The organism is Brevundimonas sp. TWP2-3-4b2 (genome assembly GCF_049897345.1).
In the GTDB taxonomy this organism is placed as follows: domain Bacteria; phylum Pseudomonadota; class Alphaproteobacteria; order Caulobacterales; family Caulobacteraceae; genus Brevundimonas.
The window spans coordinates 447,081-669,957 of sequence record NZ_JAFCWB010000002.1 but is presented as its reverse complement, the minus strand read 5'-3'; the positions used below and the strand labels follow the sequence as shown (position 1 = coordinate 669,957).

Here is a 222,877-nt window from a genome sequence, read left to right as displayed (position 1 = left end):
TCATGTGCAAATAGGCGCCGCGGGCGTTCAGGTCGCTGTGCTGGTCCCGCATGAACAACAGGGCGGTGCCGAGGTTGATGACGAAGCCGATCGCGGCGACGGCCATGATCAGGCCGGACATCACCGGCGCGGGCTCGGCGAGGCGGCGGACGGCCTCGAAGGCGATGGCACCGCATGCGAAGATCAGCAGCAGGGCGTTGGCCAGGGCCGCCAGGACGGTGGCCTTGCCGTAGCCATAGGTGTTCTGAGACCCGCTGGCCCGCCGCGCCAGCCAGGCCGCGCCGCCGGCCATGGCCAGACCCAGGACATCGGACATGTTGTGACCCGCGTCCGCCATGAGGGCGGTCGAGCCGCTGAACACCCCGGCCCCGAACTCGATGCCCACGAAGGCCAGATTGACGATCAGGCCGACGGCGTAGCGCCAGTCGCCGGTGTCGACCGGCCCGTGATGGTGGCCGCCGTGGCTGTGATCCGGGGCGTGCTCGTGAGCATGATCATGCGAATGACCGTGATCGTGATGGGCGTGCGTCATGGACCCGTCTTAGTGCTGGTGGGCCAGAACAAGAAGACCGATCACGATCAGGGCCCCGCCCAGCACCGCACCTTCGTATCGGGCCCAGCGTTCCAGCCGCAGCACCGACCAGCCGGCGCGGGCCAGAAGGGTAAAGACCGCCATACCGCCGACGGTGCCGAGGGCGAAGGCGACGGTCAGGGCGGCGAGAACCGCCAGACCTTCCTCGGCCTGCGACAGATAGATGGGCAGCAGCACCTCGCCGGGCGATACGGCCATCATGGCCACCAGACCCCAGAAGGCGGCGGCGTGGGACACGGTCGGCTCGGCCAGTTCCAGCGGCGCCCCGCCCGCGGGCACGGGGCGTCGGATCAGGGCCCGGCTCAGATAGAAGGTGCCGAACAGAAGCAGCAGCACGGCGGCCAGATGCGGCAGAAGGCCCGAGATCCACTGGTCCACGGCCAGGCCGGCGGCGACGACGAGGCCCCCGACGACGGCCGTGGTGACGATGTGCGCCAGGCCGGCTGCGGTCACGGCACCCAGCATCCGGGGCAGGGTCCAGCGCTGGGCCCGTCCGACCAGCACGAACGGCAGCCAGTGGGTCGGCAGCGCCGCATGCAGGAAGGCCGTCACGAAGCCCGCGCCCAGAAGCGACAGGATCACGGGCTGTTCGAGGTCGGACGGCGTCATTCCCGCCCTCCTAGCCTGTTACTTTATAACAGTCGAGAGCAAATCCTCGTCCGCAGGCGGGGCTGTTTGATGAACGCCCGTGGTTTGCCCGCGGCGGTGGCGGCTGGCGGCCGACAGGGCGACAACGGGCAGGGCGGCAACGGACGGGGCACCCGTGGCCAGAAGGCCGATCGCCATGGACGTTTCTCCCGGAAGCAGGCCGGTTGAAGCCTCGGCGGGACGGGTGGCAGGGTCTTCGAGGACCGCGCGGGCGCTGTTTTTCAGGCAAATCGCGTTGACTCGGACACCCCTCTGCGTCTATGTCGCCGCTCTTCGCCCGAGGGGGTCCCCCGTCGGGCTTATTCTTTTTGCGTTTCGCTGAGGCTTCAACATGTACGCGGTGATCAAGACCGGCGGCAAACAGTACCGGGTTCAGCCGGGCGACGTCATTGTGGTCGAGAAGCTCGACGGCGATGTCGGCTCCGACGTGTCGTTCGGCGACGTGCTGATGCTGGGCGGCGACAAGGGCGTGACCCTGGGCGCTCCGATGATCGCAGGTGCCGCGGTCGCCGCGACCCTGGTCGAGACCCGCAAGGGCGAGAAGATCAAGATCTTCAAGAAAACCCGCCGTCAGGGCTATCGCCGTACGAACGGCCATCGCCAGATGGAAACCGTCCTGCGCATCACCGGCATCGACGGTGCCGGCGAGAAGGCCAAATGGGACGGCGAAACCTCGCTGATGACCAAGGCCGAGATGAACCTGCGCGCCCGTGGCCTGGCCCCGCGCACCGAGGAAACCGAAGCCAAGCCGGCCAAGGCCCCCAAGGCCGCAGCCGCTCCGAAGGCTGCAGCCGCTGAAAAGCCGGTCGCCGCCAAGAAGGCTGCGCCCAAGGCCAAGCCCGCCTCCACCGACGAAGCGTAAGAACAGTTAGAGACAGGGAGCAGACCTATGGCTCACAAAAAATCCGGTGGTTCGTCGCGTAACGGTCGCGACTCAGAATCGAAGCGCCTCGGCGTGAAGAAATACGGCGGCGAAACCGTGCTGGCCGGCAACATTCTCGTGCGTCAGCGCGGCACCACCTTCCACCCGGGTGACAATGTCGGCCTGGGTCGTGACCACACGCTGTTCGCGACCGCGCACGGCGCTGTGAAGTTCACCAAGAAGGCGAACGGCCGCTGTTACGTGTCGATTCTTCCGACCGCCGCCGAAATGCCGATGGCCGCCGAGTAGCGCGAAGACCGATTGAAACCCGGATCGCGCAAGGCTCGAGAGCCGCGATCCGGACCAGGGAATTATTTCCGCGGGGAGTCTGGATCACCAGGCTCCCCGTTTGCGTTTCCCCGCCTCGAAGCCGTCCGAGCCCTCCAAGGAGGCGGCAGATCGAACGAGGCCCGTGTCATGTGCGTGATCGAACCCTCCCCCGTCGTCGAGACGCGGCGCCTGTCGCTGCGCAGCCCGGGGGCCCAGGACATCAGCCGTCTGGCGACGCTCGCCAACGACGTCGACGTGGCGCGCATGACCCTGCGCATGCCGCACCCGTTCGGGATCGCCGACGCCGAGGCCTTTGTGCTGCAGGTGGCGGGACAGGACCCCGCCCGCGCGCGCACCTTCCTGATCGAGCACGAGGACCATGGGCCTGTGGGGGTGATCGGCCTGTTCGAGGACAAGGATCCGGCTCCCGAGATCGGCTACTGGATCGCGCGGCCGTTCTGGGGTCGGGGTTATGCGACCGAAGCGCTTCAGGCGGCCACGATCTGGGCATCGAAGGCGTGGAAGCGCCGGGCGCTCATGGCCGGGCATTTCAGCGACAATCCGGCCTCGGGCCGGGTGCTGGAGAAGGCCGGCTTCCTCTACACGGGCGAGGTCCGCAAGGGCTTCAGTCGGGCGCGGGACGCCGAGGCGCAGTCGCGGCGGATGGTGTGGCTGGCGTGAAGACCGATCGCCGTCTCCCTCCCCCTCCGGGGGAGGGTGGCTGAGCGGAAGGCGAAGCCGGGTGGGGAGGGCTGGGCGATGCGAGCGCCGGCGTTGGTCTCGCCAAAGCGTTCCCACCCCGCCGCTGCTGTGCAGCGACGACCTTCCCCCGGAGGGGGAGGGAGAAGCGTATGTATCAGCCGAACAGCGTCGAGCCGAACACCGCGGCCATGGCGATGGCTCCGCCCGCGACGGCCACGACGGCACCGGCGATGAAGGCTGCCCAGGTCCGGGCGGCGCGCTTGCGGCGCAGGCCCGAGGTCTTGACCGACCTCAGCATGACGCCGGGCTTGGGTCCAAAGACTTCCGAGCCTGAAATATTGTGCTGGGACATGAACGCGCTCCCTGATCCACCGCCCCTTGCGGGTTCTGAAGAACGAAGCGGCCCGGACAAGGCAAAACAATGGCGAACACCGGTCACCCACTGTTCCGTGATCGGATGAACAGTGATCCGGTGGCGGATCAGCCGCAGTAGATCAGCCGGCCGCTATAGGCGCGGTAGTAGCCCGTATAGGGGTTGTAGGACCGGTAGGTGGCCCGGCACCAGTCGGCCCGGCTACCGTGCGAGCCGCTCGACCCGTAGCTGTGGCCACCGGTCGGATAAACCAGATCGGGCCGCCCATAGGCTCCATACCAGGCGGTGCCGCCCGGGTTGTAGCCAGATCCGTGGCCATAGGCGGATCCGTAGCCGCGGCCCCGGCTCGAATAGCTGCGACCATAGCCGCCGTCGTGCCCGTAGCGGTCATTGCCGTAGCCATCCCGCCCGTAACCGGCGAGCTGGCGATAGTCCCTGCGCGCCTGGGGGCTGACGCGGCTGCGTTGATCGCGCCAGCGCTCGCCGCAATCGCTGCGGCTGGCGTCCCAGAAGGCGTCGCAACGATAGTCGCCCGGCCGGTCCAGCTGGCTGCGCCAGTCAAAGCTCGACGGCACGGCGTTCCCGTCGCGGCGACCGCTGTAGCCATGGTCGGCCCGGCCGTCGGAGCCGCTGTAGCTATAGCTGCCGTCGTAGGTCCCTCCCCAGGACTGGGCGGCGGCGGGCGCGGCGGCAAGGGCCAGGCCGGCGGAAACGAGCAGGATGAGGCGGCGCATGGTGAACTCTCCGAAGCGGCCAGATACGCGGCCTCAAAGACGACGGTTACAGGTGGGCTAGAGGGTGACCGAGATGCGGCCCCCGCGGGTCGAGACGCGCTGCATCAGGACGACGCGATCGCCGCCGGCGCTGACCGGGGCGATGACGAACCAGTTTCCGTCAGGCAGGCCCGAGAACTGGAACCTGTTGTCCTGACAGGTCTCCTGGCGAACGAAGGAGCGATAGTCGGCGTTGGGATCGGCGACGGTGCGGGCGCGCACGACGGCTTCGGGAAGCGCGGCGCGGTCGGTCGAGCCATACAGCGTCTGGAAGCGGGCGCGCGTGTAGGGTGTGTCGGGCGTCAGGGCGACCGAGCCGGTGCAGGCGAAGGCCTGGCCTTCTCTCCGGTAGACGACGCGGCCGTCGATCGACGCGCGGCCCGGACGGGAGGACCATGCGAAATCGTCCGCGCGGAAGGCGCTGGATGACGGACCGGGGCCATAGCCGCCCGGGGCGACGGTCTCGCACGCCGCCAGCGAGGCGGCCACGGCGGCGATGGCGATCAGGTGGCGGGCAGACATGGCTCTCTCCGTAAGCTCGCGGGTCGAACAGCGCGATCAGACGCTGAACGCCGCGATAAGGTCAAGGTTGCGAGGCGTTCGGCTGTGGGCCAAAAGCGCGCATTAACCCGGCGCAGACCGGGTATAGGGACCGCTCATGACAGTCACATTCGACGATATTCTGGCGGCGCAGAGACGCATTGCCGGCCAGGTGGACCGCACGCCGGTCCGGCATTCGCGCCGGCTGTCGCAGCTGACCGGGGCCGAGGTCTGGGTCAAGTTCGACAACCTGCATTTCACCGGCAGCTTCAAGGAACGCGGTGCCCTGAACCGGCTGCTGCAGCTGACGCCGGAAGAACGCAAGCGCGGCGTGGTGGCGGCGAGCGCGGGGAATCATGCCCAGGCCCTCGCCTATCACGGTGCCCGGCTGGGCGTGCCGGTGACCATTGTGATGCCCGAGGGGACGCCCTTCACCAAGGCAGACGGCACCCGCGCGCACGGCGCGACGGTGGTGATCAAGGGCCTGGACTTCACCGGCTCGACCGAAGAGGCCCACCGGCTGCGCGACGAAAAGGGTTTCGTCTTCGTCTCGGCCTTCGATGACGTGGGGATCGTGACGGGGCAGGGCGTCTGCGCGGTCGAGTTTCTGGAAGACGCGCCGGACCTCGATGCCCTGATCATTCCCATCGGCGGCGGCGGGCTGATTGCAGGCTGTTCGGTCGCGGCGAAGGCGATGAAGCCGGACATCCGCATCTTCGGCGTCGAGGCGGCCATGTACCCCTCGTTCGCCGCCAGACGCCGGGGCGAGATCCCCAGATGCGGCGGCCAGACCATCGCCGAGGGCATTGCCATCAAGGCCGTGGGCGACATTCCCTTCGCCATCGCTGATCCGTTGGTCGAGGACGTGCTGGTCTGCGAAGAGGCGCATTTCGAGACTGCGGTGGCCTATTACGCCACGCTGGAGAAGACCGTCGCCGAGGGCGCGGGCGCGGGCGGGCTGGCCGCGCTGCTGGCGTATCCGGACCGGTTCAGGGGGATGAAGGTCGGGCTGGTGCTGTGCGGCGGCAATATCGACGCCCGCATGCTGGCCGTGGTCCTGAACCGCGAACTGGTGCGCGAGAAGAAGATGATCGTCTATCGCATCCTCGGCGATGACCGCCCCGGCATGTTGTCCAAGATGAGCGCCGTGATCGGCGGCCTCGGCGGCAACATCATCGACGTGGTGCATAACCGGCTGGCGCTGGACGTGCCGGCCAAGGGCGCGGAGTTCGACATCATGGTCGAGACGCGCGGCGCGGATCACGCGGAACAAATCAGACTTGGACTGGAAGAGGCGGGATATGAATTACGGATGGGCTAAAGGCGTCTCGGCGCTGGCGATGATCGCGGTTCTTGCCGGGCCGTTGGCCGCCTGTGATCGCGAACCGGCCGCGCCGGACGAAAGCGCGGCGCAGAATCTGCGGGCGTCAGAGTTCTTCATGACCTCGAACGCCAAGACCGAGGGCGTGAAATCCCTGCCGTCGGGCGTTCAGTACAAGGTGGTCCGGTCCGGTCCTTCGGGCGGAGAGCGGCCCGATCGCAACGATCTGGTGCGCGTCGACTATGAAGGCACGCTGACGGACGGGACGGTGTTCGACAGCTCGTTCCAGTCAGGCCAGCCGGCGGTCTTCACGGTCGCAGACGTGGTGCCGGGCTGGACCGAGGCGCTGCAGCAGATGCGGGTTGGTGACGAATGGGTCGTCTATGTGCCGCCGGCGCAAGGCTACGGCGAACAGGGCCGCCCGGGCATTCCGTCCAATGCGGTGATGGTGTTCCGGATCAAGCTGCTGGAGGTCGCGCCCGTCCCGGGCGGCGAGCGCGGCGGTCAGATCGGGATGGGCTAGGGGGCAGGCCGGAGCCGCTGAACCGCCCACGCCGCGGCGTCGCGCACCACGGCATTCGGGTCGTCCAGCAGACGTTCCGCCACCGGGATCAACGCCGCGTCGGCGCTGTTGCCGATGGCATAGAGGACATTGCGGATGAAGCGGTCGCGGCCGATCCGCTTGACGGCGCTCTTTGAGAACAGGGTCCGGAAGGCCGCGTCGTCCAGGGCGGCCAGATCGGCCAGCCGGGGTGAAACCAGGCCTTCACGCGCCTGGAGCCGGGCCTCGCTCGAGGCGGCGGCGAATTTGTTCCATGGGCAGACCGCCAGGCAGTCGTCGCAGCCATAAATCCGGCTGCCGGTAGCCGCCCGGAACTCGACCGGCCACGGACCGGCGAATTCGATGGTCAGATAGGACAGGCAGCGCCGCGCATCGAGCTGGAACGGGGCCGGGAAGGCGTTGGTCGGACAGACGTCCAGACAGGCGGTGCAGGTCCCGCAATGTTCGCCCTCGGGCGGGTCGGGCTCCAGGTCGGCCGCGGACAGGATGACGCCGAGGAACAGCCAGTTGCCATGGTCGCGGCTGAGCAGATTGGTGTGTTTGCCCTGCCAGCCGAGGCCGGCGCGCTGGGCCAGCGGCTTTTCCATCAGGGGGGCGGTGTCGACGAAGACCTTGACCTCGCCGCCCGTCCGCGCGGCGACCTGGCCGGCGAGGGTTTTCAGCCGGCCCTTGATGACCTCGTGATAGTCGTCGCCGCGGGCGTAGACCGAAATATAGCCTGCTCCGGGGTCGGCCATTTCGGGCAGGGGATCGCTCTCCGGGCCGTAGTTGAGACCGAGCACGATGGCGGTGCGGGCCCCGTCCCACATGGCGGTGGGGTGGGCGCGGCGTTCCAGCGTCGTCTCCATCCAGCCCATGTCGCCGTGGCGTCCCGCCTCGACGAAATGCGCCAGCCGCTCACCCGCGCTCCACGGTTCGACGGCCGAGGCGAAGCGGCAGGCGTCGAAGCCCAGGGCCGTGGCGCTGTTGCGGATGAAGGGACGGACATCGACCGGCATGGTCAGCCTCTCTCACACGCCGCCGGCGCTGGCGAGAGCGGAGGCGGGTCTCAGAAATCCAGGTCGGCGTACCAGGTCGACGGCGGCACGCCCGGAAAGCGGTCAGCCAGCAGGGGCCGGAAGCAGGGGCGGGACTTCAGCTTCATGTACCAGGTCTTCACGGCCGGCCAGTTCGCCCAGGACACCTCGCCGAAATAGTCGAGCACCGACAGGTGGGCGGCGGCGACGAAGTCAGCCTGGCTGATGCGCCGGCCCGACAGGGCGTCACGTCCGGCCAGCACATCCTCGAGCATGGCGAGATGGGATCTCAGGGCTTCGCGCCCCGCCCGCAGCGCGCGAGCCTCGGGTGGGCCGAGGCGGAGCAGGGGTTTTTCCATCCGCTCGTGCAGCAGCACGGCATTGACCTCGTCGGTGAAGCGACGGTCGAACCAGGCGACCAGCCGGCGCGTTTCGGCGCGCTCGGCGGGATCGGTCGGCATCAGGAAGGGCTCGCGCGACGCGTCCTCCAGCCAGCCCAGGATGGCGGCGGGCTCGCACAGGGTCAGGGACCGGCTGTCCTCGGTCACACGCAAGACCGGGGGCATGCCGGATGGATTCAGCCCCGCCACGGGGCAGTCGTCCTCCCACGGACGGACGAGGGTCTCGGTGAACGCCTTTTTTGCCTCGCCCAGCGCCAGGCGCGCGGTGCGGGAGCCCGGGTCGAAGGCGAAATGATACAGGACGCAGGCGGACATGGGGCTGTTCATGCGCACGAGGGCGTTAAGCCCGCGTTAGCCACGGCTCAGGCCCAGGGGCCTTTCCGGGTTTTCGGTGTCGGGGTCGGATTTGTCGGGCTCGCCTCGGCGGCAGTCTCGGCGAAGACGCCGCCGTGGATTTCAGCGCGGCCGCGCGGGTCGGGGTGGATCAGGATGTCAGCCCGGGGCCAGCCCGCCAGCAGGCGGTTCTCGGCCTCGACGAGGATCGTGTGGGCCGCCTCAAGCGTCAGGTTCGGATCCAGGTCGACGTGCATCTGGATCATGACGACCGAGCCCGCCATCCGCGTTCTGAGCTGGTGCACGCCGGAAATCCGCGAGTCGGCGAGCACGGCCGTCGTCATGGCGATGCGGTCGGATTCGGGCAGGGCCTTGTCGACCAGGTGGTCGGCGGCGGATTTCAACATCCCCAGCGCGCCCCAGAACAGCCAGACCGCCACCACCAGCCCTGCGGCGGCGTCCAGGCCGGGCGCCGAGAGGAAGGTGCCGGAGATCACCCCGATCAGGACCACGACGTTGGACGCCAGGTCGGAGGTGTAATGGGCCCGGTCGGCCTTCACCGCCATGGACCCGCTGTTCCTGATGGCACGGCCCTGCATCCAGACCAGCCAGCCGGTCAGGGCGATCGAGATCAGGATCACGAGGACGCCCCAGTAGCCCGAGCTGACCGGCCGGGGGTCGAAGATGCGCTGCAGGGCTTCCCAGCCGACGAACAGGGCCGAGGCGAACACCAGACCGGCCTGAACCATGGCGGCCAGCGCCTCGCCCTTGCCGTGGCCGTGGCGATGATCCTCATCGGGCGGGGCGGCGGCCCAGCGCACGGCGAAGAAGACGCCCAGCGAGGCGACCAGATCGAGCGCAGAGTCCGCCAGCGAGGCGAGGATCGACACCGACCCCGAAGCGCCGAGGGCAAACGCCTTCAGCGCGATCAGCACGACGGCCACGCCGACCGACAACCGGGTGATGGCCCGGGTCGCCGAATGGGCGTCTTCAATCGCGCTGGAGGCCGGGTGGATCGGGGCGGGCGAGGTCATCGCCGTCTTGTCGCGGAAAGGCGTGGTCCTGCCAAGGGCCGGGGGGCGGGTGCGTCCAAAGGGGCCGAGCGGCGCAGGCTCGTCGGTCGCGTTAGGGTCATCGTCACGAAAGGGCCGCATCCTTGGCTGCCGATGGAGTCCGCAAGGTCGTGACATCAGGGAGGCTGGCGTGCAGATGACGGACACAGCCCACTGGATCGGGCGGAGCGAGGCGCTGGCCCGGCTCGGGGTCAAGTCGCAGACGCTCTATGCCTACGTCAGTCGTGGCCGTATCGCGGCCCGGCCGGACCCTGAGGATTCCCGGCGCAGCCTTTACGCCGCCCATGATATCGCCCGTCTGAGCGGAGACGTCGTCGATGTTGCTGATACGGCCGTCTATCGCCGCACGCCGGGCGGCGCGTCGCGCGGAGAGGCCGATGTCTGCTCGTCCCTGACCGTAATCGCCGGCGGGCGGCTGTTCTATCGCGGGATGGACGCGGTCCAGCTGGCGGAATCCGCGACCCTAGAGGATGTCGCGCGTCGCCTTTGGGACGCGCGGGCGGCCAATCCCTTCGCCGAGGTCCGGCCGCGGGTCGGCGCTGTGCCGGGCGGGTCGATCCGGGCGCGCCTGTTCGCGGCCCTGGCCCGGCGGGCGGAAGAGGATGCCGATCCCAGGCCGCGCTCGGTCGACGACCTGCGGCTGGAATGCGCGCGCGTGCTGGACGAGGCGGTGGACGCCGCCGTCGGCTCGGGACCGCGTCTGTTCCTGCACCAGCGCCTGGCGCGCAGCTGGAAGACACCCGAGCGGGACGCCCATCTGATCCGTCGGGCACTGGTCCTCTCGGCCGATCATGAGATCAATCCGGCCGTCCTGGCCACGCGGGCCGCGGCCGACGGGGGTGCGGCACCGGCGGGTGCGGCCATGGCCGGACTTGTGACCATGGTCGGCTCGCCGATGATGGCCGAGCTGACCCGCGCCTCGGACTGGATCGTCGCTGTGCGCCGCCAGGCGGTCGATGCCGCGCGCCGGGCCCAGGAGATGGGGCGTCTGGTCGGGTTCGATGCCCAGGACGACTACCCGGCCGGCGATCCCCGCGCCGCCGCCCTGCTGGCTGCCGCCGACCTGCCGGCCGATCTGGCGCGCGCCGTGCAGGAGGGCGAGGTCGCGACAGGCAGGCGGGCGAATTTCACGCTCGCCCTTGCCGTGATCGCGCGGCGGCTGGAACTGCCGCGTGACGGGGCCGCTGACCTGTTTCTGCTGGGCCGTTTGGCGGGTCTGCTGGGTCATGCTCTGGATCAGGCGACGAACGGCTCGCCTATCCGCGCGCGCCTGCGCTATGTGGGTCCCGAACCGGGCGCGCACTGACCGCCCATATCGAGTTTGACGGGGCGTTCATGGCGGACTGGTTGGCGGCGATTCTTCTCGGTCTGGTCGAAGGACTGACCGAGTTCATTCCGGTGTCGTCCACCGGCCACCTGCTGCTGGCCAAACAGGCGCTGGGTCTGGCCGACGAACCCTGGAACACCTTCATCGTCATGATCCAGCTGGGAGCCATCCTGGCGGTGGTCGCAGTCTATTTCGTCCGGCTGTGGAAGGTGCTTCTGGGTCTGCCGGGCAAGGATCCGGCCGCGCGACGCTTTGCCATTTCGGTCCTGCTGGCCTTCCTGCCGTCCGCCATCCTGGGCCTGCTGCTGCACGACTTCATCAAGGACGTCCTGTTCAACACCACCATCGTCTGTATCAGCCTGATCGTCGGTGGGGTGGCGCTGATCGTGCTGGAGCGCTGGTCGGACGCGGGAACCATGGGGTTGCGTCGGAGGGTCAAGGACGGCGTCGTGACCCTGGAACAGCGCGACCTGGCCGAAGATGCGATGAAGCTGACGTGGAAGACGGCGATCGGCGTCGGCCTGTGGCAGTGCCTGTCGATTATTCCGGGCGTCTCCCGCAGCGGCGCGACCATCGTCGGCGGCCTGCTGCTGGGCGTCGACAAGAAGGCGGCGGCGGAGTTCTCGTTCTTCCTGGCCATCCCGACCATGGTCGGGGCCTTTGCCCTGGACTTCTGGGAGAGCCGTGACCTGATCACGGGCGACGTCGCCGGCCTGATCGCGATCGGCTTCGTCGTCTCCTTCATCAGCGGCCTGTTCGTGGTCCGCTTTCTGGTGGATTTCGTCGGCCGTTACGGCTTCGCGCCGTTCTCGATATGGCGGATCGTTGTCGGGATCGTCGGGCTGATCGCAATCCAGGCCTACGGCTGAGGGGTCAGCCGGCCGTCGCGTTGGCGAACTGTCCGCCGCGGCGGTAGCGCCACAGATAGGACGGGACGATGGCCTCCACGCCGGTCGGCTGGATGCCCAGCTCGGCCAGACCCTCGGCCCCCTCGGCGACGACATTGTCTGATTGCAGGGACACCACCTGGTCGTAAGTCAGCACGGGCGCGATCCCCACCAAGGCTGTCATCTGCGCCAGAGAGCCGATGGCGCGTGCCGCGAAGAAGGGCAGGGGGATCAGGCCGTTCGAACGGTAGGTCTCGCGCAGGATCAGCTTCAGCACCGCCTCGAAGGTCATGACCGCAGGCCCGCCCAGCTCGAACGTGCGCCCCGCCGCCTCGGGCAGGACAGTCGCACGGGCGATGGCTTCGGCCACGTCGCCGACATAGACCGGCTGGAATTTCGTCTGGCCGCCGCCGATCAGCGGCAGGAACGGCGAGAACTGGGCCATCTGCGCAAAGCGGTTGAGGAAGTCGTCGCCGGCACCGAAGACGATCGACGGGCGGATCACCACGGCGTCCGGCATGACCTCGCGCACGGCCATCTCGGCCTCGGCCTTGGTCAAGGCGTAGTCGGAGGGGCCCTCGGGGCTCGCGCCGATGGCCGAAATCTGGACCAGCCGTTTGACGCCGACCGCGGCGGCGGCCCCGGCGATGTTGCGGGACGTCTCGACGTGCATCGCCTGGAAGCTGCGGCGGCCCGATTCGTGCAGGATGCCGATCAGGTTGATGGCGGCGTCCGCGCCATGCAGGGCGGCGGCGACGTCTTCAGGCCGGGTCGCGTCGCAGCGCACGGCCTGGATCTGGCCCACCGTGCCCGAGGTCTGCAGTTTCCAGGCACGATCGGGGCGGCGCACCGCGACCCGGACCCGCCAGCCCCGTTTGGCCAGGGCGCGGACCAGCTGGCTGCCGACGAAGCCTGAGCCGCCGAAAACGGTAACCAGGCCGGGGGCGACTTCGCTCATGACAGAGACTCCAACAGGCGGCGGCGCGCGGGGGCAGAGCTCGCGCCGGGCCGGGATTAGACGATGGCCGCCAGCCTCGCAACGCAAAGCCGACAAATGCCTGTTGACCCGCTGGGGGGGCTGCCTTAAGGGTCCGCGCCTTCCGGACGAACAAGCACGCGAGTGCTGAAACGTCTGGGCCCAGGTGGCGGAATTGGTAGACGCGCTGGCTTCAGGTGCCAGTGATAGAAATGTCGTGGAGGTTCGAGTCCTCTCCTGGGCACCAATATTTCAGACGGCGTCGCGCTTCGGTGCGGCGCCGTTTGTGTTTTGGGCCGCATGTTGGGGCCCTATCGCGTCGGACGCGGTCCGACGCTAGTTGAGGGCGCGCTATCGCCTCGCGCGCGGCGAGAGGGTAGTTGAGTGGCTTCTCCGCCCTCGCAGACCGAGTCCTGACACCGAATGACCGTCCATTTCCACGAAGGCGACCTGCCGAACGGCCTGGATCTGGGCCCCGAGGTCGCGATCGATTCCGAGACCATGGGGCTGCGCTTCCGGCGCGACCCGTTGTGCGTGGTCCAGCTGTCGGCCGGTGACGGCGACGCCCATGTCGTGCGCATGGCCCGGCCGGGCTACGACTGTCCCAACCTGAAGCGGCTGCTGACCGACCCGAAGGTGCTCAAGCTGTTCCATTTCGGCCGGTTCGACATCGGCATGTTCCAGCTGCATCTCGGGATCGAGACGCGGCCGGTCTATTGCACCAAGATCGCTTCCAAACTGGCCCGGACCTATACCGACCGGCACGGACTCAAGGATGTCGTGCGTGAGCTGGTCGGGGTCGACCTGTCCAAGGCGCAGCAGTCCAGCGACTGGGGCGCGGCCGAGCTGTCGCCGGCCCAGCTGGAGTATGCGGCGTCGGACGTCCTCTATCTGCACGCGGCCAAGGTGAAGCTGGACGAGATGCTGGCCCGCGAGGGTCGCGCCGAACTGGCGCGCCAATGTTTCGACTTCCTGCCCAGCCGGTCGGCTCTGGACCTGGCGGGCTGGGACGAGACGGACATCTTCGCGCACACCTGATGACAGAGCCCGCCGACATCCGGGACCAGGCCGACGAGGCGCGCGTCGCCGTCACGGCCGAGGCGTTTCGTGCCCGGTCGCGGCGGGTCAAGCTGCTGCGCCGCGTCCTGCCGGTCGCGATCATCATTCTGGCCGGCGGCACCCTCAGCTGGATCGTGCTGCGCAGCGTGATGTCGGACGTCGAGCGCAAGGCCGGCACCAGCCGCGAGGTCCGTCTGGACAGCGCCATGTTCCACGGCCAGGACGCCGAGGGCCGCAGTTTCATGATCGGGGCGAAGAGCGCCGTACGCGATGCTCAGACGGGCCAGTTCCGGCTGATCGGCCCGGCGATGAAGCTGAACCTCGGCGGCCGCAAGGTCACCACCCTGACGGCGGACGGCGGCACCTATAACGAAGCGGATAAGACCGTCACCATCGGACCGAACGTGCGGATTTCGGACGGCGGCTCGGGCTTCACCCTGGTCACGCCAGAGGCGGTGGTGGATACATCGACCGGCATCGTGACCGGATCGAAGGGCGTTCAGGGCAGCGGCCCGCTTGGAACAATCACCGCTTCGTCCTATGTGATCTATGAACAGGGTGAGCGGGTCGTGTTCAGGGGCGCAGGCGATAACAAGGTGCGCGGGACCATCAACCCGGCAGGTTCGGACAGATGAGCATGATCAAGATCCTGACCACAGCCGCCATGGCGCTGGCGCTGGTGGCGATACCGGCGACCGGCGGTGCCCAGACCCAGACCGGGACACCGGTCGCGAGCGGTGACGCGGTGGCCTATGGCGCCGACGCCGGTGAGTATACGCCCGCCGGCTTCGCCCTGCGGGGACGGGCCGAAGTCGTGCAGGGCCAGAACCGGTTGCGGGCCGACTCCATCAACGGCTTCGTCACCGCGGGCGACCTGCGTCGCGTCGAGGCGTCCGGCAATGTCTATTTCGTCACTCCCGACCAGACCATGCGGGGCGACCGGGCGGTCTACACCCTGGCCAGCAACGAGGTCGTCGTGACCGGGGACGTGATCCTGACCCAGGGCCAGAACGTCCTGACCGGTGGTCGACTGGTCTATAATACCCGCACCGAGACGGCCCGCATGGAGGGCACGTCGAACGGGCGAATCCGCGGCGTCTTCTATCCCCAGAACAGCGGGAACTGAGCCCCGGCTCGGACCTGACCTTTGGCGCGCAAGGAACTCTCAGCCCTCAATGTAATCGAGGCCCCGGTCGAGCCGGCGGCCGTGCCGGCGCGCGCCACGGGCCTGAGGGTCGATCATATCGCCCGCGCGTTCGGCCAGCGGCAGGTGGTGCGCGACGTCTCCCTGCACGTCCAGCGCGGCGAGGTGGCAGGCCTTCTGGGCCCCAACGGCGCCGGCAAGACGACCTGTTTCTACATGATCACCGGCCTGATCCCGCCCGACACCGGCTCGATCTGGCTGGACGGCGAGGACATCACGGCACAGCCGATGTACCAGCGCGCCCGCATGGGGCTGGGCTATCTGGCGCAGGAGGCGTCGATCTTCCGCGGCATGACGGTCGAGCACAACGTCATGGCGGTGGTCGAGCTGCATCACACGGGCAAGGCGGCCATCGCCGAGGAAACCAGCCGCCTGCTCGAGGAACTCCGCATCGACCACCTGCGCCACGCCCCGGCCTCGGGCCTGTCGGGCGGTGAGCGGCGCCGTTGCGAGATCGCCCGGGCCCTCGCGGGCAAGCCGTCCTTCATGCTGCTGGACGAACCCTTCGCCGGCATCGACCCCCTGGCCATTGCCGACATCCGCCAGGTGATCCGCTATCTGGCCGGTCAGGGCATCGGCGTACTGATCACCGACCACAATGTCCGCGAGACGCTGGAAATCATCGACCACGCCTCGATCATCTCGGGCGGGGCCGTGCTGTTCGAGGGCAAGGCCGAGGATGTGATCCGCGACCCGGAAGTGCGCCGGGTCTATCTGGGCGACATGTATGGCTAGGGCGAAAGCTCTAACCCACAGTCGCTTCTTGCTGGCTGTCGCCGGCGCATTGGCGACCGGCACGCAAGCCTTCGCCCAGAACGCCGCCGATCAAGGCGTAACGCCGCACCAACGGTGGGACCTTTGCGGTGTGTCCAGTCCATTGGATCCCCCGCCGCCCGAACTGGTGGCCTGTCTCGCGGCGTCTGGCCCCTTGGCTGATCAGACCTTCACCTTTCAGCTTGGTGGTGAAATCCCCACAGAGCTGGAGGCGCGGTCGCCCGTCGGTGATCGCCTGATCTTCCACACCGACGACCCTGTCAGCCTGGAGTGGGCGACCCCGGCCGGTCCTTTCCTGTTCGAAAACGTCGGCGGCATGGGACAGACCGTCCTTTTGATGTCGCTGGATTGGGAAACCCGGCGGCTCGATGGCGTGACCTTCTCCTGGCAGAACCGTCCCCTGCTTCTGACCGAAGCCATGGAGAAGGCCCGTAGGCTTGAGGCCTGGCTCCTGGGTTCGGGCTTTGCGGAGCCTTCGCGGAATCTGGCCGAGGCCCGCTTCGTTTTCATCGAGGACTACAGGCGGACGCCCTCCGGTGCCGGTACCTGGGCCGAGGCCGAGTTCCGATTGAAAGCCGACGAACAGGCTCTGGAGATGAATCTGTTCAGCCTCGTCGCGCCTGATGCCGAGGTTGAGGTCGCGGTGTCGAATGGTCGTCGGAAGACGTGGGCTTTCGGTGCGGACAGCGCCCGGCTGCTCCCGCCGGGAACACCGCGGTCGATCTACGACGGCAACGGCGGCTATGAGTGGCAGCTGGAAATTACGATCGCGCGTCCATCGAACCCTGACCGCTGACCCGGGCGGCGCTGATTGCCGCGTCCTGTCCGAACCATCCCCGTCCAACCAGACCGGCTCACCGCTTCGCGGCGATCCGGGATGACAAGCTTCACTCCGCGCCCAAACTCAACCGGCTGATGAGCACTGCTGCCCGCTGCGACTGGCGCACCAGACTGTCCAGATCGATCCATTCCCCGTCCGCATGGGCTCCACCCCCGGCGACGCCGAGGCCGCCGAGGGTGTCGACGTCGGCGGCGACGAAGCCGCTGTCGGCGGCACCGCGACGAGCGGGGTCGTATTCGGCCATCTCGGCCAGGCCGAGGTCGCGGTTGACGGCGTTCAGTCGCGCCAGCAGGGCGCGGTTGCCCTCGGTCGGGGCCATGGGCGGATAGCCGCCCTCGCCGAAGACCAGTTCGGCTTCGGTGCGCGGCAGGTGGGTTGCGACGATGGTCTGCATGCCCGCCCGGACGCGGTCGTCCTGTTCGCGGGTCAGGGTGCGCAGGTCGCCGCGGGCGATGGCGGTCGAGGCCACGATATTGGTCTTGCCCGAGGCGGTGGCATTGACCCCCTCGGCATCGATGGCGGCAGGCGTACCCCCTGCGATGACGCCGACATTGTAGGTCAGGTTCGGCTCGGGCAGGTTGCGGCGGAATCCGTCGAGGATGCGGGCCATCTCATAGATGGCGCCATAGCCGAGGGTGTCATTGAAAATGCCGCTGGAATGGCCGGTTCGCCCGGTCGCCGTAAGGGTCCAGTTGGTCGAGCTGCGCCGCGCAATGGTGCCGAACTCGGCCCCGTCGTCGAGGGCGAGGTTCTCGAACTCCAGCGCAAAGGCCGCGGCCTGTCCGGCGGCAATCAGGTCGCGTCGGGCGACGGAGGACGGCGAGCCGATTTTTTCCTCGTCCCCCGTCAGGACCACGGTGACATTGGAGCCCTCCAGTGTCCCGGCGGCCTGCATGGCGCGCAGGGCCGCGATGATGACGACCACACCGCCCTTGTCGTCGCCGATGCCGGGGCCCGTGGCGCGCGCGCCGCTTCGTTCAAAGCGCTGGAAGGGGCTGTCGGCCTCGAACACCGTGTCCAGATGGCCGATCAGCAGGATGTTGCGGCCGGGGCCGGCATGGGTCGCGATCAGATGTCCGGCACGGCCGGTCTCGGCCATGTCGACCCAGCGGACCTCGAAGCCCAGCGGCTCCAGCTCGGCCCGGACCCTGTCGCCGACGATCCGCACCCCGGCCAGGTTCAGCGTGCCGCTGTTCTGGTTCACCAGGGTCTCGAGCAGGGCGATATGGCGATCGTGCTCGGCCGCGACCGTCCGCATCATCGTCTGTTCGGCGGGGCTGGACTGCGCGAATGCGGCACCGGGCAGGGCCATGAGCAGCAGGGCGATCAGGATCAGGCGCATCGGGGCACTCGCTCGGGACGGATGGTCCGGACAGGGGAGCAAAGCGCGAGCGGGACGTCCAGCGGTTTAGAACGCCGTTAACCGGTCAGGCCACAAGGTGGCCGCAGCAAGTTTCGGGCCACGCCCGGGGGCAGGGGAAAAAGAACGGTGCTCGGGCAAAGGCTGGAGATACGGCAGGGCCAGGGACTGGTCATCACGCCCCAGCTGCAGCAGGCGATCAAGCTGCTGCAACTGTCGAACCTCGAGCTGGACGCCTTCGTCGAGGCCGAGCTGGAGCGCAATCCGCTGTTGCAGCGCGAGGACGCTGAGCCGGGCGGCGAAAACGATGCGCCGGCTGCGGTTGAGAGCCATGATGCCGCCGAGATGAGTTTCGACGAGGGCCGGGTCCAAGACGCGGATCGCACACTCGATGCGCGCTCCGACGACGTCTATGGCGACGCCAGCCCGGGCGAGCGCACCTCGGACCGGATGGAGGATGTCGGGACGGGCGAGGCCCAGGTCGGGCTGAACGACTGGTCGCGCGCCGGCTCGGGCGGTGGCCTGCCCGACGGCGAGGGCCGGGAACAGCCGGATACCCGCGACGCCACCCTGTGGGAGCATCTGCAGGCCCAGGCGTCCCAGGCCGGGTTTTCGTCCTCCGACCACGCCATCGCCCTGACCCTGATCGACGCGGTGGACGAGGGCGGCTATCTGCGCGGCGAACTGGCCGAGACCGCCGAGCGGCTGGGCGTGTCACTGGACCGCATCGAGGCGGTGCTGACCGTCTGCCACGGCTTCGAGCCGACGGGGGTCATGGCGCGGTCGGTGCCGGAATGCCTGAAGCTGCAACTGATTGAGCGCAACCGCTTCGATCCGGCGATGGACTGCCTGCTGGCCAATCTCGACCTGCTGGCCAAACGCGATCTGACGGCGCTGAAGAAGGCCTGCGACGTCGATGCCGAGGACATGGCCGAGATGATCGCCGAGCTGAAGGCCCTGACGCCGAGACCGGGGGCCGGATTCGGCGGCGAGCCGGCGCAGACGGTGATTCCCGATGTGCATGTGCGGGCCGATCCGGCCGGCGGCTGGAAGATTGAGCTGAACACGGACACCCTGCCGCGCCTGATCATGGACAAGCGCTATCATGGCGTGGTGGCGGCGGGCTCGCGTTCGGACGTGGAGAAGACCTTCGTCGCCGACTGCGCCGCCCAGGCCAGCTGGCTGGTCAAGTCGCTGGACCAGCGGGCCAAGACCATCCTGAAGGTGTCGTCCGAGATCGTGCGCCAGCAGGACGCCTTCCTCGCGTTCGGCGTCGAGTTCCTGCGGCCGCTGAACCTGAAGACCGTGGCCGACGCCATCGGCATGCATGAATCGACGGTCAGCCGGGTGACCTCGAACAAATATGTCTCGACGCCGCGCGGCGTATTCGAGCTGAAATTCTTCTTCACGGCCTCGATCCAGTCGTCAGACGGCGGCGCCACCCATTCGGCCGAGGCCGTAAGGCACCGGATCAAGGCCATGATCGACGGCGAGGGCCGCGACGGCGATGTGCTCAGCGACGACCGGATCGTGGAGATCCTCAACGAGGCCGGAATCGATATCGCCCGCCGGACCGTGGCGAAATATCGCGAGGCGCTGCGGATTCCGTCGTCGGTCGAGCGCAAGCGGATGCTGAAGGTCAGTTAGGGCGTTTGGGTTCTCCCTCCCCCGAAGTGGGGAGGGAGAACGCGTCCGGCAACCTTCACCACATTTCGGTGATCGGCGTTGACACCAAACGCGTTCGGTCGCGTTCTATCCCTATGCAAATCCAGGTCAGCGGTAAGCACGTAGATGTCGGCGACGCGTTAGGCTCGCGCATCTCCCAGGAACTCCAGGACGGGATCGGCAAGTATTTCGAACGCGGGGCCCAGGAGGCCGAGGTCGTGGTGTCCAAGGACGGCCACGGCTTCAAGGTCGATTGCTGGGTGCGTCTGGCGTCCGGAGAAGCCATCGTCACCAGCGGTCTGGGCGGCGACGCCCACGGGGCCTTCTCGGATTCGCTTGAAAAGCTTGAAAAGCGGGTCCGCCGCTACAAGCGCCGGCTCAAGAACCACAAGGCCGGTCCGCGCGGCCTGTCGCCCGAGAAGACCGAGAATGCGGCTCGCGACGTGGCTCGCAGCATCGTCCTGCGCAGCCCGGATTCGGTCGAGGATGACGCCTTCGGCGATGCCGGCGCGCCCGATGAGCCGCCGCCCGTGGGTATGGTCATCGCCGAGACCGAGACGGAAATCCGCACCATCACAGTGGGTCGCGCGGTCATGGAACTGGATATGACCGGCTATCCGGTGGTGCTGTTCCGCAATGCGGCGCACGGTGGAATTTCGGTCGTTTACCGCCGGCCGGACGGCAATGTGGGCTGGATCGACCCCGAGCGAACCTCGAAGTCGATCAATGGTCACGGTTCGGTAAACGGTAAGAGCATATAGTGTTCCCCAATCGAGGCGGGTGGTCTAAACGGCCCCCGCCCATTCGGGATGTATGGGCAGAGTCGGGAACTCCTCATGGACATCGGTGAATTGCTGGCGGACGGCGGCGTCGTCCTGCGCAGCGGCGCGTCGTCGAAACGTCAGGCCCTGCACACGGTGGCCGAGGTGGCCGCCCAGAGTCTGGGCATGCCGGAAAACCGTATTCTGGAGGCCCTTCTGGAGCGCGAAGCCCTGGGCTCGACCGGTCTCGGATCGGGCGTTGCCGTGCCGCACGCGCGTCTGGAGGGCATCGAGCGGGTGACCGCCGTGTTCGTGCGTCTGGACACGCCGGTCGCCTATGGAGCCCTCGACGACCGCCCGGTGGATCTACTGTTGGCGCTTTTCGCACCACCGCGGGACGGGGCCGATCACCTCCGGGCGCTGGCGGCGGTCTCGCGCGCCCTGCGGTCGCCGGTGATGCGCGAGCAACTGCGTCAAGCGCGCACCCCGGACGCGATCCGCGCCCTGTTCGTCAGAGACCAGGTCCCCGCCACGGCAGCCTGAGCATTTTTTGTGCGCTATCGCCCCGCGCGCGGCGCGGGGCTGATTGAGCGCGTTCGAAGTCTGCGCGAAGCGCCGCGCTCAGGCAACTCCGCGCCGCGCGCGGAGCGTTAGCGCCCTTCCATCAGTGGACCGAAACGGGCTCAAGCTCGTGGGCGACGGCGGCGGCGAAGGCTGTTTCGCGGTCCAGCATGACGGCCAGACGCTCGCCGTCGGCGGCATGCACCGCGAACAGGGTCGCCCCGGGATCGATCGTCAGGCCCTTCGCCTCCTCGGCCACGACATCCGCCAGCACGTCAGAGGCGCGGATTTCGCGCACATAGACCAGGTCGGGCGCGCCCAGGCCTTTGAGATCTTCCTTGGTCATCAATATCGGCGTCATGGAGACCGCCTCCTTGTACTGAACGAACGCCCGGCGAGGGCTTATGGGTCCGGCCCCGTTAGCGGCGACCGGAAAAATGCGGATTTCTCAGCCCGTGGTAATGGGAATGCGCCGGACCGTCGGCAGGTCTTCGGGTCGGCGCATGTCGACATGCAGAAGCCCGTGCTCGAGCCGCGCGTCCTCGACCTCGAGTCCGTCCGCCAGGACGAAGCTGCGCACGAAGCCGCGGCCGGCGATGCCGCGGTGGAGGAAGGCCTGGTCCGCTGTCTCCGAGGGCTCGCGCTTGCCGGCGATGGTCAGCTGGCGCCCCTCGATGGTGACGGCCAGATCCTCGGGCCCGAAGCCCGCGACGGCCAGGGTGATGCGGACGGCGTGATCCCCGCGCTGCTCGACATTGTAGGGCGGATAGCTGTCGGCGGCGGCACGGGCGGCGCGGTCGATCATCGCCCGGGTATGGTCGAAGCCCAGCAGGAAGGGGCTGTCGAACAGGATGGTTCGCGTCGTCATCGTCTCATGCCCCCGAAGCAGGCCTTTGGCCGTCTGCGCCCCCCGTCATCGGCGAGGCGTCGACCGTGATGTGCAGATGGGGCGAGCCGGGGCCGAGATCAACCGGCCCGGATGGGACGAAGGCCCCGCGGTTTCCCGCGGGGCCTTCGATGGTGGAGCTTAGCGGAGTCGAACCGCTGACCTCTTGCATGCCATGCAAGCGCTCTACCAGCTGAGCTAAAGCCCCGAACCTCTGGCGCAAGGCCTTTGGTCGGATCGCGTTGGGGGCCGGGAGGCCCTGCTGCGAGGCGGCGGAACCTATGTCAGGGCCTGATCGTGATCAAGCCCGGTTTCGCCATTTATTTTCGTCGCCCCCGGACCGGGGAAAACCGGTCCGGGAACGGTTCGAAAAACCCTTATTCGTCTTCCTTGGGCGTGATGATTTCGTCTTCGAAGCCGTCGTCGTCCTCGTCCTCGATGAAGGGGACAGAATCGTCGTCGTCGTCGTCCGCCAGCACGTCGTCGTCCTCGACCGCTTCGCCCATGCCGGACTCTTCGGTGGGATCGACCGGGGTTTCGTCATCGTCGTCCGGGGTCAGGATCGGCTCATGGCCTTCCTCGTCGATCTCGGGCGTCGTGACGGCTTCTTCTTCCTCGTCCTCGTCGCCGTCGGTCTTCTTGTCCTTGACCTGATCCTCGTCGGTTTCGTCGGCGGCATAGCCGGCCGGACGGCCACGGCGGTTGCGCAGCTTCAGCGCCTCCTCCGGATCGAATTCGGTCGCGCATTTGGGGCAATGAGCCGGGCGGCGGCCCAGGTCATAGAATTTGGCCTGGCAGTTCGGGCAGACCTGCTTCTGGCCCAGTTCGGGTTTAGCCACGGTTGAAGACCTTTGGCGGGAGTTGGGAAATGGGGCGGCTCCCTTGCCACCCCCGGAGGCCGCTGTCAAAAACCATCTCCGCGCTCGCCCTCCGACACTGGGCCCGCTGAGCCTCCCGGAGACCGCAGGGTGTCGACCCCAAGCCATCTGACCGCCCGCCGCAGCGCTCCGCTGAACGGCCTCGTGCGCGCCCCGGGCGACAAGTCGATGTCGCATCGCGCCCTGATCCTGGGGGCGATGGCGACCGGCGTCACCGACATCGCGGGCCTTCTGGAAGGCGACGACGTTCTGGCGACAGCCCGGGCGGTCGAGGCCTTTGGGGCTGAGGTGGAGCGGCTGGGCGAGGGGCGCTGGCGGGTGACGGGGCAGGGCGGGTTCAAACCGCCGGCCGGCGTCATCGACTGCGGCAACGCCGGCACCGGCGTGCGGCTGCTGATGGGGGCGGCGGCGGGCCATGCCGTCACGACCACTTTCGACGGAGACGCCTCACTGCGGAAACGGCCGATGAAGCGGGTCACGGGGCCGCTGGCCGACATGGGGGCACGCTTCGACTGGCAGGCCGCCGAGGATCGCCTGCCGGTCCGGATCACGGGCGGTGGTCTGACGGGCATCGACTATGAGCAGATCGTCGCCTCGGCCCAGATCAAGTCGGCGATCCTGCTGGCCGGGCTGAATGCGGATGGCGTGACCACGGTGACCGAGCCGGAGCGCAGCCGGGATCACACCGAGCGGATGCTGCGCGCCTTCGGCGTCGAGGTGGGTGTCGTGCCGATGGGAACAGGCTGGCGGGTCAGTCTCAAGGGCGGGCAGGCCCTGACCGGAACCGCCGTGTCCGTGCCGGGCGATCCATCTTCGGCGGCTTTTCCGCTGGCGGCGGGACTGATCGTTCCGGGGTCCGAAGTCACGGTCGAAGGGGTGATGCTCAATCCGCTGCGCACCGGCCTGTTCGAGACCTGGCGCGAGATGGGGGCAGATCTGACCGTCTCGAACCGCCGCATGGCGGGCGGCGAGGAGGTCGGGGACGTCACGGCCCGGCATTCGAAGCTCAGGGGCGTGGTCGTGCCGCCGGAGCGCGCCGCCTCGATGATCGACGAATATCCCGTTCTCGCCGCCACGGCCGCCTTCGCGACCGGAGCGACGGTGATGCGCGGCATCGGCGAGATGCGGGTCAAGGAGAGCGACCGCATCGCCCTGATGGCGGCGGGGCTGAAAGCCTGCGGCGTCATGGTCGAGGAGGAGCCCGAGGGGTTCACCGTCTTCGGCGGCCCGGTGCGGGGCGGGGCGACCGTGACCACCCACGGGGATCACCGCATCGCCATGAGCCATCTGGTGCTGGGTCTGGCGGCGGAGGACGCGGTCACCGTCGACGAGCCGGGCATGATCGCCACGAGCTTTCCGGACTTCATTGAGTTGATGCGCAGCCTCGGGGCGGATATCGCAGCGTCCGAATGACCGCTTCCCTCATCATCGCCGTCGACGGGCCCGCCGCCTCGGGCAAGGGCACCATCGCCGCGCGGCTGGCGTGCGACTACGGCCTGCCGTTCCTCGACACCGGTCTTTTGTACCGCGCCGTCGGGCTGGGCGTGCTGGATGCGGGCGGGTCGCTGGACGACGAGGCGGCGGCCGTGGCCGTGGCCCGGGCCCTGAAGGCCGAGAGCCTGTCGGACACTGAACGGCTGACCAGCGGGGCAGCAGGCGAGGCGGCCAGCCGTACGGCGGGCTATCCCGGCGTGCGGGCGGCCCTGCTGGAATTCCAGAAGACCTTCGCCGCCCAGCCCGGCGGGGCGGTGCTGGACGGGCGCGATATCGGCACCGTGATCGCTCCGGACGCGCCGGCCAAGCTGTTCGTGACCGCGACCCCGGAGGTCCGCGCCCTGCGCCGCTGGAAGCAACTCACCGGCCGCGGTGATGCGATCGCCTATGAGGACATGCTGGCCGATATCGTCCGTCGCGACGAGCGTGATGCCGGCCGCGGGGCCGCCCCCATGGTCCAGGCTGACGACGCCGTCTTGCTGGATACGACCGAAATGGATATAGAGGCGGCCTTCGATGCGGCCCGCCGTATCGTCGAGGCGGCGCGTGTCCGGAAGGGTCTCTAGGGACCCCAAGGCAAATCCAGCGCGTCATCCTCGGCTTCCGCGGGCATTCTGGCTCTGATTGGCCTCGCGTCGTGTGACCTGACTAACCCTTTCCCTATCGCCTCGCGCGCGGCGCTCAGCTGCTTGAGGGGCATTCACACTCACCTCGCGCGAGGCCGTCCGGCCGCGCGCCACAGCCGTTAGAAACCTCTCAACTGCATGACTGACACCAGCTTCTCCCCCTCGCGTGACGACTTCGCCGCGCTGCTCGACGAAACCCTTCAGGGCCGCGACCTCGGCGAAGGCCAGGTCGTCCACGGCCGCGTCGTCGGCATCGAAAAGGACATCCTGATCATCGACGTCGGTCTGAAGACCGAAGGCCGCATCCCGGCCCGCGAGTTCGGCATCGGCGAAGGCGCCGTCATTCCGAAGCTCGGCGACAATGTCGAAGTCTATCTCGAGCGCGTCGAAAACGCCTTGGGTGAAGCCGTCATCAGCCGCGACAAGGCCCGCCGCGAAGAAGCCTGGACCCGTCTGGAAGTCGTGTTCGCCGAAGGCCAGCCGGTCAACGGTGCCATCGTCGGGCGCGTCAAGGGCGGCTTCACCGTCGACCTCGGCGGTGCCTCGGCCTTCCTGCCGGGTTCGCAGGTCGACATCCGCCCGGTGCGCGACGTCGGTCCGCTGATGGGCAAGGAACAGCCCTTCGCCATCCTGAAAATGGACCGTCCGCGCGGCAACATCGTCGTCTCGCGTCGCGCCATCCTTGAAGAAGCCCGCGCCGAACAGCGCACCGAACTGGTCGGCCAGCTGCTGGAAGGCGAAGTCCGCGAAGGCGTGGTCAAGAACATCACCGACTACGGCGCGTTCGTGGACCTGGGCGGCATCGACGGCCTGCTGCACGTCACCGACATGTCGTGGAAGCGCGTCTCGCACCCCTCGCAGGTCCTCGCCGTGGGCGACACCGTCAAGGTCCAGATCGTCAAGATCAACCCGGACACCCAGCGCATCAGCCTCGGCATGAAGCAGCTGCAGACCGATCCGTGGGACGGCGTCGAAGCCAAATACCCGGTCGGTGCCAAGATGACCGGCCGCATCACCAACATCACCGACTACGGCGCGTTTGTTGAGCTGGAAGCCGGCGTTGAAGGCCTGGTCCACGTCTCGGAAATGTCCTGGACCAAGAAGAACGTCCACCCCGGCAAGATCGTCTCGACCTCGCAGGAAGTCGACGTCGTGGTTCTGGATGTCGACGCCTCCAAGCGCCGCATCTCGCTGGGCCTCAAGCAGGCCCAGGACAATCCGTGGGATGCCTTCGTGGCCGCCAATCCGATCGGCTCGACCGTCGAGGGCGAGGTCAAGAACGCCACCGAGTTCGGCCTGTTCATCGGCCTGGACAACGACATCGACGGCATGGTGCACCTGTCCGACCTCGACTGGAACGTCTCCGGCGAGGAAGCCATCCAGCGCTATCGCAAGGGCGAAACCGTCAAGGCCAAGGTGCTGGACGTCGACGTCGAGAAGGAACGCGTCTCGCTGGGCATCAAACAGCTGGGCGGCGATCCGATGGAGGGCGACACCTTCAAGAAGGGCCAGCAGGTCACCGTCACCGTGACGTCGATCGAGACCGGCGGCATCGAGGTCAAGTTCGGTGAAGACGACGCCCCGGCGACTGCCTTCATCCGCAAGTCCGACCTGTCCCGCGACCGCAACGACCAGCGCACCGAGCGTTATTCGGTCGGCGACCGCGTCGACGCCATGGTCACCGGCATCGACAAGGCCTCGCGCCGCGTCTCGGTGTCGATCAAGGCTCTGGAAATGAAGGACGAAACCGCGGCGATCGAACAGTTCGGGTCTTCGGACTCGGGCGCCTCGCTGGGCGATATCCTGGGCGCGGCCATGCGCGAGAAGGCCGCTTCCAAGGACTGACATCCTTTGTGATCTGATCATGGACCAGGCGGCGGGAGCGATCCCGCCGCCTTTTTCATGCGCGGAATACGCAGATTTATGAGCGTTAACGGACATTTCGCCCGCGAATCCGCATCTCGGGGCTTTTTCCCCTGACAGGTGAAGGCTAGGGTGGGGTTGCATCCTGCGCTCGGATGCACCCGTATGGGCCTGGGAAGGGCTGAACAGGGCGGGGGCCTGGCCATGATAAAGTCTGAGCTGATCGAAAAGCTCGCTGCCGAGAACACCCATCTGACCCACGCCGAGGTCGAGCGGGTGGTGAATATCGTGCTCGGCCAGATGGTCGATTCGCTGGGCGACGGCGGCCGCGTTGAACTGCGCGGCTTCGGTGCCTTTTCCGTGCGCTCGCGACCGGCGCGGGCCGGGCGCAACCCGCGCACCGGCGAAACCGTCGATGTGCCGGCCAAGGCCGTGCCCTTCTTCAAGAGTGGCAAGGAGCTGCGTGAGCGGCTGAACGCCGGCGACGCCTGACCCGGAGCGTGACGATGAGCCTGGCCACCGAATTCAAGGAGTTCATCTCCCGGGGCAATGTCATCGACCTTGCGGTCGGTGTGATCATCGGTGCGTCCTTCGGCAAGATCGTCACCAGCCTGGTGGAACAGGTGGTCATGCCGCCGATCGGCCTGCTGCTCGGCAAGGTCGATTTTTCCAAGCTGAAATGGGTGCTGGCTCCTGAGGACCTGTCCACCGATGCGGTCGAGGAGGTGGCGATCCAGTATGGCGCGTTCATCAACACCCTGATCCAGTTCGCCATTGTGGCGTTTGTGGTGTTCCTGATGGTCAAGGCGATCAACAGGCTGCGTCGCGAGAAGGCCGCCGAACCTGAAGTCGCGCCCGTGCCGACGGCGACCGAGGCGCTGCTGGCCGAGATCCGCGACGCGCTGAAGGCGCATCCGCGCGCCTAGAGCATTTTTGCCCCGGGTCGAATCGACCTGAATTCAGCAACGGGTCGGGTATCCATCAAGACCGGTGTCTCACTGGAACGCTTTCAGGCGTTCGGTGCCATCACCTACCCGGCCGCCGGCGTGCGCCCGACGGTCGGCCTGGAACGGCAAGGGTCTCAAACACATGGCGTAGTCGCCGTCATAAGGCGTCGGGGACCAGAGGGCCGGATCGGGACCGTCCGGTGCTAACCGCACGTGGCAATGCCCCCAGCCACCTTCGCGCCGCGCCCGTTTGCCGAGGTGGCCCAGCCTGTCCAGCAGGTACGGACTGACGGTCTGGATACGCAGCTTGGCCGCGCCCATCTGTCTGGCCGCCGTGATCAGACCCTGCATCAGCGCCGGAATGGCTTCGACGTCGTCGACCAGGGCTTCCAGATCCAGGATTTCCAGGATCGGGGCCTCCAGGATATTGGCCTTGGCCATCATCGCCATGGCGTAGCCGGTGATGTCGCTCCCGCGGCTGAAGGCCAGGATCAGCGGCGGGACGGTGATGTCGGGATCGCTCAACCGCCATCGGAGTGTCTCAGGGCTCCGATCAGCCAGCAGGCGGCCCTCGGCGCGCAGGGCGTCCCAGAATTCGCCATACCTTGATTGGTCCCGGAGCTCGCCCAGCACCGCCACGCCCGTCGGCAAGGTCAGGCGCGGGTCCCTGGCCAGCCGGTCATGCATCAGTCGCTCGCCCCAACCGGATACGGCATCGGGTGCCAGCCGATGCGCGGCGCGATACAGCCGTCCCAGCGCCAGCGGAACCGGATCGACAATCCAGCTCAGTTTCAGAGAATGGGTCTGTTCCGGCCAGGCGCGCATGTCGTGGCGTGCATAGAGCGGCTGGGACGTGCTGTTGGCGTTGAAGACCCAGGCGGCGAACACACCCGGCTGACGGGCGAAGGCATCCAGCATCTCGCGACTGGTACCCCTTACCGGCGGAGTCACGATAATCGAATAGGCCGTCGCGCCGTACATCGGCTGACTGCCTGACCAGTATCTCTGGACCAGGTTGCCGACATGGCCGGCAGGAAGGCCGTCCGGACCGTCGACGACCCATCCGGCGGGCGCATTGATCGCGGCGCGGGCCGGATTTTCATGGAGCCATCGCCAGCCGGCCAGCGACCTTGGCGGCCAGCCGACATGACGGTGCAGCGCCTGGATGGCGGGAAAATCACTTGCCGACAGGGGTCGAATGGGCATTCCGGAATTTCGTCTCTTTATGGATCGCTGGCGGTTGATCCGGTGATTCCCCTGCATCCCCCGGGCCACTTGAGCACGCCAGAGCCATAACAGGGGTCGGCTGCGATTCCCGTTTGACTCCGCCATCAGTTAGAACAAAGAGTGAACATCTGGATTTCTGGACCCTCATGACCCCCTCGCCCCTGTCATCGCCCGACCTGTTTCCGCAGCGGCCCGCGCCGCTGGAAGAGGCGTGCGCGGCGGGGCCCAAGGACGGGGCGGCGTTGATGCTGTTCGCCCTTTCACGCCGGCTGGAGGGGGACGAGCGGCCCGTGCTGATGACGGCGACCCGCGCGTGGTTCAGCGAGCAGGGCCGGCCCCATGGTCCCGGCCTGCCGGGCATTTCGCTGATCCTGGCCCCCGTGGCGACGATGGCCGAGGCGCTTTGGACGCTGGAGCAGGCCTTGCGTTCGGGTGCCGTGTCCCTGGCTCTGGGCGCGGTGGATGAGGCGACCCTGACCCAGACGCGGCGGCTGGATTTCGCCGCCAAACAGGGCGGCTGCGTGGGGCTGATCTTGCCGCGCGGGCTGGACGGGCTCAGCGCGGCGCGTCGGCGCTGGCGGATATCGACCCGCGCCAGTGGCGTCGATCCGGATGACGTGAAGGCACCCGGCCCGGCGCGGCTGGCCGCCGAACTGGTGCGCGGGCGCGGCGAACGCCCGGGGGCGTGGATGCTGGAGCAGGATGATGAGACGCATCGTCTCCGTCTGGCTGATCGACTGGCCGATCTCGGTCTGGCGTCGATCGGCCATGCGGGCGCGTCGTCCGGCCTCGCCGCCTGACCCCGCCCTTGACCCCAAAACCCCGTTCGCCCTGATCCTGAAGAACAGCCGGGGCGCGGCGATCCTGCACGCCCTCAATCCGGCGGCGCGGGTGGCCGGTCTGCGGCGTGGCCAGACCCAGGCCGACGCCCTGGCCATGATCCCGCACCTGATTTGCAAGCCCGCCGATCCCGAGGCCGAGGCCCGTGCCCTGACGGCGCTGGCGGTCTGGGCCGAGCGCTGGTCGCCGTCGGTCAGTATCGATCCGGGTCGGGAAGGCTCGGGGTATGAAGGGCTGGAGGGGCTGTTCCTCGACCTCACCGGGGCCGCCCATCTGTTCGGCGGCGAGTCGGCCCTGCTGGCGCAGATCGGGGACCGGCTGGCCGGGGCCGGGTCGCGGGCGCGGGCGGCCATGGCCCCGACGCCCGCCGCCGCCTGGGCCCTGGCCCGCTGGGGCGAGGCCGAGGGTGACGGCGGCATCGCCGACGACGAGACCGTGCGCGGCCTGCTGGCCCCCTTGCCGGTCGAAGCCCTGCGCATCGACGACCGCACGCTGGCGCAGGCGCGGCGCTTCGGCCTGAAGCGGATCGGTGACCTCTATCCCATGCCCCGGGCGGGACTGGCGCGGCGGTTCCGCGACGGGGACGGCGTGGGTCTGGTGCAGCGGCTGGATCAGGCGCTGGGCTTCGCGGGCGAGGCCCTGACACCGGTGCGGCCGCCGCCGAAATATCGGGCCTGGCAGGCCTGGATGGAGCCGGTCGGCGACCTCGAGGGGGTGGAGGCGCGTCTGACGGATCTGGTCGTCGACCTGTCCGCGCCGCTGGTGCGCGACGGGCAGGGTGCCAGGGCCCTGACCCTGACCGGCTTCCGGTCCGACGGCGGGACCACAGGCCTGTCGGTGCGGATGGGTCGGCCGGGGCGGGATGCCGGGATCTGGCTGCGGCTGTTCCGCGAGGCGGGGCTGGGACGGCTGGAACTGGGCTTCGGCCTCGACGCCCTGATGCTGACGGCCGACGAGGTCGAGCCGATGACGCCCCGGCAGGGGGCGCTGGAGAGCGAGGCCGAGGCCAGACAGGCCGAGAGCCTGGCCGCCCTGATCGACCGCCTGGCCGCACGCCTGGGCGAGGCGCGGGTGCTGACGTGCCAGCCGGTCGACAGCTGGATCCCCGAACGCGCCGAACGATGGCGGCCGGCGCTGGGACGCGGCCCGACGGCACGGGCGGATGCGGACGCGCGTCGCCCCATCCTGCTGCTGGATCCGCCCGAGCCGGTCGAGGCCCTGGCCGAACTGCCCGACGGCGCGCCCGTACGCTTCATCTGGCGGCGTCTGGCGCGGCGGGTGGTCCGCTCCGACGGCCCCGAGCGGCTGTCGCCCGAATGGTGGCGGCCCCGGCCCGACGACCGGCAGGTCCGCACCCGCGACTACTACCGCGTCGAGGATGACGCGGGGGCCCGCTACTGGCTGTTCCGCGAGGGCCTGTACGGGCGCGAGTTCTCGGGCGCGGCCGAAGAGCGCGCGCCGTCGTGGTGGATGCACGGGGTACTGCCATGAGCGGCCCGGGCTGGGACGGCCGGTATGCCGAACTGGGGGCGATGACGAATTTCAGCTTTCTGGAGGGGGCGTCGCATCCGGGCGAGCTGGCGATGCAGGCGAAATCGCTGGGGCTGGCCGCCATCGGCGTGGCCGACCGCAATACGCTGGCGGGCATGGTGCGGGCGCTGATGGGGGCCGAGGGGGTGGACCTGCCGCTGGTGATCGGGGCGCGGCTGGGGTTCACGGACGGGACGGAACTGATCGTCTTCCCGCGCGATCGCGCCGCCTATGGCCGCCTGTGCCGGCTGCTGTCGCTGGGCAAGAGCGAGGCCGTCCCCCAGGCGGGGGCCGATCCCGACGCCGAACGGATCGAAAAGGCCGAGACACGGCTGAGCTTCGACCAGGCGGTCGGGCTGGGCGAGGGGATGATCGCCCTGGTGCCCTCGCCGGAACAGCCCGACGCCGCCTTCGAGGCGCGGCTGGCAATATGGCGAAAGCGCTGGCTGGATGACCTGTATCTGGCGGCGGCCCCCCTGTGGCGGGGCGATGACCGCAAGCGGCTGAACCGGCTGGCGGCGATGGCGCACCGGACCGGCGCGCCGATGATCGCCACCAATGCGGTGCTGTATCACCACCCCGACCGGCGGATGCTGCAGGACGTCCTGACCTGCATCCGCGAGGGCACGACCATCGACAGGGCGGGGCGGCTTTTGCAGGCCAACGCCGAGCGGCATCTGAAGCCCCCGGCGCAGATGGCGCGGCTGTTCCGGGGCCATGAGGCGGCGCTGGCGCGGACCATGGACGTGGCGCGAGCCTGTAGCTTCTCGCTCAGGGAGCTCAGCTATCAGTACCCGGACGAACCGGTGCCGGCGGGCCATTCGCCGCAAGGCTGGCTGGCGCGGCTGACGCTGAAGGGGGCGAGGGCGCGCTGGCCCGGCGGGGTGCCCGACCGCATCCGCGCCACTATCCTCAAGGAGCTGAAACTCGTCCGGACCCTGGGGTATGCGCCCTATTTCCTAACCGTCCACGACATCGTCGCCTGGGCGCGGGCCCGACCGGATCCCATCCTGTGCCAGGGCCGGGGATCGGCGGCGAATTCGGTGATCTGCTTCTGTCTGGGGATCACCAATGTCGATCCGACCAGCCAGGACATGCTGATCGAGCGGTTCATCTCGGCCAACCGCTCCGAGCCGCCCGACATCGACGTCGACTTCGAGCACGAGCGGCGCGAACAGGTGATGCAGTATGTCTATCAGCGCTATGGCCGCGACCGGGCGGGGATCGTGGCGACGATCATCCACTACCGGCCGCGTTCGGCGATCCGCGACGTGGGCAAGGCGCTGGGTCTGACCGAGGATGTCACCGCCCGCATGGCCGACACGGTCTGGGGCTCCTGGGGGGCTGAGGTGAAGCCCGACCATGTCGACCGCGCCGGGCTGAGCCGGGACGACGTGCGCCTGGGTCTGGCGCTGGACCTGACGGCGGAACTGATCAAATTTCCTCGCCATCTCAGCCAGCATGTCGGCGGCTTCGTGCTGAGCCAGACACCGCTGATCGAGATCGTGCCGATCGGCAATGCGGCCATGGCCGACCGGACCTTCATCGAATGGGACAAGGACGACATCGACTTCCTCAAGCTGATGAAGGTCGATGTGCTGGCGCTGGGCATGCTGACGGCGATGAAGCGGGCCTTCCGCATGATCGGCGAGACCTATGGCCGTCCCTTGCCGGATACCGCGGCCGTGCCGAGGGAGCGGCGGGGGGTGTACCGGATGCTGTGCAGGGCGGATTCGGTGGGCGTCTTCCAGGTCGAGAGCCGGGCGCAGATGTCGATGCTGCCGCGCCTGAGGCCGAAGGAATTCTACGATCTGGTGGTGCAGGTGGCGATCGTCCGGCCCGGCCCGATCCAGGGCAGGATGGTGCACCCCTATCTGCAGCGCCGGGCCGAGCGGCGGGCGGTGGAGGCGCGCGGGCAGGTCTATGCGTTCGACATGCCGGGATCGACGGCCGACCCGCAGGAGCTGAAACGGGTCCTGCGCAAGACCTTGGGCGTGCCTCTGTTCCAGGAACAGGCGATGAAGATCGCCATGGTGGCGGCCGAGTTCACCGGCGAGGAGGCCAACGGCCTGCGCCGCGCCATGGCCACCTTCCGGCATGACGGGACCATCGGCAATTTCGAGGACAAGATGGTCGGGCGGATGATCGCGCGCGGCTATGATCCCGAGTTCGCCCAGAACTGTTTCAACCAGATCAAGGGGTTCGGGGAGTACGGCTTTCCCGAGAGCCACGCCTGTTCCTTCGCCCATCTGGTCTATGTCTCGGCCTGGGTGAAATGGCTGTACCCCGATGTGTTCGCGGCCTGTCTGCTGAACAGCCAGCCGATGGGCTTCTACGCCCCGGCCCAGATCGTCCGCGACGCGCGCGAGCACGGCGTCGAGGTGCGGCACCCGGATGTGAACGCCAGCGCCTGGGACGCCACGCTCGAGAAGCGCCCGCGCCGGAAACGCCATGCGCTGCGGCTGGGCCTGCGCTCCATCGACGGGTTCAAGACGGTCTGGGCCGAGGCGATCGTGGCGGCGCGGGCCGACGGCCCGTTCGCCGATCTCGATGATCTGCGTCGTCGCGCGGGCCTGACGCCGTCGGCGCTGGACCGGCTGGCCGAGGCGGATGCCTACGGTTCGCTGGACCTGACGCGCCGGCAGGGGCTGTGGGCGGCCAGGGGAGCGGCCCCGGCGTCATCGGCCCCGCTGTTCGAGGCCATGGGGCTGAACGAGGCCGACGGCCGCGCCCCTGAGGCCCTGCCGGTGCTGGCCGCGTCGGAAGAGGTGGTCAGTGACTACCAGACCCTCCGCCTGTCGCTGAAGGGCCATCCGGTCGCCTTCCTGCGCGAACGGCTGACGCGGGCCGGGGCGCTGTCGGCGCGCGACTATCCGGCGCGACCCAACGGCCGGAGGGTCGCGGTGGGCGGCGTCGTGCTGGTGCGGCAGCGGCCCGGCACGGCCAAGGGCGTCTGTTTCATGACCCTCGAGGACGAGACCGGCGTGGCCAATCTGGTGGTCTGGCCCGATGTGTTCGAACGGTTCCGGCCGGTCGCCATGGGCGCGCGCATGGTGCTGGCCCGGGGCAAGGTGCAGACGGCCGAGGGCGTGACCCATCTGGTGGTTGAGGATCTGGAGGACTGGACCCCGATGCTGGGAGACCTGACGCCGGAGTCCGCGCCGGGATCCGGCCATGCGCCGGCGCGGGGACGGCACCCAAGGGATGTGCGGGTGCTGCCGGGGTCGCGGGATTTTCACTAGGCAGGTGAAACGGCAACGACGGCTGCCGCGGGCCCGGATGCCGCCTGCGGACATCAGATGGCTGTCGACGCGGACAGGCTCCCCGTGGCCGAACGTGCCAGACGCTCCAGATTGGCGGCCGCCGGCCATGCCCGGTCGCGAAGGTCCAGCAGCACCGCCATCTTGTCGGCCTCGTCCGGCGTCACCGCCTTGACCACCTTGGCGAAGCCGTCGAGGCGGCTCTCCCGTATCCAGCGGCGCAGCTCCGGCTCGCTCGACCAGACCAGCTGGTTGCGCAGATTGGCCAGTTCGGCCTGCGGATAGTCCCCGACCTGATCGGGCAGGCCGCCGGTGGCGCACAGCTCATTCTGGCGGGCTTCATTGGCGATGTGGACCTCGACCCAGGCGGCCAGGGCGGCGCTGAAGGTCGGGGCTGGCACCCGGACCATCTGCAGGGTGATGCGGTCGCCCTCGAAGATCGGCACCGGCGGGCGACGGGTGACGGCCGAGGCGGTGCAGTCGATATACAGGGCCCCGTCCTCGACCGGGACAAAGGCGTCGTCGAAGCGCAGTCCCCCGGCCTCGATCGCACGCACCCGGCCATGGCGGAGGACATCGGTGATCAGGCGCAACGTCTCGACCTCGCCGGTCGAAATCGTGGCGCAGTGGAACATCTGCGGGCGGACAGACCGGTCGATCCGCAGCATATTGCCCGCTGCCTCCAGCTGTTCGAACAGGGCATCGATGGTCGGGGCCGTAGCGAAGGCCTGGTAGGCGCGGGCCTGGGCCCCGATCGACTCATGGAAGAATTCAGCGCCCGGCTGGGTGGTCAGACGGTTGATCAGCCAGGACTCGCGCGGCCGGACCCAGGTGATCCGATCCGCCGGCACGCCGGAGCCGATCAGCCAGACCCCGACGTCCATGGCGGTCTTGCCCGCCCCCAGAATGATGTAGCGCCCGGGGGTCGGACCGCCCTGCTGCGCCAGATGGGGCAGGGCGTTCGGCGTCACCAGCCGCACCCCGTCGGCGACGCTGAAGCCCGGCGTGTGGGTCGAGGGGACGGAGGTGCCGAACCAGGTCGCATCGACCGTCTTGCGCCGGACCTGCACCCGGGTTTCCTCCCCCGTCAGCAGGGAGACCATGCGTCCGTCGCCACGCCAGTCCGTCATCGGATAATAGTCGACGCGACCGCTGGCCAGCAGCCGGCGGCGCATCACGGCGTCGAAATAGCCGCACACCTCCGGGCCGGACGCCAGCTCATACAGACCGGCATTGAGCCCGTGCGTGTCCTTCAGCCCCGACCCCAAAGGCAGGGAGTTGACGCCATAGAAGGCCGAGGGCTGGTGCAGGGCCACGAAGGCATAGGCGTCGTTCCAGTGACCACCCGGCTTGCCATGCCGGTCAACGATGGTGATCCGGGCCTCGCTTTCCGTCAGCAGGGTGTCGGCAAAGGCGAGGCCCACGGCCCCACTGCCCACAACCAGATAATCCGTCTCGATCCGGGTCGGGTCTGTCATCTGGTCTTGCTCCCCCGGCCCCCCGGTCTCATCATCCGTAGCGACCGGCGTTATCGTCCACAACCCGCCGGGCCGACAGGTCAGAAGAGGGCGCTCGATGCAGGACTGGGACTTTCTGATCGACCGGACAGAGCTGTCCCTGACCGAGATTCGCCCTCTGCCTGCGCCGGACACGGTCACGCTGGAGGACGGCGAACTGGTGCTGGAAGTCGAGCGGTTTTCCCTGACCGCCAACAACATCACCTATGGCGTCTACGGTGATCGTCTCGGGTACTGGAGGTTCTTTCCGGCGGAGGGAAACTGGGGCCGGATTCCGGTCTGGGGCTTCGCCCGGGTGCTGCGTTCGACGGTCGACTCGATCGCCGTCGGCACCCGCCTGTTCGGCTATCTGCCGATGTCGACCTGGTGGCTCACCCGGCTGGAGCGCAAGGCCCGGGGGGTGGTCGATGTGTCGCCGCATCGCGCCGATCTGCCGTCAGCCTACAACAGCCTCGTCGAGGCCGCGCCCGGCCCGCTTGACGACCAGATCGCGCTGCTGCGCCCACTGTTCCTGACCGCCTTCCTGCTGGACGACTATTTCTCCCACCAAGGGGACTTCGGCGCGACCACCTTCATCCTGTCCAGCGCCTCCAGCAAGACCGCGCTCGGCCTTGCCTGGCTGCTGGCCCTGCGCGGCGTGCGCGTTATCGCCCTGACCTCTGCGCGCAACACCGGCTTTGTCGAAAGCGTCGGCTATTTCGCTGAAACCCGGACTTATGACACGCTCGTGGACAACCCGGTCGAAGGGCGCGTCGTGTTCGTCGACTTCGCCGGTAGCCCTGAGGTGGTGGCCGCGGTCCATCACAGCCTCGGCGAACAACTGGTTCACAGCGCGGTCGTCGGCAGCACCCATCAGGCCGGAGGCGCGGTCGGCCCGGGCCGACTGCCGGGACCCAGACCTGTCTTCTTCTTCGCGCCGGATCGGGTGCGCCAGCGCATCAAGGACTGGGGCGGCGAGATGTTCAACGCCCGGATACAGGTGGCGCTGGAAGGATTCATCGCCGCCAATGGCTGGTTGCGGGTTTCGAGTCATGAGGGCCCGGAGGCCCTTGAAACTGTCTATCAGTCCGTTCTTACCGGCCAGGCCCGCCCTGAAGAGGGAAACATGGTGTTGCCCTGTTCCCCCGCCGGGCCCTGAAGGTGGGGTCACCCGCTGACCACGATCCGATGGCCCTGGAAGCGGCTCAGACAGCAGCCAGGCGGCAAAGAAACGGCCTGTCTGTCAGCTGACAGGCAGGCCGAGCGGCCTATCCCCGCCGATGATGCCGCCATTTCCAGATGCGATAGCCCAAAATCGGCGCGAACCCGCAGACGAGGGCGGCGGCGAGCACCGTCCAGAAGCCGCCGCCGAGGCCGTATTCGCCGATCAGGGCACCGACCACGGCCGCCAGAACGGGTCCCAGCCAGGGCAGCCAGGCCGGCGGGCCGAAGCGGAACTCAGGCATCCACCTTGATGACGCCGCGCCGGATCTGGTCCAGCTCGATGGAGTCGAACAGGGCCTGGAAATTGCCCTCTCCGAACGCCTGGTTGCCCTTGCGCTGGATGATCTCGAAGAAGATCGGTCCGAAGGTGTCCTGGGTGAAGATCTGCAGCAGCAGACCGTCCTCGTCCGAACCGTCGATCAGGATGCGGTTCAGCCGCATGCGGGCGACGTCGTGGCCGTGGCCCGGAAGGCGTTTGTCGATCAGGTCGAAATAGGTCTCGATTGTATCCTGGAAGGGAATGCCGCGGCGCTTCAGCTCTTCCACCGTCTCGAAGATGTCGTCGGTGGCGAGCGCGATATGCTGGATGCCCTCGCCGTTGTAGCGGCGGAGGAACTCCTCGATCTGGGAGTTCTCGTCCTGGCTCTCGTTTAGCGGAATGCGGATGGCGCGGTCGGGCGCGATCATGGCCTGGGACAGCAGCCCGGTCGCCTTGCCCTTGATGTTGAAATATTTCTGCTCTTCGAAATTGAAGACGTCGCCGTAAAAGCCGGACCAGGTGCGCATCTGGCCGCGGCGCACATTGTGGGTCAGGTGGTCGAGCATGTGCAGGCCGACGTTGTTCTTGCGCTCGGCCTCTTCCCAGCCCTCGATCTCGTCCCAGCCGTCGTACAGCGAACCGCCGTCGCCATACTGGTCGACGAGGTAGAGCAGCGAGCCGCCGATGCCCTGCAGGATGTAGGGATAGCCGCCGCCGAGCGCACCGCCGTCGTGGCCTTCGGCCGGACGGCCCCCGCGCGACACGGCACCGTCGAAGGCGGCTTTCGCGTTGCTGACCCGGAAGGCCATGCCGTTGGCCGAGGGGCCGTGCTCGGTGGCGAACTCACCCGCCTGGCCCTTGTGCGAGCGGTTGACCAGCAGGGTGATGTCGCCCTGTTTCAGCCGCACCGCGTCGTTGGCCGGGCTCACGTGCGTCTGGGTGAAGCCCATCAGCTCCAGCCGGGCGACCATGGATGCGGGATCAGGACCGGTGAACTCGACGAACTCGAAGCCGTCGACGCCGAGCGGGTTTTCCGTGTCGAGCCGGGCGGCGGCGTCGGTTTGGGCGGCGTCATGCATCGGGGCGTCTCCTGAGGTCGTGCGGCGTTGATCGCCACTTTCGAGCGGAACCTAGTGATCCGCGATGGTTAAGCCAAGCAGCGGCTGGTCACATGGGCGTTGGTCGTCCTTCCCCCATTTCGGGGGAAGGTGGGCCGCGGAGCGGCTCGGATGGGGGCTCTGTCGGGCGCGCCGTCCCTCGTGCGAGACTTCGCCGCCGCCAGCCCCCATCCGTCAGGCTTCGCCTGCCACCTTCCCCCGTGAAGGGGGAAGGAGTCTGTCTCACGGTCTTCCCACCACCGCATCGACGGAATTGGTCGTCACCGGGTGATAGCCCTGTCGGGCCCGGGCATAGAGCGGTGTGGCGATGGCCCGGCCCCAGTCGCCCTCGGCCCACAGGCTGGTGAACAGCGGCAGGACGAATTTGCGGCGGCCCATGGTGGTCAGGAAATGTTCCAGCGTAGGCACGGCGGGCTGGTAGCGATGCTGGACCGCGATCTGCAGCCAGGCGAAGACGACCTCGGCATTGCCTTCCTGACGCAGGTTCAGCGTCGCTTCCAGATCGGCCAGTTGGGCCGGCGTCAGCCAGTCGGTGCCGTCGACCCGGGCCGCCGGACGCCAGGCGAGGAAGCGCTGCCGCTCCTGCGTCGACCAGCCGGCCCAGGCCACGGCTGGGGCAGGGCCGCCGGCATGGAAGGCCAGGGCCGCGGCATCCACGGGAACGAAGGCGTTGGATACCGGGGCTTGCCAGTTCGACGGCATGCCGGGCTGGTAGATCCAGGCGTCCATCAGCAGCTGGTCCTCGAGCGCGCGGGTCGTGACCAGATGGGTGCGGATGTCCTCGAGGAACAGTTCAGTGGTCATGGGCCGGAAGGCGTTGCGCTCGAAATAGCCCTTCAGCCAGGCGTCGAACCGCGCCCGGCCGACGAGGCGCTCGATGGTGAACAGGAAGGCGGCACCCTTTTCATAGGCGACGTCGGTCAGGCCCTCGTCGGGATCGCGTCCCTCGAGGTCGAGGTGCAGCCGGGTGTCGGCCGGCGGCAGGTCCGCCATCTCGGTCTGCAGGTCGCCCCAGCCGAGGGCGCGCAGCATCAGGGCGCGGTCCTCGCCATAGAGGGCCTCCATGATGCGGTTCTCGAAATAGACGGTGAACCCCTCGTTCAGCCACATGTCGTTCCAGGTGGCGTTGGTCACCAGATTGCCCGACCAGCTATGGGCCAACTCGTGGGCCACCAGACTGACCAGCGACTGGTCGCCGGCGATGATGGTCGGGGTGGCGAAGGTCAGGCGCGGATTCTCCATCCCGCCGAACGGGAAGGACGGCGGCAGGATCAGCAGGTCGTAGCGGCCCCAGCGATAGGGGCCGTACAAGCCCTCGGCGACGTCCACCATTCGCCCCACGTCCACGAACTCTGCTTCCGCCGCGTGCAGCATTGACGGTTCGGTCCACACGCCGGTGCGCTCGTCGATCGGGGCGAAGGCGAGGTCTCCGACGGCGATAGCGATGAGATATGGCGGAACCGGGTTGTCCATTCGGAAGCGCCAGCGGAACCCGCCGCCTTCCGCCGACCTGATGTCGTCCTTCAGCAGCTCGGCGCTCATCACGGCGTTCATCCCGGGCGGGGTCGTGATCGTCGCCTCCCAGGTCTGGCGGATGCCGGGGCTGTCCTGTGTCGGAATCCAGGTGCGGGTCAGGATCGCCTGGCCCTGGCTGAACAGATAGGGCTTATCGCCCCCGGCCGTCTGGCTCGGGGTCAGCCATTGCAGGGCGGCGGCATCCGGGCGGGTCGAATAGGCCACCACGACACGGCGTGTCTCGCCCGCCGCCAGGGCCGGGAAACGGATGGTCAGGGGCTGACCCTTGATCGCGTCATTGGCCCCGGTCTCGTACTGCAACGGGGCACCGGCGGCGTCGGTGACGTTGCGGATGTCGAGGTTCTTGACGTCCAGCACGACCTCATTGGCACCGGGCGCGCCCTGGATATCCAGCGCCGCCGTGCCCGACAGGGTCCGGGTGGCGAAGTCGGCGGCGAGGTCGAGGGCGACGTGGCGGACACGGGCGATGTCCGGTTGGGCGTAGGAATGGCTGTCGCGGGCGTATTCGATCGGTGCCGTCGCCGAGGCCGGCAGCGGCGGCATGTCCGAGCGAGAGGCGGTCACAGGGCCTGACATGGCGGCACAGCCTCCTATGGCAGTGGCGAGGGCGAGGGCGGAGACCAGTCCAAGCGTGCGGATCATCGGGAGTCCTTGACCAGAAGGCCCGCCGGCCTCGCTGGGGCGGTCGGGTGGGGTTCGTTTTCTGCCGGGACAACGCTCCGGCGAGCGAAAAAGATCAAGAGGGGGCCGGAACCGGGACGAGATTGCGCGCCTTGAACAGCTGGCCGCGTTCGGCGACCAGGACACAGGCCAGCGCGGTCAGGCCCAGCGAGACGAAGCCGACGGTCATGGGCACGGCCGAGCCGTTGAACTGCTGGCCGATCAGGAAGCCCAGTGTGGCTCCGCCCGTTGTCGAGATGAACCCCTGGGCCGAGGAGGCCGTACCCGCGATATGGCCCATCGGCTCCATGGCCATGGAGCCGAAATTGCCGGCGATGAAGCCGAAGCAGAACATGGTCAGGGCCTGCAGGACGGCAAAGGTCCAGATCGTCTCATGGCCGGTCAAGGCGACCACCGTATGGATGCCGGACATGGTGATGAAGCCGAGCAGGGCCGTGTGCGAGATCAGGCGTGAGCCCAGCCGCTCGACCAGCCGCGCGTTCAGCAGCGAGGCCACGGCAATTCCGCCCGCGACCGCCCCGAAGACCAGGGTGAACAGCTGCGGCTCATGGAAGACATCGAAGAAGATCTGCTGGCTGGAGTTGATGAAGCCGAACAGCGCCCCCGAAATGGCGGTGATGGCCAGGGTATAGCCGATCGACTGGCGGTTGGTGAGCGCCTCGCGGAAGGCCGAGGTGACGCGGCCGACCTGGATCGGCATCCGGTCCGCCGGGTGCAAGGTCTCGGGCAGGCGGATGGCAGCCCAGACGGCGAAGGCGGCTCCGCCGGCGGCGAGGACGCCGAACACCCAGGGCCAGGGGGCTACGCTCAGGATCACCTGACCCAGAGTCGGGGCCAGAATCGGCACACCGAGGAAGACGAGGAAGCTCAGCGACATGACCCGCGCCATGGTCCGACCGGCATAGCGGTCGCGTACGATCGAGACGGCCAGCACGCGCAGGGCCGCCGCGCCGACGCCGGTTCCGACACGCGCGGCGATCAGCAGTTCGAACGTCGGCGAGAAGGCCGCCAGCACGCTGAACACGACATAGAGCGACAGGCCGACCATCAGCACCGGCTTGCGGCCATAGCGGTCCGCCAGCGGTCCATAGATGATCTGGGTCACGCCGAAGCCCAGCAGATAGGCGGTGATGACCCACTGACGGCTGTTCTCGGAGGCCACGCCGAGCGCCTCGCCGATGGCGGGCAGGGCGGGCAGCATGGAGTCGATCGCGAGCGCATTGAGCGCCATCATCATGGCGATCAGGGCGACGAATTCGGGGAAGCCGGGCCCCTTGAAGGCGGGTGCGGTGGGTTCGGCGGCAGACGCATGCATCGGTCGCAGATGGGGCCGGGGCATGGGCGCGCAACCGCCGGGGCCCAAATAGCCCTGACGAAAGCCGGCTGTGCCGGTTGCCCGTCACGGGGTTGATCGGGGTTTTGTTTCGGATATTCTGGAAATATGGAAATAATCGATGCCGTGAAGAGCCTCTCCGCCCTGGCCCACGAGGGTCGGCTCAAGGTCTTTCGCCTGCTGGTATCGGCCGGGCCGTCCGGAATGGCCGCCGGCGAGATCGCGCGCCGTGTCGGGACGCCGGCCAACACCCTCTCGTCCAATCTCGCCCTGCTGGCGCATGCCGCGCTGGTGCAGTCGCGGCGGGACGGGCGGTCGATCATCTATGTGGCGCGATTCGAGCGGATGGGCGCGCTGATGGCGTTCCTCGCTGACGATTGCTGCGGCGGGGCGGCCGAAGTCTGTGCCCCGGTGGCTGCAGCCGCAGCGCGATCGCGCTGCGTTTCCGTGGAGGCTTGAGACATGTCGGTCTTTGAACGCTGGCTCAGCCTCTGGGTCGCCCTGTGCATCGGGGTCGGAATCGGCCTCGGCTGGCTGGTCCCCGACGTGTTCGCCGCGATCGCCCGGATGGAGGTGGCGCGGGTAAATCTTCCGGTCGCCGGCCTGATCTGGCTGATGATCACCCCCATGCTCCTGCGTGTCGACTTCGCGGCCCTGGGTCAGGTGGGGCGGCACTGGCGCGGCATTGGCGTGACCCTGTTCGTCAACTGGGCGGTCAAGCCCTTCTCCATGGCTCTTCTGGCCTGGCTGTTCATCGCGCTCCTGTTTCGGCCATGGCTGCCGGGCGACCAGATCGACAGCTATATCGCCGGTCTGACCATCCTCGCGGCGGCACCCTGCACCGCCATGGTCTTTGTCTGGAGCCGACTGACCAACGGCGAGCCGAACTTTACCCTCAGCCAGGTGGCGCTGAACGACGCCATCATGATCGTCGCATTCGCCCCGATCGTCGGCCTGTTGCTGGGGCTTGCGGCCATCACCGTGCCGTGGGCGACACTGCTGATCTCGGTCGGCCTCTACATCATCCTGCCGGTGATCGTGGCCCAGATCGTGCGACGGATCGTCATGGCGCGCCAGGGCGAGGCGGGGCTGGAGCGGCTGCTGACTCGTCTCGGCCCGGTGTCGACCACCGCCCTGTTGGCCACCCTCGTCTTGCTGTTCGGCTTCCAGGGCGAGCAGATTCTGGCCCAGCCCCTGGTCATCGGCATCCTTGCCGTTCCGATCCTGATCCAGGTCTATTTCAACTCCGGCCTCGCCTACTGGCTGAACCGGGCGACCGGCGAGGCGCACTGCGTAGCCGGGCCGTCGGCCCTGATCGGGGCCTCGAACTTCTTCGAACTGGCCGTCGCCGCGGCGATCAGTTTGTTCGGTCTGCACTCAGGCGCCGCTCTTGCGACGGTCGTCGGCGTGCTGATCGAGGTGCCGGTCATGCTGTCAGTCGTCTGGATCGTGAACCGGTCGAAGGGTTGGTACGAGGCCGGACCCGCCGTGCGCAAGAACGCCATAAAGGAACACTAGATGTCCGACCCCTTCCCCATCACCGTCTTCCACAACCCCGCCTGCGGCACGTCGCGCAATGTCGTGGCGATGATCGAGGCCGCCGGCTACCGGCCAGAGGTCGTCGACTATCTGCAGGCCGGCTGGACCGCCGAACAGCTGAGCGCCCTGTTCACGGAGGCCGGGCTGACGCCGCGGACGGCACTGCGCGAGAAGGAGGCGGCCGCTACTGTTCCGGCCCTGCTGGACCCCGCGACCCCGGACGTCGCCATCCTGGCGGCGATGCTGACCCACCCGGTTCTGGTCAACCGGCCTCTCGTGCGCACGCCACGTGGCACCGCGATGTGCCGGCCGTCGGAGAGGGTCTACGGCCTGCTGGACAGACGGCCCGATCGCTTCGTCAAGGAGGACGGAGAGGTCGTCACCCTCGCCTAGGGACGGGGGTCAGTCCGCGCGGGGCGTGGGCCAGACCGCATGCCCCGCACGCTGATACTGAACCGGCATGATCTGCGGCACGCCCAGAGCGACCGCGGCGTGGTGGCCCCAGTTCGGATCGTCGAGCGCCGCGCGGGCAATGGCGATCATGTCGGCATCTCCCGCAGCGATGATCGCCTCGGCCTGGGCCGGTTCGAGGATCATGCCGACGGCGATGACGACGGCTTCGGGGACGGCCTGTTTGACCGCCCGCGCGAACGGCACCTGATACCCCGGCTCCGTGCCCGGAATAGGCGCCCCGGCGACATTGCCGCCCGAGCTGACGTGCAGATAGTCATAGCCGATGTCATGCAGGGCACGGGCGAAGGCCTGCACCTCCTCGATGTCGACGCCCTCCTCGACCCAGTCGGAGCCGTTGAAACGGACCCCCAGGGCCCGGGTGCGCGGCCAGGCGTCCCTCAGGGCCTGCGCCACCCGCAGCGGAAACCGCATCCGGTTTTCGGCCGACCCGCCGTAGTCGTCGGTCCGCCGGTTCGACACCGGCGACAGGAATTCGCTGAGCAGATAGCCATGGGCCGCGTGCAGCTCGACCAGGTCGAAGCCCGCGCGTTCGGCCCGCCCTGCCGCCTGGACGAAGGCCGAGATCACCCGGTCCATACCGGCCTCATCCAGCTGTGTCGGCTGGTGCCAGTCGGGTTTGAAGGGGATGGGGGAGGGCGCGAATGTCTCCCACGCCTTGTCCGCAGGGGCCGGTCCGCCGCGATTGATCCACGACGGACTGGTCGCGGCCTTGCGTCCGGCATGGCCCAGCTGAATGCCGATCGGCGTGTCCGAATAGGTGCGGATGTCCGCCAGAATATCGGCGAAGGCGGACTCTTGGGCGTCGTTCCACAGCCCGGTGTCGGCCCAGGAAATCCGGCCCGCAGCCTCGACCCCCGTCGCCTCGACGATCAGCAGCCCGGCCCCCGAGATCGCGAGTTTGCCCAGATGCTGGCTGTGCCAAGGCTGCGGCACGCCCTCGATCGCGGAATACTGGCACATCGGTGCGATCACGATGCGGTTGCCGAGGGTCAGGGGACCGACCGTCTGCGGCGTGAAGAGTGGGCTCATGGGGACCTCGTTTGTCGGGTCCGTAGCTGGGGCTGTTGCAGACGATAACAAGCCCTTCCCCGCGGCAAGGCTCCAATTCAGTCATGATCCGGGTCCCGGTCGTTCGGGCGATGGTGCGGGTGGCCGGGGTCGAACCGGCACTCCTTTCGGAACTGGATTTTGAGTCCAGCGCGTCTACCAATTCCACCACACCCGCGTGCCGTGCGATGCCGAGGCACCGTGGTCGACGTGACCTATCCGCTCGTCCCGCCGTCGGCAAGCATCGGGCGTTCCGGCCGTTCGAATGAATCGCCACAGCCCCTCTTGCGTTTCATCACGCTGTAACGCATCTGCCTTGCATGAGCGCGCATCCCTCAAGCCTGCCCGACCTGGCCGTCGTCTATGAACACCCGCAGTGGTTCGAGCCCCTGTTCGAGGCGCTGGACCGTCACGGGGTGTCATATGTGAAGGTCCCGCTGGCGGGCCATGTGTTCGATCCGGCGGGATCGCCGGCACCGGCGCGGGTGGTGTTCAGCCGGGTGGCGATGTCGTCCTTCCTGCGCGAGCCCGAGCATCCGATCTTCTACGCCCAGAGCCTGTTCGCGCATTGGGAGGGGCAGGGGACGCGGGTGGTCAACGCCTCGGCCCTGGACATCGATACGTCCAAGGCGCGGCAGATGTCGCTGATCGCCCGACTGGGCCTGACGGGACCTGCGACGCGGGTCGCGCACCGTCAGGCCGATATTCCGAAGGCGGCGGAGGGGCTCCGGTATCCGGTGCTGGTCAAGGCCGACATCGGCGGGGCAGGTGCGGGCATCACCCGTTACGAGACTCCGGAAAAGCTCGCCGAGGCGGCCGGTGAAAAATGGTGTCCCGTCGGGGTGAACGGCATCTCGCTGGTGCAGGAATATGCGCCGCGCCGGGGCGGCCGGATCACCCGCGTCGAAACGCTGAACGGCCGGTATCTCTACGCCATCGACATCGAGAGCCCGGGGGACGCCTTCGATCTGTGCCCGGCCGACGCCTGTCTGGTCAGGCCCGGCGCGCCGACCCTGACAATGACGAAAACCACCCCGCCCGCCGAGATTATCGATGCGGTCGAGCGGCTGGCCGTGGCGGGGGGTCTGGAGGTCGGCGGCATCGAATATCTGATCGATGACCGGGATGGCTCGGCCTTGTTCTACGACATCAACGGCCTGTCGAACTTCGTCGCGAAACCGATGGAGATTCTGGGCTTCGATCCGCACGACAATCTGGTCGACTGGCTGGTCGGCATCATCGACCAAGAGAAGAAGGCTGCGGCATGAGGTACGGCTACTGGGCTCCCGTCTTCGGCGGCTGGTTGCGCAACGTCGACGACGAGCGCGCGGCGTCGTGGGAGAACCTGTCGCGGCTGGTGCGGCGGTCGGAAGAGATCGGCTGGGACCTGACCCTGATCGCCGAACTGAACCTGAACGACATCAAGGGCATCGAGGCCCCGGCCCTGGACGCCTGGTCCAGTGCAGCGGCGCTGGCGGCGGTGACGAAGACCATCGAGCTGATGGTGGCCGTGCGTCCGAATTTTCACCAGCCCGCCCTGTTCGCCAAGGCGGCGGCCAATATCGACCAGATTTCGGGCGGGCGGCTGGCGCTTAACGTGGTCTCGTCCTGGTGGGCGAAAGAGGCCGAAAGCTATGGCCTGCAGTTCGACCAGCACGACGATCGCTATGCGCGGACCACGGAATGGCTGCAGGTCGTCGATCGTCTGTGGACGGAGAAACGCACCGATTTCGAGGGCCGCTACTACACGCTGAAGGACGCCATCGTGGAGCCCAAGCCGACCTCGAGCACGGCCCGGCCGCGACCGGTGATCTATGCCGGCGGCGAGTCAGAGGCGGCCAAGACCCTGATCGCCAAACACTGCGACGCCTATGTCATGCACGGCGACGAGCCCGAGCATATCGCTGCCAAGGTCGCCGACATGAAGGCGCGCCGCGAGAGCTTCGGCCTGCCACCGATGTCGTTCGGCATGGCCGGCTATGCGGTGGTGCGCGACAGCCAGGCCGAGGCGGATCGCGAGCTCGATCGTATAACGAGCATCCCCGGCCTGGCCAAGGGCACGCCACCTCCCGGCTTCGCCAATTTCGACCAGTGGCTGGCGGGCACCGAGCTCGAGCGGGAGCTGAAGATCCGGGAATACAGCGTCTCCAACCGCGGCCTGAGACCGGGCTTCGTCGGCACGCCCGAGGTGATCAGCGAGCGGGTCGCGGCGTTCGAGGCGGCCGGCCTCGACCTGTTGCTGCTTCAGATGTCGCCGCAGGAAGAAGAAATGGAGCGGTTCGCCGCCCAGGTCATTCGCCGCTAGCCCGCCGCGCGGCGGCGCGTTCTTCGCGTTCCCGCGCCCGGTTCTCGCGCCGGGCCCGCTCCTCCTCCCGCGTCTGATAGCCCGCCACGACGAAATGGGTCTGGTAGAGGATACGGGTCGTCGGTACGGGCCCTTCCGGGTTGGCAAGGTTCCGGACCCGTGCGTTACGGGCCGATGCCAGCATCGCCTCGCCGAACCTGCCATCGCGCGGATGCTCGGATTCAATGGCATAGTCCCGCAGGCTGCCGTCTGGAATGGTGACGCAGGTCGCAACGGCGAAGCCGCGGGCGTAACTGGTTCTGGGGAAGCGCGGCGTTGGGCGTACGACCCAGGTCAGGTTTGTCGGCACGCCGTTATCTTCCAGAGCGCCCAGCTCGACGTCCCGCGGATCAACAAGTGGGCGGCCGCAGGCGGTCAGCGTCTGGTCGATCGACGCGGACGAGGCAGGAAGTTGCAGATCGTAAAGCAGATTTCGACCACCCGAGGCACCGCCAGGGACCTGAATCCGCAGCCGCCCGCCAGCACGAAGTTCGCGTGCGAACGGGGCCGGAAGTTGGGCAACCGCCACGGTGTTGTCGGTGGCTACCGTCCACCGGCTATCGTCCAGTTCTGCGTCGCCAAAAGCGATCCGCAGGGGTCGGGTCGTCGCCGGGCCCGCGGGCGGCAGTCCCGTGATCACCGCCTCGAACCCACCGTCGATGCATCGCGTAAAAATTCCGACGCCGTTGTTGAACCACGTGGAGGCGGCAACCAGCTTCTTGCCGGGATCCCGCAGCACGTCCCAGTCGCGGGTCGCATCCTGAGCGAGCGCCGGAAGGGCGACAGCGCAGGCGAGGAGGGTGGTCAGTGAACGCTTCATGGTGACAATCCGGGCGGGTCTCGAGACACAACCTTTTGGCGTTCGATGCGCGTGGTCAAGCCATGATTGAAAGAGCGCCGGTATCGTGCGTCTAGCCCGCAGTCTCCACATGGTCGTCGGGCCGCCCCGCCATGATCCGGCGCGCCCGGATGAACATCTCGACGCGCTGGACGATGATCAGGCCCCCGGCCAGGAGCAGGAAGGCCTGTTCCACGGCGACGACATGCAGGCCGAGGCTGTCGGCGTGACCTTCCATCCAAGGGCGGGCTAGGGAGCGGACGGCGATCAGGGCGATGATCAGGATGATGCCCAGCGGCGAGGCCTGGGCCTTCAGCACGCCGTCGGCTTCCTTTTCGATCACCACCATCCGCCCACGCCAGTAACCGCCGATCGCACCCAGTACGGCACCACCCGCCAGCAGCGCCCAGTCGGCGGGACCGTAGGGGGTCAGGTCCGCGCCCGGGGCCTGACGCATACCCCAAAGCCCCAGGCCGATCAGGACGGTGAAGACCGCCGGCAGGATCCACATCAGCCCGGGACGCAACGTCCGCTTCTGTCGATTGCGCAGCAGGATCACCACCAGCGCGATGCCGATCCCGATCAGCGGGCCGTATTGTTGCGGTGTCATCGGCGGTGTCCCCCGGCCCGAAAGCGGCCGCACAGCTGTCAGAAGCTTAATCCCTCGCGCGCATCCGTAAAGCGCGGTCGCAGCCTCTGCTCCGGAAATCGGAGGTCGAGATGAAACGTGTGATGCTGGCCGTGATGTCGGGCCTGCTGCTGCCCTGTCAGGGACCGGCGGCGGTGCTGGCACATGAGGCGCGGCCGGACGCGGTCGGGTCGAGCGGCGCGAATGTGCGCGCCGGCTCACCCGGGGGCCGGACACCCCGGACTCTCTTCGGTTCGCCCTGTGATCACAGGCCGGAGGCCTGATGTCCACATGCGACCGGCGAGCGCCGCCACTGACGTTTGCGCGGGTAAGGCGATGCTGAAAGCGTGGACCGTGCCTTCAGTCTGACGCTAGTCGCCGTTGCCCGCCGGGAGCCGACTGGGCGCTGGAGTCAGGCCGGGTCCCCCGTCAAGAGAATAGCGGGTCACAAAGGTAATCCGGCGGTCGGCGATGCTGCCGATGGAGCCCGCTGAAGCTGCGACCTTCGCGGTCTGGTGAGCCCCAAGGGTGGCAGCGCGACCAAAACCGCTTCCTTCTGGAAACTCACTTTCGGCCGTGCAGTCCCTTAGCCCGCCGTCCGGGCGAACATAGCAGAGAATGGCGGCCAGTCCGCTGCCGTAGCGGGCGCGATCGGGGAAATTGATCTCGGGCGATCTGACCCAGACCATCCCAGCGAAATCGGCACCGCCGGGGGCGGAGACCTGTCCAGGTGGCTCGAGATCGTGGCCGCAGGCGCGGAACACCTGGCTGATTGACGAGTCTGATGCGGGTAGATCGACGACGAAACGCCGCGCCGTTTCACCGTCTTGCGCCGTGATCGAAAGGCGGCCGCCCCGGCTCAGTCGGGTCGCGACCGAGCGCGGCCAGATGGCGAAGGCTGAGCTGCTGTCGCTTCCGGAAATCCAGCGCGCCTCCGTCTCGGGGTCATCGCCCATGCGGTACCGAAGCGTGCGTTCTCCCGACGCGAGAGGCAGTCCCGACAAGACCACGCTGAGATTCGTGTCCATGCACCGGACGGCGACACCGAAATTCGGGAACGTCACCGCGGCGATCGAGAGCTTGCGCGCCGGGTCGGCACCAAAGTCCCAGTCGTCTTCCCCATCCTGTGCGGCTGACGGACCGTTCGACAGTAGAAGGCAGCCGGCCAGCACGGCCCGAGCTATCGTCCCAGCTTTCACCCGCGATCTCCCCGTATTGGGTTTCTGATGACGCTAACGGTTCCTGCTGATCAGGGCGTAACGCCGTTGACTCAAACCTTTTCCACCGTCTGTTCGATGGCGCCGAAGATGGAGTGGTGTTTGTCGTCCAGCATCTCGATGCGGACCGTGTCGCCGGCCTTGAGGAAGGGCGTCTCGGCCTGGCCGCGCAGGATGGTCTCGACCGTGCGGACCTCGGCGATGCAGGAATAGCCGAGGCCACCCTCGGCAACGGGCTTGCCGGGGCCGCCCCCGGCGTCGCGGTTCGAGACCGTGCCCGAGCCGATGATGGTTCCGGCGCACAGGGCGCGGGTCTTGGCCAGATGGGCGATCAGGGTGCCGAAGTCGAAGGTCATGTCGACGTCGGCGTCGGCCTTGCCGAAGTCCGCGCCGTTCAGCTGGACGCTGAGCTCGCCCTTCAGCTTGCCGTCGGCCCAGCGGTCGCCCAGCGCCGCGGGCGTGACGAACACCGGCGACAGGGCCGAGGCCGGCTTGGACTGGACGAAGCCGAACCCCTTGGCCAGTTCGGCCGGGATCAGGTTGCGCAGGGAGACATCGTTGACCAGTCCGACCAGGCGGATGTGCTCCAGCGCCTCTTCGCGGGTCACGCCCTGGGGCACGTCGCCGGTGACCACCACGACCTCGGCCTCGAGGTCGCAACCCCAGCTTTCGTCAGCCAGGGGGATGGAGTCGCGCGGGGCCAGGAAGCCGTCCGAGCCCCCCTGGTACATCAGCGGGTCGGTCCAGAAACTGTCGGGCATCTCGGCGTTGCGAGCCTGCCGCACCAGGGCGACGTGGTTCACATAGGCCGAGCCGTCGACCCACTGATAGGCGCGGGGCAGGGGGGCCGCGGCCTCGCGCTCATGGAACCGGCCGCGTGGCACGCCGCCGTGTTCGAGGCTTTCCGCCAGGGCAAGAAGGTCGGGTTCGATGCGTTCCCAGTTGTCCAGCGCGGCCTGCAGGGTCGGCGCGATCAGGAAGGCGTCTGTGAACCAGTGCAGGTCGCTGGAGACGAGAACGAGGCGACCGTCGCGGCCGTGCTTGAGCGAGGCGAGTTTCATGTCTCAAGGTCTAGGCGGTTTCTCCGAAGGACGAAACCGGGTTTTCAGTGCCCACCGTGGGAGACTTTCCCGCTGCCGGATGATCCATGGCTGGAGCCCTGGTTCGACAGTTCCGCATGGGCGTCACGCAGGTCGCGGACGCGCTTCTGGCGGAGGCCCCAGTGATCGTTGAAGTTGCCGATGGCGACCCGCAGCGCGTCGTTGCGTTCCTGGACGCTGAGGCTCTTTTTGCCTTCGTGCGGCGCATGGCTGTCGTGGGTGCCTGTATGGCTGTTGTCGGTGTTCACAATCACAGTGACGGCACCGACCGGGGCCGGTCCGGGCTCGGGATGCCCGGGCTTGTCGCCATGACCCGCAGCATGGCCAGGATTGCCATGCGGGGCGTGCGGCGGGTCACCGGCCTCGCCTTTCAGGGCCAGGTCGAGCGCCTTGATCGCCTTGCCGGTGCCACCGGCCACGCCCAGGGTCTTTCCCAGTCGCCGGTCGATGGTTCTACGCAGCGCCGCCGCCCGGGCGGGCAGTGAGTCGCCGTCGGCCTTCATCGCCTCCTTGGCGGCGTCGTCGATCTCTTCCCAGATTGAGTCCGCGGCATCCACGCGGGAACGTCCGGCGCGTTGGCCGAAATACCAGCCGATCAGCAGGGCGGCGGCCAGCGCCAGCAACAAGGCCCCCCAGAGGGCCGGATTGGCGCCGATCATGATCGGAGCATCCAGCGGGGCGTTGGCGGGGTCGGCGTTGGCGAAGTCTGCGCCGTAGGACATGCTGCTCCCCCTCGATGGCCGTGAACCGTTCGGCGCGCATCTTGCCCCGACCGTGACGCTTGGCAACGACAAAGGTTAACGACGCGACGGATTCTCGCTGAAGGCGAGTGATCAGTGCGGCGGGGTGATCAGCGCCTTTGTTTCGGCTCCCGTGCGGGCACCGATGTCGCGGACCTCGACCTCGACGACAATCGCGCCCTCAGGCTCGTGGGCCCAGAGGTAGCGGCGCTCGATCTCGACCTCACGGCCCGAAGGGGCGGTGCCGACGAAACTGTCGCCCCAGGGCGTGATCTTGACCAACTCGGGCCAGATCAGGCTGCAGGCCTGTTCCAGCTCTTCGAGGGCCATGGCCGACAACTCGTCATCGCTCACAGCCACCGCCGCACCGCCTGGCGATAGGCGTCATAGGCGGCCCCGAATTTGGCGGACAGGTACCGTTCCTCGCGCTGGATGACGAACCGGTCGACCACCAGCAGGCAGGGGACCAGCAGGATGAGCGCGATCCAGCTGTCCATGGCGATCGCGAGGCCGAGATAGGTGATGGCGAAGCCGACGTAGATCGGGTTGCGGCTGAATCGATAGGGCCCCTCGATGATCAGGGCGGTCGAGGGCTTCCATGGTTCGACCGCCGTGCCCCGTCGGCGGAACAGGCCGGCCGCCATGCCGTCCAGCAGCAGGCCGCCGATGATCAGCGTGAGCGCCGCGCCGCGTCGGGTCGCGATCTCGAGATCAAATCCCGCGGCCAGCCAGCCGAACCCTGCCGCGACGATCTCTGGCCGGGCCCCCAGTGCGCTGACACCCCATCCCGCCAGCAGAAAGCCGAGATAGATCAGGGGCGGCGGGGCGATGACGCCGGGGTGGTCGGTGTCCGACATCAGATCGTCTGTCCCTGCGGCGCGGTGAAGTTCGAAGCGGGCGCGTCTCCGGTGTTGATGACATCCGACGGCTCGAAGATCAGCACTTCTGCCTCATCATCAGCACCCGTGCGGTGCTCCACCCCGCGCGGTACGACGATGAACTGGCCGGGCCCGAGCGTCTCGATCCGGTCGCGGAACTCGACGCGGAAGCGGCCCTTCCAGACAAGGAACATCTCGTCGGCCTCGGCATGGCTGTGCCAGGGGAAGACGCCCTGCACCTTGACCAGCCGGACGTCCTGCCCGTTCAGCCGGGCGGCGACCCGTGGCCGCCAGTGATCCGAGAAGCCGGCGAACTTCTCTGCCAGGTCGATGGCCGAGTCCTGGTTCATGGCCGCAGGGCCTCGTCGCCATAGATCGCGACCCGGGCCGGCGCGCTGGAGGACACCGCGCCGCGATACATGCCCGAAGTGGTCAGGGCGAAGGCCGGGCGGCCCGCCGTATCCATGACGATCACGCCACCGGAGCCGCCCAGCAACAGGGCATCCTCGACCTCGGCCTGACCGGCGGCCTGACCCGTGGCCCCCGCCTGAATGCGGCCACAGATGTCACGGGCGACCGAGGCGCGGATGTAGAACTCGCCGTCGCCGGTCGCCGAAACGGCGCAGCCGTCGCGGTTGGAGGCATAGGTGCCCGCGCCGATGACCGGCACGTCGCCGACCCGGCCCCAGCGCTTGGCGGTCATGCCGCCGGTCGAGGTGCCGGCGGCCAGATGGCCCTGGCTGTCCAGCGCAACGGCCCCGACCGTTCCGAACTTCCGCTCGTTCAGCGGCGGCGCGACCTCCGCCATTGCGCCGGGCGCAGGTGCGGCGGGTACCCCGGCGGGCCGTTCCGGGATCGGCAGGTTCTGTGCCCGCAAGGCCGTCTCCAGCCCCTGCCAGCGGCGTTCGGTGAAGAAGAAGGACGGCGCGACCTGCTCCAGCCCGACCGAGGCGGCGAAGCTGTCGGCACCCTGGCCGATCAGCATGACGTGCGGGGACTGTTCCATGACGGCGCGAGCGGCGGCGATCGGATGGCGGGTGGTGGTCAGGCCCGCGACGGCACCGGCGGTCAGGTCCGCGCCGTTCATCACGGCGGCGTCCAGCTCGTTGCGGCCGGCGGCGGTGAAGACCGCCCCGCGCCCGGCGTTGAACAGCGGGTCGTCCTCCATCAGCTGGATCGCTGCCTGGACGGCGTCCATTGCGGTCCCGCCGCTGGCCAGCACGGCCGACCCTGCCTCCAGCGCCCGGTGCAGGGCGGCGCGATAGGCGACATCCTGGTCCGGTGTCAGGCTGGCGCGCTCGATCACCCCGGCCCCGCCGTGGATGGCGAACGACCAGCCGGGCGCGTCCTGGGCGACGGCGGGCGAGGCGAACAGCAGAACCGCCAGCGCGGTCGGGATCAGACGGGGGATGGGCATGGTCGGCCTCTCGAAAACGAACGCCGAGCCTCGGGCAAGCGCGGCCCTAACTCAAGGGGTGACCGCAGCAGGGACAGCCATCGACCTCGACGCCGAACAGGGCGCGGATGCGGTCGGGTGCGAGGGCATGGCGCGGCGCGGCCATTTCGGCCTGGTCCGGCCCCAGCGCCAGCACCCGGTCGGCGCGGGCGGCGAAGGGCAGATGGTGGGTCGAGGCGATGACGATTCGGCCCTCGGCTGCCAGCGACCGGATCGCGGCCTCGACCGCGCGGGCGTGGGCCGGGTCGAGCAGGGCCAGCGATTCGTCCAGCAGACAAAGCCGCGCATCCTGCACGAACAGCCGGGCGATCAGGACCAGCTGTTGCTGGCCGCTGGACAACCGGTCGAAGGGGCGGTCGGCCAGGTCGCCGACCTCCAGCCGATCCAGTGCCGCCCGGGCCGCCTCCATGTCCGCCGGGGCGAGGCCGGAGGACCAGCGGCGCAAATGCGCCCGTCCCAGCGCGGTGACATGCAGGGCCGTGAACCCGGCCCCGACCGCGCCGGGCGGCGGCAGATAGGCGGCCCGCGGTCGGGCGACCGAGCCCGACAGCGGTGCCAGAAGGCCCGCGAGGGTCTTCAGCAGCGTGGTCTTGCCTGCGCCGTTCGGGCCGATCAGGGCGATGATCTCGCCAGGCCGGATCGTCTGGTCCAGCGGCGGCAGGCGGAATCCCTTGCCGCTCCGGCCCGGGCGTCCGGCCACCAGTCCTTCGAGGTGCAGATCGCTCATGACCGCCTCGACGTCAGGACAAACAACAGCAGGAAGGCGGGGGCCCCGATGGCGGCGGACAGCAGGCCGACCGGGATCTCGGCCGGACCGAAGGCGGTGGCCAGCCGATCGATGACGATGGCGAACAGGGCCCCGATCGCCATCGAGGCGGGGATCAGCTGCCCGGCCCGCTCACCCACGATCAGGCGCGCGGCATGGGGGGCCAGCAGGCCGATCCAGCCGACCACCCCGGCCACGGCGACGGCCGCCGAGGTCATCAGGGCGGCGGCGGCGAGGGCCATCAGGCGCAGGCGTCGCGCGGGCAGGCCGAGCGACCGCGCCTGCTCATCGCCCAGCGACAGGACGTCCAGCCGAAAGCCGAGCCAGAGCAGGGCAGCCGCGCCTAGGCAAACGGGTGCGAGGGCGATCAGCGCCTCGACCATCGTGGCGCGGGTAAACGAACCCAACAGCCAGTAGGTGATGGCGGGCAGCTGCGAATAGGGCTCGGCGACGATCACCACGAGACCGAGCCCGGCCGAGGCGAGGGCCGCCGCGACCACGCCGCACAGGATCAGGGCCAGTCGGCCATCGCCGCTGCGGGTCAGGGCCGCGCAGGCCAGGGCCAGGGCACCGGCGGCCAGACCGCCGGCGAAGGCCGCGCCCTGAACGATGGCCGCCCCCGCCCCGGCCAGCAGCGCCAGGGCCGCGCCGAGGCCGGCCCCGGACGAGACGCCCAGCAGATCGGGGGCCGCCAGCGGATTGCGAAACAGGATCTGGAATCCCGCCCCGGCTCCCGCCAGGGCCGCGCCGCAGGTCAGGGCCGTCAGCAGGCGCGGGCCTCGCAGGGCCAGGGCCAGTTCGGCATCGGGTGCGCCGTGGCCGAACAGGGCCGACAACAGCCCGGCGGGGGCCACAGCGAGCGGGCCGGTCGACAGCACCACGAGGGCACCGACGATGGCGAGAAGGGCGAGGCCGCACCCCGGCAAGACGGCTTTCAGCCGGCTCAAGCGATCCAGCTCGGACGCGGGATTTCGGACGGTGCCATGCCGTACATCCGACGGCTCAGTGAGGCTGCGGTCAGGATCGACCCCTCCGGATCGGCCAGCCAGGCACAGCCCAGCAGACGGTTGATTGAGGGGGGGCGGTCGATCCAGCCGAAGGGTCGGTCCGGCAGCAGCAGAAGGCGACGGCGTCCCCCGCTGCGGCGTCTGCGCCAGACCGGATCGGCGCGGGCGGCTTCGGCGAACGCGGGGCTGAGGGTCACAATCACCTCGGGATCCCAGGCGGCGACCTGTTCGCGGGTCACGCCGCCGATATCCCGCGAGCCTTCTGCGACATTGGTCCAGCCTGCGCCTTCCAGCACCTCGGTGGCCAGGGCACCCCGAAACCCGGTTTCAAGCCCGTTCGCACCCCGGGCATAGTAGAAGCCGGGGCCCGACGGTGCCCGGCCCCAGCGGTCCAGCACGGCTTCGGCCTCATCGGCCAGTTCGCCCGCGGTCGGTCCGGCGTCGAGCAGGCGCGCGGCCTCGCGGATCGCAGCCGGAATGCGCGTCAGCGCGCCGTCGATCAGATGCCAGTCCACACCCAGACGCGTCTGCATCCCCTGCGCCAGCGCGCGGTATTCGGGATCGGTGTCGCCATAGTCGATGACGAGCCTGGGCTTCAGCGCGGCGATGGCTTCCAGATTGGCCGGCCGGCCGCCGCTGGCCATTGCACCCAGTTCGGGCAGGCCGGCGGCCAGGGCAGGCAACATGGCCAGTGCGGCCGGAGCCGGCTTGCGCGGCCACCCGGCCAGCCGTTCGCGTGCGACCGCCCAGACCAGCAGCGCCGCCGGCGCTCCGGCCGCAACGACATCCCGTGTCCTGACAGCGACCGCGGACGGGCCGCGCGAGCAGGCCGAAACCGCCAGGGCACCGCCCATGCCCATCAAGGCTGCCCTGCGTGTCGTGGTCATCCACCGCTCCATATCGCCGAATCCCGCCATCGTGCCGATGCTCCGCGCCGGCCGCCACCCTGCAGCCAATTTACCCTTAACTCTTGTCCGGTCTTCCTCACCGTGCTGGTTATGCGCCTTTCGCGCGTCAGGTGGGGCGCAGCATCAAGGGAGTGAGCCGTTGAGTACGACGGACGCAGGGGGCGCGGTTACATCGCGCATCGGGATTGAAGCCCGGACAGTCGCAGGAGCACGGGCATGAACATCGTTATCATCCTGGGCCTGATCATTACCTTCGCCACCGGCATCCCGGTGCTGCTGCAGATTCTGAAGGGCCACCCGCGCGGCCTGATCATCCTGTTCTTCGCCGAGATGTGGGAGCGGTTCTCCTACTACGGGATGCGCGGCATCCTGATCTTCTTCCTGACCCAGCATTTCCTGTTCGATGACGCCATGGCGGGGTCGACCTACGGGTCCTACACCTCGCTGGTCTATCTGCTGCCGCTGGTCGGCGGCATTCTGGCCGACCGCTACATCGGCACGCGCAAGGCCATCGCCTTCGGTGCCCTGCTGCTGGTCGCCGGCCATGGCCTGATGGCCTTCGAGGGCCGTCCCGCGACCGAAACCCTGACCTACGGCGGTCAGATCTATGAAATCTCGGCCGAAGGTCGCGGTGCCGACCGGGACGTCAACATCGTCATCGATGGCCAGAAATATGCCTTCGGACCGGCCGAAGGCGGCGGCATCGCCGTGGCCGGCATGCCGGCAGCATCGCCCCTGCCCGCCACCCTGGCGGAGGGGTCGTATGTCATGACCCAGACGCGTGACATGAACGGCGTCAACGTCTTTTATCTGGCCGTGTCGCTGATCATCATGGGCGTTGGTTTCCTCAAGCCGAACATTTCGACGATCGTGGGCCAGCTGTATCCGCAGGGCGACCCGCGGCGGGATTCCGGCTTTACCCTCTACTATTACGGCATCAACCTCGGGGCCTTCTGGGCTGCCGTGCTGTGCGGTTATCTGGGCCAGACGGTCGGATGGTGGGCGGGCTTCGGCCTGGCCGGCATCGGCATGGCGCTCGGTTGGGTCGTCTTCATGCTGGGCAAGCCCCTGCTGGAAGGCCATGGCGAACCGCCGAATCCGGCCGCTCTGAAGAAGCCGTTCCTCGGGCCGCTGAACCGCGAATGGTCGATCTATCTGCTGGGCACGCTCGGCGTCGGCCTGATCTGGTTGCTGGTCCAGCGGAACGCCCTGGTGGGCTCGGTCCTGACGGCCGCGACCGTCGCCTCGCTTGTGTTCATTCTCTACGTCATCATCAAGGTGTGCCAGACCAAGGCGCAGCGCGAGCGGATGATGCTGGCGGTCGTGCTGATCTTCGGGTCGGTGGTCTTCTTCACGCTGTTTGAACAGGCGGGCACATCGCTGAACCTGTTTGCGGACCGCAACGTTGACCTGAGCCTGACCCCGACGGCGTTCCAGTTGCTGGGCGTCACCGTGGGTACGCCGGCCCAGCTGGCGGCCGCGGGCATCGCCACGCCCACCGGCTTCTGGATCGACGCCACCATCACGGCGGCACAGACCCAGTCGTTCAACGCGGGCTTCATCCTGATCTTCGCGCCCATCATGGCCGCGCTGTGGGCCTTCCTTGCCAAGCGCAATATGGACCCCAATCCGGTGATGAAATTCGGCCTGGGCATCATCCAGGTCGGGCTCGGCTTCATGGTGGTGGTGTGGGGCGCGGGGATGGCCGATTCGGCCTTCCAGATGCCGATCATGCTGCTGGCGCTGCTCTATCTTTTCCACACGCTGGGCGAGCTGTTCCTGTCACCGGTCGGCCTGTCCGAGATCACCAAACTGTCCATGCCCTCGGTCGTCAGCTTCATGATGGCCGTCTGGTTCCTGGCCAGTTCCATCGCCCAGTTCGTGGGCGGTTGGATCGCGGGTCTGGCCGGCACGGAGACCGTCGGCGGTCAGGTTCTGGACCCCGGCCTGGCCCTGCGCACCTCGCTCGAGATCTTCGAGAAGCTCGGCTGGGGCGGCATCGCCATCGGTGTGTTCTTCATCCTGATCAGCTTCCTCATCAAGAGCTGGTCGCATGGGGCCAATGACGCCGGAAACCATCCCGCGACCGACGCGACGAAGGTCTGATCCGGGCGTTCGTGCCAACAGAAAGGGCGGGGCCTCGCGGCTCCGCCCTTTTTCGTGCGCGGAGGAAGCACACGACCGTTGAGGGGATGTGGGGCGCCTTGTTCAGAAGGTCTTTCTGATCTGGACGAACAGCCAGGGACTCATCTGCGTGCGGCGCACCTCGCGGAACGCCAGCGGGGCGGTGTCGCGCGGGCCGGCATGGATGTCGCGATCATAGCCCTGGCGACGGTTGGTGGCGTTGCCGAGATCGACGCGGACGGTCAGGTCGGCGCGCGGCTTCCATTGAGCGTAAAGATCGACGTCGGGCTCGGCATAGGACCGGCGGATCTCGCGCACGCGAAAGGCCGTGCCCCTGTCGATATTGCAGCCGTGGCGGAAACCCCACGACCAGCGACCGCCGCGAAGGTCCTGATTGAAGCTCACCCCGCAGCCGAAGGCCTGGTTGCCCTGGAACCGGCGTTCCTGGCCGGTCACCGGATCAACCACGGATGTTTGCGACCAGCTGCCACGCACCTGCAGGCGCCCATTGGGCACGCCCAGATCGTCCATGGGCAGGGTCAGGCGGGTCTGGAAGAAGTTCGACCGGCCGTCGCCGATGTTGCCGACACCATCGAAGCCTCCGGTCAGGGGAATGACATCCACCACGTCCTTGATCTCGGCATGGCTGAGGGTGAAATCGAGCACGCCTTCGCCTCGGAAGCGCCGCTCGTAGATCGCTTCGATTACGGTGGACTTCTCCGGCTCGAGATCGGGGTTGCCGCCCTCGACCTGGCCGATGTCGATGTCGGCCGAGGCGACGAAATCGCCGAAGTCCAGCTGTCCGACCTCCTGTTCCGCCCGGAACCGGAACTGATGGCCCGTCCACGGTGTCCAGGTCAGTTGCAGGCGCGGCTTGGGGAACACAAAGGATTTGGACTGGTCGCTGTCGCCGGACTGGCTGATCTCCGACACCTCGACCCGAACGCCCGCCTCGAGGGTGAATTTGGGGCTCGGTCGCCAGGTCGTCTGGCCGAAGACCTCGCCGCGCAACTCCTCGACCCGGACCGAGGCGGACGGCAGGGGAATGACCACACCGTTCTCTTCAAACGCATTCTTGCTGTCGAGGAAGTTGAAGGCGACCTCGCCTCCGGTTTCGACGGCGAACCGGTCGTCGGGACGGTAGCGCAGTGCGGCGCGAGCGATCGATTCGCCCGCGGTGGCGTCGCCGGTGAAGGTCGAGCTGCCGCCGGCACCCGTCGAAACGCCGGTATAGGCATCCGTGGAATAGCGTTGCAGGCCGGTCAGCTCGAGGCCGAGGCGCGGGCTCAGGTCGCGGGTCCAGTTGACGCCGATCTCGCCATCGACCGAGTCGGAATCCTCGTCGTTGAAGCTGTCAGTTCCGACACCTGAGCGGATCAGCAGGTCCTGGGCGTTCTCGTGTCCGAACCAGCTCAGCAGGCCGTTGACCTTCAGCAGGCCGCCGCCCGCGCGGCGCTGGACGGCACCGGTGGCTCGCACGGTACGGATGCGGTCCCACAGCACCAGATCGGCGTCCTGGATCAGATTGCCGGCCGGGTCATAGCGACGACGGAAACCGTCGCTCGTGCCATCGGTGCGGTCCGAGAAGGCGTTGATGGAGCCCTCGATCTGGTTGTCGCCCTCGCGCCGCGACCAGCGGGCCGAGACCACGGGGCCGATGTGGCCGTCGGGATAGAAATAGGCGTTGGTCTCGATGACCCGCTCGGTGACAACCGTCCGGACCAGGACGACATTGGCGATCACCGACCGGCCCTGCATGTCGATGCCCGGTGCGCCGCCGCGGATCAGGTCGATGCGGGCGACGCCGGCGGCGGAGATGCGGCGCAGGATCTGCTCGAGATCGTCGCTCTTGGTCGAGGGTCGGACGCCGTCGATCAGCACATTGCCGGCGGCCCCGGCGAAGCCCCGGGTACCGCTGTCACCGCCGTCCAGACCGAAGCCGGGCAGGCGGGCAATCATGTCCAGTGCCGTGTCGGGACGGGCGTCGGCGAAGAATGCCGGTTCGAACACCAGCAAGCCCTGCTGGGTTGAGTCGGCCTCGGTCGCGCGGCTCGCAGGACCGGTGGGGATCGGTGCCTGTGCCGCCGACGGCGCGGTCTGTGCCATCGCAGGAGCGGCGAGCGCACACAGGGCCGCACCCGCCAGCCAGACTGTTTTTCTCATGGAACCTCTCCCCGTTGCGGCCTAGGTGCGCGACCGTGCGCGGTGCCTCCAGTTAAAAGCGGGACAGGTGGATTAATTCGGCGACAGGCTTGGGGCGGCTCCGGGGCCATCGCCGCTTTTGGCTGCCGTGCCTAGAAGGTCTTGCGCAGCCGCAGCGACACGAAGGTCCGGGGGTCGATGTAGCGGTTCTCGACGAAGGCGATCGGCCGGGCCGCCGTGCGGGCGGCGAAGACCATGCGCTGGACCTCGAAATCGTCCCAGAGGTTGACCTGGGCACGCAGCGACAGGGTGGCCGTCGGCTTGTACTCGGCCCAGAACTCGAAATAGTTCACGCCGCTGAATCCTGAAGTCTGGTCCGGATCGAAGCTCGTCTGGCTCAGCTTGGCGATATAGGCCCCGCCCCACTGAAGTTTCCACGACGCAATGTCCTGGGCGACGGTGAAGGTGGCCTGCGACGGACGCACGCCCGAGATGGCGCGGGTTTCGCCGGTGGTCGGATCGGTGACCTCCGTGTGGCTCCAGGTGTTGCGGAAGCCCAGCCGGCCACCGGTGAAGCCGAATTTGTCGGTCGGCACCAGGATGTTGAGGGCCAGCTGGTCCAGGGTTCCGTCGCCGATGTTGCCGACCGCCGAAAGGCCGCCGTCCAGCGGGATCACGTCGATGGCGTCGACGATCCTGTCGTGCCGAAGGCCGAGGCTGACGATACCGTCGGTCCAGAAGCGCCGCTCGTACGTCGCCTCGGCGATCCAGCGCTGCTCGGGCTCCAGGTCTGCATTGCCGCCCAGAACATTCTCCTCGTCCAGATCTGACGAGGCGGCGAAGTCGCCGAAATCGAGCTGACCCAGTTCGCGTTCAAAGCGGAAGCGGAACTGGTTGTTGGCCATCGGCGTCCAGGTCGCCAGCACCCGGGGCTTGGCGAAGAAGAAGCTCTTTTCCTGATCGGCGTCGCCGGACTGGGTGATGGTCGAGGCCTCCAGGCGCAGGCCACCTTCCAGCATCAGGTCGGGGCGGATGCGCCATGTCGCCTTGCCGAAGGCTTCTCCCCGCGTTTCCTCGACGGTGACCGAGGCGGACGGCAGCGGCACCGCGACGCCACCGACGGTGAAGGCCTGTTCGGTCTCCAGCATATTGTAGGCGACCTCGCCGCCGCCTTCGAAGGTCAGGGCGGCCGACCGCTCGAAGCGCAGCAGGCCGCGGGCGATGGTCTCGGACGCATTGCCGTCGGAGATGAAGCGCTGTTCGGGGCTGTCGACGCCGCTGACGCGGTTCCGCGAGGTCGAGACGTTATCGAAGTCGTTGAACTGGTGGATGAACCGGGTTTCCAGGTTCACGCGCGCGCTCAGGGGGCGCGTGTACACAACGCCGAATTCGCCGCCTGAGCCGTCTTGCTCGAACAGGTTCTCGCGCCGGGTCGTGGGCGAGGTTTGCAGGTTGATGCTGTAGTAGTCGTTGACGCCATATCGCGCCGTCAGATCGATCTTGCCGCCCATCAAGGGCGTGGCGAAATTGCCCCGGATCGAGGTGCCGCCGCCGTACTGGTCGTTGAAGAAGTCTTCCTGGCGAATGATCGCGCCGCTGGCGTCGCGGCGGATGACCGGTCCCACCCCGTTGGCGTCGCTCATCGATATCCCGTCGCTCAGCGTCACGCCCCAGGTCCGTTCGCCCTCCTTGGCCGTGAACTGATAAGAGCCGCCGAAGATATCCTGGCCACCCGCGAAGATGTTGCCGTTCAGGGTGAGCACCGACTGCCGGCTGGACTCGGTTCGTGTGATGACATTCACGACGACCGCGAAGCCCTGCATGTCGATGCCCGGTGCGCCGCCACGCACCAGTTCGATACGCTCGACCTGGCTGGCCAGGGTGCGCGAGAGGACGGCCGAGCCCGTGTCGTTCTTGGACGCCGGCCGCGAACCGTTGACCAGGACGTTGCCGACCGAGCCCTCGAAGCCGCGGCTACCGTCGCCGTCGACGACGCTGAAGCCCGGAATCCGGCCCACCATGTCCTGGGCCGTGTTGGGCCGCTGGTCCGTGAAGAAGTCGGGGGTGAAGACCAGAACGCCCTGCTGGTTCGCGTCGACCTGGGGGGCGGCGTGCGGTGTCGCCGGAGCCGGAGCGGGCGTCTGGGCCGACGCGGCACCGGCCGTGAGCAGGAGCGCCGTCGTCGCCAGCACAATGGTCTTCGTCATTGCAGGATTCCCCTCGTCATGTGGTGAGAGGTGTGGTCGTCTGTCGCGGTTGTCTCCAGTTACAAGACAGACAGGTGGATTAAATATCCGCCATCATTACATGCCGGTAAGGTATAAGTGCCTTTTTCGCCTTCTTTGTACTTGAGATATCAATGATCAGGTGGGGATGTGATCATGTCTTATAAAGTCGCGGCAGCCGTTGCTGCCTGTGCCCTCGCGCTCACGTCTGCTTCGGTGCCGGCGCAGGCGCAGGCGCAGGCGCAGGCGCAGACCGGGCCGGAGACCGAGGCGACCCAGCTGGACGATGTGGTCGTGCTGGCCCGGCGATCCCAGACCCCGATCTGGGAGGTCAGCCGGGGCGACCGGTCGCTGATCCTCGTCGGCGGCATCCGGGGGCTGCCCCGGGATTTCGCCTGGAATCCCGAAGGCCTGGAGGCGGCGACGGCCCGCGCGGACCGAATCCTCTATCCGCCCGAGGGCCGCGTATCGCCGGCCGACATCATCCGCCTGATCTGGCGTGGCCGGTCGGTGGCGCGGCTGCCCGAAGGCACCACGACGGCCGACTGGCTGCCGGCCGAAACCCAGACCCGGCTTGAGGCCGTCATGGCCGACGAACGCAATGACGACTGGCGCAAGCAAGGGTTCTTCCTGATGCAGTTCAGCCTGCTTCAGGACAAGGCCGGCTTCCGACGCGGCGGCCGCGATGTGGAGGATGTGGTCAGGCGCGCTGCGCGCGGGGCCCGTATCCAGGGCGAATCCGTGGGCTTTGTGCGCGGTGACGAACTGGTCGATGACCTGATCACCGCCACGCCTTCGGCGTCCGCCCCCTGTATCGCGGCGGCGGTTCTGGCGGCGGAGGCGGGGCCGACGGCCTTTCTTGATCGCGCCGAGGACTGGCGCGGCCTGCGGGTTCCCGATGTGATCGCCAATCCGCTCGACGTCGCCCTTGGCCAATGCTGGCCGTGGGGCGATCCCGAGATCGGGACCCAGCTCCGGGGCCAATGGCTGACGGCCCTGTCGACCGCGCTCGACCAGCCTGGTGTCACCCTGGCGGTCGCCCCGCTGAGGCTTCTGGCCGAGCCGGGCGGGGTTCTGGACGGGCTTGAAGCGCAGGGGTTCGAGGTGGTGGGGCCGGAGTGGAAGGCCGACAAGACCCGGCATTCGCCCGGACCGGGGATGCACCGACCATGAACAAGTCACTGCTGGTCTCGGCGATCATCCTCACGCTAGTCGTGACCTTGGCGCTGTCCGCCAAGGTACAGGCCCAGGAAGAATCGGCGACCGTGCTGGACGACATCGTCGTTGTCGCCCGTAGATCGGGCGCGCCGGTCTGGCTGGTACAGAACGGGGAGGCGACGGTGATCCTCGTCGGCTCGCTGGCCGGCGTGCCTGCCGACACGCCGTGGCGTCCCGAGGCGCTCGAGGCCGCCGTGGCCCGGGCGGATTCGGTGATCCTGTCCCAGTCGGCGACGATGACCCTCGGTGACTATTTTCGGCTGCGGCGCGCCCGGGCGCATCTGCCGGAAGGCAAGACGACGGCTGACTATCTGACTCCCGAGTGGCAGACCCGTCTTGCCGACCGGGAACGCGCCCACCGCCGCGACTACGAGACGCGCGGCCTGACCTGGATCGCCGACGACCTGCTGGGCGCGCAGCTCAGGTATCGGCCGGGCACCGGCCGGTCGGCCAGCGACGTCGTCCGGGACGCCGCTCGACGGTTTCGAAAGCCGGTCGACGAAGTCGGCAATATGAACGGACGTCACATCGACGAAGCGGTCGCCGTCCCGGACGAGGGCCAGGTCGCCTGTCTGACGGCGGCGATCATGACCAATGAGAGTGGCGTTGAGGGCGTGCGGGCGAGAGGTCTGGCGTGGACGCGTCAGGACGTACCCGCAGTGCTGGCGAATCCTCGGGAATGGGCGGCGGACCGATGTCAGTGGTTCGCCGACGAGACGCTGATCGCCCAGGGGCGCACCCAGTGGTCCGAGGCCGTCGGCAAGGCGCTGGCCGGCGCAGGAACGACGATGGTCGTCGCGCCCATCTCTGTCGTGGCGGAACCGGGCGGACTGCTTGATCAAGCCGAGGGGCGCGGCCTGGACGTGGTCGGGCCGGAGTGGAGGCCGGTGCCCTAGACCGCCGTGCCGCCCACCGTCAGGCCGGTGATCTTCAGGCTGGGCTGGCCGATGCCGACCGGGACGCCCTGGCCGCCCTTGCCGCAGACCCCGACACCGGGGTCGAAGGCGAAGTCGTCGCCGATCATCTGCACCCGCTGCAAGGCTGTGGCACCGTCGCCGATCAGGGTGGCCCCGCGCACCGGGGCGGTGATCCTGCCGTCCTCGATGAGGTAGGCCTCGGTGCACTGGAAGACGAATTTGCCGTTGGTGATATCGACCTGGCCGCCGCCGAAATTGGCCGCATAGAGACCGCGCTTCGTCGAGGCGATCATGTCGGCCTGTTTGTCCTTGCCGCCTTCCATGAAGGTGTTGGTCATGCGCGGCATGGGCATGTGGGCGAAGGACTGGCGGCGGCCGTTGCCGGTGGCGCGGGCACCCAACTGACGCGCCGACATCCGGTCGTGCATCAGCCCGACCATGATGCCGTCCTCGATCAGGACCGTGCGCGAGGTCGGCGTCCCCTCGTCATCGACCGACAGGGACCCGCGGCGTCCGGCGATGGATCCGTCGTCGACGACGGTGACGCCCGGTGCGGCCACGCGCTGGCCCATCATGCCCGAGAAGACCGACGACCCCTTGCGGTGGAAGTCGCCCTCGAAGCCGTGGCCGATGGCCTCGTGCAGCAGAACGCCGGGCCAGCCGGCACCCAGAACCACGTCCATCTCGCCGGCCGGACAGTCCACGGCCTCCAGATTGACCAGGGCCTGGCGCAGGGCCTCGTCGACCTGGGCCTGCCAGCGGTCGGGGGCGATCCAGGTCTCGAAGCCCGCGCGGCCGCCGGCCCCGGCCGAGGCGCTCTCGCGCTTGCCGTCCTTCTCGACCGTGATCGAAACATTCATCCGCACCAGCGGGCGCAGGTCGCGCACCAACCGACCGTCGCCACGCAGGATCTCGATCTGGCGACGCTCGCCGATCAGGCTGGCCGAAACCTGCACGACGCGCGGGTCGCGGGCGCGGGCCCAGGCATCGATCTCGGACAGCAGGGCGATCTTGTCGGAAAAAGGGGGGGAGGCGAGGGGGTCGATAGCCTCGTAAAGCTGCTGGTTGGTGGCGCGCGGGGCCTCGGCGGTGGTGCCGGCATGGCCGGATTTGGCGAGGGAGGCGCTTTCGGCGGCGCGGCGGATGGCGGGGCCGCTGATCTCGTTGGCGTGGGCATAGCCGGCGGTTTCACCCGCCACGACCCGCAGGCCGAAACCCTCGCTGGCGTCCCAGGCGGACGATTTCAGCCGGCCGTCGTCGAAGACGAGGGATTCGCTCTCGGACCGTTCGAGGAACAATTCCCCGTCGTCGGCCCCTTCGAGCGCGCCTTGCAGGATGGAGAGGGCTTCGTCGGCACCGATGTCGGCGCTGTCGAGGATGGCGGGGGGCGATACGAGGACGGTCATGGCTCCTAAGTAGGGGCTGACCGCCCTCGCGTCACCGGGTCAGTTCTGGCTGATGTCGCCGGACCCCGAGATAGACTGCTGCAGATTGGCCGGACGGCGGGTCAGATCGACGTCGCCGGACCCGGAGATATCGATGCGGGCCGAGCCGGTGGGGCCGACGCTGACATCGCCGGAGCCGGAGGTATCGACGTTGGCGTCGGTGGTCCGAAGCGCCGTCAGATCCGAATCGCCGGATCCCGAGATGTCGATGGTCGCCGTTTGCGTCTGGCCGGCGGCGTCGACATCACCCGAACCCGAGACGGTCAGGGCGAAGGTCGGCTGGTCATAGGCGCGGATCGACAGGTCGGCGGAGCTTTCCAGATCGAAGGCCTTCACCGACGGGGCAATAATGGTCACCCGCATGCGGTCGCGGACGTTCCAGCCGAACACGACCTGGTCGGTGTGCTCGTCCGTGCCGGTCCAGGTCAGCCGGCCGTCGATCAGGGTGACGCGGTCGACCATGGACTTCTGGCCGGTGACCACGACCGAGGGCGTATCCCCCTGCATGTAGACCACCTCGCCGGGGACCTCGACCGTCAGCCGGTCACCGCCGGTCCAGGTCAGGTTGCGGGTGACGGACGGGCCGTCGTCGCCGCGCTGGAAGTGGACGGTGCGGTCGCCGCCGTCGTCGGGAAAGGTCCAGGTCCAGCCGTGGCGGGCCAGGTCGTTGCCGCCGATGGCGGCGGCTCCGGACAGGGCGGCGACGCAGAGCACCAGAGCGGCGCCCGTGATGATGAGAAGGGTGCGGATCATGTCAGTCTCCCTGGACCTGAGCGTGGGGTTCGAGCGCCGGCTTGAGCAGGCGATAGTGCAGGCGCGCGTACCAGACGGTGGCGTTGACCAGCAGGATGGTGGCGACGGCGGTCAGGGCCCCGACCGCGGTGGCACCGGCCATCATGCCCAGCCCGCCGAGAATGGCGGTCATGACCCCGCCGGGGAAGCCGGCGACAGGGCCGGCGATCATGACCACACCCCCGCCGACGAACACGCCGATGGCAGCCATGAAGAAGCCGAACAGGACCCCGACCACGCTCATGAAGATGGGCAGCAGGATCAACAGGTCGATCGCGCCGAGACCCAGGACCGCGAATACGGCTCCGGCAGCGGCCGACGGGTTTTTTTCCTGATGCCAGCGCTGGGCCCCGGCCTCAGCGCGTAGTTCGCGGGCCAGGCGATCGGGATCGCCCAGGGCGGCCGCGACCTCGGCTTCCGAGCGTCCGGCGGCGGCACCGTCCTCGAAATGGGTCTCATAGTCCGAGGCGATATCGGCGGCGGCGGCGGTCGGCATGCCGACCAGTCCGCGGCGCAACCGGCCCATGAATTCGGCGCGTGTCATAGTTCAGCTCCCTTGTCGGCATGTTTCGCGGCGGGCGCGGCGGCGGGTAATGCCCCGTCGAGAACGGATTCGACCGCGCGGGCAAAGGCCCGCCATTCGGCCGTCTGGGCCTCCAGGGCGGCGCGGCCACCGTCGGTCAGGCGATAGTATTTACGCGACGGCCCGGACGCCGATTCGACCATATAGGTCTCGACCTGTCCGTCGGACTGCATCCGCCGCATCAGCGGGTAGATCGTCCCTTCCCCCATGTCGATCGCGTCCGACAGGGTTGCGGCGATCTCATAGGCATAGCTGTCATGCCGGTTCAGGAGCGCCAGAACGCATAGCGTCAGCACCCCTTTCTTCAGCTGTATCTCGATTGTTTCGGGCACGTGGCGTCCTCCTTCGATGCCCAAGACGTATCGCAAGGTATCTGGTGACGCAAGGTAGCTGTCATAACATGACGATGATTTAATCTGCGGACCGATGGCCGCAGCCGCTCGCAATCTCATGCTGATCGCTTGGCAATCGCCAGACAGGGCGATATGCACCGCCCGCAGAACGGCTGAGGACACCATGTCCAGGGGTCAGCTTGCGATTGTCTCGCAAGCGTTTGCGACGAAGCGGTAATATGAGGATGTTTCGTATGGGGATGGGCACGCGGGCCCGGGCGTCGATCGGCGGTGGTTTCACCGCCCTGTGCCTGGCCGTATTCTCGGCCACGCCGACCTGGGCGCAGGACCTGATGGGTCAGCCGACGGACGGCGGCATCGGTCTGCAGCCGGCGGCCTCGCCGCTGAAGGTCGAGGCGATCTTCTTCCACGACGTGATCCTGATGCCGATCATCACCGGCATCACCCTGCTGGTGCTGGGCCTGATCGTCTGGCTCTGCATCCGCTACAACAAGAAGAGCAACCCGGTTCCCGCGAAATGGAGCCACAACACCCTGGTCGAGATCATCTGGACGGTGCTGCCCGTCCTGATCCTGGTCTTCATCTCGCTGTTCTCGTTCCGCCTCCTGTTCGCCTATCACGACATGCCGACGCCGGACCTGACGGTGAAGGCGACCGGCAACCAGTGGAACTGGTCCTACGAGTATCCGGACCAGGGCATCGCGGAATACGTCTCCAGCATGCTGCCTGAGGACGAGATCGCGTCGCGCGGCATGCCGCACAGCCTGTACCGCCTGGCCGCCGACGAACCGATTGTGGTGCCGGTCGGCAAGACCGTGCGCGTGCTGGTCACCGCCGCCGACGTCATCCACGCCTTCGCCCTGCCGGCCTTCGGCCTGAAGACCGACGCCGTCCCCGGCCGGGTCAACGAGACCTGGTTCCGCGCAGACCGCGTAGGCACCTTCTACGGCCAGTGCTCGGAGCTTTGCGGGTCCGAACACGCCTTCATGCCGATCCAGATCAACGTCGTCACCCAGGCCGAGTTTGAAGCCTGGGTCGCCTCCAAGGGCGGATCAATGACGCCGAAGACGGCCGAACAGGCCCCGGGCGGCACGACCGCCCAGGTCGCCGCCGGCACCACGGGCGCGCCGACGGTGACCGACGCTGCCGTCACCGCACCGCCTTCCAGCCCGACGGCCAACGCCGCCACCGCCCAACCCGCTGCCTCCGCCCCGGCTCCCGCCGCGGCCCCGGCGGCCCAGTAACGATACGCGAGAGCCCACAGATCATGGCCACCGCAGCCGAAAACCTCGCCCATGACCACGACGGTCATGACGACCACGACCACAAGCCGGGTTTCTTCACCCGCTGGTTCCTGTCGACCAATCACAAGGACATCGGCACCCTCTACCTGCTGTTCGCCATCATGGCGGGCCTGGTGGGCGGCGTTCTGTCCGGCCTGATCCGCCTCGAGCTGGCGGAACCGGGCATCCAGTATTTCGTCCAGGGCGGCCTGGTCGACAAACTGGGTATCGTGGAGGCCTCGAACCACGGCTACAACGTCACCGTCACGGCGCACGCCCTGATCATGATCTTCTTCATGGTCATGCCGGCCATGATCGGCGGCTTCGGCAACTGGTTTGTCCCGATCATGATCGGCGCGCCGGACATGGCCTTCCCGCGCATGAACAACATCTCGTTCTGGCTGCTGGTCGCCGCCTGGATCCTGCTGTGCCTGTCGATGTTCGTCGACGGCGGACCCGGTAAGGGCTTTGGTGGCGGCTGGACGATCTATCCGCCGCTGTCGACCAAGGGCCACACCGGCCCGGCCATGGACCTGGCGATCTTCTCGCTGCACGTGGCGGGTGCCAGCTCGATCCTCGGCGCGATCAACTTCATCACCACCATCTTCAACATGCGCGCGCCCGGCATGACGCTGCACCGGATGCCGCTGTTCGCCTGGTCCGTGCTGGTCACGGCCTTCCTGCTGCTGCTGTCGCTGCCGGTTCTGGCCGGTGCCATCACCATGCTGCTGGCCGACCGTAACTTCGGCACCACCTTCTTCGATCCGGCCGGCGGCGGTGATCCCGTCATGTTCCAGCACCTGTTCTGGTTCTTCGGCCACCCCGAGGTCTACATCCTGATCCTGCCGGGCTTCGGCATCATCAGCCACATCGTCTCGACCTTCTCGAAGAAGCCGATCTTCGGCTACCTCGCCATGGCCTATGCGATGGTCGCGATCGGCTTCGTCGGCTTCATCGTGTGGGCGCACCACATGTACACGGTCGGCATGAGCGTGAACCTGCGCGCCTATTTCATCGCCGCGACCATGATCATCGCAGTGCCGACGGGGGTGAAGATCTTCAGCTGGATCGCCACCATGTGGGGCGGCTCCATCAGCTTCAAGACGCCCATGCTGTGGGCGATCGGCTTCATCTTCCTGTTCACCCTCGGCGGCGTGACCGGCGTGGTCCTGTCCAACGCGGGCATCGATTACAGCCTGCACGACACCTACTATGTGGTGGCCCACTTCCACTATGTGCTGTCGCTGGGTGCCGTCTTCGCGATCTTCGGCGGCTTCTACTACTGGTACGAAAAAATGTTCGGCGTGAAGTACAACGAGTTCCTCGGCTGTGCGCACTTCTGGATCATGTTCGTCGGTGTGAACCTGGTGTTCTTCCCGCAGCATTTCCTCGGTCTGCAGGGGATGCCGCGCCGGTACGTCGATTACTCGGACGGCTTTGCCTACTGGAACATGGTCTCGTCGGTCGGTTACGCGATCACGGCCGTGGGCGTGCTGGTCTTCCTGATCATGCTGGCCGAGTCCGCCATCCGCCGTCGTCCGGGCGTCGCCAACCCGTGGGGCGAAGGCGCCACGACGCTGGAGTGGACCCTGTCGTCGCCCCCGCCGCATCACCAGTTCAACGAACTGCCGGTGGTCAAGACCGACGAACACTAGGACCGGACACACTGGAACGGACATACCGGGGCCGCTCTTTCAGGTGAAAGGGCGGCTTCCGGGTTTTTGAAAGCGCCATGACCGACACCACCACCCACCCCGCAGTCTCGATGGCCCGGCCGGAAGACTTCTTCCAGCTGCTGAAGCCGCGCGTCATGTCGCTGGTGATCTTCACCGCGGTGACCGGACTGGTCGTCGCGGGCGGGGACATCGACTGGATCTCGGCCGTCATCGCCATCCTGTGCATCGCCGTCGGCGCGGGCGCGGCCGGGGCGCTGAACATGGCGATGGAGGGCGAGATCGACGCCCTGATGCGGCGCACCCGCGGCCGGCCGGTGGCGGCGGGGCGGGTCGGCAAGAACGATGCGATGGCCTTCGGCGTCATCCTGTCGATCTTTTCGGTCATGCTGCTGGGCATGACGACCAACTGGCTGGCCGGAGGCCTGCTGCTGCTGACCATCGTCTATTACGCCGCCTTCTACACCCTGCTGCTCAAGCGGCGGACGCCCCAGAACATCGTCATCGGCGGCGCGGCCGGTGCCTTTCCGCCCGTGATCGGCTGGGCCGCCGCGACGGGCCAGGCACCCTGGCAGGCTTGGCTTCTGTTCCTGATCATCTTCCTGTGGACCCCGCCGCACAGCTGGGCCCTGGCGCTGTACTCGGCCGGAGACTACGCCAAGGCCGGCATTCCGATGATGCCGGTGGCGCGGGGGGCGAAAAGCACCCGGCTGCAGATCCTGCTCTACAGCCTGGTGCTGGTGCCCGTGGCCGTCGCGCCGGGCCTGACGGGTCTGGGCGGGTGGCTCTATCTGGCGGTCTCGGGGACCGGAGGCCTCGGCTTCCTGTTCCTGGCGGTGCGTCTGTTCCGCAGCCGCGCCGGCGACCAGCCCGACAAGGCCGAGGCCGTGGGACGAGAGGCCGCATTGTATGACGTGCGCGCGGAGGCCAAACCGGCCCGCAACCTGTTCGCCTTCTCGATCCTGTATCTGATGGCGCTGTTCGCGGCCCTGCTGGTCGAGAGCGTCGCCGCCATCCCTGGACTGTAACCACCATGAACCGCCTGACCCCGGACCAGCTGAAAGCCCGCACGAACCGCAACAGGGCCATCGCCGGCGTCTTGGTGGCCTTCATCGTGCTGGTGTTCGGCGTGACGGTGCTGAACCTCAAGCGCAACATCGACGCCCGCAAGGATGCGATCGCCGCGGGCCGCCCGGTCGGCTACGCCGGATGAAGCTGTCCCGAAATGCCATCGCCCTGGTCTGCGCCGCCGGCGTCATGGGCATGACCGGCGCGGCCTTCGCGGCTGTGCCCCTGTACCGGATGTTCTGCCAGGTCACGGGCTTTGACGGCACGGTCCGGCGGGCTGAGAAGGCACCGGATCAGGTGCTGGACCAGACGGTGCTGATCCGCTTCGACACCAATGTCCGTGGCCTGCCGATGACGTTCCGCGCCGAACAGGTGAGCCAGCGGGTCCGTATCGGCGAGACGGGCATCGCCTATTTCGACGTGACCAACACCTCGAACCAGCCGATCCACGCCAAGGCCGCCTACAACGTCGTGCCGGAACGGGCGGGACCCTATTTCCAGAAGCTGCAGTGCTTCTGTTTCGACGGCCAGACCATCGCGGCCGGCGAGACCCGGAAATTCCCCGTCCAGTATTTCGTGGCACCCGAGCTGGCGACCGATGCTGAAAGCCGGGGCGTGGGCGAAATCACGCTCAGCTACACCTTCTATCCGACCAAGGACTTCGATCAGGCTGCAAACAGCGGTTCTGCTACTGGCGCGGCCGGATAGCCGACGCTATAGCCTCCTTCCTACGACTCTCGACAGTTTCAAGAGACCCTGATGGCCGACGCCCACGCCGCCCCGCATCACGACTACCACCTGGTGAACCCCAGCCCGTGGCCTCTGGTCGCCTCGCTCGCCGTCACGGTGATGATGGTCGGCGCGGTGGTCTGGATGAAGGGGCTGGTCACGGTTGAACCGGATGCCGCCATGTCGGTGGCCGGTGCCCTGCTGGCCAAGGGCGACATGGCCCTGTTCTTCGCCGGTCTGGCCGGCGTTCTGGTCGCGGCGGTCGGCTGGTGGGCCGATGTGATCAAGGAGAGCCAGGCGGGCGATCACACGCCGGTCGTCTCCATCGGCCTGCGCTACGGCATGATGCTGTTCATCGCGTCGGAGATCATGTTCTTCGCGGCCTTCTTCTGGATGTTCTTCGAGATGGCGGTCTTCAACGAAGCCCGCGCCCATATCCCCGAGATCAGCGGCTGGGCCGATACGGCCAAGGCCTGGTCCACCTGGCCGCCCAAGGGTATCGAGACCCTGGATGCCTGGCAGTTGCCGCTGCTGAACACCGTGATCCTGTTGCTGTCGGGCACCACGGTCACCTGGGCGCACCATGCGCTGCAGGTCGGCGACCGCAATGCGGCCAAGATCGGCCTGGTCATCACGGTCGTGCTGGGCGCGCTGTTCACCGCCGTGCAGGTCTATGAGTACCAGCACATCCTGCACGAAAACCTGTTCTTCAACGCGGAAGCCGCCAACTCGGGCCTGTACGGTTCGATCTTCTTCATGGCGACGGGCTTCCACGGCTTCCACGTCCTGCTCGGCACCATCTTCCTGCTGGTCTGCCTGCTGCGTCTCATGGCCGGCCAGATGACGCCGCAGAAGCATTTCGGCTTCGAGGCCGCCGCCTGGTACTGGCATTTCGTGGACGTGGTCTGGCTGTTCCTGTTCGCCTTTGTCTACGTTACCTTCGGGTGACCGACGGCCCCACAGGGCTTGATCTTCAACCGGCGCGGATCGACCCGATCCGCGCCGGTCTTCTTTGTCGCTGTCCCAACTGCGGCAAGGGCCCGCTGTTCGCGGGCTTTCTCAAGGTGGTCGACCGCTGCGCCGTCTGCGGTTTCGACTTCACCCACATGAACACCGGTGACGGTGCCGCCATCTTCATCATGCAGATCGCCGGCGGGATCGTGGTGTTCGGGGCCCTGTTCGTGCAGGTCGCTTACAATCCGCCCATCTGGGCCATGCTGGTCGTGGCCCTGCCGCTGGTTCTGGCGCTCTCGCTCGGGCTGATGCGGCCGGGCAAGGGCGTGATGATCGCCCTGCAGATGCGCAACAAGGCAGGCCAGGCGGGCCATGACGACTGAGCCGACCCGCGCCCGGTTTCCGTTCGGCCTCACCCTCTTGGCCGTACTCGTCTTCGTGCTGCTGTGCGGCCTCGGCGTCTGGCAGGTACAACGGCTGCTGTGGAAGGAAGGCCTGATCCGCCAGTCGGAGGCCGCCGCCGCCCTCACGCCGGCATCGCTGGCCGAGGTTCTGGCCGCGCCCGACCCTGCGTTCCGCAAGGTGGCGATCGACTGCCCCGGACTGGCGAGCGCCCGCTACGTCGAACTGCAGACGATCCATGACGGGGTATCCGGCGTGCGGCTGTTGTCGCTCTGCCGTCCCTCGGGATCAGCGGAGGTGTTTCTGATCGACCGCGGCTTCGTCGCCGGGGAGGTCTCGGCCCGGCCGCCGGTTTCGCAGACGGTCGCGCCTGTGCGCGTCATCGCTGAACTGCGCCAGACGCCACCGCCGGGCCCCATGGCCCTGCCGGTCGACAAGGGCCAGTTCTTCGCCCGGGACAACGCCGCCATCGCCCGGGTCCTCGGTGCGAGGACCATCAACCCCAACACCCTGTTCGCCGTCACATCCTCCAATCCGGAATGGCTGGCGCTTCAGCCCTCCGCGCCCCCCGCCGCCTTCTCCAACAGCCACCTCGGCTATGCCCTGACATGGTTCGGTCTGGCGCTGGCCCTGGCGGGTTTCTACATCATCCTGCTTCGTCGAAGGCTCACCTCCTGACCGCTACCCTGCACACCCTTTCGAATGGCGTCCGTGTCGTCTGCGATCCGATGCCCGGCCTGCGCACCCTGGCCCTGACGGTCGCCGTGCGCGGTGGAGCCAAATGGGAGACCGAGGCCACCTCGGGCTGGTCCCACTGTCTAGAACATCTGGTGTTCAAGGGCGCAGGCGACATGGGCGCGCGCGAGATCGTCGAGCGGATCGAGGCCGAGGGCGGGTCGCTGAACGCCTCTACCGGCTATGAGCGCACCAGTTTCGAGGTGCGGGCGCTGGACGGGTCCCTGCCACTGGCCATGCAGGTGGTGTCGGATCTGGTGTTCCACCCCAAGCTGGACACGGACGAGATCGAGCGCGAAAAGGACGTGATCGCCCAGGAGATCGCCGAGGCGTTCGACACGCCCGACGATCATATTTTTGAAATGGCGCAGACCAAGGCCTATGCCGGCCAGCCGCTGGGCCGGCCGATCCTGGGATCGGTGAAGAGCCTGAAGCCGATCACCCGGGCCTCGATCAGCGATTGGCGCGCACGGCTGTATTCGCCCGACCGGATGGTGGTGGCCGTGTCCGGTGCCGTCAACGAAGCCGAGTTGCTGGCCCTGGCCGAGCGCTGGTTCGGGTCCGCGACCGCCACGGCCGCCGCTGCACCGGACATCCCGCGCTTCACCGGCGGAGATGCAGCCCTGTCGCGGCGGATCGAACAGGCCAATATCGTCTTCCAGCTGCCGGCCCCGGCGGCCAGCGATCCGGCCTATGCGGCGGCACGGCTGATGACCGAGATCCTCGGCGGCGGCATGGCCTCGCGCCTGTTCCAGAGCGCCCGCGAAGAGCGGGGGCTGGCCTATGCCATCGACGCCTATCACGAGCCCTATGAGGACGCCGGCATCCTCGGCATCTATGCCGGTGCCGCCGCCGAGCGGGCGGTCGAACTGGCCCAGGTGTGCGCGGCGGAACTGAAGGCGCTCGCCGAGGCCGGGCCGACGGCGGCGGAGCTGTCGCGCGCCAAGGCCGTGATGAACGCAGGGCTGTGGATGTCGGATGAGAGTCCGTCGGCCCGCGCCGGGCGGGCGGCGGCCCAGGTCCTGATTTTCGGTGCCCCTGTTCCGTCCGAGATCATGGCGGAACGGATGCTGGCCCAGACGGTCGCCGACGTGCGCGCCGCCGCCGCGGCCTCGCTGGTGGCCGGCAAGGCCGCGACGGCGGTGTTGGGCCCGAAGACGGCCGCGCCCGCCGGTGTGGCCTTCCGCGAAGCCCTTTTCGGCTGAGCGTCGCCCGGCCGTCACCCTCGGGCTTGACCCGAGGGCCGGACGTCGTCGCAAGCCCGGTGTCCGTGATGGCCCCGGGCCGGCTGAGCCCCCCTTCACCCCCCCGCGCACCGGATCGTCTGGTCCTCGGGTCAAGCCCGAGGATGACGGGGGAGGGGGAGGGGAGGTTTTCCCTTCGAGAACGCTGGGCTAGAACAGCGCCATGGCTCTGCTGGATTGGATCAACGAGGCGACCGGTCCGGTGGTGAAGGGCGCGGGCGTGACGCTGAGGGCACCGCGCGCTGCGGACTATGAGGCCTGGGCCCTGCAGCGTCAGGCCAGCCACGCCTACCTCCAGCCGTGGGAGCCCAGCTGGCCCGAGGACGATCTGACCCGCGCGGCCTTCAAACGGCGATTGTCGATCTATGCCCGCGAAACGGAGGCCGGCAACGCCTGGCCCTTCTTCATCTTCGCCGACGTGGACCAGGCCCTGATCGGTGCCATCACCCTGTCGAATATCCGGCGCGGCGTGGCCGAGACCGGCACGCTGGGCTACTGGATCGGTCAGCCGTTCGCGGGCCGCGGGTATGCGACAGCGGCGGTCCGGGCCATGATCGGCTTTGCCTTTCAGGATCTGAACCTGCACCGGCTCGAGGCGGCCTGTGTGCCGGGCAACACAGCCTCGCGCCGCGTCCTCGAAAAGGCGGGCTTCGGGCTCGAAGGTGAGGCCCGGGCTTATCTTAAAATTAACGGCGCATGGGCAGATCATCTTCTGTTCGGCATCGTGAATCACGGAGCCGGGCGCGGCGGCTGATTCCGGTCGTCCTGTCGGGACCCTGCAGGCGTTGAACACTCGCTCCAGAAGTCTGGCCTGGGACGCGACGACCGCCATAGAGGCGCTTGCCGCCGCCGACTCGGCGCTGTGGATATGGACCCCGGCCGACGACCAGATGCGATTCACCGGCGCGACACGGTCGCTGGGCCTGGGGCCGCTGGCACCGGAGTGTTCGGGCGCGGCCTTTACGGCCGTCGCCGTCCCCCAGGACCGCTCGCTAGCGGAAAAGATTCTGAAGCCGCAGGCCGAGGGGACCGAAGTCGCGGTCCGGCTGCGCATGCGGGACGCCGAGACCTGCATCTGGCGTGGGGTCTGGCTGGAAGACGGCCTGCGCGCCGCCGGCGTTGTGGCGCTGGAAGCCAAATTCACCGCCTCGCATCGCGATCACCTGACCGGGCTGCTGGACCGCCGCACCTTCCTGGCCCGCGCCTCCGAAACCCTGACCCAGCCCGGCGACTACGAGCTGGTGGTGGCGGACGTCGACCGTCTGCGCCGTCTGAACGAGGCCCTGGGCCATGCCCGGGCCGATCTGGTGCTGGCGGCCCTGGGCTCGCGCCTGAACGCAGCCTTCGCCCATGATGCCAATGCCGCCCGTATCGGCGAGGACGAATTCGCGGTTCTGGCCCCGCGCGGGTCGGTCACGGTCGCCGAACGCGTGCGCGAGGCGCTGGAACAGCCGCTGAGGGTCGCCGGCTTCGACATCTATCCGACCGTCTCGATCGGCTCGGCGACGGCCGAGGGCGGACCGGATGCGGCCGATCCCGCCGAACTGCTGCGTCGCGTCGAACTGGCCGTCGAACAGGCCAAGACTGCCGGTCGCGGCGGCGTGGCCGCCTATGGCAAGGCGCTGGAAAGCGACAGCCTGTCCCGGCTGGCGCTGGAGGCGGATCTCAGGAACGCCTTTGTCCGCGGCGAGATCGAGCCCTTCTATCAGCCGGTCGTGAACCTGCTGACCGGGGCGGTGGCCGGGTTCGAGGCCCTGGCCCGCTGGCGTCACCCCAAGCGCGGCCTGGTGCCGCCCGACGAATTCCTCGGCTTGGCCGACGAGATGGGCCTGATGAACGAGCTGGGCCTGCTGATGATGACCTCCGCGTCGCGTCAGCTGGCCGAATGGCTGAGGCGCCATCCCGCGGCGGGCAAGCTGTTCTGCAGCGTCAACCTGTCGGTCGGCGAGATCGAACGGCCGGATCTGGTCGACGATGTCACCCGCATCATCGCCGAAGCCGGCCTGCCCAAGGGCGCGCTGAAGCTGGAGGTGACCGAGGGCGACATCATGCGCGACACCTCGCGCGCGGCGGACACCCTGACGCGCCTGCGCGAGGCGGGCGCGTCGCTGGCGCTGGACGATTTCGGCACCGGCTTCTCGTCGCTGACCTGGCTGGCCAAGCTGCCGTTCGATACGCTGAAGATCGACCGCTATTTCGTCCTGACCATGGACAAGGACGACGGCTCGGCGAAGATCGTGAAATCCGTGGTCAATCTGGGCCGCGACCTGGGCCTGGACGTGGTCGCCGAGGGCGTCGAGAACGCCGGCCTCGCCAAACTGCTGCTGGACGCCCAGTGCCACTATGGACAGGGCTTCGGCTATGCCCAGGCCCTGCCGGCCCAGGAGGCCGAGGTCTATCTGAACGAATCGCTGGCCGACGGCTCGGCCCCGATCAAGGCAAGGTCGGCCTAGAGCGAAATCTGAGCCTTGATGGACGCCGTCCATCAAGGCTCAGATTTCGCTCCGGATTGATTCTGGACCATTTTTTGGATTCAGGTCGATTCGACCTGAAACAAAAATGGTCTAGGCCCGGCCGATCTGGCCGGACAACCGCGCCGGATCGATGCCCAGACCGGCCAGCACCCGGACCCATTTGCTTGCGTGGTCCGCATCGAAGATCAGCTCGGGATCGGCGTCGGCGACCAGCCAGACGTTCTCGCCCAGCTCATCCTCGAGCTGACCGTCGCCCCAGCCGGCATAGCCGAGCAGCAACACGGACCGGTGCGGACCGGTCGCCGGATCGACCATGGCCAGCAAGGCCTCGCGCGTTCCTGTCATGGCGAAGCCCGCGCCGAAGGCCAGCGAGGCGTCGTCGATCAGCCAGTCGTCGGTGTGCAGCACGAAGCCGCGCTCGCGCTCGACCGGCCCGCCGATCAGCACCGCCCGGCTGTCGGCGTCGTCGGGCACGGGGGTGGAGAGTTTGGTCAGCACCTTCTTCAGGTTCACGCCGGGGGCGGGCCGGTCCAGCCTCAGACCCATGGCGTGATCCGGGCGGTGGGCGCAGATCAGGATGACCGCGTGCTCGAACCGGGGGTCGCTGATGCCCGGCATGGCCACCAGAAGCCGCCCGGCGAGGGATTGGAAATCGTCCATGACCCTATCATTGGCACGGACAGCGGCGTCCGCAAGGCGGACAGCGGTTGGCGAGAGCGACGGCAAGGCCTATCTGGTCGTCTGCCTTCCTCCTCATCCCCCCTCCGGAGCCTGCCCATGACCGTCCAGATCGGCGACCGCATTCCCTCGTCCAACCTGACCCGCGCCACCGACGACGGCCCCAAGCCGGTCACCACCGACGACATCTTCGCCGGCAAGACCGTGGCCCTGTTCGCCGTCCCGGGGGCCTTCACCCCGACCTGTTCGGCGCGCCACCTGCCGGGCTTCAAGGATCATCGCGAGGAGATGGTCGCCAAGGGCGTCGACACCATCGCCTGCGTCTCGGTCAATGACGCCTTCGTCATGGGGGCCTGGGCCGACAGCCAAGGCATCGGCAAGAACGACATCGTCATGCTGGGCGACGGCAATGGCGACTTCACCCGCCAGCTGGGCCTGTCCATGGATGCCAAGGGCTTCGGCATGGGCGAGCGCTCGCAGCGCTACTCCATGCTGGTCAAGGACGGCGTCGTCGAGCAGCTGAACATCGAACAGGGCGGTGAATTCCGCGTCTCGTCGGCCGAGCATCTGCTGGCGCAGCTTTAACCTCTCTCCGAGCACCCCGGCGACTGTCGGGGTCCAGATCACGAACGCGGTCGATGGGATTGACCGATCAGTCCTTCTGGTCCGCCTTCGGCTTCAGCCATCTGGATCCCGGATTGGCTGCTGCGCGCCGCCCTTCGGGTCGTCGGGATGCACGGTGATGGGTAAGGAGCCTGCCCTGATACAGCGCCGTCAGGCGGCGACGGTGTCCGCCCGGGCGGCCTCGTCGGGCTGGGACAGGGTCATCACATGGGTGATGGCCCCCAGCAGCATTGGCGGGGTGATCGGCTTGGGCACGAAATAGGTCATGCCCGCCGCCGTGCAGGCTGCGATGTCCTCGGCGGCGGTATCGGCGGTGACGGCAATGATCGGTACGCCGGCGTTGGGCCCGTCGCCGGCGCGGATGCGGCGGGTGGTCTCGCGACCGTCCAGCTCGGGCATCCGCACATCCATGAAGATCAGGTCGAAGGCCGTGTGCTCGCAGATCCTGAGCGCGGCCATGCCGTCGGCCGCCGTGGCGATATCGCAGCCGAGCGGCTGGAGGATCAGCTGGATAGCGCGGCGGTTGATGTCGTGATCGTCGACCACCAGCACCCGCATGGGCCGGCCCTCGTCGTCGTCTTCCTGGTCCGGCTCGGAGGTGGCCTCGACCATCAGGGGGGCCGGGGCGGGCGGTGCCTCAAACAGGGGCTGGGGGGCGGCGATCTGCTCGGCAGCGGCCGAGCGGCGACCGGACAGGGCGAGGGCGACCGCGTCGCGGCTCTGCTGGTCCAGGGCCGGCGTGGCTATGGCAACGACCTCACCCGGCAGAAGGTTCAGCGACAGGGTGAAGCGGGCCCCGGCACCGGGCTCGCTGCGCGCCGTCAGACGCCCGTCCATCAGCTGAACCAGCTGTTGGCTGATGGCCAGACCCAGGCCGGTGCCGCCGTGGACGGCACTGACCCCGGCAATGGTCTGGTCGAAGGGCGTGAACAGCCGCGCGAGCTGGTCGGCGGTCATGCCCGGACCGGTGTCGGCGACCTCGATCAGAACTGCGTGGCCCGCGGGTTCGTCCGCCCAGGCGTTCAGGCGCAGGGTGATCGAGCCGGTGTCGGTGAACTTCATCGCATTGGAGATGAGGTTGTTCAGGACCTGGCGCAGACGCATCGGATCGCCGCGCACGGCCTGCGGGATCGAGGCGGCACCCTCGACGCGGATCTTGAGGCCCTTGGCGCGGGCCGGGCCGCGCCACAGGCGGACCGTCTGGCTGAGAAGTTCGCGCAGATTGAAATCGATATGGTCGACGGTCATGTGGCCGGCGTCGAGCTTGGCGTGGTCCAGAAGATCGTCCAGCAGCGCCTTCATCATGAAGCCGGCGTCGGTGATCAGCTGCGCCTGGGACCGCGCAGAGGCGTCCATCGCGCCGCGCTCGAGTTCGCTGGCACCGGCCAGGATGGCGCTGATCGGGGTGCGAAGATCATGCCCGATGGCAGCGAGGAAGGCGCTGCGGCCCTCCATGATCCGCTCGGCGTCCATCCGCTTCTGATCAGCTTCCACGCGCGCGGCACTTTCGGCCAGCCGGGCGATGTTCATGCGCTGCCAGGTCGACAGGCAGTAGGTGACGAACACGCCCACGGCGATGGCGGCCGCGGTGACGAAGCCGGTCGACGCGCCGTAGATGGCCATGAAGACCGGCGTGGACGCCAGATAGAGAAACTGGACCGAGGCGGTCATCAGCATGACGGCGCGTGATCGCGGGGCGTTGATCACGGAATAGATGGCACCGGCTGACAACAGCATGGCGGCGCAGATTCCGCCCATCGGTCCGCCCAGCAGCCACATCGGGACCGACAGGCTGCCAAAATAGGCGGCGTTGAGCAGCAGCATCAGCCAGCCGGCGACCTTGCGCATGCCCTTCAGCTGGTCCGTTCGCCCGCTGTTGACCGGCGAGAAGACCCAGACGTCCAGTCCCTGAACGATGAAATAGCCGATGACCCAGCCGACGCTGAGCGGCCAGCCGAGCATGGGGCTGAAGATCAGCGCGCTGGCCGCGCCCATGCCCAGCCGCTGCAGCAGCGCCTTGCGCCGCTGGCGAATCGCACTGGCCCAGTCCCCCGCCGTCGCAGAGGTTCGAGCTTGCGTTTCGGCCGTTGGGATCGCCATGCAGTTCCCCGAACAAGGCGTTTTCGCCCTTGGGGACACTATGCCGACGTTGCCCTAACGCTCCGTCAACGGGCGCTGGATGCGGCTTCAAGCACTGTGGAAAAGCCGTCCGCACGGAGCCGTCCCGCCAAGTCCCGCTTGATGCGGCCGATGAGTCCGGGGCCTTCGTAGATCAGGGCCGAATAGAGCTGGACGGCACAGGCGCCCGCCCGGATGCGGGCATAGGCTTCGGCCCCGGACCCGATTCCGCCGACGGCGATCAGCGGCAGACGTCCGGACGAGGCTTCGGCGGCCGCACGCAAGGCCGCTGCCGCCCGGGCCGTCAGGGGGGCACCGGACAGGCCACCGGCCTCGTCGCGATGTCTTGAGCGCAGGCTGTCGGGTCGATCCAGTGTGGTGTTGGAGACGATCAGGGCGTCGATACGATGATCCAGGCTGGCCTCGACGATCAGGGCCATTTCATCGGCCGTCAGATCGGGCGCGACCTTCAGAAAGACGGGGGTCGGATCGCCGGCGCGGGCCTCGGTCAGCCGGTCCAGCAGGTCGTCCAGCGCCGCCCGCCCCTGCAGGGCGCGAAGGCCCGGCGTATTGGGCGAGGAGACATTGACGGTGACATAGTCGCTGAGGCCTCTCAGGCGCGTCAGGCCGGTGACATAGTCCGCTGCCTTGTCCCCGGTGTCCTTGTTGGCCCCCAGATTCGCGCCCACCACGACCGCAGGCGGCCGGTTCGCCAGACGGTCGGCGAAGGCCTCGAGGCCCAGGTTGTTGAACCCCATCCGGTTGATGATCGCGCGGTCCTCGGAGAGGCGGAACAGGCGCGGCTTCGGATTGCCCGGCTGGGGCAGGGGGGTGACCGAGCCGCACTCCAGGAAGCCGAAGCCCAGGCGCGACAGACCGCGCAGGGCTTCACCGTTCTTGTCCAGCCCGGCAGCCAGGCCGACCGGATTGGGCAGGTCGAGACCCGCGATGGTCGTTTTCAGGACCGGGTCGTCAGAGGGGGCGGGCGGCAGGGGCACCATCTGGAGGGCCCGGATCGCCAGCCCATGCGCGACCTCGGGATCGAGCGTCCGGATCAGGGCGGCCCCGAGATCGGTCACGGCCATCCCGTGGCTCCGTCGTCAAAGCGCATGAGACCGTCGGCGTCGACCGACAGGGCCCGCTCCCCGGTCGCCGCGGCGACGGGCAGGGGCGCATACAGATGAGGAAACAGGGCCCCGCCGCGCGACGCCTCCCACTTCAGATCATCGCCGAGGCCCGCGAGATCCACGGTCACCAGAACGAGGGCGTTGCGGCCGGCATAGTGCCGGCGCGCGGTCTCGGCCAGTTGATCAGCACCCGACATGTGGATGTAGCCGTCGGCCAGATCGACGGCAGAGCCGGCATAGACTCCCGCGGCGCGGGCGGCCGTCCATTCCGCCTGATCGACCAGCTTCCAGGCGACGTCGCTCATTCGCCGGCCAGATCGCGCGGCTGCAGGAAGCCCTCGAAGGTACAGCGCCCGGCTACGTCCACGGTGAAGATGGCGGCGGCACCGGGCGGAAAGCCGCCGCTCATCCGCTCCAGCACCGACGGCGAGGCCGCGCTTTCGACCAGATAGTCCACGGCCAGAAGGTGGATGCCCGGATTGTGGGCCACGACCATGAGGCAACCCGCCTCGTCCTCGGCGCTTTCGACGTAGTGGCGCAGGGTGTCGGACCCGCCGTTGTAGAGGGGCTCGTCCTCGCGCACCTGAACATCGCCGAAGGCGTCATGAAGCAGGTCCCAGGTCTGGCGCGTCCGGGCCGAGGGCGAGATGAGGGCAAGGTCGGGCCGCATCCCGCGGCTCGCCAGGGCGCGCCCCATGGCGGCGGCGTCGGTGCGTCCCCGATCGGCCAGCGGCCGGTCACGGTCGCGTCCCGAGGCGGACGTCTTTTCCGCCTTGGCGTGGCGCATCAGGATCAGTCGCTTCATGATCCCGGCTTTAAGGGCGTTCGCGCATTCCCGCCAGATCGCCGCCTGCCGGATTCTGGCGTGGCGAGCGCGTCGCGGGCTGCGGCTGGAGGGCGGGGGTCAGGACCGGCACCGTCGCCACCGCCCCGCCGGGGCGGATGCGGGCATAGGCCTGACGCGTTGCCTCCAGCAGGATGACCCCGGCCGCGCCCGGCATGACCCGTTTGCCGATCTGTTCAAAGCCGTCGGCCAGCGGCAACAGCGGCCCCCAGGGCGGAACATAGAGGGTCTGCGACCAGGCCGTCGGTTCCAGGCCCGCTTCGCGAACCAGCCGCTCGAGCTGGCCGCGCGTGAAGGGACGGCCGTGGCCGAACGGCGTCGCCTCGGCGCGGGCCCAGAGTCCGCCCCTGGCCGCCGCGACCAGAATGATGCGACCGGCCGGCGACAGGGCGCGGACGGCCTCGGCCATCAGGGCCCGGGCGTCGTCGGCCTCCTCGAGGGCGTGGACCAGAAGGATGCGGTCGAACGCGCCGGCGGCGAAGGGCAGGCGGCGATCCTCGACCAGCAGGGTGCGGTTCTTGCCGACCGACGGCCACAGCTCGACGCCCTGACCGCCCGGCATGGCCGCGACCACGCGCCGCGCGCCGACGAAGGCGTCCAGCCAGGGCGTCGCATAGCCGAGGCCCAGGACATCGCAGTTGGTGGCCTCGCCCCAGGCATCGTCCAGCCGGCGCGCCAGCAGACGGCGCGCGAGGGCCCCGGCCGGCTCGCCGTAGAAGATGCGAAGGTCCTCGATACTGCGCCGCATGCCGCCAGCATAGGCCGGGTCGGAGCGGGCTGCTAGGATGTGCGCATGACCCTCGACGTGCGCCTCTTCCCCTGCCTGAACGACAACTATGGCCTGTTGGTGCGGGACGCCGGCTCAGGCGTGGTGGCGACCATCGACACGCCGGACGCCGACGCCATTCTGGTCGATCTGGAGCGCTCGGGCTGGGGCCGGCTGGACCTGATCTTGAACACCCACTGGCATCCCGATCACACCCAGGGCAATGCGCGGCTCAAGGCCGAAACCGGCTGCGAGATCATCGGCCCGGAAGAGGTGCGCAGGGCCGCGCCGATCGACCGGATCGTGGCCGGCGGCGACACGGTCATGCTGGGCGAAACCGTGCTGGAGGTGACCGACACGCCGGGCCATACCCTGGGCCATATCGTCTACCGCTCGGCTGCCGAGGGTCATGCCTTCGTGGGCGACGTGCTGTTCAACCTGGGCTGCGGGCGGCTGTTTGAGGGCACGCCGGACCAGATGTACGCCAGCCTTCAGAGGCTGGCAGCCTGGCCGGACGAGACGGTGATCTGGTGCGCCCATGAATATACGGCGGCCAACGCCCGCTTCGCGCTCAGCCTCGATGACCGGCCTGAAATGGCGGCGCGGGCCGAAGAGATATTCGCGATGCGTGAGCGGGGCGAGGCGACCGTGCCGACCACGATCGGCGCGGAAAAGGCGTTCAATCCGTTCCTGCGCGCCATCGACGTCGCGGACTTCGCGGCGCGCCGGTCTGCGAAGGACGTCTTCAGGGGCTGACGACCGACCCTAACGACGGACAGACGGGGCCGGTGTGAGGAAGGCCTCGACCACGCGCGCCGAGGATGGCCGGCCCGCCACGCCCTGGACGGGCGAAACCACGATCCGCAGATCGCCCCGGGCATAGGTCACCGAGGCGCGCGGTCCGTCGACGATGGTGATGCTGCGCAGCCGTTCCAGCGACGCCCGGGCGGTCGGCGAGCGGGCGATGCGGAGGGCCGCGTCCGTCGACAGAATCAGGGCCTCGACGGTCAGGCTTTCGGCGGCGGCGTCGGTGTCGACATTGATCTCGATCAGCCGCCCGAGCGACTGGCTGAGCATGGCGCTGCGCCGGGTCATCAGCTGGAACATCTGCGCCGGGCCGAGGGTAGGGGGGGTCAGGCTCTGGCCGGGGCCGGAAAGGGAGGCGGGCGATCCGCCGGGAGCGCCCGGCGTGTAGACGGTCATGCCGCCGCCGGGGGTGACCCGCAGCAGCTGGTCGCCGGCATCGTTGCGATAGATGACGTCGCCGCGCGGGGCGGCGCTGGGGCGCAGCACCCAGGTCTCGTCGCGTCGGTCAAAGCGCAGCAGGGGCCGTTGGCCGGACCGGTCGAGGATGAAGGCCTCGCCCGATTCCGCGACATAGCGGCCGGTGGGGGGCAGGGACCGCGAGCCGCCGCCGCCGTTTCGCAGCGACTGGCTCTGCTCGGCCTGGGCGTTGCCCCAGTTTTGCGCCTGGGCCTCGGAATCAAGCGCACTCAGCAACAGCGCCGCCGCCGCGAGGGCAATCGCCATCGCGGCCGGAGGCGGCGTTCGCGCCGTTCTGGACCCTGCCGTCAACTCCATGGCGGCCAGTGGTGAAACCGTCCCGCGGCGGATTTTGGGCAGGTCCGGATCAGCCGACCAGATACTGACCGCCGTTGAGGGACAGGGTGCACCCTGTGACATATCCGGCACGTTCGCCCGACAGCCATGACACCATGTCGGCGATTTCCTCGCCTTTTCCGAGTCTTCCTACCGGAATCTGGGCGATGATCCCGGCCAGGACCTTTTCGTCCATGGCTCCGACCATCTCGGTATCGATATAGCCGGGCGCGATGCAGTTCACCGTCACCCCCTTGCGGGCGTTCTCCAGCGCCAGGGCCTTGGTGAAACCGATCATGCCGGCCTTGGCGGCGGAATAGTTGGTCTGGCCGATCTGGCCCTTCTGGCCGTTGATCGAGCTGATGTTGACGATGCGGCCGAAGCCCCGGTCGCGCATGCCGTTGATCACCTGACGCGTCATGTTGAAGACGCTGTCCATGTTCACGCGGATGACGTCGGACCACTGGTCCGAGGTCATCTTGTGGAAGAAGCCGTCGCGTGTGATGCCGGCGTTGTTGATCAGGATGTCGATGGGGCCGAGGTTCGCCTCCACGTCGGCCACGGCGCGGGCGCAGTCTTCATAGGAGCCGACATTGCCCTTGACGACCATGACGCCCAGTTCGCGGGCCGTCGCCTCGGCGGCCTCCGCATTGCCGGAATAGCCGCAGGCGACGGCCATGCCGTCCTCCTTCAGCCGTTGTGCGATCGCCTTGCCGATGCCGCGGGTGCCACCCGTGACCAATGCCACTCGAGCCATGTACGTTTCCTTGTCCCTGACGGCCGCGTCTGACGCGCAGCCTGTTCAGGAACCGGTGTAGCCGGATGCTTGTGGCGCGGGAAGGGCAGGCGGGTGACTGGTGATTGGTGGCTGGGCGACGCGGCTATCCCGCCACCAGCCACCAGCCACCAATCACCCCTTCAGATCCGCGCCATATCCAGCACGAAGCGGTAGCGCACGTCAGACTTCTCAAGCCGGGCGTAGGCCTCGTTGATCTGGTCGGGGGCGATCACCTCGATGTCGCAGGCCAGGCCGTGCTCCGCGCAGAAGTCGAGCATTTCCTGGGTCTCGCGGATGCCGCCGATCAGCGATCCGGCCACCGACCGGCGCCGCCACAAAAGGCCCATGGCATAGACCGGCAGGCCCTCGGTGGTCAGGCCCAGCATGACCATGGTGCCGTCCTTGGCCAGCAGGTTCACGTGGCTGGCGATCTCGTGCGTGGCCGAGACGGTGTTGATGATCAGGTCGAAGCTCTCGCCCGCCGCCTGCATCGCCGCCTTGTCGGAATTGATGAGGAAATGCTTCGCCCCCATCCGCTCGGCGTCGGCCTTCTTGCGGTCCGAGGTCGACAGGACGGTGACCTCGGCCCCCATGGCCGCGGCCTGTTTGACGGCCATATGCCCGAGCCCGCCCAGGCCGACGACGGCGACCTTCGAGCCGGGCCCGATCTTCCAGTGGCGCAGCGGCGAATAGGTGGTGATGCCGGCGCACAGCAGGGGCGCGGCGGCGTCCAGCGGAATGCTGTCGGGGATGGTCACGACATAGTTCTGGTCGACCACGATGGCGGTGGCATAGCCGCCCTGGGTGATCTTCTGGCCGACGGCGGCCCCCTTGGGATCCGGCGAGCCATAGGTCTGGGTCATGCCGGGGACGCAGTACTGCTCCTCGCCCTCGAGGCAGGGTTTGCACTGGCGGCAGCTGTCGACCATGCAGCCGACGCCGACCCGGTCGCCCACCTTGAAGCGGGCGACATTGGCACCGACGGCCGTGACCACGCCGGCGATCTCGTGGCCCGGCACGATCGGATAGGTCGTATTGCCAGGTCGTTCTTCACGATGTGAAGGTCCGAGTGGCAGACGCCCGCGAATTTGATCTCGATGGCCACATCGTCCGGGCCCGGATCGCGCCGGTCGAAGGCGTAGGGCGACAGCGGTGCTGTGCTGGAGGTGGCGGCGAAGGCGCGGGTGGCGATGGGCATGGGGGCTCCTGAAAAGGCCTCGTTCAAGTGTGGGAGCCGAGGGGCGGATGCAACGCCTCAGCCCAGTTTTTTGATCAGCGCCTGTGCCGCCGCAGGGTTCCGCACCTTCGCTCCGGCGATGAAATAGGCGAAGACGTCGCCGCGCTCAGCCCTGCCCCGGGTCTGGTCGACGATCGCCTCCAGCTCTTTCGAGGTCATGCCGGCGGGCTCGTCCTCCCGGCTGGACATCAGCCGGGCGTAGCTAAAGTCGGCGGTCGGCTGGTCGATCCGGGGCCACTCCGGTGCCTCGTCATCCACGGCATAGATGATGGCCGCGCCGTATTTCGCCGCCAGATCATGGAATTGCGGCGTGTCGAACGTCGGGTTCCGCACCTCCAGGGCGTGGCGCAGGCGCACCCCGTCCTTCTCTTGCGGCAACAGCTTGAGGAAGCCCTCGAAATCGACCGGGTCGAACTTCTTGGTCGCCATGAACTGCCAGTTGATCGGTCCCAGCTTGTCGCCCAGCGCCGTCAGCCCTTGGTCGAGGAAGCGACCGACGCTCTCGCCGCCCTCGGCCAGGATCTTCCGGTTGGTGCAGAACCGGCTGGCCTTGACCGCGAAGACGAAGCCGTCGGGCGTCTCGTCGCGCCATTTCATCCAGGTCTCGGGCTTGAAGCCCGAATAGTAGGTGCCGTTGATCTCCAGCGACGTTGTAGTTTCCGACATAAATTTCAGCTCGGATTTTTGGGCAAGTCCGGGAGGGTAGTGGACCCCTCGCCACGGCTCGAACGTCCACCCTCCCGTGCCGATGAAGATTTTTCCGACCATCGGCGATCTCTTGAAAGCGCAGTGTGATCCGCGCAAGGCTAAGTCCGCTTTGAAGCCTTTGTCATGGACTTCACAGCGACTGCACGCCGAACACCACCTCTTCATGTGGGTCAACAGCTACAAACTACCTGCCCTGCACGAAAAGCTTTCAGAAAATGGCATGTTAGATCGGATGGTAGTCGCGCCAGGCTATATTGCGGTGTTGCGCGAAGCCACAGGACGGGATGCGGGTTAGTCAGGCCGTGCGAGGTATCGGCTGGTGGCCGGTTCCCTGTCCGCGATCCGCCGGATTTCCTGCGCGATTTCCTCAGGCGTAAGGATGAAATCGATGCAGCCGCTGTCGATTGCGCTCTGTGGCATGTCAGGCTGGACCGCAGTATCGACCTGCTGGGCAATCGTTATGCCGCCCACCTCTCGAATGCCGCACAAGGCCGCCGCGCCGTCGCCGTCGAAGCCAGAGACGATAACGGCGACAAGCTGGCCGGACCAGTTGTCTGTCAGTGAGCGCAGAAAGACGGTGATGACGTCGGGCCAACCCCTCGGTTTCGAGATCGGCTCAAGTCTGAACTCACCGTTAAGGACGTGCAGATCACGGTTTTCCGGGATGATGAACACGCAGTTCGGGCGGACGACCAGCCGGTCTGAAATCAACTCCACGGGCATGGGCGTGAAGCCCGGAAGAATTTGGTGAAGCCTCGTAGCAACGGTTCGGATGTGATTGACGATGACGATTGCCACGCCGAGGTCACCCGGCAGATTTTGAAGTAGCCGTGTGTAGGCGTCGAGACCGCCAGCGGAGCCGCCGACACAGACGATCGGGAAGTTGCTCGTCATATCCTGGCCTAACTGTGCAACTGGCAGAGAGCCCAAAGTCCAAGCCAGCGCACTTTGCGACCAAAGCGCGTTCACCGGCGCACCATCGACAATGGGGAGACGATTGCGGGCCACTCGCACTCAGGCAGCTAACAGGTTTAGCGGGCTGCGGGCCAGTTTTCGATAACTTTTTGCGCCGGGCAGTCGATGCGCCACACCAAACCTGTCGGCGCGAAGTCAATCTCGGCTTCGCAGCCGAGGCTCCTGTTCGTCATCAAACTGATCAGGGTCGAACCAAAGCCGTGACGCGAGGGCTTCATGACCGGCGGACCGTCCCTCTCGACCCAAGACATCGTGAATCTAGAAACTCCCCCAGCATCGGAATGTTGGCCCCAGATAACGCTCACCTGGCCTGTCGCGTTGGACAAAGCGCCGTATTTGCTAGCGTTGGTAGCAAGCTCGTGCAGGGCCATGCCGAGCGCTTGCGCCGCAGATGCGGTGACCTCGATCGACGGGCCATCGATCATGACGCGACTGTCGAGCTCGCTGCCGAATTGGGAAAGCTGAGAGCGGACCAGGTCGCCGATCGGCACGGCTCTCCACGAGTTCGTGACCAGTACGTTCTGGCTCGCTGCGAGTCCCTGGAGACGCTCATCGAAACTCTTCATAAATTCAGCCGGCCCCGAGTGTACGGTACGCGCGGCGATCGCCCGGACAACGGTAAGCAGGTTCATTGAGCGGTGATTGACCTCCCCCATTAGCAGCGCGATTTTTGCTTCCTGTTCCTTGCGCTCCGTAATGTCAAAGTTGACCCCGACCATTCGTGTCGGCTCTCCCTTGGTCTCCTCGGTCACCCGACCCACGCCGACGAGATGCCGTATCTCACCATCGGGTCTTCGAATACGAAATTCCTGGTTGTATTGGGTCCGGCCCGCGACGCTGGCATTAAACTGCTCCACAACCCGGGTGACGTCGTCTGGATGGACATGATCGAAAAACAGCGCGGGCGATGCCGCGCAATCGTGATCAAGTCCGAGAAGATCGAACATCCGGGGTGTCCAAACGGACGTGCCCGACGTCAGGTCGGCGTCCCAAGCGCCTAAATCAGCTACTTCACAGGCGAGTTGAAGTCGGCTCTCGCTTTCCCTCAGCACATATTCGCCTCGCTTGCGCGCGGCGATGTCACGGGCCACGGCCGAGGCTCCAATGATGACCCCTCGCGAGTCGCGGATGGGTGAGACATTTAGTGACACGTGAATGATCCGGTCGCCTTTGGTCACCCGGCTGATGTCGATGTTGGTGATCGCCTCACCCCGCCGCAGGCGGGCCAGATTGGCCGGCCATTCGTCAATTTGCACATCGTCGAGCAGTGTCGACATCGGCTGCCCGATCATCTCCCTCGCCGCGTAGCCGTAGATTTTTTCTGCACCATCATTCCAGCTGGTGATCACGCCGTCGAGATCGTGACTGACGATCGCGTCCTCGGAAGAAGCAACAATGGCGGCAAGGTGGGCCCTGTCCCGCTCCAGCTTCTTGCGGTCCGAAATATCGATGAGTGTGATGACAACGCCATCAATGACATTGTTCAGGTCGCGATACGGCTTCACGCGAACCAAATAGGTCGCGGAACCATCCTCGGACTCCGCTTCTCGTTCGATCGAGCCCAAATCCCGCAGCACCGTGACAATATCTTGGGTAAGGGTGGAGCCGGCCAAGCGGGAGGAAAAATCGCTGATGAGGCGACCTTCGTCGCCTTCACGCACGTTGAAAATCTCAGTGATTGCCGGAGTAAATCGCCGGATATGTGATCCGTTGTCCAGAAAGAGTGTCGCGATCGATGTGCTGTCGAAAAGATTGGCAAGATCGCTATTGGAACGCACAAGGCTGTCCGCTCTGTTATTCAATTCAGTATTGACTGTTTGTAGTTCCTCATTGATGGACGACAACTCCTCCTTCGAAGTCTCCAACTCTTCTACTGTCGAATGTAATTCTTCATTTACGGATTGAAATTCCTCATTGGAACTCTGTAGTTCCTCATTCGCCGTCTCCAATTCCTCGGTGATGGTCTGCAGCTTTTCCCGCGCGGCGACGAGTTCACTATGTTGGAGATCGGAAGACGGAGTGGCATCGTCCGGCTTTGCAACCTGTGCAGCGAGCGTGGACAACTCCTGGAACGCCAGCAATACGCAGCGCCGCCCGTCGATCGGCTCCGCCATCGGTTCGGCGATGAGGTTGATCGTTTGCCCACGGCCGGCGACTTGAAAAGTGACGGCCTCCTTGGCTGGCCGTTGGTGCTCAAGCGCTTTTCGAACAAGGCTGCGGACGGGCGACCGCAATTGGGTGTGCAGCATCCGGAAGAGGTTCAGACTGGCACCGCCGCTCACTGGCTGCATGAACTTTTCGACGGGTCCAGAGAACCGCTGAATCTCGTGCTGACTATCGAAGACGAGATAGGCGGGAGCGTATTGCGCTATCATCCGCGTCGCCTGCTCGTCGATGGTCTCGGCCTCGGCGCTTTGCTGAGGCGGGGATGCCGGGTTCATTCGGCCACTTTGTTGAACGCGCGGGATTTGAGGGGCAACGTCGAGCCGCCTGAACACCTTGGTCCGCTTGTCGACCACCTTGAACAGACGCCCGCTCGCGGCGATCGTCTCTGAAGGACCGAGCCAAAGGAAGCCATTAGCCTTGAGTCCATAGTGGAAGGTTGCGATGACGCGTTGTTGTAATGATGGCTCGAAATAGATCAGCAAATTTCGACAGGTGACCATGTCGATCTTCGAGAACGGCGGATCCTTGACTAGGTCTTGCGTTGAGAAAACACACATCTCGCGTATGTGTTTAGCGACGCGATACCGCTGACCTTCTCTAAGGAAATTCTGCTCCAGCCGAATGACCGTCGTATCTGCTTCGATTGTATCGCTGTAGAGGCCTGCCCGGGCAACCGTGACCGCCCGGTCATCGACGTCGGTGGCGAAGATCGTGACCTTTCGCGGTGATTCCTCGCGGGCCAACGCCTCCGAGAACAGGATAGCCAGGGAATAGGCCTCCTCACCCGTCGCGCAGCCGGCGACCCACACGCGGATCGGCTCCTTAACACTGCCGTTGGCGATTATCTCCGGCAAGACGGTCGTGGCCAAAGTCTCGAACATGGTTGGGTCACGGAAAAAGCGGGTTACGCCAATCAGGATTTCTCGAAACAGCAGCTCAGGTTCATTCGGCAGACTACGCAGCTGGACGATGTATTCCAGAGGGTCGTCGATGTGCAGCACCTGCATTCGCCGACGAACCCGGCGCATCAGCGTGCTGGACTTGTATTGCCCAAAATCTCGACCCAGCCGACTGTTGAGCACCGCGCAGATTGTCGTCAGGTGGTTGGCGCGGCCGGAGGGACCCATGGGTTCGTCGAGGTCATGAGTGCCCCCTCGAGACCTGAAATTTCGATGCTCCAACAGGCGTGCTGGCATCTCCTCGGGCCGAAGGACGTAGTCGACGAAGCCGCCGGCGGTGGCGCTCTGTGGCATCCCGAACTTCGCGCGGTGGTCGAACGCTGCTTCGCTGAGGGTCAGGCCTCCCCCCTCCTTGATTGCCTCGATTCCGGCCGTCCCGTCGCTCCCGAAGCCCGACAGGATGATCCCGACAGCGTTTTCACCCTGATCTTCAGCAAGTGAGACGAGAAAGGTGTCGATGGACGACCGCCGCGCCGTCGGGCTCTCGGGAAGAGCGACCCGCAAGACGCCGCCCTCGATTTTCAGGATGGCGTTCTCGGGAATGACTGCAATGGTGTTCGGCGCGGCGACCGTTCCGTCCGAGGCCTGCACCACGGGCATCGCGGTGCACTCACCAATGATTTCGGCCAAGGCGCTCTTGTAGTCCGGGTCCAGGTGTTGAACCAGGACGAAGGCCATGCCGCTGTCGACCGGCATCAGCGAGAAAAAGGCTCGGAACGCGTCAAGCCCGCCTGCCGAGGCGCCGATGCCCACGATCAGGTGTTCAGAATGCTCTGTTCCGCCGTCGATCGGGCCATCACCGAGCGCAGCTTTTGCCGCTGAAGGCTCCGCCGTCGCGGCTTTACGCCGTCCAGTTGCTCGTGGATTGGCCATGCCCATCAGTCGGCCACCATTTTGGCTAGCGCAATGACATTGTTCGGATGGGGTCTAATCGCTGGTCAATAAGCCGTCAGTCCGATCCGCCGGAAGAGGACTTTTCCGTGGCCGCCTCGGACTCAGGACCGGACAGGCCGTTGGGTAGCGTACAAGTTGGGTACACCCGTGCGTGACGGCCCGGTGTTACGTCCCGACACCCGCTGCCGTGTCACAATAGCCTTCCAGGTCGCCCGTTGTGACGGACGGCAATAGAGTCCACCCGAATGTTACAACGGGAGGGACGATGGCGAGGATCGGCTACGCGAGGGTCAGCAGCGCGGGACAGGACTACCAAGGGCAGATCGACCGCCTCGCCCACGACGGATGCGCGCCTATCCGGGCAGAGAAGGTGACAGGCTCCGTCCGAGAGGGACGCGGCGAACTGGGAGCGGTCCTCGATTTCATCCGCGCCGGAGACGAGCTGGTTGTCGTCCGGCTGGACCGGCTCGCCAGATCGACGCGCGATACCCTCAACATCGTGGCCGAACTGGAGGCCAAGGGGGCCAGCCTGCGCGTCCTTGAGCCCGAGATCAGCACCGGCGGCGACCTCGGACGCATCGTCATCACCACGCTCGGCATGGTCGCGGAACTTGAACGGTCCTTCCTGCGGGAGCGCCAACGAGCCGGGATCGTCGCCGCCAAGGCGCGCGGTGCCTACAAGGGCCGCCGGAAGTCAGTCGATGGCGCAGCAATCGCGGTGCTGGCGGCTGACGGTCTCGGACCCACTGCCATCGCGAAGCGACTGGGCGTTTCCCGGATGACCGTCTATCGCGAGATGAAGGAGGCCGTCACAGCCCCCTGACCCAGACCCTGAAAGCCTCCGCTTCGCCCAACTACTACAATCGTGCTGTCTGCCCGGCGACGGGATGCGCTGGTTTAACCAGCGACGAAGCGTCAAGCTGATGGTGACCTGTATTCGAATGTGACATATTTTAGAACGTCTGATGAACGTTACGATTATCGTTGACGAGTTACTTCATCCGGACTACGTCGACCGCAGCTTGATTTCAGGCCGTCTCGACTTCGGGACTATGGACGTCGCGCCCCGTGCGCGTCGGCAACGCGGTGGCCCTGCGCCCCGCAAGCGGTGGTTCGATTCCCCGCACGTCCACCAACGGGTTCGGTTTTCCGCACCATTCTGGCTGCCCCGGTCCCGTTGATCGGAGTACAATACGATGTCGATTATCACGATCACGCCGGGCTCACGTCTGGCCAACATCGGCACGCGCCTGTCTGCCGACATGGCGGGTCAGCTTGCTAGCGATCGTACCCGCAGGAAGTGTATCTCGAAGCCGCAGTCACCTACGCGGCGCTCGGCGGCCACGAGAGCGCGGAGCTCATCGACGCCAGCACAACGAACGGCTCGATCAAGAACAAGATGGGTTGGGAAGGCCGCTGGCTCATGGCGGGCCTGACCGACACCAACTGGCACAGCTTTCCCGATGAAGATAAAGACGACCGGAACGACCAGCTCCAGAACCTCGCAGGTATCATCCGCGCGTCCATCTACAAGGCGGGTGGCTTGACGGAGTTGGCGGTCATGACCGTCTCTGATCTCGACTCCAAGTTCGAAGGCAGTTTCCAGAAAGCCGTTCGACAGGCCCTGTCAGATGAGGCAAAGGGCAAGGTGCCAGCAGGAGGCATGGTCGACACCGACGTCACAGGTGAGGACGAAGCCGCGCTTCGGCAGCAGGAACTCGACCTTCTTAGGGAGGTACGTAATCTCGGTTCGGTCGAGACGCTTCCCAATTTCCGCCCCAGCAGGCCCGGCCAGCCCTTCCTGCTGGTCGGCTACTGGGACGAGGCCGGAAGTCATATCGCGAGAGAGATTTCCGTCAGCATGAGCGCGCTCAGCGCGATGCTTCCGCCTCCGAACCTCGACGACCTGGACGACAACGTGAACGGCATCAGCGAGCATATCCTTCTGACGAAGGCCTTGTTGCCGAACCGTCCCAGTCAGTCTCCCGAAGACGCACAGACGGAGACTGTGACCGAGGCGACCCCCATGCGGGTCTCGGGTCGGACCACGATGCTGCGGGGCGACCGTCTGGACACCAGCCTGAGCCATATGAGTTCGGCGGAAATGGTGATCACCACGAAACTCTCTAAGGGCGCGACGCTACCTGCCGGCCCCTTCATCTTCCACGCACCGGCACGGGCAAAATTCGAGAAGGACGTGGCTCCTGAGAAATTGCGTCAGCACTTCACCTTCGGCGACATCACGCAGGACAAGAAGCTGAGTTCGCTAACCTTTAAGCGCGCGAACAGCGAGAAGCCCGTCAAAATCGGGCTCGTTCCAGCGGGCGACTGGGGGAGCAATAGGCGTTGTAATCCGTTCGCTTACCGACTGAGTGACACATACAATGATGTCGGTATCCGGTCGATCGGCGGCGAAGCATTAGCGCGTCTGAAGTCCGAAGTTCTCGACAACAAGCAGGCTCGCCAAGCCACCGACATCGAGGTTCGTGTGAAGGAGGGCAACCTGCTGCTCAAGGCCGGGAAGGCCTCGTCGCTCCGGTACGAGGCCGGGCTCGACGGCAAGGCAACGGATGAACTGCGCCTCTCGATTCCGACAGACGACTTCCGGGCCGCTATGGACGCTGCTGTCGCGGGAACTACTGACGGAAAGGTCGGCATCTCCGGTGATAAGCGAGGCGTGGTCTGCGTGTCGTGGACAGGTCGTGGCGCGACGCACGGCGTCTATATCGCCAGCGTCGCCGCAAACGGATCGCGGGACCATGCAGGCCTGTTCCAGCGTTTCGACAAGACCTCGTTCTAGGAAGGCAAAGGGACGGCGGCGCGGGTCGCCGTCCCGCCGGCACATCATGACAAATCTGATCCTGAACCCTGATCGGGCGCAGTATGCGCCCGCCCTTCAGCTCGCCTTTATCAAGGGCGCGGCTGGTCCGCATTCCCGGCCTCTGCCCGCTGGTTTAACCAGCGGGGAACTCAACATCCTGCAACCGGGGTCGCCGGTTTTCACACCATTCGCATTGGTCAGCTACGGTCAATTCATCAGTAGCATCGGAGCGCCCGCACCCGGCATTATCGCCACCCGCGACAGGGCGACGACAACGATCATCGGCGATAGCGGCGGCTTCCAATTCATCAGCAAACCCGATCTGTATCAGGGCAGGCCGACCGTTCTGAAGGCGATGGGCTGGCTCAAGGCGAACTCCGACATCGCGATGACCGTCGATATTCCTACGCGCGCTGTCGGCTCCGCGACATGGCCCACATTCCAGGCTTGCTTGAGCGACACCTTGGCGAACCTAGCGGTCCTGAGTTCAGCGCGGACGCCGGGCCGACCAAGGTTCCTGAACGTCCTGCAGGGCCGCGACTGGAAGGAGTGCCGGGCTTGGTACGATGCCGTGAAGGCATATCCGTTCGATGGCTGGGCCTTCGGCGGCGGTTCGCGTGAACTGTCCATAATGCTGCGCCTCCTCGCGCTTATGAGGCAGGAGGGGAACCTCGGCGGCCAGTACGGTCACGTTCATATCCTCGGGACGAGCAGCCTGTCTCGGGCTGTTCAGTTCACCCAGATCAAGCGGGCCCTCCGGGATGCTGGACTGACCGTGGAAGTCACGTTCGATACCGCGACGCCCAGCCATTATGTGAAGTTCGGCAAGATGATCGCGGGAATGAACCCCGGGAAACTCACTGCTTCGACTGCCCGCGTTCCGCTGTCGCCGACTTATCGTGGCTCGACCCTATCCCTTCCCGGCCGGACTTTCGTGGCCCGCCACGCGCAGGTGGGCGACCTGCTGGGCCCATCGGCCCCTAGCCATTCCAGAAATGCTTTGAGTGCGGGATCGGTGGCTTGCCACTGCCACGCGTTCAATAGCTCTAGCGGTGAGTCCGCCCGGTGAGTGAAGCCGCTCATGCTGCAATCCCCGCGGCATAGTCGGCCAGGCGTTGCCGCACCGTCCCCGCGGTCTTCACAGCCGCGACCGCAAAGATAAGGTGTTTGACGCCGCCGCGTTTGCCCAAGGGGAAGGACGAACGCTCGGGCGCGAACGTGGTCTCGGCCACCCGCTCGAAACTCTCACCGGAAACTCGAAAAAGCGCCATCTGCCCACCCTTTGTGAAAGTCCGATTATTGATCGGGCTGGCGTTTGGCACGACCAAAAACATCTGTGGTCGATTTGAGCAGTGTAGACTTGCCGAAATTCAGCCCGGCCAAACCAACTTTCATCCCCTAAAACTATGGTTGTGACGCTCGAATTATTTTCGGGTCAGTCTGTGGTCGCATATTTGGACGACGGCATTAGAGCGGCGACATCGACAACCACAACGAGGTGTTCATGTCCCTTCTGAAATCCCTGAAACTGTCTGCCGCAAAGCCGCAATCCCAGCCGGCCAGCCCGCAGGAACGCGATCGCGAAAAGCTGCGCGGTTATCTCGCTGAACAGCGAGCGCTGGTCGAAGCGACCATCGCAGGCAAACCCTATGCGGTCGTCCGCACGGTCACCAAGACGGACGAGGCCGGAAACCGGACGCGCGTGGAAGTCCCGCGCACCGTCCGCAAGGGCTGGTTCACGGGCGACGGCGGCAAGGTCTACTTCCAGCTCCGCTACGGCGGCCGGCCCCTGGAACTGGCCAAGGGCATGACCTCCGTCGAAGCCGAGGGCCTGGCCGCTATCGGCCCCATCATCGACACGCTGGATCAGGCAGTTCTGGCCGGTGAGTTTGATGCCGCCGTGGCCGCCGCTGCGCAGGCGCGCGCCGCGACGATGAAGGCCGCGAAGGCGAAGAAGGCGGGCTAACCTGTGCCAGAATAGATGGGCGGCAATGCCGCCCATCACCCTTTTTCCGGCAGGAAGACATCATGGCCCACGTCGTCGTTTTCGATCTTAAGACCATTCCCGATCTGGAAGCCGTTTCGCGCATCCACGCGATCGAGCCGCACGACGAAGATCAGGCTCAAGAGATCGTCGGCACCAAGTTCTGCAAACTTCCCCTGCACCGGATCGCCTGCATTGGTGCCTTGATCGCGGAGAGCAGCGACAATGGCTGGATCGTCCGCTCGCTCGGTGCGCCGCACATAGGCGACCGCAGTGAAGCCGACCTCATCGCCAGTTTCGCTGACCGCCTGAACGACCTGCGGCCATGCCTCGTGTCGTTCAACGGAAGCGGCTTTGACCTGCCGGTGCTGCGCTACCGGGCGATGGTCAACCAGTTGTCGGCGCCGGGCTTGTATGCGCGCGGCTATTTCAAGCGGTACTCCGACGACGCAGTGGACCTGTGCGACGTGCTGGCCAGCTTCACCACCCAGGGCAAATGCAAGCTGGATGAGCTGGCGCGCATCCTCGGCCTGCCCGGAAAACCCGACGGCGTCGATGGCTCCAAGGTGGCCGAGTACGTGGCCACGGGGCGCATTCAGGAAGTCGCCGACTACTGCGAAACCGATGTGGTGAACACCTATCGCGTCTGGCTGCGATACGAGTTGATGCGGGGTGCGCTGACCGCAGAGGCGTTCGAGCAAAGCGAGCGAAGCCTTTCCGATTTCATAGACGCCCGGTCATCGGACAGACCCCACCTCGCTCCTTTTGCGAGGCCTTCCTCGTTGCCGGACGATGCAGCTGGGAGCGCCTCGAATTAGTTTAGGGTTCAGCAGCACGGCGTGGGATCTGGCCTTCAGCGAAGTGCGGGCCGAAATCCGAAACAGCAGGAATGGCCGCGTCCGAGTTGAACTTTGGGTCAATGCCCTCCTGTATGACGGAGAGGACGAAGGCGTGTTGCCGGAAGTGGCCCCGAACGTCGTATCCCTTTGCCGAGCGCGACTGGAGCTGACCCGGCACTTAGTTGCGGTGATCGACGTGCGGCATCGGGTATTGAAGCGATATCCCCTCCTGGCCGTCTTGGCAGAAACCCATGGCTGGGAGCCGGAGGCGCTAGGTCTGGCCTATCTTTGCCATCTGTGGCGAAATCTCGAAGCCGTCAGCGAGCCCCGCACAGGGCCAAAACAGTCTGGGGGCAGCGTGTAGCCCTGCGCATTGTTGAGGGGCATTCTGAGGGTCCGTAGGGCGCAACGAACTAGTTTTCGGACCGGGCAATCAACGCATCGAGATTGCCAGCGGCTCGAGTGGCTACGCTCAGCACACCTTCTCTCATTCCGGGAACGCCGGACTTGAGTTGGCTCATCACTCCTGCTCGACCGAGAAGTTCACCCCGATTGCTGAACTTGAAGCTGAGGGCACCGCCTACAAGTATCATGGTCAAGGTCTTCTGAGGTCGGTTGGCGTTCTCCTCTGCGCCAAAGTGATCTTCCGGGTCGCACACGACCATTTCCACAACGCCCTTGATCGCTTCGTGGACTTTTTGGCGAGCATCCAAGCACGTGTCGAAATCATCGCTGCTCATTGCGTCCTTCACACTCAGGACGCGTTGAAGATGGCCATTCGGACCTATCTGCCCCTTCGCTAGGATCAGGGCTTCGTCGGCGTCAACGACCCCGGCTTGTGCGAGGGTCAGCTCATCGACGAGACGGTCGTATTTCTCAATCAGCGGTGCCGGGTCCTTCACCAGCGACATTGTTGTCGTAATGTTATCCAGGCGCTCGCGCACCACCTCTACTGCCTTGCGGGCTTCCGCCAGTGCGATGTTCGCTGCCAGTGTTTCACCGGGCTTCTGGAAGAAGCTGTCGTCCAGGGCTAGGTGCAGGATTTCGGCGAGCGCAGCCTTCTCGAAATCGAGATAGCGGTACATCACCCCGCTGTCGCATCCCCGCCCGAGACTGGCGTTCGCGCAGTGAAGGTATCCCGGCCCTGCATGTTTGTTTTTCGCGCTGCTAGGACCACGCTGCATGGTCACGACCCCGCTGCACCGACTGCACCGCATGACGCCCATAAACAGATTGCCGTAGGCGTTGATGTAACGGCGGCCGCCGGTCTTTCGACGACCCATCCGGCCAGCGCGAGCGCGTGACACAAGGTCCGCATCGACGATGCGGGGGTAATAGCCCACTACCCGTTTGCCGTTCTCTTTCTTCCGGTTGGCGAAGTACGGAATCATGTCGCCTTCAGGCTGAGGCCCGTCAATCCACCGCATGATGTGGGTTGGCGTGAAGCCGTTGCCGCCCGTATCGCCCCACGGCTTTGCTGTTCCGGCCAGCCGTTTCGCAATCCGGGCAATCCCATCGCCGGCGGCAGTCCATTCGTAAACGCTCCGGATAACGGCAGCTCGTTCCGTGACGATCCTGAAACTCGTACCTTGGTCGCCTTGACCGATTTCGACCGGCGTTAGCCACCCGGGACAACGAGCGGTCATTACCTCGCCCCGCTCGGCTTTCTCGGTCAATTTTCGGTGCCAAGCTGCACCAACCCGCCGTCCCTTTTCGGCACTCTCGTCCATTGCCAGTTTGGCAGCCATCCAAACTTCGATGGCATCGAGCATACTATCGAGCGAGGCGTCGTCGTATTGTTTGTCGTGCGTGGAAACGGCGACAACCATCCCGCACTCAATGACTTTCTCAAGCCACCGTCGAGCAAGCCGGTGCCCCTGCCTCGAAAGACGGTCAAGCTTTTCAACGACGAGAACAGTGCCGGGGGCGAACTCCCCGGCCTCGATCCGCTTCGTCAGCTTCCCGAGATTCCCACCGAGCAGATGATCGCCCTTGTAGGCGGAACGCCCCTTGTCGCTGATCCACTCGACAACTGGCCAACCTTTCCGGTCACAGTAGGCGCGGATGTCAGTTTGCTGGCGCTCTAATGAATCACCGCGTTCCTGTTTGGGCGTTGAAAATCGTAGATAGCCCAATGCGTTAGGCATGCTTGTCCCTTCTGCTTGAGCTAGCTTAGCACAAGTTAGGTAACTGCCACGCCCTGCTCGATGCTGGTCAGGGCGCGGGAGGCGAACTCCAGCTCCTTCTTCTGGCTCAGCTTGTCCGGATAGAAGACCCCGCGCCACGGCTCATAGGTCCAGCCGCCGATGCCGACGCGAATGGGATGGGTCATTGGTCGCCGTCCGTTCTGCTTTTTGAGCCAAGCGGGTCATTCTGCCAATCTTCATGGCCGTGCCGTACGCTCAGGATCACCACGCCGTCGGGCGTGTCTTCATAGATCACGACATGGGCCTTGAACGAGAACGCCCGGATGGCAGGGGTTATCTCAGACCTGACGCGGGTCATGCCGGGATTGTCCGCAAGCTTCTGAAACAGCGCATGTAGGTCGTCATGATAGCGATCCGCCTGCCGTTCCCCGAACAGTTCATACCCTTGGAGATAGGCTGCCAGAATGTCATCGTCGGCGCATTGCGTCAGCCGATAGACGCTCATGCGGCGGCGTCTCGTGCCGCGATCCGGGCCTTCGCGTCCGCGCGGATGTCTTCCATGGTGCGGTTGCTCAGGCCGCTTGCCCGGGCCTCGTCAACGAGGCGCTGCATGTGCGCGATCTTCTCAGCCTTGATCTGTTCGCGGCGGATCAGGTCGCGGACATAGTCGCTGGAGTTGGCATAGCGCCCGTCCGCAGACTGCGCCTCGACCCACGCCTTCATCTGGTCCGGCAGGGAAATGTTCATCGTGGCCATGGGGGGCTCCTTCGACGCAAAACGTCCGTTCTTTGGCAAACCTTGTCAATCCGTCGTGAACCGGATCGAGCCCACGGCCAGCTCGCCCGCCTCAAGGCCGTTGCCGAAGCCGCTGGACGAGATCACCACAGACTGAGCGCCGTCGCTGACGACGGCCCAGAGGCATTCGCCGGCGGCGGCGTGGAAGCCGGTTTCCGGGTCGCTGATGCCGCAGGTGACCACGGCGCGCAGGCCGGCGTGGCCGTTCACCTCTAACGGCTCGACCGCGACGGGCTCGAACCGGCCGTAGGTGGTGATCAGCCGGCCCTCGGCGTTGCGCACGAAGCCCGCCTCCGCCGCCGCGACGGTCTCAAGCGGGCCGGCGTAGGCCTGGACGCTCAGGAGGTCCCGCATAAATTCTTCAGCGGCCGGATCGAACAGGATGATGCAGCGCGGCGTCTCCTCATCGCAGGGACGCATCTGCAGACCGGCGGCCCGGTCGAAGGCGAAGCCAGGACGCGCGGGCGGTCGGGGTGCCGCCTGCGGGGCTTCAGGCGCGGCGACCGCGGCGGGCTCCTGGCATCCGGCCATCCCTAATGCGGTCAGAACCGCGACAAAGCCCAAACCGTTCATGACCCGCCTCCCGCCTGTTGCTGCCAAGCCTGTCCCCGGTGAGGCCGGCGATCAAGGCCTCAGTAGGCGAAGTCCCGGTACATCCGGCTGACATCGCCCTGCCACTCGCCGTGATACAGCTCCAGCAGCCGGTCGGCGGGGGTGATCCCGCTGTCAGCGATGTCTTCCAGCTCTGACAGATAGCCGCGCTCGTCGACCATGCCGCCGCTGAATCGGGCGCGGCTCTTCAGTCCCTGTTTGGCGATCGCCACCATGTCGACGGCGATGTCGCGCACCGAACGGCCCGCGACCTTGGCCTTGAGGCCCAGCCGGGTGACGTCGCGGCGCAGGCGTTCGTGGTCGGCGATGTCCCAGTCCTTGACCAGGTCCCAGGCCGCTGCCAGGGCTCCCCCGTCATACAGGATGCCCGCCCACAGGGCCTGGAGGGCGCAGATCCGGCTCCACGGACCGCCGTCGGCACCGCGCATCTCGAGATAGGACTTCAGCCGCACCTCGGGGAAAAGCGTGGTCAGATGGTCGTTCCAGTCCTTCAGCGTGGCGCGTTCGCCGGGCAGGGCGGGCAGGCCGTCAGTCATGAAGCCGCGGAACGACTGACCCGACAGGTCGACATAGGTCTCGCCGCGCTTGGCGAAATACATCGGCACATCCAGCGCATAGTCGGCGTAGCGCTCGAAGCCGAAGCCGTCGCGGAAGACGAAATCGAGCATGCCGGTGCGGTCGGGGTCGGTGTCGGTCCAGACATTGGCCCGCGCCGACAGGAAGCCGCTGGGCTTGCCCTCGATGAAGGGCGAACAGGCGAACAGGGCGGTGGCGATCGGCTGCAACGCCAGGGAGGTGCGGAATTTGGCCACCATGTCGGCCTCGGAGTCGAAGTCCAGGTTCGACTGGATGGTGCAGGTGCGCAGCATCATATCGAGACCCAGTCCGCCCTTCTTAGGCATGTAGGCGCGCATGATGGCATATCGGCCCTTGGGCATGACGGGCACGTCCTCGCGCCGCCACAGCGGGTCGAAACCGGCCCCGATGAAGCCCAGGTTCATCTGGTCGGCGACCTGTTTGACCTCCATCAGATGGCGGCCGGTCTCGTCGCAGATTTCGTGCACATCCTTCAGGGGCGCGCCCGAGAGTTCGAACTGGCCGCCGGGCTCCAGACTGATGGAGGCGGTCATGCCGTCGGTGTTCTTGCGCTCAAGGGCGATGACGTGGCCCGCCTCCTCGACCGGAGACCAGCCGAACCGCTGCAGGCCGGTCAGCATCGCCAGGATGCCGCCTTCGCCCTCATAGGCCGGGCGGCGCAGGGTGGTGCGGTCGAAGCCGAATTTCTCGTGCTCGGCACCGATGCGCCATTGCGCCTTTGGCTTGGCCCCCTTCGACATGGCGCCGATCAGGTCTTCCCGGGAAAGCGGTTCAGCGTCGGCCATGTGGATCTTTCAGCCCCAGAAGCCCGAAGGCTGTCGTGGCGGCTAGATGGGGCGAAACGGCGCGATGCTCAAGAGTTGTCGCGATGGACCGTGCCGTGTTTCCGCCGGAACGTGAGCGGTGTCATCACGCTGACGAAGAAGGCGACCGACCAGCCAAGCAAAATGGCCCCTGCCACGCCCTCCATGGCCCCCAGCAATCGCCACTTCGGTGCCATCAGTTCGTCGCTATAGCCGATGGAGCCATAGCTGATGCTGGAGAAATAGACGGCCTCGCGCAGGTCCGGCACCGCGCCGATCAGCCGGTACACGGCGGCGTACATCCAGATCTCCACGCCATGGATGACGAACAGCCCCAGGACCACGGCGATGGTCAGCAGGGCGTGTCGCCACAGCGGTCCCTCGACATAGGACCGGCCCGCCCGGATTTCGTAGATTTCCAGGACCCGCCCGAGGCTGAGCAGGCCGAAGCCGTGCAGGCTGACGGCGGTCAGGGCCAGAATCGTGGACAGGGCCAATTCGTTGAACATGCCATATCCTGCACCCAAGCCGTCGGCCCGGCTAGCGGTCCCAGTCGCCCACAGCCGCCTGCCACAGCGTCAGGGCGGCGACGGCGGCCGTGTCGGCGCGCAGGATTCTCGGCCCCAGCGAGACGGCGGCGGTCAACGGCATCGCCCGCAGGCGGTCACGCTCCTCCGGCGAGAAACCGCCCTCCGGACCGATCAGCACGGCCCAGGGGCCTTCGCCCGCCGCGTGCAGGGCGGGGCCGGCCGCCGCACCCCCCGTCTCGTCGCAGAACATCAGCCGTCGCTGCCCGTCCCAGCCGTCCAGCAGGTCCGTCAGCTTCACCGGCTCGTCGATCATCGGCAGATCCACCCGCCCGGTCTGTTCGGCGGCCTCGATGGCGATGGCGTCCAGCCGGTCCATGCGCACATGCGAGGTCTGGGTGCGGTGGGTGACGACCAGCCGGATGCGCCGTACGCCCAGTTCGACCGCCTTTTCGACCGCGAACTCCAGGGCGCTCTTCTTGACCACGCTGATCAGCAGTTCGACGTCGGGGCCGCAGGACTGGGGCCGCACCTGTTCGTCCGCGCGCAGAACGACGCCCTTCTTCAGGACTTCGGTCAGGGTGCAGCGCCACTCACCGTCGCGGCCGTTGAAGACCAGCAGCTCGTCGCCGATCTTCAGCCGCATGACCTGGGTCAGATAACGCGACTGGTCGAGCGTCGGCAGGACGGCGGCGTCCGGGGACAAGTCACCCGCTACAAACAGTCTGACCACACTGATCTCCGCTCATCCCCGCGAAAGCGGGGACCCAGTTCTTTCGTCGCGCACCTTGGCGGCTGCAACCGATTCAGAACAGATCGTCGAACAGATCACGCCAGCCCGGATTTGTCTTTTCGATCAGTTCCAGCTTCCAGACCCGGTTCCATTTCTTGATCTGGCGCGCCCGGACGAAGGCGGCGTGGCGCGTCTCATGCCATTCGTACCAGACTAGCGTCGCGCAACCGTATCTGGCGGTGAATCCCCTGAACACCTTGTCCCGATGCTGGGCCGTCCGGACAATCAGCGAATCCGTCGACCCCGTGTAGAGCGTGCCGTTCCGTCTGCTCGCAACGATGTAGGTGTAAAACGCCACAGCCTGTCTCGCGAAAGGACTGGGTCCCCGCTTTCGCGGGGATGAGCGGGATGAAAATCGATCCTACAAGGTCCGCGCGATCAGCAGCTTCATGATCTCGTTCGTCCCGCCGTAGATGCGCTGGACGCGGGCGTCCTTGTACAGCTGGGCGATCGGATATTCGTTCATATAGCCATAGCCGCCGTGCAGCTGCAGCATCTCGTCGATGACCTCGCCCTGGATGTCGGTGACCCAGTATTTGGCCATGGAGGCCGTGACGGCGTCGAGCTCGCCCTTGAGCAGCAGGCCCATGCAGTGGTCGACGAAGACCTTGGCCACCGTCAGCTTGGTCTTGACCTCGGCCAGTTTGAACTGGGTGTTCTGGAAGTCGATGACCCGCTTGCCGAAGGCCTTGCGCTCCTTGACGTAGGCGAGAGTCTCCTGGAGCCCGCGCTCGGCCGCGGCCACGCCCTGGACGGCGATGTTGAGCCGTTCCTGGGGCAGTTGCTGCATCAGCTGGATGAAGCCCTGACCCTCGCCGCCGCCGATGATGTTCTCGCCCGGGACCTTCACATCGTTGAAGAACAGCTCGGAGGTGTCATTCCCCTCCATGCCGATCTTGTGCAGGTTCCTCCCGCGCTCGAAGCCCTCTGCCCCGTCCGTCTCGACGATGATCAGGCTGGTGCCCTTGGCACCCTCGGACGGGTCGGTCTTGGCCACGACGATGATGAAATTGGCCAGCTGGCCGTTGGTGATGAAGGTCTTGGACCCGTTCACCACATACTGGTTGCCGGTCTTGACGGCGGTGGTCTTGATCCCCTGAAGGTCGCTGCCCGCACCGGGCTCGGTCATGGCGATGGCCCCGACCAGTTCGCCCGACTGCAGCCGCGGCAGCCAGCGCGCCTTCTGCTCTGCGGTGCCGTAGTGCCAGATGTAGGGCATGACGATCGCATTGTGCAGCGAGATGCCGAAATGGTCCGCGCCCTTCCAGCCCAACTGGCGCATCAGCACGACTTCATGGCGATAGTCGCCGCCCATGCCGCCGTCTTCCTCGGGCATGGACAGGCCCAGCAGGCCCGCGTCGCCTGCGTCGTTCCAGAGCTTGCGCGGCACGGATGAGTTGGCCAGCCAGGACTGCACCGCCTCGGGCGCGGCATGCTCGTCGATCCATTTGCCGACACTGTCAGAGAAGAGGGTGATCTCCTCTTCCTGCATGAAGGCGGGCTCGGGGACGTTGAGGACGTTCATGGCATACGCTCAGCTTCTCCCTCCCTCTCCGAGGGAGGGTGGCCGCGAAGCGGCCGGGTGGGAGGGGCTGGGCGACGAGGGCGCGGCTGGATTGCCGAGCCCTCCCCACCCCGTCGGCTTCGCCGACGACCCTCCCCCGGAGGGGGAGGGAGAAGTCAGTCCGTCGTCAGAACGCCTCGGCCGGCATCTGCATCAGCACCTCGGCGCCCGTCTTCATCTTGATCAGATGGGCCCCCGTATCCGGCAGGATGCGCTCGACGAAATAGCGGCCGGTCATCAGCTTGTTGGCGTAGAAGGGGTCGGTTGACCCCTCTTCGACATTGGCCTGCGCCGCCTTGGCCATCTGGGCCCACATATAGGCCAGGGCCGTCAAACCGAAGATGTGCAGATAGTCGGTCGAGGCCGCGCCGGCATTGTCCGGGTTCTGCATGCCGTTCTGCATCAGCCACATGGTGGCCTCCTGCAGCTTCTTCTTGGCGTCGGTCAGGCCGTCGACATAGGGCTTGATGGGCGTCTCGCCGCCGTTCTCGGAGACGAAGGCGTCGATGTCCGCGAACCAGCTCATGATGGCCCGGCCGCCGTTGGCCGGCAATTTTCGGCCTACAAGGTCCAGCGCCTGGATGCCGTTGGCACCCTCGTAGATCATGGTGATCCGGGCATCGCGCAGATACTGGGACGCCGCGAAATGTTCGGTGTAGCCGCTGCCGCCGTGCACCTGCATGGCCAGCGAGGCGACGTGGAAGCCCTTGTCGGTCAGATAGGCTTTCAGCACCGGGGTGATCAGACCCATATAGTCATGGGCCTTCTGCGCCTCGGCCGCGTCGTTCGAGTGTTGCAGATCGGCCTGGAGCGCGGTCCACAGGGTGAAGGCCTGGCCGCCTTCGACGAAGGCCTTGGCCTCCAGCAGCATGCGGCGGACATCGGGGTGGACCAGGATCGGGTCGGCGGCCAGTTCGGGGTTCTTCGGTCCCGTCAGGCTGCGCCCCTGCAGGCGGTCCTTGGCGAACTCGGCGGCGGCCTGATAGGCGGCGGTGCCGATCGACAAGCCCTGCAGGCCGGTGCCGAGGCGGGCCTCGTTCATCATCACGAACATGGCGGCCATGCCCTTGTTCTCGGTCCCGACCAGCCAGCCCTTCGCGTCCTCATAGGCCATGACGCAGGTGGCGTTGCCGTGGATGCCCATCTTGTGCTCGAGGCCGGCACAGGCGGCACCGACGTTGCGCTCGCCCAGCGAGCCGTCCTCATTGACGAAGACCTTGGGCACGACGAACAGGCTGATGCCCTTGATCCCCTCCGGCGCGCCCTCGATGCGGGCCAGCACCAGATGGATGATGTTGTCGGTGAAATCGTGCTCGCCCGACGAGATCCAGATCTTCTGGCCGGTGATGTTGAAACTGCCGTCGCCGTTCGGGACCGCCTTGGTGCGGATCAGGCCCAGGTCCGTGCCGCACTGCGGCTCGGTCAGGTTCATGGTGCCGCCCCATTCGCCCGAGGCCATCTTGGGCAGGTACATGGCCTTCTGCTCGTCCGAGCCGTTGGCGTTCAGCCCCCAGTAGGCCCCGGCCGTCAGGCCCGGATACATCGAGAAGGCGGCGCTGGCGGCGGCGGTCATCTGGCCGAAGGCCATGGCTACGACCGACGGCATGCCCTGACCGCCGTGCTCGGGCAGGGCCGAGAGCGCGGGCCAGCCGGCGGCGACCATGGCCTGGTAGGCTTCCTTCCAGCCGGTCGGGCCGGTGACCTTGCCGTCGACCCATTTGCAGCCTTCCTGATCGCCGATGCGGTTCAGGGGGGCGATGACCTCCTCGGCGAATTTGGCACCTTCCTCGAGGATCTGGGCAACCAGATCGGACGAGACGTCGGCGAAGCCGGGCTGGTTCGAATAGCGGTCGATTTCCAGCACCTCGTCCAGAATGAACGTCAGGTCGCGGACAGGCGCCTTGTAGGCCATGATCAGGCTCTCGCTTTGAAGGGCTGGTGGTGGGGATCGGGGTTCAGCCGGGCCTTGAGCAGGCTGGCATATTCTTCGGCACCCGGCAGCAGGTCGGGCCGGTGCTCGCCGAGCTTGCGCTCCATGACGGCGCAGGCTTCCTCGGCGGTCTCGATGGCGGCGTCGAGGTCTTCGCGCTGCTGTTTCAGCGCCGCGATCTGGGCGCGATGACGGCGCAGGGCGACGGCCATCTGATGGGCGTTGTGATCGTCGTGGTCGTAGAGATCCAGCATCTCCTGGATTTCCAGCAGGCTGAAACCGATGCGCCGGCCGCGCAGGATCAGCTTCAGCCGGGCCCGGTCGCGGGCGTCGTAGACGCGCGTCTGACCCTTGCGGGCGGGCGTCAGCAGCCCCTTGTCCTCATAGAATCGCAGGGCCCGCGCCGTCGCGCCGAACTCGCGGCACAACTGGCGGATCGAATAGGTGCGATGATCGTCGGCGGTCGCCATGTGTCCGTCATAACTTGACGTGGACGTAAAGGGAAGCCTTTAGGTCGGCATGGCCCGCAAACACGTCAATCTCGGCTCGGCTCCCGACAAACGCGATCTGCCGCAGAAGACCTGCGTCGTCTGCGGCCGGCCGTTCTCATGGCGCCGCAAATGGGCGCGCGACTGGGAGAGCGTGAAAGTCTGCTCGGACCGGTGCCGGGCCGCCGGACCGAAGGCCTAGCGAACCTCGCGGGCCCGGAACCAGAGCACGGGCACGGTCATGGCGATCAGGACCAGATTGGTGATCGCCGGCCCGGCGTCCATGCCGACGGCGTGGAGAGCCAGCATCACCGTCTCCAGCGCCAGCAGACCGCTCGTCGCCATGACCAGCAGCGGGCGTCCATGTTTCCACGAGACCAGCGGGGCCAGAACCAGCAGGGCCAGGATGATCTCGGCCAGGCCGAGGCCGCGCACCAGGTTCGGCACGACCAGCGCAGGCCAGCGCATCAGGTCAATCAGGTTGGACATCGGCTCGCTGAGCTTGGCGTAGCCGGCGGCGACGAAGAACATCGCGATCCAGCCCTGGAGCGTCCAGAGCGTCAGGTTGCGGTAGCTGGCGTTAAGTCGTGAACGGGCGGGTGTAAGGGTCTGGATCGTCATTTTTCTGACGCCGGGGAGGGCGCTCTTTTGATTGGCAACAGTGGCGATGTCGGATCGCATGAGCCGTTCCGCAAGAGAGCGAAGCGAGAGCGTAACCATCCGTGACCGCCTTCTGCGAGAGCTACGGGGCCGAAGCGTGGCCGTATGCATAATTCTCTGTAATGCGAGCGTGGTTGCGGTGGAGTTAAGGTCGGGCCGGAAACGGATCGCCCATACGGCGGGACGCATGCGACGCCGGGTTTGCGCCGCTTGCCCGCAGTCAGCGTGCGTTAAGCGCCCAGGTCTCGCCGCTTTCGCGCAGGCGATGCAGCTTGGCTTCGAACGGCCCCCAGTCGTCGTCGGCCTCGATTGCCGCCCAGATCGCTTCGACCTCGTCGATCAGCATCTCTTCGGGCTCGGGCCGGGCAAACATCGGATGTTCCAGCCGCTCCGGCCGGTTAGGCGCGTGCTCGAACAGGGCGAAGCGGAAGGCGTCGAACGTCTCGCCCTGCCAGAGTTTGCCGCGCGGTCCGCCGAGGGCGCGGGCGGATGACGCAAAGCCGCAGAACCAGTCGAAGAAGAGCGGCTCCCAGCGCAGGGCTTCGCCGCCCTCGCGCAACAGCGCCAGGGTCGCGTCCAGCAGACGCTGGTCCGCCGCCTCGCCGAGACTGAGCACCCCCAGCCGGGCGAGGAAGGCAGCGCGCAGTTCTTGGATGTATGCCGGCCCGAACGCATTGAGCGCCTCGGTCAGGGGTTCAGCATCGGCCACCAGCTTCAGGGCCCCGCCCAGCTGGGTCAGGGCCCAGAATACCGCCTCCGGCTGACGCGCGAAGGCATAGAGGCCTGAATGGTCGAAATAGGCGGCGGTGAATCCGGGCTCATAGGACGGCAGGAACCGCCACGGGCCATAGTCGAAGCTCTCGCCCGTGACATTCAGGTTGTCGGTGTTCAGCACACCGTGGACAAAGCCGGCGGCGATCCAGCTCGCGTTCAGCCGGGCCGAGGCCTCGACCACCGCCCGCAGAAAGCCCGGGACATCTCCCGCAGCGACGTCCGGGTGATAGAGGCTGCGGGCGTGTTCGACCAGGGCCTCGACCATGTCCTTGCGGCCCAGGTATGCGGCGCGCTGGAAGGTCCCGAAGCGGATGTGGCTGTGCGACAGCCGCACCAGCACCGCGGACCGCGTCGGTGACGGCTCATCGCCGCGTTGCAGGGCCTCGCCGGTCTCGATCAGGCTGAAGGCGCGGCTCGTGGGCACGCCCAGCGTCTCCAGCATTTCCGCGGCCAGAATTTCCCGAACGCCGCCCTTCAGCGTCAGCCGCCCGTCCCCGGCCCGCGACCACGGCGTCTGGCCCGATCCTTTTGTTCCCAGATCGAGCAGCCGGCCCCGATCATCGCGCATCTGTGCCGCCAGGAAGCCGCGCCCGTCGCCCAGATCGGGGTTGTAGGTGCGGAACTGGTGGCCGTGGTAGCGCATGGCAATCGGCCCCGGCTGCCCGGGCAGGGGCTCGAACCGGCCGAAATGGGCGGTCCACTCAGCGTCGGTGAGGGTCTCGAGCCCGACGGTCGCCGCCGCCCGATCGTTGCGGCGGCGCAGGAGGGCGGCGGGAAAGTCCGCCGGCCGTGCGGGATCGCCGTATTCATCGCCCAGATCGGCGAAGCGGGGCTCAGGTTGATAGGCGGCGGACGTCGGCATCCGCCGCAGATGCCGTTTCGAATCTTGCGGCGCAATAGTTGAACCTGGCGCGCCGACCTCTATTGTCGCCGACAGAGATCAGGCTGCCTTGCGCAGCCAGGCCGGCGCTCCTTTCAAGGGGCCGAATTCGGTCCGGCGTCCGTCGATAACCTGACGCCACGACAGACCTTTCCGATTCGGAGGCGACCGTGGCCCGTAACCTGACTCTCGACTTCCTCAAGACCGAGGCCGGTTCTGGCACCGTGCTGGGCCTTGCGGCCCTGTCGGCCCTCGTCGTCGCCAACTCGCCCTGGTCTGCGGCCTATTTCGGCTGGCTGAAGAGCGAACATCTCCTGCAGGTGGGGCCGCTGCTCCTCGAGCTGTCCATTTCCGAATGGATCAAGGAGGGGCTGATGGCGATCTTCTTCCTCGTGGTGGGGCTGGAGATCAAATACGAGATCCTGCGCGGCGAGCTCAGCGATCCGCGCAAGCTGGCCACGCCGGTGCTGGCCGCGGCCGGCGGCATGCTGGCACCCGCGCTCGTCTATCTTGCCTTCTCCGGCGTCATGGGCGGGCCGCACGGTGGCTGGCCGATCCCGCTGGCCACGGACATCGCCTTCGCCCTGGCCGTCTTTGCGATGGTGGCGCGGAACCTGCCGTCGTCGTTGCGGGTCTTCCTGCTGACCCTCGCCATTGTCGACGACCTGGGCGCGATCGCCCTGATCGCCGTGCTCTTTTCCAGCGGCGTCAGTCTTCTGCCGCTCGCGGGGGTGGTCGCCCTTCTGGTGGTCGGCTTCTTCGTGGCGCGGACGCGCAAGATACCGGCCCCCTTCTGGGTGCTGGGATTCGGCGTGGTCTGGTATCTGACCGTGCGGGCGGGGCTGTCGACGTCCCTCACCGCAGTCGCCTTCGCCGCCATCGTCCCCGTCGTCGAACGCCGCTGCGACGGCCAGAGCCCGTTGCAGGAGGCCATGCACGATCTGCATCCCTATGTGGCGTATCTGGTCCTGCCGCTGTTCGCCTTCGCCAAGGCGGGAGTCAGCTTCGCCGGCCTGTCGCTCGACCAGATGCTGGCTCCTCTGGTACTCGGCATCGCCTTTGGGCTGTTCGTCGGCAAGCAGCTCGGGGTGCTGGGTGCCGCCTGGCTGGCTTCGGCGCTGAAGATCGGCCGCAAGCCGACCGGCGCGACCTGGCTGGAAGTCTATGGGGTCAGCCTGCTGTGCGGTGTCGGCTTCACCATGAGCCTGTTTATCGGTGCCCTGGCCTTTCCCGGCGCGATCGACTCGCCGGAACAGGTCGAGGTCAAGCTGGGCGTGCTGCTGGGTTCGCTGGTTTCCGGCATGATCGGTGCCGGGGTTCTGGCCGCCGCGGCCCGGCGGCGCAAGAATTTGGCTCCAGAGGGTGCCGATACTACTGCCGGGTAGGCGAATATTGACGCAGCGTCATTGGTTTTTGTCGCTTTTGCGTCACACTGGAGCTTTCGCTATGGCAGAAAGGGGGCCGGTAACGGCCCTTTGCCTTGTCGCTGAGTCCGGCTTGGACTACGCCGGATGCTGGATTTCCGCGCTCCGTCAAGAAGAGCACGGGCCAGGGATCAGGAAACGCCGCGGTCGCCGTCATTGACGGGGCTCCGGCCCATGTCGGGGAGCGACCATGCGCCTAACCAACCTTCTTCGTACCACCGTGTCGGCCGCCGTCGTCGGTGCCTGCGCCTTCGGCTTCGCCGGGGTGGCTTCGGCCCAGTCGACGCCGCAGGACGCGCCGACCACCATCGACGACATCATCGTCACCGCCCAGAAGCGCGAGCAGAACCTGCAGGACGTGCCGATCGTGGTCACCAGCCTGTCGCAGGAAATGCTGGAGAACGCCGGTGTCCGTGACATCAAGGACCTGCAGATCCTGACCCCCGGCCTGACGGTCACCTCGACCTCGACGGAAGCCTCGACCACCGCCCGTATCCGCGGCGTCGGCACGGTCGGTGACAACCCCGGCCTGGAAAGCTCGGTCGGCGTCGTCATCGACGGCGTCTATCGTTCGCGCAACTCGGTCGGCTTCGGCGATCTGGGTGAACTGTCGCGCATTGAAGTGCTGAAGGGTCCGCAAGGCACGCTGTTTGGCAAGAACACCTCGGCCGGCGTTATCAACATCATCACCGAAGCCCCGTCGTTCACGCCCGGCTTCAACGCCCAGGTGGACGTCGGCAACTACGGCCGCATGGGTGCCTCGGGTTCGGTGACCGGCCCGATCAGCGACAAGCTGGCGTTCCGTCTGTACGCGGGCCGCAACGTCCGCGACGGCTTCATGAACATCGACCGGGGTGACGGCCAGCGCCCTGAAGCGACCGACAACAACTCCGACTACGGCACCGTTCGTGGCCAGTTGCTCTGGCTGCCGAACGACAACACCTCGGTGCGTCTGATCGCCGACTACAGCGCCCGTGACGAGTTCTGCTGCGTGGGCGTCAACATCCGCACCGCCAACACCTATCCCTTCGTCGACGGTCTCTCGACCGGCACGGGCCAGCGTCCGCCGGCCGCGGGTAACGGTCCGCTGCCGTTCTCGCGCAATGCGTTCGCCAACCGGTCCACGGCCCAGGAGATCGAAGACAAGGGTGTCTCGATCGAAGCCAACTTCGACATGCCGTCGATGTTCGGTGGTGCCACCCTGACGTCGATCACCTCGGCGCGTCGCTGGACGACCTCGAACGGCCAGGACGCTGATTTCAGCGGTGCCGACTTCGCCTACCGCGTCCAGGACGGAGACTTCAGCGTTGCCATCGACAACCTGACCCAGGAATTCCGTTTGGCCGGCAAGACCGACCGGCTGGACTGGCTGGTCGGTGTGTTCGGGACCCAGGAAGACATCGAGCGTCGTGACAGCTTCTACCTCGGCGATGACTACACCCCGCTGCTGTCGTTCCTGCTGTCGGCTTCGCTGAACGCGTCCGTCCCGGCGTTCCCGATCAGCCCGTCGACGATCGGCTGCTACACCCGCGTCGCTCAGACCTCGCCGGGCTTCCAGGGTTGCCTCGCCAGCGGTGGTGCCGTCGGCGGCGGCGGTATCGGCTTCACCGTCGGTCAGACCTTCGAAGACGTCTACAATCAGGAATCCACCTCGTTCGCGATCTTCACGAACAACACCTTCAAGGTGACCGAGGCCTTCGATATCACCCTCGGCCTGCGCTACACGATGGACGACAAGAGCCTTGAGGGCCAACAGCGCAACACCAACAACAGCGGCAACACCTGCAACGCCGCCCTGGCCAACGCGACTGCCATCAGCGGTGTTCTGGGTGCCTCGACGTCCAGCATCCTCGGCCGCTTCTGCCTGCCGTGGACCAACTCGGCCTATGCCAACCGCAACATCTCGGAATCGTTCGACGACGGCGAACTGACCGGAACGGTGAAGGCGGCCTACCGTATCAGCCCGGAAGTCATGTTCTATGCGTCGGCGGCTCGCGGCTACAAGAGCTTCGGCTACAACCTCGACCGCGTGCAGAACGGCATCACGCCGAAAGCCTCGACCCTGTTCCCCTCGGAAGTGGTCGACAGCTACGAAGCCGGCGTGAAGATGACGCTGCTGAACCGTACCCTGCTGCTGAACGCTACCTACTTCGACCAGACGTTCGACAACTTCCAGCTCAACACCTTCCTCGGCACCGCCTTCGTGGTGGAATCGATCCCCGAACTGACCTCGCGCGGCGTCGACGCCGACATGGTCTGGTTCACGCCGATCGAGGGCCTGAGCTTCCAGGGCGGCGTCACCTATACCGACGCCCAGTACGGCAACTTCACCGCTGCTGACCTGGTGACGCCGGGCAACTTCCCGCAGCTTTCGCTGCTGCCGGGTGCCCGCGCCTCGTTCGCACCTGAGTGGTCGGGCAGCCTGGCGATGAACTTCCAGCGCAACCTGGGCAATGGTCTGCGTGGCGGGTTCAGCCTCGCCGGCAAATATATGTCGGACTACAACACCGGTTCGGACCTGCTGCCCTACAAGCAACAGGATGCCTTCACCACGCTCAACGCGCGCATCACCCTCGGCACCGAGGACGAGCGCTGGACGGGCGAGTTCTGGGTCCAGAACCTGACCGACGAAGAGTACGTCCAGGTCGCCTACAATGCCTTCCTGCAAGGCAGCGCCTTCCAGACGACCGTCCAGGCGGCCGGAAGCAACCCGGGCACCTTCTACGACGCGGCGAAGGACACCCAGACCTACAACGCCTTCCTCGGCGCGCCGCGCACCTACGGTGCGACCCTGCGCTTCAAATACTAGACCGCACGCCGCAAGGCGGACGGATCAGCCGGCCGGGGGCAACCCCGGCCGGTTTTGTTTTGTCCGGCGGACGGTGGCTCCGGGGCGATGTTCAATCGACACACAGCAGAGCCACTGATCGTCCATCAGACAGCGTCTTTCCGGGGCCGCGGAGCGGAACCCGGACTCCAGGGGACCGGACTCGACACGGGATCACGGGGCGGGCGGCGGCGTCCGGACTCCGGGATTCTTGTCGCGGCTATGCCGGTCCCGGCCCCGCAATGATGCGGCAGGGCAGGCGGGGTATCGATGTCTGAATGTCGAATGCACCGGGTTACGTCCGTTCGCGCGACGTCCGGTCGGGGCTCTGACCGGGGCCACCGCGGTGGCAGCCAGTCGTTCCGACGCATCCGCCCTGATCTGGCGCAGAACCCTTGAGGCGGGTCGCTGAAGACGGCCCGCCTCATGGGTTCTGCGCCTGAACCGACCGGCACCCTGCCGGTGGCCGCCGGCTACTCCGCCGGCAGATCTTCGGCTGGATGCTGGTGATGGAAGCGACGGGCCATGACCCGCTCCAGCCGGGTCTTGATGCCGTCGATCAGGCTGAACACCACCGGAACGAACAGCAGGCTCAGGCCGGTTGAGGTGATCAGGCCACCGATCACCGCAATGGCCATCGGCGACCGGAACGCCGTGCCCTCGCCGATGGCGGCCGCGATCGGCAGCATGCCCAGGCCCATGGCCATGGTGGTCATGATGATCGGCCGCGCCCGCTTGTGCGCAGAGTCCATCAGGGCCTCGCGGCGCGCCATGCCGTCTCTCATGGCGATGATGGCGTAATCGACCAGCAGGATGGAGTTCTTGGCGGCAATACCGGTCAGCATGATCATGCCGATCAGCGCCGGCATGGACATGGACTTGCCGGTGAGCCAGAGCGCCAGGAAGGCCCCTCCGAACGACATCGGCAGGGCCGCCAGAATGGTGATCGGGTGCAGGAAGCTGCCGAACAACAGCACCAGCACGACGTACATCAGCACGATACCGGTCAGGATCGCGAAGCCGAAGCCCACGCCGAGTTCCTGGAAGCTTTCCGCGTCCCCGGAGGGCTGCTGCGAAACCCCGTCCGGCAGCGCGCGCATGGTCGGGAGCTGGTTGATCTCCGTCGTCATCTCGCCAAGGGTCCTGCCGGCCAGCTCGGCGGTGATATTGGCCACCCGACGCCGGTCCAGCCGGTCGATCTGGTTGGGGCCGGCCCCGAAGGTGACGTCGGCGACGGAAGACAGCGGCACCACGCCGCCCGAGCTGGTCGGCACCTTCAGGTTCTCGATCACGCCCAGATCGCTGCGATAGGCTTCGTCCAGCATGACCCGGATCGGCACCTGACGGTCGCCGAGGTTGAATTTCGGCAGCAGCTGGTCTGCGTCACCCAGGGTGGCGACGCGGGCGACCTGGCTGATGGTCTGGGCCGACACGCCCTGAAGGGCCGCGATATCGGCCTTGGGCGTGATCAGGATTTCCGGACGCACCAGAGCCGAGGACGACACCACATTGGCCAGGCCGGGCAGTTCACGCATCTCGCGTTCGACCCGTGCCGCCAACCGTTCCAGGGTGGCGGGGTTGTCGCCGACCAGGGCGACGCTGATCAGGCCGGAGCCGCCGCCGGCAACGCCGAACTGGATTCGGGCCCCCGGCACGCTCTTCATCTCCTGGCCGATTTCGCGCTCGAACTCCTGCTGGGTCAGCTTCCGGTCCCAGCGGCTGACCAGGTTGACGGTCATATTGGCCTTGCGAACCTCGCCGGCGCTGCCTCCACCGCCGGGCCCGAAACTGACCGTCGCCGAGCCGACCGACGAGAACACCGACGCGACTTCAGGCCGGGCGTCCAGCAGGGCGGTGATGCGGCCGACCGTCTGGTCGGTCTCCTGCAGTGTGGTCCCCGGCGGCAACTGGACCGTGATGTAGGAACGCCCGACGTCTTCCACCGGAATAAACTCTCCCGGCAGCTTGGTCACCAGGAAGCCCGAGAAGGCGAAGAACAGTGCGCCCATGCCGATGACCCACAGCCGGTGATCCAGCAGGCGGAAGACGATCTTGCGTCGCACCCAGCTGCCGCGACCCGAGGCATGGTCTTCGTGGAGGGCCGGTGACGCGGAGCTGCTCAGGCACCAAGACAGCCACCCCAGGAACGGGGTCATCCAGAACGGATCCTTGTGTTCCTTGCCCTGGTCGCGCTTCAGCATATAGGCGCACATCAGGGGGGTCAGGGTCCGTGCCACCAGCAGTGAGAACAGAACGCTGACGCAGGTTGCGATGGCGAAGGATTTGAAGAACTGGCCCACCACGCCCGGCATGAAGCCGGTCGGTGCAAACACCGCGACGAGGGTGGCCGTGGTGGCCAGCACCGCCAGGCCGATCTCGTCGGCGGCCTCGATCGATGCCGGATAGGGAGCCTTGCCCTGGCGGATATGGCGAACGATGTTCTCGATTTCGACGATCGCATCATCGACCAGGATCCCGACGGTCAGTGACAGGGCCAGTAGCGTGACAATGTTGAGCGACTGGTTGGTCAGGTCCATCACCCAGAAGGTCGGGATCAGCGACAGGGGCATGGCAACGGCGGTGATCAGCGTGGCCCGCCAGTCCCGCAGGAACAGAAACACCACGACGATGGCCAGCAGGGCCCCGAGCAGCAGCGCCTCGACCGAGGCGTGGAAATTGTTGATGACGTCCGAGGTGCTGTCGGAGATCACCTCGAAGGTGACGTCCGGCCGTTCCTCGTCGAGCGCCTCGATGGCCTTGATGGAATTCTTGTAGACGTCGACCTCGCTGGAACCGATCGAGCGGATCACGCCGAAGCCGACAACTTCCTGGCCGTTGAAACGGGCCCGTCCGCGGGCTTCGGACCATTCGTCGGTGATCTCGCCCAGATCATCGAGGCGCACGGTCCGTGACCCGACCGGGATCAGGGTCTCGCGCAACTGTTCGACGGTGCGGGCCGAACCGACGGTCCGGATCGCCTGTTCCTCGCCACCGACTTCGCCGCGACCGCCCGGCAGGTTGACGTTCGAGGCGCGCAACTGGCTGGAGACCCCTGCGGCGGTGACGCCGGCGGCTTCCAGGCGGTCGGGGTCCAGCTTGATGCGGATCTCGCGATTGACCCCGCCGTCGCGGTTGATCTGGCTGACCCCGGATACCGAGAGCAGCCGTTTTGACACCGTGTTGTCGACGAACCAGCTCAGCTCCTCGGGGCTCATCGCCGGAGCGCGCACCACGTAGTTGATGATCGACTGACCCGTGAACTCGACCCGCTGGATGATCGGTTCCTGGACGTCGGCCGGCAGGTTCTGGCGAATTCCGGAGATGGAGTTGCGGACGTCGTTGGTCGCCTTCTCGAGGTCGACGCCGAGTTCGAACTCGATCGTGGTCGTCGAGACGCTGTCGCTGACGGTGGAATTGATTTTCTTCACCCGCCCCAGGCTGGCGACGGAATCCTCGACCAGGCGCGTGACCTGGGTTTCCAGCTCGGTCGGCGCCGCGCCCGGCTGGATCACCGACACCACGACGACCGGCAGGGCGATGTCCGGGAAGTTGTTGGTCCGCAAGTTGAAATAGCTGATCAGCCCGGCCATCGTCAGGACGATGAACAGCAGCACGATCGGGATCGGGTTCCGGATCGACCAGGACGAGATATTCTGAAAGCCCATGGTGCGGCCCCTAGTTTCGGGTCGCGGCGGGTTGGCCGGAGGCGGGCGTAGCCGTTCCGACCGTGACCAGATCACCCTCGCCGAGGAAGCCGGCTCCGTTGATCACGACGCGCTGCCCGGCCTGGATCGCGCCCGTGACGGCGATCAGCTGGCCGGCGCGCGCGCCGGTGCCGACGGTGACAAAGCGCACCGCATCGTTGCGCCCGATGACATAGACGCCGGCCTTGCCTTCACGGAAGACGATGGCTGCGGCCGGGACCACCAGGGCCGGGCTGGCTCCCACATCGATCTCGGCGCGGGCAAAGTTGCCGGCCTTCAGCCCGCTGCCGGATGGCAGCGTCACACGCGCCACGCCCAGTCGCGTCTGGGCATCGACCTCGGGCGTGACGATCCGGACCGTGCCGGTGCTGCGGCCCTGTTCGGCGCTGATCAGTGCCGTCTGCCCCGCGCGGATCAGCGGCAGGTCGGTTTCAGGGATCTGGGCGTCCAGCTCCAGCCGGCCGTCGCGAACAATGCGGAACAGTTCGGTTCCGGCGCTCACGATCTGACCGCGCGTGACGTTGCGGCTGATCACCTGACCCGAAACCGGGGCCCGGACGGTGGCCTGTGACAGGCGGGTCCGGGTCTCGGACAGCGAGGCCTGGGCGGCCGCGACGTTCGCTTGAGACGACCGCTGATTGGCGAGGGCCGTATCCAGCGACGCCTGGCTGAGGAAACCGCGCCCCTTCAGTTCCTCGGCCCGCGCCAGCGCCGCCGTGTCTCGCGCGAGGTTGGCCCGGGCGGATTCCACACCCGCCTCCTGCTGCCGCATCTGGGCCCTCAGCAGGGCGTCGTTCATCTGCACCAGCGGCTGGCCCTGGCGGACGAAGCGTCCCTCGTCCACATAGACCGCCGTGGCCACCATCCCGCCTGCCTCGGCGCCGACCGGCACCTCTTCCCACGGCGAGACGGTCCCTGACGCGGTCACCACGCGGGGCAGGGCCGTCAGCACGATCGTCGCGGCCGTCACGGTCTGTCGCGACCTGGGGGCCGCCGAAGCGTCCTTCTTGTCGCCGCCGCCGCAGCTGGCCAGCGCCAGTGCAGTCACTACGGCCAGCACCATACCCAGAGCGGGTTTCGCAATCGCCACGTCGTTATCCCCTGTAGAGACCCGGGCGGGAGAACCCGGGCCGCGCCTGTCCGGACGCGGACAGGCAAGCCGTAGGCGGCTTCTTATCGCTTAAGCCGTCCAGTCTCAAACGGGAGATCGGCTTGTTAACCGGAAGTAATGCCGGGGGCCCGTCGGGCGAGAGGGGTTCGCCTCTGCGGGAAAATTGCTTTAGAGGCGCGAGCCATGACGACCCCTCCCATCGACCGCATCCGCAACTTCAGTGTGGTGGCCCACATTGACCACGGCAAATCCACCCTGTCCGACCGCCTGATCCAGGTGACCGGCGGCCTGACCGCACGCGAAATGTCGGCGCAGGTTCTTGATAATATGGATATCGAGAAGGAGCGGGGGATCACCATCAAGGCGCAGACCGTGCGCCTGAACTACAAGGCCCGCGACGGGCTCGACTATGTCCTGAACCTGATGGACACGCCGGGGCACGTCGACTTTGCCTATGAGGTGTCGCGCTCATTGGCCGCATGCGAGGGCAGCCTGCTGGTGGTCGATGCGTCGCAGGGGGTCGAGGCGCAAACGCTTGCCAATGTCTATCAGGCCATCGACAACAACCACGAGATCGTCCCCGTCCTCAACAAGATCGACCTGCCCGCCGCCGAGCCCGAGCGGGTGCGCCAGCAGATCGAAGACGTCATCGGCATCGACGCCTCCGAGGCCGTCCTGTGCAGCGCCAAGTCCGGCATCGGCATCGAGGAGGTGCTCGAGGCCATCGTGACCCGCCTGCCGGCCCCCAAGGGCGATCCGAACGCGCCGCTGAAGGCCCTGCTGGTCGACGCCTGGTACGACCCCTACCTCGGCGTCGTGGTGCTGGTCCGCGTCTTTGACGGCACGCTCAAGGCCGGCCAGCGCGTCAAGATGATGCAGCACGGCTCGACCCATCTGGTCGACCGCGTCGGCGTCTTCCTGCCCAAGAACACCCCGGTCGACCAGCTCGGCCCCGGCGAGATCGGCTTCTTCACCGCCCAGATCAAGGAGGTGGCCGACGCCGCCGTCGGCGACACCATCACCGACGAGAAAAAGCCCACCGCCGAGGCCCTCAAGGGCTTCAAGGACGTCCAGTCCGTGGTCTTCTGCGGCCTGTTCCCGGTCGACGCCGCCGATTTCGAGGACCTCCGCGCCGCCATCGGCCGCCTGCGCCTGAACGACGCCAGCTTCACCTTCGAGATGGAGTCCAGCGCCGCCCTCGGCTTCGGCTTCCGCTGCGGCTTCCTCGGCCTGCTGCACCTCGAGATCATCCAGGAGCGGCTCAGCCGCGAGTTCAACCTCGACCTGATCGCGACCGCCCCCTCGGTGGTCTACAAGATCGGCCTGCGCGACGGCACCGAGATCGAGCTGCACAATCCGGCCGACCTGCCCGACGTGATGCAGATCATGGAAATCAGCGAGCCGTGGATCAAGGCGACCATCCTGACCCCCGACGAATACCTCGGCGGCGTCATCAAGCTTTGCCAGGACCGCCGCGGCTCACAGGTCGAACTGTCCTACGTCGGCAGCCGCGCCCTGGTGATCTATGAGCTGCCGCTGAACGAGGTCGTCTTCGACTTCTACGACCGGCTGAAATCCATCTCCAAGGGCTATGCCAGCTTCGATTACGAGCTGACCGACTACAAGGTCGGCGACCTGGTCAAGATGAGCATCCTGGTCAATGCCGAGCCCGTCGACGCCCTGTCCATGCTGGTCCACCGCGGCCGGGCCGAGACGCGCGGCCGGGGCATGGTCGAGAAGATGAAGGAGCTGATCCCGCCCCATCTGTTCGTCATCCCCATCCAGGCGGCCATCGGCGGCAAGATCATAGCGCGCGAGACGGTCAGGGCGTTGCGCAAGGACGTGACGTCGAAATGCTATGGCGGCGACGCGACCCGCAAGAAGAAGCTGCTGGAGAAGCAGAAGGCCGGCAAGAAGCGCATGCGCCAGTTCGGCAAGGTCGAGATCCCGCAGGAGGCGTTCATCGCCGCGCTGAAGATGGATGACGATTGAGGGGGGATATGGCGTCAGTCGCCCACTGTATGTTTAGCGGCGAGCCCGTATCAAATGACGAGCATATAATTCCGAAATGGATGCAGCGTCGGTACAATCTCGCCAATCAAACCTATCACCTACCAAACGGATCAAAGATTGCCTATCGCAACGCCAAGGTTCCGGTAGCTGAAGAACACAACTCGAAATTCAGCGAAATTGAAGGACGAATTTCAGACGGTTCAGCGTCACTAAAAGATATATACTTGTGGGCTTTTCAAATTCACATTGGGTTGATCTATAAAGATTCTGCTCTCAAAGTTGATATAAAGAATCCCGGAGCTGAGACATTCTGGAATGTCGATGATTTTGATGAAGAGATTCAGATATTCCGGCAGCTTTACAGCGCGTGGCGCGGCGGCCTGAACATCGAACCAAAGCCGTTTGGTTCAGTTTTCGTCTTGGACGCCGTCACGCCAGAGGACGATTTCGACTTCATTCACGACCTCCGATCAGGTCATCTGTTCTTCCAGCTTGGTCACCAGATCGTCTTCGTGTCTCTCTGGGATCAGTGCGATGGAATGATCTCGAATATACCGGATGTGATCGAGGGCTATCGTGCGTTTGTTTCGAGTTTGCCTTTAGAAGAGCGGCAAACGAGGGCCTACGTTGGTCAGCGAGTGTGGGCCTGCGAAGCCGCCTACGTTCTCTATCGCAGTCGCCGCCAACTCATTCTGATCAAGGGTGAGAACGCTCTCTCCGCCGTGCCCAAACTAGGCCCGCCGCGGGTCAGGCCGCCTCAAGAAGCTGAACTCGCCTCGTTCTGCCGAACGTTTGGGCTTCGTCTCGTGCGTTTTGGCGGAGAAGTTGGCAACGCGTTCGAGTCTTATCAGCCGGACTAAGCAAACCGCCTATGTAGCTGAGGGCGGCAACGGCTGAGTCGTGCCGGGCGGATTGGCTACCGGCTGGGAACCACTACATGATCCAGCGGGGCTATCGCGACGCTAAGCTGTCAGACCTGATCAGTGCTGCGGGGTAATGCCGGGTGCAAGCCGGCACGCGTGTGGCGACGAGGTCCCGAACACGCGTAGGGCCGGTGCCAAGACGGCCGTCAGAACGTCGCGCGCCAAGTGTCTGCCGTGAGCCGAACGAATGATTCAAGGGGGGGCTGAATACAGAAGATGCCGGGCGTCTTGTCGAGGTCGTGCAATCTGTAGAGCCGCCAAATATCAGGCTCCTCCTCGCAGACGGCTCGCTCGGTCCGGGTGAGGAAGAATGGGGTGGTTTTCGAGCCGTTGGTCGTCTTGACCTCGATCTTCCTGGGCTCGCCGTCAGTGCTGAAGCTAAGGATGTCGTAGCCGACGCCATCGCCCTTTTCCTGTGAGGTCCACTCGACCTTTTCAGCGAACTTGGAGCCGGCCTCCGTCAGGAGCCTTTTTTCGCGGTGATAGACGAGCTTCTCGCCAAGATAGCCAAGGCGGCGGTTCTGATAGTCCCGCTCAGCGTGATTGTACTTACGGGCAATGCGCTCCATCGCGGCTTTCGGCGGAGCGGGGGGTGGTCCCAACGGCGGCGGGGAGTCCTCTGATAGATGCATATCTACGTCGATAAGCTTTGCTGCGACAGTGTCATCAAGCCATTCGGGATGACGATCTAGGTAGCGCTGAACCGCATCGGCGAGCGGGATTTGGAAATGATCGTTAGGCGCGAAGCCTTCCATCCATTCCATGTCGAGACCGTCGAGCACCCCCGAGATATTCATCCGCTTCCGCTCGATGGATCCCTTGGTTCGGGCCGTAAGAGTCTGGAGTTCTCGATTTCGTTCGAGACGGTTGATCTTTTCGCCTGCCAAAAGCCTGCCGAACATATCGAAATAGTCGGCGACGATCAGGTCGTTCTGCCAGTCGGTCCAATCGATCCGAGGTTCGGGTGGGATTGTCATGCAGAGCCTCAAGCATAGCGAGGGGCAAGGCTAGCCTGTGAATCCCTAGAATCGGAAGCCCAAGTTCGCCGTCAGCAGGATCGTCACGATCCCTTGTGCGAAAACGCAGAGAGCGAGCGCGATCACCATTAGGGCTTCTTGCCAATCGCGCTTCATCTCCGCCCCTCCACCTGTTCAATGAATTCTCGCCGGTGCTTGTTGAACCAGCGGACCCGGAACCACGCTTCCTCACCCTCGAACTCCGGGAACTCACCGGGGCTCACGAAGGCCAAAGCGGGACCGGGCTTCCCGTCGTAAGTCATGGTGCAGTAGACGGTCCCAGTGCCGTCATGAGGCAGTAAGCGATGGCGGGCGAGGTGGACTGTTCGGATGTCAGGCATCCAAAACAGTTCTGGTTTTGTTCACGAAAAGTCAACGTGGTCACCCCTTGATCCACAGATCACTTTTAGACAACCTATCCTGGTATTTTGTTAGCGGCTATGAGCCAGTTTGTGCGCGCCTCGAAAGACCGGGGCGCAGAGAACGGGCGCGAACAAGTGAACTATTTGGCGACGGGGCGGAGGCTCTCGGTCATGCGGGTGCTGATCGCCTGCGAGTACAGCGGGATCGTCCGCAACGCCTTTCTCGACCTCGGCCATGATGCGTGGTCGTGCGATTTGCTGCCGAGCGAAGACGGGTCGAACCGCCATATCGTCGGGGATGCGCGCGATCTTTTGAATGATGGGTGGGACCTGCTGATGGTCGCCCATCCGCCCTGTACCCGGCTGTGCAATTCCGGCGTTCGGTGGCTGACCGTGCCGCCGCGCGGAAAGACAGTGGAGCAGATGTGGGCGGACTTGGACGAGGGCGCGTCGCTGTTCTCGGACTTCTGGAACGCACCGATCGATCGCATCGCGATCGAGAACCCGGTGATGCACCGGCACGCCAAAACCCGGATCGTCAATTTTGAGGACTTCGCCCAGAGCATCCAGCCTTGGCAATTCGGTCACGGCGAGACCAAGCGGACCTGTCTGTGGCTGAAGAATCTGCCGCCGTTGGTGCCGACCGATATAGTCAGTGGACGCGATCCCCGGGTTCACCACATGCCGCCGTCCCCGGACCTCTGGAAAGAACGCTCCCGCTTCTATCCGGGCATCGCCAAGGCGATGGCTGAACAATGGTCCGAGGTCGCGATGGCAGAGGCGGCGTAAGGCCGGGACCCAGCGGCGCCGGAGGCGATCTGTTCAGGCAGGGTGTCCGCGACGGCTTCGCGCTCTCGCGCGCCGCTGGGTTCCGGGTCTTCGCTGCGCTCCGCCCGGAATGACGACAGGGGAGGGTGACGCTCCGCTGACAATCCGCGAACCTGTAGTCGGGATGGCGCGAAAATCCCCCGCCCTTCCAACGCCCTGACGATTTCTCAAACGGAATCATTCGTCGCCCTCAGACCGCCCCTATAATTCCCGCATCCCGTCGGTGGGGAGGGCGTCGGATCCACGTTCTCGATGGCGGCGGGCTGTGGTCGAGCGATGGAGCCCGGGGGATGGATACTCCGGGGGTCCTTGAGGACGTCGATGGATGGCGTCCACCTGCTCGCCGCGCGCTTCCCGTGCGGGCTGCTGACGGCGCATTCGCCGTCATGTCCGCCGCGCGTCGTTGCCTGCAAGGGCTTCGGCGTGATCCGGCGAGGTCCGAAGTCAGGGCCGCCAACCGGAGGGCGCGTGGAAAACGGCCGCGCGGGGCGATCTGTCTCGTCGAAACGGTACAAACACATAGCACCGGGCGAGGCCCGGTCGCCCCGCGCCCTCCCCACCCGCTTGTCCGCAAGCGGCGAAGAGTCATGCGCCAAACCTCTCCCTCCCCCCCTGGGGGAGGGTCGTCGGCGCGAAGCGACGACGGGGTGGGGAGGGCTCGGCGAAACCAGCGCCGGTGCTCGCCTCGCCAAAGCGCCCCCACCCGGTCGCTTCGCGACCACCCTCCCCCGGGCGGGGGAGGGAGACCGAAAGGACCTGCCATGAAATCCCGCCTCGAGAGCCGCGCCCGTCGCGCCGTGCCGCCCGCGCGGAAGGCACCGCAAGAGGCGCGGCCCAAGCGCCCCGAGGCCGTGGCGGCGCGGCTGTTCGACGGGATCGAAGGGATCGAAATCGCGTTGTCGGGCGATCTGGAGGCGCTGGCGAGGCTGGCCACCGTGACCTCGGGCCGGGCGATGACCGGGCGGCTCTGGAGCGAAGCCAGGGCGCTGGCGGGGCTGGCCGAGAGTTATGCGCGGCTGGGCGAGCGGGCGGCGGACGGGCGGGGTGGGGGCGGGTCGATCGCGACGATCGATCTGGGGCTGCTGCTGGAGATCATCGTCGATCCGGACGGGGCGGTGACGAAGCGGTTCGAGCGCAAGGACGAGGGGGCGAACGATCCGGACGCGGCCCTGAAGGCGCACTACTGGGACTATCAGGCCGCGCGGCATCGGGCGGTGGGGAACAACACCCGCGAGCTGATGATGCGGGCCGTCTATGCCGAGAAGCGGCTGGGCGAACTGGGGCATCCGGCGCGGGTGAACGTGACCGACGTCGAGATCGAGGGCTGGGTGCGGGACTGGCTGTCGGCACCGCCGAGCGAGGCCAATCTGGACCGGCGGACGAAGCTGGGCGAATGGCCGTGGCGCTGAGTTTTCCGGCCCCCGTCCAAGGCCATCGGGGCTTCGGATTTTTCGGTGTAGCGTTTGCGGGCGGGCGTGTAACCCTGTGGGCCTCCGCGTCGTAGATGAAGTCGAACGTGCTCGATCGGGAAACGCAACTCAAAGCCCTGATGCTGAAAGGCCTCGACGGCGACGCGCGGGCCTGGCGCGTGCTGTTGTCGGATCTGGCCGCGCATCTGCGGCCGTTTTTCAAACGTCGCCTCTTCCACGGAGAGAGCGATGCGGAGGACCTTGTGCAGGAGACCCTGATCGCCATTCACGGAAAGCGCGCGACGTGGGATCGCGGCCAGCCGTTCACGGCCTGGGCCTTCACCATCGCCCGCCACAAGCTGATCGACCACCTGCGCCGGCAGGGGCGGCGGCTGACTGAGCCGCTGGACGACGCCGCCGAGCTGATCGCGGACCATACGGTCGAGGACGGGGCGGCGCGCCGCGACCTGTCGCGCGTGCTGTCGATCCTGCCGGCCCGTCAGCGGGCCCTGATCCACGACGTCAAGGTGCAGGGGCTGAGCATGGCCGAGGCGGCCGAGCGGCACGGCTATTCCGTCGCCGCCGCCAAGGTCAGCATCCACCGCAGCTTCAAGACCCTGACCGGGCGGTTCGCCGACGGGACGAAAGGGGCCGGTCATGAAGACGGATGACCTGATCACCGGGCTGGCGCTGGACCTTGAGCCGACGCGGCGGGGGCAGCTGGAGCTGCGGCTGCTGGGCTTCATGCTGCCGGCGGCGGCGATGGTGATGGTCGGCATCCTCGCCGGGATGGGCCTGCGGTCCGATCTGGCGGCGGCGGTCGCGGGGCCGACCTTCTGGCTCAAGGCGGCCTATACGATGGCCCTGGGGGCGACGGGCTTCTGGATGCTGGACCGGCTGGGACGGCCGGGGCGGTCTGCGCGCGGTCCGATCGTGCTGCTGGCGCTGATCGTCGGGGTGGCTGTAGCCTGCGCCGGGATCGAGCTGGCGCTGGCGGCGCCCGCGGACCGGATGGGGCTGATGATGGGGGTCTCGGCCCTGGTCTGCCCGGTCTACATCCTGGGCCTGTTTGCCATGAGCGCGCCGTTCATCTTCTTTGCCGCGCGCCGGTTTGCGCCCGTGCGGCCGGGCGCGGCGGGGGCGGCGGCCGGGCTGGTCTCGGCCGGGCTGGCGACGACGCTGTACGGCCTACACTGCCCGGAATACACGGCGGCCTTTGTGGCCCTCTGGTACAGTCTGGGGATCGCCCTGTCGGTCGGCGCCGGGGCCCTGATCGGCAAGGTCGCCTTCCGCTGGTAGGCGCGTGAACGCTTTGTCATGCGGTGACCGGTTGTGATGGCGCGCGCACCGGGGCATGGTTCTCGAAACCGTCTGGGGGAACTGGCGATGCGTATCCGTTTGATGTTGGCCGGCGTGGCGGCCGCGGGCCTGATGGCGTTTCCGGCGATGGCCGAGGACGGCCAGTACGGGCCGCAACTGACCCGCATCCTGGCCGAGGCCGCGAACGGCACCTGTCTCGCCGAGCTGATGCAGGACACCCTGCTCAACACCTGCAACGCCCAGGTCAGCGGCATGGCGGCGGGGCTTTCCGCCCTCGGCGCGATCGAGGCGATGACCTTTGTCCAGGCCGAGGATACGCCCGAGGGCCGCGTCGAGATCTGGAGCGTCAAATACGCCGGCGGCCGGACCCTGAACTGGGTCATCGGCGGTCTGCAGGACGGCAAATTCAGCGCCGTCGGAACGCGGGCCTAGGCCGCGCTGTTGCACAGTCTTGCAGGTCTGTGGCTGGCGGGCCTGATCGCGGTTCAGCCGGGTGTGCCATCACGCCCGCAGACGCCGCCGATCTTTCAGCCGGGCGCGCCGGGGGCGGCGTCGCGGGTCATCACCGCCGGCGAAGCCGTGGCGCTGGGCCGGACCAGCTTCACCCCGGCCGATGTGGGCTTCATGCAGCATATGATCGTGCACCACGCCCAGGCGGTGGAGATGGTCGGCCTGTTGCAGGCGCAGGGGGAGAACGCGACCGTCAAACGGCTGGGCCAGCGCATCGCCCTGAGCCAGGAGGCCGAGATGGCGCTGATGCGCGACTGGCTGACGGCGCGCGGCCAGCCGCTGGAGATGGCGGGGATGGGCCATGCGATGCACGCGGGTCACGCCATGCCGGCCAGCGACACGCCGCTGATGGCGGGCATGCTGTCGCCGGCGCAGATGCAGACCCTGGCCGCCGCGCGCGGGCCGGCCTTCGACCGCCTGTTCCTCGAGGGGATGATCCAGCACCACCAAGGCGCGCTGGACATGGTCGACACCCTGCTGGCCACGCCGGATGCCGCCCAGGACACGATGCTGTCCGACTTCACCTCCTCGGTCGTCGCCGATCAGTCGGCCGAGATCCTGCGCATGCAATCCCTTTTGTCTGACCTTTGAACCCCTTCACGAAAGAGCGGCCATGAACGTTCGCAGCCTTCTGCTTTCCTCCGTCGCGGCCCTGGGGCTGGCGCTCGCCGCCACCGCCGCCGCCGCCCAGGCGGGCCAGACCATCCAGGCGGATGCGCGCACCGCCCTGTCCGGCGGCCTGCGCGACGCCGGGCAGGCGGCCTCCGGCATGGTGCTGGAATCCTCGCTCGAGCCGGCTCCCGGCTTCTTCGATCCCGAGGCCCTGTTCGCCCCGCCCCAGACCGAGGCCGAGGGTGAGGCGTACGCGGCCCGGATGCGGGACAATCCCCCCCGCTACGGCCCGCTGGCATTGGCCAACACCGATATGGCGATCTCCAATGGCCGGCTCTTCGTGGGTAATTTCAACGGCTTCAACGCCTATGACATCTCGAGCGGCCCGCCCCGGCTGGTCATGTCGGTGGTCTGCCCCGGCGGTCAGGGTGATGTCTCGGTGCACGGCAACCTGCTGTTCATGTCGGTGGAGCAGAACCGCGGCCGGCTGGACTGCGGCACCTCGGGTGCCGAGGGCGACGTCAACGCCGAACGCTTCCGTGGCGTGCGCATCTTCGACATCAGCGACCTGAACGCGCCGCGCCAGATCGCCGCCGTCCAGACCTGCCGCGGCTCGCACACCCACACCCTGGTCCCGGACCCGACCGATCCGCGCAGCCTGTATGTCTACAACCAGGGCACCTCGGGCGTGCGCAAGACCGGGGAACTGGCCATCTGCTCGGACGGCCAGCCGGACACCAACCCGGACACCGCCCTGTTCTCGATCGACGTCATCAAGGTGAACCTCGACCGGCCGCAGGACGCCGCGATCGTCAACCGCCCCCGCATCTTCGCCGACGCCAGCGGCCGCGTCGCCGGCTTGTGGCGCGGCGGGGCCGCCGGCCTCGCCAGCCAGCGCACCGCCCAGACCAACCAGTGCCACGACATCACCGTCTATCCCGAGATCGGGCTGGCCGCCGGCGCCTGCAGCGGCAACGGCATCCTGCTCGATATCTCGGACCCGCAGAACCCGACCCGGCTGTCCGACATCTTCGACCCCGACATGGCCTACTGGCACTCGGCCACCTTCAACAACGCCGGCGACAAGGTCGTCTTCACCGATGAATGGGGCGGCGGCATCGGCGCGCGCTGCCAGGCGACGGACCCGGCCACCTGGGGTGCCAATATGGTCGCCACCATCGACAACCGCACCCTGACCGGCCGCAGCTTCCACAAACTGCCCTCGGCCCAGGGCGCGACCGAGAACTGCGTCGCCCACAACGGCAATCTGATCCCGGTCCCCGGCCGCGACCTGATGGTCCAGGCCTGGTACCAGGGCGGCGTCTCGGTGATGGACTTCACCGATCCGCTGAAGCCGGTCGAGATCGCCTGGTTCGACCGCGGTCCGATCGACGCCGACAAGCTGATCGTCGGCGGCTCCTGGTCGGCCTACTGGCTCAACGGCCGCATCTACAGCAGCGAGATCGCGCGCGGCCTCGACGTGCTGAAACTGGTTCCCGGCGACCAGCTGTCGGCGGCCGAGATCGCGGCGGCTGAAAGCGTCATGGCCGACGAGATCAACCCGCAGACCCAGACCCGCTTCGCCTTCGCCGACCACCCGGACGTGGCCGAGGCCTATCTGGACCAGCTGGCGCGCGCACCGGGTGCCGACACGGCCCTGAACGACCGCATTCGCGCCGCCGTCGGCCAGTGGCGCGCGGGCCGGGCTGACCGGCGCGGTTCCGCCGCCCTGGCCACGGCCCTGACCGCCGCGGCGGACAAGGCCACCGGTGCCGACAAGGGCCGGATGACGGCGCTGGCGGCCATGTTCGGACGTCGGGCGGGCTGAACGATCCGTTCCGCGGGCGGTGGCGGCCGGAACAGCCGCCGTCCGCGAACGTTGTGCATCGGAACCGAAAGGGTTTCCCATGTACAAGCTTGTTCCGATTACCTCCGCTCTTCTCCTCGCTCTGGCCGCGCCGACGGCGGTGCTGGCTGACCCTGGCAACGGCAAGGGCGGCGACAAACAGGAGCATGGGCAGCGGGGCGGCGATCAGGAGCGCGGTCATCGTGGTGGCGGTGAAGCGCGCGGCAATGGCAACGACGGCGGCAATGGCCGCGGCGAGGCGCGCCGGGCCGAGCGCCCCGACATGCGGGCCGATTTGCGCCCCGATATCCGGATGGCCGACGTCGTTCGTGGGAGCGGCAATGACGATCGCAACGAGGATCGCCGCGACATCCGGCGCGCGGTCGAGCGCGAGGTTTTCCAGACCCGCGACGGCCAGCCCGTGGTCTATTTCCGCCGCGATGATGACCGCGGCCTGATCGCCGGCTGCCCGCCTGGACTGGCGAAGAAGAACAACGGCTGCCTGCCCCCGGGTCAGGCCCGCCAGATCGCCCGCGCCGTCGGAGCCGACCGCTATGACTGGATCTGGCGCGGCCGCGACGACGCCAACCGCTATGAGTACCGCGACGGCTATCTGTACCGTTCGAACCCGCAGGGATCACTGCTGGGCTGGCTGCCCGTGCTGGGCGGAGCGCTGTCGCCCGGTTCAGCCTGGCCGAGCCAGTACCAGTACCAGCCGGCTCCCGACTATTATGCGAGCTATTTCGGCCTGAACCAGAACCAGGACTACCGCTATGCCGACGGGGCGCTGTACGGCGTCAATCCCCAGACCAATACGATCAGTCAGGTCGCCGCCCTGCTGACCGGCCAGAACCTGGGCGTTGGCCAGCGTCTGCCCAGCGGCTATGACGTCTACAATGTGCCCTATGCCTATCGCGATCAGTACGCGGACAACGCCACGTCCATGTACCGCTACAACGACGGCTATGTGTACCAGGCCGATCCCAAGACCCAGCTGATCACGACCGTGATCCAACTGCTGACCTGAGCCCCGACGACACAGGGACCATGACCATGAACATGAAGATGCACTGGGCGGTCGCGCCCCTCTGCGTGATGACCCTCGCCGCCTGTGGCGGGGGCGACGGCAAGGCCGACGGCACGGCGGCCGCCACGCCCTCGAACCGGACCCTGGCCGCGACGCTCAAGGGCGACCGGGCGTTCGGCACGCTGGAGCGGGTGCTGGACAACGCCGCTCTCGGCGCGGTGCTGGAGGGCAAGGGGCCCTATACGGTGTTCGCCCCCTCGGATGCGGCCTTCACCGCCTCGGCCGGCGATCTGGGCGACGAAGCCATGAAGGCCCAGGGGGCCGCCATGCTGCGCGCCCATATCGTGCCCGGTGCCCTGACCCGCGCCGACATCCGGGCCGCCATCGACCGAGGCAGTTCAGGCACGGCCGAGATGCGCACCATGGCCAACAGCCTGCTGACCTTCTCGAAGGACGGCGACACCCTGACCGTCACCGGCGACAACGGCGCACGCGGCCGTCTGACGGGCGACGAGACCCTGGCCAGCAACGGCGTGGTCCAGCCGGTGGATGCCTTGCTGGTGAAGGCGGCGGGGTAGGGGGCTCGCTCCCCGGACGGCGAAGCGTCCGTGCCTCCCCGCGTTCGCGGGGCGGCCCGGCGTTTGACGTCGGCGCGGACACGCTCGGACCTCGACCCCGTTGACCCGCCCGCCGGCGCGGCCGACCCTGCGCGCCGCTCCCGCCCCCGAAAGACACCGCCATGCCCGCCGACGCCAAGCCGCCCCGCCTCGCCGTACTGATCGACGCCGAGAATGCCTCGGCGCGGATCGCCGAGGCGCTGTTCACCGAGATCGCGACCCTGGGCGAGGCCTCGGCGCGGCGCATCTATGGGGATTTCGCCAGTCCCCAGCTGGCCGGCTGGACCCGTGTGCTGGCCCGGTTCGCCATCCAGCCGCAGCAGAATTTCGCCAATACCAAGGGCAAGAATTCGGGCGATATCGCCCTGGTCATCGACGCCATGGACCTGTTGCACTCGGGCCGGTTCGACGGCTTCTGCCTGGTCTCGTCGGACGCCGACTTCACCCGGCTGGCGTCGCGGATCCGCGAGGAGGGAGTCGATGTGTTCGGCTTCGGCGAGCAGAAGACGCCAGAAAGCTTCCGTCAGGCCTGCACGCGTTTCATCTACACCGAGAACCTGAGCGCGCCGGTGAGCGAGGCCCCGGCCCCCGCGGCGGGCGGGCGCCGGGCCGAGGCGGTCGCGGCACCGGCACCGGGCAAGCGCAAGCCGGTCGAGGCCGCCCGGCTGATCGCCACGGTGATCGCCGACATGGAAGAGGACGGCGACGGCTGGGTCACCGCCGGCGGCATCGCCAACCGGTTGAGGAACGCCTATCCGGACTTCGACCAGCGGACCTATGGCCACGCCAAGCTGTCGGACCTGATCCGGGCGACCGGGCGGTTCGAGGTCGAGACCGGCTCGGGCGGGGCCATGCGGGTGCGCGACAAGGCCTAGGGTCAATCGACATTCAGGCGTCGGTACCCCCGCCATCCCTCCCCGTCATTCCGGGGCCGGGACCGGCGCAGCCGGGACAAGAACCCGGGATCCAGGCGTCTGGACGCCGCCGTCCGCCCCAGGTTCCAGAGTCGAGTCCAGTCCCCCTGGGTTCCGAGTTCCGCTCTGCGGCCCCGGAAAGACGGTGTTTGATGGACGACCAGACCATTTTTGTTTCAGGTCGAATCGACCTGAATCCAAAAAATGGTCCAGAATCAATCTGGAGCGAAATCTGAGCCTTGATGGACTGCGTCCATCAAGACCGATTTCGCTCTAGCGGCTCTGCTGAATGTCGATTGAACCTATGGCCGACGGCGTCAGCGCACGCCCAGCAGGTCGGTCCAGCGCCAGTCGCCGCCGCCCAGCGCCAGCCGGGGCGCGGCCGGACCGTCAGCCAGGGCGATGACGGCGAGGCCGCGCATGGGCCGGGTCCGGCAGTCGCGCGGCGAGAAGGCGATCTCCAGCGCGATGGCCTGACGCACCCCGGCCAGACCCTTGCCGGTCTGGGCCGGATCCTGGATCCAGTCGCCGTTCCAGACCAGGATGGCGCGGCCCGAGGCGGGCATGGCACGGTAGGCCCGGGCCACGGCGGCGCGGACCTCCGGATCGGCCCGCAAGGCGTCCTGCAGCCGGCGGACCATGTCGCAGGCCCCGCCGCCGGTCCCGCCAGAGCCAGAGCCGCCCCCGCGGGCACCGCCTGAGCCGGTGCCCGCGCCCTGACCCGTCCCGGCCCGGAGCGCGCCGGCCAGCTGGGCCTCGCCGATGGTGGCCATCGGCGCGACCACGGGGGCGGGGTTGGCGGGCAGGGTCGGCACCTCGGGCGGCGGGGGCGTGCGGACCGGACGGGGACGCGGCGCGGCACGCGCGGGGAGGAGGCGCGGGGGGGCGGACGAGGGGGTGGCCGCGGTGGGCGTCGGCTTGACCGGACCCGGCGGCGGGTCGGCGATGACCGGGGCCGGAGGCGGCGGCGGCGGGGGCGGTGGCCGGGTCAGGGTGACGACGACGGCGCGCGGTTCAGGCGCGGGCGCAAGAATTGTGATCGGCCCGGCGCGGACCGATACCAAGGCCAGCAACAGGACCAGATGGGCGGTCAGGCTGAGGGCGACGGCGGGGGCCCAGGCCCGCAGCCGTGGCGCGGCCCCGGTGGGCCGGCGGGCCGCGGGCGGCGGCCCGTCCGGTGATTTTCCTGTTGGCGTCTCGTGGCTTGGCCGCACGGCAGGGTCTCGTCCGGCGGGCCCGGCTGCGCCCGCGACGACCTGAAGACCACCCGGCCGCGTCAACAAGGTGGCGCCGCGGCGGCATCACCGCGCACGGTCCCCGCACAGCTCAGCTAACGGTCAAGGTGACGTGATTTGGCCCCGCGCCGGTCATCACTCCGCCGTCCGGGTTACGGCACCGTCACGTCCGCGCACCGATGCGGGAGCGGCGCCCCGCCCATCAGGAGACGACAATTGACCCGAACGAAACTCAGGACGGCGGCCATGACCGGCGTGGTTCTCGCCCTCGGCCTCGCGGCCAGCGGCTGCGCCAGCCACCAATTCGTGCGTGAGAATCTGGCCGTGGTCGACACCCGGGTGACCCAGGTCGAAGGCACCGCCGGACAGGCGCTGGAGCGCGCCAATGCGGCTCACAAACTGGCCGAGGGCAAATTCCTCTATGAGGTCGTGCTGTCGGACGACTCGGTGAAATTCCCCACCGACCGCCACGCCCTGTCGCCCGAAGCCGAACAGCGTCTGGCCGCCCTGGCCCAGCGCCTGAAGGGCGAGAACCGCAACGTCTATCTGGAGATCCAGGGCTATACCGACGCCAGCGGCGACGCCGAATACAATGAGCAGCTGGGCGAGGCCCGGGCCGAAGCCGTGCGCCGCACCCTGAGCCGGCAGGGCATCGCCCTGAACCGCATGGCGACCATCTCCTATGGCGAGGACTCGCCGGTGGCACCGAACGAGACACCCGAAGGCCGGGCGCAGAACCGGCGCGTGGCGATCGTGGTGCTCAGCTAGGGCCAACCCGCAAGCGGGCGGCCGGACCTGCGGGCCCGGTCGCCCGCCTCCGGCCGGTCTGATCCGACGGGTCAGAACCCCCGTGTCAGCGAGACGCTGAGCTGGTTGTAGTCGTAGGTATAGCCGCTGCTGACCGGCGTATTGCTGTGCACCACGGCGGCCTTGACGTACCAGTCGCGGTTGATCTTCGGACTGGTGACCGAGGCCTCGAAATAGCGGGCGGCGCGCCAGTCGGAGCCGGAGTCGCGCTGCGCCCCCAGACCGACCGCGACCTGATAGCGCCAGCCGTCGTTGAAGCGCTGGACCTGCACCACCGGCAGCACTTCGACGTACCATTCGGGCGAGAAATAGTCGGCCTCGCCCGGGTCGGTGTTGTAGAAGGCGCGGGTCCGGATCTGGGCGCTCAGGCCCCACTCCGGCTTGACCACATGGACGTAGCGGGCGCGCAGATGGGTGCGCAGGTTGTCGCCGCCGAATTCCTGCACGCCGGCCAGGGCGGTGAAGGTGTTGAAGTCGTCGACCGGCAGGTCGAAGGCCGCGCCGGCAAAGGTGAAATACAGATCCTGATCGAGACCCTGACGGGTCTCGAGGCGATCCCGTTCGACAAAATACTCCTGACGGACGCGGGCGTCGTTGTGGACGCTGAACGATCCCAGCACGGTGTCACCATTGGTGCCGATCATGCCGGTCGAGGACCAGGTGCGGCCCTCGCGGGCGAACCGGGAATAGACGCGCTGCTCCTCGGTCGGGTCTCCGCCGGGCGGTGTGAAACGCGCCGTTTCGAGGCGGACGCCCTGATAGCGGTCGGGGCCTTGATACTGCCAGTCCAGATTGACGCCGGCCTTGACCGTTTCGGACTCGTCGGCGTCGCTTGCGTAAAACAGATCGGCTCCGACAGCCGGGTTCACCGGCCGCCGGCCGGTGCTGTCCTCGTAATAGGGCCGTTCCCCGGCGACGGCGGTCGAGGCACCGGCGAGTGCGGCGGCGGTGATGATGAAGCGGGCGGCGCGGATCATTTGGTGCCCCAGGTCTTTCTCAGGCCGGCGAGCTCGGCGAAATAACCCGCGACGCAGACCGGTTGCATCAGCAGGCTGTAGGCGAAGACGTAGAAGAGGAAGCCGCCCGGGTTGCGGCGGACGCGCAGGCCCTGGGCGCGGAACATCCTTCGCTGGACGCGGAAGATGAACCAGTTCCACAGCGCCGCCAGCGGCAGCACCGCCAGCGTCAGGGGGCCGGCGATCCAGTAGATGCCGAACACCGCCAGAATGAGGCCCGGGATGAAGGCGAAGGTGTAGACCAGGTCCAGCGGCAGGAAGAGCAGGTTCCACCAGATGAACAGGGTGGACAGTCGCCACTGGAACAGCATCGGCCAATGGGCGGCGAAGGCCTCAATCAGGCCGCGCGACCAGCGCCGTCGCTGATTGGCGAACTGGCGGAACTCGTGCGGGACGTTGGTGAACACCAGGGCGTCCTCGGCATAGCCGACGCGATAGCCCTTCCTCAGCAGCGCCCAGGTGACGACGATGTCCTCGCCGACGCAGTGCGGCCAGCCGCCCACGCTTTCCAGCGCGCGCCGGGTGTAGAGCGAGAAGGCCCCCTGGGCCACGAGCGTGCCGTGGAACATGCTCTGCATCCGCTTCACCGCGGCGATGCCGTGGAAATAGTCCCACTCCTGCGCCCGAGTCAGGAGGTTGCGGCGCGAATTGCGCACCAGGACCGATCCGGCGACGGCCTCCGTCCCGGGCGGGTCCGACAGCATCCGCTCGACGATGCGGGTCAGGGCGTCGGCGCGCAGCCAGCAGTCGCCGTCGACAGTGACGATCAGGTCATGCGCGGCGACGCCGAGGCCGCGGTTGAGGACGGTCGACTTGCCCGCATTGGCATCGAAATTGACCAGCTTCATGCGCCCTCGTGTCCGGGGCCTCAGCCGGCCGATGATGCGGGCGGCCACCAGCATGGAATCGTCGGTCGACCCGTCGTTCAGGACGATGATCTCGAACGGCCCGGGATAGTCCTGCGCCGCCAGGCTGGTCAGGGTGTCACCGATGTTGAGCGCCTCATTGTAGCAGGCGACCAGAATGCTGACTGGCGGATAGACGGCAGGCTGTGCGTGCGGCGGGCGCCGGTCGAGGATGATGGTGCTCATCATGAAGGCGTTCATGAAGCCCGGCACATAGGCGATGAAGCCGATGATGATCAGCGCGCCGGGGCGGCTGACAATCCCGGACAGATCGGCGACCCAGCCCAATGACAGGCAGACACTGAGCGCTGTCCAGGCGATGGCGAAACACAGGGCGACTGTGAATTTGACGTGGACCGGCACGTACAGCGCGCGGCGCGCCGGGGTCGGCGCCGCGGTCAGCGCATCGGCGCCGACGGGTCGGATAATCGGGAACGCGAGGGAAATAAGCCTGGACCAAACATACGCGGTCAGGCTGGTACTTCAGCTACCGACGATCTGCGGTACCAACGCTTTAAAGCGAAACAGGATCAACACCACGACAAGATAAGGGCAAGTATATCGGTGTTCCGTATACAGCTTATGGTCAAGGTTAGGGCGTCAGAAGCGGATGACCGTTCTGACAGCCTTGCCGTCGGCCAATTGATCAAAGGCGGCGTTGATGTCCGACAGGGCGATTGTGCCGCTGAGCAGGCGGTCGACCGGCAGGCGGCCCTGTCTGAAGAGGGCGACATAGCGGGGGATGTCGCGGCCGGGGACACAGGTGCCGATGTAGCTGCCTTTCAGCGTGCGCTCCTCGGCCACGAGGGAGACGACGTTGACGGCCAGCGCGGCCTCGGGTGGCGGCAGGCCGGCGGTGACGGTGGTCCCGCCACGCCGGGTCATGCGCCAGGCGGCGTCGAGGGCGCGGACCGAGCCGGCCATCTCGAACACGAAATCGGCCCCGCCGCCGGTCAGGGCCCGCACCTGTTCGACGGCGTCGGCGTCGCCGGCGTTGACGGTCAGGACCGGGCCCAGCGTGCGGGCCAGCGCCAGCTTGTCGCCGGAAAGATCGACCGCGACGACCGGGGAGGCACCGGCGGCCAGCGCGCCCAGCACCGACGACAGCCCGACTCCGCCGAGACCGACCACGACGGCGCTCTGGCCCGCGCGGACGCCGGCGGTGTTCACGACCGCTCCGACGCCCGTCAGGACGGCACAGCCGAACAGGGCTGCGTGCTCGAACGGCAGGTCGGCGTCGACCTTGACCAGCGAGCGGCGCGAAACGACCGCATGCGCCGCGAAAGCCGAACAGCCGAGGTGGTGGTTGAGGTCGCCGTCGGCGTCATGAAGGCGGCGGCCGCCGGTCAGCAGTTCGCCCTTGCCGTTGGCGGCGGCACCCGGCTCGCACAGGGCGGGACGGCCCTCGGCGCAGGGGTTGCAGTGTCCGCACGAGGGCATGAACACCATAACGACGTGGTCGCCGACGGCGAGATCGTGGACGCCTTCGCCCAGCGCCTCGACGACGCCCGCGGCCTCGTGGCCGAGTGCCATCGGAAGCGGCCGGGGCCGGTCGCCGTTGATGACGCTGAGGTCCGAATGGCACAGGCCCGCGGCCTTGATGGCCACCCGCACCTCGTCCCGGCCGGGCGGGTCGAGCGTCACCGACTCGAGCGACAGCGGGCGGCTGTCGGCATAGGGGCGGGCGGCGCCCGTGGTCCGGAGAACGGCGGCGGTGGTCTGCATGAAGGGAGGCTAGGCGCTTGACGCCGCGTCCGCCAAGCCCAAGGCTGGAAACAGGCGCGCCGAGACGCGCGGAATCAAAACGTGCTCAAGCAGCGAGGCACCGCGCGCCGAGCGATAGCGCCAACCAAAAGGGAACGACGTGACGGGTACCATCGAACGGACGAAACGGAACGACTATCGCCGGTTCCAGGCCATTTCCACGCGGTGGATGGACAATGACGTCTACGGCCATGTGAACAACGTCGTCTATTATTCGTGGTTCGACACAGCGGTGAACCGGCTGCTGGTCGTCAACGGCGTGCTGGACATCCATAATGGCGCGACCATCGGCCTGGTCGTCGAGACGGGCTGCCGCTATTTCTCGCCGACGGCCTTTCCGGACGAGATCCAGGCCGGGGTGCGCGTCGCGCACGTCGGCACCAGCTCGGTCCGCTACGAGATCGGCCTGTTCCGCAACAATGAGGAAGACGCGGCCGCCGTCGGGCATTTCGTCCACGTCTATGTCGACCGCAAGACCGAGCGGCCCGTACCGGTCGATGACAAGATGCGCGGCTTTCTGGAGAGCCTGAAGGCCTAGTCTTCCAGCCGCCCCATCAGCGCCAGAGCGCCCACCGCGGTCAGCACGCCCAGCGTAAAGGCGGCGATGATCGAGCCGGTCGCGACGGCGGTCGAGACCTGGACGGGCCGGGCTTCATACCATTCGACGATGTCGGCCTCGTCGAGGTCGTCGTCGGCATAGGCTTCGGCATCGTAAAGGACGTCTTCGGCGGTCATGGAAACGGCTCCGGTTCGGTTGCAGACAGAATGTCCCCGCGCGGCGGCGGTTCCGGAGCCGTGACACCGCGTCCGCCATCGGCTAGATGCCCTGCCTCGATCCAAGCCGTGCGCGCTCATGCAGTGAGCCGCCACGCGGCGAACGACAGCGCCCAATCAAGAGAGCTTCATGGCCGGCCATTCGAAATACAAGAACATCATGCACCGCAAGGGACGCGCCGATGCGGTGCGCTCCAAGCTGTTCTCCAAACTGTCGCGCGACATCACCGTGGCGGCCAAGCTGGGCATGCCGGATATCAACATGAACCCGCGCCTGCGTCTGGCCGTCAACAACGCCAAGGCAGAGAGCCTACCGCGCGACGTGATCCAGCGGGCCATCAACAAGGCCGCGGGCGGCGATGTCGATACGATGGAAGAGGTCCGCTACGAGGGCCGCGGTCCCGGCGGCGTGGGCATCATCGTTGAGGCCCTGACCGACAACCGCAACCGGGCCAACTCCAATATCGGCACGGCGTTCAAGAAGAACGGCGGGGCGCTGGGCGAGATGAACTCGGTGGCCTTCATGTGGAACAAGGTGGGCCGGATCATCTACAAGGCCGAGGCCGGCACCGAGGACGCCGTCATGGAGGCCGCCATCGAGGCGGGTGCCCAGGACGTCGAGAGCGATCTGGTCAAGCCCGACATCTATGAGGACGCGCCCGGCCACACCATCTGGACGACGTTCGAGGACCTGAACGAAGTGGCCGAGGCCCTGTCGAAGATTCTCGGCGACGCCAAATCGACGGCGCTGGTCTGGCGGCCGCAATCCGAGGTGCCCGTCACCGGCGAGGCGGTCGGCACCCTGATGAAGCTGTTCGATGCCCTGGACGCCGAGGACGACGTGCAGAACGTCTATTCGAACGAGGACATCTCGGACGAGGACATGGCCAAGTACGCGGGCTGAATGGAACGGCCAACGGTCGGGCGGGTTAGGGCAGGCGAACCGCAACGCTTGCCCACGGACCCCCATGGACATCACCCAGCTGATCCTCGACGACCACGCCGAACAGCGCCGCCTGTTCGCCATCCTTGAGCAGATTGATCCCAAGGACACGGACGCCCTGACCAAGGTCTGGGGTCGGCTGTCGGCCTTCCTTGATGTGCATGCCGAGGCCGAGGAGCGGTTCTTCTATCCGGCGCTGATCAAGGTCGGCGAGGCGGCCAACGACGCCGAGGGCGACGATGCGGGCCCAGAGACGATTGACGCCATCGAGGATCACAACAAGCTGCGCGATGCGGTCAAGGCGGTGGCGAAATATCCCGTCGGCACCCAGGCCTGGATCGAGGCCGTCGGCAAGGCCAATGTCGTCAACTCAAAGCACATGGGTGAGGAGGAGCGGCAGGGGCTGACCGACTTCCGCCGCACCGCCTCACTGGTGACGCGCCACGAGCTGGCGGTCAAATTCGCCGCCTTCGAGGCCGACCATATCACCGGGGTCAAGCCGGTGAACAAGGACCCTGAGGCCTATGTCGAGACGCACGGCTGAGGCCGCGTCTCAGCGCTGCATCGCATAGGCCTTGACCAGGTCGAACAGGAAGTCGCGGCCCTCATAGAGACTGCGCACGCGGATGCGTTCGTTCAGGCCGTGGGCCCCGCCGCCGTCCGGATCAGCGAACATGCCGGTGACGCCATAGGTCGGGATGCCCGCCTTGTTGGTGAAGCGGCCGTCGGTGGCCCCCGTCGACATGGTCGGCACCACCGGCACGCCGGGCCAGATGCGACCGGCGATCTGGCGGATCGGATCGATGATGGCCGGGCTCAGCGGCGGGGGAGGCGAGGTCGGGTCGGGCTCACCCACGGTGGTGATGGCGATGGCCGGATTATTCAGGACGCGGGCAATCTCGGCCTGGGTCTCCTCGATCGTATGACCGGGGAAGATGCGGCAGTTGACGTTGGCGGTGACGCGCTGGGGCTGGGCGTTGGGAGCGTGGCCGCCGGAGATCAGGGTCGGGATGCAGGTCGTGCGCAGCGTGGCGTTCCAGACCGGATTGGCGGCCGACAGACGCGCCGCCGCCGCCGCATCCGGCGTGTCGGTCGCCGTCAGGGCGCGCAGGTCCGCGGCGTACTGCGGCGAGGTCTCGGCCACGGCGGCGAAATAGGCCCGCGTGACGGGGTTGAGCTCCATGGCGAAGTCATGGTCGCCCAGCGCCGCCAGCGACCGGGACATGGCGGCAATGGCGTTGTCCTTGCGCGGCCGGGCGCTGTGCCCGCCGGGGTTGGTCAGTTCGAGGGCGTAGTCCTGATACAGTTTCTCGCCCGCCTGAACATTGAGGGCGATGCGGTTGCCCTGGGCGTCCAGCTGGCCGCCGGCACCCTCGTTAAGGGCGAACCCGGCCTCGAGCGCGTCGGGGTGTTCGCGCAGCAGCCATTCGACCCCGTTCCAGGTGTCGGCGGTCTCCTCGCCGCAGGTCAGGGCCAGTTTGATGTCGCGGCGCGGGCGGAAGCCCTGCGCCTTCAGCCGGACGAGGGTGTCGACCCAGACCGAAGCCTGGGCTTTGTCGTCGGTGGCCCCCCGGGCGTAGAAATAGCCGTCCTCCTCGACCAGGGTGAAGGGGTCTCGGGTCCAGTCGGCGCGGTTGGCCTCGACCACGTCGATGTGGGCCAGCAGCAGCATCGGGGCGGCGGCGCGGTCTGTACCGTGCAGGACCGCCGACAGATTGCCGTCCTTCGGGCGATCGGCTGGTGCCAGCACGCGCACGTCATCCGCCGGGTAGCCGGCGGCGAGCAGGCGCGCGCCCATCCGCTCGGCGGCGAGGGTGCAGCTGCCCTCGGACAGGGTGGTGTTGGTCTCGACCAGTTCCTCATACAGGTCACGGAAGGCGGCCTGATCGGGCCGGAGCGGTGCCGCCGTCTGGGCCCGGGCCATAGTGGCGGCCAGCGCGAGGACGGCCATGGTGCCGAGGGCGAACAGGATCAGGAAGGCGCGGCCGCGCCGCTGGCTGCGGAAGGCAGCATAGGCGCCCTCGTCCAGCCAGTAGGTCTCCGAACCGGTCTCGATCACCGCCCCGCGCCGCACCAGCCGACGCAGGGCACCGCGCTGGACGACGCGGGGAGGATGCAGGACCGTGGCGCGCGGCGCGGAGGTCGCCCCCGCGCCGCGCAAATGTTCCACGATGCGGCGCTCGGCCCGCATCGAAACCGCCACCGCCGCCGAAGCCCCGCCGCTGGTCATGACCCTGGTTCCCTCTGCTCGCTACCACGCTAGAGCGAAATCGAGCCGCTGTCGCGGGGGTGCCGTCGCCGTGACTTGCGGTCGCGGGAGGTTGCGGCCTAGGTTGAAGAATCGTCAGTCTTCGGAGTGTTTTCTTGATCGATCTGAACCTGGCCTGGCCGGTCGTTGCGGCGATGACGGCCGGCGGCCTGATCGGGGTGGAACGGACCTACCACGGACATCCCGCCGGTTTCCGGACCCATATCCTGGTGTGCCTGACCTCGTGTCTGCTGATGCTGGCGGCGATGCACCAGAACACTTGGGCCTTCACGGCCCTTCCCGGCCAGACCGTGGTCGTCGACCCGACGCGGATGGCGCACGGGTTGCTGACCGGCATCGGCTTCCTTTGCGCCGGGGTGATCTTCCGCGAGGGCTTCTCGGTGCACGGCCTGACCACGGCAGCCTCGCTGTGGGTGACTTCGGCCATCGGCGTGCTGTACGGCGTCGGCATGCTGGATCTGGCCCTGCTGGGGTCGGGCGCGACCCTGGCGGTTCTGGGGATCCTGCGTGTGCTGGACGCCAGGCTGCCGCACGTCGGGGTGATGGACGTGACGCTGCGCTGGAAGCGCGGCGAGGCCCCCAGCGGCCTGGCCGTCCGCGAACTGCTGCGCTTCAGGGGGGTGAAGGTGGTGCGTCTCGGCCATGTGATGAGCCACGACGGAGCTATCCATGAGCATCATCTCAAGGTGAAGGGGCATGTACCGATCGATATCGACGGTTTGGTGACCCAGCTGAGCGCCGAGGACGGGCTTGCCGGCTTCTCGATCCTGCCGCGCGAGGAGTGACGGCCCGTCCTTTGTGCCTCAGGTCGATTCGACCTGAGGCACAAAGGACGGGCAGGCATTCATCCTCAGCGCTCAGGACGTCCTAGCCGAGGAAGCCCAGACCGCGTGTGGGGAAGTTTCTCAGGTTCGGGAAAATGGAATCCAGCCCGGATTCCGAGACCCCCAGCCAACGGCCCATGGTGGCCGCGTACTGGTCGACCGAGGTGGTCGGGATCAGCGAGCCGCGGGAATTGTCGGGGTTGTTGAAGGCTCCGAGATCGACGCCCAGTGTCGGGTACTGGCCGTAGATGTCGCCGCCCCGGACACTGCCACCCATCACGAAATGGTGGCCGCCCCAGGCGTGGTCGGTGCCGTCGCCGTTGGTGGTGAAGGTGCGCGAGAAGTCCGAGGCCGTGAAGGTGGTCACGGCGTTGCGCATGTTGACCCCGCCGATACTGGCCAGGACGCTGTCGAAATAGGCCATGCCGTGGGCGACCTTGGCCAGATTGTTCGACTGGGTCGTGTTCTGGACGTCGTGCGTGTCCCACCCGCCGAGGCTGACAAAGAACACCTGCCGGCGCACGCCGGTCGAGCCGGAGGCGGCGATCATGCGGGCGACCGTCTGCAACTGGGTCGCCAGGGTGTTGGTCTCGGTCGCGCCGGTGATCGGATTGACATAGGCCGTCGGGGCCGGAATGGCGGTCACAACGGGCTGGGTGAACAGGCCATTGATCGTGGTCGCTGCGCCGATCGACCGGTTGGTCACGGTGGCGTAGTCGGCGGCGAAAAGACCGGCGGCGCTCTGGTCCTGGATCAGCGACCGGACGCGCGAGGGGGCCACGGTCGATCCGAACAGCGAGGCACCGGACTGGCCGTTGATGACCACGGCCGGCTGGGCCGCGGTGGTCATCTGGTACTGGATGACGCTCTGTCCCGACAGGAAGACCGCGTTGCCGGCCGTGGAGATGGCGGTGAACAGCGTATCGGTGCCGTTCATCCCCGCCAGCATGTCGCCCATTCGCCCGCCCCAGCCCACGCGGGCCCCCTCGGTGACTCCGGCCTGCCAGGTCGACTGCTGGTCGTTGTGCGAGAACAGATTGGCCGGGAAGGCGACGGTGCCGCCCTGGAACTGGGCCTTGGTAATCGGCCGGATCAAGGTCCCGACATTGGCCACCACGCCCAGGCGTCCGGCGTCGAACAGGGTCTTCAGCGGTCCCAGGAAGGGATGCAGGGCAAAGGTCCTGACCGTGGCGTTGGTGCCCGCCGGGATCGGGTTCGGGGTTCTGGGCACGATCGGCAGCACCCCGCCCCAGGCCTCGGGAGAATCGGCGGTGGCCACGCGCCCGGTGACCGACGATGTGGCGCCGACCGGTGTGGGCGGCGTGCCCGGCGGCATCAAAGCGATCGGGGCGTTGCCCGTATTGCGGGCCGAGAAATAGCGACCGAAGGAGTCCGTGTCGGTCGCCAGCACGGTGTTGTGGGAGTCGTTGCCCCCGAACAGGAAGATGCAGACGAGGGCGCGATAGTCAGGCGCGCTCTGCGAGGCGGCCGAACCGGCGGCCGCCATCTGCAGGGCGAACGGGGCGGCGGCGCCGAGGATCGACAGGCCGCCTCCGACCCTGAGCAGGTGACGGCGGCTGGGAGAGAAACCGGTCATTGTGTCGTCCTCACCGCTGGATCAGATATTCGGGCGAGACCATCGTCATATAGACGGCCAGTCTGGCGCGATTGAGCAGGGCCGCGTCGATCTGGGCCTGGGTGGAACCCGCTGCGGGGATGGCGATGCTGTTGATGCTGTCGGTCAGGGCCGTCCGCAGGCCCGAGGACATCTGGCCGTACAGCAGCATCCGATCCATGCGGTTGACCAGCGCCACCGCGTCCGACGCAATCGCGACTTCGGACACATAGGCGGACCGGACGTCCGTGGACGTTCCGATGCCCGTGCCGATCGCCGTCTGCATGGTGTTGGCGTAGCCGGCGACGGTCACCTCGTCGACGATCTGGAACTCGGGTGCGGTCAGTCCGGCGGTTCCCAGCCGGGTGTTCGGCGGGATGTAGCCCGGCCGGTAGAAGTTGAAGACCGACGGTGAGGCGAGCGCCGACTGTCCCAGAGAGGTCGTGGCGCTGGTCGAGTTGAGCAGATAGCGGCCGCTGACCGAGGTCGCGCCGAACGTCCGCATCCAGTTGGCCATCCGCACCATCGGCTCGCGCACCTTGCCGAAGGAGGGGCCGGCGGCGACGGATACATCGCGCGCTTCACTGTCCAGCAGGATGGCCCTGACCACCGCCGCCATATCGCCGCGCACGCCCGCGCCATTGTTGTTGAAGACGGTGGCGACGCGCTGGACATAGGCCGGGCTGGGGTTGCTGGTGACCAGCCGCTTGATCAGCTGCCGGCCGATGAAGGGGCCGACGTTGGGATGGTTGAAGATGGTGTTCAGGGCAAACTGAAGATCACCGGGGCCGTCGGACGTCGTGCTGACGCCGAGGAAGGTCTTGGTCGAGGTGGAGTGGAACGCCGGGTAGAAGATCATCGAGCGGGCCGAGGCATCCGGATCGCGGTTGCGACCGAAGAAGGTGTTGTTGCTTGGTGTCGGCGAATACCAGCTCAGGCCGGTGAAGACCTTGGCCAGGCCCGAGATGTCGGCCGCGGTATAGGCGGGGATGGGCGCGCCGCCGCTGGTCCGCACGGTGCCGTCGATGTTGAGCTCGTCCACGCCGATGGTCATCAGCTGCATCACTTCGCGGGCGTAGTTTTCGTCCGGATTGCGACCGGTCGCAGGATCTTCTCTCTGATTGGCCAGATAGGTCAGATAGACGCCCATCATGGGATGCAGCGTCACCTGTTCCAGCAGGGTGCGGAAATTGCCGAAGGCATTGGCTCCGAGCATGTCGTAATAGGCCCCGGCACCGCGGGTATCGACGTTGGGATCGACCATCGAAATCACGAAGATTTCCGACAGCGCCAGCTTCATCCGTTCGCGCAGCTGGCTGTTACCGGTGGCGGAATACAGCCAGAAGCTCTCGTAGAAATGGTTCGCGTTGAGTGTGGCCGTCGGCGTGGTGAGCCGCAATTGCGCCAGCCGGTTGTCGAGGTAGTTCAGGTGCGACGGCGACACGGTAGCCATCTGCTGATCCAGCCAGGCGCGATAGCCGAGCAGCTTGAGCGTGGCGATATCGGCGTCGGTCGCCCCGAAGGTCGTCTGGGTCAGGAACCGGCCGGCTTCGGCGTCGGAAATGCTGATGGCGGTCGGCGCTGGCGACGTCTCCCCGGGGGCCTCGCCGCCGCCGCCGCCGCATGACGTCAACGCCACTGCGAGAATGGCCGGTGCGATGACCGCGCGCAGCTTGCGCCAGATGGACCCTATAGACACGACATCCCCCCCACAGAGCCGACGTTTTCGAACGCTACACGATTTCGAACGCGACGGAACACCGGAATCCGTCGCCCATTCGGGGTCGAGGGAGAAGACTGGAGGCCGGTCATTGTTCGTCAACCTCGTTTGAGGCATGAATGGAACGAATGACGAACACTCTGATTCCTGATGGATCGACCCGTATCCTTGGACTGGATCCCGGCCTTCGCCGTACCGGCTGGGGCGTGGTGGTGGCCGAGGGGTCGCGCCTGCGATGGGTCGCCCACGGGGTGGTGACACCGCCCGAGGCCGCGCCCTTCAGCGAGCGGCTGCTGCATCTGCTGGAGGCGGTCGGCGCGGTCTGCGCCGCCCACGGCTGCGACGAGGCGGCGATCGAGGAGGTGTTCGTCAACATGAACCCGGCCTCGACCCTGAAACTGGGCCACGCCCGGGCAGCGGTCATGCTGGCGCCCGCGCGCTGCGGCCTTCCGGTGGCGGAGTATTCGCCCAATCTGATCAAGAAGGCGGTGGTCGGAGCCGGCCACGCCGACAAGAGCCAGATCGCCTTCATGGTCAAACGCCTGCTGCCGTCAGCCGGCGACGTGAAGGCCGACGCCGCCGACGCCCTGGCGGTGGCCATCACCCATGCCCAGCTGCGCAAGCGGGCGCTGCTGACGGCCTTGCGGGGTGCCGCGTGATCGGGCGGCTGAGAGGGCTGCTGGCCGAGGTCGAGCAGGATCACTGCCTGATCGACTGCGCCGGGGTGGGCTATGTCGTGGCCTGCGGGGCGCGGACCCTGCAGCGGCTTCCCGCGCCGGGCGACGAGGCGACCCTGCACATCGAATCCAGCTGGTCGGCCGAGAACGGGCCGCGGCTCTACGGCTTCCTGACCCGCGACGACCGGCGCGCGTTCATGACACTGACGGGCATCCAGGGCGTGGGCCCCAAGGCTGCCCTGTCGGTGCTGGATGTGCTGCCGCCGGGTGATCTGGCGGCGGCGGTGGCGCGCGAGGACAAGGCGGCGGTGGCGCGGGCCAATGGCGTGGGCCCCAAACTGGCGCTGCGGATCGTCACCGAGCTGAAGGGCAAGTCGCTGGGGGAGGTGTCGTTCACCCCCGGCGGGTCTGGCCTGCACATCGAGGTCGCGCCGCCGGTTCCCAGCGTTACGGGCGAGGCCGTCTCGGCCCTGCTGGGTCTGGGTGTGGCCGAGGTCAACGCCCGCCGTGCCGTCGACCAGGCGCTGATCCGTCTGGGCGATGAGGCGGATCTGTCTGCGGTCATCCGCGCGGCCCTGCAGGAGCTGGGGCGGTGAGGGTCTCGGGGCCTGGAGTGAAGAGTGTTAGTGAGCAAGAGGTGAGCCGCAGCGAGGAGGCACGCTCACTCCCGTGCTCACGGCTTCGCTCACTTTTCACCCGTCCCTCGCCCGTCACACTCCGGAGCGGTCATGTCTGACGACCGCATCATCTCTGCCGATCCCGCCCCCGGCGAGACCCACGACCGCGCCCTGCGGCCGCAGACGCTGTCCGAGTTCGTCGGACAGGAGCAGGCCAAGGGCAATCTGAAGGTCTTCATCGACGCCGCCCGGGGTCGGGGCGAATCCCTGGACCACGTCCTGCTGTTCGGTCCGCCCGGATTGGGCAAGACGACGCTGGCCCAGATCGTCGCGCGCGAACTGGGCGTCGGCTTCCGCGCCACCTCGGGCCCGATCCTGGCCAAGGCGGGCGATCTGGCGGCGATCCTGACCAATCTCGAACCGCGCGACGTGCTGTTCATCGACGAGATCCACCGGCTGGCCCCGACGGTCGAGGAGATCCTGTATCCGGCCATGGAAGACCATGTGCTGGACCTGATCATCGGCGAGGGGCCCTCGGCGCGGTCGGTGCGGATCGATCTGGCCCCCTTCACCCTGGTCGGGGCGACGACGCGGGCGGGCCTGCTGGCCACGCCGCTGCGCGACCGGTTCGGCATACCGCTGCGGCTCGAATTCTACACGCCCGACGAGCTGGTGCGGGTCATCACCGGGGCGGCGCGCAAGCTGGGCGTGGCGATCGACGACGAGGGCGCGCGCGAGATCGCCAGCCGCGCGCGGGGCACGCCGCGCGTGGCCGGGCGGCTGCTGCGCCGGGTGCGGGACTTCGCCGAGGCCGAGGGTGCGCCGAAGATCGACCGGCTGGCGGCGGCGCGGGCGCTGGCGCGGCTGGAGGTCGACGAGGCCGGTCTGGACGCCAACGACCGCCGCTTCCTCAAGGCCCTGATCGAGAACTACGGCGGCGGCCCTGTCGGCATGGACACCCTGGCGGCGGCCATCGCCGAGGCCCGCGATGCGGTCGAGGATGTGATCGAACCCTATCTGCTGCAGCAGGGCTTCATCCAGCGCACGCCGCGCGGACGGATGGCCTGCGCCCGGGCCTATGCCCACCTCGGCCTGACCGAACCGCCCAAGGGACCGGACCCGGGGGGACTGTTCGGCGGCAAATGATCCGTTCCCCAACCCCCGTTCATACGGGCTTGCGCCGGGATGCACGGAAAGAGAGGGCGGCCTCTTCACGCCATCACCGAAGCCCTTCATGGTCCCCTCGAAGGAGACGGCATGGCGCGAAAGGCGATCCGGACAGAGCGGCTGATCGCGGTGCTGGGCATCGTGGTTCTGGTGCTGGGCGCTGTGGCGATCTGGGTGGCCACGCGCGGGTCGGGTCCGGGCTTCGTCCAGGAGCCGCCGGCCAAACGGGTACTGCGGCAGGCGCGCGAACAGCTGGGACGCGGGGCCGAGGTGCAGATGATCGAGCCGGGACGCGGGCGGGTCGTCTGCGGTTATGTGGCGGCCGAACGGCGCGGCGAGGCCGTGGGCTTCATCTCGCGCCCGAACCGGATGCTCCTGAGCGACGACCCGTTGAACCGCGAGTTCCGGGCCATGATTGACGCCGACTGCCCGGGCTTCCCCGAGCCGCCGGCCCTGCCGGTGGCCCCATGACCGCGACCGACGCCCCCACCGCCGGCCGTTTCGAGGGCCGCGAGCATCGCCTGCCGGTGCGGGTCTATTATGAGGACACCGACTTCACGGGGCTGGTCTACCACGCCAACTATGTCCGCTATTTCGAGCGGGGGCGGTCCGACTGCCTGCGGCTTATGGGGATCGGCCACGCCGACCTGCTGGACGGCGACCAGCCGACGGCCTTCGTGGTCACGAAGATGGGGCTGAGCTTCCTCAAGCCGGCGCGCATCGACGACGCCCTGGTGGTTCGCACCCACTATGACTCGGTCAAGGGGCCGCGGCTGCTGATCTCGCAGACGATCACGCGCGGCGAGGATGTGCTGTGCCGGGCCGAGGTCGAGGTGGTCTGCATTCACATGGACGGCCGGCCGCGCAGGCCGACGAAGGCGCTGGTCGAGAAGGTCGGGCCGTGGCTGGCGCGCGAAGCTTGACCATTTCCCCCGCCTGACGCGTGCAGAGAGGTGACGTCGCGGCCACACCTCGCTAGACCCGGTGGAAATCGCCACACAACCGCCACGCCCGTCCGGTGCACAGGGATGGACAGACGGAAGGACGCTGAATGACCACCGCCGCTGACGCCTCGATGCTGAACCCGCTGGCCCTGTTTCTCGAGGCCGACCCCGTCGTCAAGGCGATCATGGTCGGTCTGGTGGTGGCGTCGCTGTGGTCGTGGGCGGTGATCATCGACAAGGCCTTTCGCTTTTCAAGCCTGAACAGCCAGGCGACCAGCTTCGAGGATGCGGTCGGATCGGGTCGGTCGCTGGAGGAGGTGGCCAACCAGGCGGGACCCAATCCCGCCCATCCCCTGCCACGCATGCTGGTCGTCGCCCTGGCCGACTGGCGCGAGGCCCGCACGCGCGGGCCGCTGACCGAAAACCAGGCGAATCTGCTGATGTCGCGCATCGACCGGGCGCTGGACAGCCTGATCGCCCGCGAGAGCCAGAGGGTCGAGAACGGCCTCGGCGTTCTGTCGGTGGTGGCGACGTCTTCGCCTTTCATCGGCCTGTTCGGCACGGTCTGGGGCATCATGAACGCCTTCGGGGCCATCGCCTCGGCCGGCAACACCAATCTGACGACCGTGGCCCCGGCCATTTCCGAGGCCCTGTTCGCCACGGCCCTGGGTCTGGCCGCGGCCATTCCGGCCTATATCGCCTACAACAAATTCTCGATCGACGCGGGCAAGTTCACCGGCCGGCTGGAAAGCTTCGCCGATGACCTGCAGGCCGCCGTCGCGCGTCGGCTGGGCAGCGGTCCGGCCAGCCCCGCGCCGCAGCCCACCCGGGAGCTCTGAGCCATGGCGCTGGCAGGCGGCGGCGGTGGCGGACACGTCCGGGGCCGCAGACGGCCGCGCAAGCGGCCCCTGAGCGAGATCAACGTCACGCCGCTGGTCGATGTGATGCTGGTGCTGCTGATCATCTTCATGATCTCGGCCCCCCTGCTGACGACCGGGGTCGAGGTCGAACTGCCCAAGACCGAGGCCAGCGCGGTCGACACGGATCAGGAGCCGGTGGTGGTCTCGATCGACCGCGACGGGGCCATCTTCGTCGCCGACAGCGAAGTGCCGTGGGACCGGCTGGTCCTGGCCGTGGCCCAGGAAGGTGGCGAGGGGGCTGGCGAAAAGCCTGTGTTCGTCCGGGCCGACGGCCGGGCACCCTATCAGGCCGTGGCGCGCGTCATGGCGCGACTGTCGGGTGCCGGCTTCAGCAAGATGAACCTGATCACCGACACCTCGGCCTCGGGCGGGAGCTGAGACCCTGGAACGGCCCGGCCCGGCCCTGATCGGTTCCATCCTGCTGCACGGCGGGGCCATCGCCGCCGTGCTGGCGGCGGGCCTGCTCGCGCCGCGCACCGAGCCGCGTCCGATCATGAACGCCGTGCCGGTCTCGATCGTCTCGGACATGGTGATCGAGGCCGCCGCCGCTGACAATCCGAGCGAGGAATTGGTCACCGAGGATGCGACGACGGCCCCGGTCGCCGCGCCGCCCGAACCCGTTCCCGCACCGCCGGAGCCGAAGCCGGTCCCGCCGCCCTTGCCGACACCGACCCCGGTGAAGAAGGCCCCGCCACCCCGGCCGACCCCGCCGCGGCCCACCCCGCCGCGCGCCCAGCCGACCCCGCCGCGGCCCACCCCGCCGCGCCGCGAGGAAACCCTGGACCTTGACTCTCTTGCCGGCCCGCCGCGTCCCGCGAACCGCCCCGGCACGCGCCCGGCCACGGGGCAGCAAGGGCAGGGGTCGGCACCGCGGGCAACGGGCCCGCAGATCTCGGCTATCTTCAACCAGGTCTATCCCAACTGGATCCTGCCCTGCGACATCCCGGGTGCCCGGGATCTGCGCATCCAGATGGACGTGACGCTGGACGCCCGCGGTCGGATCATCGCCGGTCCGACGCTGCTGGGGGCCCGTTCTGACCCGGTCTGGCGCGCCGCCGCTGACGGCGCGGTGCGCGCGATTCGCCAGACGGCGCCCTTCGACGTGCCTGCGGGCTTTGAGGGCGGGCCCTTCCGTCCCACCTTTGTGACGGAACGCGCCTGCGCCAATCGCTGAAGAACCGCGACGGGGCCTGAAAGTCGCCCCATTCACCGCCATGCTGGCAATATGCGCCCGGTCTGGCGATAAGGACCGGCGTAGGTCTGAAACTGCGGGAGCTCCTGATGCGACTGAACCGACTTCTGGCGAGCGTCGCCCTGGTGGCGATGACGGCGACCTCGGTCACGGCGCAGACCCCGCCCCCGCAATCCAGCGACCCCGTCGAGGTCGAGATCGATCAGGGCGTGCTGCGGCCGCTGCAGATCGCCGTGGTCAATTTCGACGGCCAGAACGGCACCGACCTGGGTGGGGTGATCCGGTCGGACCTGCGCCGCTCGGGCTATTTCGAGCCGATGGACCCGGCCGGCTTCGTCGAAACCGGCCTGACCCTCGCCAACGCCCCCAATTTTCCGCAGTGGACCTCGATCGGGGCCCAGGCGGTGCTGTACGGCGCGGTGACGCCCCGACCCGACGGTCGCAATGACTTCGGTTTCCGCCTGTACGACCCCTACCGCCAGTGTCAGCTGGCCTCGTACCAGTTCACCGCCACGCCCGAGCAGTGGCGGCGGATCGGCCACAAGATCGCCGACCTGATCTATCAGCGGATGACCGGCGAGACCGGCCTGTTCGACAGCCGTGTGGTCTTCGTTTCGGAAAGCGGGACCCAGCTTAACCGGCTGTCGCGTCTCGCCATTTCCGATCAGGACGGGTTCAACCCGGTCTATCTGACCGGCGGCGACGAGATCATCATGTCGCCGCGCTTCTCGCTGAGTGACCCCAATGAGATCACCTATGTGGCGCTGGGCAAGGATTACAGCCGCATCTACCTTTACAACCTGTCGACCGGCCGCCGCGAAAGCCTGGGCGAGTTCGACGGCCAGGTGCTGGCGCCCCGTTTCTCGAACGACGGCTCGAAGATGGCCTTCTCGATTATCCGGGGCGGCAACACCGACGTCTATGTGATGGATCTGTCCAGTCGCCAGGTGCGGCGTCTGACCAGCGATCCCGGCATCGACACCTCGCCCTCGTTCAGCCCCGACAACAGCCAGATCGTCTTTACCTCGGATCGTTCGGGCAGTGCCCGTCTGTACGTCATGCGTGCCGACGGCACGGGCCAGCGCGCCATCGCCCGTGGCGGCGGCCTGTACACCGCCCCGAACTGGAGCCCGCGCGGCGACCTGATCGCCTTCACCAAACAGGGCGGCGGCCGCTTCTCGACCGGCGTCATGAATCCCGATGGCTCGGGCGAGCGCATCCTGTCGTCCAGCTATTTCGAAGAGGGTCCGTCCTGGGCTCCGAACGGCCGCTACATCATGTTCGCGCGTCAGTCGCCGGGTGGTGACACACGACTGTGGACCGTCGATCTGTCGGGCCGGGTGGTGTCCCAGGCGGGCTACAACGGGCGGGGTTCGGACCCGGCATGGTCGCCGCTGCTGGACGAACAGCCGTCCAACCTCGGCGGCGGCGGACCCGACGGCTGCCCGACCTGAGCACAAACAAGAGCCTTCTGGCTCAATCCCTCGTTATCGCGACTGGCGAAACCGGTGGCGCGTCAGTACCAAGCGTTTAAAGCCAAGCTGGAGGCCCAGGCCTCACCTGAAGGAGACGACCCGATGATGAAGCCCTCGACCCTGGTCCGTCTGGCCGCCGTCGGCCTGGCCATGACCGCCATCGCCGCCTGTACGCCGCGCCGCGCCGTCGTAACCGGTGCCGGCGAGACCGTGCCGCCGGTCGCCAACGAGCCTTACAACCCCGGTCCCCGCGGTCCGATCTCGGGCGGCAGCATGGGTGCCGCGGCCCCGGGCTCGGAACAGGATTTCGTCGTCAATGTCGGCGACCGGGTCTATTTCGACCTCGACAGCTATCAACTGCGGTCGGAAGTCTATCCGCGCATGGATGCCCAGGTCGCCTGGCTCCAGCGCTATCCGAACGTGACCATCCGGATCGAAGGCAATGCCGACGAACGCGGCACGCGGGAATACAACCTGGCCCTCGGCGCCCGCCGCGCCGAATCGGTCCGCAGCTATCTGGTCGAGCGCGGCGTCAACGCCGGCCGTATCGACACCATCAGCTACGGCAAGGAACGTCCGATCGCGGCCGGCTCGACCGAAGAAGCCTTCGCCCGCAACCGCAACGCCCATACCGCCATCGTCTCGGGCGCGACCCGCTGAGCCCGACGCGGCGTCGATAACAGAAAGGGCGGCCGGGTCCCGGCCGCCCTTTCTTTTTGACCTGTGTTTCGCCGCATCGCACAATCGCACGCAGCATTGCGGGGGCAGTTATGGACAGTCTTGAGGCCGCCGGCGGTCTGATCACCGGCGGACTGATCGCAAAACTGCTGTCGCGGCGGGAAAACCGTCGCAACGAGTCGGCGGAGGATCACCCCGGGGTCTGCAGCGACTGCGGCGCACCCGTCTCCGGAAAATACTGCCCGGAGTGCGGCCAGCCCACCCACGTGCACCATTCGCTGCTCCACCTGGGCGAGGAGTTGCTGCACGGCGTCATGCATTTCGACGCCCGCATCTGGCGGACCCTGCCGCTGCTGGCCATCAATCCCGGCCGGCTGACCCGGGAGTGGGTACAGGGCAAACGCACCCGGTATGTCTCGCCTTTGGCGATCTTCCTGTTCACCATCTTCCTGATGTTCTTCGTCTTCAGCTTCAGCGGCGCGCTGGAGCCACGGATAACGACGCCTCTGCCGGAACGCATCGCCGGGGCGCGGACCAATCTGGCCGAGGCCCGGGCAGAACTGACCGAGGCGGAAACGGCGGCCGCGGCGGCACCCGGCTCGGAGGCTCTGGCACTGACCGCGCGAGCGCAGCGCGCCCAGGTGGGGGTCCATGAGCGTCGGCTGGAGGCGCTGACCGGAACGGGTCCGCAAGCCGCCCGTCCCGACGGGCTGACGCCCGGCAGTTGGCAGGCCGAGATGGCCGACGCGGTCCAGGAAGACCGGGTCCAGGTTCGGGGCGACAGCAAGTGGGTCGAGAAGGTCAAGCACAAGCTGAGGAACCCCGATCTGCTTCTCTACAAACTTCAGCAGACGACCTACAAATTCAGCTTCCTGCTGATCCCGCTATCGATTCCGTTCGTAGCGCTGCTGTTCCTGTGGCGGCGCGGGTTCACCCTGTATGATCACGGCGTCTTCGTTCTGTATTCGCTGACGGCCATGTCGATCCTGGTGATGATCACGTCCGTCCTGGGAGCGATATGGAGCGGGTTCGGGGTGCTGGGGGCCTTGGCCTTCGCCTTCGGCGTTCCAGCGCACATGTTCGCCCAGTTGAAGGGTGCCTATCGGCTTTCGTGGTTTTCCGCCGCGTGGCGGACCGTGCTGCTGCTGCTGTTCTGTATCTTCGCCCTGACGCTGTTCCTGTTGGCGATCATCATGCTGGGGCTGACGGGGTGACGCCTTGCGGACGCCTCAAATCGGTGAGACGACAATCATCATGCTGAAGCTGCCTGCATCCCTGCGCACCCGCAACGCCATGCTGACCGCCCTCGGCGTGGTCCTGATCGCCGGGACCACGACCGTCGTGGCCCAGACCGCCCCGCTGGAGGCGGTCCAGTGGGACAAGCGCCGGCTGGAGCAGCTGGATCGGAATGTGCGTCGCCTCGAGCGCGCCGTGACCCAGCGCAACGCCGCGGGCCAGCCGGTGATCATCGAGCCCGATCCCGAAGTCATCGCGCTGCAGGGCCGCGTCGGCCTGATGGATCGCCGACTGTCGGACATGGAGGCGACGGTCCAGCGCGTGAACGGTGATCTTGAACGGCTGACCTTCCAGCTGGACGAGGCGACGCGCGACAACGCCGCGCTCGGCATCCGCGTCCGCGACGCCGAAGGCCGCATCCGGGCCATGGAACTGGCCGCGGCCCGCGAGGCTGAGCTGAACGCCCCCATCCCGACGACATCCCCGACCGGCGACGCTGTCCGCGACCTCACCGCCGCTGCCCGGCTGGCCGCCACGGACCCGGCGCGCGGCGACCGGGCGCTGCAGACGGTCGTCCTGGCCTGGCCCGACACGCCCCAGGCCCAGGAGGCCAACAGCCGTCTGGGCGATCTGAGAATCTCGGCCGGCGATCCGGCGGGGGCCGTCTCGGCCTATGCCGCCGCGCTGCGCGGCTGGCCGACCACGACCTGGGCTCCGGCCACGACGCTGGAGCTGGCCAATGCGCTCAACGCCACCGACCGCAAGGCCCAGGCCTGCACGGCCCTGACCGAGTTCGGTCGCCGCTATGCCGAGGCCGCCGCTCCGGCGGTGCGCACGCGGGCGACCGAGGCGCGGACCCGCATCGGCTGCGCCGCCGCGCCCGCCGCCACCCCGCTGCGGCGGCCGGGCTGATCCAGACCTCTGACGACTGGACCGGGCCGGTTCTGGCCCGCCTGTCCGAGCGGCTGGAAAGTGACGTCGATCATCCTGTCGCCCTGGCCCTGTCGGGTGGCGGTGACTCGATCGCCCTGCTGCAGGTCGCCACTGATTGGGCGAGGTCCCACGGACGCCGGCTGCTGGCCCTGACCGTCGATCACGGGCTGGGTCCTGACAGCGCCCGATGGACCGCCTTCGCCGAAGCCGCCGCACGCGCCGCGGGGGCCGACTGGCGCGGCCTGGCCTGGACCGGGCCAAAACCCGCCACAGGCCTGTCTGCCGCCGCCCGCAGGGCCCGACACGGCCTCATTGCCGACGCCGCCCGCGAGGGTGGGGCGCGCGTGGTCCTGTTTGCCCATACCGCCGACGACATCGCCGAGGGCCAGGTGATGCGGGCCGAGGGCTCGACGCTGGGACGGTTGCGCGACTGGTCACCGTCCCCGGCCTGGCCCGAGGGGCGCGGGCTGATGCTGTTGCGGCCGATGCTGCACGCGGGGCGGGCCGGGGTGCGCGATTGGCTGGCGGCGCGGGATGCTGACTGGATCGACGATCCCGCCAATGACGATCCGAAATACGCACGGAGCCGGGCACGGGTGGCTCTTCGCCTGTCGGGTGAAGCGAGAATTCGGGGGTCAGGCGGCGAGGCCGCTCCCGGGCCGTCGACCCTCACCCCTGAGCGCAAGGACGATGGCCGCGACGCCGTGAGCGCAAGCCTTCTGCCGACGGGAGAGGGGTGGTTCCAGCTTCCCCGGGACATCGACCCTCACCACCTCGCCGCCGCGCTCGTCTGCGCCGGCGGCGGCGACCGCCTCCCGCGCGGCGAACGGTTGACCGCCCTTGTGGCTCGCCTGCGGTCAGGCGAGGCGTTCACCGCGACCCTCTGCGGGACGCGGATCGCGGCCGGTGGCGATCGTGTCTTCGTGACCCGCGAACCCGGAGAGCTGACCCGCCGCCCGCCGCTGGCCCTGCCGCTCGATCCGGGGCGCGAGGCCGTCTGGGACGGGCGCTGGGCCGTGACGACGACCGAAAGCGGGTGGTCTGTCGTGCCCGCCGCGGGTCGCAGCGCCGCCCTGTCCGAGGCCGACCGCGCGATCCTGAAAGCGCTGCCGCCCGCGGCCCGCGGCGGCCAGCCTGTGCTGATCCGGCACGCCGGCGGTGCCCCGGTTCTTGCAGGGACGGCCGCGAGCGCACGGTCGCTGGTCGAGGAGAGACGGGCGCTTGCACTGGACCGAATGACGCATGAAAGGGACCTTCGCGACGCCATCCATGGCGCAACGACCCGGAACCTCCTATTTTCGATCTGACATATGTGACAAGGCGCGTTTGCGCCCAAGGGACGAGCGAGCATGAACCTGCGCAATCTGGCCATCTGGGGCGTCATCATCCTGGGCGCCATGGCCTTCTATGTGGCCGTCAGCCGTCCGGGCGGCATCACGGCCCCGGCCGGGACAAAGGCCGCCGCCGAGCGGCCCGTGGAGATGACCTATTCCGATCTGCTCAAGGCGCGCGACGCCAATGCCATTGCCAGCGTCGAGGTGCGGGGCGAGACGGTGAAGGCGACGTTGAAGGACAACCGGGTGGTGACCACCACCACGACCCTGCCCAATGCCGATTTGATCAACAGCATCCAGGCGACCGGCGCGGCCGTCGACGTCAAGTCAACCCGCCAGTCCCTCTGGGTCAGCGCCCTGATCGGCCTGCTGCCCTTCGTCCTGATCATCGGCCTGTGGATCCTGATTATGCGCCAGATGCAGGGCGGCGCGCGGGGCGCGATGGGCTTCGGCAAGTCCAAGGCCAAGCTGCTGACCGAGCACAAGGGCCGCAAGACCTTTGACGACGTCGCCGGCGTGGACGAGGCCAAGGAGGAGCTTCAGGAGGTCGTCGACTTCCTCAAGGACCCGGGCAAGTTCCAGAAACTGGGCGGCAAGATTCCCAAGGGTGCCCTGCTGGTGGGACCTCCCGGCACCGGCAAGACGCTGCTGGCCCGCGCCGTCGCGGGCGAGGCCGGCGTGCCCTTCTTCTCGATCTCGGGCTCCGACTTCGTCGAGATGTTCGTGGGCGTCGGTGCCAGCCGCGTGCGCGACATGTTCGAACAGGCCAAGAAGAACGCCCCCTGCATCATCTTCATCGACGAGATCGACGCCGTCGGCCGTCACCGCGGTGCCGGTCTGGGCGGCGGCAATGACGAGCGCGAGCAGACGCTGAACCAGCTGCTGGTCGAGATGGACGGTTTCGAAGCCAATGAAGGCATCATCCTGATCGCTGCCACCAACCGTCCCGACGTGCTGGACCCGGCCCTGCTGCGTCCCGGCCGCTTCGATCGCCAGGTCGTGGTGCCGAACCCCGACGTCAACGGCCGCGACCGGATCCTGCGCGTGCACATGAAGGACGTGCCGCTGGCCTCTGACGTCAACGTCAAGACCATCGCCCGCGGCACGCCCGGCTTCTCGGGGGCCGACCTGGCCAATCTGGTCAATGAGGCGGCCCTGATGGCGGCCCGCAAGGACCGGCGCATGGTCACCCACCGTGACTTCGAGGACGCCAAGGACAAGGTCATGATGGGCGCCGAGCGCAAATCCATGGCCATGAACGAGGAAGAGCGCCGCCTGACCGCCTATCACGAGGGCGGCCACGCCATCGTGGCCATGAACGTCAAGATGGCCGACCCCGTGCACAAGGCGACCATCGTCCCGCGCGGCCAGGCCCTCGGCATGGTGATGCAGCTGCCGGAAGGCGACCGCTATTCCATGAAGTTCCAGCAGATGGTCGATCGCATCGCCATCATGGCCGGCGGCCGCGTGGCCGAGGAGCTGATCTTCGGCAAGGAGAACATCACCTCGGGTGCCAGCTCCGACATCCAGCAGGCCTCCAAACTGGCGCGCCGCATGGTGACCCAGTGGGGCTTCTCCGACATCCTCGGTACGGTGGCCTATGGCGAGAACGAGCAGGAGGTCTTCCTCGGCCACTCGGTCGCGCGCAGCCAGAACGTCTCGGAAGAGACGGCCCGGATCATCGACTCCGAGGTCAAGCGCATTGTCGGTGCCGGCTGGGACGAGGCTCGCCAGATCCTGACCGACAAGGCCGCCGATCTGGAGACCCTGGCCCAGGCGCTGCTGGAGTACGAGACCCTGTCCGGTCAGGAGATCAAGGACCTGCTGGAGAAGGGGCTTGCCCCCAACCGCGACGAGAGCAACTTCCCCAACGCCGGACCCTCGGTCTCGGTGCCGATCACCCCGGTGTCGGACGGCACGAGTGTGGAGGTCCAGACGGTCCACTGACAGTCTGAAACGATCGAACCCGCCGTGGGCCAGGCTCGCGGCGGGTTCTTTCTGGTGAACTTGTTTGCATTTTAAACTAGTCTATGAGATACGCTCTTCATCAAGAGGGGAGCCGCAGCCATGTCTTCATCCGAAACCCGTCCGTCCGAACGCCTGCACGGCCTCGACGCCCTGCGGGGCACCGCCCTACTGCTGGGCGTCGTCCTGCACGCCTCCATGTCGTATTTCCCGGTGACGATCTGGATCGTCCCGGACACCGTGAACTCGCCGGTCGCCAGCGTCCTCTTCTTCGCCATCCACCTGTTCCGGATGACCAGCTTCTTCCTGATCGCCGGCCTGTTCGCCCATATGATGCTGGGGCGGCGAGGCACCCTCGGCTTCATCAGGGACCGGCTGTCGCGCATCGCCGGGCCGCTGTTCGGCCTGTGGTGGGTGATCTTCCCGGCCTTCATCGCGGTGATCGTCTGGATGGCGGCCATCCGCAACGGCGGGTCCATCCCGACCGACGGTCCGCCCCCACCGGGACTGACGCTGCAGAATTTCCCCCTGACCCATCTGTGGTTCCTGTGGATGCTGCTGATCCTCTATGCCGCCGCCCTGGTCCAGCGCGCGCCCTTCGCGATGGCGGATCGCGACGGGACATGGGGCCGGTTCGTCGACCGGATCACCGGTGCCCTGATCGGCCCGTGGAGCCCCGCGCTGATGGCCGCGCCCCTGGCGCTCGCCTTCTGGCTGGCACCGAACTGGTTGCCCTTCTTCGGCATACCGACGCCGGATACGGGACTGGTCCCCAATCCGGTCGCCCTGACGGCCTTCGGGTCCGCCTTCGGCCTTGGTTTCCTGCTCGACCGACGTCGCGATCTGCTGGGCCGCATCGAGCGGCTGTGGCCGGTGTTCACGGTGGTGGCCCTGGGCGTCGGGACGGCGGCCATGGTCTTGGTCGGCGGACCGGTCCCGGACCTGACGCCCGTCACCGATCCGGATCTGAAGGCCCCGCTGGCGGCGGTGATGGCCCTGGCCGTCTTCGCCTCGACCTTCGCGGTGCTGTCGCTGGCCCTGCGTTTCGCCTCAGGCCATAGCGCGGTCCGCCGCTACCTCGCCGACTCCTCCTACTGGGTCTACATCGTCCATCTGCCGCTGGTCATGGTCGGACAGGTCCTGCTGCTGGACGCGCCCCTGCCCTGGTGGGGAAAGCTTCTGACCGTCGTGGCCGGAACCATGGCCGTGGCCCTGATGACGTATGAGCTGCTGGTACGTCACACCTTCATCGGCCGAAGGCTGAACGGCCGCCGTATCCCCTGGCGGCGTCAGCGGGACCCGGAATTCTCGCCCGCCGAATGACTTGCCATTACCTGCCGGCTCGTCCACCCCAGGGGCGAGCCGGCTCCGGAGAATCGTCATGCCCGCCAAGCCCCGCCTGCATTCCCCCGAGGACGACCTCGCCTTCATGCGCTCGATCGTCGAGGGTGCGGGACGCCCGCCGATGACCCTGGCGGTCTGCTATCTGGCGGGCGGACTTCTGTACGGCCTGCAATGCCTGTTCCACGTCGGACAGGCGACCGGGCTGATCCGCTGGCCCGACCTGGTCAATCTCGCCTTCGTCGTCGGGATCACCGGTACCTTCCTGTCGATTCTGACCTGGGCCATCCTCAAGGATCGCAAGGACGGCGGCTCCAATCGGGGGCCGATGGCGAGCCGTACGCTCAACGCCGCTTTCAGCGCCACGGGCATGGCCAATTGCGCCGTCATCATCGTTTTCGGCGTCGGTGCGGTGCGGGATCAGGATTTCGCCATCTGGCTCTATTACGCGGCCATCGTCTTCGCCCTTCAGGCGGCGGCCTGGTACATGGCCTGGACGCTGAAGCGGAAGGGCTGGATGCTGGCCACGGCGCTGGGCGGCTGGGCCACCGCGGTGGCGCTGGGCGTGCTGGTGCGCGAACCCATATGGTATCTCGGCGTCTGCACCGTCGCCCTGTTCCTGCTGTTCGCCCTGCCGGGCTGGGTCCTGTTCCGCGACGCTCGCATCGCCCCGAAGGGGTCCTGAGCGCGCCATGGGTCTGGCCGATCTCGGACGAATCGACGAGGTCATCCACGGTCGCATGCGGCTGGGGATCATGGTCTATCTGGTGGACGCCGACGCGGCCGACTTCACCGAGCTGAAGACCGTTCTGGAAGCCACCCAGGGCAACCTCTCGGTCCATCTGAAGAAGCTGGAGGAGGCGGGTTTCGTCGCCATCGAAAAGAGCTTCGTCAACAACAAGCCCCTGACCCGGGTGTCGATCACCGACGATGGCCGCAAGGCCTTCTCCCTCTATCTTGACGCCCTTGGCAGCCTGATCGGGGGCAGGGACGGATGACCCGCCCCCGCGTCATGGGCATCGTCAACGTCACGCCGGACAGCTTCTCGGACGGCGGGCGGCTGTCCACGGTCGAGGCGGCCGTCGCGCATGGCCTGCGGCTGGCCGGACAGGGCGCGGATATCCTCGACATCGGCGGCGAGAGCACCCGGCCCGGGGCCGAGCCGGTCGATGCCGACGAGGAGCTGGTCCGTACCGTCCCCGTCATTGCCGGCCTGCGGGCGGCCGGCTGGACCGGACCGATCAGTATCGACACGATGAAGCCGGACGTGGCGCGCGCCGCCGTCGCCGCCGGGGCGACGATGTGGAACGACGTGACGGCCCTCGGCTTCGCGCCGGACAGCGCCGCCACCGCCGCGGACCTCGGCTGCGAGGTGGTGCTCATGCATATGCGGGGCGAGCCGGGCACCATGCAGGCCGACCCCCGCTATGACGATGTCGTCGCCGAGGTCGCCGCCTGGCTGGCAGCCCGGGCGGCGACGGCGATGGCCGCCGGTGTAGGGCGCGAACGGATCTGGCTGGATCCCGGCATCGGCTTCGGCAAGACGGTGGCGCATAATCTGGCGCTGACCGCCCATCTCGACCGACTGACGGCGGGCGGATTTCCCATGCTCTACGGGGCCAGCCGCAAGCGCGTGATCCAGTCGATCGATCCGTCGGCGACGGAGTCCGGCGACCGTCTCGGCGGCTCGATGGCGCTGGCGCTGGAGGCGGCGCGGCGGGGGGCTTCGATCATCCGGGTCCACGACGTGCGCGAGACGGTCCAGGCGCTGGCGGTCCAGGCGGCGGTGATGAAGGCGTCCGGCCCTAACTGACTTGTCCGTTCGGCCGCTCTGCCGCATGGGAGGGACATGCCCGACCAGCCCACCTATCGCGGACGCGTCCTGATCATCGCCGGCTCGGATTCGGGCGGCGGGGCCGGGATTCAGGCCGACATCAAGGCCGTGACGATGCTGGGCGGTTACGCCGCCACCGCCATCACCGCGATCACGGTCCAGAACACCCTGGGCGTCCATGGCGTCTATCCGCTGCCGCTGGACCTGATCGAGGCCCAGGCGCGGGCGGTGCTCGACGACATCGGCGCCGATGCGATCAAGACCGGGATGCTGGGCTCGACCGAGGTCGTCGAGCGAGTCGCGGCCATCCTCGACAGCAGCGACGCCCCTGCGGTCGTCGATCCGGTCATGGTCGCCAAGGGCGGGCAGAGCCTGCTGGACGCGGATGCGGTCTCTGCGGTCAAGGCGTTGATGATCCCGCGCGCCGCCCTGCTGACCCCCAATGCGCCCGAGGCCGAGGCCCTGACCGGCCTGGTCGTCGCCGATCTGGACGGCCAGCGCCGCGCCGGCGAATTCCTGCTCGGCCTCGGGGCCCGGGCGGTGCTGATGAAGGGCGGGCATATTCCGGGCGACACCGTCGTTGATGTGCTGGTGACCCCCTCCGGCGAGACGCTGCTGGAAGGCCCGCGCGTCGACACGCGTAACACCCACGGTACCGGCTGCACCCTGGCCAGCGCCTGCGCCACGGGTCTGGCGAAGGGCTTGCCGCTTGAGGCCGCCGTGGCCGAGGCCTGGGCCTATGTCGCCGAGGCCATCCGTCGCGCGCCGGGTCTGGGCAGCGGCCACGGACCGCTGGACCACGGCTGGCCGATGAGGCGGGATCGATGAGCGATCTGGAAGCGCGGCTGGTCGGGATCGTTCGCGCCGATCCCGGCCTGATGCATGTGCTGAAGGGCGTAAGGAGTCAGAACCTGCCCGACTGGCGGGTCTTTTCCGGCGCGGTCTATCAGAGCGTCTGGAACGCCCTGACGGGCCGGCCGGCGGGGTATGGCGTCCGCGACTACGACGTCGGCTACTACGATTCGGACACCAGCTGGGACGCCGAGGACGTCATCATCAAACGCGTCGCGGCGGCCTTCGAAGAGCCGTTCCGCAGCACCGTCGAGGTCCGCAACCAGGCCAGGGTCCCGATCTGGTTTCCCGCCCATTTCGGCGAGCCCTATGAGCCGCTCTCGGGGACGGATGAGGCTCTCGAGCGGTTCGTGGCCCCGGCCTTCGCCGTCGGCGTGCGGCTCGAGGCGGACGATGCCATCAGCGTGGCCGCGCCGCTGGGACTGGACGACATCTTCGCCCTGACCCTGCGTCCCAATCCGAACCGCACCCTTGCGAAGGACTGGCCGCGCGTCGTCGAGCGGGCGCGGGCGCGCTGGCCGGAATTGAGGATCGTGACATGATCGAAGTGATTGCCGCCGTAACGATTTTCGCTGCCGCGCAAGACGTCATCGGGGCGGACGTCTCCGGCAGCCGGCGTTGGCGGGTGGCCCTGGAAGGATCGGGTGGCGCAATCGCCTTCCTTGCGACAACCCGAACCGCCGATACCCGCGAGGTCGTACTGATGACGACCGCCTGGCTGGCCGATCGGCCCGGCGGGACGGCCGTGCTGTCGCAGCGCTTTTTTGAGCACACGATTGATTGTGCCGCGTTGACCCAGGCGCAGACCGGGTTCGGGCGGACCGACCCGCCACCCCGGCGCTGGACACCGGCGGACGGCCCGCCCCTGTCACGTCAGGTCCCTGTTCCGGCACCGGTACAGCCGAACACGGCGATGGCGATCATCGCCGAGGCGGTGTGTCGTGACGGCGCACCGGATCTGATTGAAATCGAGGGAGAATGGCCGGAGGTTTCCAGGGCCTTGCGACAGCGTGTCGAAGCGTCCCGGGCTGCGGCGGCTGAACAATGAAGCAGTGGACCGTCGACGCCTTCGCCTCCGAACCCTTCAAGGGCAATCCCGCCTGCGTGGTCGAGCCTTTCGACCATTGGCCCGACGCGGGGTGGATGGCGGCGCTGGCGAAGGAGAACAACCAGGCGGAGACCGCCTTTCTGCTCAGGACGGCCGACCCCGCGCGGTTCGGGCTGCGCTGGTTCACGCCGGGCATGGAGGTTGATCTGTGTGGCCACGCCACCCTGGCCTCGGCCCATGTTCTGGCGACGGAGCTGGGCCTCAATGTCGAGGCCGTCACCTTCGACACCCGCTCCGGCCCGTTGTTCGTACGGCGGGCGGGCGCGGGCTATGAAATGGATTTTCCCGCCGATCCGCCGGGCCTGACCGACTGTCCCGCCGGCCTGGCCGAGGCGCTGGGCGTGGTGCCGGTCGAGGTCCGGGCCGGGCGCTATCTGGTGGCGATCCTGAAGGACGCGGCGGCGGTACGAGCGGTCGATCCCGACATCCGGGCGCTGGCGACGATCCAGGGCGAGGCGGGCGAGACCGGCCAGGTCATCGTTTGCGCCGATGCGGACGCCGACGATGATGTCGACGTCGTCGACCGCTTCTTCGCACCTGGCTGCGGCGTGGACGAGGACCCGGCGACCGGCTCGGCCCACTGCATCCTGGGCCCCCTGTACGCCGACCGGCTGGGCCGCAAGGTCGTGCGCTTCCGCCAGGTGTTTCCGGGCCGGGGCGGCGATATCGAGACCGAGGCGGCGGGCGACCGCGTTCTGCTGCGGGGCCGGGCCGTGACGGTGATCGAAAGCCGGCTGAGGATTGCGGCATAGGAAAGGGCGCGACCCTTTCGGATCGCGCCCCCTGGCCCTCCTGGGAGGGAGGTCAGGTCCTAGTAGCGGCGGTTGTCATTGTCGCGACGCTCGGCGCGGACCTGCATCGCAAGGCGATCATAGCGGCGGTCCAGTTCGGCGCGCTCGCGAGCCGAGAAGCCCCCGCGCTGATAGCTGTATTCCAGCCGGACCAGTTGGTTCAGTTCGGCCCGCAGCCGGGTCGCTTCACGGCGGCTCAGCTGGCGATTGCGCTCGCCCTGGTCGATGCGGCGATCCAGCTGGTATTTGCGTTGCGAGATCGACTGCCAGCCGCCGCGATTATCGCGCTCATAGCGGTCGCCCCGATTGTCGCGCTCATAGCGGTCGCCGAGATCCTGCTCATAGCGGTCGCCGCGATCCTGCTCATAGCGGCCGCCGCGATCGTCACGATGCTGCGGACCATAGTTCTGGGCCATGGCGGGGACCGCGACGGAGGCCGCGGCCAGGGCGATGGCGGGGATCAGGAATCTTTTCATCGGTCGTCTCCTTGGCGGTTCACGCGGACCGGGAGGCCGGCGTTGATGTGGAGAAAACCATTTCCGGAATGAGCCATGCCTGAACAGTCAGGGTCAGCTCCCGTTCATGTCGATGACACCGCGCGCGGGCCATCCCGTCCCGGAAGGCCACAAGGGCGACCGGAAATGACGACCGGAAGCGATTGAGGACGGGGCGACATGGTGAAACATGTCTACATTGACCGTTCAGGCGGCGTTCAGAGCCGTCGCCCTATATCGTCTCGCATGAACCGGATTTGTACATTTCTGATCGCCGCCGTGGTCGCCGCCGCGCCGCTGTCGGCGTCGGCGCAGGACCGCGACGGTCGGGGTGACCGCGAACCCGGTCGCGACCGCAGCGAGCAGACGCGCCCGGCCGCGCGCCAGATCAGCGTGTCCGAGGCCCAGGGAATCGCGGAATCGCGGGCGCGCGGCGCCACCTTCGTCGGCTATGTCGGGACGCGGGGTGGGCAGTATGTGTTCCGCTTTGACCGCGACGGCCAACTGTTCGATATCGCCGTGCCCATGACGGGCCGATAGGGAAGCCGAGATGCGTGTCCTGCTCGTTGAAGACGACGTTGACCTGTCGCGCCAGCTGAAGACCGCCCTTGGCGACGCCGGCTATGCCGTCGACCACGCGGCCGACGGCGAGGAAGCCCATTTCCTCGGCGATGCCGAACCCTATGATGTGGTCGTGCTGGATCTCGGCCTGCCCAAGATCGACGGCGTCTCGGTGCTGGAGCGCTGGCGTCGCGACGGCAAGACCACGCCGGTGCTGATCCTGACCGCGCGCGGTGCATGGTCCGACAAGGTGTCGGGCTTCGACGCCGGCGCCGACGACTATCTGACCAAGCCGTTCCATACCGAGGAACTGCTGGCCCGCCTGCGCGCCCTGCTGCGTCGGTCCGCCGGCATCGCCTCGGCAACGCTGTCCTGTGGCGGACTGCGCCTTGATCCCCGCGCCGCCCGGGCCACGGTCAATGGCGAGCCGCTGCGGCTGACCTCGCTGGAATACCGGCTGCTGCACTATCTGATGATGCATCAGGGCCGGGTCATCAGCCGGACCGAGCTGGTCGAGCACCTCTACGATCAGGACTTCGATCGCGATTCCAACACGATCGAGGTCTTTGTCGGCCGGCTTCGCAAGAAGATCGGTTCGGACCGCATCGAGACGGTGCGCGGCCTCGGCTATCGCCTGACGCCGCTGCCGGGTGAGTCCATCGAAGGGTGACCGGGCCGTCGGGGGGCACGACAGGAACCGACGAAGCCGCGCCGGAGTCCCGGAACTGGGGGCGGTGGTTCGGCCGTCCGGGCCGCAGCCTGACCCGGCGACTGATCTGGCTGGCCTCGCTGTGGATCGTCCTGGCGCTGATCCTGGCCGGCTGGGCCCTGACCAGCCAGTATCAGGAGAGCGCGCTCAGACGGCTGGGCAATATGCTCGGTCAGACGATCGACGAGGTGGTGCTGGCGGCGAATGCCGCGCCGACCGGCGTCGAGGTCGCGGAGATCAAGGACGCCCAGACCCTGCGGCCCCTGTCCGGAAAATACTGGGCCGTGGCCGAGCCGGACGGGCGCGGCGGACTGAGGGTGCTGGCGCGTTCGCCTTCGCTGGCGGGTGAGTCGCTGTCGGTTCCGCCGGATCTGCCCGGGCGTCTGACCGATGCCTTCGGCCAGATGATCAGCTACAACGCCGACGGGCCTATCGGCCGGCCGCTGCGGGTCGCCGCCAGCATGAAGCGGTTGCCGGGACGCACGGAGCCGGTCGTTTTTATGGCCGGGATCGACCGGTCCAGCATCGACGCCGATACGCGCCAGTTCGCGACCTTTACCTGGACCGCCCTGCTGATCCTGGGCCTCGGGCTGGTCCTCGCCGTCTTCGTGCAGGTGCAGATCGGCCTGCGACCTCTGTTCGAGCTGCGCAACGAGATCGCGGACGTGCGAAAGGGCCGGATCGCCCGTATTGCCCGACGCTATCCGGTCGAAATCCAGCCCCTGGCCGAACAGGTCAACCGCCTGCTGGATCAGAATCAGGAGACGGTCGAGCGCCAGCGCACCCACGTCGGCAATCTGGCCCATGCGCTCAAGACGCCCTTGTCGGTCATGCTCGCAGAGGCGGGGAGCCAGACCGGCGACCTGCCCGACATGGTGCGCAAACAGACCGAGGTCATGAAGGCCCAGGTCGACCACCACCTGCGCCGCGCCCGCGCCGCCGCCCGCGCCCAGTTGCTGGGCGAGCGCACGCCGATCGCCGAGGTGCTCGATGAACTGGCCGTGATGCTGGAGCGGGTGTTCGAGACCAAGGGTGTCGAGATCGACTGGCGCGCGCCGGACGAACTGGGCTTCCGGGGCGAGCGACAGGACCTGCAGGAAATCCTCGGCAATCTGATCGAGAATGCCTGCAAATGGTCGCGTCATCGGGTCCGCATATCCGCCGGACCGACGGGCCTGGGACAGATGGTGGTCGTGGTCGAGGACGACGGTCCCGGCCTGCCGGAGGATCAGCGCGAGGCCGCGCTGGAACGAGGCGCGCGGATGGATGAAACGACGCCGGGTTCGGGTCTCGGCCTGTCGATCGTGGTCGAGCTGACGCGGGCCTACGGCGGTCGCATCACCCTGGCCGACAGCGATCTGGGCGGTCTGAAGGTGTTGCTGGAACTGCCCGCCGCCGAGGCCTGAATCCGGCCCTGCGAACAGCGATTGTTAACCTGGGCCGGGCAGTATGAAATGTGGTCGGCATTTTCCGGCCTGGGATTGCTGCATGGCCGGGCTGACCGTCGCCCACAAAGTCGCGATCGCCGCCATGCTTGAACTGTGCCCGGACGATATGCTCAGGGCTGTCGCGGGCGCTGTCGCTTCCCTGCCGGGAGGCAAGGCCGCGGAATTGCGGATCATGCTGGCCGACGAGCATCGTGACCGGGTCCGTCGCCGGTTCGTCATGGCACCCCTTGTTCCCATGTTCCGGGCTCGGCCGGATGGTGTCGAGGCCCTGACGTTCCCGCCCGCGGTGCTGGCCCGGCTGTGGAAGGCGGCCAGCAGCCGTGAACCGGAACTGTTGTCCCGTCTGGACGGCAATGAACCCTCTGTCGTGGTGGCCGACCGCATTTGCCTGGCCGCTGCCGCGGTCGTGCGCGATCAGCCCGGGTTGATCTGGCCCGGTGCCGACGATCCCGCCCGACTGGCCGCGCTTGAGGATCTCGCCGCCTGCCTCGATCTGGCCCATCTGGCCCGGCGCGGCCTGCCGTCGCTCGAGGTCTGGCTCAAACGCCCGGACGGCGACCAGATCGCCGAGCTGCGGCTGCTGCTGAAGGATTGCGCCGATATCCGGCTGGACGGCGCGCCGCGGGTGCTGGAAATTCTGTTCTCGAATCTGGATGACGCCGTCCTCATCCTGCGCATCCTCACCCAGACGTCCCGGGCCGTGGATCAGGAGAATTTCCTCAGCGCGTCTGAACTGGCCGGCTTCGTCGACAGGCTGATCGCCGGCGTGGATCTTCGCGCGGCACGGATCGCCGCCTTCAAGCCCGCGTCCGATATGGCGCGGGTCAAGGACGTCATCGCCGACCTGACCTGGTGCGCCAATGTTCTGGGCGAACTGGACGTGACCCTGACCCTGAATCCCAAGAGCCCGTGGGGCAAGGCGGTCCGTGACGGCCGTGTGGCCATCGCAGGCCGTCTGTCGGCGCTGCTCCGGGCCGCCGACAAGGCTGTGGATCAGGCCCTTCCCATGGAACGGGTGCAGATCGCCGGCCGCATGACCCGAAAGGCACCGCAACTGGCTGTGCCCATCGCCAGTGAGACCATTCTGGCCGCGCGCAGTCTGCTGCGGCTGGTCGGTTCGGTGCGGGGCCCGGCCTCGACCTTTGGCTGCGAGGCCGACCGGAAGGTTCTGGTCGAGGCCCTGACCGGGCGACTGAGCGACTATGCCGACCAGGTGCTGCGCATGGTCAATGATGCAGAGGTCCCCGACGAGGCCCGCGCCCTCGAGAAGATCGACTTTGTCGCCCAGTGCCTCGAGCTGATTGCCGCCGATGATGCTGCCCGCACGGTGCGGCGTCGGGCCGCGGTGGCAGGACGCCCCTCAGAGGGCGCAGAGGCCTCGTCGCGGGCCGCCTGATCGGCTACATCGACGGGCGATGACGATCTTCTGGATACTGACAGCCTTGCTGACCGCGCTTGCCGGCCTGTTGATTCTGGCGGGCGCGCGGCGTGGTGCCGACGCCGGCGAGGCGGTCACGACCCTGACCGCAGGGGCTGAACTGGACGAACTGGACCGGTTGAAGGGGCGTGGCCTTCTGGACGACGCCGGCTGGACCGCGGCTCGTGCTGAAGCCGGACGTCGCATCCTGGCGGCCGAGCGCGAAGCCGTGCCGGTACGGGCGGGATCGCAGGACCGGTTCTGGGTGCTGGCCGGCGTGGCGGCGACGGCGGCGGGCGCGCTGGGCCTCTATGCGTCGTTCGGGACCATCGGCCTGTCGGATCAGGCCTATGAGCGCCGGGTGGACGAATGGGCGACCCAGCTCGACACGCTTGAGGCCCCTCAGATCGCGGCCGTGGCGGCGAGGGTTGTGCGCGAGCGTCCGACCGACCATCAGGCCCTGGTCATGCTGGGGGCCTCCCGGTTCGAGGCCGGTGATCCGATCGGCGCGGCCTCGGCCTTCCGCCGGGCGCTGGCGCTTCAACCGGACGACGCCCAGAGCTGGTCCCGGCTCGGCGAGAGCCTGGTGCGCGCCAATCAGGGAAAGGTCGACGGCGACGCCGAGGCGGCTTTCGTCCAGGCCCTGCGGCGTGATCCCGGCCAGTTGGGCGCGCGCTATTTCCTCGGTCAGGCGGCGATGTCGCGCGGAGACTGGGCGGCGGTGCGGACCCTGTGGGGCCCCGTCATCGCCGCGCTGGATCCGGCCGATCCGCGCCGGATCGGCCTTGAGGCCCGTCTCGCTGCCATGGAGGCTGCAACATGAGCTGGTTGCCAAAATCACCCAAGGCGCGTCGTCGCCTCTGGGTCGTCGCAGCGGTGGCCCCCGTTCTGGCGCTGGCCGTCGGCCTGTCGCTGTACGCCATGCGTGACAATGTCACCTTCTTCTTCTCGCCGTCTGAAGCGACGGCTGACCGGGCCCCGTCAGGCCGGGTCGTGCGTCTTGGCGGTCTGGTCGAGACCGGCAGTGTCACGCGGGGCGGCGGCGGCGAAGTCGCTTTCGCCGTCACTGACAATGTCGCCACGACGCGCGTCGTCTACCAAGGCGACCTGCCGGATCTGTTCCGCGAGGGGCAGGGCATTGTGGCGCAAGGGGCCTTCCTTCCTGACCGCTCGTTCCGCGCCACCCAGGTCTTGGCCAAACACGACGAGAATTACATGCCCCGCGAAGTCGCCGAGCGGCTCAAGGCCAAGGGCGAATGGCGGCCTGATGGCGCGCCCGCCTCCGGGATGCCGCCTTCATGATCGTAGAACTGGGCGCTTTCGCCCTCGTGCTCGCCCTCGTCCTGTCGGTGTTGCAGACCGCCCTGTCCGTGGCCGGGCGGATCCGCCGCAGCCCGGTTCTGGCCGGGGCAGCCCAGGGGGCTGCCATCGCCGCCGCGGGCTGCGTCGCCGTCGCCTTCGGCGCGCTGATCTTCGCCTTCGCCGTGTCAGACTTCTCGGTCGCCAACGTCGCGTCCAACAGCCACACCGACAAGCCGATGCTGTACAAGGTGGCGGCCGCTTGGGGCAGCCACGAGGGATCGCTGATCCTCTGGTGTCTGGTGCTGACCGTGTTCGGCGCGGCGCTGGCGCGGGGCCGCAACCTGCCGTTCGGCCTGAAGGCCTCGGCCGTGGCGACGCAAGGGGTGCTGGGCGTGATGTTCCTCGCCTTCGCCGTCTTCACCTCCAACCCGTTCGCGCGGCTGGACCCTGCCCCCTTCCAGGGCAATTCGCTGAACCCGCTGCTGCAGGACCCGGCGCTCGCCTTCCATCCGCCGCTGCTCTACGCCGGCTATGTCGGGTTTTCGGTCTGTTTCTCGCTCGCGGTGGCGGCCCTGATCGAGGGTCGCGCCAACGACAGCTTCTGGCCCGCCTGGGGCCGCTGGGTCCGGCCGTGGGCCCTGGCCAGCTGGGCGTTCCTGACCGTCGGCATCACCCTCGGTGCCTTCTGGGCCTATTATGAGCTGGGCTGGGGCGGCTGGTGGTTCTGGGACCCGGTCGAGAACGCCAGCTTCATGCCATGGCTGGCGGGGACGGCCCTGCTGCACAGCGCGGTGGTGACCGAGCGTCGCGGTGCGCTGGCGGGCTGGACCACCTTCCTCGCCCTGCTGGCCTTCACCTTCTCCATGCTGGGCGCCTTCCTCGTGCGATCGGGCGTGCTGACCAGCGTCCACGCCTTCGCCGTCGATCCGGAGCGCGGCATGATGCTGCTGGCCATCCTCGGGGCGACCTCGGGTCTGGCCTTCGCCCTGTTCGCCTGGCGCAGCCCGCGTCTGAAGGGGGGCGGCCAGTTCGCCCCGGTCAGCCGCGAGGGCGCGCTGGTGCTGAACAATGTCTTCCTGACCGCCGCCTGCGCCACCGTGCTGCTGGGCACCCTCTATCCCCTGATCCTCGAGGCGGCCAACGGCGCGACCATCTCGGTCGGCCCGCCCTATTTCGCCCTGACCTTCACGCCGCTGATGGCGGTCGCCTTCCTGATCCTGCCCGCCGGGCCCTTGCTGGCGTGGAAGCGCGGGGATCTGAAGGGGGTTGGCCAACGTCTGGCCGTCGCCGCGGGGCTGGCCATTCTGGTCGCGCTGCTGGGCTGGATGGTCTTCGAACCGCGAAAGGCCCTGGCCGCCGCGGGCCTTGGACTGGGCGGCTGGCTCATCCTCGGGGCCCTGGCCGAGATCGCCGAACGGGTCCGGCTGTTCCGGGTGGGTCTGGCCGAAAGCCTGCGTCGGGCGCGCGGCCTGCCGTTCGGTGCCTGGGGCACCGTCCTGGCCCACGCCGGGCTCGGCGTCTTCGTGCTGGGGGCGGTGGTCGAGACCGGTTATCGCGTCGAGGCGGCGCAGACCGTGGCCGTCGGTGAGAGCGTCACTGCCGGGCGCTACAGTGTGCGTCTCGACAGCGTCCGCATCGTCGAGGGGCCCAACTATCTGGCCGAGCAGGGCAAGCTGACCGTGACCCTGGGCGACGGCGGTGCCGCGCGCGAGATCACGGCCGAACGCCGCTTCTTCCCCGCCGGGGGCCAGACCACGACCGAGGTCGGTCTGGATTTCCGGGGGCTGGACGACGTCTATGTCGTGCTGGGTGACCGCGGCGAGACAACCGCCCGTGCCCCGGCCTGGAGCGTGCGCGTCTGGTGGAACCCGTGGGCGCGGCTGATCTTCCTCGGCCCTGCCATCATGGCGCTGGGCGGACTGCTGTCCCTGATGGACCGGCGGCTGCGGCTGGGCCTCGGCCAGCGCAAGGCGGCGGCGTGAAACGCGCCCTGCTGATCGCCGTGGCCGCGGTCGGCCTGATGGCGGCCGAGCCACCCCCCACGCCCGATCGCCCGCTGCCGGACGCCACGCAGGAAGCGCGCGCCAGGGCCCTGTTCGCCGATATCCGCTGCGTCGTGTGCCAGCATGAAGCCATCGCCGACAGCCCCGCCGGGATCGCCGCCGACATGCGCCGGCTGGTGCGCGAGGAGATCGCCGCCGGCCGCAGCGACAAGCAGGTCCGCGACGACCTGGTCCGGCGCTATGGCGACTTCGTCCTGTTCACGCCGCCGGTGCGGGCAGGCACATGGTTGTTGTGGTTCGGACCGCTGGCCGTGCTGCTGGTGGTCGCGTCCGGATGGCTGATGCTCGGACGCCGCCGCCGGGACGAGACACTCGCCCTGTCGCCCGAAGAGGAGTCCCGCCTGGCCGATATTCTCGCCTCGGAGGGCGTTCGCCGCGATCCTGACGCAAAGGCGTCTGACGACTGACGTCTGGCGGGACCTATCATCGCGCGGTGCGTTGGTGAAACGAACCACCGTCCTATATTCATTGTCGCAACGGGCCGTCTCACGCCCGAGAGGATCGCAAAGAACTCCATGATGAAGCGCAAGGAATTCATGCTGGGGGCCGTCGCCGGTCTCGCCTTCGCCGCCGCGGCCACCGCCGGCGGCGTGATCGACTGGCCGAGCGCCGAGGCGAGCCCCGTCGCCGGCGTCAGCGGCCGGCTGGCTCCCAGCGCCGGAGCCGGCGGCCTGGCCTTCGCGCCGCCGCAGGGCGCGCCCCTCAGCTTCGCTGACATCTTCGCGCAGGTCGCCCCGGCCGTGGTTCAGATCGACGTCAAGACGCGGGTGCCGCGGTCGAACAGGATCCAGATTCCCGGCACCCCCTTCACCATCCCCAACCCCAATAGCGGGCAAGAGGGTGAGGACGGTGCCGACGGTGCCGACGGCGACGGCAGCACGACTGCCCTGGGGGCCGGCTCCGGCTTCTTCATCGCCGCCAACGGCTTCATCGTCACCAACAACCACGTCGTGGCCGACGCCACCGAGATCAAGGTCAAGCTGGCCGATGGTCGCGAACTGGACGCCCGTCTGGTCGGTCGCGACGAGAGCACGGACCTGGCGGTCATCAAGGTCGAGGGGACGGACTTTCCGTTCGTGAGTTTCGAAGAGACGGCCCAGCCCCGCGTCGGGGACTGGGTCATCGCCGTGGGTAATCCGTTCGGTCTCGGCGGCACCGCCACGGCCGGCATCGTCTCGGCCCAGGGCCGGAACATTCCCGATCCCACCTCCAACTATGTCGACTTCATCCAGATCGACGCGGCGATCAACCGGGGCAATTCGGGTGGTCCGACGTTCGACATCTACGGCCGGGTCATCGGCGTGAACTCCGCCATCTACTCGCCGACGGGCGGATCGGTGGGCATCGGCTTCGCCATCCCTGCCGCGGTCGCCAGGCCGATCACAGAGCGCCTGATGCGCGGCGAGACCATCGAGCGCGGCTATCTGGGCGTGACCATCGGCACACTGTCAGATGAGCAGCGGCAAGCCCTCGGTCTGGCCGGAACGGTAAAGGGGGCCATCATCGCCGATGTAACCCCCGGCGGTCCGTCTGACCGGGCCGGCCTGCAGGGTGAGGACATCGTCCTGTCGCTGAATGGCAAGGCGATCGAAACGTCCACCGAACTGACCCGGCAGGTCGCCAACGCGGCCAGCGGTGACACCCTGCGGCTGGAGGTTCTGCGCGAAGGCCGTCGCCTGACCGTCAACGTCCGCGCCGGACGCCGTCCCTCGCAGGCTGAACTTCTGGCGGGCCAGGGCGGCGATGAGGAAGGCTCTCCCGGCGCGCCTCAGGCACCTGCGGGTGTGGTCGTTGAAGGGATGACCGTCGCCCCCCTCACGCCCGCATTGCGGACGCGGTACGGCCTGCCGGATACGCTTCAGGGCCTGGTCGTTACGGCGGTGACGCCACGTTCGCAGGCGGGTCAGCTCGGAATTCCCGCCGGTGTCGTGATCCTTCGCGCCAATAACCGCGCTGTGACGTCGGCGGCGGAATTCCGTGCCGCCGTTGAAGCGGCGCGCACCGCCGGACGCCCCGGCGTCCTGCTGCTTGTGCGGACCCAGGGCTCCAATACGTCCGTGGTCCTGCCGTTTGCGAAGTCTGAATAAGCCGTAACTGCCCCCGTCGCCGCCGATGCGCTAACATCGGCGGCGATTCTCGTTTTGGGGGACTGATCGATGCGTATTCTGGTGGTCGAGGACGATGCCGAGGCCGCGACCGCGATGGTCCGGGGCCTGACCGAAGCGGGCCATGAACCCACCCACGCCGTGGACGGCGCCTTCGGTCTGCTGGAGGCGCAGAAGGGCGGCTATGACGTCTATGTCGTCGACCGTATGATGCCGCGCCTCGACGGGATCGGCATGGTCGAGACCCTGCGACGCGACGGCGACCAGACCCCGGTGCTGTTCCTGTCGGCGCTGGGCGAGGTCGAGGATCGCGTCACGGGCCTGAAGGCCGGGGCCGACGACTATCTGGTCAAACCCTACGCCTTTTCCGAACTGGTCGCCCGCGTCGAGGCCCTGTCTCGCCGCCGCGAGACCGGCTCGGTCGCCACCATGCTGAAGGTGGGCGATCTGGAGATGAACCTGATCTCGCGCTCGGTGCATCGTTCGGGTCAGGAGATCGACCTACAGCCGCGCGAGTTCCAGCTGCTGGAGTTCCTGATGCGCCATGCCGGCCAGTCCGTCACCCGCACCATGCTGCTGGAGAAGGTCTGGGAATATCATTTCGACCCCCAGACCAATGTCATCGACGTCCACATCAGCCGCCTGCGCGCCAAGATCGACAAGGGCTTCGACCACGCCATGCTGCAGACGGTGCGCGGGGCGGGGTATCGGCTGGAGCCCTAGGCGGGCAGACGCCATATTCTCCCTCCCCCTCCGGGGGAGGGTGGTCGCGAAGCGACCGGGTGGGGGGGGCTCGGCGACATGGCGATAATTGCCCGGGCTCGCGCTCTGCGAAAGAAGATGACGCCGGCGGAGGCTCGCCTTTGGGTTCGGCTGCGAGATTTGCGAAGCGAAGGGCTTCATTTCCGCCGCCAATCCCCTCGCCGCGGTTATATTCTGGACTTCGTCTGCCTCGATCGCAGGCTGATCGTGGAGGTGGACGGTGGTTCGCATCACGATGAAGATCGGGCGCGGAAGGATCGGGTTAGGGATGTTGTTTTGGCGCGAGAAGGCTTTTTGACGCTGCGATACGCAAACGAGGCCGTGCTTTTCGACATCGAGCGGATCGTCGAGGAAGTTCGGGCCGGTTGCCGAGCCCTCCCCACCCGGTTGGCGCGTTGCGCCAACCACCCTCCCCCGGCGGGGGAGGGAGAAGACGATCTATGAAACTCCCCTCCCTCCTTCGCCGCACGCCCTTCCGGCTGACGCTGCTGTTCCTCGCCCTGTTCGCGGCGGTGGCCAGCGCGATCCTCGCCTATGTCTATGTCGCCTCGGCCGACGAGGCGCGGACCAAGGCCGAGCGCGATGTGCGCGGCGAGATGCAGGTGCTGACCGGCATCTACAAGGCGCGCGGCTTTGATGCCCTGAACCGGGCCGTGATCGACCGCACCCTGCGCGACAGCAGCTTCCTCTACCGGCTGGAGCCGACCGATGGCGACTGGTTCGCCGGCAGCCTGACCATCTTCCCGATCGAGACGCTGGAGCAGGACCAGCAGTGGATCACCTTCCCCTTCACCGAGACGGATGCGGAGGGTCGGGTCCGCCGGCCGCAGGTGCGGGGCGTCCAGACCCGGCTGGACGGCGACGGGATGCTGTTCGTCGGGGCCTCGCTGAGTGACACCGAGGCCTATCTGGCGCGGCTGACCCGGGCCTTGTGGGCGGCCATGGGCATCGTGCTGCTACTGGGGCTGGGCGGCGGGATTCTGGTCAGCCGCAATCTCGAACGGGCGATGGGCCGGCTGGGCAAGGTCGTGACCGCAGTGCAGGAGGGCGATCTCAAGGCCCGTGCCCCGGTGCGGAATTCCGGCGACGAACTGGACGAACTGGGGGCCGGGCTGAACACCATGCTGGACCGGCTGGAAGGATCGATGGCCTCGATCCGGCACGCGGGCGACGCGATCGCCCATGACCTGCGCTCGCCCCTGACCCGGATGCGGGCCAAGCTGGAAGTGGCGCTGATCGACGCCGAAGCCGGCCAGATCGACGGCGTCGACGCCGTGCAACTGGCGCTGGACGAGGCCGACAGTCTGCTCAAGACCTTCAACACCGTCCTGGCCATTGCCCGGCTGCAGGCGGCCGCCGGCCGTACGCCGGACCCGAAGCTGTTCGACGCCGCCGACCTGGCCACCGACATGGCCGAGCTGTACGAGCCGGCCAGCGAGGACAAGGGGCTGGAGTTCTCGGCCGAGATCGAACGCGGCCTGATGATCCAGGGCAACCAGCCGTTCCTCGCCCAGGCCCTGGCCAACATCATCGACAATGCGATCAAGTACACGCCAACGGGTGGGGCCGTGATGCTGCGGGCGCGACGCCGCTCGTCGGGCGAGATCGAGTATTCGGTGACCGACACCGGCCCGGGGGTCCCCGAGGCAGACCGCGAACGGGTCATCGAACGCTTCGTGCGTCTGGACAACAGCCGCACAGAGGCGGGGTCGGGCCTCGGCCTCTCGCTCGTCGGGGCGGTGATGGAGGCCCACGGCGGCCGCATCCTGCTCGATGAAGGCCCCGGCGAATACGGGGGCTTCGGACCCGGACTGCGGGTCGCGCTTGTCCTGCCGGCCGCGGAATGACCCACGCCCTCGGCCCGCGGCTGCGCGCCTGCGGCCCCGTGATCGACGCGGACGCCGCCGCGCGCGCCCATGAACGCCTGTCCGAAGCGGCGGCCGAGGGCGGCTGGACATCGGCCCTGGAGGCGGTCTGGCCTGCGCTCGCGCCCGCCTTTTCGGCCTCTCCCTATCTGTGCGGCCTTGCCCGGCGCTGGCCTGACCGGCTGCGGGCGGTGCTGGAGGATGCGCCCGAGGATCGGCTGACGGAGATCCTGACCCGGACCGGGGCCCTGGGCGGCGGTGCGGACGACGCCCGCGCGCCCCTGCGCCGGCTGAAGGGCGAACTGCACCTGCTGACCGCCCTGTGCGATCTCGGCGGCGTGTGGGATCTCGACGCGGTGACCGGCGCTCTCAGCCGCTTCGCCGACGCCTCGACCCAGGCCGCACTGCGCGCCGTCGCCCACGACCAACGCGAGCGCGGCAAGCTGATCTCGGACGCCGACGACCCGCGCGGCCCCATCCCCGGCCTGTTCGGCTTGGCCATGGGCAAGCACGGCGCCTTCGAGCTGAACTATTCCTCCGACATCGACATCAGCCTGTTCTGGGAGCCCGAGGCGCTGGACGGCGCGCTCGCCGAGGGTGTCGAGCCGCAGAAATTCCTCGACCGCGCCGCCCAGGCCTTCTCGGCCCTGATGCAGGAGCGGACCGGCGACGGCTATGTGTTCCGCGTCGACCTGCGGCTGCGGCCCGATCCGTCATCGACCCCGCCCGTCGTCGCCGTGCCCTTCGCCCTGTCCTACTATGAGGGAGTCGGCCAGAACTGGGAGCGGGCGGCCTTCATCAAGGCCCGCGCCATGCTGGGCGACATCGGTGCCGGGCGTGATTTCCTGAAGGCCCTGACCCCCTTCATCTGGCGGCGCAGCCTCGACTTCCCGGCCATCCTCGACATCCAGTCGATCAAGCGTCAGATCCATGTGCACAAGACCGGCGAGGGGCTGGATGCGGCCGGTGCCAATCTGAAACTGGGTCGCGGCGGTATCCGCGAGATCGAATTCTTCGCCCAGACCCAGCAGCTGATCCTCGGCGGCCGCGATCCGGCCCTGCGCAATCCCCGCACGGTCGAGGCCCTGGCCCTGCTGCGCGACGCCGGCCATGTCAGCGCCGGGGCCTCCGCCGAACTGACATCCGCCTATGACACCCTGCGCGGGCTGGAGCACCGGGTTCAGATGCTCGACGACGAGCAAAGCCACACCCTGCCGCTGGACCCTGTCCGCCGCGCGGCGGTCGCGGCGTTGGCTGGCCAGGGGGATCTCGCCGCGTTTGACGCCGGGGTCGAGGCCCTGCTGGTCGGCGTCAACCGCCGCTACGGCGAGCTGTTCGAGGACGAGGAAGCTCTGTCTTCCCCCTATGGCTCACTGGTCTTCACCGGGGTCGAGAACGATCCCGAGACCCTGCTGACCCTTGAGCGGATGGGGTTTGCCGAGCCGGCGGGCGTGGCGGACACGATCCGCAGCTGGCACCACGGCCGTATCCCGGCAACCCGCTCGGTGCGGGGGCGCGAGCTGTTCACCCGTCTGGCCCCCCGCCTGCTGACCATGCTGGCCGACACCGGCGCGGCCGACGCCGCGTTCCGGCGGTTCGCGGTCTTCTTCGCCGGCCTGAGCGCGGGGGTGCAGGTCCAGGCCCTGTTTCTGGCCCAGCCCGGACTGTTCGAACAGGTGCTGGGCGTCATGGCCTTTGCGCCGCGTCTGGCGCGCACGTTGGGCCGCTATCCGGCGGCACTGGACAGTATGCTGGATGCCCGCTTCGCGCGGGGGATCGACGAGGATTCCGGCGTCGCCGCCCAACTGCTGGCCGACACGGCCGCCGCTCCGGACTTTGAAACCGCTCTCGACGTGGCGCGACGGATGCATCGCGAACAGATGTTCCGCATCGGCATTCACATCCTGACCGGCCGCGCCGACCCCGAGGCGGCCGGTGGCGCCTATACCGCGGTGGCCGACGCGGTGATCGCGGCCCTGGCGCCCGCCGCCATGGCCGAGGCGGTGCGTCAGGGCGGGGCGTTGCCGGGCGGGGCGGTCGCCGTGGTCGCGCTCGGCAAGGTTGGATCGCGCGAGATGACGGCCGGTTCCGACCTTGACCTGATGACGCTTTATGACGCGCCGGCAGATGCGGTCTCCGACGGCAAGGGATGGGCCCCGGGCGTCTTCTATTCCCGCTTCACCCAGCGTCTGATCGCGGCCCTGTCGGCCCACACGGCCGAGGGTGGCCTGTACGAGGTCGACATGCGGCTGCGCCCCGGCGCGGCCAAGGGGCCGGTGTCGCTGCGGCTGGAGGCGGTTCAGGACTATTACGCCACCGAGGCCGACACCTGGGAGTTCATGGCCCTGACGCGGGCCCGGATCGTCTGGACCGACGACGCAGCGTTCGGCGCGCGAACGGCCGCCGCGATCGAGGGCATTCTGCGCCGGCCGCGTCCCGGTGTGGACGTGGCGGCGGACGCCCGGCGCATGCGCGACCTGATGGCGCGCGAGCGGCCGGGGCAGGGGATGTGGGACCTCAAGCTCTCGCCCGGCGGCCAGGTCGATGCCGAGTTCGTGGCCCAGGCGCGCCAGCTGACCGGCGCGGCGACCGGGGGGCCGCTGACGGTCTCGACTCTGGAAGGGCTTGTCCGGGAGCCGGCCCTGGCCGAGGCCTGGCGGCTCCAACAGGCCCTGAACCAGATTCTCAAGGCGGCGTTCGATGACCAGCCTGATCCCGAACTGGAGCCCGAAGGCTTCCGGCGTCGCCTGGCCGGGGCGGCGGGCGCAGCGGATCTGGAAGCGCTGAAGGCGCGCCTGACCCAGGTCCGCGCGGCGGCCCGGGCGGCGTTCGATTCGGCCCTTCCGGCGATCCGCGACGGAAACTGACGCGGAGATCGTTCTATTCTGCGGGCTGATACAAACAGGTCGCGTCTGGCGGCCGGGGAGATCATCATGACGAAGAAGACGCTTCTGGTCGGCGGCCTGGTCGCCCTGACACTGACAGCCGCCGGCGGGATCGCGCTGGCGCAGCAGGCGCAAACCCCGCCGACGCGTGCGATGCGGGCTGACGTGGACGGCGACAGCCGCATCAGCCAGGCCGAATTCGTCGGCCAGCGTATCCAGCGCCTGACCGCTGCCGACACCGACCGTGACGGGTCGGTCACGCCGGCCGAGATGCGCGCCGTCGCCCAGGCCCGGATGGCCCAACGCGCCGATACCCGCTTCCAGCGGATCGACGCCGACCATGACGGGGCCATCAGCCGGGCGGAGTTTGATACTCAGCGCGCCGCCCGTATGGAGGCACGTCCGCAGCGTGCCGCGCATGCCGGCCGCATGCATCCCGCCGCGGCCCGCATGGCCCATCGCCGCCAGGGTGCAGAGGGCCGGGGTCCGGTCTCGATCGCACAGGTCCAGGCCAGGACCGAACAGGCCTTCACCCGCCTCGACGCCGATCACGACGGTTTCATCACCACGGCCGAACGGCAGACGGGCATGCAGGCGATGCGAGATCAACGTCGCGAACGCATGACCGAGCGCCGCGCCGCGCGTCAGGCCCGGATGCAGGCGTCGCCCGGGACGCCCGCTTCGGAGTAGGGTGATGGTCGGGGCGACGGTCACGGACCGAACGACCCTTTTGCGGATGATGGAAGAGGGCCGGTTTGGCGCTGATCGCCGACCCCGACGAGGAACTGGTGCGCCGCGTGGGTCAGGGCGATCCCGCGGCCATTCAGGCCATGGTGGCGCGCAAGCTGCCCCGGATGCTGGCGCTTGCCCAGCGCATGCTGGGCGATGCCGCCGAGGCCGAGGACGTAGCCCAGGACGCCATGTTGAGGGCCTGGAAACAGGCCCCTCGCTGGGTGCCGGGGCAGGCCAGGTTCGACACCTGGCTGCACCGGGTGGGTCTGAATCTCTGTTACGACCGGCTACGTTGTCGTCGCGAGGTTTCGACCGAGGCCCCCCCGGACCGGCCCGACGACGGGCCGTCTCCGGACCGGGGTCTGATGGCGGCGGATGTCGGCGGACGGGTCAATGCTGCGCTGGCGCTTCTGCCCGAACGTCAGCGAGAGGCGCTCGTCCTGTGTCACTATCAGGAGCTGACCAATATCGAGGCCGCGGCCCTGATGGAGGTCAGTGTCGATGCGCTGGAAAGCCTGCTGTCGCGTGGACGGCGGGCATTGAGACGGGCCCTGGCCGATATTCGGCCCGGTGCTGAAGGAGTTTGAGCGTGATGACGTCGGAACGGTTCCTCGCCCTGATCGCAGCCTGGGGTGCGGATGCGCGCCGCTGGCCGGAAGGCGAGCGCATGGCGGCGCAAGCCTTCATTGCGGCGAATCCGGAGACCGCGCGCGAGGCCCTGGCCGAGGCCGATGCGGTCGACGCCCTGCTGCACCTTTCGCCCGCGCCCCGGGTTTCCATGGTCTTGCAGGACCGCGTCATGGCCTCGGCGGCCGAGGCCGGGCTGAAGGCGCGCCGTGAAGGCCGCCGCTGGATCGACCGTCTGACCGTTGTGCTCGGTGCCGGCTGGGCCGCCGCCGCGTGCGCCGGCGTGGTGGCCGGCGTAATGCTGACCACCCACATGACCGCCGATGCCCAGGCGGATGCAATTCTGTACCAGGCGTCGCTGATGGGCGTGGATGACACCGAGGTGCTGGGATGAAGCCCGGAACCCTGAAGCTGATTCTGGCCGCGTCCGTGGCGCTTAATCTGTTTGCCGTCGCGGTGGCTGCGACCCTGTATGTCACTCGCGCCGAGGTCGAGCACCGGGTCGATGCCCAGCATCGTCCGCCCAGAACGGGGTCGCCCATGATGCTGGTCGGCCAGCTGGATCCGGCCGTGCGCGATCGCGTGCGGACCACGCTGCGCGCTTCGGCCCTGTCCGTCCGCCCTGATTTCGAGGAAGCCCGCCAGAAGCGTCGCGAGGCCGTCCGCATTGCGTCGTCGGAGGCTTTCGACAGCGCCCGGGTCACGACCCTGCTGACTGAGTCACGCGAGGCCGAACTGCGTGGGCGCGGCCGACTGGAAGCCGATGCGGTGGCGGTTCTGGGCACGCTGGAGCCCGCCGACCGCAAGGCGTTGTCGGAAATCCTGACCCGTCGTGGCCGCGTCGTGGTTCGTCAGGACCGGCGCCGCGCGGCGGAAGAACGCGCGTCGGCCAAGGCCGACTGACCGGCCTCAGGCCGCCCGGGCCTGATCCGTCCGGACGCTGCCGGGTCGTCGGACCGGCAGGACGAAGCTGACCGTCGTGCCGCGCCCGGGCTCGCTGGCGATGCTCAGCGTTCCGCCGTGCAGTTCGATCAGCGACTTGGTCAGGGCGAGGCCGAGACCGGTCCCTTGCGTGGTCTTGGAGTGCTGGCCCTCGACCTGCTCGAACGGTCGCGCCAGCCGGTCCATATCCTTCTCGGCGATGCCGATGCCCGTGTCGGTTACCGCCACCCGGACCCGGTCATCGTCCTCGCGCGACAGGGCCACGACGATGTCGCCGCCCTCGGGCGTGAATTTCACGGCATTGGAGATCAGGTTCAGGACAACCTGCTTCAGCCCCCTGTAGTCGGCATCGATCTCGGGCATTTCGGGTGCATCGACCAGCAGCTTCAGGCCGGCCTCCTCAATCTTGCCGCGCATCAGCCGTGTCGCGTCCCCGACCACGTCCTTGAGCGACACAGCCTCATAGTGCAGCGTCAGCTTGCCGGCCTCGATCTTGGCCATGTCGAGGATGTCGTTGATCAGGCTCAGCAGATGCTGTCCGGACTTCAGGATGTCGGCGGCATAGCCCTTGTATTTCGGGTCACCCAGCGGACCGAACATCTCGCCCGCCATGATCTCCGAGAAGCCGTTGATGGCATTGAGCGGGGTGCGGAGTTCGTGGCTCATATTGGCCAGGAACTCGGACTTGGCCTGGTTGGCGGCCTCGGCGCGGGTCATGGCCACTTCATACTTCCGCGCCAGCAAGGACAACCGCTCCTCGCGGTCCTCCAGCTCGGTGATGGTGACATGCAGCCGTTCGCTGGCCCGCTGGCGCTCGGCTTCCTTGTGCTTGATGGCGGTGATGTCGGCCGCCGTCACGACCGAACCGCCGTCCGAGGTGAACCGCTCGACCAGCTGCAGCCAGCGTCCGTCGTTCAGCTCGACCTCGCGCGCGCCGGCGCGACCGCCTGTGGCCGGCTGGTCCGAGGTGATGGCCAAGGCGGCGATGCGGTTCAGATCCTGTTTGAACGCCCCCCGCCGCACCACGCCGTCCTCGAAGGCGAAGGCGTCCTGGAAGGCGCGATTGGACAGGATCAGCCGACCGTTGCGGTCGAACAGGACAAAGGCGTCCGACACGCTCTCGATGCCGTCGCGAAGCCGGCTCTCGGCCGCCTGGGCCTGGGCCTTGGCGCGACGTGCCTCGGTCGTGTCCAGGGCCACGCCGAGCACGCGGGTGAAGCCCTCGTCGCCGCGGTCGCCACGGGCCTGACCCCGGGCGTCGATCCAGCGGGCCTTGCCGTCGGCGTCCGGCACCGGAAAGCTGACGTCGAACGTGCCGAAGATCTGGGCCTGACGCACCGCGTGAAGCACGGCCTCGTGATAACGGGGATGGATCCGGGCCAGCAGCTCCGCGCTGGAGACCGCCCCGCGCTGTTCCAGCCCCATCAGCTTGGCCATGTATTCGGACAGGGTCACCAGATCGGTTTCGGTGTCCCATTCCCAGACGCCGCACCCGGCGGCCTCTACGGCCCCGCGGAATCGCTGTTCCGAGGCTTCCCATTGGCGGCTGATGCCTTGCTGGCGGCGCTGCAGCAGCAGGGCCATCAGGACGACGAAGGCGCCGATCCCGACGGGGGCCGTCAGAACCCAGACGTCGTCCAGCAGGGCCCCGGCCCCGACGGAGATCGGCGTTGAGGCCACGGCGATCAGACCGGTCTCGCCCACGGGCGCTCCGGTGCGCCGGATGGCATGGCCGCCGCCGCGCAGCGTGACGCCGCGGCCGTTCGCATCCACGGGTGCGGCCTGCAGCCCGAGGACGTCGGCGTCCATCTCTGGGCTGATCAGCACCTCGTCGGGCGCGGACAGGATCGAAAGGTTGACGTCGTCGTGAGGCTCGAGGGCCGGCAGCGGCGCGCGGCCGACCAGGCGGCGTCCGCCCGGCAGCGGGCTGGAGACCAGCACGGCCCGGCCGTTGCGGGACAACTGCGGCTGACCCGGGGCGGCGGCGAAGGCACCGGCATCGGCACCCGTGACGGCCATGGGACGCCCGTCGGCATTGAGCACAGCGAACGCGCCGTTCGGCACCGCGGCGCGGGCGACCTGCAACATTTGCGCGGTGGTCTGGCCGCTCTGGGCGGCCGCGCGCACTGCGAGCTGAACCGGCGCGATCCGGGTTTCGAGGTCGAGGGCCAGAATCCGCGCCTCACGGTCCACGGCGGTCAGGCGCAGGGCGTCCGCCTCCTGACCAGGGCGGGCGATCTCCCGAGCGAAGAGCAGGACATAGGCCGCGACGGCCAGGGTGACGGTCAGAAGGCCGATGCGCACCCACGGCGGCGCGCTCCTGCGTCGGTCCGCCGAACGCCGTCCTTCGCTGGTTATGCGGCGCTCGTTGCCCCGCAAGGCGCTCTCCCGACAAATCGACGACGATCCCGGGAATCTAGGCTGCGTCGCGGATTCCTGTCGAGCCTTGGTTGGGAACGATCAACGGTTTCAGGCGGCCCGGGATTCGCGCTGTCCGGCCGCGTTTGCGGTGTCTGTCGGCGAGGTCAGAATATCCGTGACGGTTTTCAGCACGGACCGCGCTTCCCGGGCGAGTTCCCGCAGTTCAGGAGGCGCGTCGTCGGGGGCCTCGTCGACCGACGACATCAGGCGTTCGGCCAGGGCCATAAGCCGGGGTGCCGCCGCGATCAGCCGGGCCTGGAATTCGATCTGGTCGGGGTCGCGGTCATATTCCGCGCCGGGCACGCGCCAGCCGCCCCAGTCAGCCTTGTCGGTCACGACCACGGGATAGGTGCCCGGGAAGGGGTGGTGCGGACAGTCGTCGGCGGTCTGCCATTTGTTGCGGGCCCGCATCAGCCGCCATGTCTCGCCGCTGTTGGTGGCGGGATCCTCGGTCGGAAGCAGCAACTCGTTCCCCAGGAACTCCCGGCCGAGGCCGACGTCATAGGTGACACGGACGGGTTCCTCGAACCCCTTGGCCCAGACGGGCTGGACCTTTTCGATCTGGGCCCATGCGCCGACGCATTCGACCCAGACCTTCTGGCCCTTCTGGAATTGCGCGCGCGCCATGGGCGTCTCCTGATCTTCAAAGGTCAGGATGCCCCGGGGCGAGTGAACAGCCGGTTCCGCGAAAGGGTGAAGCGGACGTAAACGCCGGCCTCACCCTGACCAGGGCTCAGGTCCGCGAAATGTCTTCCAGCGCCTCGCCGGCATATTTCTCTTTCACCTTGGTCGACAGGTCGCCCAGCGAGACCACGCCGACCAGACGGCTGTCCTTGTCCAGAACCGGCAGGCGGCGGACCTGTTTCGTACCCATGGCGTCCAGCACGGTTTTCAGGTCGTCGTCGGCGAAGGCGGTATGCGGATCGCGGGTGATATATTCGACCACCGGTGCGCTGGTCGCCGCCCCCTGGGCCAGCGCCCGGATGACCAGGTCCCGGTCGGTGATCGTCCCGATCAGCGTGTCGCCGTCGGTCACCGGCATGAAGCCGAAGTCGCCGGCGGCCATGCGCGCGGCGACGTCCTGGATTGTGTCGCCCGGACGGGCGACCTGGACATCCTTGCTCATGACGTCACGAACTTTCATCGGGGTCTCTCCTGAGGTGGGGCTGCCCTGAAAACCCCCGCACCGGCCACCGGTTCCCGTTCAGCTAGCTGACTGCCAGACAACAAGGCCCTCAGGGTCGTGTCAGCTGCCGCATGGTTTCCTGTCGTCACGGTCCGCTTCGGATCGGAACGATAAGGAACAAGACCATGAAAACCGCCATGATCCGGAAGGCTCTGCTTTCCACGCTTGCGGCGACGGCGGTCATGACGGCCACGCCGGTGCTGGCCCAGAACGTGACCTTCTCCGTCGGCGTCGGCTCGCCCGGCTACGCCCAGGGCTATGACCGCGGCTACGGCTATGACCGCGGCGACCGCCATGACCGCGGTTACGGCTATGGCAACGCGCTTCAGGTTCGGGCCCAGCGCCTGGAGCAGCGGATCAACCGTGTCGCCTACAACGGCCGCGTCAGCCGCGGCGAGGCCCGTCGCCTGGGTTGGGAAATGCAGCAGTACCGCAGCCTGGAGTGGCGCTACGGCCGTGATGGCCTGAGCCGGCACGAGTATGCGGCGCTCAGCGACCGGCTGGACCGTATCGAGGTGATGCTGCGTCAGGAACGCCGCGACCGCTGGTAGGCGGCGCGATGTGAACAGTGGGGCCGCCCTGGCGACGGGGCGGCCTTTCGTTTGTCCGGCTCTGCCGTTATGCCGCTCGCTCGAACGGAGAGCGACGATGACGGCGGCGAACGAGGCAAGGGCCATTCTGAAACGGCTGGGCGTGAACGACGCGGTCTGGGGCGGCTCCCTGCCGACCCGCTCGCCGATCGACGGCTCGAGCGCCGGCGGCCTGATCCAGACCACCGACCTCGACGGCGTTGCAGCCCGGTCGGTCGCGGCCTTCCATGCCTGGAAGCGCGTCCCCGCGCCGCGTCGCGGTGAACTGGTCCGCCTGCTCGGTGAGGAACTGCGCGCGTCGAAGGACGATCTGGCCCGGCTGGTCACGCTGGAAGCCGGCAAGATCGTCTCCGAGGGCCTGGGGGAGGTCCAGGAGATGATCGACATCTGCGACTTTGCCGTCGGCCTGTCGCGCCAGCTGTATGGTCTGACCCTCGCCTCCGAACGCCCCGGCCACGCCATGCGCGAGACCTGGCAGCCGCTGGGGCCGGTGCTGGTCATCTCGGCCTTCAACTTCCCCGTTGCGGTCTGGGCGTGGAACGCCTGTCTGGCGCTGGTGTGCGGCGATCCGGTGATCTGGAAGCCGTCGGAAAAGACGCCGCTGACGGCGCTGGCCACCCGGGCCATCTTCGACCGGGCGGTCGCTCGCTTCGGTGACGCGCCCGAGGGTCTGTCGCAGCTGGCGATCGGCGGTCGCGAGGTCGGGGAGACCCTGACCGCGGACCCGCGCATCGCCCTCGTCTCGGCCACCGGCTCGACCCGGATGGGCAAGGCCGTGGCCCAGACGGTCGCCGCCCGCCTCGGCCGATCCCTGCTCGAACTCGGTGGCAACAATGCCATGATCGTGACGCCCAGCGCCGACCTCGACATGGCGGTGCGCGCCATCGCCTTTTCGGCCGTCGGCACCTGCGGCCAGCGCTGCACCACCCTTCGCCGGCTGCTGGTCCATGAGAGCATCGCCGACGGCCTGATCGCGCGCCTCAGGGCGGCCTATCAGACGCTGCCCGTCGGCGATCCGCGCGAAGACGGCGTCCTGGTCGGCCCCCTGATCGACGAGGCCGCGGCCCGGGGCCTCGAGACGGCGCTGGCCCAGGCCGTCACAGAGGGCGGTGAGATCGTGGTCGGTGGCGACCGGGTCGCCCCGTTGACTGAGGGCGACGGCGTCTATGTCCGCCCCGCCATCGTCCGCATGCCGGCCCAGTCGGCGGTGGTCCAGCACGAGACCTTCGCCCCCATCCTCTACGTCCTGACCTGGTCCGACTTCGACGCGGCCGTGACGATGCAGAACGCCGTGCCGCAGGGCCTGAGCTCGTGCGTCTTCACCGACAGCGTGCGTGAGGCCGAGGCCTTCCTGTCGGCCTGGGGTTCAGACTGCGGCATCGCCAACGTCAATATCGGCCCGAGCGGAGCCGAGATCGGCGGGGCCTTCGGTGGCGAAAAGGACACCGGTGGTGGCCGCGAGAGCGGTTCCGACGCCTGGAAGGCCTATATGCGCCGCCAGACCCAGACGGTGAATTTCTCGACCAGCCTGCCGCTGGCCCAAGGGGTGAAGTTCGAGGTGTGATTTCGCCTTCTCCCTCCCCTTCATGGGGAGGGATGTCGACGCGCAGCGGTGACGGGGTGGGGTATGTCAGTCCGCGCTCCGGCCCTTTCGAACCCCACCCGGTCGCTGCGCGACCACCCTCCCCATGAAGGGGAGGGAGAGCTAAAGCACCGCCTCCAGCGCCTCCGCCAGATCGCCCTTGCCCACAATCTCGACCCCCTCCAGCCCCAGCCATCCCGCCATTCGCCGCAGCTCCGCCGCCAGCCGCGCGGGCGTCTCCGGCGTCGCATCCGGCTCGCGCCAGGCCGCCTGCACGAGCAGGCTTCCAGCCTTGCGGTCGGACTTCAGATCGACGCGCGCCGTGATCGCCTCGTCCTCGAGAAAGGGCAGGACATAATAGCCGTGGGCCCGCTTGTGAGCGGGGGTGTAGATCTCCAGCCGCACCCGCACATCGAACAGCCGCTCGGTCCGGTCACGGGCCCAGATCAGGTTGTCGAACGGCGACAGCAGGGCCGCACCCGCCACCTTGCGCGGCAGGCGCGCGTCGGGTGCCAGATACGCGGGCTGCCGCCATCCCTTGACCGCCACGGGCGTCAACTCCCCCGCCTCGACCAGTTCCGCGATCCGGTCCCGCGCATCGGCCAGCGGCAGGCGGAAATAGTCCCGCAGATCCGCCGCCGTGGCGACCCCCATGGCCCGCGCCGAAATCCGCACCAGGTCGCGAACGGCGTCCGCCTCGGTCGGTGTCGGCAGGTCGATGATGCGGGCGGCCAGGGCGCGCTCGGTCAGGTCATAGACGCGCTCGAAGCCGTTGCGGGTCTTTGTGGTGATCAACCCGGCCCAGAACAGCCACTCCAGCGCCCGCTTGCCGTCGGACCAGGACCACCAACCGGGGGCCCCGCGCGGACCTTCGGCGAAGTCGCCGCCCGTGACCGGCCCGCGCCGCTCGATCTCGGACAGGACGCCGTCGATATAGGCGCGCTTCTCGCGTCCGAACCGCGACAGCCCGGTCCACATCGCCCCGCCCCGCGCCCGCTCCATGCGCCAGCGCAGCAGCGGCTGGGTCTCGAGCGGCAACAGCGACGCCTCGTGTCCCCAGTATTCGAACAGGCCGGGCCGCGCGCCCCAGGCTTCGGCTTCCAGCGCCTCGCGCGGATAATCGCCCAGCCGCGAGAAGGCCGGCAGATAGTGGGTTCGCGTCACCACATTGACGCTGTCGATCTGGACCACGCCGAGCCGCTGAACGACGGTCCGGACGTGGCTCCGGCCGGGCGTGGAAGGCCCCGCGCGCCCGAACCCCTGGGCGGCAAGCGCGATGCGGCGCGCGGTTTTCAGGGAGAGGGTTTCAGTCACGGGACGACCATGCCTCGTTCGCCTTGCCGAGGGGAGAGGGCAGGCACCACCGAGTCCGTTCCCCGCTGAACAACTGCTCAGGTGCTTTGTCATCCCGGCCGAAGCGCAGCGTAGAGCCGGTACGGTCAAAAGCAGGGAACTCAGCCTCCCGGAAGCTGCGTCAGCAGCTATCCGGGAGACGGGTCAGGACAAGCGCCGCCCCTACCTGTCTCCCGGATAACCGCTTCGCGATTTCCGGGAGTTCAGGCTTGCGGCCCATGCCGTCCCGGCTCTCCGCTGCGCTTCGGCCGGGATGACAAGGACCGCGCCATCGCTCTACGGCCTCTCCCGCGCCGGCAACCCCTGCGCCGCCCGGATCATCTGCACGAACTCGGCCCGCTCACCATACGGATCGTCGCCGCGCGCGCCCTGCGCCTGTTCGAGGACGTCATTCCAGCCGAAGCCGTCCGCCATCCACGGATCGCCGCGCAGCTTCTGGCCGAAGGCGGCCACGGCCATGGCCCAGCGGGTGCTTTCCGGCGGCTGGGCGCTGACCCGGCCAGCGCCGCCATTCGACAGCACCTGCTGCATCAGCCGCGAGTCCCGCTCGCCGGGCGGTTTGTAGCGCACCTGGACGAAGCCGACCTCGCCGTCCGGATCGCCGCCGCCGGTGCCGACGCTGTTGCGGTTCTCGGCATAGCGCCGCTCACCCATCTGACTGGGTCCGCCCACCGGGGTGATCTCGTACAGGGCCGTCACCGAGGCACCGGACCCCACCTCGCCGGCGTCGACGCGGTCATTGTTGAAGTCCGCCTCGTTCAGCAGTCGGGTCTCATAGCCGATCAGCCGGTATTCGCTGACCCGGGCCGGGTTGAACTCGACCTGGATCTTGACGTCGTCGGCGATGGGGAAGGCGCCCCGGTCGAAGGCCGGGCCGAACAGGCGGCGCGCTTCGCCCAGATCGTCGACATAGGCCGCCACGCCGTTGCCGGCCTGGGCGATCGTCTGCATCCGCGCGTCCTGGTAGTTGCCGCGCCCGAACCCGTAGACGGACAGATAGATGCCGGTCCCGCGCTTGCCGGCGACATAGTCCTCGATCCGCTGGTCATCGGTAACGCCGACGTTGAAGTCGCCGTCGGTGAACATCAGGATGCGGTTGACCTTGTCGCGCCCGAAGGCGGCCTCGGCCTGCTGATAGGCGTTGACCATCCCCTGTGCCCCGGCGGTCGAGCCGCCGGCGTTCAGCGTCTCGACGGCGCAGCGCAGCTTCAGCTTCTGGTCGCCGGGAGTCGGGCCCACCGCCGTGCCGACATCGGAGGCATAGAAGGTCACCGCCACCCGGTCCTGCGGCCGCAGCCGGTCGATGATCAGGTTCATCGACTTTTTGGCCAGGGCCAGCTTGTCGGGCGTCTGCATCGAGCCCGACACATCGACCATGAAGGTCAGGTTCAGCGGCCTGCGTTCGGTCTCCGGCAGCTCATAGCCCTGCAGGCCGATGTGCACGATCTGCCGTCCCGCCGACCAGGGCGAGGCCGCGACCGCGGTGCTGATTTCGAAGGGCCGGCCGGCCGAGGTCGGGCGGGCGTAGCCATAGTCGAAATAGTTGATCATCTCCTCGACCCGCACGGCGTCCGCGGGCGGGGACCGGCCCTCGTCGATGAAGCGCCGGACGTTCGAATAGCTGGCCGTGTCGACGTCGATCGAGAAGGTCGAGACCGGTTCGTCCGAGACCCGACGCACCGGGTTCGGCGTGGCATCCGGATAGCGTTCGGTGTCGGGTCGGGCGATCTGGCCGACGACCACGGGGGACACAGAGGCCATCCGGTCCGCGCGGAGTGACGCTTCTGGCAACGCGACGCCCGGCGGAGGCGGCACATAGGCCGGGGCGGGCGGCGGTGGAGGCGGGGGCATCGGCATGGGAGGCGGCGGGGGCGGACCGCCCGGGACCGCACCGGCGTTGATACGCGAGCCTGTGACGACCACGTTATCCACTCTCGTACGGTCGGGCACGACGAAGCCGAACGGCGCGCAGGCCGCCGGCGAGACGACTCCGTCCGACGGCTTGTCGGGATCGATCGGGCGTCCACTGGTCTGGGCGACGGCCCCGGGTGCGATCGGCGACGCCAGCGTCAGGCTCATCAGCCCGGCCAGGGCCTGCTTCAACGGAAGGACGGACATCGGATCATCTCCCTTGGGGTGTCGGACGTGCATGAGGCCAACCCGTCTCCGGCGAAACTGTGGCGGCTTCGCCGGCTCGGGTTCAACAACAGCGGGGTGGCGCAAGCGGGCATCACTCCCCAATATCCGTCCACACGCCACAGGGGGACCGGCATGGACGAGACGACCAGCATGGGACTGGGTCATGCCGTGGCGCTTCTGGCCGCCATGGTCGTCGCCGCGACCCTGTTCCGGCGCTTCGGCCTCGGCTCGGTCCTGGGCTATCTCGCCGCCGGCCTGCTGATCGGACCGTCGGTGCTGGGGATCGTGCGCGACCCGGAATCGGTTCTGCACGTCGCCGAGCTCGGCGTCGTCATGTTCCTGTTCATCATCGGGCTGGAGATGCGACCCGCGCGGTTGTGGAGCCTGCGCAAGGAGATCTTCGGGCTGGGTGCCGTGCAGGTTCTGGCCTGTGCGGTTCTGCTGACCGGACTGGCGATGCTGGCGGGGCTGGCCTGGTACGCCGCGCTGATCGCCGGCTTCGGCTTCGCCCTGTCGTCCACGGCCATCGTCATGCAGCTGCTGGAAGAGCGGAACGAGAATGCGGACCCGCCGGGCCAGCGCATCGTGTCCATCCTGCTGTTCGAGGATCTGGCCATCGTGCCGCTGCTGGCGCTGGTCGCGGTTCTGGCCAGTGCCTACGGCGCGGCGGTCGAAACCGGCTATCCGATCTGGATGACCGTCGGCCTGGCGATCGGGGCCGTGGCGCTGGTGTTTGTGGCCGGGCGCTGGGTGGTCAATCCCTTCTTCCGCCTGCTGGCGCGCTATGGCGGTCGCGAGGTCATGACCATGGGCGCGCTTCTGGTCGTCCTCGGGGCGGCCTGGGCGATGAACCTCGGCGGTCTGTCCATGGCCATGGGGGCCTTCCTGGCCGGCGTGCTGCTGTCGGAATCGACCTTCCGGCACCAGCTGGAAGCCGACGTCGAGCCGTTCCGGGGCCTGTTGCTGGGCCTGTTCTTCCTCAGCGTCGGCATGTCGCTGGACCTGCGGGTCGTGGTCGCCGACTGGGCCTGGGTTCTGGGCGGACTGGCGGCCTTCATGACCGCCAAGATGGTTGCAGTCTATGCGGTCGCGCGGCTGAAGCAGAAACACGGCGAGGGCCTGTTGCGCGCCGCCTTGATGGGCGAGGGCGGAGAGTTCGCCTTCGTCCTGTATTCCACCGCCTTTGCCGTCGGCCTTTTTGACGCCCGTACCGCGGCCATCCTGTCCGCCATCGTCATTCTGTCGATGGCCCTGACGCCGCTGCGGGTCATGCTGGCGGACCGGTTGCGGCCCGATGAGACGATGTCAGTGGAAGACGCCGAGGGGGTCGACCATGCGAGGAACCTGCGCGAACGCGTGCTGATCATCGGCTTTGGTCGCTTCGCCCAGGTCGTGTCCCAGCCCCTTCTGGCCCGCGACGTCGACGTCTCGATCATCGACATGGACATCGAGATGATCCAGGCCGCCGGCAAATTCGGCTTCAAGGTCTATTACGGCGACGGCTCGCGCCTCGACGTATTGCGGGCGTCCGGGGCCGAAACCGCCGAGACCATCCTCGTCTGCGTCGACAAGGCCGAGGCCGCCGACCAGATCGTGTCCGTGGTCAAGGAGGCCTTCCCCCTGACCAAATTGTTCGTCCGCGCCTATGACCGGGGACATTCGATCCGGCTGGTCAATGCGGGCGTCGAGTACCAGATCCGTGAGACCTTCGAGAGCGCCCTGGTGTTCGGCTATCAGGTGCTGATCGACCTGGGCTTCACCGGGGATCAGGCGCGCGAAACCGTCGACGATGTCCGCCGCCGCGACGAGGAACGGTTCACCCTGCAACTGTCGGGCGGCATACAGGCCGGCCGCGCCCTGATGCGCGGCAATGCGGTCACGCCCCAGCCCGCGCCCTACGTCAAACCCCGCCGCGAGGGCCAGGCCCTCAATGAGGAGGCCGCCGAGGCGCTGGAAGAGGACGGGCGGCAGAAGACCGTGGCCTGATGGTCGCCTCCGCCGCCACTTTGGTGTAGAGCCCGCGCCCGATGAACCGCCGCCTCTCGATCGCGCCGATGATGGACTGGACTGACCGGCACTGCCGGGCGTTCCATCGTGCCCTGACGACCCGCGCCGTTCTGTATACGGAGATGGTCACGGCACCGGCGATCCTGCACGGCGATCACCAGCGGCTGCTCGGCTTCGACGCGGTCGAACATCCGGTCGCCCTGCAACTGGGCGGCTCGGACCCGGACCAGCTGGCCGAGGCCGCCCGCATCGGGGCCGCCTTCGGCTATGACGAGATCAATCTGAACGTCGGCTGCCCCTCCGACCGGGTCCAGTCGGGCCGGTTCGGGGCCTGCCTGATGCGCGAGCCGTCGCTCGTCGCGGAGTGCATGGCCGCCATCAAGGGCGCGGTCGATGTGCCGGCGACGGTCAAATGCCGCATCGGCGTCGACGATCAGGATCCCTCCGTGTCGCTGTTTGCCACGGTCGACGCCTGCGCCGAAGCGGGCATTCAGGTCTTCATCGTCCATGCCCGCATGGCCTGGCTGAAAGGCCTGTCGCCGAAGGAAAACCGCGACGTGCCGCCGCTGGACTACGGGCTGGTGCGCCGGCTCAAGCGTGAGCGGCCGCACCTGTCGATCTCGATCAACGGCGGGATCCCCTCACTGGACGAAGCCGAGGCGCATCTGGACGATAGCGATGGCGTGGCCCTCGACGGCGTCATGCTGGGGCGCGCCGCCTATCACGAGCCGGCCATTCTGGGTCAGGCCGACCGCCGTCTGTACGACGCGGAGACGCCCGATGTGGACGCCTTCGCCGCCATCGACCGCTATCGTCCCTATATGGCCGCCCGCCTGGCCGAGGGGGTCCATCTGGCGGCCATGACCCGCCATATGCTCGGTGTGATGCACGGCCGCGCCGGGGCCCGGGCCTTCCGCCGCATCCTGACCGTCGAGGCCATCCGCCCCGGTGCCGGACTGGAGGTCGTGGACCAGTCCGTGGACGCGGTTCGCGAGGCCGGGGCCCGGCTGGAGCGGCGCGGCGAGGCGGCCTGATGCAATGGAGTCACAGCCCGCGCCGATGTGGCACCACGCTCGCCTGACGGGGGAACGCCACGGCACCGCCTCGCATTGATCGCGTCAGGAGACGCAATCCATGACCAAGACCCCGAACGGCAAAGCCGACCTGCGCCTGGTGTCCGCCGAGTCCGAAATCTACGACCTGATGCGCGCGCCGGAGACGACCTCGGGACGCGTCAAACGACTGCAACTGGAGGCCCGCGCCCTGGCCGTCGAACAGGTCGAGGCGCTGGAGCGGGTCCTGATGCAGGCCTCTGTCATGGCCAGGGAGATCGCCGAAGGCGGCGACGCCTATCCGGTCGGGGCCCGCGAACTGGCTGGACGACTGTCTTCGGACCTGCCGGCCAAGGCTGAGACCTTGAAGGCCATCGTCGGCCGCATCCTCTAGACCGTCCGGGGCTCGCTGCGGTCGCGAATGCGCCGTGCCAGCCGGAAGACCACGATCGCCAGCCCGACCAGGACGATCGGAATGATGACCGGCGCGAGGAAGGCCACGATCACGGTGAGGAAGGCCAGCACGTCCTCGATCAGCGACACCACCGGATTGCCCAGTCCGCCCGTCGTGGCGGTCGAGCCGACGCGGACCCCGGTCTGCGCCGCATTGAAGGCCAGTGCCGCCGGCGCTCCGACGATCAGGCCGGCGATGGCCGCCGCCGCCGGGTCGACACCCCAGAACACGCTGCCCGCGGCGACCGCGCCGGCGATCGGCCGGGTGACATAGCCGACCGCGTTCAGCGCATGATCGATGGCGGGCACCTTGTCGCCGGCGAACTCGGCCACGGTCGCCGTGGTCAGAGCGGCGATGGCGGGCCACGAGACCAGCCAGTCCATCTGATCGATCAGCCGCACACCGAACATCTCGAACCGGGCGGCCAGTGCCAGCATCAACAACGGCAGGAAAGTGCGCAGTCCCGTCGCCGAGGCCAGGCCCAGTCCCAGCAGGGCGGGCAGGACCCACGTCTGCAGCGGCCCGGCGGCGGCGCTGACGGAAGACAGGTCGAGATCGGGCATGCGGCGGCTCCTTGTCGTCGAGAATGACAATGCGCGGGAACGCCCGGGCGCTCCATTGGCTTTTGCATCGAGACAGTCAGAGGAGCCCGCCATGGACGGTCATCGGCGGCTACGCAGGCGGCTGAGACGATCTGGCCGCCCGTTCCTCAGGCCCCGACGTCGTCGAACTCCGGATGCCGCTTCATCCAGGCGACCGCATAGCTGCAACGCGGCTGGAGTTTCAGCTGTTCGGCACGCGCATGTTCGGCCAGCGCAAGCATGAATTTGCCCGCTGCGCCTGAACCACGCAGGGCCGGGTCGGCCTCGACGTGCAGGATGACCCGCGTCGATCCCTCGACCGCATAGTCGGCGAAGACGGTCCGCATCTCGCCCTCGGCGTCGACGAACCCCTGCTCAAACCTCTGGTCGGCTCGAACGTCGCGGAACTCGGTCATGGGTACGCTTCCTTGGGTCGGACAGGGGACATAGCGCCAACACGAGGCCGATCCGGCCGTTCCCGGGGTGACCGCGGAAATGTCAATTTATCCGCGCGAGCCCGTCAGGGGGCCTCGCCGCCGACCAGACGTACCAGTCCGATGATGCTCTTGATCGTGAACCAGATCGTCAGGAACAGCAGGCCCAGACCCAGGAGCAGACCGAGGGGAACCAGGACGATGCCTGTCACCGGGGCGGCCAGGAAACTGACCCCGCAGATGCCGATGGCGACCCACAACAGGATCGTCCACCAGAACACCGACCAGAACAGGCCGATCTGGGCATCGATATGGGCGCGGGACAGACCGCTGGACCCGCTACGACCGGCGTAGGCGACAATCAGGCCCACGATGACCAGCAGATTGGCGCTGGGCAGGGACAGGATGTACAGGCCCCAGGCGATCAAGGCCGCCGGCTTGCCCTCGGACTCATGGCCCGGGCTGTAGGTGGGTTCCCGGTTCGACCCGGTCTTCGCGTCGGCCATCGGCTCAGTCTCCGTCAGATCCACCAGCCGCGCGGATCGGCGATCGCGCGGCCGGACTTCAGGGCCCAAACGCCTGAAGCGCCACGAAGCACCAGCCAAAGCGCCAGAAGGAACAGGATCGGCACGCCGAGGGCGAACGGCGCGGCCAGCAGGATCAGGCCCGCCACGGCCGCGACGGCGGCGGCCCACAGGGTGCGCTGCTGATAGATGAAGTGCGAGGACGACAGCGCGTCGTCGGGTCCCGAGCGGCCGGTCACCGCAAACAGTCCGATCGCCGCCGACACGCCCATGGTCGGCACGGCGAACAGGATCAGGGCATAGACCGCGTACAGCCCCATTCCGCCGCCTGGAAGATCGGCGACGGAATCCCGGCGACGGCGGCGGGACCGGGTTTCGGGCGACCGCTCGAACACGGATGCGGGTCCGACCGGTGGTGCGGTCGTCACGGCTGGTTCTGGCGCGGCAACGGCGGGCTCCGGCTCGGGCCCGGCGGGGGCCGAGGTCCAGACGGTCCGCTTCTCGAACAGGTCAGGCTCCGTATCGGGCCCGGGCGGCTCCGGCTCCGGCTCCGCCATCGTGGGCAGGTCCGGGCCCGACTCCGCAAGGGAGTCCGGTGTCGGCTCGGACTCCGCGGCCGGTTCGCGCATTCGGCCCTGCAGCGACGCCGGCGAGGCGAAGCCGATCAGGTCGTCGTGATCATCGGAATTCGAGGGATCGCCCGGTTCGGCCATCAACGGGTCCTTGTCGTCTGGTCCAAGTAATGACGGCCCCTCGCGTCACGCGCAACCGCCCAGTCAGGGCCGGCCGTCAGCGCGACAGCAGGACCTCGCAGCCCGCTGCCTCGGCGCCTTGCAACGCACCCGGCTTTTCGATCCGGACGCTGCACCGCCGCACGCGGCTGTCGTTCAGGCAGGCCGTGGCCAGACGCTGGGCAAAGGTCTCGACCAGTCCGACATGACCCTCGGAGACGATGGCCCGGGCGGCGGCGGCGACGGTCTCGTAATTGACCGTATCGCCCAGACGCTCGATCGGCACCGGCGACAGATCCAGCGTCACATCGATGACCAGCCGCTGCAGTCGCCCCAGCTCATGATCGTGGATGCCGATCCCGGCCTCCAGCGTCAGGCCGCGCACGAACACCGTCAGCCCCTCCAGTCGGGGGGCACCGGCTCCCGTCAGGGGCAGGGGGGTTACGCTCACGGCCTACTCCACGATGTCCGGCGTGTGCCATGCCAGATGCTGGCCGCCGTCGACGGCGATCATCTGGCCCGTCACCAGTTCGGCGTCCACCAGCCAGCACACCGCCGAGGCGACCGCTTCCGGGCTGCCGGCGCGTTGCAGGGGCACGGCCTCGGCCTCGGCCTCGAACTCCGCTTCGGTCTGGTGCACCGAGGGCAGGGTGGGCCCCGGCCCGACACCGTTGACCCGGATATGCGGTGCCAGCGCCTGGGCCAGCGTCCGCGTCGCCCACCACAGGCCGTTCCGCGACAGGGCATAGGAGATGAAGCGCGGATCGGGCTTGAGCACCCGCTGATCCAGCAGATTGACGATGGATGACCCATCCGGCGCCTGGGCCGCGAAGGCCTCGGCCAGGACGATCGGCGCGCGCAGATTGGTCTCGATATGGGCGTCCCAGGTCTCGCGGTCCAGCGAGCCGACCCGGTCATCCTCGAACACCGAGGCATTGTTGACCAGCACGGCCAGCGGTCCGCCTATGGCGTCGACGGCGGCGGGAACCAGTGTCCGCACCTGCGCCTCGAGGCCGAGATCGGTCTTCACGGTGGCGGCCCGGCGTCCCAGGGCGCGAATCTCGTCGGCCACGGCCTCGGCCGCGTCACCGGACGATCGATAGTGGATGACGACGTCGAAGCCCGCACGGGCCAGCTCAAGGGCGATCGCGCGCCCGATTCGCTTGCCGCCGCCCGTGACGAGCGCGGCACCGGCCCGCCCGAAGGGTCGGTCGGGACCGTCAGTCAACCTGGCCGAACTCGATGAAGTTGATCAGGGCCAGAACGGCGACGAAGCCGAGGATGATGTAGAGGGCCAGCATGGAAACGCTCCTTGGTTGGGGTCGCAATAAAGCGCCACGCCGCGCTGTTCAAGGACACGCGGTCATGAAGGTCGCCGGGTCAGCGAAATCTTCCGCGGTGCGATCAGCCGGGCGGGATGATAGAGCGCTCTCATGAACCCCAATCTCTTTGCCATGATCGCCGTCATCCTCGCGGGCGGCGCGACCGCCCTGCAGGCTCCGACCAATGCGAAGCTGATGACCGCGGCCGGTTCGCCGGTGAACGCGGCCTTCGTCTCATTCGCGGTCGGCACGGCGGCGCTGGGCATCGTCGTCATGATCCTGCAGGCGCGACCGGACGTCACGGCGGCCCGGGCCCTGCCCTGGTATGCCTGGGTGGGCGGTCTGTACGGGGCCATCTTCGTCGTCGCGGCGGCCTGGGGCGTGCCGCGTCTCGGTGTGGCCCTGACCATCACCCTGATGGTCGCCGGCCAGCTGCTGATCGGCATCGTCCTGGACCATTTCGGGGCCTTCGGCACGCCACAGCACCCGATCAGCTGGGGCCGGGCCGCCGGCGTGGCCATGGTGCTGGCCGGTGTTCTCCTGGTGCGACGCAGCTGAATTGTAACCTGTCGCGCACGGCGGACGAAACGGTGGTCGAACCCGGAGCCGGCCGCATGACCACCCTTTACGCCCCTCGTCCAGAGACTGCCCTCGACGGTCGCGCCGCCCTGCGTCTCGGCATTGTGCTGATCCTGCTGGTCTTCGGCTATATGAAATTCCTGCCCTATGAAGCCGAGGGCGTGGCCGGGATCGCCCGGGACTACTGGCTGTTCGGCTGGCTGTATCCGGTGGTCGGGGTGGCAGGGGCCTCGATGGTCATCGGGGTGCTCGAGGTGACCACCGGTGTGCTCATCGCCCTCGGCGGCCGGTTCCCCGGGGCGGGGCTGGTCGGCGGGTTGATGGGCGTGGCGACCTTCGTGGTGACGCTGAGCTTCTCCTTCACCGCGCCGGGCATCGTCGAGGCCGGCTACAGCTTTCCGGCCCTCGGCTCGACGGGCCAGTTTCTGGCCAAGGACATCGGTCTGCTGGCGATCTGCGTGTTCCTGACACTGGATGCCCGGGCGCGCCTGATCGCGGCCTGAGGACGCGTCACCGCTTTCAGGGGGATGCGGGCGGATTTTGTCCTATATTGCCCGGGATGACCGAGGAGACGATTCCCGCCGCGCCCGACGCCCTCAAGGCGGCCGATCTGATCCGCGACGAGGCACGCCGCGCGCCTGACAAGCCGGGCGTCTACCGCATGTATGGCGAGGACGGGACCTGCCTCTATGTGGGCAAGGCGCGCTCGATCAAGAAGCGGATCCTGCAGTACGCCCAGGGCCGGTTCCACACCCAGCGCATCGGCCTGATGGTGTCCCTGACCCGGTCGATGGAGCTGGTCGTCACCGCCTCCGAGACCGAGGCCCTGCTGCTCGAATCCAACTTCATCAAGAAGCTGAAGCCGCGCTTCAACGTGGTCCTGCGCGACGACAAATCCTTCGCCGAGCTGATGATCCGCAAGGACCACCGCGCGCCCCAGGTGCGCAAGCACCGTGGGGCCCACACCACGGAAGGCGACTATTTCGGCCCGTTCGCCTCGACCTGGGCGGTGAACCGGACGCTGAACACCCTGCAGAAGGCCTTCCTGCTGCGCTCCTGTTCGGACAGCGTTTACGAGACCCGGACGCGGCCCTGCATGCTGCACCAGATCAAGCGCTGCTCGGCCCCCTGCACCGGTCTGATCTCGCTTGAGGCCTATGGCGACCTCGTCGGCGAGGCGTCGGACTTTCTCAAGGGCAAGTCCCGCGCCGTGATCGCCCGGCTGTCTGATGAGATGAGCGCCGCCGCCGAGGCCATGGACTATGAACAGGCCGCGCGCGTCCGCGACCGGATCCGCGCCCTGTCCGCCATCTCGATGGAGAATTCCGTCAGCGCCGACGGCGTCGCCGAGGCCGATGTCTTCGCCCTGTTCAGCGAAGGCGGCCAGGCCTGCGTCCAGGTCTTCTTCTATCGCGCCGGCCAGAACTGGGGTGGCCGGGCCTATTTCCCGCGCGTCGACCGGACCGACACCGACCCCGAGATTCTCGCGGCCTTCCTCGGCCAGTTCTACGAGGACAAGCCCATCCCGCGCCTGATCCTGTCCAATGTCCGGCCGCACGAGCTGGAGTTGCTGGAAGCCGCCTTCTCGATGAAGGCCGATCGGAAGGTGGACATCGCCCGCCCTCTGCGCGGCGACAAGGCGGCCCTGGTCGACCACGCCCTGACCAACGCCCGCGAGGCGCTGGGCCGCAAGATGGCCGAGGGTTCGGCCCAGGGCAAAATCCTCGACGAGGTATGCGAGGCCTTCGGGCTTGAGGCCCGGCCCGAGCGGATCGAGATCTATGACAACGCCCATATTTCGGGGACCAACGCCGTCGGCGGCATGGTCGTGGCGGGCCCCGAGAGCTTCCAGAAATCGCAGTACCGCAAATTCAACATCCGCGGCGAGGACCTGACCCCCGGCGACGATTACGGCATGATGCGCGAGGTCATGCGCCGCCGCTTCGGCCGTCTGGTGAAGGATGAGGACGCGGGCGAGGAGGTGGTTCGCCCTGACCTGCTGCTGATCGATGGCGGCGCGGGGCAACTGGCCGAGGTGCTGGCCGTGCTGGCCGACCTGGGGCTGGACGATATCCTCGCCGTCGGCGTGGCCAAGGGCCCGGATCGCGATGCGGGCAAGGAGCATTTCTTCATGCCGGGCCGGCCGCCGTTCATGCTGCCGCTCAAGTCGCCGGCCCTCTATTATATCCAGCGCCTGCGCGACGAGGCGCACCGGTTCGCCAACGGTGCGCACGCCAAACGCCGCTCGATGGATATCAAGAAGAATCCGCTCGACGAGGTCGAGGGCGTCGGCCCGGGCCGCAAGAAGGCCCTGCTGCACGCCTTCGGCTCGGCCAAGGGCGTCGGCCGCGCCTCGGTGGTTGATCTGGTCAAGGTCGACGGGATCAACCAGCCGCTGGCCGAACGGATTTACGGCTTCTTCCATCCCGAGACGCGGGGGTAGGGTGGTGTCCGTCAGGCGTCTGGAAGGGGCGATTCCGTGAGTGAATTTGCCCAGGGCACCGTCCATCACGCCGCGCCCGACCTCCGGTCCGCCCTGCAATCCGACCCGGGGGTCCTCGCACTTTGGCAGGGCCTGACGCCGTTGGGCCGCAACGAATTCATCTGCTGGGTCGAGGACGCGAAACAGTCCGCCACCCGCCAGCGCCGCATCGCGCGCACGATCGAGGAACTGATTGAGGGCAAGAAGCGTCCTTGCTGCTGGGCCGGTTGTATCCACCGCATCGACAAGGCCCCCGGCCGGTGGCAACAGGCCGTCCTGATCGATGGAAAGCGACGCGGGCTATAGTGACGGCAGGCCGCCAGCCGACCGCGCAGCATCGCCCGACGCTGCACCCTCTCCCCCAACCCCGTCCGATTGCCTATACCGACCCCATGCCCCAAAGATCCCGTGCCGCCCTCCTGTCTGGTTATAGCCGCTTCCGCGAGGAGCACTGGCCCGAGGCTAGGGCCCAGTACGAGGCCCTGGCCCAGGAGGGTCAGAGGCCACACACCCTTGTCGTCGCCTGTTCCGACAGCCGCGCCGACCCGGCCCTGATCTTCGACACGGCCCCCGGAGAGCTGTTCGTGGTCCGCAACGTCGCCAACCTTGTCCCGCCCTATGAGCCCGACGGCCTGCTGCACGGCGTCTCGGCGGCGCTGGAATTCGGGGTCAAGGTGCTCAAGGTCGCGCGCATCATGGTCATGGGGCATGCCCGATGCGGCGGCGTCGACGCCATGCTGAACGGCTCGCCGGCCGACTGCCAGGACTTCGTCGCGCCCTGGGTCGCGCAGGGCGCGCCGGTGGTGCGGCGCGCCTGTCAGGGGTGCGCGCCCGAGGAGGTCGAACAGGTCGCAGAGGAGGCCGTGGTGCGCCTCTCACTCGACAACCTGCGCACCTTCCCCTGGATCGCCGAGCGTGAGGCGGCGGGAACCCTTGTGCTCAGCGGCGTCCATTTCGGTATCGCCGACGGCATCCTGCGGGCACTCGAAGGCCCCGGCCGGTTCGAGGCTCTGGGTTGAACTTCGACCGCATCGCTCGCTTCATGCAGCGAAGCGTGGCAGATCGCGTTGAAGGCAGCGGAGCCCATTCATGACCCCTACCCACGCCAATCCCATTCCGAACATCATTACCGGCCTGCGCCTGATCGCGGGGGTCATCATGTTCCTGATCCTGGCGGGGGCCGCACCGCAGGGCGTGCCGTTCCTGTCCGAATATCTGAGCCCCGATGACCAGTTCCGGTTCGGCCGGACCGCCTTCGTCATCTTTGTCGTCGCCGCCTCTTCAGACTGGGTCGACGGCTATCTGGCGCGACGCTGGCACGCGACGACGCGCTGGGGTGCCATTCTCGATCCCATCGCTGACAAGATCCTCGTGACCGGTGCCATCCTCGGCGTGCTGGCCTGGGGGGCCCTGCCGCAGATCGCCATCCCCTGCGGTCTGATCCTGTTCCGCGAGTTCGCCGTTTCGGCCTTGCGCGAAACCGTCGCCGGCAAGGTCAAGCTGCAGGTCACGCTGCTGGCCAAGTGGAAGACCACCCTGCAGATGGTGGCCCTCGCCGCGCTCCAGCTGGTGCTGCTGTGGGACGGCTTCGGCCTGCCGCTGGAATGGCAGCCGCCGTTCCAGACCTTTGCCTATGTCCTGATCTGGGCCGCCGCCATCGTCACCGTCTGGACCGGCTGGCAGTATTTCGCCAAGGCGCAGCAGAAGATGAGCCAGCTGTAGGTCGTAGGGCTTAGGCGCTCTGAGCAAAGCCCTAAGCCCTAAGCCCTAACCCCTACGAACTCACCGAACCCCCAGCTCCCGCACCAGCCCGTCCATCCCGTACACATCCCGCAGCGCCGTCGTCACCGCCCCCGTGGTCACGATCACCGAGCGGTTGACGTTGCGGTCATAGCCATAGGCGTTGCGCTGGGTCAGGACGGTGGAGTCGAAATTGGCCCCCACCATCTCGCCCGCCGCATTGACCACGGGCGAACCGGACGAGCCGCCGATGGTGTCGGACGACACCGCCATGTTCAGCACCGTGTCGCCGTCGATCCGATCGGCCGCGGCCAGCAGACGCGGTGCCACATCGAACGGCGGCGCGCCGGTGGCCCGGGCCCACAGGCCGTCGAAAGTGGTGAACGGACCCCAGCGCTGGCCGGGTACGTCCGAACCCTCGATCTTGCCATAGGTCAGCCGGAGGGTGCCGGTCGCGTCTGGATAGACGGCGTCGCCATAGGCGGCAAAGCGCGCGGAGGCCAGACGTTCAGAGGCGCGGTCGGTCGGCGCCTGCACGCGAGCTTCCCAGTCCGAACGGACGGCGCGGCTGTTGTACTGCATGGCTCGGGCGAACACGATCATCGGATCGGTCGAGGCCTGAATGGCATCGAGGCCGCCTTCCCACAGTGCGCGACGTACGGCCGGGTCGCCCAGCGTCGTGCCGGCGGTCAGCCGGACCGACTTCGCCTCCGGCGATTCCGGGCCCAGCAGACCGAGCACGCGCCGATCGTCTACGGTCAGCCATTCGCGGGTCTTGGACAGCCACCATTCCATCCGGACCTGGTCCAGCGCCGGATAGACCGGCCGCTCGGCGAACAGGCCCGACTGGACGGCAGCCAGCCGGCTGTCGGCGAACTCCGGCAGGCGCTCGGCGGACGGTTTCGCCCGCTCCTCCGCCCCGCGCACCAGCGTCCGGGCCCAGCTGAACAGCTGCGATCCACCGCCGGCCTGGGTCTCGAGCATCGAATAGGCCGGATAGAGCTCGCGCTGGATCGGCTGCACCGCCGCCAGATCGGCCCAGGGATCGCCGACCCGCGCGGTCAGGGCGGCGTCCGCCGCTACCCGTCGGCGGAAGTCGGCCTCGCCCTCGGCCCGCGTCGCCATGAAGGCGGGATCGACCAGCGCCCGCATCCGGCCCAGGCCGCGCTTGTAGGTGTTCTCCAGCCCGACGATCGGGTCCATGGCGATGAAGGCGTTCTCATCGCTCTCTTCCGAGAACCGGATCAGCCGCCCGCGCAGTTCGGACGCGAGAAGCTGGTCCATCGGCAGGACCACGTCGCGGATCGTGAACAGCTGGTCCTGGGTCAGCAACCGCTGGGTCGCGCCCGGGCTTCCCGAGACGAAGACCGGCGTGCCTTCGACCGGCTGCGCGGCGTTCCAGACGAAATGGGTCGGCGTCGCCGCCGGGGCGTTGTTCTCGTACAGGCGGATGAAGGCGGCATCGATGGCGAAGCGGGGGAAGCTGAAATTGTCCAGATCGCCGCCGAAGGTCGCCGCCCGGTCTTCGGGCGCGAAGGCCAGCCGGACGTCGCTGTATTTCTTGTAGGTGTAGAGCTTGAACTGCCCGCCCCGGTACAGGGTCACGACCTGGCAGCGTTTATCCGTCGCGGCGCCGCAGGCTTCCTGTTCGATCCGGCCGGCCTCGGCGTCGCGCGCCCGGATGAAGGCCTGTCCTTCCAGGCCGGCTCCGGCGGCGTGCATCCGCTCGGTCACATCGGTGATGTCGGTCAGGATTTCCGCCGACCCGCCGGGGCATTTGATCTCTTCCTCGCGGCTGCGGGGCGTAAAGCCGGTCTCGGCGTAGTTGACCGCCTGGGTCGACAGATTGGCGACGCAGGTAGCGACGCAGTGGTTGTTGGTCATCACCAGCCCGGCACCGGACACCAGGCCCGCCGAACAGCCGCCGAACTTGACCGACGACAGCCGCACCTTGTCGAGGAAGGCCTGGTCGATGTTCGTCCCCAGCGTGGCGTTGGCGCGGGCGATCGGGAAATTGTCGAAGGTCCACATGCCTTCTTCCGCCCGGGCGGCCCCGGCGGCGAGGGTCAGAAGGGCGGCGGCGAGGGCGGGGGTGAGGTGACGCATTTATTGCTCCAAAAGATCTCCCTCCCCCTCCGGGGGAGGGTGGTCGCGAAGCGACCGGGTGGGGAGGGCCTGGCGAAACGAGCGCTGGTGCCTGTCTCGCCGAAGCGTCCCCACCCTGTCGTCGCTGTGCGCCGACATGCCTCCCCCGCAGGGGGAGGGAGACGGACGGTTGTTACCGGACCCCCAGCTCTCTCAGCAGGCGCGGGCTCGGATAGATGTTCCGCAGCGCCTCGGTGATCGCCGCCGTCGACACCGTCACCGTTCGGTTCAGCTCGCCGTCATAGCCGTACGACCCGCCCAGTGAATGGATGTTGCCGTCGAAGGCCGCGCCGATCACCTCGCCGGCGGCGTTGATCACCGGCGAGCCGGAGTTGCCGCCGATGATGTCGTTGGTCGAGGTGAAGTCAAACACCGTGTCCTTGTTGACCCGGCTTTCGTTGTCGATGAAGGCCTGGGCCGCGTTGAACGGCTCGGCCCCCGTGGCCCGCTCGTACAGGCCGCCCATGTAGGTAAAGGCCGGCACGGTCACGCCGCGATAGGTCCAGCCCGCGACCTGGCCGTAGGACAGGCGCAGCGAGAAGGTGGCGTCGGGATACAGGTTGGTGCCATAGGCCGCGAACCGGGCCTGGGCGACCTTTTCGGCCGCGCGGGCGGTCGGGGCGTTGACCTCGGCGGCCCAGCGGTCGGCGATGGCCTTGGCGGCGTCGTCATTGGCAATGACAAAGGCCAGCAACGGATCGGCCTCGGCCAGTTGCGCCGTGGTCATGCCGACGGCTTGGGCCCGGAAGGCGGCGTCGCCCATCCGCGTATTCGAGATCAGCCTGTCGGCCAGACCCTCGGGGCTTTCGCGGCCCAGCATCGCCTTCACCTGCGGATTGTCGACCGTCAGATATTCGCGGGTCTTGGACAGCCAGTAGCGCAGGCGGATCTCTTCCATCGCGGTCGCGATCGGCGTTTCTGCACCCATCGCCGTCGTCAGGCGGGCGCGCTGCACGTCGGTCATCGTCGTGTTTTTCGACGCACGCACGATCGCCCGGGCCATGGCGTAGAGGGTCGAGCCGCCACCGGCCGACTGCTCCAGCTGGCGGTAGGGCAGATAGAGGTCGCGCGCTGTGGCCTGGACACGCTCCAGGTCGCTCCAGGGATCGCCGATCTGCTGCACGAGGGCGGGATCAGCCGCGACGCGGGCACGCAACTCGGCCTCGGCCTCACGCTTGGCGTTCATGAAGGCCGGATCGGTCAGGGCCCCTTGCTGCCCGTAGGTGACCTTGAAGTTGTTTTCCAGGCCGAAGATCGGATCGAACGACAGCCGCTTGGCCTCGTCGCCAGTCAGCGAATATTCCAGCAGGCGACCGCGCAGTTCCGAGTTCTGGATCAGGGTCACCGGCAGCTGCTGGTCGCGCAGTCGTTCCAGCTGGCTCATGGTCAGCAGACGCTGGGTGGTGCCGGGGTTGCCCGCCACGAAGGTCACATCCCCTTCCTTGGGCGGGTTCGGATTCCATTTCAGGAAGTTCGGGCTTTCGACCGGCCGGCCGTTCTCGTAGGCGCGCAGGAAACCGGCATCGAGCGCATAGCGCGGGAAGTTGAAATTGTCGGGGTCGCCACCGAAGAAGGCGGCCTGGTTCTCGGGCGCGAACACCAGCCGCACGTCGTCATATCGGCGGAATTTGTACATGGCGTAGCGGCCGCCGCGGTAGAAGCTGATCACCTGGCAGTTGAACTTGGGATCGCCGGCGCAGGCTTCCGTCTGGATGGTGTTGGTCTCGGCCGTGCGGGCGGCGTTGAAGGCGGCACCTTCCAGGCCGGCACCGGCACCCAGAACCCGGTCGGTGACATCGACGATATCGACCAGCACTTCGGCCGTCTGGCCCGGGCAGCGCTTCTCTTCCTCGCGGGTGGCGGTCATGAAGCCGTTTTTCACATAGTCCTGCTCGGGCGAGGACAGTTCCTGCGAACAGCCCACCACGCAGTGCCAGTTGGTCAGGATCAGACCCTGGTCCGAGACGAACGAGGCTGAGCAGCCCTGGATGCGCACGGCGGCGTTGCGGACCCGGTCCAGCCAGGCTTGGTCGATCCGGGTGCCGTATTTGTCGTTCACCGTCTGGATCGGGAAATTGTCGAAGGTCCACATCCCTTCATCGGCCCGGGCCGAGGTCGGGGCGGCGGTCAGGGCCACGGCGGCGGCGAAGACGGCCAGCGAGGCGGTCGCCGAGACGGCGGCGCGAAGCGAACGAAGCGGCATTCTGCGAAATCTCCCAAAGTCCGGCGTTGATCGCCGACGGTTGACGCTACCTAGCCCTGATGACCCGATCCCGTCCATCGCCTCAAGCGCAGCACACGAAAGCGTAACGTGGGTCGCCTTACCTCGATTTAACTTGGTTCCGACCGCTTGCGCCGTCACATAGCGATACCGTCTCGGGGATCTTTGCTTACCAATGTCGCTCGCTCTGTCCACGCTGCTCTATGAGTGGCGGCGCTATATGGCCGCCGTCATGGCCCTGGCCCTGTCGGGGCTGCTGGTGCTGGCCATGACCGGTGTCTTCATCGGCATCGGCAAGGGGTTCACGGCCACGATCGAGCGGTCCAGCGCCGACATCATCATCATGCAGCCCGGTGCCAAGAGCCTGATTGGCGGCCCCTCCGGCGTGCCGCGCCGCTTTATCCCCCTGGCCTACCGCAACCCGGCGGTCGTGGAAGTCCAGCCGCTGGACGGTGCCGGCGGTTCGTTCCAGTCGGTCAAGAATGTCGACCCGACGATGTCCCAGGCGGATCGCGCCAAACAGGGCGCGCCGCGTCAGGAGTTCGTTCAGGCCAGCATCATCGACACAACGCCCGGTGCCGTGACGATCCCCACCGACTATTCCCAGGAACTGGTCGACGCCCTGCGTCAGCCCTACACCATCGCCATTGACGAGACGGCCATGACCAAGCTGGGCGTCAAGCTGGGCGACAAGGCCCTGTACAACGGCCAGACGGTGACCGTTGCGGGTATCACCCGCGGCTATCCCAACATGATGCAGGCGACCATCGTCATGTCACGCGACACCCTGCGCATGCTGGGTCAGGCCGACACCGGCCCCCGCGTCGGCCCCCTGATGGTCAAGCTGCGCGACCCGTCCCAGGCCGAGCGCGTCGCGATCGAACTCAATGCCCAGGGGGACGGCCAGTGGAAGGCCTGGACCCGTCAGGAACTGGCGGACGCCAACGCCTCGGCCATGTTCGAGGAAGGCATTCTGGTGATCATCATCGGCGGCTGCGTGGTGCTGGGTACCATCATCGGCGTGGCCATCACCTGGCAGACCCTGCGCGGGGCGATCATGGCCAATATCAAGGAGTTTGCGTCGTTGCGGGCTCTGGGTGTCGGCATGGGGTCGCTGAACCGTATCGTCATGGAGCTGAGCTTCTGGGTCGGCCTGATCGGCGTCGGCGCCGCCATCGGCCTGACCCTGCTTGTCCAGATGCTGGCGGCGGCCAACGCCGTGATCATCGCCCTGCCACCGGTCCTGCTGATCATCGTCGGCGGCGGACTGGTCGTCATCGCCATGTTGTCGGGCCTTCTGTCCCTCGGCATTCTCAAGAACAGCCAGCCCGCGGACCTGCTGCGATGAGCTCGACCACGACGCACGGCAAACACGGCGACTTCGCCATCGAGGCCAAGGGCCTGGTGAAGCGATTCAAATCCGGCAAGTCTTTCGTCGAGGTGCTGAAAGGCGTCGACTTCGACGCCCGCCACGGCGATCTGACCATGGTCATGGGCCCATCCGGCTCGGGCAAGTCGACCCTGATCGCGGCCCTGTCCGGCCTGCTGCGGCCGGAAGAGGGCCGGGTCGATACCCTCGACATCGACGATCTGTGGAAACTGTCGGCCGGCAAGATCGACAAGTTTCGCCTCGACAACTGCGGCTTCATTTTCCAGGGGTTCAACCTCTTCCCCGCCCTGACCGCCCTGCAACAGGTCGAGGTGGTCCTGAAATTCCAGGGCCTTTCAAAAGGCGACGCCAAACGCCAGGCGACCGCGACCCTTGAAGAGGTCGGCCTCGGCAAACGCCTGCACCAGCGTCCTTCGGCCCTGTCAGGCGGCGAGAAGCAGCGCGTGGCCATCGCCCGCTGCCTGGCCAAGAACCCCCAGATCCTGTTCGCCGATGAGCCGACGTCGGCGCTCGACGGCGAAAACGGGCAGATCGTCATCCGCCTGCTGCGCCGCGCCGCCACCGAACACGGTGCCGCCGTCATCTGCGTGACCCACGACCCCCGCCTCGAGGAATGGGCCGATCGGGTCATCAAGATCGAAGACGGCGTGATCATCGACGACCAACGCCGCATCCCCAATCCCGACGCCACGCTGGCTTCGCACTGAAGACCCCAAGGACCTTCGATATGCCCGCCTTCCTGAAGAACAAATGGCTCTGGATCGGTCTGGCGCTGATCGTCGTGATCGGCGTCGGCTTCACCTTCATGCAAAACGCCGGCAAGGCGAAGAAGGCCGAGGACGAGAAGACCGCGGCCAACAAGGTCGACAGCCCCTATGCGGCCATCGCCAACGGCAAGGTCGATATAGAGGGCGGCATCATCCAGATCGCGGCCCGTCGCGGCGGGGTCGTGCGCGAAGTCCTGGTGCAGGAAGGCGACCGCGTCGTCGCCGGCCAGATCCTCGCCCGGCAGGAAGATGACGAGCCCCGTCTGGCGCTGCAGAGCGCCAATGCTGACGTCAACCAGGCCGAAAGCCAGCTGCGCCTGATCCAGGTCGACATCCGCGCGGCCCAGCGCGAATTCAGCCGTCTTGAGAAACTGGTCGCGACCAATTTCGTCGCCGCCCAGCGCATGGATCAGGCCCGCGATTCCATCGCCCAGGCGCAGGCCCGCTTCGGCTCGGCCCAGGCCGCGGTCCAGACCGCCCGCGCCCGCCGCGACCAGGCCGCCTACAATGTCGAACTGACCGTCATCCGGGCCCCGCAGGACGGCCGCATTGTGCGCCGCTACGCCAACCCCGGCGCCGGTGCCTCGACCCTGAACGTGTCCAACATGTTCGACCTCGAGCCCGATGCGCCGCGCATCGCCCGCGCCGAGATCGTCGAGAGCGACATCCCCAACATCACCCCCGGCCAGGCCGTCGAGATCACCCCCGAGGGCGATCCCTCCAAGGTCTATGTCGGTGCCGTGCTGCGCCGCGCTGCCGTCTTCGGCGCCCGCAAGCTGGCCTCCGATGATCCCTCGCAACGCTCGGATGAGCGCGTTGTCGAGGTGGTGGTCACCGCCGGCGACGCGCCCCTGCTGATCGGCCAGCGCGTGCTGGTCAAATTCATGAAGCCCGGCCAGACCGCCGGTGCCCCCCGCGCCGTCACCGCCGGCGTCCCCGCCGGCCGTGCCATGCAGGCTCCGGCCACGGCAGGCTAGCGACGAGGGATCAGGCGGCGGTTCGGGCCGTCGCCTGCGCCTGTTCACCCAGCCAGCGGATGACGGTCCGCGACGCCCGCCTGGTTTCCCTGCCGCTCCGGATCGCGCCCAAGGCCCCGCCATCGGCGACGAAGCCGAAAGGCGCTACCAGCCGTCCGGCCGCGATGTCTTCGGCCGCGATTATCCACGGCAGCACCGCAGCCCCAAGTCCCGCCGACGCCGCGTCCAGTACGAAATGCAGATGGGTCAGGGTGCGGATCGGCCCGCGAGGCTCTGGGTGACCAGTCAACCTCGACCATTCCGACCACCCGTGCATTCGGGTGCGCGCCACCAGACGCGGGGCCGTGGAAAGATCGCCGGCTGCGACCGCCGGCGTGCAGACCAGACCGATCCGGTTTTCCGCCAGCCGCACCACCCCGGCATCGTTCAATGCGGAACCGTCCAGATAGCGAACCATCAGGTCGGCACCGCGCTGCCGGGTTGCCATGGGTGGCAGGTCCGTAAGGTGCAGTACGATGCCTGGACAGTCCCGCTCGAAGGTGCCCAGCCGTGGGATCAGCCATTTGACCGCCAGACTCTGGTGGATCGCCAGATGAACCTCGGCGGCATCGCGTACCGCGCGAACGGCTGCCGTCAGGGTGTCGAAGCCGGCCTCCAGTCCCGCCTGCAACGCCTCGCCCCGGACGGTCAGGCGCAGTTGGTGTTTCGGCCCCTCGAAAAGCCGAACCCCCAACGCTGACTCCAGCGCCTTCACCTGCCGGCTGATCGCGCTGTGAGTGACGTTCAGCTCCGCCGCCGCGCGGGTCGCGGAGCCGGTGCGTCCCATCGCCTCGAACGCCCGCAACGCATTCAGCGAGGGCAGGGCTGTTCGGGGTGTGAGGTTTTCGAACATGCAAAGCTCGATATGTCGCTTTCGGGCCGAGTGCAATCCGGCGATTGCGGCCCATGCCTCTGCGCTCCCGTCTGATCGTTCCCGTTCTCGGCCTGGGCCAGGTCGTGGCCTTCGCCTCCAGCTACTACCTGCTGGGCGTCCTCGCCGATCCGATGGCGCGGACGATGCGGCTTGAGCCATCCGCCGTTTTTACCGCCCTGTCCGCCGCCTTCCTGATTTCGGCAATGCTCTCTCCATGGGCGGGCGATGGATCGAACGCCGCGGCGGGCGTCGCGTGCTGGCATGGGCGCATCTCGCCTTCGCCGCCGCCCTGCTGACCATGGCTCTGTCGCCCTCAGCCATGGCTTTGATGGCGGGCGTCGCCGCACTCGGGGTCGGCATGTCAATCGGCCTCTACGGCACGGCCTTCGCCATCCTGGTCGAGCTGCACGGGGCGGCGGCCCGCCGCTCGATCACGGCCGTCTCGCTGATCGGCGCGCTGGGCGGCGGTCTCGGTTGGCCCATCAGCCGCATGATCGTCGAGGCCCGGGACTGGCGCGTTGCCTGCGCCGTCTGGGCGTTGGTCCATCTGGCGCTTTGCCTTCCGCTCACTTTGGCGGTCCTGCAGCGGTGGCGCGCCGCGACAAGAACCACGGCCGCACTGGAGCCGATCCGGTGGGACCGGCGGATGGTGCAGATCGCCGCCGTATTCGCCGGTGGATGGATGGTATCCACCGCCATGGGCGCGCATCTGCCCCGCCTTCTGGGCCAGCTTGGTCTCGGCACCGGACAAGCCGCATGGGCCGCCGGATTGATGGCGGTCAGCGCCATCGCGGCGCGTCTGTTCGACCTGATGATCCTGCACCGGTCGCATCCGGTGGCGACAGTGCGGCTCGCCTGTCTGTTCCATCCGCTGGGAGCGGGGCTGGCGGCGTGGGGCGGCGCGCGTCTGGCTCCGCTGCTTGCCGTGGGGCAGGGTGCGGGCAATGGTCTGCTGTCAGTGGCATCGGGCATTCTGCCGCTGCACGTCTTCGGGCCTGAACGATACGCGGCCCGGCAGGCGCTGCTGCTGACGCCGGCCCGCTATCTCCAGGCACTGGCCCCCGCCGCCTACGCCTTCGCCCTGGACGCGTCGCCACAGGTGGCCCTGGCCGCCTCCAGCCTCGTGTGCCTCGCCATGTGCGCCCTGACCATCGGGCTGGGCCCTAGCGACCGGTGAAATCCGCCGACCGTTTCTCCAGCGCCGCCGTCACGCCTTCGAGATGGTCGTCGGTGAGGTGCGCCAGCGCCTGCATCGAGGCGGTCATCTCCAGGATCTGGTCAAAGGTGGCGTCGCGACCCTGACGCAGCAGGGCCTTGGTCATGCGCAGGGCCTGGGGGGCGCGGGCGGAGACCTCGTCCGCGATGGCCATCGCCTCGTCCATCAACCGGTCCGGCGCGACCACCCGGCTGACCAGCCCCCACTCCAGCGCGGTCGGGGCATCCAGCACCCGGGCGGTGAACAGCATCTCGGCGGCGCGCGCATGGCCGATGTTGCGCGGCATCAGCCACGCCCCGCCGTCGCCCGGCAGAATACCCAGTTTCAGGAACGGCACCCCGAAGCTGGCCGTGTCCGAGGCGATGCGGATGTCCGCCAGCCCGGCGATGTCGCAGCCCAGCCCCATGGCCGGGCCGTTGACGGCCGCGATCAGCGGAACCTCCAGCCCGTAAAGCGCGCGCACGATCCGGTGCACCACGCGGCGATAGCGGTCGCGGATTTCGGGGCCCGAGCCGGCGAACATGTCGCGCCGGTCCTTCATCGCCTTCAGGTCGCCGCCGGCCGAGAAGGCGCGGCCGGCACCCGTCAGGATCACGCAGCGCACGGCCTGATCCGCGTTGACGCTCTCGCAGGCGGCGGCGAAGGCATCGCCGTCCTCAAGATCGGGCAGGGCGTTCAGCCGGTCGGGCCGGTCCAAAGTCCAGATTTCGACATGCGCTTGGCGCTCTCGGCGGATCAGGGTCATGCGTCCGATGTGCCGCAACCGGGCCGTCCCGGCAATCGCGGTCGCTCCTGAACGTTCGACGTGCGGGAGAATTGAAAGAGCCCCGGCCTTTCGAACCGGGGCATATTCAACCGGTTCAAGCCCGGTGGCCGGATCATGCCGGCGCGAAATCCGGGTCTGGACGCGATCAGGTCCAGACCGGTTTCGGTCTAGCGGCGCTTCTCGATCTTGATCGGGACGAAGTTCGACGGGTGGCTGACCACGCGATCGCCCGCCCCGTTGGTGTTCTTCGTATTGACCAGCATCCCGCCCCAGAGGGCGAATGACATCATGGCGTGCTGGAGGTTGCGGTCTCTGTCGTTCATCCTGGCGTCTCCTTTCGATGGAACGATGAAAAGAGACGCGTCGTGCTTTTCGGGAATCTCACCGTCATAGTCGTTTCGCGTCATCGTCAACCTAACCTTCACCATCGATAATTGCAATGGTTTTTACTCCGGTACCGGATCATATTTCGCAATCATGTCATCGACTGTGACCCAGACCCCAGAACCCACCCCGGGCACCATGGCTTCGCCGTGCGTCAAGACCTGCATCGTCGACGGTGCCTCCAGCCTCTGTCTCGGCTGTTTCCGCACCCTGTCCGAGATCGGTGGCTGGAGCAGTATGACCGACGCCCGTCGCGCCGAGATCATGGCGGAGCTGCCTGCGCGGGCAGGGCGGGGTCGTCCTTAACCCCCCGCAAACCATCCCCCTTCACCGCATCCAAACCGGCCTGTGCGATACCGGCGCTGTCGCAGAAGCGGCGCTTCAGGACGAGCTCGTATGCGTTTCGACCTTTCTTCCCTCGGCATCATGGCCGTCGCCGTCGCCTCGGCCCTGACCACGGTGTGGGGCATGGACCAGGCCGGCCTTCGCGGGCAGGCCCAGGCCGCGACCTTCCCCGCCGCTCACGCCGCTTCGCTGGCCTCCGCCCACGGTGCCCCCGCCCAGGTCCTGAAGGGCCTTGACGGCCATTACTGGGCCGACGCCCTGATCGAGGGTCGCGCCGTCCGCATGATGGTCGACACCGGTGCCAGCGTGGTCGCCCTGACCCGAAATGACGCCGCCCGACTGGGGCTGCGTCTGAAGCCGGACGATTTTTCCGGCACGGTCATCACCGCCTCGGGTCCCGTTCGCGCCGCGCCCGTCGAGCTTCAGACCGTCGCCGTCGCCGGTGCCCGCGTCGAACGCGTCCAGGCCCTGGTGGTCGAGCACGGCCTGCCGCACTCCCTGCTGGGCATGAGCTACCTCGGCCGGCTCTCGGCCTTCACGGCGACCCCGGCCAGTCTGACCCTGCGGCCCTAGAGCGCCTTCACCACCACCGACAGCGCCGTGGCCAGCAGATAGACCGCGAACGCCTTGCGCAGCACCCGCTTGTCCAGTGAATGGGCGAGCCTGGCCCCCAAGGGGGCCACCGTCGTGGTCAGAACGGCCATGACGACCGCTCCCGGGACGTTGACATACCCCAGCGAGAACGGCGGCCGTCCGCCCGCGTCCCAGCCGAACACGACGTACCCCAGCGTCGCCGCCGCTCCGATGGCCACGCCGAACCCCGAGGCGGTGGCTACGGCCTGATGGATCGGCCGGCCGCACAGCGTCATCATCATCCCGCCGAAACTGCCGCCGCCGATCCCCATCATGGCCGACAGCCCGCCGATCAGACCCCCGACCCCGCGCCGTGCCCAGCCCGTCGGCAGGTCGCTGCGCAGGGTGAACCGCTCGGGCAGCAGCCCCAGCTGGGCCGCGATCAACACCAGACAGACGCCGTAGACGACGGCCAGCCCCTGCATCGAGGTGACGCCGGCGACCGCCGACCCCACCAGGGCTCCGATCCCGACCCATGGGGTCCATGTCCTGAGCACCTGCTCATCCACGGCGCCGTGGCTGCGGTGCGCCTTCAGGGACCGCCAGCTGGTCGCCACGATGGTCAGCAGCGAGGTACCGATGGCCGTGTGCAGATTGCTTTCGCCCCCCACGCCCAGCACCTCGAAGGCGTAGAAGACCGCCGGCACGATCACAGTGCCTCCGCCGACCCCGAACAGGCCGGCGACGATCCCCCCGGCCAGCCCGGCGGCCACCAGGGCGCAGAGCAGAAGCAGCAGGTCGGGCAGGGGCAGGGCGGTCATCGGCCCTGTCTAGGCTGACTCGCCGCGAAGTGGACCGGGACCTCGCCGCAACCTTCCCCGACGAGCGCCGTTCTCTGCGCACAGGGACACACCCGGAAAGACACCCCCATGACTTCGATCAAGCTTCTCGCGGCCTCTGCCGTCGCCCTCACCCTGGCCGCCGGCGCGGCCTCCGCACAGACACCCTACAGCTCCACGCCCTACGGCCAGAGCCCGTATGGCCAGACCCAGACCCAGTCCGATCCCATCAGCGCGATCCTCGGTGCCCTGTTCGGCGACCGGCTCGGCGTTTCGGGCACCCTGGACAGTGAGTGGGCGCGCGGACGCCGGCCCCTGAACACCAACCGCGCCCAGTTCGAAAGCCGCCTGGACGCCGACGTGCGCTCGGGTGCCATCTCGTCCTCGGCCGCCAGAAGCCTGAATTCTGAATACGCTGATCTGGTCCAGCTGGAGACCCGCTACACAGCCGATGGACGGGTCACGACGCAGGAGCGTGCCGACCTGTCGGAACGCTATCGCGCCTTTGCCACCCGATATCAGGCCGGAGGCCAGGGGGGCGGCTACGACGACGAGGATCGCTGGGCACCTCTGGTCGAGGGCCGGGCCGCCTTCGACGCCCGTGTCGACGCCCGCTATCGCAACCGAAATCTGACCCGGTCGGACGTGACCCGCCTGCGCTCCGACTATGCGGCCCTGATCCAGCTCGAGACCTCCTACGCCCGCGACGGGATCAGCGCGCGCGAACAGTCCGACCTGCAACTGCGCCTCGACGATCTGAACCGCCGCGTCGGCGACAACTATGACGGTGGCTACGGCCCGGGCGACAACTACGGATCCGACCCCCGGGGGGCGCAGATCGAGGCCCGCATCGCCGCCGGCGAACGCAGTGGCGCGATCAGCCGGGCCGAGGCCGCCAGCCTGCGCCAGGAACTGCGCGACCTGACCCGCCGCTGGACCGAACTGGAAGCCCGCGTCGAACAGGCACGGCGCTGATCTGACGGCGGGGGCGCTGTTCCCCCGAACAGCGCCCCCGCTCTCTCATTCCGTCAGCCAGAACAGAGTCTCGACCGTGGTGCCCAGTGCCCGTGCCAGACCGAGCGCGAGGATGGTCGAGGGCACGAAGACGCCGTTCTCGACCGTATTGATGGTCTTTCGCGATACGCCGGCGCGTTCGGCCAGTTCGGCCTGGGTCAAGCCGGCGGCGGTCCGTAGCTCCCTCAGCCGCGAGGCCAGACGCGGATCACCCATCCTGACCGGCCTCGCGGTCCAGCCAGGCGAACCGGACGCCGGCGGTCGCGCCCGCGGCGGCGAGGGCCACCAGCAGGGCGATGGCGCCATACTCCGTACTGATCATGAACAGCGCCAAGGCGATCGTGGCTCCGGCCATCAGGACGAGGAAGGCCGTGGTAATGGCCCGCGCCCGTATGACCACCGTTAACTCGTCCTCGAGGAGCCGCCGGTTCTGCCGGGATTGCCCGTCCCAGCCCATGGCGATCGCCGCCGTCAGCCAGGCGTAGAGGACTGGCAGCATGATCGACAGATAGTCTCGCAGCTCGCCCTGCCCGCTTGCGACGTTCCGGATCGCGTCCAGAGCCAGCGCCAGAAAGATCAGCGCCACCGCCGGGAAGACGAACAGCTGGCGGGATCTCTGCGCCTGGAGCCGGTCGCGCTGGCCTTGCGGAGCCTCGGATATCCAGCTTCGATCGCCCGGTCGCATCCGCCAGGCGAGGATCGCGCCGGCCAGAATGAAGCTGAACCCCACCCCGGCGAGCACGCCCCAGGAGGTGGCTTCGTCGCCGCTCTGCCCTCGTCCAAAAAAGAACCCCGTGGCCATTGCCGGCAGGCCGAGACCGGCGAGTGCGAGCGCCGAATAGTATTTTCGCACCCGCTTGCGCCCCGCGGCCGCCAGTTCCTGATCGTCCATGTCGATACCCCAAAACGCGATGTCACCTTGGGGTTACATATCACCTATGGGTTACATGGAGTCAAGCCGGTCAGATCAGCAGCGCCCCCTCGTGCCGCAGCAGCCAGGTCTTGCGCTCCAGCCCGCCGCCGAAACCGACCATGGCCCCGTCCGCCCCCACGACCCGATGACAGGCCAGCACCAGCGGGACGGGATTGCGGTTCAGGGCCACGCCCGCCGCCTGGGCCGCGCCCGGCTCACCGGCGCGTTTCGCCATCTCGCCGTAGCTGATGGTCTGGCCGGCGGGCACCGCGGCCAGCGCCCGCCACACCCGGGCCTGAAAGCCGTCGCCCGCGACCGCGCCCTCAAGCGACCACGCCACCCGTGTCAGGGCCTCCCGGTCGCCGTCGAAATAGGCGGCGATCGCGCCTGAAACCGCCGCCGGCGCCGCGCCCTCGGCCATGGCCGCGCCCGGATACTCCCGCCGCATCGCCTTGATCAGCCCGTCCCCGAACGACAGCCCCCGCACCACGCCCGCCCCGTCGCACGCGAGCGCCAGCGGCCCGATCGGGCTCTCGATCCGGGACAGGGTCAGGTTGTCAAGGGCCCCGCTCATCGAGCCCCGTTCATCAGCGCGTTCAGCGCGCCATAGTCCATCGTCGCCGCGATCTGGGCCTCGGACCGTCCGTCCGCCAAGAAGCCGCGCGTCAGAGTGTCGGCGGTCTGATACGCCGCCGCCGCGATGTTCGACCCGGCGCTCAACCGACGCACCCCCAGCGCCTCCAGCCCCGCCGCATCGGCCAGGCCGGGCCGCGCCAGCAGGTTCAGCGGCAGGCCCC

General features: G+C 67.6%; 226 protein-coding genes, 3 tRNA genes and 2 pseudogenes (2 of these 231 only partly in view). 131 read left to right on the top strand and 100 right to left on the bottom strand.

The genetic code is table 11. The features are described 5' to 3' along the window. Both ACP7AS_RS06930 and ACP7AS_RS06925 read right to left on the bottom strand, forming a co-directional pair. On the bottom strand, positions 1-532 hold the 5' portion of the coding sequence (locus ACP7AS_RS06930; protein WP_426028120.1) for a cation diffusion facilitator family transporter. 419 nt of this gene lie to the left of the window's left edge; only the first 532 of its 951 coding nucleotides appear in the window; its start codon is at positions 530-532; its stop codon lies beyond the left edge, outside the window. A 9-nt stretch (positions 533-541) separates the two neighbouring features. After that, positions 542-1,201, bottom strand: coding sequence for a hypothetical protein (locus ACP7AS_RS06925; protein WP_426028119.1), 660 nt, complete (start codon positions 1,199-1,201; stop codon positions 542-544). 370 nt (positions 1,202-1,571) lie between these two features. Here ACP7AS_RS06925 and rplU point away from each other — a divergent pair, with 370 nt between their 5' ends. From rplU to ACP7AS_RS06910, 3 genes are all read left to right on the top strand, one after another. After that, entirely contained in the window at positions 1,572-2,102 is a 531-nt protein-coding gene (gene rplU / locus ACP7AS_RS06920) for a 50S ribosomal protein L21 (protein ID WP_426028118.1), read from the top strand. 27 nt (positions 2,103-2,129) lie between these two features. Beyond that, positions 2,130-2,411: a 50S ribosomal protein L27 gene (rpmA, locus tag ACP7AS_RS06915; protein WP_426028117.1), complete on the top strand. Its 282-nt coding sequence runs from the start codon at positions 2,130-2,132 to the stop codon at positions 2,409-2,411. A gap of 168 nt (positions 2,412-2,579) precedes the next feature. Further along, positions 2,580-3,113 carry a GNAT family N-acetyltransferase gene (locus tag ACP7AS_RS06910; protein WP_426028116.1) on the top strand — a complete coding sequence of 178 codons (534 nt, stop codon included), beginning with the start codon at positions 2,580-2,582 and terminating at the stop codon, positions 3,111-3,113. A 175-nt stretch (positions 3,114-3,288) separates the two neighbouring features. On the opposite strand, the gene ACP7AS_RS06905 is transcribed toward ACP7AS_RS06910, so the two are convergent. From ACP7AS_RS06905 to ACP7AS_RS06895, 3 genes are all read right to left on the bottom strand, one after another. After that, positions 3,289-3,486, bottom strand: a complete 198-nt coding sequence (locus ACP7AS_RS06905; RefSeq protein WP_426028115.1) for a hypothetical protein — start codon at positions 3,484-3,486, stop codon at positions 3,289-3,291. A 128-nt stretch (positions 3,487-3,614) separates the two neighbouring features. Beyond that, positions 3,615-4,241: a BA14K family protein gene (locus ACP7AS_RS06900; RefSeq protein WP_426028114.1), complete on the bottom strand. Its 627-nt coding sequence runs from the start codon at positions 4,239-4,241 to the stop codon at positions 3,615-3,617. 57 nt (positions 4,242-4,298) lie between these two features. Continuing rightward, positions 4,299-4,802, bottom strand: coding sequence for a hypothetical protein (locus ACP7AS_RS06895; RefSeq protein ID WP_426028113.1), 504 nt, complete (start codon positions 4,800-4,802; stop codon positions 4,299-4,301). A 136-nt stretch (positions 4,803-4,938) separates the two neighbouring features. Between ACP7AS_RS06895 and ACP7AS_RS06890 the strand changes: the two genes are divergently transcribed. Both ACP7AS_RS06890 and ACP7AS_RS06885 read left to right on the top strand, forming a co-directional pair. Continuing rightward, positions 4,939-6,141: a threonine ammonia-lyase gene (locus ACP7AS_RS06890; RefSeq protein ID WP_426028112.1), complete on the top strand. Its 1,203-nt coding sequence runs from the start codon at positions 4,939-4,941 to the stop codon at positions 6,139-6,141. Further along, positions 6,122-6,664, top strand: coding sequence for an FKBP-type peptidyl-prolyl cis-trans isomerase (locus ACP7AS_RS06885; protein ID WP_426028111.1), 543 nt, complete (start codon positions 6,122-6,124; stop codon positions 6,662-6,664). Before ACP7AS_RS06890 ends, ACP7AS_RS06885 begins: the two co-directional genes overlap by 20 nt. Here ACP7AS_RS06885 and queG read toward each other — a convergent pair. The 3 genes from queG to ACP7AS_RS06870 are packed head-to-tail and all read right to left on the bottom strand — an operon-like array spanning position 6,661 to position 9,487. Next, entirely contained in the window at positions 6,661-7,701 is a 1,041-nt protein-coding gene (queG, locus tag ACP7AS_RS06880) for a tRNA epoxyqueuosine(34) reductase QueG (protein ID WP_426028110.1), read from the bottom strand. The genes ACP7AS_RS06885 and queG overlap by 4 nt on opposite strands. 50 nt (positions 7,702-7,751) lie before the next feature. Continuing rightward, the gene (locus ACP7AS_RS06875; RefSeq protein WP_426028109.1) at positions 7,752-8,435 is read right to left on the bottom strand and encodes a glutathione S-transferase family protein; all 684 of its coding nucleotides are present in this window, start codon (positions 8,433-8,435) and stop codon (positions 7,752-7,754) included. A 47-nt stretch (positions 8,436-8,482) separates the two neighbouring features. Beyond that, positions 8,483-9,487 (bottom strand): cation diffusion facilitator family transporter, encoded by a 1,005-nt coding sequence (locus ACP7AS_RS06870; RefSeq protein WP_426028108.1) that lies wholly within the window; start codon positions 9,485-9,487, stop codon positions 8,483-8,485. 175 nt (positions 9,488-9,662) lie between these two features. On the opposite strand from ACP7AS_RS06870, the gene ACP7AS_RS06865 reads away from it, so the two are divergent. Next, the gene (locus ACP7AS_RS06865) at positions 9,663-10,832 is read left to right on the top strand and encodes a citrate/2-methylcitrate synthase (protein ID WP_426028107.1); all 1,170 of its coding nucleotides are present in this window, start codon (positions 9,663-9,665) and stop codon (positions 10,830-10,832) included. A 29-nt stretch (positions 10,833-10,861) separates the two neighbouring features. Continuing rightward, positions 10,862-11,722, top strand: a complete 861-nt coding sequence (locus ACP7AS_RS06860) for an undecaprenyl-diphosphate phosphatase (RefSeq protein ID WP_426028106.1) — start codon at positions 10,862-10,864, stop codon at positions 11,720-11,722. A 4-nt stretch (positions 11,723-11,726) separates the two neighbouring features. On the opposite strand, the gene ACP7AS_RS06855 is transcribed toward ACP7AS_RS06860, so the two are convergent. Beyond that, positions 11,727-12,698 (bottom strand): complex I NDUFA9 subunit family protein, encoded by a 972-nt coding sequence (locus ACP7AS_RS06855; RefSeq protein WP_426028105.1) that lies wholly within the window; start codon positions 12,696-12,698, stop codon positions 11,727-11,729. A gap of 178 nt (positions 12,699-12,876) precedes the next feature. Between ACP7AS_RS06855 and ACP7AS_RS06850 the strand changes: the two genes are divergently transcribed. The 6 genes from ACP7AS_RS06850 (at position 12,877) to ACP7AS_RS06825 (ending at position 16,549) form a co-directional block, all read left to right on the top strand. Further along, positions 12,877-12,963, top strand: a tRNA-Leu gene (locus ACP7AS_RS06850). A 176-nt stretch (positions 12,964-13,139) separates the two neighbouring features. Continuing rightward, positions 13,140-13,754, top strand: coding sequence for a ribonuclease D (locus ACP7AS_RS06845; protein ID WP_426028104.1), 615 nt, complete (start codon positions 13,140-13,142; stop codon positions 13,752-13,754). Continuing rightward, positions 13,754-14,410 (top strand): LPS export ABC transporter periplasmic protein LptC, encoded by a 657-nt coding sequence (gene lptC / locus ACP7AS_RS06840; RefSeq protein WP_426028103.1) that lies wholly within the window; start codon positions 13,754-13,756, stop codon positions 14,408-14,410. Before ACP7AS_RS06845 ends, lptC begins: the two co-directional genes overlap by 1 nt. 2 nt (positions 14,411-14,412) lie before the next feature. Further along, positions 14,413-14,901, top strand: a complete 489-nt coding sequence (locus tag ACP7AS_RS06835; protein WP_426028102.1) for an LptA/OstA family protein — start codon at positions 14,413-14,415, stop codon at positions 14,899-14,901. A 21-nt stretch (positions 14,902-14,922) separates the two neighbouring features. After that, positions 14,923-15,714 (top strand): LPS export ABC transporter ATP-binding protein, encoded by a 792-nt coding sequence (gene lptB / locus ACP7AS_RS06830; RefSeq protein ID WP_426028101.1) that lies wholly within the window; start codon positions 14,923-14,925, stop codon positions 15,712-15,714. After that, positions 15,707-16,549 (top strand): hypothetical protein, encoded by an 843-nt coding sequence (locus ACP7AS_RS06825; protein ID WP_426028100.1) that lies wholly within the window; start codon positions 15,707-15,709, stop codon positions 16,547-16,549. Before lptB ends, ACP7AS_RS06825 begins: the two co-directional genes overlap by 8 nt. A 91-nt stretch (positions 16,550-16,640) precedes the next feature. Here the strand turns inward: ACP7AS_RS06825 and ACP7AS_RS06820 are convergent, their stop codons facing one another. Beyond that, positions 16,641-17,936 (bottom strand): M20/M25/M40 family metallo-hydrolase, encoded by a 1,296-nt coding sequence (locus ACP7AS_RS06820; protein WP_426028099.1) that lies wholly within the window; start codon positions 17,934-17,936, stop codon positions 16,641-16,643. Between the two features lie 147 nt (positions 17,937-18,083). On the opposite strand from ACP7AS_RS06820, the gene rpoN reads away from it, so the two are divergent. The 3 genes from rpoN to ACP7AS_RS06805 all read left to right on the top strand — a co-directional run bounded on the left by rpoN (position 18,084) and on the right by ACP7AS_RS06805 (position 20,923). After that, on the top strand, positions 18,084-19,601 hold the full coding sequence (gene rpoN / locus ACP7AS_RS06815; protein ID WP_426028098.1) for an RNA polymerase factor sigma-54: 1,518 nt from the start codon (positions 18,084-18,086) through the stop codon (positions 19,599-19,601). Positions 19,602-19,714: 113 nt separating this feature from the next. Further along, a complete protein-coding gene (hpf, locus tag ACP7AS_RS06810; RefSeq protein ID WP_426028097.1) occupies positions 19,715-20,380 on the top strand; it encodes a ribosome hibernation-promoting factor, HPF/YfiA family in 666 nt (221 codons plus the stop codon). A gap of 75 nt (positions 20,381-20,455) precedes the next feature. Then, positions 20,456-20,923 carry a PTS sugar transporter subunit IIA gene (locus ACP7AS_RS06805; RefSeq protein ID WP_426028096.1) on the top strand — a complete coding sequence of 156 codons (468 nt, stop codon included), beginning with the start codon at positions 20,456-20,458 and terminating at the stop codon, positions 20,921-20,923. Between the two features lie 121 nt (positions 20,924-21,044). Here the strand turns inward: ACP7AS_RS06805 and ACP7AS_RS06800 are convergent, their stop codons facing one another. The 4 genes from ACP7AS_RS06800 to ACP7AS_RS06785 form a co-directional block, all read right to left on the bottom strand. Beyond that, complete coding sequence (locus ACP7AS_RS06800) at positions 21,045-21,302, bottom strand: DUF1150 family protein (protein ID WP_426028095.1); 258 nt, start codon at positions 21,300-21,302, stop codon at positions 21,045-21,047. An 87-nt stretch (positions 21,303-21,389) separates the two neighbouring features. Continuing rightward, positions 21,390-21,809, bottom strand: a complete 420-nt coding sequence (locus ACP7AS_RS06795; protein ID WP_426028094.1) for an Hsp20 family protein — start codon at positions 21,807-21,809, stop codon at positions 21,390-21,392. A 150-nt stretch (positions 21,810-21,959) separates the two neighbouring features. Then, positions 21,960-22,035, bottom strand: a tRNA-Ala gene (locus tag ACP7AS_RS06790). 169 nt (positions 22,036-22,204) lie between these two features. Further along, complete coding sequence (locus ACP7AS_RS06785) at positions 22,205-22,666, bottom strand: TIGR02300 family protein (RefSeq protein ID WP_426028093.1); 462 nt, start codon at positions 22,664-22,666, stop codon at positions 22,205-22,207. 129 nt (positions 22,667-22,795) lie between these two features. On the opposite strand from ACP7AS_RS06785, the gene aroA reads away from it, so the two are divergent. The 5 genes from aroA (at position 22,796) to mscL (ending at position 27,614) form a co-directional block, all read left to right on the top strand. After that, on the top strand, positions 22,796-24,118 hold the full coding sequence (gene aroA / locus ACP7AS_RS06780) for a 3-phosphoshikimate 1-carboxyvinyltransferase (protein ID WP_426028092.1): 1,323 nt from the start codon (positions 22,796-22,798) through the stop codon (positions 24,116-24,118). Next, positions 24,115-24,765 carry a (d)CMP kinase gene (gene cmk / locus ACP7AS_RS06775; RefSeq protein ID WP_426028091.1) on the top strand — a complete coding sequence of 217 codons (651 nt, stop codon included), beginning with the start codon at positions 24,115-24,117 and terminating at the stop codon, positions 24,763-24,765. Before aroA ends, cmk begins: the two co-directional genes overlap by 4 nt. Positions 24,766-24,963: 198 nt before the next feature. Beyond that, on the top strand, positions 24,964-26,670 hold the full coding sequence (gene rpsA / locus ACP7AS_RS06770) for a 30S ribosomal protein S1 (RefSeq protein ID WP_426028090.1): 1,707 nt from the start codon (positions 24,964-24,966) through the stop codon (positions 26,668-26,670). Between the two features lie 222 nt (positions 26,671-26,892). Next, positions 26,893-27,180, top strand: coding sequence for an integration host factor subunit beta (locus ACP7AS_RS06765; RefSeq protein ID WP_426028089.1), 288 nt, complete (start codon positions 26,893-26,895; stop codon positions 27,178-27,180). Between the two features lie 14 nt (positions 27,181-27,194). Next, positions 27,195-27,614 (top strand): large-conductance mechanosensitive channel protein MscL, encoded by a 420-nt coding sequence (mscL, locus tag ACP7AS_RS06760; protein ID WP_426028088.1) that lies wholly within the window; start codon positions 27,195-27,197, stop codon positions 27,612-27,614. 69 nt (positions 27,615-27,683) lie between these two features. Here mscL and ACP7AS_RS06755 read toward each other — a convergent pair whose 3' ends face one another. Further along, on the bottom strand, positions 27,684-28,841 hold the full coding sequence (locus ACP7AS_RS06755; RefSeq protein ID WP_426028087.1) for an N-acetyltransferase: 1,158 nt from the start codon (positions 28,839-28,841) through the stop codon (positions 27,684-27,686). Positions 28,842-29,008: 167 nt separating this feature from the next. On the opposite strand from ACP7AS_RS06755, the gene ACP7AS_RS06750 reads away from it, so the two are divergent. The 3 genes from ACP7AS_RS06750 to ACP7AS_RS06740 are packed head-to-tail and all read left to right on the top strand — an operon-like array spanning position 29,009 to position 34,474. Further along, complete coding sequence (locus ACP7AS_RS06750) at positions 29,009-29,662, top strand: ImuA family protein (RefSeq protein WP_426028086.1); 654 nt, start codon at positions 29,009-29,011, stop codon at positions 29,660-29,662. After that, positions 29,568-31,193 carry a DNA polymerase Y family protein gene (locus ACP7AS_RS06745; RefSeq protein WP_426028085.1) on the top strand — a complete coding sequence of 542 codons (1,626 nt, stop codon included), beginning with the start codon at positions 29,568-29,570 and terminating at the stop codon, positions 31,191-31,193. The genes ACP7AS_RS06750 and ACP7AS_RS06745 overlap by 95 nt, the downstream gene beginning before the upstream one ends. Next, the gene (locus ACP7AS_RS06740; protein WP_426028084.1) at positions 31,190-34,474 is read left to right on the top strand and encodes an error-prone DNA polymerase; all 3,285 of its coding nucleotides are present in this window, start codon (positions 31,190-31,192) and stop codon (positions 34,472-34,474) included. The genes ACP7AS_RS06745 and ACP7AS_RS06740 overlap by 4 nt, the downstream gene beginning before the upstream one ends. Before the next feature lie 53 nt (positions 34,475-34,527). Here the strand turns inward: ACP7AS_RS06740 and ACP7AS_RS06735 are convergent, their stop codons facing one another. After that, on the bottom strand, positions 34,528-35,970 hold the full coding sequence (locus ACP7AS_RS06735; protein WP_426028083.1) for an NAD(P)-binding protein: 1,443 nt from the start codon (positions 35,968-35,970) through the stop codon (positions 34,528-34,530). Between the two features lie 97 nt (positions 35,971-36,067). Here ACP7AS_RS06735 and ACP7AS_RS06730 point away from each other — a divergent pair, with 97 nt between their 5' ends. After that, positions 36,068-37,147, top strand: coding sequence for a DUF2855 family protein (locus tag ACP7AS_RS06730; RefSeq protein ID WP_426028082.1), 1,080 nt, complete (start codon positions 36,068-36,070; stop codon positions 37,145-37,147). A 109-nt stretch (positions 37,148-37,256) separates the two neighbouring features. Here the strand turns inward: ACP7AS_RS06730 and ACP7AS_RS06725 are convergent, their stop codons facing one another. The 4 genes from ACP7AS_RS06725 to ACP7AS_RS06710 form a co-directional block, all read right to left on the bottom strand. Continuing rightward, positions 37,257-37,454 (bottom strand): hypothetical protein, encoded by a 198-nt coding sequence (locus ACP7AS_RS06725; protein WP_426028081.1) that lies wholly within the window; start codon positions 37,452-37,454, stop codon positions 37,257-37,259. Further along, complete coding sequence (gene hppD / locus ACP7AS_RS06720; RefSeq protein ID WP_426028080.1) at positions 37,447-38,550, bottom strand: 4-hydroxyphenylpyruvate dioxygenase; 1,104 nt, start codon at positions 38,548-38,550, stop codon at positions 37,447-37,449. The genes ACP7AS_RS06725 and hppD overlap by 8 nt, the downstream gene beginning before the upstream one ends. Positions 38,551-38,811: 261 nt before the next feature. Beyond that, positions 38,812-40,767 carry a M1 family metallopeptidase gene (locus tag ACP7AS_RS06715; RefSeq protein ID WP_426028079.1) on the bottom strand — a complete coding sequence of 652 codons (1,956 nt, stop codon included), beginning with the start codon at positions 40,765-40,767 and terminating at the stop codon, positions 38,812-38,814. A gap of 94 nt (positions 40,768-40,861) precedes the next feature. Continuing rightward, positions 40,862-42,121, bottom strand: a complete 1,260-nt coding sequence (locus tag ACP7AS_RS06710) for a multidrug effflux MFS transporter (RefSeq protein WP_426028150.1) — start codon at positions 42,119-42,121, stop codon at positions 40,862-40,864. A gap of 126 nt (positions 42,122-42,247) precedes the next feature. On the opposite strand from ACP7AS_RS06710, the gene ACP7AS_RS06705 reads away from it, so the two are divergent. The 3 genes from ACP7AS_RS06705 to ACP7AS_RS06695 are packed head-to-tail and all read left to right on the top strand — an operon-like array spanning position 42,248 to position 44,071. Then, on the top strand, positions 42,248-42,598 hold the full coding sequence (locus ACP7AS_RS06705) for an ArsR/SmtB family transcription factor (RefSeq protein ID WP_426028078.1): 351 nt from the start codon (positions 42,248-42,250) through the stop codon (positions 42,596-42,598). Positions 42,599-42,601: 3 nt separating this feature from the next. Further along, positions 42,602-43,657, top strand: coding sequence for an ACR3 family arsenite efflux transporter (gene arsB / locus ACP7AS_RS06700; RefSeq protein ID WP_426028077.1), 1,056 nt, complete (start codon positions 42,602-42,604; stop codon positions 43,655-43,657). Continuing rightward, entirely contained in the window at positions 43,658-44,071 is a 414-nt protein-coding gene (locus ACP7AS_RS06695; protein WP_426028076.1) for an arsenate reductase family protein, read from the top strand. Between the two features lie 9 nt (positions 44,072-44,080). Here ACP7AS_RS06695 and ACP7AS_RS06690 read toward each other — a convergent pair whose 3' ends face one another. Next, positions 44,081-45,181, bottom strand: a complete 1,101-nt coding sequence (locus ACP7AS_RS06690; protein ID WP_426028075.1) for an NADH:flavin oxidoreductase/NADH oxidase — start codon at positions 45,179-45,181, stop codon at positions 44,081-44,083. 111 nt (positions 45,182-45,292) lie between these two features. After that, a tRNA-Leu gene (locus ACP7AS_RS06685) sits at positions 45,293-45,377 on the bottom strand. A 142-nt stretch (positions 45,378-45,519) separates the two neighbouring features. Here ACP7AS_RS06685 and ACP7AS_RS06680 point away from each other — a divergent pair. Beyond that, positions 45,520-46,467, top strand: coding sequence for an ATP-grasp domain-containing protein (locus tag ACP7AS_RS06680; protein ID WP_426028074.1), 948 nt, complete (start codon positions 45,520-45,522; stop codon positions 46,465-46,467). Further along, on the top strand, positions 46,464-47,504 hold the full coding sequence (locus tag ACP7AS_RS06675; RefSeq protein WP_426028073.1) for an LLM class flavin-dependent oxidoreductase: 1,041 nt from the start codon (positions 46,464-46,466) through the stop codon (positions 47,502-47,504). The genes ACP7AS_RS06680 and ACP7AS_RS06675 overlap by 4 nt, the downstream gene beginning before the upstream one ends. Here the strand turns inward: ACP7AS_RS06675 and ACP7AS_RS06670 are convergent. Beyond that, positions 47,491-48,363: a hypothetical protein gene (locus tag ACP7AS_RS06670; RefSeq protein ID WP_426028072.1), complete on the bottom strand. Its 873-nt coding sequence runs from the start codon at positions 48,361-48,363 to the stop codon at positions 47,491-47,493. The genes ACP7AS_RS06675 and ACP7AS_RS06670 overlap by 14 nt on opposite strands. 91 nt (positions 48,364-48,454) lie before the next feature. Continuing rightward, a complete protein-coding gene (locus ACP7AS_RS06665) occupies positions 48,455-48,991 on the bottom strand; it encodes a DUF1453 domain-containing protein (RefSeq protein WP_426028071.1) in 537 nt (178 codons plus the stop codon). A gap of 110 nt (positions 48,992-49,101) precedes the next feature. On the opposite strand from ACP7AS_RS06665, the gene ACP7AS_RS06660 reads away from it, so the two are divergent. Continuing rightward, positions 49,102-49,293: a hypothetical protein gene (locus ACP7AS_RS06660; RefSeq protein ID WP_426028070.1), complete on the top strand. Its 192-nt coding sequence runs from the start codon at positions 49,102-49,104 to the stop codon at positions 49,291-49,293. Positions 49,294-49,380: 87 nt separating this feature from the next. Here the strand turns inward: ACP7AS_RS06660 and ACP7AS_RS06655 are convergent, their stop codons facing one another. The 10 genes from ACP7AS_RS06655 to ACP7AS_RS06610 all read right to left on the bottom strand — a co-directional run bounded on the left by ACP7AS_RS06655 (position 49,381) and on the right by ACP7AS_RS06610 (position 57,060). Beyond that, positions 49,381-50,181 (bottom strand): hypothetical protein, encoded by an 801-nt coding sequence (locus ACP7AS_RS06655; RefSeq protein WP_426028069.1) that lies wholly within the window; start codon positions 50,179-50,181, stop codon positions 49,381-49,383. A gap of 98 nt (positions 50,182-50,279) precedes the next feature. Further along, entirely contained in the window at positions 50,280-51,287 is a 1,008-nt protein-coding gene (locus tag ACP7AS_RS06650) for a fumarylacetoacetate hydrolase family protein (RefSeq protein WP_426028068.1), read from the bottom strand. Positions 51,288-51,331: 44 nt separating this feature from the next. Further along, positions 51,332-52,048 (bottom strand): hypothetical protein, encoded by a 717-nt coding sequence (locus ACP7AS_RS06645; RefSeq protein ID WP_426028067.1) that lies wholly within the window; start codon positions 52,046-52,048, stop codon positions 51,332-51,334. A 111-nt stretch (positions 52,049-52,159) separates the two neighbouring features. Further along, a complete protein-coding gene (locus tag ACP7AS_RS06640) occupies positions 52,160-52,420 on the bottom strand; it encodes a hypothetical protein (RefSeq protein WP_426028066.1) in 261 nt (86 codons plus the stop codon). Further along, positions 52,417-52,923 carry a methyltransferase family protein gene (locus ACP7AS_RS06635; protein ID WP_426028065.1) on the bottom strand — a complete coding sequence of 169 codons (507 nt, stop codon included), beginning with the start codon at positions 52,921-52,923 and terminating at the stop codon, positions 52,417-52,419. Before ACP7AS_RS06635 ends, ACP7AS_RS06640 begins: the two co-directional genes overlap by 4 nt. After that, positions 52,923-53,294 carry a cupin domain-containing protein gene (locus ACP7AS_RS06630; protein WP_426028064.1) on the bottom strand — a complete coding sequence of 124 codons (372 nt, stop codon included), beginning with the start codon at positions 53,292-53,294 and terminating at the stop codon, positions 52,923-52,925. Before ACP7AS_RS06630 ends, ACP7AS_RS06635 begins: the two co-directional genes overlap by 1 nt. Next, the gene (locus ACP7AS_RS06625) at positions 53,291-54,361 is read right to left on the bottom strand and encodes an isoaspartyl peptidase/L-asparaginase family protein (protein ID WP_426028063.1); all 1,071 of its coding nucleotides are present in this window, start codon (positions 54,359-54,361) and stop codon (positions 53,291-53,293) included. The genes ACP7AS_RS06630 and ACP7AS_RS06625 overlap by 4 nt, the downstream gene beginning before the upstream one ends. A 46-nt stretch (positions 54,362-54,407) precedes the next feature. Further along, positions 54,408-55,127, bottom strand: coding sequence for an ABC transporter ATP-binding protein (locus ACP7AS_RS06620; RefSeq protein ID WP_426028062.1), 720 nt, complete (start codon positions 55,125-55,127; stop codon positions 54,408-54,410). After that, complete coding sequence (locus ACP7AS_RS06615) at positions 55,124-56,113, bottom strand: FecCD family ABC transporter permease (protein ID WP_426028061.1); 990 nt, start codon at positions 56,111-56,113, stop codon at positions 55,124-55,126. Before ACP7AS_RS06615 ends, ACP7AS_RS06620 begins: the two co-directional genes overlap by 4 nt. Further along, positions 56,110-57,060, bottom strand: coding sequence for a hypothetical protein (locus ACP7AS_RS06610; protein WP_426028060.1), 951 nt, complete (start codon positions 57,058-57,060; stop codon positions 56,110-56,112). Before ACP7AS_RS06610 ends, ACP7AS_RS06615 begins: the two co-directional genes overlap by 4 nt. Before the next feature lie 237 nt (positions 57,061-57,297). Between ACP7AS_RS06610 and ACP7AS_RS06605 the strand changes: the two genes are divergently transcribed. Next, positions 57,298-59,187 (top strand): peptide MFS transporter, encoded by a 1,890-nt coding sequence (locus ACP7AS_RS06605; protein WP_426028059.1) that lies wholly within the window; start codon positions 57,298-57,300, stop codon positions 59,185-59,187. A 102-nt stretch (positions 59,188-59,289) separates the two neighbouring features. On the opposite strand, the gene ACP7AS_RS06600 is transcribed toward ACP7AS_RS06605, so the two are convergent. Together ACP7AS_RS06600 and ACP7AS_RS06595 are read right to left on the bottom strand one after the other, a co-directional pair. After that, positions 59,290-61,368: a TonB-dependent receptor plug domain-containing protein gene (locus ACP7AS_RS06600; RefSeq protein WP_426028058.1), complete on the bottom strand. Its 2,079-nt coding sequence runs from the start codon at positions 61,366-61,368 to the stop codon at positions 59,290-59,292. A 131-nt stretch (positions 61,369-61,499) separates the two neighbouring features. Beyond that, complete coding sequence (locus ACP7AS_RS06595; protein WP_426028057.1) at positions 61,500-63,554, bottom strand: TonB-dependent receptor plug domain-containing protein; 2,055 nt, start codon at positions 63,552-63,554, stop codon at positions 61,500-61,502. 174 nt (positions 63,555-63,728) lie between these two features. Here ACP7AS_RS06595 and ACP7AS_RS06590 point away from each other — a divergent pair, with 174 nt between their 5' ends. Further along, on the top strand, positions 63,729-64,745 hold the full coding sequence (locus ACP7AS_RS06590) for a TraB/GumN family protein (RefSeq protein WP_426028056.1): 1,017 nt from the start codon (positions 63,729-63,731) through the stop codon (positions 64,743-64,745). Further along, positions 64,742-65,686 (top strand): TraB/GumN family protein, encoded by a 945-nt coding sequence (locus ACP7AS_RS06585; RefSeq protein ID WP_426028055.1) that lies wholly within the window; start codon positions 64,742-64,744, stop codon positions 65,684-65,686. Before ACP7AS_RS06590 ends, ACP7AS_RS06585 begins: the two co-directional genes overlap by 4 nt. On the opposite strand, the gene tldD is transcribed toward ACP7AS_RS06585, so the two are convergent. From tldD to ACP7AS_RS06565, 4 genes are read right to left on the bottom strand one after another with little or no spacing between them, the layout of a single operon-like run. Next, a complete protein-coding gene (gene tldD, locus ACP7AS_RS06580) occupies positions 65,683-67,113 on the bottom strand; it encodes a metalloprotease TldD (protein WP_426028054.1) in 1,431 nt (476 codons plus the stop codon). The genes ACP7AS_RS06585 and tldD overlap by 4 nt on opposite strands. 39 nt (positions 67,114-67,152) lie before the next feature. After that, positions 67,153-67,905, bottom strand: a complete 753-nt coding sequence (locus ACP7AS_RS06575; protein WP_426028053.1) for a GIN domain-containing protein — start codon at positions 67,903-67,905, stop codon at positions 67,153-67,155. A gap of 1 nt (position 67,906) precedes the next feature. After that, positions 67,907-68,488, bottom strand: coding sequence for a DUF1700 domain-containing protein (locus tag ACP7AS_RS06570; RefSeq protein WP_426028052.1), 582 nt, complete (start codon positions 68,486-68,488; stop codon positions 67,907-67,909). Continuing rightward, the gene (locus ACP7AS_RS06565; protein ID WP_426028051.1) at positions 68,485-68,859 is read right to left on the bottom strand and encodes a PadR family transcriptional regulator; all 375 of its coding nucleotides are present in this window, start codon (positions 68,857-68,859) and stop codon (positions 68,485-68,487) included. Before ACP7AS_RS06565 ends, ACP7AS_RS06570 begins: the two co-directional genes overlap by 4 nt. Before the next feature lie 239 nt (positions 68,860-69,098). Between ACP7AS_RS06565 and coxB the strand changes: the two genes are divergently transcribed. The 11 genes from coxB to ACP7AS_RS06510 all read left to right on the top strand — a co-directional run bounded on the left by coxB (position 69,099) and on the right by ACP7AS_RS06510 (position 79,421). After that, positions 69,099-70,124: a cytochrome c oxidase subunit II gene (gene coxB, locus ACP7AS_RS06560; RefSeq protein ID WP_426028050.1), complete on the top strand. Its 1,026-nt coding sequence runs from the start codon at positions 69,099-69,101 to the stop codon at positions 70,122-70,124. A 23-nt stretch (positions 70,125-70,147) separates the two neighbouring features. Further along, positions 70,148-71,818: a cytochrome c oxidase subunit I gene (gene ctaD, locus ACP7AS_RS06555; protein ID WP_426028049.1), complete on the top strand. Its 1,671-nt coding sequence runs from the start codon at positions 70,148-70,150 to the stop codon at positions 71,816-71,818. 77 nt (positions 71,819-71,895) lie between these two features. Further along, the gene (gene cyoE, locus ACP7AS_RS06550; RefSeq protein WP_426028048.1) at positions 71,896-72,864 is read left to right on the top strand and encodes a heme o synthase; all 969 of its coding nucleotides are present in this window, start codon (positions 71,896-71,898) and stop codon (positions 72,862-72,864) included. 5 nt (positions 72,865-72,869) lie between these two features. Continuing rightward, on the top strand, positions 72,870-73,049 hold the full coding sequence (locus ACP7AS_RS06545; RefSeq protein WP_426028047.1) for a hypothetical protein: 180 nt from the start codon (positions 72,870-72,872) through the stop codon (positions 73,047-73,049). Then, the gene (locus ACP7AS_RS06540) at positions 73,046-73,612 is read left to right on the top strand and encodes a cytochrome c oxidase assembly protein (RefSeq protein ID WP_426028046.1); all 567 of its coding nucleotides are present in this window, start codon (positions 73,046-73,048) and stop codon (positions 73,610-73,612) included. The genes ACP7AS_RS06545 and ACP7AS_RS06540 overlap by 4 nt, the downstream gene beginning before the upstream one ends. Before the next feature lie 51 nt (positions 73,613-73,663). Then, on the top strand, positions 73,664-74,581 hold the full coding sequence (locus ACP7AS_RS06535; protein ID WP_426028045.1) for a cytochrome c oxidase subunit 3: 918 nt from the start codon (positions 73,664-73,666) through the stop codon (positions 74,579-74,581). Next, positions 74,578-74,970, top strand: a complete 393-nt coding sequence (locus ACP7AS_RS06530; RefSeq protein ID WP_426028044.1) for a DUF983 domain-containing protein — start codon at positions 74,578-74,580, stop codon at positions 74,968-74,970. The genes ACP7AS_RS06535 and ACP7AS_RS06530 overlap by 4 nt, the downstream gene beginning before the upstream one ends. After that, the gene (locus ACP7AS_RS06525; RefSeq protein WP_426028043.1) at positions 74,960-75,667 is read left to right on the top strand and encodes an SURF1 family protein; all 708 of its coding nucleotides are present in this window, start codon (positions 74,960-74,962) and stop codon (positions 75,665-75,667) included. Before ACP7AS_RS06530 ends, ACP7AS_RS06525 begins: the two co-directional genes overlap by 11 nt. 50 nt (positions 75,668-75,717) lie before the next feature. Continuing rightward, complete coding sequence (locus tag ACP7AS_RS06520) at positions 75,718-76,929, top strand: M16 family metallopeptidase (protein WP_426028042.1); 1,212 nt, start codon at positions 75,718-75,720, stop codon at positions 76,927-76,929. A gap of 202 nt (positions 76,930-77,131) precedes the next feature. Next, positions 77,132-77,722, top strand: coding sequence for a GNAT family N-acetyltransferase (locus ACP7AS_RS06515; protein ID WP_426028041.1), 591 nt, complete (start codon positions 77,132-77,134; stop codon positions 77,720-77,722). Between the two features lie 31 nt (positions 77,723-77,753). Next, a complete protein-coding gene (locus ACP7AS_RS06510) occupies positions 77,754-79,421 on the top strand; it encodes a putative bifunctional diguanylate cyclase/phosphodiesterase (protein ID WP_426028040.1) in 1,668 nt (555 codons plus the stop codon). Positions 79,422-79,532: 111 nt separating this feature from the next. On the opposite strand, the gene ACP7AS_RS06505 is transcribed toward ACP7AS_RS06510, so the two are convergent. Further along, on the bottom strand, positions 79,533-80,102 hold the full coding sequence (locus ACP7AS_RS06505) for a YqgE/AlgH family protein (RefSeq protein WP_426028039.1): 570 nt from the start codon (positions 80,100-80,102) through the stop codon (positions 79,533-79,535). A 117-nt stretch (positions 80,103-80,219) separates the two neighbouring features. On the opposite strand from ACP7AS_RS06505, the gene ACP7AS_RS06500 reads away from it, so the two are divergent. Next, complete coding sequence (locus tag ACP7AS_RS06500; RefSeq protein ID WP_426028038.1) at positions 80,220-80,705, top strand: peroxiredoxin; 486 nt, start codon at positions 80,220-80,222, stop codon at positions 80,703-80,705. Positions 80,706-80,894: 189 nt separating this feature from the next. Here the strand turns inward: ACP7AS_RS06500 and ACP7AS_RS06495 are convergent, their stop codons facing one another. The 5 genes from ACP7AS_RS06495 to ACP7AS_RS06475 form a co-directional block, all read right to left on the bottom strand. After that, positions 80,895-82,844, bottom strand: a complete 1,950-nt coding sequence (locus ACP7AS_RS06495; RefSeq protein WP_426028037.1) for an ATP-binding protein — start codon at positions 82,842-82,844, stop codon at positions 80,895-80,897. Between the two features lie 65 nt (positions 82,845-82,909). Next, a complete protein-coding gene (locus ACP7AS_RS06490) occupies positions 82,910-83,947 on the bottom strand; it encodes a quinone-dependent dihydroorotate dehydrogenase (protein WP_426028036.1) in 1,038 nt (345 codons plus the stop codon). Beyond that, positions 83,938-84,294 (bottom strand): DUF952 domain-containing protein, encoded by a 357-nt coding sequence (locus tag ACP7AS_RS06485; RefSeq protein WP_426028035.1) that lies wholly within the window; start codon positions 84,292-84,294, stop codon positions 83,938-83,940. The genes ACP7AS_RS06490 and ACP7AS_RS06485 overlap by 10 nt, the downstream gene beginning before the upstream one ends. Continuing rightward, positions 84,291-84,794 (bottom strand): SixA phosphatase family protein, encoded by a 504-nt coding sequence (locus ACP7AS_RS06480; RefSeq protein ID WP_426028034.1) that lies wholly within the window; start codon positions 84,792-84,794, stop codon positions 84,291-84,293. Before ACP7AS_RS06480 ends, ACP7AS_RS06485 begins: the two co-directional genes overlap by 4 nt. Positions 84,795-84,804: 10 nt before the next feature. Further along, the gene (locus tag ACP7AS_RS06475; RefSeq protein WP_426028033.1) at positions 84,805-85,581 is read right to left on the bottom strand and encodes a class I SAM-dependent methyltransferase; all 777 of its coding nucleotides are present in this window, start codon (positions 85,579-85,581) and stop codon (positions 84,805-84,807) included. A gap of 45 nt (positions 85,582-85,626) precedes the next feature. On the opposite strand from ACP7AS_RS06475, the gene gloB reads away from it, so the two are divergent. Next, the gene (gloB, locus tag ACP7AS_RS06470) at positions 85,627-86,355 is read left to right on the top strand and encodes a hydroxyacylglutathione hydrolase (protein ID WP_426028032.1); all 729 of its coding nucleotides are present in this window, start codon (positions 85,627-85,629) and stop codon (positions 86,353-86,355) included. 9 nt (positions 86,356-86,364) lie between these two features. Here the strand turns inward: gloB and ACP7AS_RS06465 are convergent, their stop codons facing one another. The 4 genes and pseudogenes from ACP7AS_RS06465 to ACP7AS_RS06450 all read right to left on the bottom strand — a co-directional run bounded on the left by ACP7AS_RS06465 (position 86,365) and on the right by ACP7AS_RS06450 (position 89,981). Then, complete coding sequence (locus ACP7AS_RS06465) at positions 86,365-87,129, bottom strand: DUF4908 domain-containing protein (protein ID WP_426028031.1); 765 nt, start codon at positions 87,127-87,129, stop codon at positions 86,365-86,367. 100 nt (positions 87,130-87,229) lie between these two features. Further along, the gene (phbB, locus tag ACP7AS_RS06460) at positions 87,230-87,955 is read right to left on the bottom strand and encodes an acetoacetyl-CoA reductase (RefSeq protein ID WP_426028030.1); all 726 of its coding nucleotides are present in this window, start codon (positions 87,953-87,955) and stop codon (positions 87,230-87,232) included. A 161-nt stretch (positions 87,956-88,116) separates the two neighbouring features. Beyond that, positions 88,117-89,174: pseudogene (locus ACP7AS_RS06455) on the bottom strand (NAD(P)-dependent alcohol dehydrogenase). A gap of 57 nt (positions 89,175-89,231) precedes the next feature. Further along, on the bottom strand, positions 89,232-89,981 hold the full coding sequence (locus ACP7AS_RS06450) for a DUF72 domain-containing protein (protein ID WP_426028029.1): 750 nt from the start codon (positions 89,979-89,981) through the stop codon (positions 89,232-89,234). Between ACP7AS_RS06450 and ACP7AS_RS06445 the strand changes: the two genes are divergently transcribed. After that, positions 89,956-90,216, top strand: a complete 261-nt coding sequence (locus ACP7AS_RS06445) for a hypothetical protein (protein ID WP_426028028.1) — start codon at positions 89,956-89,958, stop codon at positions 90,214-90,216. The two genes, ACP7AS_RS06450 and ACP7AS_RS06445, sit on opposite strands and share 26 nt — an antisense overlap. Here ACP7AS_RS06445 and ACP7AS_RS06440 read toward each other — a convergent pair. Beyond that, positions 90,213-90,929, bottom strand: coding sequence for a chemotaxis protein CheB (locus ACP7AS_RS06440; RefSeq protein WP_426028027.1), 717 nt, complete (start codon positions 90,927-90,929; stop codon positions 90,213-90,215). The two genes, ACP7AS_RS06445 and ACP7AS_RS06440, sit on opposite strands and share 4 nt — an antisense overlap. A 23-nt stretch (positions 90,930-90,952) precedes the next feature. Then, on the bottom strand, positions 90,953-94,900 hold the full coding sequence (locus ACP7AS_RS06435; RefSeq protein WP_426028026.1) for a CheR family methyltransferase: 3,948 nt from the start codon (positions 94,898-94,900) through the stop codon (positions 90,953-90,955). Positions 94,901-95,180: 280 nt separating this feature from the next. Between ACP7AS_RS06435 and ACP7AS_RS06430 the strand changes: the two genes are divergently transcribed. The 3 genes from ACP7AS_RS06430 to ACP7AS_RS06420 all read left to right on the top strand — a co-directional run bounded on the left by ACP7AS_RS06430 (position 95,181) and on the right by ACP7AS_RS06420 (position 98,805). After that, a complete protein-coding gene (locus ACP7AS_RS06430) occupies positions 95,181-95,738 on the top strand; it encodes a recombinase family protein (RefSeq protein ID WP_426028025.1) in 558 nt (185 codons plus the stop codon). 477 nt (positions 95,739-96,215) lie between these two features. Next, positions 96,216-97,715, top strand: coding sequence for a hypothetical protein (locus ACP7AS_RS06425; RefSeq protein ID WP_426028024.1), 1,500 nt, complete (start codon positions 96,216-96,218; stop codon positions 97,713-97,715). 46 nt (positions 97,716-97,761) lie between these two features. After that, positions 97,762-98,805: a hypothetical protein gene (locus tag ACP7AS_RS06420; protein WP_426028023.1), complete on the top strand. Its 1,044-nt coding sequence runs from the start codon at positions 97,762-97,764 to the stop codon at positions 98,803-98,805. 10 nt (positions 98,806-98,815) lie between these two features. Here the strand turns inward: ACP7AS_RS06420 and ACP7AS_RS06415 are convergent, their stop codons facing one another. Further along, the gene (locus ACP7AS_RS06415; protein ID WP_426028022.1) at positions 98,816-99,070 is read right to left on the bottom strand and encodes a hypothetical protein; all 255 of its coding nucleotides are present in this window, start codon (positions 99,068-99,070) and stop codon (positions 98,816-98,818) included. A 170-nt stretch (positions 99,071-99,240) separates the two neighbouring features. Here ACP7AS_RS06415 and ACP7AS_RS06410 point away from each other — a divergent pair, with 170 nt between their 5' ends. Next, positions 99,241-99,702, top strand: a complete 462-nt coding sequence (locus ACP7AS_RS06410) for a hypothetical protein (RefSeq protein WP_426028021.1) — start codon at positions 99,241-99,243, stop codon at positions 99,700-99,702. A gap of 62 nt (positions 99,703-99,764) precedes the next feature. Next, positions 99,765-100,538, top strand: coding sequence for a 3'-5' exonuclease (locus tag ACP7AS_RS06405; RefSeq protein WP_426028020.1), 774 nt, complete (start codon positions 99,765-99,767; stop codon positions 100,536-100,538). A 434-nt stretch (positions 100,539-100,972) separates the two neighbouring features. Here ACP7AS_RS06405 and ACP7AS_RS06400 read toward each other — a convergent pair whose 3' ends face one another. From ACP7AS_RS06400 to ACP7AS_RS06345, 12 genes and pseudogenes are all read right to left on the bottom strand, one after another. Next, on the bottom strand, positions 100,973-102,706 hold the full coding sequence (locus ACP7AS_RS06400; RefSeq protein ID WP_426028019.1) for a recombinase family protein: 1,734 nt from the start codon (positions 102,704-102,706) through the stop codon (positions 100,973-100,975). Positions 102,707-102,762: 56 nt separating this feature from the next. Continuing rightward, positions 102,763-102,891: pseudogene (locus tag ACP7AS_RS06395) on the bottom strand (DUF72 domain-containing protein); the annotation flags it as partial. Next, the gene (locus tag ACP7AS_RS06390) at positions 102,888-103,211 is read right to left on the bottom strand and encodes a type II toxin-antitoxin system RelE/ParE family toxin (RefSeq protein ID WP_426028018.1); all 324 of its coding nucleotides are present in this window, start codon (positions 103,209-103,211) and stop codon (positions 102,888-102,890) included. The pseudogene ACP7AS_RS06395 and the gene ACP7AS_RS06390, both read right to left, overlap by 4 nt. Next, positions 103,208-103,501, bottom strand: coding sequence for a type II toxin-antitoxin system ParD family antitoxin (locus tag ACP7AS_RS06385; protein WP_426028017.1), 294 nt, complete (start codon positions 103,499-103,501; stop codon positions 103,208-103,210). The genes ACP7AS_RS06390 and ACP7AS_RS06385 overlap by 4 nt, the downstream gene beginning before the upstream one ends. Before the next feature lie 6 nt (positions 103,502-103,507). Beyond that, complete coding sequence (locus ACP7AS_RS06380) at positions 103,508-104,074, bottom strand: hypothetical protein (RefSeq protein WP_426028016.1); 567 nt, start codon at positions 104,072-104,074, stop codon at positions 103,508-103,510. A 59-nt stretch (positions 104,075-104,133) separates the two neighbouring features. Then, positions 104,134-105,495 (bottom strand): glutamate--cysteine ligase, encoded by a 1,362-nt coding sequence (locus ACP7AS_RS06375; protein ID WP_426028015.1) that lies wholly within the window; start codon positions 105,493-105,495, stop codon positions 104,134-104,136. A gap of 68 nt (positions 105,496-105,563) precedes the next feature. Beyond that, positions 105,564-106,022, bottom strand: a complete 459-nt coding sequence (locus tag ACP7AS_RS06370; RefSeq protein WP_426028014.1) for an ion channel — start codon at positions 106,020-106,022, stop codon at positions 105,564-105,566. Between the two features lie 31 nt (positions 106,023-106,053). After that, on the bottom strand, positions 106,054-106,773 hold the full coding sequence (locus ACP7AS_RS06365) for a 16S rRNA (uracil(1498)-N(3))-methyltransferase (protein WP_426028013.1): 720 nt from the start codon (positions 106,771-106,773) through the stop codon (positions 106,054-106,056). 73 nt (positions 106,774-106,846) lie between these two features. Continuing rightward, positions 106,847-107,131, bottom strand: a complete 285-nt coding sequence (locus ACP7AS_RS06360; protein ID WP_426028012.1) for a GIY-YIG nuclease family protein — start codon at positions 107,129-107,131, stop codon at positions 106,847-106,849. A gap of 63 nt (positions 107,132-107,194) precedes the next feature. Then, on the bottom strand, positions 107,195-108,358 hold the full coding sequence (locus tag ACP7AS_RS06355) for an acyl-CoA dehydrogenase family protein (RefSeq protein ID WP_426028011.1): 1,164 nt from the start codon (positions 108,356-108,358) through the stop codon (positions 107,195-107,197). A 166-nt stretch (positions 108,359-108,524) separates the two neighbouring features. Further along, on the bottom strand, positions 108,525-110,309 hold the full coding sequence (locus tag ACP7AS_RS06350) for an acyl-CoA dehydrogenase C-terminal domain-containing protein (RefSeq protein ID WP_426028010.1): 1,785 nt from the start codon (positions 110,307-110,309) through the stop codon (positions 108,525-108,527). Positions 110,310-110,311: 2 nt separating this feature from the next. Then, on the bottom strand, positions 110,312-110,797 hold the full coding sequence (locus ACP7AS_RS06345; RefSeq protein ID WP_426028009.1) for a MerR family transcriptional regulator: 486 nt from the start codon (positions 110,795-110,797) through the stop codon (positions 110,312-110,314). 49 nt (positions 110,798-110,846) lie between these two features. Here ACP7AS_RS06345 and ACP7AS_RS06340 point away from each other — a divergent pair, with 49 nt between their 5' ends. Then, positions 110,847-111,017, top strand: coding sequence for a DUF2256 domain-containing protein (locus tag ACP7AS_RS06340; RefSeq protein ID WP_426028008.1), 171 nt, complete (start codon positions 110,847-110,849; stop codon positions 111,015-111,017). Here ACP7AS_RS06340 and ACP7AS_RS06335 read toward each other — a convergent pair. Together ACP7AS_RS06335 and ACP7AS_RS06330 are read right to left on the bottom strand one after the other, a co-directional pair. Further along, positions 111,014-111,436: a DoxX family protein gene (locus ACP7AS_RS06335; protein ID WP_426028007.1), complete on the bottom strand. Its 423-nt coding sequence runs from the start codon at positions 111,434-111,436 to the stop codon at positions 111,014-111,016. The two genes, ACP7AS_RS06340 and ACP7AS_RS06335, sit on opposite strands and share 4 nt — an antisense overlap. A 259-nt stretch (positions 111,437-111,695) precedes the next feature. Further along, positions 111,696-113,111 (bottom strand): protein adenylyltransferase SelO, encoded by a 1,416-nt coding sequence (locus ACP7AS_RS06330; RefSeq protein WP_426028006.1) that lies wholly within the window; start codon positions 113,109-113,111, stop codon positions 111,696-111,698. Between the two features lie 188 nt (positions 113,112-113,299). Between ACP7AS_RS06330 and nhaA the strand changes: the two genes are divergently transcribed. Then, positions 113,300-114,514: a Na+/H+ antiporter NhaA gene (nhaA, locus tag ACP7AS_RS06325; protein WP_426028005.1), complete on the top strand. Its 1,215-nt coding sequence runs from the start codon at positions 113,300-113,302 to the stop codon at positions 114,512-114,514. Between the two features lie 229 nt (positions 114,515-114,743). Beyond that, complete coding sequence (locus tag ACP7AS_RS06320) at positions 114,744-117,362, top strand: TonB-dependent receptor (protein WP_426028004.1); 2,619 nt, start codon at positions 114,744-114,746, stop codon at positions 117,360-117,362. A 491-nt stretch (positions 117,363-117,853) separates the two neighbouring features. On the opposite strand, the gene ACP7AS_RS06315 is transcribed toward ACP7AS_RS06320, so the two are convergent. Next, complete coding sequence (locus ACP7AS_RS06315) at positions 117,854-121,045, bottom strand: efflux RND transporter permease subunit (RefSeq protein ID WP_426028003.1); 3,192 nt, start codon at positions 121,043-121,045, stop codon at positions 117,854-117,856. Positions 121,046-121,055: 10 nt separating this feature from the next. After that, positions 121,056-122,174 carry an efflux RND transporter periplasmic adaptor subunit gene (locus ACP7AS_RS06310; protein ID WP_426028002.1) on the bottom strand — a complete coding sequence of 373 codons (1,119 nt, stop codon included), beginning with the start codon at positions 122,172-122,174 and terminating at the stop codon, positions 121,056-121,058. Positions 122,175-122,378: 204 nt separating this feature from the next. Here ACP7AS_RS06310 and lepA point away from each other — a divergent pair, with 204 nt between their 5' ends. Both lepA and ACP7AS_RS06300 read left to right on the top strand, forming a co-directional pair. Continuing rightward, entirely contained in the window at positions 122,379-124,187 is a 1,809-nt protein-coding gene (gene lepA / locus ACP7AS_RS06305) for a translation elongation factor 4 (RefSeq protein WP_426028001.1), read from the top strand. An 8-nt stretch (positions 124,188-124,195) separates the two neighbouring features. Then, entirely contained in the window at positions 124,196-125,068 is an 873-nt protein-coding gene (locus ACP7AS_RS06300; protein WP_426028000.1) for a hypothetical protein, read from the top strand. Positions 125,069-125,277: 209 nt separating this feature from the next. Here ACP7AS_RS06300 and ACP7AS_RS06295 read toward each other — a convergent pair whose 3' ends face one another. Next, the gene (locus ACP7AS_RS06295) at positions 125,278-126,108 is read right to left on the bottom strand and encodes a DUF3883 domain-containing protein (RefSeq protein ID WP_426027999.1); all 831 of its coding nucleotides are present in this window, start codon (positions 126,106-126,108) and stop codon (positions 125,278-125,280) included. Positions 126,109-126,587: 479 nt separating this feature from the next. Here ACP7AS_RS06295 and ACP7AS_RS06290 point away from each other — a divergent pair, with 479 nt between their 5' ends. From ACP7AS_RS06290 to ACP7AS_RS06245, 10 genes are all read left to right on the top strand, one after another. Continuing rightward, on the top strand, positions 126,588-127,298 hold the full coding sequence (locus ACP7AS_RS06290; protein ID WP_426027998.1) for a hypothetical protein: 711 nt from the start codon (positions 126,588-126,590) through the stop codon (positions 127,296-127,298). Positions 127,299-128,098: 800 nt separating this feature from the next. Further along, positions 128,099-128,746, top strand: coding sequence for a hypothetical protein (locus ACP7AS_RS06285; protein ID WP_426027997.1), 648 nt, complete (start codon positions 128,099-128,101; stop codon positions 128,744-128,746). 107 nt (positions 128,747-128,853) lie between these two features. Then, the gene (locus ACP7AS_RS06280) at positions 128,854-129,417 is read left to right on the top strand and encodes a sigma-70 family RNA polymerase sigma factor (protein WP_426027996.1); all 564 of its coding nucleotides are present in this window, start codon (positions 128,854-128,856) and stop codon (positions 129,415-129,417) included. Next, on the top strand, positions 129,404-130,045 hold the full coding sequence (locus ACP7AS_RS06275) for an NrsF family protein (RefSeq protein ID WP_426027995.1): 642 nt from the start codon (positions 129,404-129,406) through the stop codon (positions 130,043-130,045). Before ACP7AS_RS06280 ends, ACP7AS_RS06275 begins: the two co-directional genes overlap by 14 nt. A gap of 87 nt (positions 130,046-130,132) precedes the next feature. Further along, positions 130,133-130,498: a hypothetical protein gene (locus tag ACP7AS_RS06270; RefSeq protein ID WP_426027994.1), complete on the top strand. Its 366-nt coding sequence runs from the start codon at positions 130,133-130,135 to the stop codon at positions 130,496-130,498. Between the two features lie 9 nt (positions 130,499-130,507). After that, on the top strand, positions 130,508-131,167 hold the full coding sequence (locus ACP7AS_RS06265) for a DUF305 domain-containing protein (protein WP_426027993.1): 660 nt from the start codon (positions 130,508-130,510) through the stop codon (positions 131,165-131,167). 22 nt (positions 131,168-131,189) lie between these two features. Beyond that, positions 131,190-133,016, top strand: a complete 1,827-nt coding sequence (locus tag ACP7AS_RS06260; RefSeq protein ID WP_426027992.1) for an LVIVD repeat-containing protein — start codon at positions 131,190-131,192, stop codon at positions 133,014-133,016. A 79-nt stretch (positions 133,017-133,095) separates the two neighbouring features. Beyond that, the gene (locus ACP7AS_RS06255; protein ID WP_426027991.1) at positions 133,096-134,061 is read left to right on the top strand and encodes a hypothetical protein; all 966 of its coding nucleotides are present in this window, start codon (positions 133,096-133,098) and stop codon (positions 134,059-134,061) included. A gap of 26 nt (positions 134,062-134,087) precedes the next feature. Beyond that, positions 134,088-134,639 carry a fasciclin domain-containing protein gene (locus tag ACP7AS_RS06250; protein WP_426027990.1) on the top strand — a complete coding sequence of 184 codons (552 nt, stop codon included), beginning with the start codon at positions 134,088-134,090 and terminating at the stop codon, positions 134,637-134,639. Between the two features lie 161 nt (positions 134,640-134,800). Then, entirely contained in the window at positions 134,801-135,553 is a 753-nt protein-coding gene (locus ACP7AS_RS06245; protein WP_426027989.1) for an NYN domain-containing protein, read from the top strand. Positions 135,554-135,909: 356 nt separating this feature from the next. On the opposite strand, the gene ACP7AS_RS06240 is transcribed toward ACP7AS_RS06245, so the two are convergent. Beyond that, on the bottom strand, positions 135,910-136,806 hold the full coding sequence (locus ACP7AS_RS06240; RefSeq protein ID WP_426027988.1) for a hypothetical protein: 897 nt from the start codon (positions 136,804-136,806) through the stop codon (positions 135,910-135,912). A 237-nt stretch (positions 136,807-137,043) separates the two neighbouring features. Between ACP7AS_RS06240 and ACP7AS_RS06235 the strand changes: the two genes are divergently transcribed. Then, a complete protein-coding gene (locus tag ACP7AS_RS06235) occupies positions 137,044-137,595 on the top strand; it encodes an OmpA family protein (RefSeq protein WP_426027987.1) in 552 nt (183 codons plus the stop codon). Positions 137,596-137,666: 71 nt separating this feature from the next. Here the strand turns inward: ACP7AS_RS06235 and ACP7AS_RS06230 are convergent, their stop codons facing one another. The 3 genes from ACP7AS_RS06230 to ACP7AS_RS06220 all read right to left on the bottom strand — a co-directional run bounded on the left by ACP7AS_RS06230 (position 137,667) and on the right by ACP7AS_RS06220 (position 141,280). Then, entirely contained in the window at positions 137,667-138,611 is a 945-nt protein-coding gene (locus tag ACP7AS_RS06230) for a hypothetical protein (RefSeq protein WP_426027986.1), read from the bottom strand. Continuing rightward, positions 138,608-139,918: a glycosyltransferase gene (locus ACP7AS_RS06225; protein WP_426027985.1), complete on the bottom strand. Its 1,311-nt coding sequence runs from the start codon at positions 139,916-139,918 to the stop codon at positions 138,608-138,610. The genes ACP7AS_RS06230 and ACP7AS_RS06225 overlap by 4 nt, the downstream gene beginning before the upstream one ends. A gap of 237 nt (positions 139,919-140,155) precedes the next feature. Next, a complete protein-coding gene (locus tag ACP7AS_RS06220) occupies positions 140,156-141,280 on the bottom strand; it encodes a zinc-dependent alcohol dehydrogenase family protein (protein ID WP_426027984.1) in 1,125 nt (374 codons plus the stop codon). A 139-nt stretch (positions 141,281-141,419) separates the two neighbouring features. Between ACP7AS_RS06220 and ACP7AS_RS06215 the strand changes: the two genes are divergently transcribed. Further along, positions 141,420-141,857, top strand: coding sequence for an acyl-CoA thioesterase (locus ACP7AS_RS06215; RefSeq protein ID WP_426027983.1), 438 nt, complete (start codon positions 141,420-141,422; stop codon positions 141,855-141,857). Here ACP7AS_RS06215 and ACP7AS_RS06210 read toward each other — a convergent pair. After that, positions 141,854-142,054: a hypothetical protein gene (locus ACP7AS_RS06210; protein ID WP_426027982.1), complete on the bottom strand. Its 201-nt coding sequence runs from the start codon at positions 142,052-142,054 to the stop codon at positions 141,854-141,856. The genes ACP7AS_RS06215 and ACP7AS_RS06210 overlap by 4 nt on opposite strands. A 169-nt stretch (positions 142,055-142,223) precedes the next feature. On the opposite strand from ACP7AS_RS06210, the gene ACP7AS_RS06205 reads away from it, so the two are divergent. Continuing rightward, complete coding sequence (locus ACP7AS_RS06205) at positions 142,224-142,997, top strand: YebC/PmpR family DNA-binding transcriptional regulator (RefSeq protein ID WP_426027981.1); 774 nt, start codon at positions 142,224-142,226, stop codon at positions 142,995-142,997. Positions 142,998-143,061: 64 nt separating this feature from the next. Continuing rightward, positions 143,062-143,580 (top strand): hemerythrin domain-containing protein, encoded by a 519-nt coding sequence (locus tag ACP7AS_RS06200; protein WP_426027980.1) that lies wholly within the window; start codon positions 143,062-143,064, stop codon positions 143,578-143,580. 9 nt (positions 143,581-143,589) lie between these two features. Here the strand turns inward: ACP7AS_RS06200 and ACP7AS_RS06195 are convergent, their stop codons facing one another. Beyond that, a complete protein-coding gene (locus ACP7AS_RS06195; RefSeq protein ID WP_426027979.1) occupies positions 143,590-145,266 on the bottom strand; it encodes a M20/M25/M40 family metallo-hydrolase in 1,677 nt (558 codons plus the stop codon). A 134-nt stretch (positions 145,267-145,400) separates the two neighbouring features. Here ACP7AS_RS06195 and ACP7AS_RS06190 point away from each other — a divergent pair, with 134 nt between their 5' ends. Continuing rightward, complete coding sequence (locus ACP7AS_RS06190) at positions 145,401-146,090, top strand: MgtC/SapB family protein (RefSeq protein ID WP_426027978.1); 690 nt, start codon at positions 145,401-145,403, stop codon at positions 146,088-146,090. Positions 146,091-146,172: 82 nt separating this feature from the next. Here ACP7AS_RS06190 and ACP7AS_RS06185 read toward each other — a convergent pair whose 3' ends face one another. Next, positions 146,173-147,726: a DUF1501 domain-containing protein gene (locus ACP7AS_RS06185; protein ID WP_426027977.1), complete on the bottom strand. Its 1,554-nt coding sequence runs from the start codon at positions 147,724-147,726 to the stop codon at positions 146,173-146,175. A 10-nt stretch (positions 147,727-147,736) separates the two neighbouring features. Beyond that, entirely contained in the window at positions 147,737-149,443 is a 1,707-nt protein-coding gene (locus ACP7AS_RS06180; protein ID WP_426027976.1) for a DUF1800 domain-containing protein, read from the bottom strand. Between the two features lie 149 nt (positions 149,444-149,592). Here ACP7AS_RS06180 and ruvC point away from each other — a divergent pair, with 149 nt between their 5' ends. The 22 genes from ruvC (at position 149,593) to ACP7AS_RS06070 (ending at position 168,489) form a co-directional block, all read left to right on the top strand. Then, positions 149,593-150,123, top strand: a complete 531-nt coding sequence (gene ruvC / locus ACP7AS_RS06175) for a crossover junction endodeoxyribonuclease RuvC (protein WP_426027975.1) — start codon at positions 149,593-149,595, stop codon at positions 150,121-150,123. Further along, entirely contained in the window at positions 150,120-150,737 is a 618-nt protein-coding gene (ruvA, locus tag ACP7AS_RS06170; protein ID WP_426027974.1) for a Holliday junction branch migration protein RuvA, read from the top strand. Before ruvC ends, ruvA begins: the two co-directional genes overlap by 4 nt. Positions 150,738-150,869: 132 nt before the next feature. Next, positions 150,870-151,904, top strand: coding sequence for a Holliday junction branch migration DNA helicase RuvB (gene ruvB / locus ACP7AS_RS06165; protein ID WP_426027973.1), 1,035 nt, complete (start codon positions 150,870-150,872; stop codon positions 151,902-151,904). Between the two features lie 111 nt (positions 151,905-152,015). After that, entirely contained in the window at positions 152,016-152,396 is a 381-nt protein-coding gene (locus tag ACP7AS_RS06160) for a hypothetical protein (protein WP_426027972.1), read from the top strand. Further along, entirely contained in the window at positions 152,393-152,848 is a 456-nt protein-coding gene (ybgC, locus tag ACP7AS_RS06155; RefSeq protein WP_426027971.1) for a tol-pal system-associated acyl-CoA thioesterase, read from the top strand. Before ACP7AS_RS06160 ends, ybgC begins: the two co-directional genes overlap by 4 nt. Positions 152,849-152,976: 128 nt before the next feature. After that, on the top strand, positions 152,977-153,708 hold the full coding sequence (gene tolQ / locus ACP7AS_RS06150; RefSeq protein ID WP_426027970.1) for a protein TolQ: 732 nt from the start codon (positions 152,977-152,979) through the stop codon (positions 153,706-153,708). Positions 153,709-153,711: 3 nt separating this feature from the next. Beyond that, the gene (locus tag ACP7AS_RS06145) at positions 153,712-154,167 is read left to right on the top strand and encodes an ExbD/TolR family protein (RefSeq protein WP_426027969.1); all 456 of its coding nucleotides are present in this window, start codon (positions 153,712-153,714) and stop codon (positions 154,165-154,167) included. Positions 154,168-154,234: 67 nt separating this feature from the next. After that, positions 154,235-154,963: a hypothetical protein gene (locus ACP7AS_RS06140; protein ID WP_426027968.1), complete on the top strand. Its 729-nt coding sequence runs from the start codon at positions 154,235-154,237 to the stop codon at positions 154,961-154,963. Positions 154,964-155,070: 107 nt separating this feature from the next. Then, complete coding sequence (gene tolB / locus ACP7AS_RS06135) at positions 155,071-156,435, top strand: Tol-Pal system beta propeller repeat protein TolB (protein WP_426027967.1); 1,365 nt, start codon at positions 155,071-155,073, stop codon at positions 156,433-156,435. Positions 156,436-156,561: 126 nt separating this feature from the next. Beyond that, on the top strand, positions 156,562-157,116 hold the full coding sequence (pal, locus tag ACP7AS_RS06130; protein WP_426028149.1) for a peptidoglycan-associated lipoprotein Pal: 555 nt from the start codon (positions 156,562-156,564) through the stop codon (positions 157,114-157,116). Positions 157,117-157,226: 110 nt separating this feature from the next. Next, the gene (locus tag ACP7AS_RS06125) at positions 157,227-158,348 is read left to right on the top strand and encodes a DUF3667 domain-containing protein (RefSeq protein WP_426027966.1); all 1,122 of its coding nucleotides are present in this window, start codon (positions 157,227-157,229) and stop codon (positions 158,346-158,348) included. 40 nt (positions 158,349-158,388) lie between these two features. Beyond that, positions 158,389-159,282, top strand: coding sequence for a tetratricopeptide repeat protein (locus tag ACP7AS_RS06120; RefSeq protein WP_426027965.1), 894 nt, complete (start codon positions 158,389-158,391; stop codon positions 159,280-159,282). Beyond that, complete coding sequence (gene tilS, locus ACP7AS_RS06115) at positions 159,237-160,610, top strand: tRNA lysidine(34) synthetase TilS (protein ID WP_426028148.1); 1,374 nt, start codon at positions 159,237-159,239, stop codon at positions 160,608-160,610. The genes ACP7AS_RS06120 and tilS overlap by 46 nt, the downstream gene beginning before the upstream one ends. 42 nt (positions 160,611-160,652) lie before the next feature. Further along, positions 160,653-162,584 carry an ATP-dependent zinc metalloprotease FtsH gene (ftsH, locus tag ACP7AS_RS06110; RefSeq protein WP_426027964.1) on the top strand — a complete coding sequence of 644 codons (1,932 nt, stop codon included), beginning with the start codon at positions 160,653-160,655 and terminating at the stop codon, positions 162,582-162,584. A gap of 120 nt (positions 162,585-162,704) precedes the next feature. Further along, on the top strand, positions 162,705-163,925 hold the full coding sequence (locus ACP7AS_RS06105) for an acyltransferase family protein (protein ID WP_426027963.1): 1,221 nt from the start codon (positions 162,705-162,707) through the stop codon (positions 163,923-163,925). Positions 163,926-163,983: 58 nt separating this feature from the next. Then, positions 163,984-164,628 (top strand): hypothetical protein, encoded by a 645-nt coding sequence (locus ACP7AS_RS06100; RefSeq protein WP_426027962.1) that lies wholly within the window; start codon positions 163,984-163,986, stop codon positions 164,626-164,628. Positions 164,629-164,635: 7 nt separating this feature from the next. Then, on the top strand, positions 164,636-164,941 hold the full coding sequence (locus ACP7AS_RS06095; RefSeq protein ID WP_426027961.1) for a winged helix-turn-helix domain-containing protein: 306 nt from the start codon (positions 164,636-164,638) through the stop codon (positions 164,939-164,941). Next, positions 164,938-165,756: a dihydropteroate synthase gene (gene folP / locus ACP7AS_RS06090; protein WP_426027960.1), complete on the top strand. Its 819-nt coding sequence runs from the start codon at positions 164,938-164,940 to the stop codon at positions 165,754-165,756. The genes ACP7AS_RS06095 and folP overlap by 4 nt, the downstream gene beginning before the upstream one ends. A 36-nt stretch (positions 165,757-165,792) precedes the next feature. After that, complete coding sequence (gene thiD, locus ACP7AS_RS06085) at positions 165,793-166,605, top strand: bifunctional hydroxymethylpyrimidine kinase/phosphomethylpyrimidine kinase (protein WP_426027959.1); 813 nt, start codon at positions 165,793-165,795, stop codon at positions 166,603-166,605. Then, complete coding sequence (locus ACP7AS_RS06080; RefSeq protein ID WP_426027958.1) at positions 166,602-167,171, top strand: nucleotidyltransferase family protein; 570 nt, start codon at positions 166,602-166,604, stop codon at positions 167,169-167,171. The genes thiD and ACP7AS_RS06080 overlap by 4 nt, the downstream gene beginning before the upstream one ends. Further along, on the top strand, positions 167,168-167,677 hold the full coding sequence (locus ACP7AS_RS06075; protein WP_426027957.1) for a hypothetical protein: 510 nt from the start codon (positions 167,168-167,170) through the stop codon (positions 167,675-167,677). The genes ACP7AS_RS06080 and ACP7AS_RS06075 overlap by 4 nt, the downstream gene beginning before the upstream one ends. Beyond that, a complete protein-coding gene (locus tag ACP7AS_RS06070) occupies positions 167,674-168,489 on the top strand; it encodes a PhzF family phenazine biosynthesis protein (protein ID WP_426027956.1) in 816 nt (271 codons plus the stop codon). Before ACP7AS_RS06075 ends, ACP7AS_RS06070 begins: the two co-directional genes overlap by 4 nt. Before the next feature lie 59 nt (positions 168,490-168,548). Here ACP7AS_RS06070 and ACP7AS_RS06065 read toward each other — a convergent pair whose 3' ends face one another. After that, the gene (locus ACP7AS_RS06065; protein ID WP_426027955.1) at positions 168,549-169,004 is read right to left on the bottom strand and encodes a hypothetical protein; all 456 of its coding nucleotides are present in this window, start codon (positions 169,002-169,004) and stop codon (positions 168,549-168,551) included. 264 nt (positions 169,005-169,268) lie between these two features. Between ACP7AS_RS06065 and ACP7AS_RS06060 the strand changes: the two genes are divergently transcribed. The 17 genes from ACP7AS_RS06060 to ACP7AS_RS05980 all read left to right on the top strand — a co-directional run bounded on the left by ACP7AS_RS06060 (position 169,269) and on the right by ACP7AS_RS05980 (position 186,401). Then, positions 169,269-169,562: a hypothetical protein gene (locus ACP7AS_RS06060; protein ID WP_426027954.1), complete on the top strand. Its 294-nt coding sequence runs from the start codon at positions 169,269-169,271 to the stop codon at positions 169,560-169,562. A gap of 10 nt (positions 169,563-169,572) precedes the next feature. Continuing rightward, positions 169,573-170,253, top strand: a complete 681-nt coding sequence (locus ACP7AS_RS06055; RefSeq protein WP_426027953.1) for a response regulator transcription factor — start codon at positions 169,573-169,575, stop codon at positions 170,251-170,253. After that, the gene (locus ACP7AS_RS06050) at positions 170,250-171,698 is read left to right on the top strand and encodes a sensor histidine kinase (RefSeq protein ID WP_426027952.1); all 1,449 of its coding nucleotides are present in this window, start codon (positions 170,250-170,252) and stop codon (positions 171,696-171,698) included. The genes ACP7AS_RS06055 and ACP7AS_RS06050 overlap by 4 nt, the downstream gene beginning before the upstream one ends. 82 nt (positions 171,699-171,780) lie before the next feature. Next, positions 171,781-173,136: a hypothetical protein gene (locus ACP7AS_RS06045; protein ID WP_426027951.1), complete on the top strand. Its 1,356-nt coding sequence runs from the start codon at positions 171,781-171,783 to the stop codon at positions 173,134-173,136. A gap of 19 nt (positions 173,137-173,155) precedes the next feature. Then, positions 173,156-173,980: a c-type cytochrome biogenesis protein CcmI gene (gene ccmI / locus ACP7AS_RS06040; RefSeq protein ID WP_426027950.1), complete on the top strand. Its 825-nt coding sequence runs from the start codon at positions 173,156-173,158 to the stop codon at positions 173,978-173,980. Then, positions 173,977-174,459 (top strand): cytochrome c maturation protein CcmE, encoded by a 483-nt coding sequence (ccmE, locus tag ACP7AS_RS06035; protein ID WP_426027949.1) that lies wholly within the window; start codon positions 173,977-173,979, stop codon positions 174,457-174,459. The genes ccmI and ccmE overlap by 4 nt, the downstream gene beginning before the upstream one ends. Beyond that, on the top strand, positions 174,456-176,441 hold the full coding sequence (locus tag ACP7AS_RS06030; protein WP_426027948.1) for a heme lyase CcmF/NrfE family subunit: 1,986 nt from the start codon (positions 174,456-174,458) through the stop codon (positions 176,439-176,441). Before ccmE ends, ACP7AS_RS06030 begins: the two co-directional genes overlap by 4 nt. Next, positions 176,438-176,929 carry a cytochrome c-type biogenesis protein gene (locus tag ACP7AS_RS06025; RefSeq protein WP_426027947.1) on the top strand — a complete coding sequence of 164 codons (492 nt, stop codon included), beginning with the start codon at positions 176,438-176,440 and terminating at the stop codon, positions 176,927-176,929. Before ACP7AS_RS06030 ends, ACP7AS_RS06025 begins: the two co-directional genes overlap by 4 nt. A 108-nt stretch (positions 176,930-177,037) precedes the next feature. Next, positions 177,038-178,609: a Do family serine endopeptidase gene (locus tag ACP7AS_RS06020; RefSeq protein ID WP_426027946.1), complete on the top strand. Its 1,572-nt coding sequence runs from the start codon at positions 177,038-177,040 to the stop codon at positions 178,607-178,609. Positions 178,610-178,678: 69 nt separating this feature from the next. Next, complete coding sequence (locus ACP7AS_RS06015) at positions 178,679-179,350, top strand: response regulator transcription factor (RefSeq protein ID WP_426027945.1); 672 nt, start codon at positions 178,679-178,681, stop codon at positions 179,348-179,350. Between the two features lie 78 nt (positions 179,351-179,428). Beyond that, the gene (locus tag ACP7AS_RS06010) at positions 179,429-179,833 is read left to right on the top strand and encodes an endonuclease domain-containing protein (RefSeq protein WP_426027944.1); all 405 of its coding nucleotides are present in this window, start codon (positions 179,429-179,431) and stop codon (positions 179,831-179,833) included. Next, the gene (locus ACP7AS_RS06005; RefSeq protein ID WP_426027943.1) at positions 179,830-181,236 is read left to right on the top strand and encodes an ATP-binding protein; all 1,407 of its coding nucleotides are present in this window, start codon (positions 179,830-179,832) and stop codon (positions 181,234-181,236) included. The genes ACP7AS_RS06010 and ACP7AS_RS06005 overlap by 4 nt, the downstream gene beginning before the upstream one ends. Further along, on the top strand, positions 181,233-184,121 hold the full coding sequence (locus tag ACP7AS_RS06000; protein WP_426027942.1) for a bifunctional [glutamine synthetase] adenylyltransferase/[glutamine synthetase]-adenylyl-L-tyrosine phosphorylase: 2,889 nt from the start codon (positions 181,233-181,235) through the stop codon (positions 184,119-184,121). Before ACP7AS_RS06005 ends, ACP7AS_RS06000 begins: the two co-directional genes overlap by 4 nt. A gap of 66 nt (positions 184,122-184,187) precedes the next feature. Next, entirely contained in the window at positions 184,188-184,829 is a 642-nt protein-coding gene (locus ACP7AS_RS05995) for an EF-hand domain-containing protein (protein WP_426027941.1), read from the top strand. Between the two features lie 65 nt (positions 184,830-184,894). Then, entirely contained in the window at positions 184,895-185,458 is a 564-nt protein-coding gene (locus tag ACP7AS_RS05990; RefSeq protein ID WP_426027940.1) for an RNA polymerase sigma factor, read from the top strand. A gap of 5 nt (positions 185,459-185,463) precedes the next feature. Then, positions 185,464-185,892, top strand: a complete 429-nt coding sequence (locus ACP7AS_RS05985; protein ID WP_426028147.1) for a hypothetical protein — start codon at positions 185,464-185,466, stop codon at positions 185,890-185,892. Beyond that, positions 185,889-186,401 carry a periplasmic heavy metal sensor gene (locus ACP7AS_RS05980; RefSeq protein ID WP_426027939.1) on the top strand — a complete coding sequence of 171 codons (513 nt, stop codon included), beginning with the start codon at positions 185,889-185,891 and terminating at the stop codon, positions 186,399-186,401. The genes ACP7AS_RS05985 and ACP7AS_RS05980 overlap by 4 nt, the downstream gene beginning before the upstream one ends. A gap of 6 nt (positions 186,402-186,407) precedes the next feature. Here the strand turns inward: ACP7AS_RS05980 and ACP7AS_RS05975 are convergent, their stop codons facing one another. The 3 genes from ACP7AS_RS05975 to ACP7AS_RS05965 form a co-directional block, all read right to left on the bottom strand. After that, the gene (locus ACP7AS_RS05975; protein WP_426027938.1) at positions 186,408-188,744 is read right to left on the bottom strand and encodes an ATP-binding protein; all 2,337 of its coding nucleotides are present in this window, start codon (positions 188,742-188,744) and stop codon (positions 186,408-186,410) included. A gap of 165 nt (positions 188,745-188,909) precedes the next feature. Next, entirely contained in the window at positions 188,910-189,488 is a 579-nt protein-coding gene (locus ACP7AS_RS05970; protein WP_426027937.1) for a hypothetical protein, read from the bottom strand. 106 nt (positions 189,489-189,594) lie between these two features. Continuing rightward, positions 189,595-190,005: a CBS domain-containing protein gene (locus tag ACP7AS_RS05965; protein WP_426027936.1), complete on the bottom strand. Its 411-nt coding sequence runs from the start codon at positions 190,003-190,005 to the stop codon at positions 189,595-189,597. A gap of 179 nt (positions 190,006-190,184) precedes the next feature. Between ACP7AS_RS05965 and ACP7AS_RS05960 the strand changes: the two genes are divergently transcribed. After that, positions 190,185-190,598, top strand: coding sequence for a hypothetical protein (locus tag ACP7AS_RS05960; protein WP_426027935.1), 414 nt, complete (start codon positions 190,185-190,187; stop codon positions 190,596-190,598). Positions 190,599-190,695: 97 nt separating this feature from the next. After that, on the top strand, positions 190,696-192,201 hold the full coding sequence (locus ACP7AS_RS05955; protein ID WP_426027934.1) for an aldehyde dehydrogenase family protein: 1,506 nt from the start codon (positions 190,696-190,698) through the stop codon (positions 192,199-192,201). Between the two features lie 141 nt (positions 192,202-192,342). Here the strand turns inward: ACP7AS_RS05955 and ACP7AS_RS05950 are convergent, their stop codons facing one another. Both ACP7AS_RS05950 and ACP7AS_RS05945 read right to left on the bottom strand, forming a co-directional pair. Then, entirely contained in the window at positions 192,343-193,533 is a 1,191-nt protein-coding gene (locus ACP7AS_RS05950) for a winged helix-turn-helix domain-containing protein (RefSeq protein ID WP_426027933.1), read from the bottom strand. Positions 193,534-193,848: 315 nt separating this feature from the next. After that, positions 193,849-195,690: a vWA domain-containing protein gene (locus ACP7AS_RS05945; RefSeq protein WP_426027932.1), complete on the bottom strand. Its 1,842-nt coding sequence runs from the start codon at positions 195,688-195,690 to the stop codon at positions 193,849-193,851. A 153-nt stretch (positions 195,691-195,843) separates the two neighbouring features. On the opposite strand from ACP7AS_RS05945, the gene ACP7AS_RS05940 reads away from it, so the two are divergent. The 3 genes from ACP7AS_RS05940 to ACP7AS_RS05930 all read left to right on the top strand — a co-directional run bounded on the left by ACP7AS_RS05940 (position 195,844) and on the right by ACP7AS_RS05930 (position 199,164). Continuing rightward, positions 195,844-197,697, top strand: a complete 1,854-nt coding sequence (locus ACP7AS_RS05940; RefSeq protein ID WP_426027931.1) for a monovalent cation:proton antiporter-2 (CPA2) family protein — start codon at positions 195,844-195,846, stop codon at positions 197,695-197,697. Positions 197,698-197,738: 41 nt separating this feature from the next. Then, positions 197,739-198,752, top strand: coding sequence for a tRNA dihydrouridine(20/20a) synthase DusA (gene dusA / locus ACP7AS_RS05935; protein ID WP_426027930.1), 1,014 nt, complete (start codon positions 197,739-197,741; stop codon positions 198,750-198,752). A gap of 100 nt (positions 198,753-198,852) precedes the next feature. After that, entirely contained in the window at positions 198,853-199,164 is a 312-nt protein-coding gene (locus ACP7AS_RS05930) for a hypothetical protein (RefSeq protein ID WP_426027929.1), read from the top strand. Here the strand turns inward: ACP7AS_RS05930 and ACP7AS_RS05925 are convergent. The 6 genes from ACP7AS_RS05925 to ACP7AS_RS05900 all read right to left on the bottom strand — a co-directional run bounded on the left by ACP7AS_RS05925 (position 199,161) and on the right by ACP7AS_RS05900 (position 202,722). Then, complete coding sequence (locus tag ACP7AS_RS05925) at positions 199,161-199,787, bottom strand: DUF4126 domain-containing protein (RefSeq protein ID WP_426027928.1); 627 nt, start codon at positions 199,785-199,787, stop codon at positions 199,161-199,163. The genes ACP7AS_RS05930 and ACP7AS_RS05925 overlap by 4 nt on opposite strands. 146 nt (positions 199,788-199,933) lie before the next feature. Next, positions 199,934-200,221: a GNAT family N-acetyltransferase gene (locus ACP7AS_RS05920; RefSeq protein ID WP_426027927.1), complete on the bottom strand. Its 288-nt coding sequence runs from the start codon at positions 200,219-200,221 to the stop codon at positions 199,934-199,936. 104 nt (positions 200,222-200,325) lie between these two features. Beyond that, a complete protein-coding gene (locus ACP7AS_RS05915; protein ID WP_426027926.1) occupies positions 200,326-200,745 on the bottom strand; it encodes a hypothetical protein in 420 nt (139 codons plus the stop codon). Positions 200,746-200,759: 14 nt separating this feature from the next. Continuing rightward, positions 200,760-201,476 carry a hypothetical protein gene (locus ACP7AS_RS05910; protein WP_426027925.1) on the bottom strand — a complete coding sequence of 239 codons (717 nt, stop codon included), beginning with the start codon at positions 201,474-201,476 and terminating at the stop codon, positions 200,760-200,762. 76 nt (positions 201,477-201,552) lie between these two features. Beyond that, positions 201,553-201,945, bottom strand: a complete 393-nt coding sequence (gene folB / locus ACP7AS_RS05905) for a dihydroneopterin aldolase (RefSeq protein WP_426027924.1) — start codon at positions 201,943-201,945, stop codon at positions 201,553-201,555. 3 nt (positions 201,946-201,948) lie between these two features. Next, positions 201,949-202,722, bottom strand: coding sequence for an SDR family oxidoreductase (locus ACP7AS_RS05900; RefSeq protein ID WP_426027923.1), 774 nt, complete (start codon positions 202,720-202,722; stop codon positions 201,949-201,951). A 205-nt stretch (positions 202,723-202,927) separates the two neighbouring features. Between ACP7AS_RS05900 and ACP7AS_RS05895 the strand changes: the two genes are divergently transcribed. The 6 genes from ACP7AS_RS05895 (at position 202,928) to pgsA (ending at position 207,599) form a co-directional block, all read left to right on the top strand. Further along, positions 202,928-203,374 carry a DMT family transporter gene (locus tag ACP7AS_RS05895; RefSeq protein WP_426027922.1) on the top strand — a complete coding sequence of 149 codons (447 nt, stop codon included), beginning with the start codon at positions 202,928-202,930 and terminating at the stop codon, positions 203,372-203,374. A gap of 56 nt (positions 203,375-203,430) precedes the next feature. Then, complete coding sequence (locus ACP7AS_RS05890) at positions 203,431-203,898, top strand: YkgB family protein (protein WP_426027921.1); 468 nt, start codon at positions 203,431-203,433, stop codon at positions 203,896-203,898. 56 nt (positions 203,899-203,954) lie between these two features. After that, positions 203,955-205,838 carry an excinuclease ABC subunit UvrC gene (uvrC, locus tag ACP7AS_RS05885; RefSeq protein ID WP_426027920.1) on the top strand — a complete coding sequence of 628 codons (1,884 nt, stop codon included), beginning with the start codon at positions 203,955-203,957 and terminating at the stop codon, positions 205,836-205,838. Positions 205,839-205,874: 36 nt separating this feature from the next. After that, positions 205,875-206,183, top strand: coding sequence for a YdeI/OmpD-associated family protein (locus tag ACP7AS_RS05880; RefSeq protein ID WP_426027919.1), 309 nt, complete (start codon positions 205,875-205,877; stop codon positions 206,181-206,183). An 86-nt stretch (positions 206,184-206,269) separates the two neighbouring features. Next, a complete protein-coding gene (locus ACP7AS_RS05875; RefSeq protein WP_426027918.1) occupies positions 206,270-206,896 on the top strand; it encodes a carbonic anhydrase in 627 nt (208 codons plus the stop codon). 70 nt (positions 206,897-206,966) lie between these two features. Beyond that, on the top strand, positions 206,967-207,599 hold the full coding sequence (gene pgsA, locus ACP7AS_RS05870; RefSeq protein ID WP_426027917.1) for a CDP-diacylglycerol--glycerol-3-phosphate 3-phosphatidyltransferase: 633 nt from the start codon (positions 206,967-206,969) through the stop codon (positions 207,597-207,599). 60 nt (positions 207,600-207,659) lie between these two features. Here the strand turns inward: pgsA and ACP7AS_RS05865 are convergent, their stop codons facing one another. Further along, entirely contained in the window at positions 207,660-209,723 is a 2,064-nt protein-coding gene (locus tag ACP7AS_RS05865) for a S46 family peptidase (RefSeq protein WP_426027916.1), read from the bottom strand. Positions 209,724-209,895: 172 nt separating this feature from the next. After that, complete coding sequence (locus ACP7AS_RS05860) at positions 209,896-211,965, bottom strand: S46 family peptidase (RefSeq protein ID WP_426027915.1); 2,070 nt, start codon at positions 211,963-211,965, stop codon at positions 209,896-209,898. Between the two features lie 193 nt (positions 211,966-212,158). Here ACP7AS_RS05860 and ACP7AS_RS05855 point away from each other — a divergent pair, with 193 nt between their 5' ends. Genes ACP7AS_RS05855 through ACP7AS_RS05845 form a run of 3 tightly spaced genes read left to right on the top strand, consistent with a single transcriptional unit; the run spans position 212,159 to position 215,117 of the window. Next, complete coding sequence (locus ACP7AS_RS05855; protein ID WP_426027914.1) at positions 212,159-213,331, top strand: ABC transporter permease; 1,173 nt, start codon at positions 212,159-212,161, stop codon at positions 213,329-213,331. Beyond that, positions 213,328-214,080: an ABC transporter ATP-binding protein gene (locus tag ACP7AS_RS05850; protein ID WP_426027913.1), complete on the top strand. Its 753-nt coding sequence runs from the start codon at positions 213,328-213,330 to the stop codon at positions 214,078-214,080. The genes ACP7AS_RS05855 and ACP7AS_RS05850 overlap by 4 nt, the downstream gene beginning before the upstream one ends. A 20-nt stretch (positions 214,081-214,100) precedes the next feature. Further along, a complete protein-coding gene (locus ACP7AS_RS05845; RefSeq protein ID WP_426027912.1) occupies positions 214,101-215,117 on the top strand; it encodes an HlyD family secretion protein in 1,017 nt (338 codons plus the stop codon). A gap of 10 nt (positions 215,118-215,127) precedes the next feature. Here the strand turns inward: ACP7AS_RS05845 and ACP7AS_RS05840 are convergent, their stop codons facing one another. Beyond that, complete coding sequence (locus ACP7AS_RS05840; protein ID WP_426027911.1) at positions 215,128-216,009, bottom strand: LysR family transcriptional regulator; 882 nt, start codon at positions 216,007-216,009, stop codon at positions 215,128-215,130. A gap of 53 nt (positions 216,010-216,062) precedes the next feature. Here ACP7AS_RS05840 and ACP7AS_RS05835 point away from each other — a divergent pair, with 53 nt between their 5' ends. Further along, positions 216,063-216,326: a hypothetical protein gene (locus ACP7AS_RS05835; RefSeq protein ID WP_426027910.1), complete on the top strand. Its 264-nt coding sequence runs from the start codon at positions 216,063-216,065 to the stop codon at positions 216,324-216,326. Then, complete coding sequence (locus tag ACP7AS_RS05830) at positions 216,284-217,207, top strand: hypothetical protein (RefSeq protein WP_426027909.1); 924 nt, start codon at positions 216,284-216,286, stop codon at positions 217,205-217,207. The genes ACP7AS_RS05835 and ACP7AS_RS05830 overlap by 43 nt, the downstream gene beginning before the upstream one ends. Here ACP7AS_RS05830 and ACP7AS_RS05825 read toward each other — a convergent pair. Continuing rightward, positions 217,194-217,991, bottom strand: coding sequence for a crotonase/enoyl-CoA hydratase family protein (locus ACP7AS_RS05825; protein WP_426027908.1), 798 nt, complete (start codon positions 217,989-217,991; stop codon positions 217,194-217,196). The genes ACP7AS_RS05830 and ACP7AS_RS05825 overlap by 14 nt on opposite strands. Before the next feature lie 188 nt (positions 217,992-218,179). Next, positions 218,180-218,335 carry a hypothetical protein gene (locus tag ACP7AS_RS05820; RefSeq protein ID WP_332638635.1) on the bottom strand — a complete coding sequence of 52 codons (156 nt, stop codon included), beginning with the start codon at positions 218,333-218,335 and terminating at the stop codon, positions 218,180-218,182. Between the two features lie 166 nt (positions 218,336-218,501). Here ACP7AS_RS05820 and ACP7AS_RS05815 point away from each other — a divergent pair, with 166 nt between their 5' ends. Both ACP7AS_RS05815 and ACP7AS_RS05810 read left to right on the top strand, forming a co-directional pair. Continuing rightward, the gene (locus tag ACP7AS_RS05815; protein WP_426027907.1) at positions 218,502-218,702 is read left to right on the top strand and encodes a DUF1289 domain-containing protein; all 201 of its coding nucleotides are present in this window, start codon (positions 218,502-218,504) and stop codon (positions 218,700-218,702) included. Between the two features lie 90 nt (positions 218,703-218,792). Beyond that, the gene (locus ACP7AS_RS05810) at positions 218,793-219,314 is read left to right on the top strand and encodes a TIGR02281 family clan AA aspartic protease (protein ID WP_426027906.1); all 522 of its coding nucleotides are present in this window, start codon (positions 218,793-218,795) and stop codon (positions 219,312-219,314) included. Here ACP7AS_RS05810 and ACP7AS_RS05805 read toward each other — a convergent pair. After that, positions 219,311-220,135: a sulfite exporter TauE/SafE family protein gene (locus ACP7AS_RS05805; protein WP_426027905.1), complete on the bottom strand. Its 825-nt coding sequence runs from the start codon at positions 220,133-220,135 to the stop codon at positions 219,311-219,313. The genes ACP7AS_RS05810 and ACP7AS_RS05805 overlap by 4 nt on opposite strands. A 108-nt stretch (positions 220,136-220,243) precedes the next feature. Between ACP7AS_RS05805 and ACP7AS_RS05800 the strand changes: the two genes are divergently transcribed. Further along, positions 220,244-221,128, top strand: coding sequence for a hypothetical protein (locus ACP7AS_RS05800; RefSeq protein WP_426027904.1), 885 nt, complete (start codon positions 220,244-220,246; stop codon positions 221,126-221,128). A 45-nt stretch (positions 221,129-221,173) separates the two neighbouring features. Here ACP7AS_RS05800 and ACP7AS_RS05795 read toward each other — a convergent pair whose 3' ends face one another. The 4 genes from ACP7AS_RS05795 to ACP7AS_RS05780 all read right to left on the bottom strand — a co-directional run. Beyond that, the gene (locus ACP7AS_RS05795; RefSeq protein WP_426027903.1) at positions 221,174-221,383 is read right to left on the bottom strand and encodes a helix-turn-helix transcriptional regulator; all 210 of its coding nucleotides are present in this window, start codon (positions 221,381-221,383) and stop codon (positions 221,174-221,176) included. Further along, entirely contained in the window at positions 221,376-222,059 is a 684-nt protein-coding gene (locus tag ACP7AS_RS05790; protein WP_426027902.1) for a hypothetical protein, read from the bottom strand. Before ACP7AS_RS05790 ends, ACP7AS_RS05795 begins: the two co-directional genes overlap by 8 nt. A gap of 70 nt (positions 222,060-222,129) precedes the next feature. Further along, positions 222,130-222,654, bottom strand: a complete 525-nt coding sequence (locus ACP7AS_RS05785) for a methylated-DNA--[protein]-cysteine S-methyltransferase (protein WP_426027901.1) — start codon at positions 222,652-222,654, stop codon at positions 222,130-222,132. Further along, a protein-coding gene (locus tag ACP7AS_RS05780; protein WP_426027900.1) for an isocitrate lyase/phosphoenolpyruvate mutase family protein crosses the window boundary here: on the bottom strand, positions 222,651-222,877 show its 3' end. 559 nt of this gene lie beyond the right edge of the window; the window shows 227 of its 786 coding nt (coding positions 560-786); its start codon lies off the right edge, out of view; its stop codon occupies positions 222,651-222,653. Before ACP7AS_RS05780 ends, ACP7AS_RS05785 begins: the two co-directional genes overlap by 4 nt.

Coding starts and splice junctions, on each gene's coding strand:
- ACP7AS_RS06925 (WP_426028119.1), bottom strand. CDS start 1,201: ATGACGCCGTCCGACCTCGAACAGCCCGTGATCCTGTCGCTTCTGGGC.
- rplU (WP_426028118.1), top strand. CDS start 1,572: ATGTACGCGGTGATCAAGACCGGCGGCAAACAGTACCGGGTTCAGCCG.
- rpmA (WP_426028117.1), top strand. CDS start 2,130: ATGGCTCACAAAAAATCCGGTGGTTCGTCGCGTAACGGTCGCGACTCA.
- ACP7AS_RS06910 (WP_426028116.1), top strand. CDS start 2,580: ATGTGCGTGATCGAACCCTCCCCCGTCGTCGAGACGCGGCGCCTGTCG.
- ACP7AS_RS06905 (WP_426028115.1), bottom strand. CDS start 3,486: ATGTCCCAGCACAATATTTCAGGCTCGGAAGTCTTTGGACCCAAGCCC.
- ACP7AS_RS06900 (WP_426028114.1), bottom strand. CDS start 4,241: ATGCGCCGCCTCATCCTGCTCGTTTCCGCCGGCCTGGCCCTTGCCGCC.
- ACP7AS_RS06895 (WP_426028113.1), bottom strand. CDS start 4,802: ATGTCTGCCCGCCACCTGATCGCCATCGCCGCCGTGGCCGCCTCGCTG.
- ACP7AS_RS06890 (WP_426028112.1), top strand. CDS start 4,939: ATGACAGTCACATTCGACGATATTCTGGCGGCGCAGAGACGCATTGCC.
- ACP7AS_RS06885 (WP_426028111.1), top strand. CDS start 6,122: ATGAATTACGGATGGGCTAAAGGCGTCTCGGCGCTGGCGATGATCGCG.
- queG (WP_426028110.1), bottom strand. CDS start 7,701: ATGCCGGTCGATGTCCGTCCCTTCATCCGCAACAGCGCCACGGCCCTG.
- ACP7AS_RS06875 (WP_426028109.1), bottom strand. CDS start 8,435: ATGTCCGCCTGCGTCCTGTATCATTTCGCCTTCGACCCGGGCTCCCGC.
- ACP7AS_RS06870 (WP_426028108.1), bottom strand. CDS start 9,487: ATGACCTCGCCCGCCCCGATCCACCCGGCCTCCAGCGCGATTGAAGAC.
- ACP7AS_RS06865 (WP_426028107.1), top strand. CDS start 9,663: ATGACGGACACAGCCCACTGGATCGGGCGGAGCGAGGCGCTGGCCCGG.
- ACP7AS_RS06860 (WP_426028106.1), top strand. CDS start 10,862: ATGGCGGACTGGTTGGCGGCGATTCTTCTCGGTCTGGTCGAAGGACTG.
- ACP7AS_RS06855 (WP_426028105.1), bottom strand. CDS start 12,698: ATGAGCGAAGTCGCCCCCGGCCTGGTTACCGTTTTCGGCGGCTCAGGC.
- ACP7AS_RS06845 (WP_426028104.1), top strand. CDS start 13,140: ATGACCGTCCATTTCCACGAAGGCGACCTGCCGAACGGCCTGGATCTG.
- lptC (WP_426028103.1), top strand. CDS start 13,754: ATGACAGAGCCCGCCGACATCCGGGACCAGGCCGACGAGGCGCGCGTC.
- ACP7AS_RS06835 (WP_426028102.1), top strand. CDS start 14,413: ATGATCAAGATCCTGACCACAGCCGCCATGGCGCTGGCGCTGGTGGCG.
- ACP7AS_RS06825 (WP_426028100.1), top strand. CDS start 15,707: ATGGCTAGGGCGAAAGCTCTAACCCACAGTCGCTTCTTGCTGGCTGTC.
- ACP7AS_RS06820 (WP_426028099.1), bottom strand. CDS start 17,936: ATGCGCCTGATCCTGATCGCCCTGCTGCTCATGGCCCTGCCCGGTGCC.
- hpf (WP_426028097.1), top strand. CDS start 19,715: ATGCAAATCCAGGTCAGCGGTAAGCACGTAGATGTCGGCGACGCGTTA.
- ACP7AS_RS06805 (WP_426028096.1), top strand. CDS start 20,456: ATGGACATCGGTGAATTGCTGGCGGACGGCGGCGTCGTCCTGCGCAGC.
- ACP7AS_RS06800 (WP_426028095.1), bottom strand. CDS start 21,302: ATGACGCCGATATTGATGACCAAGGAAGATCTCAAAGGCCTGGGCGCG.
- ACP7AS_RS06795 (WP_426028094.1), bottom strand. CDS start 21,809: ATGACGACGCGAACCATCCTGTTCGACAGCCCCTTCCTGCTGGGCTTC.
- cmk (WP_426028091.1), top strand. CDS start 24,115: ATGACCGCTTCCCTCATCATCGCCGTCGACGGGCCCGCCGCCTCGGGC.
- rpsA (WP_426028090.1), top strand. CDS start 24,964: ATGACTGACACCAGCTTCTCCCCCTCGCGTGACGACTTCGCCGCGCTG.
- ACP7AS_RS06765 (WP_426028089.1), top strand. CDS start 26,893: ATGATAAAGTCTGAGCTGATCGAAAAGCTCGCTGCCGAGAACACCCAT.
- mscL (WP_426028088.1), top strand. CDS start 27,195: ATGAGCCTGGCCACCGAATTCAAGGAGTTCATCTCCCGGGGCAATGTC.
- ACP7AS_RS06755 (WP_426028087.1), bottom strand. CDS start 28,841: ATGCCCATTCGACCCCTGTCGGCAAGTGATTTTCCCGCCATCCAGGCG.
- ACP7AS_RS06750 (WP_426028086.1), top strand. CDS start 29,009: ATGACCCCCTCGCCCCTGTCATCGCCCGACCTGTTTCCGCAGCGGCCC.
- ACP7AS_RS06745 (WP_426028085.1), top strand. CDS start 29,568: ATGAGACGCATCGTCTCCGTCTGGCTGATCGACTGGCCGATCTCGGTC.
- ACP7AS_RS06740 (WP_426028084.1), top strand. CDS start 31,190: ATGAGCGGCCCGGGCTGGGACGGCCGGTATGCCGAACTGGGGGCGATG.
- ACP7AS_RS06735 (WP_426028083.1), bottom strand. CDS start 35,970: ATGACAGACCCGACCCGGATCGAGACGGATTATCTGGTTGTGGGCAGT.
- ACP7AS_RS06730 (WP_426028082.1), top strand. CDS start 36,068: ATGCAGGACTGGGACTTTCTGATCGACCGGACAGAGCTGTCCCTGACC.
- ACP7AS_RS06725 (WP_426028081.1), bottom strand. CDS start 37,454: ATGCCTGAGTTCCGCTTCGGCCCGCCGGCCTGGCTGCCCTGGCTGGGA.
- hppD (WP_426028080.1), bottom strand. CDS start 38,550: ATGCATGACGCCGCCCAAACCGACGCCGCCGCCCGGCTCGACACGGAA.
- ACP7AS_RS06715 (WP_426028079.1), bottom strand. CDS start 40,767: ATGATCCGCACGCTTGGACTGGTCTCCGCCCTCGCCCTCGCCACTGCC.
- ACP7AS_RS06710 (WP_426028150.1), bottom strand. CDS start 42,121: ATGCATGCGTCTGCCGCCGAACCCACCGCACCCGCCTTCAAGGGGCCC.
- ACP7AS_RS06705 (WP_426028078.1), top strand. CDS start 42,248: ATGGAAATAATCGATGCCGTGAAGAGCCTCTCCGCCCTGGCCCACGAG.
- arsB (WP_426028077.1), top strand. CDS start 42,602: ATGTCGGTCTTTGAACGCTGGCTCAGCCTCTGGGTCGCCCTGTGCATC.
- ACP7AS_RS06695 (WP_426028076.1), top strand. CDS start 43,658: ATGTCCGACCCCTTCCCCATCACCGTCTTCCACAACCCCGCCTGCGGC.
- ACP7AS_RS06690 (WP_426028075.1), bottom strand. CDS start 45,181: ATGAGCCCACTCTTCACGCCGCAGACGGTCGGTCCCCTGACCCTCGGC.
- ACP7AS_RS06680 (WP_426028074.1), top strand. CDS start 45,520: ATGAGCGCGCATCCCTCAAGCCTGCCCGACCTGGCCGTCGTCTATGAA.
- ACP7AS_RS06675 (WP_426028073.1), top strand. CDS start 46,464: ATGAGGTACGGCTACTGGGCTCCCGTCTTCGGCGGCTGGTTGCGCAAC.
- ACP7AS_RS06670 (WP_426028072.1), bottom strand. CDS start 48,363: ATGAAGCGTTCACTGACCACCCTCCTCGCCTGCGCTGTCGCCCTTCCG.
- ACP7AS_RS06665 (WP_426028071.1), bottom strand. CDS start 48,991: ATGACACCGCAACAATACGGCCCGCTGATCGGGATCGGCATCGCGCTG.
- ACP7AS_RS06660 (WP_426028070.1), top strand. CDS start 49,102: ATGAAACGTGTGATGCTGGCCGTGATGTCGGGCCTGCTGCTGCCCTGT.
- ACP7AS_RS06650 (WP_426028068.1), bottom strand. CDS start 51,287: ATGAAACTCGCCTCGCTCAAGCACGGCCGCGACGGTCGCCTCGTTCTC.
- ACP7AS_RS06645 (WP_426028067.1), bottom strand. CDS start 52,048: ATGTCCTACGGCGCAGACTTCGCCAACGCCGACCCCGCCAACGCCCCG.
- ACP7AS_RS06635 (WP_426028065.1), bottom strand. CDS start 52,923: ATGTCGGACACCGACCACCCCGGCGTCATCGCCCCGCCGCCCCTGATC.
- ACP7AS_RS06630 (WP_426028064.1), bottom strand. CDS start 53,294: ATGAACCAGGACTCGGCCATCGACCTGGCAGAGAAGTTCGCCGGCTTC.
- ACP7AS_RS06625 (WP_426028063.1), bottom strand. CDS start 54,361: ATGCCCATCCCCCGTCTGATCCCGACCGCGCTGGCGGTTCTGCTGTTC.
- ACP7AS_RS06620 (WP_426028062.1), bottom strand. CDS start 55,127: ATGAGCGATCTGCACCTCGAAGGACTGGTGGCCGGACGCCCGGGCCGG.
- ACP7AS_RS06610 (WP_426028060.1), bottom strand. CDS start 57,060: ATGACCACGACACGCAGGGCAGCCTTGATGGGCATGGGCGGTGCCCTG.
- ACP7AS_RS06605 (WP_426028059.1), top strand. CDS start 57,298: ATGAACATCGTTATCATCCTGGGCCTGATCATTACCTTCGCCACCGGC.
- ACP7AS_RS06600 (WP_426028058.1), bottom strand. CDS start 61,368: ATGAGAAAAACAGTCTGGCTGGCGGGTGCGGCCCTGTGTGCGCTCGCC.
- ACP7AS_RS06595 (WP_426028057.1), bottom strand. CDS start 63,554: ATGACGAAGACCATTGTGCTGGCGACGACGGCGCTCCTGCTCACGGCC.
- ACP7AS_RS06590 (WP_426028056.1), top strand. CDS start 63,729: ATGTCTTATAAAGTCGCGGCAGCCGTTGCTGCCTGTGCCCTCGCGCTC.
- ACP7AS_RS06585 (WP_426028055.1), top strand. CDS start 64,742: ATGAACAAGTCACTGCTGGTCTCGGCGATCATCCTCACGCTAGTCGTG.
- tldD (WP_426028054.1), bottom strand. CDS start 67,113: ATGACCGTCCTCGTATCGCCCCCCGCCATCCTCGACAGCGCCGACATC.
- ACP7AS_RS06575 (WP_426028053.1), bottom strand. CDS start 67,905: ATGATCCGCACCCTTCTCATCATCACGGGCGCCGCTCTGGTGCTCTGC.
- ACP7AS_RS06570 (WP_426028052.1), bottom strand. CDS start 68,488: ATGACACGCGCCGAATTCATGGGCCGGTTGCGCCGCGGACTGGTCGGC.
- coxB (WP_426028050.1), top strand. CDS start 69,099: ATGAGGATGTTTCGTATGGGGATGGGCACGCGGGCCCGGGCGTCGATC.
- ctaD (WP_426028049.1), top strand. CDS start 70,148: ATGGCCACCGCAGCCGAAAACCTCGCCCATGACCACGACGGTCATGAC.
- cyoE (WP_426028048.1), top strand. CDS start 71,896: ATGACCGACACCACCACCCACCCCGCAGTCTCGATGGCCCGGCCGGAA.
- ACP7AS_RS06545 (WP_426028047.1), top strand. CDS start 72,870: ATGAACCGCCTGACCCCGGACCAGCTGAAAGCCCGCACGAACCGCAAC.
- ACP7AS_RS06540 (WP_426028046.1), top strand. CDS start 73,046: ATGAAGCTGTCCCGAAATGCCATCGCCCTGGTCTGCGCCGCCGGCGTC.
- ACP7AS_RS06535 (WP_426028045.1), top strand. CDS start 73,664: ATGGCCGACGCCCACGCCGCCCCGCATCACGACTACCACCTGGTGAAC.
- ACP7AS_RS06525 (WP_426028043.1), top strand. CDS start 74,960: ATGACGACTGAGCCGACCCGCGCCCGGTTTCCGTTCGGCCTCACCCTC.
- ACP7AS_RS06520 (WP_426028042.1), top strand. CDS start 75,718: ATGCCCGGCCTGCGCACCCTGGCCCTGACGGTCGCCGTGCGCGGTGGA.
- ACP7AS_RS06515 (WP_426028041.1), top strand. CDS start 77,132: ATGGCTCTGCTGGATTGGATCAACGAGGCGACCGGTCCGGTGGTGAAG.
- ACP7AS_RS06505 (WP_426028039.1), bottom strand. CDS start 80,102: ATGGACGATTTCCAATCCCTCGCCGGGCGGCTTCTGGTGGCCATGCCG.
- ACP7AS_RS06500 (WP_426028038.1), top strand. CDS start 80,220: ATGACCGTCCAGATCGGCGACCGCATTCCCTCGTCCAACCTGACCCGC.
- ACP7AS_RS06495 (WP_426028037.1), bottom strand. CDS start 82,844: ATGGCGATCCCAACGGCCGAAACGCAAGCTCGAACCTCTGCGACGGCG.
- ACP7AS_RS06490 (WP_426028036.1), bottom strand. CDS start 83,947: ATGGCCGTGACCGATCTCGGGGCCGCCCTGATCCGGACGCTCGATCCC.
- ACP7AS_RS06485 (WP_426028035.1), bottom strand. CDS start 84,294: ATGAGCGACGTCGCCTGGAAGCTGGTCGATCAGGCGGAATGGACGGCC.
- ACP7AS_RS06480 (WP_426028034.1), bottom strand. CDS start 84,794: ATGAAGCGACTGATCCTGATGCGCCACGCCAAGGCGGAAAAGACGTCC.
- ACP7AS_RS06475 (WP_426028033.1), bottom strand. CDS start 85,581: ATGCGGCGCAGTATCGAGGACCTTCGCATCTTCTACGGCGAGCCGGCC.
- gloB (WP_426028032.1), top strand. CDS start 85,627: ATGACCCTCGACGTGCGCCTCTTCCCCTGCCTGAACGACAACTATGGC.
- ACP7AS_RS06465 (WP_426028031.1), bottom strand. CDS start 87,129: ATGGCGATTGCCCTCGCGGCGGCGGCGCTGTTGCTGAGTGCGCTTGAT.
- phbB (WP_426028030.1), bottom strand. CDS start 87,955: ATGGCTCGAGTGGCATTGGTCACGGGTGGCACCCGCGGCATCGGCAAG.
- ACP7AS_RS06450 (WP_426028029.1), bottom strand. CDS start 89,981: ATGGTCGGAAAAATCTTCATCGGCACGGGAGGGTGGACGTTCGAGCCG.
- ACP7AS_RS06435 (WP_426028026.1), bottom strand. CDS start 94,900: ATGGGCATGGCCAATCCACGAGCAACTGGACGGCGTAAAGCCGCGACG.
- ACP7AS_RS06430 (WP_426028025.1), top strand. CDS start 95,181: ATGGCGAGGATCGGCTACGCGAGGGTCAGCAGCGCGGGACAGGACTAC.
- ACP7AS_RS06420 (WP_426028023.1), top strand. CDS start 97,762: ATGACAAATCTGATCCTGAACCCTGATCGGGCGCAGTATGCGCCCGCC.
- ACP7AS_RS06415 (WP_426028022.1), bottom strand. CDS start 99,070: ATGTTTTTGGTCGTGCCAAACGCCAGCCCGATCAATAATCGGACTTTC.
- ACP7AS_RS06410 (WP_426028021.1), top strand. CDS start 99,241: ATGTCCCTTCTGAAATCCCTGAAACTGTCTGCCGCAAAGCCGCAATCC.
- ACP7AS_RS06405 (WP_426028020.1), top strand. CDS start 99,765: ATGGCCCACGTCGTCGTTTTCGATCTTAAGACCATTCCCGATCTGGAA.
- ACP7AS_RS06400 (WP_426028019.1), bottom strand. CDS start 102,706: ATGCCTAACGCATTGGGCTATCTACGATTTTCAACGCCCAAACAGGAA.
- ACP7AS_RS06390 (WP_426028018.1), bottom strand. CDS start 103,211: ATGAGCGTCTATCGGCTGACGCAATGCGCCGACGATGACATTCTGGCA.
- ACP7AS_RS06380 (WP_426028016.1), bottom strand. CDS start 104,074: ATGAACGGTTTGGGCTTTGTCGCGGTTCTGACCGCATTAGGGATGGCC.
- ACP7AS_RS06375 (WP_426028015.1), bottom strand. CDS start 105,495: ATGGCCGACGCTGAACCGCTTTCCCGGGAAGACCTGATCGGCGCCATG.
- ACP7AS_RS06370 (WP_426028014.1), bottom strand. CDS start 106,022: ATGTTCAACGAATTGGCCCTGTCCACGATTCTGGCCCTGACCGCCGTC.
- ACP7AS_RS06355 (WP_426028011.1), bottom strand. CDS start 108,358: ATGAACGTCCTCAACGTCCCCGAGCCCGCCTTCATGCAGGAAGAGGAG.
- ACP7AS_RS06350 (WP_426028010.1), bottom strand. CDS start 110,309: ATGGCCTACAAGGCGCCTGTCCGCGACCTGACGTTCATTCTGGACGAG.
- ACP7AS_RS06345 (WP_426028009.1), bottom strand. CDS start 110,797: ATGGCGACCGCCGACGATCATCGCACCTATTCGATCCGCCAGTTGTGC.
- ACP7AS_RS06340 (WP_426028008.1), top strand. CDS start 110,847: ATGGCCCGCAAACACGTCAATCTCGGCTCGGCTCCCGACAAACGCGAT.
- ACP7AS_RS06335 (WP_426028007.1), bottom strand. CDS start 111,436: ATGACGATCCAGACCCTTACACCCGCCCGTTCACGACTTAACGCCAGC.
- ACP7AS_RS06330 (WP_426028006.1), bottom strand. CDS start 113,111: ATGCCGACGTCCGCCGCCTATCAACCTGAGCCCCGCTTCGCCGATCTG.
- ACP7AS_RS06320 (WP_426028004.1), top strand. CDS start 114,744: ATGCGCCTAACCAACCTTCTTCGTACCACCGTGTCGGCCGCCGTCGTC.
- ACP7AS_RS06315 (WP_426028003.1), bottom strand. CDS start 121,045: ATGGGCTTTCAGAATATCTCGTCCTGGTCGATCCGGAACCCGATCCCG.
- lepA (WP_426028001.1), top strand. CDS start 122,379: ATGACGACCCCTCCCATCGACCGCATCCGCAACTTCAGTGTGGTGGCC.
- ACP7AS_RS06300 (WP_426028000.1), top strand. CDS start 124,196: ATGGCGTCAGTCGCCCACTGTATGTTTAGCGGCGAGCCCGTATCAAAT.
- ACP7AS_RS06295 (WP_426027999.1), bottom strand. CDS start 126,108: ATGACAATCCCACCCGAACCTCGGATCGATTGGACCGACTGGCAGAAC.
- ACP7AS_RS06290 (WP_426027998.1), top strand. CDS start 126,588: ATGAGCCAGTTTGTGCGCGCCTCGAAAGACCGGGGCGCAGAGAACGGG.
- ACP7AS_RS06285 (WP_426027997.1), top strand. CDS start 128,099: ATGAAATCCCGCCTCGAGAGCCGCGCCCGTCGCGCCGTGCCGCCCGCG.
- ACP7AS_RS06275 (WP_426027995.1), top strand. CDS start 129,404: ATGAAGACGGATGACCTGATCACCGGGCTGGCGCTGGACCTTGAGCCG.
- ACP7AS_RS06270 (WP_426027994.1), top strand. CDS start 130,133: ATGCGTATCCGTTTGATGTTGGCCGGCGTGGCGGCCGCGGGCCTGATG.
- ACP7AS_RS06260 (WP_426027992.1), top strand. CDS start 131,190: ATGAACGTTCGCAGCCTTCTGCTTTCCTCCGTCGCGGCCCTGGGGCTG.
- ACP7AS_RS06255 (WP_426027991.1), top strand. CDS start 133,096: ATGTACAAGCTTGTTCCGATTACCTCCGCTCTTCTCCTCGCTCTGGCC.
- ACP7AS_RS06250 (WP_426027990.1), top strand. CDS start 134,088: ATGAACATGAAGATGCACTGGGCGGTCGCGCCCCTCTGCGTGATGACC.
- ACP7AS_RS06245 (WP_426027989.1), top strand. CDS start 134,801: ATGCCCGCCGACGCCAAGCCGCCCCGCCTCGCCGTACTGATCGACGCC.
- ACP7AS_RS06230 (WP_426027986.1), bottom strand. CDS start 138,611: ATGATCCGCGCCGCCCGCTTCATCATCACCGCCGCCGCACTCGCCGGT.
- ACP7AS_RS06220 (WP_426027984.1), bottom strand. CDS start 141,280: ATGCAGACCACCGCCGCCGTTCTCCGGACCACGGGCGCCGCCCGCCCC.
- ACP7AS_RS06210 (WP_426027982.1), bottom strand. CDS start 142,054: ATGACCGCCGAAGACGTCCTTTACGATGCCGAAGCCTATGCCGACGAC.
- ACP7AS_RS06205 (WP_426027981.1), top strand. CDS start 142,224: ATGGCCGGCCATTCGAAATACAAGAACATCATGCACCGCAAGGGACGC.
- ACP7AS_RS06200 (WP_426027980.1), top strand. CDS start 143,062: ATGGACATCACCCAGCTGATCCTCGACGACCACGCCGAACAGCGCCGC.
- ACP7AS_RS06195 (WP_426027979.1), bottom strand. CDS start 145,266: ATGACCAGCGGCGGGGCTTCGGCGGCGGTGGCGGTTTCGATGCGGGCC.
- ACP7AS_RS06185 (WP_426027977.1), bottom strand. CDS start 147,726: ATGACCGGTTTCTCTCCCAGCCGCCGTCACCTGCTCAGGGTCGGAGGC.
- ruvC (WP_426027975.1), top strand. CDS start 149,593: ATGACGAACACTCTGATTCCTGATGGATCGACCCGTATCCTTGGACTG.
- ruvB (WP_426027973.1), top strand. CDS start 150,870: ATGTCTGACGACCGCATCATCTCTGCCGATCCCGCCCCCGGCGAGACC.
- ACP7AS_RS06160 (WP_426027972.1), top strand. CDS start 152,016: ATGGCGCGAAAGGCGATCCGGACAGAGCGGCTGATCGCGGTGCTGGGC.
- ybgC (WP_426027971.1), top strand. CDS start 152,393: ATGACCGCGACCGACGCCCCCACCGCCGGCCGTTTCGAGGGCCGCGAG.
- tolQ (WP_426027970.1), top strand. CDS start 152,977: ATGACCACCGCCGCTGACGCCTCGATGCTGAACCCGCTGGCCCTGTTT.
- ACP7AS_RS06145 (WP_426027969.1), top strand. CDS start 153,712: ATGGCGCTGGCAGGCGGCGGCGGTGGCGGACACGTCCGGGGCCGCAGA.
- tolB (WP_426027967.1), top strand. CDS start 155,071: ATGCGACTGAACCGACTTCTGGCGAGCGTCGCCCTGGTGGCGATGACG.
- pal (WP_426028149.1), top strand. CDS start 156,562: ATGAAGCCCTCGACCCTGGTCCGTCTGGCCGCCGTCGGCCTGGCCATG.
- ACP7AS_RS06125 (WP_426027966.1), top strand. CDS start 157,227: ATGGACAGTCTTGAGGCCGCCGGCGGTCTGATCACCGGCGGACTGATC.
- ACP7AS_RS06120 (WP_426027965.1), top strand. CDS start 158,389: ATGCTGAAGCTGCCTGCATCCCTGCGCACCCGCAACGCCATGCTGACC.
- ftsH (WP_426027964.1), top strand. CDS start 160,653: ATGAACCTGCGCAATCTGGCCATCTGGGGCGTCATCATCCTGGGCGCC.
- ACP7AS_RS06105 (WP_426027963.1), top strand. CDS start 162,705: ATGTCTTCATCCGAAACCCGTCCGTCCGAACGCCTGCACGGCCTCGAC.
- ACP7AS_RS06100 (WP_426027962.1), top strand. CDS start 163,984: ATGCCCGCCAAGCCCCGCCTGCATTCCCCCGAGGACGACCTCGCCTTC.
- ACP7AS_RS06095 (WP_426027961.1), top strand. CDS start 164,636: ATGGGTCTGGCCGATCTCGGACGAATCGACGAGGTCATCCACGGTCGC.
- folP (WP_426027960.1), top strand. CDS start 164,938: ATGACCCGCCCCCGCGTCATGGGCATCGTCAACGTCACGCCGGACAGC.
- thiD (WP_426027959.1), top strand. CDS start 165,793: ATGCCCGACCAGCCCACCTATCGCGGACGCGTCCTGATCATCGCCGGC.
- ACP7AS_RS06080 (WP_426027958.1), top strand. CDS start 166,602: ATGAGCGATCTGGAAGCGCGGCTGGTCGGGATCGTTCGCGCCGATCCC.
- ACP7AS_RS06075 (WP_426027957.1), top strand. CDS start 167,168: ATGATCGAAGTGATTGCCGCCGTAACGATTTTCGCTGCCGCGCAAGAC.
- ACP7AS_RS06070 (WP_426027956.1), top strand. CDS start 167,674: ATGAAGCAGTGGACCGTCGACGCCTTCGCCTCCGAACCCTTCAAGGGC.
- ACP7AS_RS06065 (WP_426027955.1), bottom strand. CDS start 169,004: ATGAAAAGATTCCTGATCCCCGCCATCGCCCTGGCCGCGGCCTCCGTC.
- ACP7AS_RS06060 (WP_426027954.1), top strand. CDS start 169,269: ATGAACCGGATTTGTACATTTCTGATCGCCGCCGTGGTCGCCGCCGCG.
- ACP7AS_RS06055 (WP_426027953.1), top strand. CDS start 169,573: ATGCGTGTCCTGCTCGTTGAAGACGACGTTGACCTGTCGCGCCAGCTG.
- ACP7AS_RS06045 (WP_426027951.1), top strand. CDS start 171,781: ATGGCCGGGCTGACCGTCGCCCACAAAGTCGCGATCGCCGCCATGCTT.
- ccmI (WP_426027950.1), top strand. CDS start 173,156: ATGACGATCTTCTGGATACTGACAGCCTTGCTGACCGCGCTTGCCGGC.
- ccmE (WP_426027949.1), top strand. CDS start 173,977: ATGAGCTGGTTGCCAAAATCACCCAAGGCGCGTCGTCGCCTCTGGGTC.
- ACP7AS_RS06030 (WP_426027948.1), top strand. CDS start 174,456: ATGATCGTAGAACTGGGCGCTTTCGCCCTCGTGCTCGCCCTCGTCCTG.
- ACP7AS_RS06020 (WP_426027946.1), top strand. CDS start 177,038: ATGATGAAGCGCAAGGAATTCATGCTGGGGGCCGTCGCCGGTCTCGCC.
- ACP7AS_RS06015 (WP_426027945.1), top strand. CDS start 178,679: ATGCGTATTCTGGTGGTCGAGGACGATGCCGAGGCCGCGACCGCGATG.
- ACP7AS_RS06010 (WP_426027944.1), top strand. CDS start 179,429: ATGGCGATAATTGCCCGGGCTCGCGCTCTGCGAAAGAAGATGACGCCG.
- ACP7AS_RS06005 (WP_426027943.1), top strand. CDS start 179,830: ATGAAACTCCCCTCCCTCCTTCGCCGCACGCCCTTCCGGCTGACGCTG.
- ACP7AS_RS06000 (WP_426027942.1), top strand. CDS start 181,233: ATGACCCACGCCCTCGGCCCGCGGCTGCGCGCCTGCGGCCCCGTGATC.
- ACP7AS_RS05995 (WP_426027941.1), top strand. CDS start 184,188: ATGACGAAGAAGACGCTTCTGGTCGGCGGCCTGGTCGCCCTGACACTG.
- ACP7AS_RS05985 (WP_426028147.1), top strand. CDS start 185,464: ATGACGTCGGAACGGTTCCTCGCCCTGATCGCAGCCTGGGGTGCGGAT.
- ACP7AS_RS05980 (WP_426027939.1), top strand. CDS start 185,889: ATGAAGCCCGGAACCCTGAAGCTGATTCTGGCCGCGTCCGTGGCGCTT.
- ACP7AS_RS05970 (WP_426027937.1), bottom strand. CDS start 189,488: ATGGCGCGCGCGCAATTCCAGAAGGGCCAGAAGGTCTGGGTCGAATGC.
- ACP7AS_RS05965 (WP_426027936.1), bottom strand. CDS start 190,005: ATGAAAGTTCGTGACGTCATGAGCAAGGATGTCCAGGTCGCCCGTCCG.
- ACP7AS_RS05960 (WP_426027935.1), top strand. CDS start 190,185: ATGATCCGGAAGGCTCTGCTTTCCACGCTTGCGGCGACGGCGGTCATG.
- ACP7AS_RS05955 (WP_426027934.1), top strand. CDS start 190,696: ATGACGGCGGCGAACGAGGCAAGGGCCATTCTGAAACGGCTGGGCGTG.
- ACP7AS_RS05945 (WP_426027932.1), bottom strand. CDS start 195,690: ATGTCCGTCCTTCCGTTGAAGCAGGCCCTGGCCGGGCTGATGAGCCTG.
- ACP7AS_RS05940 (WP_426027931.1), top strand. CDS start 195,844: ATGGACGAGACGACCAGCATGGGACTGGGTCATGCCGTGGCGCTTCTG.
- dusA (WP_426027930.1), top strand. CDS start 197,739: ATGAACCGCCGCCTCTCGATCGCGCCGATGATGGACTGGACTGACCGG.
- ACP7AS_RS05930 (WP_426027929.1), top strand. CDS start 198,853: ATGACCAAGACCCCGAACGGCAAAGCCGACCTGCGCCTGGTGTCCGCC.
- ACP7AS_RS05925 (WP_426027928.1), bottom strand. CDS start 199,787: ATGCCCGATCTCGACCTGTCTTCCGTCAGCGCCGCCGCCGGGCCGCTG.
- ACP7AS_RS05920 (WP_426027927.1), bottom strand. CDS start 200,221: ATGACCGAGTTCCGCGACGTTCGAGCCGACCAGAGGTTTGAGCAGGGG.
- ACP7AS_RS05915 (WP_426027926.1), bottom strand. CDS start 200,745: ATGGCCGACGCGAAGACCGGGTCGAACCGGGAACCCACCTACAGCCCG.
- ACP7AS_RS05910 (WP_426027925.1), bottom strand. CDS start 201,476: ATGGCCGAACCGGGCGATCCCTCGAATTCCGATGATCACGACGACCTG.
- ACP7AS_RS05895 (WP_426027922.1), top strand. CDS start 202,928: ATGAACCCCAATCTCTTTGCCATGATCGCCGTCATCCTCGCGGGCGGC.
- ACP7AS_RS05890 (WP_426027921.1), top strand. CDS start 203,431: ATGACCACCCTTTACGCCCCTCGTCCAGAGACTGCCCTCGACGGTCGC.
- uvrC (WP_426027920.1), top strand. CDS start 203,955: ATGACCGAGGAGACGATTCCCGCCGCGCCCGACGCCCTCAAGGCGGCC.
- ACP7AS_RS05875 (WP_426027918.1), top strand. CDS start 206,270: ATGCCCCAAAGATCCCGTGCCGCCCTCCTGTCTGGTTATAGCCGCTTC.
- pgsA (WP_426027917.1), top strand. CDS start 206,967: ATGACCCCTACCCACGCCAATCCCATTCCGAACATCATTACCGGCCTG.
- ACP7AS_RS05865 (WP_426027916.1), bottom strand. CDS start 209,723: ATGCGTCACCTCACCCCCGCCCTCGCCGCCGCCCTTCTGACCCTCGCC.
- ACP7AS_RS05860 (WP_426027915.1), bottom strand. CDS start 211,965: ATGCCGCTTCGTTCGCTTCGCGCCGCCGTCTCGGCGACCGCCTCGCTG.
- ACP7AS_RS05855 (WP_426027914.1), top strand. CDS start 212,159: ATGTCGCTCGCTCTGTCCACGCTGCTCTATGAGTGGCGGCGCTATATG.
- ACP7AS_RS05850 (WP_426027913.1), top strand. CDS start 213,328: ATGAGCTCGACCACGACGCACGGCAAACACGGCGACTTCGCCATCGAG.
- ACP7AS_RS05845 (WP_426027912.1), top strand. CDS start 214,101: ATGCCCGCCTTCCTGAAGAACAAATGGCTCTGGATCGGTCTGGCGCTG.
- ACP7AS_RS05840 (WP_426027911.1), bottom strand. CDS start 216,009: ATGTTCGAAAACCTCACACCCCGAACAGCCCTGCCCTCGCTGAATGCG.
- ACP7AS_RS05835 (WP_426027910.1), top strand. CDS start 216,063: ATGCCTCTGCGCTCCCGTCTGATCGTTCCCGTTCTCGGCCTGGGCCAG.
- ACP7AS_RS05825 (WP_426027908.1), bottom strand. CDS start 217,991: ATGACCCTGATCCGCCGAGAGCGCCAAGCGCATGTCGAAATCTGGACT.
- ACP7AS_RS05820 (WP_332638635.1), bottom strand. CDS start 218,335: ATGAACGACAGAGACCGCAACCTCCAGCACGCCATGATGTCATTCGCC.
- ACP7AS_RS05810 (WP_426027906.1), top strand. CDS start 218,793: ATGCGTTTCGACCTTTCTTCCCTCGGCATCATGGCCGTCGCCGTCGCC.
- ACP7AS_RS05805 (WP_426027905.1), bottom strand. CDS start 220,135: ATGACCGCCCTGCCCCTGCCCGACCTGCTGCTTCTGCTCTGCGCCCTG.
- ACP7AS_RS05800 (WP_426027904.1), top strand. CDS start 220,244: ATGACTTCGATCAAGCTTCTCGCGGCCTCTGCCGTCGCCCTCACCCTG.
- ACP7AS_RS05795 (WP_426027903.1), bottom strand. CDS start 221,383: ATGGGTGATCCGCGTCTGGCCTCGCGGCTGAGGGAGCTACGGACCGCC.
- ACP7AS_RS05790 (WP_426027902.1), bottom strand. CDS start 222,059: ATGGACGATCAGGAACTGGCGGCCGCGGGGCGCAAGCGGGTGCGAAAA.
- ACP7AS_RS05785 (WP_426027901.1), bottom strand. CDS start 222,654: ATGAGCGGGGCCCTTGACAACCTGACCCTGTCCCGGATCGAGAGCCCG.